The following is a 174,015-nucleotide window of genomic DNA, read 5'->3' on the forward strand; positions in this document are numbered from 1 at the left end:
CCAAGCCACAGTTGCTCGGTGATGAGCAGCATTCGGTGAGTTGTATTCATCGCAGTGTTGGCTAAGTCGCCCTCCCAACTATCAAAGCCAGCATTAATGCTGGCTTTTTTTTGAGTTTTTGCTGTGTGGCTAGCGTGCCATTGTTGAAACCACTGCATGACGGTAGGGCGGAACCTCACGGCTGCTTACCGCGACGATACTCAGTCTACCAACACTCTGGCGCGTTAACATTTAAGTAGCCTGTGACTAACTTATGTTTAAATTCTCTGATGTATATTAGTAACTTTTGGCCGCGTTATTGTGAGCTAGATTGGATTTGAAAAGCTTATCTATAAAAGCTTATTAAATTGTGAAATTACCAGCATAAAACAGGAGAATTCGGCGAGACACTAGGCTTAACAACCGCAATTAAAGGACTAATCCATGCTTTATCTTGAGTTCATTTTTCTGTTACTGATGCTCTACATCGGTTCTCGCTTTGGTGGGATCGGCCTAGGGGTGGTGTCCGGTATTGGTCTTTGTGTTGAAGTATTCATCTTTAAAATGCCCCCCACTTCGCCGCCGATTACCGTGATGTTAATTATTTTGGCCGTGGTGACTTGTGCTTCGATACTTGAGGCTGCCGGTGGCTTGAAATACATGCTTCAGGTTGCCGAGCGTATGCTACGCAAAAATCCTAAACGCGTCACGCTGATCGGCCCTTTGGTTACTTATACCATGACCTTCATGTTGGGCACCGGCCATGCGGTTTATTCCATCATGCCAATTATTGGTGACGTAGCGCTGAAAAATGGCATTCGTCCAGAGCGCCCCATGGCTGCGGCATCGGTGGCTTCGCAGGTGGGGATCACTGCCTCGCCCATTTCCGCCGCGGTGGTCTATTACCTTGCGCAAATTTCAGAAATTCGTCCCGATATTACCTTGTTATCGATTCTCATGGTGACGGTGCCCGCGACTTTATTTGGTACTTTATTGATGTCGCTTTATAGCATGCGTCGTGGTAAAGAGCTGGATGATGACCCGGAATACCAAGCCCGCTTGCAAGACCCGGTATCTCGCAGAAAAATCGAAAGCACCACCGCTACTTCCTTGGATGAAGTGTTACCCGCCAAAGCGCGTAATGCGGTATTGCTGTTTATTGGCGCGATTGTAAGTATTGTGATTATTGCCATGGTGCCGGAAATTCGCACTATTGCTGAAGGCGACAAACCGATTTCCATGGCCGTGATTATTCAAATGATGATGTTGGCCTTTGGCGGGATCATCTTACTGGCCACCAAAACCGAACCTCGGGCCGTACCTGAGGGCGTGGTATTTAAATCGGGCATGGTGGCGGCGATTGCCATTTTTGGTATTGCTTGGATGTCGGATACCTATTTTAAATATGCCATGCCGCAGTTTCGTAGTGGCATAGTTGAGATGGTAAATAACTATCCTTGGAGCTTTGCTTTTGCTTTGTTTATTGTGTCAGTGGTGGTGAATTCTCAGGCCGCTACGGCGCGGATGATGTTGCCTGTGGGCTTGGGCTTGGGTTTAGAACCCGCCTTATTGATTGGCCTTATGCCCGCGGTGTACGGCTACTTCTTTATTCCTAATTATCCTTCAGATATTGCCACGGTTAACTTTGATACCTCAGGCACCACTAAAATTGGTAAGTGGTATTTTAACCACTCCTTCATGTCGGTGGGTTTAATTGCAGTAATAGGCGGCTGCTGTATGGGTTATATTCTGGGGATAATCATTATCGGCTAAGGCTGTTCAACGCCAGTGTGATTTAAGGCCAGCAATACGCTGGCCTTGTTGTTTGTAGCGCCCTAGCTGTATCTGCAGTGAGTGGCATAAAGTGAACCTTTAGTTACGCTCTGGATGTTCTGTTTGTTGGTGTTGGTTTAGCTGAGCAAGCGGTGGCCTCTCCTTCACTTTGCAGTGCTTGAGTTAAGGTTTTTAGCGCCTATGGTGAAAAGGCTTGTTGTTGCAGCTGGAGTTCAGCAAGCCAGCTAAGGGGAGCTAAACGCTGGCAAACTGGCTGGTTCTTTTAATTTATTGATAACCTATCGCGGGGTTGGTTAAGGCTTAGTGGTATGTTGTTATTGAAAAAATATAGCAACACATGAATATATAAAGGTTACTTATGAAGATAAAAGAAAAACTACACAGTCAGAAAGTCTACATCTGTAATGACGATAGTTTGTATATCGAGCAGAGTAAATGTTTAGACATACTGTATGATTTTAATCACTCGCGCCCCTCTGAATATGAAAAACGTCAGCAGATCATGAAAGCCCTATTTGCTGAGGTGGGCGAGAAGTGCTACATCGAACCTCCGCTACATGCCAACTGGGGCATACATACTCACCTTGGCAATAATGTCTATGTCAATTTCAATTTAACTCTGGTAGACGATACACATATCTATATTGGTGACGATGTGATGATTGGTCCCAATGTGACGTTGGCTACGGCGGGGCATCCCATCGACCCAGAGCTAAGGAAAAAAAACGCTCAATTTAATATTCCGATAACGATTGGTAATAACGTATGGATTGGTGCTAATACAGTGGTTTTACCAGGGGTAACGATTGGTGATAATACGGTTATTGGAGCAGGCAGTGTCGTGACTAAAGACTTACCTAGCAATGTGGTGGCCTTGGGCAATCCCTGTCGAATACAGCGGGAAATTAACCAGCGTGACAAGGAATTTTATTTTAGAAATAAACGTTTTTGAGTCAATTTTACCCAAGTATCGGCGGGTTTTAGGGGCTAAATTTGGCTTGAAGACCTTGGTTTTATTTTAGCAGTTTATAAGTCTGCTTAGGTCTAGCCATCATTTGAGTTAAATATGAACTATTTTGAATATTCACCATAACTGGTTGGGTAATTCTTGGTGCTTTTGTCTAACAAATCCAATCAATTCAGACTCGTTGTGTGAGCTCTATAGCATCGTTAAATTGACAAATAACGTAATATTGACATGTTGAATTTTGCCGAGGAGGGCAAGGGGTAATGCCCAGAGTAGATGCGTTTTCCAAGCGCATATTAATTGACTGGCAAAGAAGCCAGACCAACTCAGCCAGTTTTAGTTTTTATCAGTGCGCAGAAGCTGAGCATTTAGTCGGCTGTGCCAGTGATTTTGCTCAGCAGCAAGGTGTCCCTCTCTACCATATTAATTTTAATGATTTGAGCGCTTACTCTCCCTATCGAGCATTTTTTGTTTTATTGGCTCACCAATTTTCGCTTTCTGATTACAGCGCGGAGGAATTGGCCATTTTGGCTAGCGACTTCGTTCCTCTGCAGAAAAACCTACAAGCCATGTTAGAGGGTAAGTCATACCAGCGCAGTGAATTAGTATTAGTAGACGACCTCTACTTCGAACAGCAAGCCATTAAGCAGGCCTTATTAAAATTAGTGGAATTGTTGTTTAACCAGCCGATGGTATTGGTGCTAACTAATTGGCAGTTTGCCTCGGTTTCTGCAATTAAAATGCTTAAAGCCTTGGTTGAAGATAATCTAGCGGTGCCTTTGTTAGTATTGGTAGCGGTGGATACTCAGCAGGCCTTAGTGAATCGCCAAGACGATGAAGCATGGGAAAGCTTTTTAGATTGGCTGGACGATACCACTTTGTTACATAAGGTGCCCCGTTGTCGCTCTGTGCCTAAGTTGGCTTGGCACTACCGCGACTGTGTGAGTTGTGCCGATACACTGGTGGCCGAAAACATTGCCTTTATGGCTTGGCCAGAGGCAGAACACGCCGCAAGGTTAATGCTTGAAAATAGTCATATCAATAAAGATTTGAAAGTGAGCCTGCAATTGTCTTTGGCTGAGGCTTTACTGTATCAAGGTAAGCTGAATGCGGCCTTGAGTGAGCTTGAGTTGCTGCAGGTTTTTCAAGCTACCTTAAATGATGTTTCAGCGAAGATCCGGCTATTAAATTTGTTTAGTTTCGTTTTGGTTCAACAGCAAAGTTTTGAAGAAGCGATGCAGTCCGCACAGGCGGCGCTAGAGCTTGCCGAGGAAGCCGGTGACGGGCATTTATTGGCGCAGTCTTTTTTCGCCAACTTTTACGCCCACGACAAATCTTCTACACCGCTACAGTTAGACGAGTTTGCTCATTTAGATCAGATTTTACAGCAATACCAAATGAACTGTTCGCGTGTATATGCGCTGCGTAATTACTATACCTATTTGCGTTTTTACGAAGAATTAGACGCTAGAACTGCCTTAGATTTTACCCAAAAGGCAATTAATCTTTCGCGTGCGATTGGCCATCGCCAAGGGATTGCCGCCAGTTATCATAGTAAGGGCATTATTTACTCTTATGTGAGCCGTTATCATGCCACCTTCCGCTGTTTTGGTATCAGTTCAAGGATCCGCGAAGAGTTGGGTGAAGCCAACGAGCGGCTGAGAATGTACAACGGCACTGGCTATTTTAATACCCTATTAGAAGAATACCCACAGGCTCAGCAACAATATTTGGCTGCCTATGAAATAGCCCGACATACTGGAGACTATTCTGAATTAGTGGTTACCTTGTATAACTTTGCCTGGTTGTATTTTTGTACTCGCGATTACCAACAGGTGTGCGACATACTTGAACAATTGGTGAGAATCTGCCGGATTAGGCAAATGACCCATTTTCCCTTTAGAAACCTTTACGACGTGTACAGCCTAAAGGGCTTTTGTCATAGTAAATTAGGTGAGCGGGCGAGGGCGCAGCAGTGTTGGGAGCGTATGCAAGGCCTGCCTTTTAATCCCTCTGCTACTGGTCAGTTTTTAAAAGCCTTACTGCAAGGCTCTCTGGCTGTTGCCGATGGCCAGCTGGCCGAGGCCGAAAGCATCTTTAAAGGTGCTCCGGCTTTGTTAGGGGAGGTGGTAGATATGGATAGCCGACTACTGCCGCAGTGTAATACCGAGTTGTTAGAGGTATATAGCCGCCGTAAAAAGTGGCAGGCCTGTGAAAGCTTGTTAGCTAATAGCTTACGTATCTGTGAAGCACTGCGTTTGCCGCGTTTTATTGAGATTTTTAAACAGATCCAAACCCTTATCGAACAACGTCGCCCATTTTACGCTAAAGACATCGAACCTTATCCCTTGCATGCGATCCAGCTTAATTTAAATGAGCTGGTTCGCAGCGCTAAGCAAGACATTCAATTACGCCAATTGCAGCAACGCCTGCGGGAAATGCAGCTAATCAGTCGCATGCAATCGTTGCCTGAGCGCTTTAACTCTACCCAAGAGCTAGCCGCAGAAAGCCTGAATTTAGTGTGTGCCAACTTTACTGTTCAAGTTGGTATGCTGCATCACTACACGGCTGATGGCTGGCAAGAATGGGCCAGTGTGGGAAAAACACTGCCTCAGCAGCAGATAGATGGCTACCTTGCCCATCTAAAAAGCAACCACAGTTTGTGGGTGGATAATACCTTTTGCTCTAAGGGAGAAGACGGTAAACGAGCCACCTATAATGCGGTGGTGAGCATTCCTATTTTTGTTGACGAACATCTTTATGGGGCTTTAACGCTATGCAGTTTTAACAGCAATCGCTATTTCGACCGCCAAGCGCAAGATACGCTTAATCTGATTTGCTCGCAGTTGGGTAGTCAGCTTCAGCAGTTGCAGCATCGTGAAAATTTATTGAAAATGTCGACGACTGACTCCTTAACCGGCTTGTTTAATCGTCAAGCTCTGTTGGCGCGCTTGGAGCAAGAGTTAGTTACCTATGAACAGCAAAGTGGTGGCTATCATTGCTCTTTGGCCTATATAGACTTAGACAACTTTAAAATTGTTAATGACCTGTTAGGACATGATGTTGGCGATAAAGTGCTGGAGCATTTTGCCGCGCTGCTGCAACAAACCATGCGTGCTGGCGACATTGTTGCGCGTTGGGGCGGCGATGAGTTTGTAGTGGTGTTCCCTAATACTAGTCATGGTCAAGCTAAAATTACCGCTGAACGTTTGCTAGAGCACTTGCAACAAAAGTATTTTTTCAAACCGGAATTACGGCGTTGGGCTGAAAAGCCTGAGTTGGTAGACAGCCTGCCAGATCTTAGCTGCTCCATCGGCATAACCGATTGTGGCGGTGTGGCCTATAGCGAACTCAACGAGGATTGGTTGTTAAAACAAGCCGATCGTGCGCTATACCGCGCCAAAGCCGAAGGAAAAGGTAGAGTAAGTGTGATGAGCCTAAGTAAAGAATGTGAGCTGGATGAGTAAAGTTAAACTTGGCTTGATTGTAACTTACTAAGATTTTGAAAATATTGGATTTATTTTATTTTTGTTGAAGTGAGTCGTAACAATACTGTGATTTATTTTGACCGTTTATTGCTGGGGGCTCACCGATGGCCGAGCAGATAATTTCCACCTTGCTCAAGCCAGTCTTTGGTCTTGATTCTCGCTTATCAATTAGCTGGAGCAGTTTAACTAAACCCTTAGGTGCACTTTTCACACTGAGTGTCCCATTGGCGACCTGAGTTAAGGTATGTTGCAAAAGAATCTCTAGATCAGCTGCTGTCTGTTGGTCATTTAATAGTTTGTTCATCATCATATCGCCTATTGTTTAGCAGGCACCGCTACCGGTTTGTTATCGGCATCTAGGGCTATGAATACCAAGTGGGCACTGGTGCAGGTTTCACCTACCTAGGTCTCTCGGTTATAAGGTGGCGCAATTACTCGAATCATCATCGAGTTGTGGCCGGTGTAAACGACTTGGCTAATAAACATTAAAATATCACCGATATGCATCGGCAGGTTAAACTGAACCGTTTCTAGCGAGGCAGTTACACAATGGTGGGCGTTGCTCGCATACCTTTTGGAGTTGATCCCGGCGATAGAATCCATGTGTTCCTAATCCGCCCTTGTTGATTAAGGTTTGCTCTTGAAATGAGCCACTGTTACCAGCTTATTGAGGTTTTCTGCTATTGGTAGGCATCACCAACAATACTCGGAGTGCATTAATTAGCCCTAACAATATTGAGTTAACTTGCCTTTATTGTCGCGTTGCAGGTCTTTTTATTAATAGATGATAATGCTTAATACCTACCGGGTTTATGCTTATTCCGCCGTGAATCGTTGGTTTTAGTGGTTTATATGGGGGTGTTTGATTTTTGTGACACTATATAGTGGATTTGGCTTTATGTGTGAATAATTATTGTGATATTTTGGGTGTGGGTGATGTATGTCGTTATCGAATATAGGGCGTAATAATTCGATTATGGGGAGGCTCATCAACAAGGGTTAGCGGTGCTAGCCGTGTTTAGTGCTTGCCTTGCTTCGCTGAATAAGGCGTTTAGCCTATCTTAATTTAATGGAGAAATAATGAAGCGTTTTAGGTTTTGTAGGGTAATGATTTCGCTAGTGATTTTACCTGCATTATCAAAGGCCAGTGAAACCATAGTATGGTACTCCTTAAATTTCTCTCCGGCATTTATTGTTGAAGGCCCATACCAAAATCAAGGCTATTTAGATCTTGTCCAGAAAGAAATAGTGAAGGCCTTACCTACTTACCATCATGTTTATAAACAGGGTAATTTCGCTAGAATTATCAAAGAAATGCAAACCGACGACAATGTATGTAGCGTTTCTTTGTTAAAAACCCCCGAGCGTGAACAGTTCATTGAGTATTCCATCGCTCATAGCTTAATTTTGGCCAATAGCTTAATCGTTAAAAAAGCCAGTGTTGAAAAACTAATCCCTTACCTTACTAGCAATAATGCGGTTGACCTTGATTCACTGTTAGGTTCAAGAACCTTTGTTTTAGGTCTAGCTAAAGGGCGAAAATATGGAGCAGAGTTAGACGCCATCCTAAATAAACATCGTGATAGCGGGCTTATCTATCAGCGAGCTTCAGGAGATCAGTCTAAGGGACTGATCAGAATGCTGCTTAGTGACAGAAGAGATATTGAAGGCATCTTAGGCTACCCTGAGGAAGCACAATATGTTTTAAAACAATCTCACTTTGATGACAAACAAGTGGTTTCTTATTTAGTTGAAGGGAGTCCGGCTTACATTTTAGGTTACATGGGCTGCTCTAAGAGTTCGTTAGGACAAACTGTGATAGGCCAAATGGAGTCTCTTATCAAAGAGAATAGGGCGGGTAAATTTGCTGCTTTTTACCAACAGTGGCAGGCGCAAGCTAACAAAAGTGCTCACCAACAATTGCTGCAACAGGTTTTTATCGACAAGCCTGACGAAAGTTATCAGTAAAGGCTTAGTTTGAGTTTTGCGTCATTCGCTAAGGCGCGGCTCTGTGACTTTTTTGTCGGGGGATTTTTAGCATCACAGATGGTTATTGTTCACTTGCCTTAATCTACACCACACCTGTTCACAACAATGCTTAAGACCTAATCAAAATGATTGCCTATGTTGTGGCTGCTTGTTAAGCTCTTATTTCTGAATGAGCAAGGATGAGCACAATGGAACTTAAGGACCTCACTCACGGACAGCGCAGCCGTTTGGCATTTATCGATTTTAGTTTGGAGTATTTTGGCGAAGTGAGTCGGGCTGATTTAATTAGCCGATTTCAAACTGGTTTGGCGGCAGCCACTCGCGATTTAGCTTCTTATAAGCAACTTGCGCCCAATAATGCCTTGTTAGATCATAAGGCGCGTCGTTATTTGCGGCGTGACCAGTTTACTCCCTTATTCTCGCATAACCCAGAAGCCATTCTTACCGGGCTTTCGCAAGGTTTTGGTGATGGTTTGTCATTTCCTATGGAGCCTAGCGAAAGCTGTTTTGATGCAGTGCGTTTAGTTCATCCTAAGGCCGAGTATATAGCGGCGATCATGCGGGCTATTCACCATCGGGTGGCGCTGCAATGTCGTTACGTGTCGATTTCTTCGGGTGAAAGCCAGCGCGAAATAGTGCCGCATAGCCTAGTGAATAATGGCCACCGTTGGCACGTACGTGCCTATGACCGTGAAAGCGCCAGTTTTCGTGACTTTGTGGTGACTCGTTTTACCGATATGCTTATTCTCGATCAGCCCATCAATACCTTGGAAGCACGCCAATATGACAAGCAATGGAATCATATTGTGGAGCTAAGTTTAATTGCCCATCCGGCTTTGGCTTATCCGCAAGCCATAGAGTTAGATTATGCCATGCAAGAAGGCCAATTGAAGTTAGAAGTGCGGGCTGCTTTGGCGGGTTATTTGTTGCGCCAATGGAATGTAGATTGTTCGCCCCAGCATCAACTTAATGGCGGAGAATATCAGCTGGCCTTGAGTAACGCTCAGGTACTAGAAGGAATACAAGGTTTAGCTATTGCGCCTGGTTGGCAGGGCGCGGCTTAAGCGTGTCGCCAGTTATTGGGGCGCAAATACTTTTACGCCAAAGTTGTTGCGACTTAGTTGCTGTAACAGCTGTCCCAATCGCCGTAGTTGGCGTCTCCGGCCAATACTTGTATGTCTACCTTTCCTAAACAGGCTTCAATAGTCGCTTGTGCTTGTTGTAGCACCTCGTCTAACTCGGCTTGCTCAGTTAAGTAGTTAATTGCAACATGGTATTGCTGATTGAAGTAGGCGATAAACAGCTCCCATGATTGTTGTTGCTGGCTATTCGCTAGTGCGGCATCCAGTTCATCAAACTTTTCTATATCGGCGGTAAAGCGCAGTTCAGCGCAGCTTTGTGCATAAGGGCCAATTGCCATTTTTTTTAAATGGCGAGCTTTATGATGGCGCTTTACTTCGGGTTTTGCCATGTCGGGAACGCTAATAATTTGCATCGATTCACCTAGTTATTTTTCAGAATAGGGCAGTCGGAAAAGCGCTGCTCAAGTAAGTTGGCGAGCTTATGCCAGCTTAAGCGAAGGCGCAAGAGAAACTGGAGTCACTAGCTTCAGGCGCTGAAATATTAAGCTGTATAGTATTGGTTACAGCGCCTTTACGCCTATTCACCCAGCTTGGGGAAAATTGCGATAAGATAAGTAGGTACTAGCAAAAGTAGCCTTTGTCAGTTTTAGTTGCTAGTGCTGATCGACTTAACTGTAGCTAAGCGGAACCCAGAGCTCACTTCCCTTCTGGGTTTCGCTTTCTTTAGCATAGAGTTGTCGTGTTTTTGCTTCATAGTTTGAATTAAGCATTCACGTTCTCGCGTGATTCCAACCTAAGGCCGAGGCCTTAGGTTTTTTTTCGTCTAGCCTAATCTTGTTGGTCAAACTGCTTAATTAATACTGAGGTGTCGGCGCGAGAATAGCCGCGTTGTTGCAATTTTGCGTATTGCTCATCTACTTGTTTGGCTAGTGGTAAGGCTACACCTAGCTTGTCGGCTTCATTAAAACAAATCGCCAAATCTTTTCTCATCCAATCAATGGCGAAGCCAAAATCAAACTGGTTATTGGCCATGGTTTTGGCGCGGTTATTTAGCTGCCAGCTTCCTGCCGCACCGTGTTGCAGTACTTCAATGACTTTGTCGATGTCTAAGTTAGCCGCTTTAGCCAGACTAATACCTTCTGATAAGCCTTGTAATATGCCGGCAATGCATAGTTGGTTTACCATTTTACAGCTTTGCCCATAACCCACGGGGCCAAGCAAGTTAATGGCTTTGCCATAACATTGCAAAATCGGCTCTACTTTATCCAAGTCACTTTGCTCTCCGCCTACCATTATGGTTAAGCAGCCATTGACAGCACCGGCTTCACCTCCTGAAACCGGGGCGTCTAAGAAAGCCAATTTAGCTTGCTGCGCTGCAGCGGCTAGCTCGGTTGCTACCCCAGCCGAGGCAGTGGTATGGTCAACTAAAATACTGCCTGCTTTGGCGCCGGTAATAATGCCGTTGTCTCCTAGATAAACTTGTTTTAAGTCTTGATCGTTGCCCACACAACTCAGTATCACTTGAGCCTGAGCTGCCGCTTCTGCTGGTGTGGCAGCGCTGCTCCCGGCATATTGCTGCAACCAGCGGTCGGCTACGGCTTGGGTACGGTTATATACCACCACTTGGTAACCCTGTTGGCTTAAGTGTCCCGCCATTGGAAAGCCCATGGTGCCTAAGCCTATGAATGCGACCACCGGAGATGTTGAAGCCATGCTGAATGTCCTTGTTATTTTGAGACGGCAATCTTGCCTGATTAGTTTTTTGATAGTTGCACCTAACTGGCTCTATTTCAACACCTTGACCTAATCCTCCACGGTTTTTCGAGTACCGTTCATCGATATGCCTTTTGCTTACGTATTTATGCACAGTGGTTTACCCAATAACTGAACAGCATGGAAACAAGCTCTAAATGAATATCTTTGTATTAGATGAAAATATTGAACGTTGCGCCCACTATCACTGTGATCAACATGTGGTAAAGATGATCCTAGAGAGCGTACAAATGCTATGCACTGCGCTGAACAAAAAGGGTTTTGTTACCCCTTACAAATCTACGCACTTAAAGCATCCTTGTGTGCTGTGGGTAGAGCAGTCCTATGATAATTTTTTATGGTTGCAGCAATTGTGTGTGGCGCTAAATCAGGAATACCGTTACCGCTATGCCAAGCCGAGCGACCATAAGTCGATGGCGGTATTAGCGCAATTGGCGGGCATGCAGTATCCGGCGCTTGGCTTAACTGAATTTGCCCAAGCCATGCCCGAACAATACAAACAGCCTGGGCAGGCGGTACAGGCCTATCGTGATTTTTACCGAGGCGAGAAAATGGCCTTTGCTCGTTGGACTAAACGGCCCATGCCCGAGTGGCTGTAAGCGCTAAACTCGAGCGTTGTTATGCTTACTTACTGGTGTGGCCGTGGGCGACTCGGTATTCTCCACCCCAGGCGCAGAGTAGATCTAAGGCTGGGTTTAAGCGCTCGGCCAGTTCGGTCGGAGTGTACTCCACTCTGGGAGGAACTTCGGCGTAGACGGTGCGCTCAATCAACTTGTCTTTTTCTAAATCACGCAGTTGTTGGGTGAGGGTTTTTTGGGTGATTTTGGGGATCAAGCGTTTTAACTCACCAAAACGCAGGGTTTTACCGCGCAGCTGATACAAGATAATCACCTTCCATTTACCCCCAATCACTTCAATGGCGGTGGAGACAGGGCAGTCTTGATTAATCGGTTTAGTAGAAAATTCACAATTATTTTCTAGGCTTGAAGCCGCTAAATTCGCCATTAGGCACCTCTGGGAAACTAAATATCTCGATAGTGCCGTACTTGTAGTTAGGCAGCTGCATACTTATAGTTTACAAAAGATACTATGTTTCATTTGGATACAAAAGTTAAATTTCAATCATGCTGGCTTTTATCGGCGCCTCGGTACTATTTGAGTGATGTGGTGAAGTGCTGCTGTTTGATTGAGCTCATTTAATTTTTTACTACTTAATAGAGCGATTAAGCCGCTTGGGCTGAGTCGTGATAAATCAAGAGGGGATAAATACATGTCGTTAGCTAACTTGTTTTCGCCGATCAACTTAGGTGATATTGCTTTACAACATCGAGTGGTAATGGCGCCTTTAACGCGCTCTCGTGCGGCCCAACCCGGCGACATTCCGCAGGACTTAAACGTAGAATATTATCAGCAGCGTGCCAGTGCGGGTTTGATTATTACCGAAGCGACCCAAATTTCTCCCCAAGCTAAGGGCTATGCCTATACGCCGGGCATTTACAGCGAACAGCAGTTAGCTGGCTGGAAAGCGGTTACTGAGGCGGTGCATGCCAAAGGCGGTAAAATAGTGGCGCAGCTGTGGCATGTTGGACGTATTTCTCATCGTGAAGTACAACAAAACGGTGAATTGCCAGTAGCTCCTTCGGCCATCGCTCCCGAAGGGCAAGCCTTTACCGAGAAAGGCTTTTTAGACTTTGAAACGCCGCGAGCTTTAACTATCGAAGAAATCCCACAAGTTGTTGAGCAATACCGCCAAGCGGCCAAAAATGCCAAATTGGCGGGGTTTGATGGGGTAGAAGTGCATGCTGCCAACGGTTACTTGCTCGACCAATTTTTAAAAGATGGTAGCAACCAGCGTGACGATAGCTACGGTGGCTCCATTGAAAATCGCGCCCGTTTAACCCTAGAAGTGACCGCCGCCGTAGCTGAAGAGTTAGGTAGCGGCCGAGTAGGGATCCGCATTTCGCCTACCGGCACCTTTAACTCCATGTCGGAGAGTAATCCTCAAGCATTATTCAATTACTTGGCCGATAAGTTGAGCGAAATGAACTTGGCTTACCTTCACGTAGTGGAAAACTTTGGTGGTGCTCCAGCCCGCGAAGATTTTAGTTTTGCCGAGCTTCGTCGTCATTATAAAGGCGTTTACATGGCGAACGGTGGTTATAGTGCAGCAACAGCCGAGCAGGCTATCGCCGAAGGTAAAGCCGACGTGGTGTCATTTGGTTCGGCCTTTATCGCCAACCCAGATTTACCTGAACGCTTTAAACAAGGGGCGGCTTTAAACGAGCTTGATCAGAATACCCTGTATGGCGGTGGTGCACAGGGTTATACCGACTATCCCAGTTTGGCTGCCGAATAAAGTTAAGTTTTATCTTTTTACCTCAGATGTAAAAAGGTAAGTGTGCCTATCACATTCCCTGTGATGTTTGGCCTCGCATGCGAGGCCTTTTTTATGCCTAATAGCGGCTTAATGCCTTAAATCAAGCCCTTTCTATAAGCCTTAATGCTGCTGGCTGTTCGCTGTTACTGAATAGACTGATAAGCCTGTTTAAAGCCATTTAATATCACAGGGAAGGCATTTTGCTGCTGGCTGTTTTTAAGTATATAAGCCACCGACATGAGTTTACGGTTCTGTAAATCGTCGATCAGCTGTTGGTCTGCCACTATGTTCACTTCACAGACTTTACCGTCACAGTTGGTAATCGGTAAATGCAGCGCGGCTTGTTGGTCAAATTTTAGGCCTAGGCCCATTTTGGGGTCGGCTTGCGGGGTGATTCTTATTTTTAAAATTGGCTGGCTAGGGTGATTAAAAAAGCTCACTCCAGCCACGACATCGGCGGCATCGCCTTGTTGCTTCATCACCATTTGTGAAATCACACAAGGTTTTCCATTGGGACACTTTACTGTCCAAGCTTGGTAATCTTGGGCCCAGCTGGAAAAACAAAACAATAGTGAGCTGAGCGACAGTAGTATTTTTTTCATGGCTTTTCCGTAGCAAACTTAGCTAACAACGAGGGAGCTTGCGCTCCCTTATATTAGGGTATCCGGCCTTAGGCTGGCAATAGGCCTAGGGCTAGGCTTTTTTGACGCTTGCGCGAGGCAAACACTAAGCCTAAGGCTATCAATACCATCAGCCAAGTACTCGGTTCTGGTACTTGAGGGTTGGGGCCGGGGACAAACTCAACAATGGGAATTTGTCGCAGCGAAACCTCTCCACTGTCAACGAAGCTCAGCCCAGTAACAAAGACACTGGTGTCGGTGGGATCCACTTCGTTGCTGGTTTCAATGCCGGTGACGCGGAATCTGTCTACACCGTCGATGCCAAAGTCATAGCTAATGCCTGCGGCGATTTCGGCTACTTGCACCCAATTTAGGCCGTCCCATAACCAAATGAAGAACATGTCATCATCAAAGCCAACTGGTAGCGTGACGGTGCGAATGTTGGGACCTTGGTCAACAATGTAGTCGTAACCTACCGCTACATCGGGGTCGATGAAGATGGTTTCGTTAAGGTCTACGTTGAACTCAAAGGCCCAGCCGCCTTCTACCACGACCGGCATCAGTGGGTTTTCTGGGGTCGCGCCAGGTAAGGCGCCTTCACGAATGGCGAAACGCCAAACGCCATCTTCACCGGTATTAGAGCTGGAAACCAGATTTAACACCTCTTCACTGAAAGAGCCTGGAAGAGCGAAGTAGTTTTCACCGTCACCAGCATCATAGCCCGCTTGGGCAGGGGTGCCGCCTAAGCCGTTAACGCCATCGGAAGCATCACCGGTGGTCCACTCCAATTTGTCGTAACGAAACTCCACGTCAAAGTTGCCTGCACCGGTGTCGGAGCGATCGATTAGCACTGCTTGAAAGGTATTAGATTTACTATTGTCTTCATCGTAAAACCCAACGTTGTTCCAAGTTACTGCAACTACGCCTTCAGAGGGGCTTCCCACGTAGACTTCACCACAGTCGGCGCAGGAGGTATCTACATCTGCCCAGTAAGGAGCAATAATAGGTTGGTCTGTCACCGGGAAGGCGGTCGGTGTGTATTCATCTAATGCGGATTCAAAGGTGAGGTTGCCGTTGTTGTTAATAAAGAATTGATTATAGCTATTACCAAAATAGTTAATCTCGAAGGGGAGATCGAGTTGATTGGTGGAGCCATCATCGTTGCGTGGCATCGCAAGCTCGCCATAGCCAGCATCACCACCAAAACCACTGAGCATCACGCTCGCCTGAACAGTGGCACTAGCACAGAGCAAACCTGCTGTGGTTAATAAAGCCAAAGTTGTTTTTTGCACGGTTCTATTCCTTAAGTTTTGTGACAAAAAGTTTAGTTAAGTCAGTCTGTTATACCTAGTTATTATGTGGGCCGTATAAGCATGAACTGGGCCTACAAAGTAAATTTTTGAGTTATCAGTTAGTTATAAATTTGGAACTCGCCTAAATAAACTAGATTGTAAAAATACCTGACACACCCTGCTTGTTTTTTAGTTAGTTTTTGTAAGCTTAATGATAATCTTTTTTATTTTTATCAATTGCTTGGATGGGTTAGCGCTAAGCTGGAGCGCTTGGTTAGCAATGAGTGTTGGCTTGAACTTGAAGCTATGAATAGAGGTTTGCGGTAATTCAGTTTGAGAGAGTGAGGTGTAAGGTTTGCGCCCTTGCATTCGCCTCGGTTTGAGTAGGCGAGTTGCGGGCAACTCGCTCTGGGCATCAGTACGTTAAAACTCAAGTAAAATGCTTTGGTTTAAATCCTGCTCTATGCAGTTGGCTTCTTCGCCAGCCCTGTCCACAATCAGAAAGTCACTGCTGGCTTCTAGGCTAATCAAGGGATGATGCCATACGCCAGAGTGGTAGTTCACCCCTTGCTGGCCAGTGGCCAAAAAGGCTTGTATTTGCTGTGGTTGCAGTTCGCCCTTGGGGGCTACCACTACCACATAAGGATGCCCAGACAGCGGCATAAACAGTTGGCTGCCATAGGGATGATGCTCCATCATTGTAATTTCTAGCGGCAAAGTAAAAGCTTGGCCGCGAAAGATAGACACAATCGGCTTGGCATTACTGCCACTAAACTGTAACGCGGCCAAATCATGGAAACGGGTAGTGGTACCGTTGTTAATGGGAAAATGCGTAGCACCTTCTGTTTCCACAACGTCGCCAAAGGGCTTGAATGCCTCACGAGTCAGCGGCTGTAATGCAAGTTTCATCATAGTGGGTACTTCCTATTGGTCTACTTTACCCCATAGGCGAACGCGACTAAGTCCACCGTCTGGGAAAATATTGATACGAATATGGCTGATCTTGCCCAGAGAATTTAACTGTGCAAAGTGGTGGTTATTATCGGCACTTAAGGACTGTGGTGGCAATAGTTCTTCCCAGAACATGCTTTGGCTGATTAGGCTTAGGTCATTGGGGTCGCTAATGTAAGCCGCTTGAATCGACATTTTATCGGGGTAGTTACCTTTAAAGTAGCTGGTAGCAACATCTACGCTGTCAACGCTGCCGGGTTGGCCTAGGGCAATAATACACCAGTCGTTACCGGGTTCACGGCGGCGGCGGGTTTCCCAACCATCACCCATGTTTACACCATCGCCAGGGGCCAGTAAGTTGGCAGGGGTGCCGTAGTGGGAGTCGTTATGCGCAACGGCTCGGCCGCCATTGACTAAGGCAATTAAGTCAATGGTTTCGTCACCATGGTGGCTGGCTTTAGGTAAACCAAAAATGCGCAAACGGGCAATCCCGCCGTCGGGGAACATATTCACTTTTACGTGGCTAATTACTTGCTCGCTGCTTGCTTCAAAGAAGTGGCTGTTATCGGCAGACAAGGCGCTAGCAGGCAATAGCGTTTGCCATTGTGCGTCGTCAGCTGGTAACTCTTGTTCGCAATAACACACTTCAATGCTTACCGCGGGCGCAAAGTTGCCGGTGAAAAAGCTGGTATCCACTTGCAGCCCTTTTACTGTGCCCGGTACACCGAGTTTTACAATGCTCCAATCGTGTCCGCCATTACGGCGACGGCGGCTTTCCCAGCCATCCATCCATTTGCCGTTATCGTCGTAGCGGTCGGGATAAAACTCGGCAGGCAGGTGGTTTAGCATGCGGTCGGCTTTAGCAAAAAAGTCATCACTAACGGCGACCACTTTACTGCCAATGCGGTGATCGGCAAGGTTGGTAAATTGTTTGGTAAATGCAGGGGCATTTTCACTTATCGGGGCAATGATTACTTGGCTCATAATTATCCTTAATTTCGTTGTGCTAGCTGCTGCTGTGAGCTAGCTTTGTTTCGTTTGATTCATGATAACTAAAAATGAATCAATTGTTTCATTTTCGGGTGCAATATCTTTATTGCTGGGTATTTCTTTAGCGCTTAACTAACCTTGTTGTTCCAGTTCGGCAAGGGCCTGATAGTTATTACTCACCTGATTGCTATGTTGCTGCGCCGCTTCTGCTAGATAGTCGTATACCTGATTGCTTAGATGAGCCAGTAGGCTCATTGGCGCGGCATAGCTGTCTAGGGCTGAGTGGTTACTCATGGGGCAAACAATCAATTGGTTAACTTGAGAGGCGTAACGTTGGCCGCTTTGGTCGGTAATCAGTAAACATTTTAGGCCTTGCAGTTGCTTTATTAAGGCCGAAAATACACTGGGGCGACGGCGAATCCCGATTACGATGACTAAGTCATCGGCTGTGATTTGTTGAAGGTCTTCGCCAATACTCTGAGCTGGTATGGGTAGCAGGGTAATCTGGCCACGGCACTGCATTAGTTGTTGGCGAAAGTGCATCGCTAGTGGGTAACTGTTGCGATAACCAATAATGTAAATCTGTTTGGCTTGGCTGATCTCTTTCACCAGTTGTTCGCTGTCGAGCTGTTCTAACTGGCGATACACCTGAGTAATGGCTGCTAAATCACTATGTTCAGAACTATCACTGGGACCGGTGCTTAACAGTGGTTGGCCCCATTCGCGCTCTTGACGCAACTCTTCACATACTTGTTGGTGGTCTTGATAACCCAGTTGGCGAAAGAAGCGGCTAACACTGGCTTTCGATACTTGGCAAGCGCCGGCAATTTCGGCTGTTGATTGAATCAATACCTTGTCGGGGTGATGCTGTAAGTAGTCGGCAACAATTCGCGCCTTAGCCGAGAGTTGTGAGTAGCTGCTTACGATGCGCTGATCAAAGGCACAAACCGATTTGCTCATAGTGTTAGACGTCCTCATGGTTGGTCAACTTTGCTTATAACACAGCCGAGATAAAGCTTTGTAGTTCTTCCGTTTGCGGTTGGGCAAATACTTGCTTGCTGTCACCGGTTTCCCATACTTTGCCTTGGTGCATAAATACTACGCGGTCACCTACGTCGCGGGCAAAGTTCATTTCGTGAGTCACTAGAATTAAGGTCATGCCTTCGGCTTTTAGTTGCTCTAGTACTTTCAGCACTTCGCCCACAAGTTCGGGGTCAAGGGCTGAGGTGATTTCATCACACAATAATACCTTGGGCGACATCGCTAAGGAGCGGGCTATCGCCACCCGTTGCTGTTGTCCGCCAGACATGCTGGTGGGGTATTGGTCGAATTTATCGGCTAAGCCCACTTTGGCCAGTACCGCTTCGGCGAGTTCGCGACACTGTTGCGGACTTTTTTTCAATACCAGCTTGGGCGCGAGCATAATGTTTTCACCGGCAGTCATATGCGGGAATAGGTTGAAGTTTTGAAATACCATGCCCACGCTGCGACTCAGTTGGCGCAGTTGTTTTTCATCTTCGCTGACCGCTTGTTTGTCAACAATGATGGCGCCGCTTTGAAAGGGCTCTAGACCATTGATGCAGCGCAGTAGGGTACTTTTACCCGAGCCGCTGCGGCCAATGATGGAGATCACTTCACCCGCTTGAATTTTTAGGTCAACCCCTTTAAGAACGTGGTGTTGCCCGTAATATTTGTGAATTTTTTCGATACTAACCAGCGACATTGAGTTTTTTCTCCAAGTACTTACTGTACAAAGACAGCGGGAAACAAAGTAAGAAGTAGAGGGCGGCCACTAAGGCAAACACCTTGAAGGGTTGAAAGGTGGCATTGTTTAACATAGTGCCGGCTTTGGTAAGCTCAACAAAACCAATGATAGAGGTCAGCGCGGTACCTTTTACCACTTGTACCGAGAAGCCTACAGTAGGCGCAATGGCCACCCTTAAGGCCTGCGGCAAAATGATATAGCGCATGCTTTGCAAGAAGCTTAAACCTAGGGTTTTGGCTGCTTCCCACTGGCCTTTAGGCAGCGACTCAATACAGCCGCGCCAGATCTCGCATAGAAAGGCACTGGTGAATAGGGTGAGGCCAATTATGGCGGCTAGCCAAGCGCTCACATCGATGCCGATCAAAGATAAACCAAAGAAGGTAATAAACAGCTGCATCAGCAGCGGCGTGCCCTGAAATAACTCAACATAGCCCTTAACAAAGCCGGTTAACACCGGGTTACGGCTAAGCCGCATGAAGGTCAGCAGCAGCGCCACTAGACCACCGCTGGCAAAGGCGATAAGGGATAACAGAACCGTCCAGCGCGCCGCTAGTAGCAGGTTGCGCAGAATGTCCCAGTCGGTAAATTGCATCATCAGTAATGGCTCCTATAAGGACGGGTTCTTAAAGATACGGCGCGCTAATAACTCAAATAGCTGGCGCATTGCTACGGCCAATAATAAGTAAATCAAGGCAGTCACCATGTAGGACTCAAAGCTGAGAAAGTTGCGTGATTGAATGAAGTTGGCCGAGAAAGTCAGCTCTTCTACCGAAATTTGTGATACCACCGCCGAGCCGAGCATAACAATGATGCATTGGCTAACTAGGGCAGGGTAAATGCGTTGAAAGGCGGTGGGCAGAACCACTCTGCTAAAAATTTGCCAATGGCTCAGCCCAAGGGTGTGGCCAGCTTCCCATTGCCCTTTAGGTGTGGCTTGAATGCCTGCGCGAATAATTTCGGTGAGGTAGGCACCAAGGTTAATCACCATGGCTAAACAACCTGCTTGCCAGGCACTGAGCTTAAAGCCTAAGGCCGGCAAGCCAAAAAAGATGAAGAATAGCTGTACAATAAACGGGGTATTGCGAATCACTTCCACGTAGCTACCAACTAGCCAACGTAACCAAGCCTTGTTACTAATTCGCCCGGCTGCACCTGCGGTGCCTAGCGCAATCCCTGCCACTGTGGAGTAAACGGTTAGCTCAACGGTGGTCAGTAAGCCTTTGCTTAGCTCGGGGATGTAAGGAATTAATCCGCTAAAGTCTAATTGGTAGCTCATGCCTTTTTATCCTTAAATTACAGCTCTTTAGGAAGTGAGGTTTTAAACCAAGCGAGAGACATTTTTTCTAATTCGCCGCTCTCTTTAGCTTTGGCGATGAGGCTGTTTACTTTTTCCAGTAGTGCTGGTTCGCCTTTTAATACGCCAACGTAGCAAGGTGAGTTTTTCAACATGAACTTAGTTTCTGGTTTACGTTGAGGCACGCGTTTAGCTATTTCGGTGGCGACTAGGTTACCTGTAGCAATCAGTTCAACTTGACCTGAAAGGTAGGCAGAAAGCGTAGTATTGTTGTCTTCAAAGCGTTTGATGGTGGTTGACTCATCCACCAATTTGCTCAGCTCAATGTCTTCCACTGCACCGCGAGTCACGCCTACAGTTTTACCTTTTAAGTCATCGGCCTTGCTCACATCTAAGCCTTCTGCACCAAATACACCTAAGAAGAATGGCGCGTAAGCATTACTAAAATCGATGGCTTTTTCTCGCTCAGGGTTTTTACCTAGGCTAGAGATCACTAAATCCACTTTACGGGTTTGTAGGTAAGGAATGCGGTTGGCGCTGGTCACTGGTACTAATTCTAGTTTTACGCCCAACTCGTCTGCCAAGTAGTTCGCCATATCAATGTCGTAACCTTGAGGTTGCAGGTCACTGCCTACCGAACCAAAAGGAGGAAAATCTTGCGGTACCGCCACTTTAAGTACGCCTCGCTCCATTAGGGTATCCAGTTGATCGGCCTGCGTTACTGCACTGGTTAATCCACATATTGCAATGGCGGCTCCGGCCAGTAGATGTTTGATTTTGAACATAGCATTTCCTTAGCAAGTTAACATGGTTGAAACAAATGAATCTTCTGGAAGGGGTGTTGCAACAAATGCGCCCAAATGCAGCATTCCATTGATTAATTTGCAATTACATTTATTTTCAACGAGTTGAGTTTGGCTTTTTGACCAACTAGACAAGCCCTTAGGAGGCTGACTAAAGCTTATTTTTAACCAGCTTGGTGCTGGGAAGTTTCAAAGTGGTGCAACAAATGATTCAAGTTCTCGGAAGAAGAGCAAGTTGTTTCAGCTAAGGAAGCTTAATGCTGATAGACCCAGAATGGTCAGCGAGTTGAGCCGAGGTAAGGGAACAGGAACAAATGAAGTGCTATCATTTCGCTCTTAGAACACTCCCGATTGATCGTTTTGTATATTTGCCTTTAGCTTGTTATCGAGTTACTTTTGTTGGTGTAACTTAAATAGGTTACTAATATAAAAGTAAGTTTTTTTGGTTACTTATGTGGCAAGCAAGATAAGCAAGGTAGTAAAGTTATGCACTCTGTTGCGGTATTAAGTGGTGACATTGTTGGTTCTAGCGGGCTAAAACCAGCGGCTTTTAATGAGGCTTTGCAGGCTTTAACCGCTAGCTTACACGGTTTACAGCAGCGTTATGGTTGCCGCTATGAAATTTTTCGCGGTGATGCTTTTCAGCTATTGCTTGAGCCGCCCGAGCTCGCCATTGATTGCGCCTTAGAGATCCGTTTAGCTTTAAAAGCAGCAGTGAATATGGATGCACGCATCGGTATAGGCATTGGCAGTATAGCCCCGCTTGCCGAGCAACTGGGCCGCTCCAATGGCGAGGCCTTTATTTTGTCGGGGCGGGGCTTAGACAGCCTGAAGCGGCAATACATGGGAGTATTTAGCCATAAACCCTATTTACAACAGCACTTTGAGTTGCTAACTAAGTTTGCCGATAAGCAGTTACAAGCCTTAAGCCAGAAACAAGCCGAGGCTTTGCATTGTTATTGGCAACTCGCCGAGCCAAGCCATGTTGCACTGGCCGAAGTCTTAGGCTGTTCTCGGGTTAATGCCACAAAACTTCTTAACTTATCGCAGTATCAATTGCTGGAAGAGTATAAACTGTACTTCAAACAACTCATGGATGAGTCTTAGAATGGAAATGCAGTTTTTGTTGGCTATCTGGCTGGCTTATGTCTTACTAGAGTTTTTTATTTGGCCCCAGCATTGCCGCCAGCAAGTTGAGCAACAAAAATTTATAGCTACTTGTCTTTATTGGCGAGCTTTGTTGTTAAGCCTCGGTTTTACCCTGCTAGCGCTATATTTTGTTGGCGCGAGCAGTCTGCTATTTGGCTTGAGTTTGGTGCTATTGCTCGTTCTGATAGTGCTGCCAGCTTGGCTGGCCTACCTGCCGCCATCTACTTTTTATTACCTGTTTTTTCAGGCCTTACAGTTTGCCATTTTAGGTATAGCGGTGGTGGCCCTTAGTGATGCTTGGCAAGGCCTCGGCTTTTTATTTGGCACGCTGATACAGCCAAAAGTCATGCTGCTGGTGCTAGCTTATTTATTGATATTAAATCCTTGCTCTAGAGTGCTGGCCTTGGCTTTGCGCCCTTGGAGCCCGTCGGTGCAGCAGGCTGGGCTTTACTTGCCCATGGCTGGCAAAGCCATTGGCATGGTTGAACGCAGCCTAATACTGACCTGTGTATTGTTGGATCAAAGCGCTGCCATCGGCTTTATTATTGCGGCTAAATCCATCTTTCGTTTTGGTGACTTAACCGGCCAATCAGAGCGTAAACTGACCGAATATGTCTTGCTTGGTACGCTGCTTAGTGTGGCCATGAGTGTATTTATTGGCTTAGCCGCTAGGGCGGGCTTTGCAGCCTTAAGTTAAGCCCTTCCATCAATTTGAGAGAGCCCATGAATCACCCTTTATCCTTGCAGCTAAAACAAGCTTTTGGCTTTGAACAGTTTCGCCCCGGTCAAGGGCAAGTGGTAGAGACGTTGTTGGCGCAACGTTCTTGTTTGGCCATTTTCCCCACCGGCTCAGGCAAATCTTTGTGTTACCAATTTACCGCCTTGCAGTTGCCGCATTTAACCTTAGTGGTATCACCGCTATTAGCCTTAATAAAAGATCAGCTTAACTTCTTGCAGCAAAAAGGCATTGCTGCAGCCAGTCTCGACTCCACCTTAAGTGCTGAGCAAAGCCGCCAGGTGATGGCTGAGGTACGCAGTGGTAAAACTAAAATTTTAATGGTGTCGGTAGAGCGTTTTAAGAACGAGCGTTTTCGTCAGTTTATTCAAGGTGTGCCGCTGTCAATGTTGGTGGTGGATGAGGCCCACTGTATATCTGAATGGGGGCATAATTTTCGCCCCGATTACCTAAAATTGCCGCAGTACCGTAGTGAGCTAAATATTCCCCTTGTTTTGCTACTCACAGCAACTGCTACGCGTAAGGTGAAGCAGGATATGGCGGCGCGTTTTGCCATTGCCGAGCAAGACATAGTGCAAACCGGTTTTTACCGCAACAACCTGGATATTGCCGTGAGTAGTTGTGTGGCCGAGCAAAAACTGCCGCACTTGCTCAGTTTTATTCGTCAGCAACAGGGCGCGGGCATTGTTTACGTGACCTTGCAGCAGTCGGCTGACGATTTAGCCAAAGCGCTGCGCCAGCAGGGGATTAACGCCGCTGCCTATCACGCAGGTTATGGCAACGAACAGCGCCAGCAAATACAACAAAACTTCATGGATGATCGCCTACAAGTGGTGGTGGCCACCATCGCCTTTGGCATGGGGGTAGATAAAAGTAATATTCGTTTTGTGGTGCATTTCGATCTACCCAAATCCATCGAAAACTTTAGCCAGGAAATTGGCCGGGCAGGGCGCGACGGCGCCCCCGCTCAATGTTTAACACTGGCTAACCTAGATGGCTTAACCACGGTAGAAAACTTTGTTTACGGTGATACGCCCGAGCTAAGCGGCATCGAAATAGTCTTAAACAGCATTGTTAGTGAAACTCAAGCCGGGCAGTGGGAGATGCAAATCAATCAACTGGCCAATCTCAGTAATATTCGCCAATTGCCGCTTAAAACCTTATTGGTGCAATTAGAGCTACAAGGCTTAATTAAACCTTTGTATGCCTATTACGCCGATTTTCGCTACAAATTGCTGCAAGATAAGCAGGCTATCATTGGCCGCTTTGAAGGGGAGCGCGGCGCTTTCATTAAGGCGATATTTCAACATACCCAAATGAAAAAAATCTGGGGAAGTTTAGATTTTGCCGCGCTTTACCAAGATTATCAGGCCGAGCGCTCGCGCGTGGTGGTGGCCTTGGAATATTTAAGCGAGCAAGGGCTGATTGAACTGGAAACCAAGAAGATTACCGACGTATACCAAGTGAATATAGAAGGGATAAAGGCGGAAGGTTTGGCCCAGCACTTAGCTGATTACTTCTTGGACAAACAAAACAAAGAAATTAAACGAATAGGCCAGTTGTTACGCTTCTTTGAACTTGATTCCTGCTTAAGCTATCAATTGGCGCGTTACTTTGACGACCATCAAGCCCCGAGCACTGTGGCCATTGCAGCGTTTGTCGAGGAAAAGTGGCCAAGCTCGCTTATTCGCAGCCTGCTCAAGCTATCGCCGACCAACAAATTGCAGCCGATTTACGAGACTTAACTCAGCACTTGGCGGCACAGCAGGGTAAGTTAAGCCCGGTAATGGCGGTGCGCTTTTTGGCGGGCATGACTAGCCCTTGGTCAACTAAATATAAATTACGCCAACTGCCCGGCTTTGGCCGCTGTGCCGACTTGCCTTATGCCGATATCTTGGCGCAGCTTGAGCGTTTATGGCCACGCTAACAGCGCGTTTAAAGTTCTTGTTCAATAAAGCGCGCTGCTCGCGCTTCACTCAAGCTGCAACTCGCCAATTCTGCGAGTTTGGCCTCGGTAACCTTAGCGTGTTGTTGAATTCCGATGCCTTGGTGCAGGTTTCGCGCTATGGCTATGGTAACGGCGAACTTAAAGTTCTTGCTCAACAAAGCGCGCTGCGCGTGCTTCACTCAGGCTGCAACTCGCCAATTCTGCGAGTTTGGCCTCGGTAACCTTAGCGTGTTGTTGAATTCCGATGCCTTGGTGCAGGTTTCGCGCTATCGCTATGGTAACGGCTAACCTAAAGCTCTTGCTCAACAAAGCGCGCTGCTCGTGCTTCACTCAGGCTGCAACTCGCCAATTCTGAGAGTTTGGCTACGGTGATATTAGCGTGTTGTTGAATTCCGATGCCTTGGTGCAGGTTTCGCGCTATCGCTATGGTAACGGCTAACCTAAAGCTCTTGCTCAACAAAGCGCGCTGCTCGTGCTTCACTCAGGCTGCAACTCGCCAATTCTGAGAGTTTGGCTACGGTGATATTAGCGTGTTGTTGAATTCCGATGCCTTGGTGCAGGTTTCGCGCTATGGCTATGGTTACGGCTAACCTAAAGTTCTTGTTCAATAAAGCGTGCGGCGCGCGCTTCACTCAAGCTGCAACTCGCCAATTCTGCGAGTTTGGCCTCGGTAACCTTAGCGTGTTGTTGAATTCCGATGCCTTGGTGCAGGTTTCGCGCTATGGCTATGGTAACGGCTAACCTAAAGTTCTTGCTCAACAAAGCGTGCGGCGCGCGCTTCACTCAGGCTGCAATTGGCTAATTCTGCTAACTTTGCCACGGTGATGTTGGGTTGTTGCTGAATAAGCGCACGCAGCCGCTGTTGTTTGGGTTGGCGTTTATCTTGTTCACACTGCACTGCGTCGCTGAGTTTGTTTACTAAATAACTTAGCTGGTGTTGCGTTGGCATTTTTAGTTGCTCAAGTAGCTCAATCACTGCCTCGAGTTGGCCAAGCAGTTGCCAGTTTCGCGAGCGTCGAATACGTTTTAACTGGCAATTATGTTGCTCAGCCTGTTGTTGAACATGGCGCACTTGCTCGCGACCAATGCGATGGATAAGTGAGGGCAAGCTTACGCTAAAGGTGGTATTCGTCATGGCCCAGATCCTGCCCCGAAATCACATAAAATTCAAAGCCTAGTTCGCCATTTCACTGCATATTTATACTCACCGGTGCAGCAATATCGACCATACTTATAAAGCATGCTGCATAATAAGGACCCTCTCATGAGTATTCGTAGACACGGATTAAGTATTGGTATTGAACGAATCGAAACCCGCCTATTGGTGTCGTTTAAGGCCTATGGCAAGCTTACTCACCTCGACTACCAAGCGATTACCCCTATGATTGAATCGGCCTTTGCCGAAGTTGACCATCCGCAGGTTCGCGTTTTATTTGATGCTAGAGAGCTTGAAGGCTGGGATCTAAGGGCCGCTTGGGATGATCTTAAATTGGGTTTAAAGCACGGCCAACAATTTGAAAAACTAGCTATTCTCGGTCAACAGCCGTGGTTGGAGTGGGCGGCTAAGGTGGGTAGGTGGTTCATGGCTGGCGAGATAGACATCTTTGAGGATGAACAAGAAGCGTTAACTTGGTTAGAGAGTTAACGCCTAGTGGCAGCATGGCGCTATATTGTCGCCTCTATCCCTAGTGAATAATAAAAAATACCGCCATGCTAAGCAGCGTGGTAAGCAGCGCATTGCGAGTAAAGATAGCCAAGCCACAGGCCAGTGCCGCTGCGATTAGGTAAGGGTTATCAAGCCCTAGGCTAAGCTGTTCGTCGCGCACAAACACGATGGGGGCAAAGATTGCGGTGAGCACTGCCGGCGCCGAATAACTTAAAAAACGCAGTGCCGTTTTACCTAAGCGCAAGGGGATTTGGGGTTCTAAAAATAGGTAGCGGCTGGCAAATACCACTGCCGCCATGGCAAGAATACTGAGCCAAATCATTGTTGCTCTCCGCGCCAGTGGCCATAGACGGTAGCGAGGCTCATTGCCAATAGCGCCGAAATTAATAAGCCGCCAGGAATAGCAAACAGCTGACATACCACCGAGCTGACCAAGGCCACTACAACGCACAGTAAACCCGAGGCCTGTTTAATGCTAGGCACTATTATCGCAATAAAGGTAGCGGCAATCGCAAAATCTAAGCCCCAACTATCGAGATTGTCGATATTGGCACCAGCAATAATGCCAAAGGCTGATGCGATATTCCAAGCTAAATAAAAGCTTAAGCCACCACCTAAAGCATACCAGCGGTCAAACTGCTTAGCGCTGTCTTGATTGGCAATGGCGAATAATTCATCGGTGAGCAGAAAACCTAATATGAGCCGCCAGCGTATAGGCAATCCGCTGATTTTTGGCCGCATTGCCATGCTGTACAGCAGGTGGCGTGAGGTTATCAGCAGAGTGGTGACTAACATGCTAAATAAGCTGGCACCCAGTTTGAACATGCCACTGGCCACTAATTGAGCGGAGCCGGCAAATAAAATTGCCGACATGGCCTGACTTTGCAGCGGGTTCAGCCCCGCTTCCATGGCGTAAGAGCCGGCCAATATGCCCCAAGGGATCACCGCAATGGTCAGAGGCAATACCGCTAAGGTTCCTTTAGAGAATGCTTTGCTGCGCTGCGCCCAGCCATGGTGATGAATGTAATCGGTTTGTTTCACAATATTCCTTGCTTGGTACTGCGGCCTAAGGCCTTAAGCATGTAGTTCTTTGGCGTAACGGCCGGGGCTGATTCCTAAGGCCCGTTTAAAATGACGACTAAAATGGCTTTGGTCATGAAAGCCACAAGCTAGCGCTACGTCTAATTGTTGCTGCCCTTTGCGCAATAAGCTTTTAGCTAAGCGTAATCGCGCTTGAATTTGATAGGCATGTGGCGGAAGACCATAACATTTAACAAATTGCTTCACCAAGTAGCTGGGACTTAAATTGACTAACTTGGCCAGCTCGCTGAGCGAGATGTTTTCGCTGGCCTGCTCATCAAGAAACTGTTTGGCCATGGCTAGGTTGGGCCTCGCATGGCCGCGACGGGCAGGCTGCGGCCGGGTTTTAGCATGGCGGCTCATTAACAATTGTAGGCTGGAGTAAACCAGCGTTTCCCGCTGTAAGCGATTTGAGGAATGCTCCAAAGCGTTAATGCTCGCTCTGAGAGTGCGTGCTACCAGCGCATCTTCAACTACCGCTTGGCTAAAATAAGGCGCCCCCAGTTTGTGGCAACCTAGCTCCTCACTGACTTGAGAAAATTGTTCCACCGTGGGGTACATGGCTTGATAGGACCAACCGCCCACCGAGGCCGAACAGCCGGTATGCACTTCATCGGCATTAACCAAAATAATACTGTCTTGTGGCGCCACATGATTACTACCGGTGCGGAAAAAACGCTGTGCGCCGCTGGCTATCACACCAATGGTATAGCCCTCGTGACTATGCCGTGAAAACTGTTGGTGTCGATAGCGTGCATTCAGTATCTCAATCCCGCCCAGCTCGTCGGCAAGCCGATAGTGTGCTTGTTCTTTGCTCATAACCCTGCTCCCTGCCACTTAAACTGAGACAGCATCATAGCGCAGAATGGCGCAAAGGTTTTGTACAAAATTGTTCATCTAGATAAGCGCTCAGCTTTTGCTTACTGGGCTAGCGGCAAAAATGTAAAGGCTTATGCACAGTTAAAGCTGTTGTATGTTTTTGCAGCATTATTATCAAGGTCTACGCTTTATTGTTATTAGATAGAATTATCATTAGTTACCAATATGGTGCAAAAACTTGATGATAATTGCATCAAATTGGTTTGTTGTAGCAGATGGCCTTTGTCATTGTATTGAAATAAAAGGGTTTTAACTTTGGCATTAAAAATGCGATGGCTATCACAAAAGGCTTTTGGTCTTTTAAAATATTTTAGTTAATAGCTCAAGGAAACCATTATGAATAAATTAGTCATTTGGTGTTTGGCTGGCCTTAGTTTGGTTCTTAGCTCGGTATTGAGTGTGCAAGCCAAAGAGCAGTCGGCTGCAACGGATTTGCAACTTCAGAGCTGGTGTTCACGTTTGAAAAAACAGCAAAGCTGTTACAACTTACATTTGCAATTGGCTGCTCAGGGACGTGCAGAATCAGCGTATTGGATAGCCAAGGCGAAAGCTAAGGGCTTGTTTGAAGAGGCTGACCTTGCGGAAGCGGCAAAGTATTATCAAATTGCCAGTGATCAACTACATCCTTACGCTAGTAGAGAGCTCGGCTTACTGGTTTACCACGGCGTGACGGGCAAGCGGGACTATGCTCAGGCCTTGCGCTTATTTGAGCAAGCCATAGAGCAGGGCAATAGTGAAAGCCTCTGGGCTTTAGGGCGAATGTATCACTTTGGGCGCGGGGTAGAGCAAGACTACCAAAAAGCCTTTGAGTTATTCCATTTATCGGCTCAGCGAGGCTCTAAGTCAGCAGCGAGTACCTTGGCCTATTACTATAAACATGGCTTAGGTACTAACCCCGATGCCGCTTTAGCTCATTATTGGGAAAATAAAGCTGATGTTACCAAATTGGTGACTTGGAACCGCTCTATTCCTGATTATCGTTAAGTTATCGTTAAGCAGAACAAAGCCGGCTTAAGGCCGGCTTTGCTATTTTCGGCGCCATGTTGACTGGTGAGCTTCACCAAGTTGTGCCATAAATTCAACATAAAATGATCATCTATGTGCAATCTAAGGCGTCTCTACTATTGGCTCACCATACTGCTTAACTAATGATAAGGATGATCGCCAATGAAACTGCTACACCTAGGATGGTTACTTTGCCCGCTGGCTTTACTAACCGCCTGTGATGATAACGATATTACTCAAGCAACGGCTAACTCTACTGCCGTATCTAAAGTGCAATTAGGTCCTCGCCCGGCTTACTTAGTTGATCAACTTCCTGAAGGTGAACTAAAACAGCAACTTAGCGCCTGTGTTGAAAGTAAAACTAGCTATCAAGTGAGTCCCTTATCGATTGGTCACCGCGGGGCGCCGTTAATGTTTCCCGAACATACTCGGGAAAGCTATCTGGCCGCTGCGCGTATGGGGGCTGGGGTCTTGGAATGTGATGTCGCTTTAACCAAAGACGGTGAGTTAGTTTGTCGTCACTCTCATGGCGACTTACACACTACTACTAATGTACTGGCTGTGCCTGAGTTGGCGGCTAAATGCTCGGTACCGTTTAGTCCTGCCGATCCAGTAAATGGCGTAACGGCCAGTGCGGAATGTCGCACCTCTGATTTTACTCTTGCTGAATATAAGTCTCTACAAGGGAAAATGGACTCATACAACCCCAATGCCACTACGGTGGAAGAGTACATGGATGCGACGCCAAGTTTTCGTACCGATCTCTACGCCAATACTGGCACTTTGTTATCTCACAAAGAGAGCATTGCCTTATTTAAGGCCTTGGGGGTGAAAATGACACCGGAGCTAAAAACACCATCAGCTCAAGATTTAGCCGCTGCGGGGATGAGCCAACAAGAATTTGCACAGAAGATGATTGATGAATATATAGAGGCAGAAGTGGCGCCTAGTGATGTTTATGTCCAGTCGTTCTTAATTGATGATATTGACTACTGGATTGCCACCGAGCCTGAGTTTGGTGAGCAAGCTGTGTATTTGTACTCTTCGGATAATGTGCCTAGCCCCACCGAGATTGCCGCCAAGGGAATTAACATTGTGGCACCGATTTATCCGATGTTAATTGAACAGCAAAATGGCACATTGGTAGCCAGTGACTACGCGAAGCAGCTTAAGGATGCGGGTTTAGATATTATTACTTGGTCGTTAGAGCGTCGTTATACTAACTATGCCGAGCTGGAAGTACTAAATGTATTAAAGACAGAGCTCGCGGTATTGGGAGTATTTGCCGATTGGCCGGCCACAGTGACCTTCTTTGATAACTGCATAAAATAGATTAATTATTCATCAAAGATTTGCTGTTAGAGAGTGCTAGCAGCAAATTTGTGATCCACCCAGCTATTTTTCGGGGGATTGCTCTCAAATTGATTAATCGCAATTAAATAATTATTCACTATTTTCTGCTCCATAAAATGTGTTAGCGTTGCCCTCGTTGTCTTATTTGGTCATCAGGCAACGTTCAACAAAGGACAGAAAATGAAAAAATCAGTTTATGGTTTGGCCAGCTGTGTGGCAGCCGCATTATTGGTCGGTTGCAGCCAGTCGGCCACCACGCCAGCTAGCGACATCGCTACTGCCATTGAGTGCAGCGGTGTATGTGGCGAACAAGAGTTCAAACTTGCCCAGCAATATCACCAAGGTGAGCAGCAACAGCAAGACTTGGATAAGGCATTGGCTAACTACATTTTGGCGGCTAAAGCCGGTAATGTAGCAGCGATGACTCAAGTGGCTGTGTTGTACAAAGAAGGTCTTACTAGCGAGGGTACTAAACCTGAGTTAGCTATCGATTGGTTAAACGCTGCCGCCCAACAGCAGGATGCTCAGGCGCAGTTCTTACTAGCCGAAAGCTACTGGAACGGTGAAGGTGTAGCGCAAGACTTTACTCAAGCCGAGTATTGGTACAACCAAGCAGCACTGAACAAAGATAAAGAGGCCGCCTATCTATTAGGTCTGCGCTACTTTGAAGGTGAGAACATGGCTGAAGATCCGGTAACCGGCTATGTTTGGATGTCGATTGCGGCCTTATTAGGCCACCCTAATGCGCCTGGCGATCGTGACTTTCTGATTGGCGAAGAGCTAGACATGAAGCAGAAGAAAGCGGCATGGCAAGAAGTAGACCGCCTGATTAAACAACTCGATATTGAAGTGCCTTGGTAAGCAGCGCGTTATTATAGCTAGGCTAAATGCACTTAGCTTTTAAAACAAAGGGCTTAGTTGCAGATGCAGCTAAGCCCTTTTGTATTTATATCACTTTAAGCATTAATCAAGACTTTGCAGCTTGCTTTGGTATTCGTCAAAGCTGGCTTTTACTGTATCACTTGCTCCGCCGCTCAGTTTAGATAACAGCACAATCGCCAAGCTGGCAAAAATAAAGCCGGGCACGATTTCATATAAGTCAAAAATGCCACCACTAAGTTGCTTCCATAACACCACGGTGATACCACCCACCACTACACCAGCTAGCGCGCCGTTGCGGTTCATGTCTTTCCAGAATAGGCTAAATAAGATGGCCGGGCCAAAGGCCGCGCCAAAACCTGCCCAAGCGTAAGATACCAAGCCTAGTACCGAGCTTTCTGGGTTCATGGCTAAAAATAGCGCCACTATAGACAGCGCAATTACCGCGATGCGGCCAACTCGAACAATTTCTTGTTGGCTAGCTTGAGGGCGGAAAACTTGCTTATAGAAATCTTCAGCTAAAGCCGAAGAAGATACCAATAGCTGGGAGTCGGCGGTACTCATGATTGCCGCAAGAATAGCGGCCAGCAAAATACCGGCTACCACTGGATGGAAAATCGCGTTAACTAACAACATGAAGATGGTTTCGCCATCTTTAACTGCGCCACCCATATGCGCGTCCACGTATACAATGCCTACTACACCAATAAGCAGTGCACCGGCCATCGACAGTGCCGTCCAGCTTACCGCAATGCGTCGTGCGGTAGCGATGTCGCCATTGCGGCGGGTAGCCTTAAAGCGCGCTAGAATGTGCGGCTGACCAAAATAACCCAAGCCCCATGCCACTAAAGAGATAATGCCAATGGCCGACAAGCTTTGGCCGCTGGCGTCTGTCCATAGGTTGAGCAGCTCAGGGTTTTTTAGCTCAAGAGCCGCGCCTAAGTCACTCATTGAGCCTTCCATTGCGGCAATCGGCACAATGACTAAGGCGGCGGCCATTAACAAACCCTGAACTAAATCGGTCCAAGATACCGCAAGAAAGCCGCCAAATAAGGTGTAAGATACCACGCACAAGGTGCCAACTATCACCGCGAAGCGGTAGTCCAAACCAAATACGGTTTCAAATAGTTTACCGCCAGCTACTAAGCCTGAACTGGTATAGAACAAGAAAAACAAGAGGATAAACAAGGCCGAAATAGACTGTAATAGCTTTGATTTGTCGGCGAAGCGACGGGCAAAGTATTCAGGAATAGTTAAGGCATTATCGGCAACAATGGAGTAGGTGCGAAGGCGCTTGGCGCAAATTAACCAGTTTAGCCAAGTACCCACTAATAAGCCGCCAGCCAGCCAAATGGCTTCAATTCCCGCGGCATAGGCGTAGCCGGGAAGCCCCAACAATAACCAGCCGCTCATGTCTGATGCCCCTGCGGATAGGGCTGCAGGCCAAGGCCCTAGTGAACGGCCACCCAAGAAGTAGTCTTCAGAGTTAGACGTTCGTTTATAAGCGTAAATGCCAATTGATAGCATAACGATGAGATAGGCTACGAATGTGGCACTGATAGCAAAGCTATTTTCAATCATTAGTTATTCCTTTTGATGGCTCTTTCGAGCCTTATACGTTGTGTGTTACTCGGCGCTGCCTAATTCCAGTAGGCTCGCGTTACCGCCTACGGCGGTGATATTTATAGTGCGAGTACGCTCGGTAATAAAGCGTAAACAAAGCGTTGGCTCACTTAACAGGGAGTAATCTTGTAGATCTCCTTCGTAAATCAGCTGCGCGATCTGACCCTCTCGCTCGGCCAACAACAGGTTAAAGCGTTGGCAAGTGTGGTGTGCTCCCACCAGAGCAACCCCTGCTAAAGCGGGCTGTTTGGCGAGTGCTTCAGCCGTTTCATAGGCAGTGTAAATGGCCACTCTGTCGGGACAGCCTGCGCGCAATAAGTCGCTAAGCGCCAATTCCAACTGGCAATCAGCTTTGGGGTGAACACTGCATATAATGGTGTTTCCCGCCACCAGTGCGGCGCTAATTAGCCCCAGTAGCGCTACTGAATTAGCCTGTTCATCGCCGCTCAACAAAAAGCTGCCTCGACCTACACAATACAGTTCATTGCTCTCCCCAGTAGGGCCTGGCAAGGACTGAGTCTGGCCGATTAAGGCCGTTGCCTGTTGGCATTGCAAGTTGATCATGGCGACTGCTTCGGCCCAATCGGTGGAGCGTTGGCTTAGCAGTGAGGCCCATCGTTTAACAATCTCGACTCGCTGGTTTAGCGCTTGTTGCTGCCAGTGTTCAAATACCGCAAGGCTTTGTGTCAATTCGCTTATTTGCATGGTCATTTTATTGCACTCCTGAGGCCTTAATAACAGTGACTTCGGCTTGGGCGAAGCGGTATAAGTAATGGGGGCCACCCGCTTTAGGGCCAGTACCAGAAAGGCCTCGCCCACCAAAGGGTTGTACTCCTACTACCGCGCCTACTTGGTCGCGGTTGATATAACAATTGCCCACCCGAGCACGCTGTTCGATATGCCGATAAGTGCTCTCATTACGACTATGCACCCCCAATGTTAACCCAAAACCACTGTCATTTATTTGATTAATCACGCTATCAATTTGATTTGCATGAAATTTAATCACATGCAGTATTGGCCCAAAGTGTTCCTCTGTGAGTTGAGAGAGGCTGTCAATTTCAAATGCGCAGGGAGCCACATAACTACCTTGTTGGCATTGTTCGTCTAGAGGTAGTTGGTAAATCAGTTGGGCGTTTTGTTGCAACCACTCGATGTGTTGCAATAGTTTTTGCTGAGCCCTTGAGTCAATAACCGGCCCTAAATCACTACTTAAGTATTCCGGACAGGCCACGCTGAGCTCGCTCATGGCACCTTGTAGCAGGCTAATGATGCGCTCGGCAATGTCTTGCTGAACAAACAATACCCGCAGTGCCGAGCAGCGTTGTCCGGCAGAAGCAAAAGCAGAGCGCAGCACGTCGCGTACCACTTGCTCGGGCAGGGCGGTGCTGTCGACTATCATGGCATTTTGTCCGCCGGTTTCCGCAATAAAGGGCACCGGCAGGCTATCGCGTTTGGCTAATAGTCGGTTAATGCTTTGCGCGGTAGGTGTAGAGCCGGTGAAGGCGACCCCGGCGATGCGTGGATCGCTACATAAGGCGGGGCCTAATTCTGCTCCGCTCCCTAGTAGTAGTTGAATTACTGCGCCAGGAATACCGGTTTCAAGCAATAACTCGATGCAACGAGCGGCAATCAGACTGGTTTGCTCGGCGGGCTTGGCCAGCACGCAGTTACCCGCCACCAGTGCCGCCGCTATTTGGCCAATAAAGATAGCTAAGGGAAAGTTCCAAGGGCTAATGCAAACAAACAGGCCGCGGCCTTGATAACGCACTTGCTGCTGTTGCCCTTGCAGGCCGGTTTGCTCTAGAGTTTGGCTGAAGATAGATTCAGCTTGTTGGCTGTAATAACGTAAGAAGTCCACCGCTTCGCGTATTTCATCAATACTGTCGTGAACGGTTTTACCGGCTTCGCGATGGCATAGCGCTACCAGCTCGGGCATGTGCTGTTCTAGTTTGTCGGCCAGCGCCCGCAGGTATTGAGTACGCTGGTTAACCGGTGTTTGTTGCCAAACTGGGTGGGCTTGCTCGGCTGCGTCTAAAGCTGTGGCGACTTGCTCAACCTTGGCCCAGCTCACTTCACCCACTTGCTGTTGGCTTGCGTAGGGTGCCATCACTGCTTGGCGAACGTTACTTTGAGCTTGGCCGTTAATCAGTGAGTCGGCCTGCCATTGATAGTCGCCCAAAAAGGCTTCAACTTGCTGGCGAAACGGCTGCCATTGGCTTTCTATGTCGGTGGCGATACCGAGTGAATTGGCTCGCTGCTGGCCAAATAATTGCGGCGGGTTAACAATATGCGGATTATGCAAGGTCTGGCGAGAACGCAATAAGTCCACCGGATGCTTGGTGAGTTCGCTAATCGGGCAGCGGGCATCCACCAAGCGATGCACAAAGGAACTATTGGCCCCATTTTCTAATAGTCGTCGCACAAGGTAGGGCAGTAAGTCTTTATGGCTACCCACGGGAGCATAGATACGCACCTCACTGTTGAGTAGTTCTTTTGCGTGTTTATATAAGGATTCGCCCATGCCATGCAGGCGTTGAAACTCATAATCGTTATGCGTAGCCATGGCTGAAATAGCGGCGACCGTTTGTGCATTGTGGCTGGCAAATTGCGGATAAATCAGCCCGCGATAGGGCTCACTTAATAAGACTCGGGCGCAGGCCAGGTAACTCACATCGGTGGCTTCTTTACGGGTAAACACTGAATAGGCTGGGTGGCCATGTTGCTGCGCCAATTTTAATTCGCTATCCCAGTAGGCGCCTTTCACTAAACGCATGGGAATCACATCGCCCTGTTGCTTAGCCAAGGCCGCTAGCCAGCCAATTACCGCCAAGGCGCGTTTCGAGTAGGCTTGTACCACTAAGCCAAACTTGCCCCAACCTCGCATCGATGGATGTTGATAGAGTTTGGCGAATAACTTTAACGACAACTCTAAGCGCTCGGCTTCTTCGGCATCAATGGTAATGGCTACATCCTGTTGCCGGGCATGCTGTAGTAGTTCCAGCACACTATCAAACATCTCGCTCATCACTCGCTGTTGTTGAGCCACTTCATAGCGCGGGTGCAAGGCCGAGAGTTTAATTGAAACCGAGCAAGCTGGCCCTTTGGCTGCTGCCGATTTAGCTTGTTTGGCTACTGCGCTAATCGCTTGTAGGTAGTCTTGTTGGTATTTTTGGGCATCGGCAGCGGTGAGGGCCGATTCGCCCAACATATCAAAAGAATAGCTATAGCCTTCACTGCGAGGCCCTTGAGCATTGTTTAGCGCCTCTCGAATGCTTCTGCCTAGCACAAACTGATGGCCCATAATTTTCATCGCCTGTTGCATGGCTTGGCGGATCACCGGCTCAGAAAACTTATTTACCAGTTTATTGAGTACCTTATAGGGCTGAGCCGGAGGTTGATCTTTTAGACTCACCACCTTACCGGTTAGCATCAGCCCCCAAGTGGAGGCGTTAACAAATAGGGAGTCGGAATTTTTTAGGTGAGATTTCCAGTCGGCCACACTGAGTTTGTCGCGAATTAATGCATCGGCGGTGGCGCTATCGGGAATGCGCATCAGCGCTTCGGCTAGACACATCAGCAAAATACCTTCGCGAGTATCAAGGCTGTATTCCAGTAGCAGGGCATCGATCATTTGCAGCGCTTTTTTATCCGCCCGAACTTGTTTAATTAACTGCTCGGCAAGGCGCTCGGTTTCTGCCCGCTCTGCTGGATCTGGCTCGGCCAAGGGCAGCAGTTGATTTAGCCAAGCGGACTCATCAACACAATAAAGCGGCGAGATGTGCTGCCAAAGTTGTTCTGCTGGCTGGGCAATGAAGTCGGCTTGGGCAAAGTTTTGCGCAGTTAAGGGGATGTTACTGGTCATGAGCGCTCCTCATAGAGGTATCGGTTAACTTCAAATGTTATATTTTTGTTATTAATTGACGATTGTAGATGGGCAAGCGCTAGGAGTATTTCGAAAAACAACGAATTTTTTTCGAAATACTCTGATCTTCAGTTAACACTAAGCCAGCGCAATGCTCTGTTAATAAGTGTAGTGTATGCGGCTAAGGCTGAAGGCTTAGTGAAACTGACGGCGAAAGCGAGCAGGGGTTAAGGAAAAATGGCGATTAAACGCGGTGGTAAAGCTGCTTTGGCTAGCAAAACCACACAGTTGGGCTATTTGCTGAATGCAGAAATGAGGCTCAATGAGCAGTTGTTTGGCTTGCTCTAGGCGTTTAATCAAAAGGTATTGATGAGGGCTTAAGCCTGTTTGTTGGCGAAATAAGGCATAGAAGTGGCTTTCTGCCATAAACACACTGCCAGCTAGCTGGGCCACGCTGATTTTGTGCTGTAAGTGTTGTTGAATATAGCTGTCGATGCGCGCCATAGAGAGCCGTTCACCTTGGCGCTTGCTGGGCAGCGGTGAGCTTAAGTGCTTCTTCAGTATACAGACTAGGGTATTAGCGCAGGACTCGGCTAGTAGTGGATCGTGGGGTTGTAATAATAATTCTTGGCCTAATGCTCTAATTAACAGCTGCGTTTGTTGGCTTAGTTGAAAATAGCTGGGATGACGAAACAAATGTTCAAGTTTGTCTTGTAGGGAAGGCTGCGCGGTGGCAACGAAATTCACCACTAATATTTGATTATTAGCAAGGCCATTAAAGGCATGCTCGGTGCTGGCAGGCAGTAGGCAACCGTCTCCGGGGCCAACAGCTTGGCCGCGACCCTGTATATCGAACTCGGTTTTCCCGTGCAAACCAATCACCATCTGCGCGTAACTATGGCTGTGATGATGAGCTTGAGACGGTAAGCTAAGAACTTGTGCTAAGTTATTTGCTTGATGCATAGCCACCTGCTTGCTAAGTAAATTAAACAATCATGATTGTTTGCCATCAACATGTGCTGCAAAGCAAGCTTCAATAGTGAAGGAGTTCGGTAAATGTGTCAATTTTGTTAAATGTAATACTAGCGCCAAGGCATGCATGGTTGGCCAAGTTAAGTGACTATAGACTGAGTGAGCGAGTTGCTATGTTAAATACCTAGGTTTAAATTCCAAATCACTTTAATTTTAGGTGTTTTTATCTTGGTTGAATGATGGGTGCGTGGCAAAATGCCGAACTTAGCTTAACCATGTTGTTTAACTATAGGATTTTAGATGAAACTTCGTCTCGCGCTAGGCGCTGCTTTACTCGCTTCACTACCTGCTCACGCCGATTTATTAGGGCTCACCCTATCTACTCATATTGCCCAAACCGATTCTGAGCCTAAAGCTTCTTCTGCCTGGCAGGGCGATTTAAGCTTGCGTTTTAAACATCCTATTCCTTTAGTGCCTAATGTGGCAGTAGTGGCCAATAAACGTAAGCAAGGCGACCCTGCCGATGGCTCTAGTTATCAGGCCGAGCTGTATTACAACTTGTTTGATACCGCCGGCTTATATGTGGACTTGGGCGCCGGTTACGAGGGCTGGGAGAGCGCCAATAGTGCTACGGATGGCTCTAATGATGGCGAGCAAATCTATGCAGTAGGCCGTGTGACTTGGCGTTTCCCCGGCTCAGGTTTGGGTATAGAAAGTGATTTGAAATTGTCGTTAAGCGAAGAAGATTACCAAGCCAATTTGTTTCGCGCCGGATTAAACTACCAGTTTTTTGATAGTGCCTTGGGTGGTTTAACGCTTTCTGGTGGTTATCAATATGAAGACATTGCCACTCGCCATTACAGTACCGACAACAGTGGTGCTTATTTAGGTTTGGCTTATAAGTTTTAAGTGTGTGGTCGCGCCAGCGTAATGGCGCGACATGCAGGCTAATCCCCTGCGTGGCTAAAAGCCGCGCATTTGAATTCGCCTTAAAAACTCGGTCATGATTCGGTCATAGAGTAAATCGCCTAAGAAGGCATCTTCTACATGATGGTCGATGCTCGGGTTGTCGTTTACCTCAATCACGTAAACCTGGCCGTTAATTTCTTTTAAATCCACGCCATAGAGGCCCGAACCAATCAGGTTGGCGGCTTTAACCGCTATATCCACCACATTTTTAGGCACTTGTTTTAAGTCGAGTGTTTCAAAGCCACCGGAGCTGACTCGACCACTCTTGTGGTGTTGGTAAATTTGCCAGTGACCACGGCTCATCATGTATTTACAGGCGAAAATGGCTTGGCGATTTAACACCCCAATGCGCCAATCAAACTCGGTGGGCATAAAGGCTTGAGCCAAAATTAAGGCACTTTTCTCAAATAAGCTGCTGGCTTCGCGTTGTAACTCGGCTTCGTCACGCACTTTAATCACGCCGCGAGAAAAGGCGCCATCGGGAATTTTTAGCACCATAGGAAAGTCCAGTTGCTCAAGTAGCTGGGTTTTCCATTGTGGATTGAAACTTTGCACTATCACGCTGGTGGGCGCGGGCACGCGATTTTGCTGCAACAGTTCGGTAAGAAATACCTTGTTAGTGCATTTCATGATGGACTCGGCATCGTCGATGACCACCAATCCTAGCTTCTCGCCGGTTTTAGCAAAGCGATAGCTATAGTTGCCGATGTTGGTGGTGGTGCGAATAAATAGCCCATCAAATTCACCCAAACGTGAAATGTCGTCTGGGCCAATGGTTTCCAAATTCATGGCCAAACGCGAGGCAGCACGTTTAAAGCGCTTTAGTGCGGAAGGATCGGAAGGCGGCATTTTTTCATCAGGGTCAACCAGCAAGGCGATATCGTAACGTGATTTTTTTTCTTGGCGCGGTTTGCGCCAGATTTTGCTGGAAAACAACGCCAATGATTCAATGAAGAAGTCTTGCTCTTGATCTAACAAATCCTGAAAAGGATAGGGGGCGATATGCTGAATAGTCCATTGCTCGCGATGCTTGGATAAGTGCAGCTCGATCACCGGTACCATAAATTTTTCAAATAGGTATTTTGCCAGTTTTTCTAGGCCTTTTTCGGTAGTGCGGCCAAAGTAGATTTTGCAGCTGATTTGATGCTGCTCGCGGTATGCGCTTCCCAACTTAAATAGCTCGCTGGAAAGCAGCAATGGCTGGTTAATGTCGTTAATTGCCATTACTCTGGGGATTACCCTATGGCCCCGAGCTTCGGCCATTAGCGAACAATAGTAGCCGCTACTCATGTAGTCATAATCGCGACACAGGTTAACCACTTGAACGTTTTTTTGGCCGGTGCTTTTCCAGTCGGTATTGAGATAGTGGTCGACACTGACTACCTGCTCCGACGGAAAATATTGGCTCCAGTCACTGGCTTGGTCGGTAACGATTAAAAGATTTGCCATCGCTATATTTTTCCTGATTTTTTAGGTCTATTATTGCCAAGCAATTGGGCTTACCTATCAGGAAATCGTATGGACTTTCGTTTAGCGAACAGTTCCGATCTCGCCGAACTAAATACATTGGAACAACAGTTATTTGCTGGGGATCGCATATCGCCACGGCAAATGAAGCGCTTCTTGCACTCTTCCCAGGCCATGTTGTTTGTGGCCGACAGTGGTAAAGGTTTGGCAGGTTATGCGCTATTGCTATTTCACCAAGGTACTCAGCTTTCGAGGTTGTACTCAATTGCTGTTAAACCAGATTTCCGAGGACGTGGAATTGCCCAAAGTTTGCTAGGGCAATGCGAGCGTGCAGCTCTTGATCAAGGCGTCAATACATTACGACTAGAAGTGCGTGAAGACAATACGTTGGCGATTAATTTTTATCAAAAAATGGGCTATCAGCTGCTTAAGTTTCTGGTGCATTATTACGACGACCTTTGCGATGGTCGGCGCATGCAAAAACGCTTGTCACCGCAGGGGCCTAGAGTACAGCTGCCGATGCCCTTGTACATTCAAACTACGCCCTTTACCTGCGGTGCCGCGTGTTTGCTAATGAGCTTTAGCTGCCTCAGTGGCCATGTGCCCAGCCGCACCGAAGAGCTGCAACTATGGCGCGAAGCCACCACCATTTTTATGGCCGCCGGACATGGCGGATGCAGTGCTCAGGGTTTGGCTTTGGCGGCAGTGCGACGCGGTTATCCCATCGAGCTTTGGACCCAATCACGCTCCACCCCGTTTATTGATAGCGTGCGTGACCCCAATAAAAAACAGGTGATTGAGTTAGTCCACCAAGACTTTGTGGCTCAGCTCGCCGCTAAAGGTATTGAAGATCACAATCGCGCACCGTCGATTAGCCAATTAGAAACTTGGATAGAGCAAGGCGCGGCGGTATTGCTGCTGATTAGCACCTATCGTTTTACTGGCGAAAAAGGGCCGCACTGGATAGTGCTCAGTGGTATGAGTGATAAATTTTTCTACATTCATGATCCTCACGTAGAACAGCAGAGCGATGTGGTGTCTTCGGCCTTTGTTCCGGTGGGCAAGTCTATGTTGGCGCAAATTGTTGGTTTTGGTAAGCAAAAACAAACCGCCTGTGTGGTGATTTGGCCGACTAAAGCTTGAACGGCGTTAGCACAAAGCCAGCTTAACTTCGGCCTGGTGTTTATTCAGTTTACACGGTGGGGCTTAACTGTTGCTCGTAATGCTCTACAAAGGCGAGGCAGTCTTGTTGAAATAAAGGTAGCGCTTCTGCCAGTTGCTGTTGCGACCAATCCCACCAGGCTAGTTTTTCTAAGCGTTTTCCCAGTTCGGGATCATTAAAGCGTGGGCGTAATAGCTTGGCAGGGTTGCCCACCACTATGTGCCAAGCGGGCACGTCTTTGGTGACCACACTGCCAGAGCCAATAATCGCGCCATTGCCAATGTTCACCCCGGGCATAATAATCGCGCCATGTCCAATCCACACATCATGACCAATCTTTACCTTGTGCTCGGCGCGCCAGTTAAATACTTCGGCGTCGACGGATCCGGCTAAACCATATTTTTGCGGACGATAGCTAAAGTGGTGCTGGCCGGCTCGCCACCAAGGGTGATTACTGGGGTTAATCCTCACTTTCGAGGCGATGGAGACAAATTTGCCCACTTCACTTAGTGCAATGTCAACGTCATCTTGAACGTAGCTGTAATCACCAAACTGCACATTATCCAACAAACAGCGTTCGCCTATCTCGGTCCATTGGCCGAGTTGACTGCTGCTAATATGACTGCTGTTGGCTACCGAAGGATGAGAACTGAGTTTATTTCCGGGCTTTACTACTGCCATTTGGGCTTCCTTGGCTTTGTTCATTTAGAGGATTAAACATTGTTCATCGTGGGCGACGCTAACATTAGGGCTTAAACAATCGGGATGCTCCAGTAAATATTCGTCAAGCTCATGGCCTATGTGTGTGAGCAGCCAATGGCTGTCGGGCAGAGCATGGGCCAGCTCTAATACCTCACTGAGATTGTTATGGTTTTTGGCCTTACTAGATGGCGGATTGCTACAGTCTATCACCACGTATTTAGGCGGTTGGCGTAACAATTGCTGCCAACTGCTGTCGGGAATGCCTTTGGTATCGGTTAAATAGGCAATTCGCCCTTGTGCTACACAGAACAAATAACCCAAGCAAGGTTTGGAGTGGTTTAGGGCCAGCGGAATCACTCGTAAGTGTTCAACTTGTATCGCTTGGTTGGCTTTAAGTGGTGGCTGAAAGTCGAGGATGCCGGGGTGTTTAAACAGGTCATCGCAGCCCTTAGGGTCGTCTGGTTGGTAAACCGGAAGCCTAGGGTGAATCGCCCAGCGCATATTAAACAAGGCCTGCACATGATCCATATGATAGTGAGTAAGAAAAATGCCACTTAAGGAATGCGCTGGAAAGCGGCTCGCCCATTGTGGGTGATTGGCATCGATTAGCCACTGTTTACCCTCGCTTTCAAGCAGCGCCGAGCAAAGCTTTCTGGCATAGCTAGGGTACTTGCGAGCGCGTTGGCAGGCCAAACACTCGCAGCCATAGAGAGGGCTGGCTTGTACATTGCCAGTGCCGACTAAGGTGAGCTTCATTGTAAGTAGTACTCCGTGGTTTGCTCCTCTATGTATTTTAGTAAGCTATTCACGGTTTTCTCTAGGCTGCGATTATTATCTAAATGCCAGCAATATTTGGGCAGTTGCGCTTGATAGTGCTCGCTGCGGCGTAGCCGCGCCAGAATGTCATGTTCTTGCTCACGGCCACGCTGGCGTAGGCGCTCGGCTAAGATTTCTGGTTCAACATCTAGTGCAATCACGCGTAGGCGTTCCGCAAATAGCTCTCGAGCCAGCGGGATTTGTTGGCGCGAGCCATTAAACAATACTGAAAAGCCCATACTTAGCCAGCTGTTCACTTCATTACCCACCGCATAATTGCAGCCATTAGCTTGCCAGTCCATGGCAAACAGACCGCTGCGCTTACGCTGAGTAAACTCCGGTACGCTTAGCGCAATATGGTTTTCGGCACTGTTATCGTTACAGCGGGTGATGTAACGATGGGCAATGAGTACACTGCTGTTAGCCTGAAGTTTGTCGCGTAGGCCATTAATAACGCTGTCCTTACCTGAGCCAGAGGGCCCCACTAGATAAAACAGTTTCGCTTCACCGCTTAGCACTTGGTCTTGACTTAGCTCGATGTTCAAAATACTCGCTCTCCTTGGCGCCATACCTGCTGCACCTGCAAGCGCTCATCACAAGCTGCGGCTAATACTAAATCGGCTCGCTTGCCTTCGCTGATACTACCCCTATCTGTTAATCCTAGTGTTTGTGCTGGACTTAAGCTAACCATCTTGATCGCCTGGCACAGATCGTAGTGGTTATCGGGCATGTTGGCGAGCTGATAAGCCGCGTCCAACAAGCTAGCAGGATAGTAATCAGAGGAGAGAATATCTAACACGCCGTGGCGGGCTAACTCTGCGGCAGCCACATTGCCAGAGTGGGAACCACCGCGCACGATATTAGGTGCACCCATCATTACTTTTAGTCCGGCCTCATGCGAGGCCTTAGCGGCGGCTACGGTGGTAGGAAATTCGGCTACCGCGCAGCCTAATGCTGATGATTCTAGGGCGTGTTCTACGGTGGCGTCGTCGTGGCTGGCTAAAGCAATACCTCGCTGGCGTGCAGATTGAGCAATTTGCTGGCGATTGGCGTCAGACCACTTTTCCGAGGCGGCGGTTTGCTCGGCTTCAAACTTGGCCATTTCGGCTTCGTTAAGGCCGTATTTGCCCATGTAGTAGGTGCGGTATTTTTCACTGTCGATAAACTGGCGCTGACCGGGGGTGTGATCCATTAACGAGACCATCGCCACCGGGCCTTGCTCTACCAGCGTTTCAAAGGTGCTGGCGGTATCGGCATTGGGTAATTCGCAGCGCAGGTGCAGCATGTGCTCGGCGCGGTTAAGGCCACGCTGTTGGCTGCTTACTATGGTGTTGAGCATACGCTCAAGATTGGCTAAGCGGGTGCCTTGGTCGTTGATGTAACCCAGCGCAATGGCATCGAGTACGGTGGTAATACCGCTGGAGATCATCAAGGCATCATGGCTGGCCATGGCCGAGCCACCCGGCCAGTTTACCTTGGGGCGAGGGGTAAAAAACTTTTCTAAGTTGTCGGTATGCAGTTCTACCAAGCCGGGAAGTAAATACGCACCTTGGCCGTTAATGGCGCTGCTATGGCGACTTTGAGTATCGCTTAGCGCAACGATGCGCCCTTCTCTCACTTCTAAAGAGCCGTTAACGATTTCCTGTTCAAGGATCATTTTTACATTGGTAATTATCATCGAGCTATCCTTTATTTGGCTAAGGGCTATCCTGCGTTTGCGCTAAGGGCTTGCATGTTATGTAGACGGTCGGCGACGAGTTCGCGCACCCACACATCGTGAAAAATTCCCACAATGGCGGCGCCACCTTGTTTGGCTGTAAGGATCAGTTCTACCACCTGTTGGGCGTTATGTTTGTCGAGTGATGCAGTGGGTTCGTCGAGTAATAAAATCGGGTAGTCGAGGGCAAAACCACGGGCGATGTTGACGCGTTGCTGTTCGCCGCCAGAGAAGGTGGCCGGAGCCAGTGGCCATAAGCGCTCTGGCACATTTAGCTGGCTTAGCAAGGTTTGCGCCTTGGCCTTGGCGGCAGCTTCGCTAAAGCCATTTTCCAGCATTGGTTGCATCACGATGTCTAAGGCTGAGAGGCGTGGAATAACTCGCAAAAATTGGCTTACCCAGCCAATGGTGGAGCGGCGCAGCGCAATAATCTGCCGTGGCGAGGCGCTGGCTAAATCGAGCCATTGTTCGCCCTGGCGCAGTAGCAGTTCACCACTATCCACCTGATAGTTACCATATAGTGAGCGCAGCAGGCTGGATTTACCCGAGCCAGAGCTACCGTTGAGTACCACACATTCGCCAGCAAAAATTTCTAAATTTTGTTGCCGTAATACCGGTAGGCGAGCGGCGCCTTGGTTGTGCAAAATGAAGGTTTTGTCGATGTTCTTGGCGATCATGAGTGCTTGCATGATAAATCCCTATCGCGGCAATTATTGTTGTAGTACTGAAGAAACCAGCAGCTGGGTATAAGCATGGTGAGGGTCATCTAAGACTTGGTCACATAGCCCGCTTTCCACCACTTGGCCTTGTTTCATCACCATGATGCGGTCGGCCAGTAGCCGTGCTACGGCTAAGTCGTGGGTCACAATCACCACCGCCAGTTGGAGTTCACTCACCAGCTTGCGCAGCAAATCTAGTAATCGCGCCTGTACCGATACATCTAGGCCACCGGTGGGCTCATCCATAAATACCAGCTGCGGATGGGTGACAAGGTTGCGGGCAATTTGTAAGCGCTGCTGCATACCGCCGGAGAAGGTAATGGGCAGATCGTCGATTCGGCTACTATCTATTTCTACTGCCTTTAGCCAGTTAAGCGCCTGCTTGCGGATGTCGCCGTAGTGGCGACAACCGGCCTCCATTAAGCGTTCTCCAATGTTACCGCCAGCCGATACCATTGGCCGTAGCCCGTCTAAGGGGTGCTGATGCACGATGCCAAAATGCTCTCGAATTAAACGGCGGCGCTGGGCTTCTGAGAGCTGATAAAGGTCGACGCTGTGTTGCTCGGAGCTAAATGTGACCGAGCCACTTTGTGGTGTGAGGCGCCCAGATAAGGCTTTTAATAGGGTGGTTTTACCCGAGCCTGATTCACCCACAATAGCCAATACTTCGCCGCGATAGAGTTGTAAATTGAGCGCTTCAAAGCCTTTCCCCGGCGCATAGAGCATGCTTAAGTTGCAGGCTTCAAGTAAGGCTTCATGTTGTTCCAGCAGCAGCGCTTGCTTAGTTGGGGGGAGTTGGGTCGCTAAGTTAGTCATGTGCTACTCCTGCGCGCGTGGCTTGTTGTTGGCAATAGTCAGTATCAGAGCAAATAAACATGCGTTGGCCTTGGTCATCCATCAGCACTTCATCCAGAAAGGTGTGTTCACTGCCACAAAGGCTACAGGCATGCTCCCAGTGTTGAATGGCGAAGGGGTGGTCGTCAAAATCGAGGCTCTTCACTTCGGTATAAGGCGGAATGCAGTAAATGCGTTTTTCCCGCCCTGCGCCAAATAACATCAGCGCGGGTGAGCGGTGCAGCTTGGGATTGTCGAATTTAGGGATCGGCGAAGGATCCATTAAATAACGCTGCTGCACCATCACCGGATAGGCATAGCTGGTGGCGATGTAGCCGTAGTTGACGATGTCTTCATACAGCTTCACCTGCATCGAGCCGTATTCTTCTAAGGCGTGCATCTTCTTGGTTTCGGTTTCCCGTGGTTCTATAAAGCGTAAGGGCTCGGGAATGGGCACCTGAAAGACTAGAATTTGGCCGTGCTCTAAGGGCTGCTCGGGAATTCGGTGGCGAGTTTGAATGACGCTGGCGTCTGTGGTGCGCTCGGTGGTTGTTAGCTCACAAACCTTGCTAAAAAACTGGCGGATCGACACCGCATTGGTGGTATCGTCGGCCCCTTGGTCGATCACCTTAAATACGTCATCTTGACCGAGTAGAGAGGCGCTTAGCATAATGCCTCCGGTACCCCAACCATAAGGCATGGGCATTTCGCGTCCGCCAAAGGGCACCTGATAACCGGGAATGGCTACTCCTTTTAGAATGGCGCGGCGGATCATTCGTTTGGTTTGCTCGTCTAAATAGCCAAAGTTGTAGGCGGGGCTGGCCTGCTCTATGTCTGCCGCTTGTTGGCTAAAGCTTTTCATTGGCTTCTCCTTGTTGACGCATTTTTCGCAGTAGTTCTAATTCCGATTGAAAGTCGACGTAGTGGGGCAGTTTTAGGTGAGAGACAAAACCCGCCGCCTCTACGTTGTCGGCATGGGCTAATACAAATTCTTCATCCTGGGCTGGGCTTGTTACTGGCTCGTTGTAGCGTTTGGCTTGTAAGGCGCGGTCTAACAAAGCTACCGCCATGGCCTTGCGCTCACTAAAGCCAAAGGATAAGCCATAGCCTCGAGTAAAGTGAGGATCTTGATTTTGGGGTTTAACAAAGCCATTGACCATTTCACATTCGGTAAGCAGCACGGCTCCAATTTCGATATTGAAACCGAGCTCTTCGGGGCAGACTTCAAGGGCTACTTCACCACTGCGAATTTCTCCGGCAAAGGGGTGGTTGCGCCCATAGCCGCGCTGGGTGGAGTAGGCCAGCGATAGCAAAAAGCCTTCGTCGCCGCGGCTCAGTTGCTGCAGTTTCGCGGCGCGTGAGCAAGGGTAGCTGATGGCTTGCTGGGTAATATCGGCGGGGACTTCGCCATTATCGAGTTCGGCCTGGGCTAGGCCCTGCTGTTCCAGCAGTGAAAATACCTTGCTAAAGGTTTCGCTTGTTTGCTGCTCTGCTTTAGTGGCGCTTTGTTGTGGGTTGCTGGCTGTTGGCGCAGCAGGCTGCTCGGCTTGCTGTTCGGCCAGCAGACTAAAATCCAACAAGCGGTGGCTATAGTCGTAAGTGGGACCTAATTGCTGGCCGCCGGGAAGATCTTTAAAACTGGCTGAGATGCGTCGTTGTACCCGCATCTTTTCGGTATCCAAGGGCTCACAGCTGAGCAACATTGGCAGGGTAGTGCGATAGGCGCGCAGTAAAAATATAGCTTCTACTTGGTCACCGCTAGCTTGTTTTAGCGCCAGCGCGGCTAATTCACGGTCGTAGATGCCGCCCTCGCTCATCACGCGTTCTACCGCAAGACTCAGTTGTTCACTAATTTGCGCTACGCTGAGTTCGGCCAGCGACTGGTCGCCACGACGGCGCTGCGCTTGTAAGCGATGTGCGGTGGCAATGGCTTTTTCACCGCCTTTAACTGCTACATACATTAACTTAACTCCAGCTGGGTAGTACGAGAAACGGCGATTAAGCTGTCTTGATGACAAAACATAAAGTCCAGCCCTAGGGGAAAGCGCTGGCTGGGTTTGACTAGGTAATTGAGTAGGCCTTCGTTTAACTCACCCAATTGCAGTTCGCGGCTATCCGCAATGCCGGGGCCACTCAGTTTTAGGCGTGGGCCGCTGCTAAAACTATTGCTTTGCACGATAACGGTGGCGCTTTGTTCTGGGCTTAATTCTGTTCCGGCTTTTAGCTGGTTAAGCTTGATGTTGCACTGCTGGTTAAGCACCACAAAGTCGGCCAGCTCAGCGTTGCTGGCTTTGATGCCATTATGAAAGGCCAAGTTTTGCCACGCTGAGCTTAAGTCTGACTCTGTTGTAGTCAGCTCTGGGCTCAGATAAAGGCTGGTATCTTGGTCACACAGGCTGAGCAGAATTTGGCTAGCTGCGGCATTGAGTGGGGCAAAGCCTGCGTGGTGTTGCAGTGTCACCTTGGTGCCGGGCTCACTCAGGGCCTTGAGTATTTGCCGAAAACATTGCTGAGCATGCTGAACCGGTTGGCTAAAGCCATTGCTAATGTGCTGCATTAGTCTTCTCCTCTGACTAGGGTGAAGAAATCTACTTTAGATTGGGCGGCTCGCTGGGCAATGTGCTGCTGCGCCTGTTTGCGTTGCTCTGCCAATGGCTGAATCACCGTTTCTTGTAGGCTGGGGGCATGTTCGCCTTGCACTAGTAAGGCATCGATGATGGCTGCCAATAGGGCGTGCTGTTTGGCTCGGCCTTGTAAATAGCCATAACCCAGAGTGCCATCTTCCAGACGCACAGCGGCGCGAGTAATGGTGGTATCGGCAAAGTTAAAGCGTTGACCGCTACCGCCGATGCGCCCTTGCAGGCGAGCGAGGCCCACTTCGGGTTGGCGGATCACCTCGCAGGGAGGGTCAAGTTGCAGTTGTTGCCAGCGCGTGAGTAACTCGTTATAGGGGGCGGTAGCCAGTATCGACATCCAATGTTGGCGAGTTTGGATGTTAGGCGTGGCGGGTGACGCGGTGTTCATAAAGGATGCTCCAAACTGAGTTCTACGAGTTCTGCTCGAATATGCGAGAGCGAGAATTCAAAGGGCTGTTGATGTTGATCTACATTCACTGTTTGCAGGGTGAGTAGTGGTGTTGCTGCGCAAATTTGCAAGCAGGCGCAGTCTTCTGCATTGGCTAGCTGAGCGCCCACAACGGTGTGGTGGCGGCGCAGCTTAATGGCGTGATATTGCTGTAAAAAAGCGTGTAATGAGCCTTGCCGATACAGATTTAAGCTGGCTTCATGCTCGCCTAGTTGTAGGTGGTGAAATACGATGCTTACTGGTACTTGGTTAATAAAACGTAAGGTTTTTAATTGAATCACCGTATCCCCAAGGCTTAAGTTAAGGCCTTTGGCCACCTGAGCGTTGGCTTGAATGCGGCTTAAGCTGAGCAAACGGCTATTGGGTTTAACACCGGCATTTAATAGGTTGTCGGTAAACTTAGAGCCCGAATGCAGCGGGTAGCGCATTGGCTTGCTTAATACCATTACTCCCTTACCTTGTTGGCGTAACAGCCAGCCTTTAAGTACCAGTTCGTCGATGGCGCGGCGCAGGGTATGGCGGTTCACCTGATAGTGCTCGGCGAGGCGTTGCTCCGGTGGCAGGTACTGGCCAGCCTGATAGCCTTGGCTGATTTGCTGTTCCAGATTAAGCGCAATTTCTTGGTAACGCGGCATCGTGTGGCTCTCTTAGATAAACAGTTTACGCACGCGCTGTGAGGCGAAATCGAGTAAACTGACGGTGCCAACGATGATGATCATCACCGCACAGGTTTGCGGGAACATAAAGTCGCGAATGCTCTCCCAAAGAATCACCCCAATGCCGCCTGCGCCCACCATGCCCACCACCGTGGCGGAGCGAACATTGGATTCAAAGCGGTATAGCGAGAAGGAAATCCACAAGGGCAATACTTGCGGGATCACCCCATAAACAATTTCTTCCAACTTGTTGGCGCCAGTGGCTCGAACCCCTTCCACTTGGCCGGGGTCGATGGCTTCCACCGCCTCGGAAAACAGTTTGGCTAGCACCCCGGTGGTGTGAATGAATAGCGCCATTACCCCAGCGAAGGGGCCAAGGCCGACACTCACCACAAATAACATGGCAAACACCATTTCGTTAATCGCTCGGGCGGCGTCCATCAGCCGGCGCATCGGTTGGTAGACCCAAGCTGGCACCATGTTCTCGGCGCACATTAGGCCAAAGGGCACCGATAAAATAATCGAGAATATGGTGCCCCAAATAGCGATGTGCAGGGTGATCAGCATTTCCTCCAAGTAGTAGCGAAGGTCACTAAAATCGGGAGGAAAGAAGTCGCTGGCGAGTTCAGCCATGTTGCCTGCGTCTTGGTAGAGTTTTAGCGGAGCAATTTCAGCACCCTGCCAACTCCATACCAAGCCTGCTAGAGCAATAGCCCAGGCAAACAGGCTTAACCAAGAAGGCTTGCTGTGTTGTTCGAGAATGGTGGTGTCGCTGGTCATGTGCGTATCCAACTTGTCTAGATAAGTGGTGATTACAAAAGCTGGGTCGAAACCCAGCTAATCGTGCTTATTGCGCCATGGCAGTAATGGCACTTTGTTGGCGGTTTAAGTCGGCCAATTGCGCATCGATAACCGCTAACTCAGCGGCTTTTTCTGCTTTAGATAGCTTGCTGTCGTTTTCGGTATTGATGCGGTTTTTAAACAACACCAATTGGCGAATAGGCAGTAGTTGTAGGTCGCTAGAGGCTTTGAAGGGGGCCCATTGCAATTTTTCTAAAATAGCCAGCTCTTGCGGGTCACCCGATTTGCCGTAGTTCATGAAGAAGTCGTAAACCTTGCCTTTTACGCTTTCTGGTAGGTTTTTACGCCAGACGATGGGATCGGATGGAATTAACGGTGATTTCCAAATCACTTTTAACTGAGCAAATTTGTCAGGCGCAGTGACTTTTAGACGATCCATGTTTTCGGTATTGCCGGTGGCCACGTCTACTTGCTTGGCGGCTGCGGCGAGGGCATTGGCTTCGTGGCCCGAGTTCATGCTGCGTTTAAAGTCAGACACCGAGATGTTGTTTTGGGCAAATACGTAGTAAGAAGGCACCAAGAAACCCGAAGTGGAGTTGGGATCGCCATTACCAAAGGTGAGCTGGCTGCGCTTGGCAATCACGTCGTCTAAGCTGTTTAGCGGGCTGTCTTTGTGGGTGACTAATACGCTCCAGTAACCGGGATTGCCGGTGACATCTACGGTTTGGGCGAAAATTTCACCACCGGCGCGGTCTACCGCTTCCATGGCCGATTTGTTGCCATACCAGGCTACGTCTACTTTGTCGAAACGCATGCCTTGAATGATGCCGGCGTAATCAGGGGCGAAGAAGGCCTTTACCTTATAGCCGGTTTTTTGTTCCATGGCCTCTAAGAAAGGGATCCAAGTGGTTTTTAAATTTTGCTGAGATTCAGTAGAAATAATCCCAAAGTTGATGGTTTCCATGGCTTTTTCCGCCGCGGTGACCATGCTTGAACTAAGCGCAGCAGCTACTAGCGTGCCAGCAAAGGCTGTTTGCTTAATAAGCTTTAACATGCATCTATCTCCTTGAATGGGTTAGGCCGTCTGTGGCCATAGTTGTGGAACTGTTTGGGGTGTTTGTTGGGGTGAATCTTGTTCGCTTTGGCTGCCATATAAGGCAGCCAAGCTGTTATCGCCTAGCTGTTCGCTGGGGCCGTCGTAAAACACTTCACCTTGTTTTAGCGCCACTACGCGCGGGCAATAACGTTTGGCGTAATCCACTTGATGCAGGGTGACCACCACCGCGATGCCTTCTTGCTGGTTAATATCGCGCAGAATTTCCATCACGATGCGTGATGATTCGGGGTCTAAAGAGGCGATGGGTTCATCGGCCAGAATAATTTTGGCCTGTTGCATTAGCGCGCGGGCAATCGCCACCCGTTGCTGCTGGCCGCCAGATAAAGTAGAGACCCGTTGCAGGGCAAATTGCTCTAAGCCCACCCGCTTTAGTGCGGCCAAGGCTTGGCGTTTTTGGCTTAAGCTAAAACGCGCGCTAAGGCTGCGCCAGCTGGGGGTGCGGCTAAGCGCGCCAATGAGTACATTGTGTAATACGCTGAGCCGCGTCACTAAGTTAAATTGCTGAAAAATGTAACCAGTTTGGCTACGGCTTTGGCGAACGCTGGCGCAATATTTACCGTTTTTTTGTACTGGGATGCCTAATACTTCAACGTAGCCCTTGGCAGACTTGTCGCTGCAAACTAGACCATTTAAGTGGCGCAGCAAAGTGGATTTACCCGAACCAGAAGGGCCCAATAGAGCCACCATTTCACCTTGAGTCACGCTCAGCTCTACATTCTTAAGCGCGTGGTTATTCGCAAAGTGTTTGTTCAGTTGTTGTACCGAAATAACTTGCTGGCTCATCGTTTCATCCTGCCGTTGTTTTGCACTCTAACTTAGGCGGGAAATATGACAGTGAGCTTATCTAGACATGTCAGTTTGGTGACTTATTTATGGCAATTTGCTTACAAAGTGAGCAGGTTGTTGGGTGCTGTTCGCTTGTTGAGGATTTAAATTTGACCTGTTTGAGGATTGCTTTAGATTAGTGGCTAGATCTAATAGCACTAACAAGGACGCCCATGATTACTCTGCACCATTTGGTTCAATCCCGCTCTAACCGTATCGCTTGGTTATTAGAAGCATTGCAACAGCCTTATCAAATTACCGTCTATCAGCGAGACTCTAAAACCTATGGGGCGCCAGAGAGTTTGAAGCAGGTGTCGCCCTTAGGCAAAGCGCCAGTGATAAGTGATGGTGAGCTGGTGATTGCTGAATCGGGGGCGATTATCGAGTACTTAATTGATAATTATGACGAGCAGCAGCAATTTCGCCCTAAAGATGGTCAGGCTTTATTAGATTACCGCTACTGGCTGCACTTTGCCGAAGGCTCGATGATGCCTCTATTGGTGATGCGCTTGGTATTAAACAAATCCCTAGAAAAGCCGATGCCGTTTTTTGCCAAGCCGATCATCCGTAAGTTTGTTGATGGCTTAAATAACATGTTTATTGAGCCGCGCATTGTGCCGCAGTTACAGCAGGTAGAGCAGCACTTGGCTAAGCACACTTGGTTTGCCGGTGAGCAGCTGTCGGGGGCGGATTTTCAAATGATGCTGGTACTGCAACTGGCCGCGCAGCGCTGTGATATGTCGCCTTATTCGCAGATTAAACGCTACATGCAGCAGATAGAGAAAATCGAAAGTTATCAACGCGCCATGAAAAAATTGGCGGCGGCTGAGGCTGGCGAATAAGCCCGCTTTTGTTTATAGCTTTGTTGTGTTTATAGATAGTCTTCTAGTTTCATGGCTTGTTCTAAAAACACATCGCCTGCCCAAGTTAACTCCTTATTTTCAGGATAAACGGCACAGGCATACCAGAGGATTTGGGTGGTGCCCGACATGGAAAACTCGTGTAATTCTCCCCGTTTAATTAGCGGTTCGGCTAAATAGCGGGGAATGCGGCACCAGCCTACACCCGCACGCATCATTTGAATGCTCTCTATCATATTGTTGCAGATGATTTGGCGTGGGCTAGCAACATACAAATCTTGATGGCCAAACTCGTAGATAAAACGTGGCACTATTTGGCTCAGATCGGCCAGTTCACTTTTATCCATAATCGAGCCATGGCGAACCAAGTTTGGTGCTGCTACCTCGGCCACCGCAAAGTTAAATACATCCACTTGGTTAAAACCTTTTAGCTCCAGCATTGGCGAAAATACCACTGCCAGCTCGGCTTGCCCGGTGCGTAACCATTCCAGTACCTGAGAGGTGCCGCCGGTCATTACTTCCAGTTCTATAGTGGGGAACTGCTTTAATACCTCAAGATAACAGGCCGTTAGCGCGGGATTGGCAATACTGCTGTCGATGGCGACTTTAAATTCGCTGGGAGTCGTTTGGTCTAGCGACTTTAATTGTCCCTCAAAAATCTCGCTATCTTGCACCAAGCGTTTGGCATAGCGGTAGAGCATTTTGCCGTGCTGGGTGGGAATAAGTTGGCGAACTTCTCGCTCAAACAATTGAATATTGGTGACATCTTCTAAGGTGGCGACCAACTTAGCCACCACTTGGGGGCGCTTATTTAGGCTTAGTGCAGCCATTTTGAAGCTGCCTTCATCCATGGTGGCAACAAAGGCTTGCAGTTGGCTTAGTGAGTAATTCATTGCTTTCTCCCGCGCTCAAGAATAAACACTGCCTCAATTATAAACATCTTTAGGGTGTTCAATGCGATTATTTTTTACACCTAATCCTTATTAAAATGCCTTTGATTCGTTCAAACAGCCAAGAATTTTTGTACTGAAAGCAAGACAAGGCGGTGAAGGATCTTCGGCAAGGTGGGTTCAATTGTGACTTGGTCACAGTGGTTAAAACCCTTAATCCACCTGTTTAACTGGCTAATGTTGGCGGCGCATGCCGCACTTAAAGAGAAATGAAAATGAAAAAGATTTTAATCGGTTTACCAATGTTGTTATTAGCGGGAACTGCTATGGCTGAGCAAAGCGTTAACTATGGCGATCCTACTGCGCAATTTACTATGGGCGGCGTTTCTCGTTCATCTGATCGTACTCAACTAAATGGAGTGGTTGGCTGGGGTGAAGGCAATATGGTGTTTGTCGATCTCGGTTTGGGTGATAAAAGAACGGCTGAAGACAAGCTCGATTATGACTATCGTTTGCGTTATTTCAAAGTGAATGATGGCTTGGGATATTCTTTAGATGTGGTGGGTAATGCTGACTCCACCACTACGCTGGCCGGGGGAATGTATAAGTTTCAACTGAGCGATAAAGTGTCGGTATTTCCTATGCTGTACGGTGGATACTTAGACAGTAAACATGCCATTGAGGTTGAAGGGCGCGATAGCTTTAAAAATTCGGCGATAGCGCAAGCGGGTTTGTATGCGATGTATGCTTTTGATGGTGGCCACTGGTTATATGCCAACCCTAAGGCAAGTTATGTGGCTCGTGCTAAAGAGTTTGTTCCGCAGTTGGAAGTAGGCGCGGGTTACATGCTTAGCGAAAATAGTTCCCTGGGGCTTAAGCTAGAGCACACCGTTGAAAATAAAATCTCTGATAAAGATACGGTAGGTTGGATTAGCTTTAGTTACTATTTTTAAGCTAATCTGCCATTTAAGTGTAGCGGTGGACTGTTCTTGAGTTACAACTTGAGAAAGCGGCAATCATAAGGACGCTTATGATTGCCGTTGGCCGTCTGCATTAATTGTTTGCGCTTTCAACACACAAGCTGTTCAGCACTTTTTCTTCAATGGCTACCGCCACTCCATCTTGTTTATTGCTAGGAGCGATGTAATTGGCAATTGCTTTTAGCTCTGGGTCGGCGTTGTCCATGGCTACCGCAAGGCCCGCGTATTGCAGCATTTGTAGGTCGTTTTCGGCATCACCTGCACACATCACTTGCTCAGCACTGAGGCCAAGAATAGCCGCCAGTTGCGCTACACCCACGCCTTTGTTGCTGTCGCGATGTAAAAATTCTAGGAAGAAGGGGGCACTACGACACACCGTGTATTGCTCGCGCAGTTCAGCGGGTAAGTTGGCAATGGCTTGGTCGAGTACGCTTTCTTCGGCAACAAACATGATTTTAACTAGGGCGTCGTCGGCAGACAGTTGGGCGAAGTCGAATTCGTTCACATCGATGCCATTTATTGAAGACTCAATGTCGGTCCAAGGGTTGTGCTGCTGGGTAATGAGGCCATGTTCAGCAGAGAAGGCATGAATATATACACCAAGTTGCTCGGCTACTTTTAGTAGCTCGCTGCCGTCTTTACCATTTAGTGTGGTTTTATGAATGATTTCGCTATTGCCTACGCGTTGCACCAATGAGCCGTTGTAAGAAATCACAAAGTCTTCATCGCTGGTTAACTCTAATTGCTCTAGGTAAGGAACCAGACCTTGCAGTGGGCGGCCTGAAGCCAAGACCACTTTTACTCCAGCTTGTTTAGCCTGTTGAATGGCTTGGTGGGTGCGCGGGGTGATTTTTTTCTCTTCATTGAGCAGCGTGCCGTCCATATCTAGGGCGATAAGTTTAATCATTTCAGCGAAAACCTTTCATATTGATGAGCTGGGCTTAACAGTGAGCCGAGCTGAGCGTGGGCGTTTTGCGGCAATTTTACACTAAAAGTGTGAGCGCTGTGTTGTTTAGATCAGGCTAAACACCATGCTATTTTTCATCTGGCACAATGATATTTTATAGCGACGCGCCTCAATATAAACCGAGATAAACGGAGCCTGAATGGAATTTTGTCCAGTTATTAAGCCCTTAGAACAACAGCGTTTGGCAGATTTGGCCAGAGAGATTTGGTTAGAGCACTTTACACCGATTATTGGCCGCACTCAGGTGGAGTACATGTTAGCGCACTACCATTCTTTGGCCATTATTAGCGAGCAAATCGCCGCGCAAGATTACGCATATTACTTGTTGGAAGAGCAGGGCCAAGCGCTGGGCTATGTGGGTGTGCAGCCCAAGGATGGCGCGTTGTTTTTAAGTAAACTGTATATTCACCGTGCTGCTCGCGGCAAGGGCCTGGGCAAACAGGCCATGGCCTTTATTAAAGACTTTGCCAAGCAACGCGGTTTAAGTGAAATTAATCTCACCGTGAACCGCGATAACCACGACACTATCGCCGCCTATTTAAAGCTGGGTTTTGTGAAAACCGGCGAGCAATGCGCCGACATTGGCGGCGGCTATGTGATGGACGACTGGCTGATGAGCTTAAGGCTATAAGCGCCAGAGTTTTGCGCTAGTTCGCTTAGCTTTTTGTGCTGAGTTTTTGTTTTACTTTTTCCAGCAGCATGGCTTTGGTTGTTTCAGTTTTAAGGAGTGTTTTTTATGCTGTTTTTGAAAAACTCAATACGTTGTTGAAATCGGTCTCTAGGCACTCGTTGTTTAGTCCAGTTGCTTTTATTAGATAAGGCATTTAAAAAACCAGTGGGATCATTAGCTACTACATGTTGTTGGATGAACTTTCTTGTACCTCCGGTGTAATCGCCTCTAAATTTTAAATCGACAAGTAGTTGTTTTATCGCAGGGTGAATTTTTTGCCAATTACACTTCCCATATCGAGCAGTTACATCTGATTTCATGCATAAGCGCTTGGTTTCAGATTCTTCCTCTTTATAAGTTATTTCAAATAATTTTACTTGCTGTTGATGGGTAATTTCGAAGTTTCCTAGCTTCTCATTTGAAATGAAGTTTTTAGCTGAAGTACCAAATAGTCCAGCAGCTCTTGATAAAGTTTTGGCATCTGTAGGTTTAAGTCCTGCTTTGATGAGATCTTGGTTTATCTTAAATGCTGTTTTATTTTTCATATCGTACCCTCTACCTAAGGTCAGTCCTGAAAACGGGCTGGGTACATGCAGTATTCGACTATGGTAAGGTCCTTTTTCGTTTCCTTCTGCTTCAAAGGTTAACCTTCCAAGGTTAGGGAGTAATACACTCATTACTTACATCCTTAAATATTGGTTTTTAGCCAGCGTAAATAGCTTATTCTCTCGATTATTTGGGTTTCTAAACAAGCATTGAAGATGGAGAAGTATCCACTTCCGTCTTTGGATTCGTAGGTTTCGATTTTACAGTTAGTCTCAACATAATCTTCCCAGTAGGCTTGAGAGTTTCTTAGTAGTTTGATGTATTTTTTATCTTCACTGGACTCTATTAAGTGATTTAAGTCTATTTGCATTTCTTTTTTAAGGAAGGTAATAGCATTTTGAGTGCAAGTGTCCATTTCTTCTTGGTTCACTTTGTCTATGCAACTAACACTTAGAAAGGGTTTATGTATTTCAGCGTAGCTTTTTTCGGGAGCTTGATATTTAGATGAACCGAGTATAAGGCTAAGGGTGATTAAGCTTAGAATAACTCTCATATACGCTTTTATGTGATTAATTGTGGCAACAAAATAAAGCATTGTTGTTATATTTGTCAATATTGGTATTGGGCTTTCACTAAATTTAGCTTAAATCTACTATGGATTAATCAGTTAAGCGGTAAGTTTTTGTTTAACCTATATCTAATAGCAGGCTTTAAGTTACTTGGTTTTGGGCCGATTGTTTTGCGTCCATGGGATCGGACGGCAGTTGGTGTCCATGGTATTGGAGGCTATGCGATGGACGACTGGCTGATGAGCTTAAAGCTATAAATAAGCGCGAGGGCTTCGCGCTTTAGTGCTTAGCTTTTTGTGCTGAGTTTTTGTTTTACTTTTTCCAGTAACATGGCTTTAAGTTGCTTGGTTTTGGGCCGGTTGTTTTGCGTCCATGGAATTGGTCGACAGTTGACTGGCCATGGCATTAGCACTAGTTCGCTTCAGTTTTTGTGCTGAGTTTTTGTTTTACTTTTTCCAGTAACATGGCTTTAAGTTGCTTGGTTTTGGGCCGGTTATTGGACGTCCATGGGATCGGTCGACATTGCTCTATGGCTTTAAAACCCAGCCTTGCAGTAAGTAGGCCTGCGCCAATGCCTTGGGCAGCTTTGCTGGATAATTTGGCGGTCAGCTCGGCGCCTAATAAATCACTGCCTAAGTCGCTCACTACTTCACTGGCGGCGGCATAAATCATGTTGGCAAACACGCTTTTAGTGAGGCGGATGCGGCTTAGGTAACCCAGTTCTATGCCATAAATTTTGGCTAGCTCTTCAATCATCTTAAGGTTACGCCAAAACATAATCAGCATGTCGACCAGCGCCAGTGGGCTAATGGCCACCAAAATGGCCGCCTCGCTGGACCACTTAGCAATGGCTTGTTTTGCGCGCAGATCCATCGGGCTTAATACGGTTTCGCTATACAGGTTAACTATTTCTTGGCTGCTGTGGCTGTCGTTTAACCATTGCTGCCACTTAAGGTATTCCTCGGTGTCGTTAATCCCTTGTAGCTTGGCAATTTGCTCGCAGTAGCGCTGGGCTTGGCCGTTGTCGAGTTGCTGAATTTGCATTAGCTCTTGGCCGTGTTGCTGCTGCTGATGGTAGCGTTTTAAGCGGCGTAAGCGGCGTAATTCTTTTAGGCCAAACACCAGCGAACCAATGCCTAAACTGGCCACTACCGCGCTGTAAATAGCCGCACGTAGCGGCGAGCTTTGCCATAGCTCAACTAGGCTTAAACCCAGTTCGCCTAAAGCAATCACTAAGGCGGCAATTAAGCCGTATTTAAGCCAAGGATTGCTGCGTTTGGGTTGTAGCTCTAGGTTTATCGGCGGCTGCTCATCGTCGGCATCGGCTTGCCACTGTTCGCTCTCATCGGCCACTTGTTTCGCCGCCAGCTTATTGGGCTGCGCTTGACTGGCTTGCTCTAACAGTTGCTCAGCGAGTTGTTCATCGGTGAATTCTTGGCGTTGTTTTAGTGGAGTGCTCATTTAAATTTGTCTCCTAGTAAAAACTCGATGGCTTGGTCGATGCGAATATGCGGCAGGGCTTCAAAGCTATTGGCCTGAGGCGCCTGAAAAGGACTGAACTCAAAACCTTGCTGCTGCCAAAACTCTGGCTTGGGCAGGCTGGCGGGCACTTCACCGGGAAATACCGTAGTCACTTTTTGGCTGTCGGCATCACTTTGCAATATGCCTTTTAAGGCGCTGAAAGACTGGCTATTGATTTGTACCTTACCGCTTTGAGTGGCCTTGATGGAGGCCAGCGCCATGGTTTGGGTGCTAATGCCTTCAAATTTCACATGGCGTTTGCCCTCGGCAATCAGCTGGCTCAGCAGTTGTACCAGTTTGTCGTGTTGCTCGGGAGTGACATGGTCGGCCTTGCTAGCGGCAAATACCAGTTTATCGATTTTCGGTGCAAACAGGCGGCGCAGTAGGCTGGTTTGACCGTAGTTAAAACTGTGCAGAATTTGGTTTATCGCCAATTGCATATCACAAAAACTTTGGTGGCCGCTGTTCAGCGGGCTTAAGCAATCTACCAGCACTATTTGCCGGTCAAATTTAACAAAGTGCTGGCGGTAGAACTGCTTTACAACGTGCTCTTTGTAATATTCAAAACGTTGCTCTAATAGCCCTAAATAACTGCTTTTCTGGGCTTTACGGCTGCCGCTGGGTTCGCTTAATAGAGCTGGCGGCAGCGGGAAGAATGCCAGTATTGGCGCACCGGCCAGTTCCCCCGGTAATACAAAACGCCCCGGTTGAATATGATGTAGGCCGAGTTCGTCTTTACAACGATGCAAATACTCGGTGTAGGCCTTGGCAATGTCGGCCAAGGTGTTTTCATCAGCTGGGCTATGAATATCTATATTCAGCAGTAAATCTTGCCAGTTCTTGGCTAATTCGGCCTTACGCGCAGGCTGCAAGTTGTTGGCGATATGCTCACACCACTGTTGATAAGTCATGTTTAACAGTGGTAAATCCAATAGCCATTCACCGGGGTAATCTACGATGTCTAAGTTGAGTGTGGCGGTATGGCTAAGCTTGCGCCAGATAAGCGATTGTGGGCTATAACGCAGTTTTAAGCGTAGTTCGCTCACCCCATCGGTGGGCGAAGGCCAGCGCGGCGGCTGACTTTGCAGCGCCTGCATGCCGCCAAGATAGTCGAAACTGGCTAAATGCAAATGCGGCTGAGGCACCCGCTTGGCCCCCAAAAAGCCCTGCTTACGCGCCAGCGTCCACAGCGGCAGCTGGTGGTTCTCTGCGCCCAATAGCAGCTGATTCACCAGCGAGGTAATAAACGCCGTTTTCCCCGCACCACTTAAACCGGTAACGGCAAGGCGCAGTTGTTTGTCCATGCTGAGTTTAGCCAGCTCGTCGGCTTTAGCGCCTAAGCGCGATAATCGGGATGGGCTCATAAATAGCGGCGTTTAATTAATGGGTACTGCCTACTATATCAGGGTTTACAGCCCGCTTTTCAAGCGAAGTGCTTGATATTGGTTATAGAAGTGACTTACACCGAGTTCGTGGGCAAGGACAAGCCTGAGTTGTTTGTAGTGCATAGGGGTAACTTAAGATTGGACAGAACCTTGTTGTAGTGTAAAAACTCTATTTGGTGATATTCAGATTGGGATTTGTAGGTGTAACGCTAACCCACGAAGCCTACAATAGTCACCGTAAACACACCAACCGATTTGAATCAAAACCGCCAAGCGTTAACAGTCCGTCTTGAGCACCTTGTTAAGTAATTTTTACTTACCAGTCTTCGCATACATTTCACATACAACTTCAACATCACGGAAATTATCAGTTCGCCAAAATGGTTGACGTTTAAACCCCTTATTCCCATTTAATTGTTTATATCCATCACATTCACGACCAAAATACGATGTCAGAGTTGGTTCAAGCTGTTTCTCTAATGAAAGCCCACTGAGAGAAACGTCATAACCATACTGGGATGGGGATATCCATAATCTTCCATTCGCACCACTCAAACTCATGTGCTTTTTAGTTTTAACTTGTTGATTCAGAGTAATTACGACTGCTTGTCGATTTAGCTCCGATACAACTTTTTCCAATAGAGAATATACAACCTCTACCTTGTTCATAACCCAGGCTCCAATAATCACATAACATCTAAAAACTTGTCCCGCTTCAATTGCTTGTTAGGCATTTTTTGCTGGATTCTGCTTCCATGACGCACGAACATGTGTGCCATTGCCTTTAGGAAGATTTTTCCTTGCAATTATCTGACTTTCAAAAGAGAAGTCTTCGTTTATTTTAACTATTAACAGTTTATTAAAGTTTCCAGAGCGCTTAACTCTTACTTCATCCACACCTTTTTCTGGAGAAATTGTTTTTATTTCAATAAAGTCATTACCGAGTTTGCCATCAGAACCTTTGGTATGCGGTTTATGCCGCTTAATACCATAGTGAATTTCACCAAAAAGTTCTCCCAACTCACCCCAAATTTGTAGATAACGATTCGTTAATGAATGAAATACCTCAGCATTATGAACAAGGTCTTCAAAAACCTTTATTAGTTCAGGGTTAACATTTTGATTTTCATCTGTTAACTCTGAATAATCTAATGTTTCCCATTCATCAGAACTAAAGCCAAATTCTTCAAGATTGATTGAGGTATCATATGGGTTATATCCACAAGCCGCTGCATCTGCGATTTGATCAGGACTATAACCTTCATTGTGCATATCGTGTAAGAAATCCCAGTCGCTCATGATTGTCTCGTTTTACTGTGGATGTAAATAAAATGCCTAACAGCTTATTAAGAGGAAAAATTCCTTGTTTAAACAAGGGTTTTTCCTCTTGTTATACATTTGATAAAGCTTAGATTATCACCTTTCCTAAGTGACATCAGCAATCTAGCTCGAAAAATAACAAAAACATCAGTACAAAAAAATGCAAGCCTTTGTGAAAAGAAGGAATCACAATTTAGATGGGAATAATTGCAGTGCTTTGTCCACAAAACTAGAAACATTAAGAGAAGATAGGTTTATTAAGAGTAGTTTTGAGGGAGAAGGGGGCCAAAAACGTTTCACATTCTGGAAAGTCAAGGTTGGCTTTTCAATCCCTTCATTATCGCCGAGCAACGCCGTTTACAAGCGATGACGCCGAGCACTGTTTGAGCGAAGCGAGTTGCGCAGGCGCGCTTGAAAACAAGTCGCGCAGGATGAAGATAATGCAGGGCGAGCTTTCTTTTTGCTTCGTTTTTCTTTGCTCGCGAAAGAAAAATGACGTCGCCGAAGGCGAAAGCTTTTGATCTTAAAAACTTAAAGCGCCACCGTCAGCATGAAATCATCACTACCAACTCAATACCAAAACAAAACCCAAACGAACGGAACGTGAGTTTAACCGTCTCAATAATCGCACGGCTAAACCTCTTAACTCACCCTTAGTTCTTAGGCTTCACCAACAACAACGGAATCGCCAATGCCGATAACCCCGCCATGATTAAGAAAATTCCACTACCTATGCTTTCATATAGGCTACTGCTTAAAAAGGTCAGCAGGGCGGTGCCCATGTTTAAGGCTATCGCCGAATACAGCGCCTGTAGCGGAATCGCCTGATGCTTCGGCGCCTCGGTGGCGATGTATTTAATCGCCGCTAGCTGGGTAAGAGCGAAGGTGAGGGCATGCAAACCTTGCGATAAAGCCATCAATGGCAGCAGTTCGGTGCTACCAAAAATGCCCCAGCGCAGTACCGCACCAAAGGCCGCTAGCAAAAACATTTGATTGGCATTCCAACGCTTAAACCATTTGCTGCCAAAAATAAGAATGCTCATTTCCAGCGCTACGCCAATCGACCATAAATAACCAATGGTGGATTCGGGGTAGTCGATGCTTTTCCAGTACAGGGTGGAGTAGGCGTAGTAGGCGGCATGCGAGCCTTGAATTAGCGCGGTTACCGCCACAAACTTAAGTGCGTAAGGTTGTTTGAGTACTGGCCATAGGCGGCTGCTGTGGGGTTCAGTGCTTTCTTCATCTTGTAGCGGAGAGGCTGGCGTTAACAGGCTTAGGCCCCACATTGCCAACAACGAGCCTAAGGTGGCATATAAGATCAGCGAGTGAGAAAAGTGAGTTAGACCAATGCCAATTAAGGTGGATGAAATAATAAAGGCCACTGAGCCAAACACTCGGACTCGGCCATAGTCTAGCTTGAGCTGGCTGACCCATTTGGTGGCAATGGCGTCGCCTAACGGGATCAGCGTGGCAATAAAGAAGTTGGCGGCGAGGGTGAGCACGGTAAGCCAAAAGTAACCCTTTAGCCAGCATAGGCTGGTAAGCACCATGACGCTGGCAAAGCTACACCAGCGCAGGCCAGGTAGCAGCTGGGCGGCACCCTTGATGCGGGGAATCAGTAGCACGTTACCCAAGAAACGGGCTAGCATACTACACGCTAATAAAAGGCCAATTTGGCTGGGGTTTAGCCCTTCACTTTCTAGCCATAGCGCCCAGAAGGGTAGGAAAACACCCCAAGCGAAAAATAATCCTGAAAAATATAAGCTGATCCAGCTGGCTGCCTTTGGTTTTATCACACTACTTAACCTACTACGACATTAAGGCGGCATTATAGCGGTTCTCCATTAATAACCAAGACTTAGCACGGCCTGAAATGACTAATTTTAGATTAATTATTACTTCGCAATTATCGGGTCGAGCTGTTGCGATTTTTCGGTTACATTGTGCTTAAACCACTTCGGAGGCTTTATGGACGTTGCTAGTTTGCCCTCGCATCATGAATATCAAATTATTGCTCATGCAATGGATTATTTGCTGCAACATCAGCAGCAACAACCCGAGCTGAGTGAGCTGGCCAAGGTCATCGGTTATAGCGAAACCCATATGCAGCGTTTGTTTAGCCAATGGGTGGGCGTATCGCCAAAACGCTTCTTGCAGTACTTAACCTTGCAGCAAGCCCAGCAACAATTACAGTATTCAAGTTCGGTGCTGGATTTGTCTCAGCAACTGGGCTTATCTAGCGCTGGCCGCTTGTATGATTTGTTTGTGTCGGTGCAGGCGGTCACGCCGGGAGAGGCGAAGATGCAAGGTGAAGGCTTGGTGATTCACTATGGCTGGGGCCATACGCCCTTTGGCTGCGCCTTTATTGCCAGTACCAGCAGAGGCATTTGCCAGTTAAGCTTTTGCGAAAGTGAGCAAGCAGATAGCGCCTTGCAAGAGCTTAAACTGGCATGGCCCAAGGCCGAGTTGCTTGCCGATCAGAGCCAGGCTCAAAGCTTACTTAAGCAAGTGTTTAGTCAGCAACAGCTGCCAGCCAAACCCCTATCGTTGTGGCTAAAAGGCACTAATTTTCAGCTTCAGGTATGGCAGGCCTTGTTAAATATTCCCTATGGCCATGTATGTTCTTATCAATTTTTGGCCGAACATGTTAGCTCGGCTAAGGCCACTCGGGCGGTGGCTAGCGCAGTGGCGAAAAACCCCATCGCTTATATTATTCCTTGCCATCGAGTGATCCGCAGTAACGGCGCGCTGGGCGGTTATCGCTGGGGCTTGTCACGTAAACAATTGATGATGGGACGCGAAGCCCAATTAAAGCAGAGGGAAGAATGAGTAGCGTGAGTTTACAAGCCTTGGATGAGGCTGACATACCCGCCTTAATGGCGCTAAGCCTTGCCCCAGAGCAAAGCGCATTTGTTAAGCCCATAAGCGAGATTTTGGCGGCTATTAGCCCTGCGCAACGCGCTTATGTAATACGTTGCCGGCAGCAACTGGTGGGCTTTTTCATCATTGATAGCGATTACCCTTATGCTCGCGAGCTCGACTTACATGATGTGGCGTTATTACGTTCGTTCTATATTGGCCAAGCCTATCAGGGGCGTGGTTACGCTAAACAAGCCTTGGCGCAGCTGCCTGCTGTGTTAGCCTTACAAGGTGGTTTTAAACGTTTTAAACATCTAGCGCTTACTGTTAACTGCCGAAATAAGGCGGCTCAAGGTTTATATTTAGCGACAGATTTTAGCGATAGTGGGGTATTGTATTTGGGCGGCCCGGCTGGACCTCAGCATATTTATGTTAAAACTTTAGCTTGAGGGGCTAGAACAGGAGGAGAATGGAAGCATAACCTAAGATTATGCTTCACAATTTGAAGTTAGATAACTTCAACATTGGCCGCTTGTGGGCCTTTTTGACCGTCTTCAACGTCAAACGCGACTTTCTGGCCTTCTTCAAGTGATTTAAACCCAGTACCTAGAATTGCACGAAAGTGAACAAACACATCAGCGCCAGATTCCTGAGAAATAAAACCAAAACCTTTTTTTTCGTTAAACCACTTAACGGTACCAGTGCTTTTAGACATTGTGTCTCCTGAAACGATTGAAATATTACTCTAATTTAATTTGCTTGGCTTTTTGCAGGGCTTGGTAATTTGGATAAACTATGCGCTGTCTTTTTTCAAGCGGACACATCATAACAACAACTTAGGGCTCGGCATAGCGACAGCAAGCCGCAAATAAGCTTTTGCTTGATAACGTTTTCAATGTCGTGATGCAGTTCACGAAAGATTCGCTTAAAAACATTCTTCAACATCGATAGTTGTGTGATCTGTGTCATTTAATGGCTTCTTCCCGCCAAGGTTTGCTGGGTGAATTGCCGAAAACGTTGCTCCAATAATAGTGCGTTGTTAGTTTCGCCACTCATGGCTAGCAGTTGTGCGGCCACTTCTGCGGTCGCCCACTGGCCTTTAATGGGTCGTGAACGCAAGCCATATTGCGAAGCTTGGTCTGCGGCAACCGATATTACTGGAAACTTATCTAGCCAGGGGCTTTGGTGGAACATTTTTCGCGCCTCTCGCCAGCTGCCATCCAGCAGTATAAATAAGGGCTTTTTGCCGTGCGCTAATTCCACCTTATGTTTTACTCGTTCACTGGGGCTAAAGGCAGCGGGAAACACCACGTAGGGTTGCCACTGGTCTTGTTGGCAAAGCGCCAGTAGCTCTGTATTTGGCTCGGTGCGGCTCCATATGTAGGCGTAGGTATCGGGGATTAAATCGGCAACAAAGCGGCCGGTATTGCTGGGGCGTAGTACTTCCATGTTGTGCATCAATAACACAAAACCACAAGCACTGTTTTGCAGTATTGCTTGCTCACAAAAGCAGTGTTGTTGAGGCATTTGGCAGCGGCTACAGCGAGCACGGCGGGCGCCTCGCCCCTTAAACTCAGTGGTGGCAGCGGCTTTGCGCTGGGCATAAAGTTGTAAAAAACGGTTCACAAGAGGGATCTGTAAGGACAAAACGCCAGTATAACCAAGCGCTGGGGGGAAGACTATCTTTGCTCTACACCTGCTATGCAGCTAAACCCTGTTGTTGCTGCCTAGCTGGCAGCGTTAGCCTAGGCTTAACGCGCGCGAATAAATTGAATAGCCCTTAGCCATTGCTGATTATGCTGAGCTTTGCGCGGCTAACAGCGCCTCTAATTGGTCTTTTTCAATGGCCGGTGAATAATAAAAACCTTGAATAATTTGGCTGCCGCGCTGGCTAACAAAGTCCAGTTGGGCTTGGGTCTCTACGCCCTCTACCACCACGTTGAGGTTTAGGTTATGCGCCATCTTGATAATGGTGGCGGTGAGCTGGCATTGCTCTTGGTCATCGGGGATTTGGCTAATAAAACTGCGGTCTATTTTTAAGGTATCCCAAGGGATCTTCGACAAATAAGACAGCGAAGAATAGCCGGTGCCAAAGTCATCTATGGCTAAATTTACGCCTAATTGTTTGATTTGTTTTAATAAGGGAATGGCTTCGTTTTCCCGTTCAATAAAAACTGATTCGGTAAGCTCTAACTCCAGTAAGTGTTGGGGAAGCTGGCTGCGGTTTAGGCACTCACTTAATCGTTGAATAAACTGACCAAAACGTAATTGATGAGCCGATACGTTGACCGACATAGTGATGGGCGGCAGGCCTTGCTTAAGCCAACTGGCCGCATCATTACAGGCTTTTTCTAGTACGTAGTCACCCAGCCGGTCAATGATACCGGTGGCTTCTGCTACCGGAATAAACTCTCCCGGTGAGACCCAACCTAAGTCTTCATCATGCCAGCGCGCTAGCGCTTCTACACCACGAACTTGACCATTTTTAGCGCAGTATTGAGGTTGGTAATAAACCAATAAATCTTGGTTTTCTAAGGCGAGTTTGAGCTTGGCACTTAAGCTGAGTTTACGCTGGCTCTCTTGAGTGAGTCGGTCTTCATAAAAGCCGTAGGAGCCTCGTTGGGTGCGTTTGGCCTCGTAAAGGGCGGCATCGGCTTCTTGTAGCAGGTTGCGCTGCTCTCCAACTTTTTGCAAGCTGGCGCCAATGGTGGCCGAGATATAAATCTCATTGTTGCCACTGATCAAAATGACTTTTTTTAGCTGCTGTTGGATCTCGTGAATAAGCTGTTTACTTAAATCTACATCATAGCTTTTGATTAATAGAGCAAATTCATCACCACCGGTGCGACTTAAAATACCGATATGCTCACTATGGGCATTTTGGATGATCAGTAGCCGAGTTGATACAGCTTGTAATACTTCGTCACCAGCAGCGTGGCCGAAACTGTCGTTCACATCCTTGAAGTGGTCGAGGTCTATTACCAGCAGGGTGGTGGCGGTTTTATCTAGGGCCGCAAGTTGTTCGTCTAATACTCGCCGATTGGGCAATTGGGTGAGTTGGTCGTGGCGAGCTAAATGGTTTAGGCGTCGTTGTACGCTTTTTTGCTCGTCGATATTTACTAGCGAAAACACATAACTTTGTGCTTGCTGTTGTTCAGACTTCACTCGATTGACCGCCAGCAAGCCTTGATGGCGATAACGCTCACCAAAGGTGACTTCTCCACGCCAGTGAGCGGATAAGATTTGCGCGTGATGTAGCTGTAAGCCGTTGTGTTGAAACAGCGTGTTAATCATATAAGTTTGTTGGTTTAGCAGGGCTTTATTCAGTTTTAACATCTCGCAGAAGGTATCGTTGGCCTGAAGCAGTAGTCCTTGAGCATTAACAATGGCCAAGCCTTCGCTGGCATTTTCAAATACCGTGGCCGCTTGCTCTAAACCGTAATCTTTAGCAGAGAGCTCCTTCATTAGCTGATTGCTGGTGGTAAATAGTAAACGCCAGCGAACATCTTCGGCTTCTAGATAGTTAACGAAGGATTGATGCTTAATAGCAATAAACAATAGCAGAGGTAGGGCAAACGAGCTGGCGGCTAACAACTTGCCATTTAGTCCTCCTAATACAATGGCAATAATCTCTGGGCTAAAACCAAAGGCGATTAGCGGGAACAAGATGCCATCGAGGCAAAGAACCAGCACAAACAACGCAATGTACAAGACACCAGTGAGCAGCGCCGGAAGGTTAAGTTTTTTAGCTTTTCAAAGCAGAACAGTAGGGTGAGTAATTCTAAAATAATCAGCACCCCTCCCAATATAATGAACGGCGTTGATAGCTCGAATAGTGCCGAGGAGGTATTGTGCGGGTTGATTACACCGTCACTTTGCAGGGTGGTGGCAGCCAAAGACGAAAATAGCACGTTAAATAAGTCGACAAAAATCAATAGCTTAAGCACATGCCTTAAGATAAATACATCTCTTTCTACCAGCACAAATAACACCGAGCTCATCATGAAGGCGCCGTAGCATAAATTACCACCTGAGACGTTCATCTCGGGAGTGATCGGTATTGAATACACATTGCCAAAAAAGCCGCCGATGAGTAATACCAAAGCGAGATAAATATAAAATGCGACTTTGCGTTGTGGGCCTTTCAGCGCAGTGAAATACAGGGGGAAAATAGAAAATAAGCTGACTTGAAGAATAAATAGTCCGAACATTGGCAAGCCCACATAGCGATCCTAGCTAGGCTTAACATTATCTCGTTTTACTGTTTTAATCATGTTCTTATTAGTAATTTTGCAATGAATACCAAGCTTTACTGCCGTGGCTGATTGAGTTGGCCGGTGGCGGGACTGTCACAAGTTAGATTACGCCAATTAGCGAAAAAGATACTGACGTGGATAACCGAAGTAGTGGCGTATACGATGATGTTGCAGCAGGATTGCGCAGCTTAAATGCACTATTGCTACCAAGACCATCAATAACGCCATTTGCGGCCAGGCTTGTTCGTCTGTGGCTCGCTCTTGATAGCCTTCAATAAGGCTATGCAGCCATTCGGCGCTGAGTAAAACCATGGCTACTTGGTTGAGGCGTAAACAAATGGGGTGGCGGATCATTAAGCTGATGAAGCCCATGATGCAAAGGGTGGCGTAAATATGCTGATGAGCATGAATAAAGTGAGCGGCACTCAGTACTAGACATAGACTAGTGGGGGCTAGCAAGTAACGTATCGGTGAGCGCATAATACATAACCACTTGGTTAAAAAAGATGCAGCGAGTTTGGCGTTGATTGGTATCTAAAATACTGATTTAAATCAAAACAGCTAATTTTTATCAGCCCCTATCAAAAAAAATAAGAGGCTGATCGCACTAAGCCCCAGGACTTAGTGCTTAAGTTAATGATTTAAATCATATATTCACTTAAAATTTTGATATTCGAAATACTCGAAGTCAGCCGCCAGTTGTTGCCCTGTTAGATCGCAGGCATAAAGACCCACTAAACTTCCGGTAAAGCGGAATATCTCACCACTACCTTCGTCTGAAAGATGGGTGGCGTTGAGTGGGGGGCCAATCTTGAGCCAGTTTTGTCCATCTAACGAGTAGCTAAATTGATACCAGTGGCTATTGAGTTGCAAGCGCATATACACAGCTTGGGCGTCGTTTATCACTTGCTCTTGGCTAAATTCGAGATATTCATCGTTGATATGACCCACTACCTGCAGAACCGCTTGACCTTGGTCATTGACTGTTTTTTTCAAAAAGTAGTGACCATTGCGCGCATAATAAGCCACTAAGCCGGCCATTTGCCGTGGTGATTGTGCTGCAAATTCAACAGCGGTTTCGGTGGCACAATCGAAGTGGGTGATGCGCTGGGCTAACATGCTTTGATGGTAGCGAGAGTAGAGATAATCCCGGCCAGCCAAACGCAAATAGCCGGGGCGTTGGCTTAAGGATATCCATGACTCATCAAAGGGCTCTGTTAGCGATTGGTATTTGACATCGAGCGTGGTTTCTTTGAAGTCATCGCGAGGGGCGCTTTGTGGCCAAACATGGATTGGCAGTTGCGGCGCTTTAATGGTTAATTGCGGTACTCGCCCGCCAACTACCCACGGCCAGTCATCGCGCCATTCAATATTTTGCAGAGCAGTTTCTCTGCCAAGAATGCAGCGACCATGGGTTTGTTTGATTTGGGCTTGCTCTTGCTCTGGGTTAAATATCGGTCTGCCGCAAAGGTGGGATAAAAACCACTCGCCTTGTTGCGTTTCCACTAAAAAGCCGTGGCCTGCGCGCTGTAACTCCGCCTGTTGTTGGTGGTTGGAGCTGAGTAAGGGGTTTTCTGGGTGAACTTGGTAAGGCCCCCAGACATTTTTAGAGCGGCACACCGTAACGGCATGTTCATAACTGGTGCCTCCCTCGGCGGTAATCAAATAGTACCAGCCATCTTTTTTCATGATCTGTGGGCCTTCGGTGCAGCCTAGCTCGGTACCTTCGAAGATGATCTTGGGCTGGCCGACTAATTGGCCTGCTTCGGCGTCAAACTCTTGAGCGAGAATGCCGCCAAAGAAGTCTTTATTTTTACGGCCATCCCAGACCATGTTCACCATGTATTTTCTGCCGTCGTCATCATGAAATAAAGATGGGTCAAAGCCGTAGTTGCCAATAGAAACCGGTTTACTCCAGGGGCCGGTAATCTGTTCGGCGCAGGTCACATAAGCGGGGGTAGACATCCAAGTGCCACCGCGGCAAGAGTGAACATTGGCAAAACAACACCAAAACTTACCATCTGCATAACTCAAGGTAGGGGCATAAACACCTTCGGAATTATCCATTCCGCGCATATCTAAGTGTTCTTGAGTGTTTAGTACATGACCTATGATGCGCCAGTTTTGTAGATCTTTTGAATGGTGCAGCATGATGCCGGGAAACCATTCAAAGGTAGACGTGGCAATATAGTAGTCGTCGCCAACACGTACAATTGACGGGTCGGGTCTGAAGCCGCAAAGGATGGGGTTAGTGATCGTCTTCATAAGAACTCCTAATGGTTTTCTGTAATTTATTGCTTTGAATGGACCTGATATGTAACTTAAGCAGTTATAAATATTAAATTATTGCTACTATGGCTGCGCATCCTCTCAGTTTTGAAAATATTCACCTACCGCAAGCAAAATCCTATTATTTGCGGCGCTTTCATTTTTTGAATGAACCCAAGCTGCACATCCCTAGCCATTTCCATATGTTGGGTGAGATTATGCTATTTGAGAAAATGGCGGGTCAGCTCAGCATTGACGGCCAAAGCCTAGAGTTAAACCAAGGCTTGCTGGTATTCATTCCTTCCTTAGCCATTCACGAAATGGAAATGGACGGCGATGAGCGGCGCTTTAGTCTGTTTCAGTTTCAACGCCAGTTGCTCCAAGAGCTAAACCTATGGGAGCTAAATGCCCAGCTGCAACAAACCTTGGTGATGCAATTGTCGCCGCAGCAAACGGCATTTTTATCTAGCCACTTGGCTTGGCTGGAAAGTATTGAACAGGACGAGCAGCAACGTATGCTAACCCATAGCCTGTTACGTAGCGTGTTGGTATTTGTGGCGAGCCAACAGCAAACGATGTGTTTTGATGCTCAAACCAGCCAGCAGGACTTACTAAAAAGCAAAAGTTTGTCAAAAATTATTCCCTTGCTGCAACATCTAGAGAACCAGCAAAGTGTGCACTTAAGCCTGCAGCAGGCTGCCGATATTTGTGGTATGTCTAAATATCACTTCTCGCGGGTGTTTAAGTCTTTGTTTGCGCAAAATTACAAAGATTACATTTTAAAACGTAAGATCAATACCGCGCTTAACTTACTGACCGAAACCGAGCGAAGCGTTGCTGAGATTGCCTACGCTTGTGACTTTTCTGATAGTGCGTATTTTTGTGCCAAGTTTAAGCAAGTGATGGGTTTATCGCCGGGGCGTTTTCGCCGCTCAACCCAGACAGTGTCGTCTTTCGATTAGTGGTTATGCTTAGTCTTATTTTAACTGGCAGGTCGCTGCTTTAAGTATGGCCGTCTACGCTTTAGGCAAGTAAACATGGGCTTTTAACGGGAGAATAGTGATGCGAATATTGGTCATAGGCGCCTTAGGAACCATTGGCAGCAAGCTAGTTCCGGCTTTGTTGCAAGAGGGGCATGATGTATCGATTAGTTCGCGAGATCCAAAAAAGCCCTGTCCTTGGCCAGAGCAAAGCTGTCAGCGTTATACCCTCGATTTGTTAGTTCCCGACACCTTGCCTGCTGCGTTACAGGAGATCGAATTAGTCTATTACCTGATGCATGGCATGAGTGATGGTCAGTCGCACACTGAGGCCGAGATCACTGTCGCCACTAACTTGGCCCACGCCGCCGAGCAGGCAGGGGTAAAACGCATCATTTATATGGGTAGTTTAGTTTCACCCAAGCCTAAATCTGCCCATATGTTAGCGCGTATTGCCACCGGTGAAGCCTTGGCCCGTGGCGCCGTTCCGGTGACCGAGCTGCGCGCCGGGATCATCATTGCGCCGGGCTCGGCAGCCTTTGAGGTGATGCGAGATTTAGTTGGACACATGCCTTTAGCCTTGGTGCCAAGGGCGATTGATACAAAGGCTCCACCCATTGCCTTAGACAATATTATTTATTACTTAGTGAAGTTGGCAGAAATGCCACACACAGCTGGGCAAATATTTGAAGCGGCCGGTCCAGAATGGTTAAGTTATCGCCAGTTGATGTTGTGCATTGCCAAACAACTTAAGCGCTCGATTAACATTATTGTATTACCGGGTTTGCCGGTGCGTTTGGCATGCTCGGTATTAGGCGTGATTACGTCAGTACCGCAAGCATTGGCTAAGGCTTTGATTGATGGCTTGGCGGAGCCCTTGCAAGCGCAGCCCGATAAGTTACGCCAATTGTTGCCTCAGCCCTTGTTGAGTGTTGAGCAGGCGATTGCCGAGGTACTAAAACAAGAACAGGTTGAAACTTACCCTAAGCGCTGGCGTGATGGCGTTCCACGATTTCGCAATTTTTCTTCCTTACATGGTTTTTATGCTAAGTGTGCTAAGAAATCGCTACGGGTGAATGCCTCAGCAGAAGCCATTTGGCAGGTGGTTAATATGCTGGGTGGGCGACGGCGCTATTTTTACTTTGATAGCCTTTGGGCCTTGCGAGAATGGATGGATTTTTTGCTGGGTGGGCCTGGCCGAGAACACGGGCGTAGTGATTTTCGTCAGTTAAAGGTGGGGGATAGGGTCGACTCTTGGGAAATCCTTAGTGTGGAAGAAGCGGCCTTGTTGGTAATGCGTTTTGGCATGAAGGCACCGGGCGGTGGCGGCATGCAAATTAGCATTGACCCTGATGGCCAGCAGCAGCGTTTAGAAGTGGCTTTGTATTGGCATCCGGCGGGTTTTTGGGGTTTGGTTTATTGGTATTTCTTTGCGCCTTGGCATCGCTGGCTATTGTGGGGGATGACCAAAAATATGGCCAAGTTAGCAGAACAAAAACAACAGGCTCTGCAAGCTAAGTCACCCAGCTAATTTAGCTGGGTGACTTGAGGATTTAGTAAGGTGCAGGGTAGCGGTTAAATACTTCGGCAATGTCTTGCATGGCGCGTTCGCTAAGCGGTTTGGCAAAGGCGTCGATGTCTTCTTTGAGTTGGCTCATCGAGGTTGCGCCAATAATAGTAGAAGTAACACCATCAACTTGATCACACCAAGCTAAGGCTAGCTGTGCGGGGGTATAACCATAACCGGCGGCAATCTCGCTATAGGCGGCCACTGCCTCGTGAGCTTGTGGAGTATCACGGAAAATGCCATTGCGCTGCATGTAGGTCCAACGGCTGCCTTCGGGGCGCGCGCCGTTGGCATATTTACCACTGAGCAAGCCTCCCGCTAGTGGCGACCAAGGTAGGTAGGCCACGTTTTCTTGCACACAGTTTTCAATTAAATAAGGCCAATCTTTGGCGTGCAGTAGGCTAAATTCATTTTGAATCGATACCATGCGTGGCAGCTTGTGTTGCTCGCTAAGTTTCAAATAGGTGTTGATCCCCCACGGCGTATCATCTGATAAGCCACAATGGCGAATTTTTCCGGCCTCAACACACTGCTGCAAACCCTGCAAAATATCTAACATTTGTGCTTGGTGGTCAGCGGCATCCAGCGCGCTGGGTTGAATTTGGTTAGGCCAATGTTTACCAAAGTGTGGGGTGGTTCGGTTTGGCCAGTGTAACTGGTAAAGATCGATGTAATCGGTTTGCAAACGTTGCAATGAAGCGTCTACCGCTTCAACAACGGCGGCTGCGTTAATTGGGCCGCCATCACGCACCCAAGGCAGGCCGGAACCGGCAATTTTGGTGGCTAAAATAATGTCTTTGCGGCGCTGTGGATTGGCCGCTAACCAATTGCCGATAATGGTTTCTGTTTTGCCGTAGGTATCAGCAGACGGGGGCACCGCATACATTTCGGCGGTATCGATAAAGTTAATGCCTTGGGCTAGAGCAAAGTCAATTTGTTGGTTAGCATCACTTTGATTGTTTTGTAAGCCCCAGGTCATGCTGCCTAAGCAAATACGAGAAACCTTTAAATTACTACTACCTAGTATTGAAAAATCCATATTAATTCCATTAGCCAAACAAAAGTGGACAATCCCCTAGCTTATTCTACAGCCGTTGATTAGCCAAGTCTTAAGCTGGAGACTCGGGCTGGCTCGCGGTAAGATCGCCCAGTTAAGCCAACCGAGGAACATTAGCTAACTATGAGTTCTGCCTCATCATTGCCCATCGAAGCGCTAAAAACCGATTTTTTAGCGCAATTGAATCAACATCATCTAGTGGTAGAAGCCGCTACTGGCTCGGGTAAATCAACCCATTTACCGGTATGGGCCGCTAGCCTAGGTAAGGTGTTGGTGGTTCAGCCTAGGCGAATTGCTTGTGAAGCCTTAGCCAGTTATGTGTCGCAACAGTTGGCCGCGGCGGGAAAAGCCTACCGAGTAGGTTACGCTATTCGTTTTCACTCCACTGTTGAGCAACACACCGACATTGCTTTTGTGACACCGGGGATTGCTTTGCGTTGGTTGGCCGAGGGTAAGTTAGCGGACTATGCGGTGATGATTATCGATGAGTTTCACGAACGCCGTTGGGATTCAGATTTGTTATTGGCCTTGGTCAAACCACTCGCTCTGCGAATAGTTGTCACCTCGGCGACGTTGCAGGGGATAGGTTGGCGGCTTACTTGCCAGCCAAAGTGTTGCAGGCTCAGGGAAGGGAGTTTCCAGTTGAGGTGAGTTACCTTGCCCGTGAAGCTCATCACTTGCCCGACAATCAAAATATGCTTGAAGCGGTTAAGGCCGCGCTGAATATCGCTATGGCTAAAGACCAAGGGATATCTTAGTTTTTCTACCGGGACGGGGAGAGATTCAACGTTGTTTGGACAGTTTAAGCAAGCTTGATGCGCAGGTGTTGGCGCTGCATGCTTCTATCAGTGCCGAGCAGCGACAAACGATTTTGGACTCATCCAATGAGCCGCGGCCTAGACGGGTGATTTTAGCCACTAATGTGGCCGAAACCAGCTTAACCATTCCGCGTATTTCTGCGGTGATTGACAGTGGCTTGGAGCGGCGAACCCAACAGCGTGCTGGTAGAACGGTGCTGAGTTTAGCGCGCATTTCACGCGCTAGCGCCGAGCAGCGCCGTGGCCGTGCTGGGCGAGTACAAGCTGGCCATTGTTATCGCTTATGGGGAGAATTTGCACCCTTAGAAAACACCACTCCGCCGCAAATGCAGCGCGAGGAGTTATTGGAACCGATGTTGTTTGCTGCCAGTTGTGGCAAAGCCTTAGCGAGTTTGACGTTTTTAGAAGCATTGCCCGATAAGTCGCTGCAACTGGCTAAAGCCCGCTTGCAAACGATGCAGGCCTTAGTCGGGGAAGATAGCTTGAGCGAACATGGTAAGCGTTTGCTTAAGTTGCCAATAGATAGTTATTTTTCCCACTTAGTCGAGTTGGTTAGCTCGGCCAATGAGAAAGCGGCGATGCTTGACCTTGCGGCGGCATTAAGTATTAACCAACGATTGTTGTCAAAACCCAGTGGGGAGCATGCCTTAAAGCAGTTGAGCCATTGGCAGCCCTTACATTGTGATATGACGATGCTGTTGGATTTGCTGCGTGGTCGGGCTTGGCCAGAAGAGCTAGATGTCAATCAGCAAGCCTTAACTCAGGCTCAAGAGCTGGCCGAGCAGTTACGAGCAGTGATGGCGCAGGATGATTTAGCCGAAGCGCAGCCTTACGACCGCGACAAACTGTTAGGCTGTTTAATTGAGAAGGCTCCTGAGCTGGTGTATGTGCGCAGGGAAAAACGCCCACAGGCCATGGCTAATGGCCACACCGAAATAGAACTGGGGCGAGATAGTTTGCTGGCAGATGAACAAGCCGCAGCACTGGTATTCGATATCTATAGTTTGCCGGGTAGAGGCCATAAACAGTTAAAAAATATTGGTCTGTGCATGGCGCCGTTAAGCTTCACCTTACTTCAGGCTAAGCAAGTGGGTGAATTAGTGGCGACTGGCGAACTCGACAGTGAAGGTCGCCAGTGCATGCAGCGGGTTTATGCCGGAAGAGTAATCGCTACTGAGCAGCATCGGGCGAGTCCCGAGCAATGTCGGCAGGCTTTAGTGCAGCAGTTATTAACCAAGCAACTGCCAGATTTCCAAGAATTGAACGTAGCTGAGGATATTGCAGCATGGAATTTGTGGGTGAGCTTGGGCGAAAAGCACGGCGGTGGTGAAGGTCAACCGCTAGAAGTTGAGGCTTGGCTGCTTGAGCGCTTGCAAGAGCTTGGGGTAGAGCAAGTCGATGATATGTCGTTGCTAGAGCCGCAGGACTTACAGTTTGCTGGGATCCCCAGTTGGTTACGCGCAGATTTCGAAGCGCGTTATCCAAGGCTCTTAGTATTAGCCGATTTGAAATTAGATATAGAGTACTTAAGTCGTACTAAGCAGGTAATTGCTCACTATCATTCTGGTGGCCGAAAAGCCGGACCCAAGCGTTGGGAGTTACCCGCTTGGAGCGGCTGGCGAGTTTATTATAAAAAGGCCAGCAAACGCGTGGCTTTAACGTGATACTAGGCAGAGGTGATACGCTTGAGTGTTTCATCTTTTAAGATGAAGTGATGATGAAGCGCTGCCCCCACATGTAGGGCTAAGACTAGGTAGAGTAAGTTGGCGGCATTGTGGTGAACGAAAGACGCGATACCGCTTAAGGTTTCATTTTGTTCACTAAAGCCCGATAGGGTAAACCAGTTAAATACCGCTACATCGTGGCCGCCAGCTAATGACATCATTAAACCAGATATGGGCATGAGCAGCATTAATAGGTACAAGGCAACATGGCCTAAATGAGCCAATTTGAGTTGCCAGCCCTCACCCAAGGGAGTGGGTGCTTTAGTCATTCTATGCCAAGCTATACGCAGTAAAATGGCGGCTAAGGCACATACACCGAAGGCTTTATGTAAGCTTACCCATTCAAATTTTTCTGCGCCACGTGGCAGCTCATCCATATATAAAGCAATCGCGATGATGGCGATAAATAGGGTGGCCATAAGCCAATGTATTAGTTTACTGACTAAACCAAATTGTTGATTGTTATTTACAATATTCATCGTGGATATGTCCTTACTGTATGTAAGGAAAAAGTTAGCACCTGTAGATGACTTGTAAATGACATTTACTTTTTTTTACGCTACAAGATATTTAGCTAAGACCTTGTTGAGTAAACTTTTTAACAGAATGGTGTTTGCTTATTGGGTTGCCGTATTTGGCTATGCTAGCATGGAGCCATTGCAGCAAAGGACGGGGAACAGCATTGAAGAAATTCTTTAGCATTATTGTGCTGATTAGCCTGTTAGTGCTGTTAGCTTTAGCGGCTATTGACCGATATATTTCCAGTCAGGTGGCAGGGCAATGGTTTCGCCACATGGATCAGCTCCCCGCCCAGCCGGTCGCTTTGGTATTGGGCACCAGTAAGTATGTAGGTAAGCGTTTAAATACCTATTACACCTTCAGAGTAGAAGCCGCAGCCCAGCTTTATCATACCAACAAAGTGAGAGCGCTGATTTTAAGCGGAGATAATGCCACCCGCTACTATAATGAACCTATCACCATGCTAAATGATGTATTGCGCTTGGATGTGCCGCGAGAACATATTTCTTTAGACTATGCGGGCTTTCGTACCTTTGATTCGGTGGTTAGAGCCAAACAGGTGTTTGGCCAGCAAGCGATGATTATTGTGTCTCAGCAATTTCATGTTGAGCGAGCCTTATACATCGCTAATCACTATGGTATTAAAGCTTATGGTTATGTGGTGGATGATGCGCCGAGTGAGTTTCATTGGCGAGTCCGTTTGCGCGAGGTGCTGGCTCGGGCCAAAGCCTTAATTGATATACATATATTAAAAGCGAAACCGCATTTTTTAGGGGAACCTGAAGAAGTGAATATTCGCGACAATCTTACAGAGAGTGAGTGAAGGACCCCCCTATGCTGTTGCGTATTTTATGTTTTTGTTTGGGCGGCTTAAGCCTCATGGCTCAGGCCGAACAACAGGCGGTTCCCTATGTGGTGGGCGGGCAAGACGCATCACAAAATTACCCATGGATGGCGCAGGTGTTTGTGGGCGACCACCGCTGCGGTGGCGTACTGATTGGCTCATCTTGGGTGCTGACTGCGGCCCACTGTACTTACGATGAGACAAGCGAGAGTAAACATTTGCCGGTAGCACAGGTCAGTGTGGTACTAGGGGTGTATTCCATGGTGGGCCCAGATGACTCACGGGCGCTAGCGGTGAGCGAAATCTACCAGCATCCGAATTATGTTGAGCCTGGTCAGGCAGGAATAGATTACGACTATGATATCAGCCTGTTACGCTTGGCTACGCCACAAGAGATTGCCCCGCCTATACTCAACGCTAATGGTGTGAGCAGTGCTGTAAATTACGGAGCCTTTATGCGCTTGATAGGCTTTGGCCGCACCAATAACGACCCTTTAAATCCTGAGTATCCCCCGGTATTGCAACAAGCGAATTTAAGTTTATATCAGCCAGAGTTGTGCGCCAATGCTTGGTCAAGTGACAAACTTAGTGAACAGATGTTTTGTGCTTTTGGCACCGATGCCGATGCCTGTAGTGGAGACAGTGGTGGGCCGGTATTTATCTCTGAAGGGGATGGCTACCGTCTCTTGGGCTTGGTCAGTTGGGGGAATCTGTCTTGTCAAGGCAGTCCTGGCGTGTATGCGGATGTGGGCTCGATGTGTACTTGGATCAGCGATACCGCCAGCTTAGCGGGAGATAGCAGCTTGCAATGCTCAGAAGCTAGCCCAAGTTCGAGCAGCGGCGGAGCCAGTTTTTACTTGTTGCTATTGGCGTTTCCTCTGTTGCTACATCGCCGTTTACAGCACCGAGTTTAGGCTCGCTAATCCTTGCTATTACAGGCCGCAATCACTAAAATTGCGGCCTTGTTAATTATTCACTACCTCACAGAGTTTTCACCCAATGCGAGTTGCCGATTTTTCTTTTGTTCTTCCTGATGAGCTGATTGCTCGCTACCCCAAACAGCAACGTCGTGATAGCCGTTTATTGTGTCTTGATGGCAATAGTGGGGAAATAAAACACCAGCAGTTTCCCGACTTACTGGAGTATATTCAGCCCAATGATTTATTGGTATTTAACAATACTCGAGTGATCCCCGCGCGGCTTTATGGTCAAAAGCTCAGCGGCGGTAAGTTAGAGGTGCTGGTGGAGCGGGTACTAGATGAGCACCGTGTGTTAGCGCATGTGCGTTGTTCTAAGTCACCCAAACCTGGCACTGGTTTGCGTTTAGCCGAGGCCTTTGACGCCACCATGCTAGCGCGCCATGATGCTTTATTTGAGCTGCGTTTTGATGATTCTCGCAGTGTTTTAGAGCTGCTTGAGAGCTATGGCCACATGCCATTGCCGCCTTATATCGACCGTCCCGATGAAGATGCCGATAAAGAGCGCTACCAAACCGTATATAACGAAAAGCCCGGTGCGGTAGCTGCCCCCACTGCTGGCTTGCATTTCGACCAAGAGTTAATGCAACAAATTAAAGACAAAGGTGCCGATACCGCCTTTGTGACTCTGCATGTTGGCGCGGGGACTTTTCAACCGGTGAAAGTGGAGTCGGTTGACCAGCATGTCATGCACTCTGAATATGCCGAAGTGAATGACGAGGTGGTAGCTAAAATTGCCAAAGCTAAAGCGGCGGGCGGGCGAGTGATTGCCATTGGCACCACCTCAGTACGTTCTTTAGAGAGCGCAGCCAAAGACGCCAAAGCCAAAGGTTGCGAGCTACAGGCCTATGCGGCAGAAACCGACATTTTTATTTACCCCGGCTATCAGTTTGAGGTGGTGGACGCGATGGTGACTAATTTTCACCTTCCCGAATCAACGCTGATTATGTTGGTATCGGCCTTTGCCGGTAAAGATAACATTAGCCGAGCCTACCAACAGGCTATTGAACAGCGCTATCGCTTTTTTAGTTACGGTGATGCGATGTTCTTAACCCGTAAAAACGACTAAATCTTAGTGGGTGGAGGGCACTTGCCTGCCACTTGTATTACTCAATTTGAATCGGACTGTTTTTCCGATCTGAGGTGACAAATGAAATATGAATTATTGGCTAAAGACGGCAAGGCCCGTCGCGGCCGTTTAGTATTTGAGCGCGGTACGGTAGAAACTCCAGCCTTTATGCCAGTGGGGACTTACGGTACGGTTAAGGGCATGACGCCAGAAGAAGTGAGTGCGACTGGAGCTGAAATATTACTGGGTAATACCTTCCACCTTTGGCTGCGTCCTGGTCAAGAAGTGATGCGTGCTCACGGCGATTTGCATGACTTTATGAACTGGCAGGGCCCTATTTTAACCGATTCGGGCGGTTTTCAGGTGTTCAGCCTAGGTGATATTCGTAATATCACCGAAGAGGGTGTGCACTTCCGTAACCCGGTGAATGGCGATAAGATCTTCTTAACCCCTGAAAAGTCGATGGAAATCCAAAACGACTTGGGCTCTGACATTGTGATGATTTTTGATGAGTGTACGCCTTATCCCGCTACCGAAGAGGAAGCCGAAAAGTCCATGCAAATGTCTTTGCGCTGGGCTGCCCGTTCACGCCAACGTCATGATGAGTTAGCAAATAAAAATGCCTTATTTGGAATTATTCAAGGTGGCGTTTACGAGCACTTGCGTGATGTGTCTTTAGAAGGTTTAACCAACATTGGTTTTGATGGGTATGCGATTGGTGGTTTAGCCGTAGGTGAGCCGAAAGAAGACATGCATCGCATTTTAGACCATGTTGCGCATCGTGTGCCTGAAGATAAACCTCGTTACTTAATGGGCGTGGGTAAACCTGAAGATTTGGTGGAAGGGGTTCGACGTGGCGTTGACATGTTTGATTGCGTGATGCCAACTCGTAATGCCCGCAATGGTCATTTGTTCACCAGTGAAGGGGTGGTTAAGATCCGTAATGCTCGCCATCGCGATGATACCAGCACCCTAGATAAAGAATGTGATTGTTATACCTGTCAAAATTATTCCCGTTCCTACTTGCATCATTTGGACAAGTGTAATGAAATCCTTGGCGCTCGTTTGAATACCATTCATAACCTTCGTCACTATCAACAGTTGATGGAAGGGTTACGTGGGGCCATTGCAGCCGGTAAGTTAGACGATTTTGTCGCAGAGTTTTACGCAAAAATGGGGCGAGAAGTGCCCCCTTTGGCGGAATAATGCACGATTGAGCAAGCAGAACCTTGTTTTTGCTTGCTTAGTCTCCATTTAGTAAGGTAGTTGTACTAATTATCTTAAGTTTTTAATTTTTTAATGAGGGTAACAATGAGCTTATTTATTTCTCCAGCTTATGCCGAAGGCGGCGCAGCAGCTCCTGCTGGCGGTGGTATGGAACTGATTTTCATGATGGCGATTTTCGCCGTTATCTTTTACTTCATGATTTACCGCCCACAATCGAAGCGTGTTAAAGAGCATAAAAACTTAATGGCTTCATTGTCTAAAGGTGATGAGGTATTAACCACTGGTGGTTTAGTGGGTAAAATCATTAAGATTTCTGAAGAGAACGAATATTTCCAATTAAGCCTAAGTGACGATACTACCGTTACTCTTAAAAAGGACTTTGTTTCAGCGGTATTGCCAAAGGGCACGTTGAAGTCTCTATAGTAGCAACTCGGTCACAAGGGATAAGATTTTGTTAAATAAATACCCTTGGTGGAAGAATACGGTGGTGATCTTATTGATCGCCATCGGTTTTCTTTACGCCATGCCAAACTTATACGGTGAGGATCCTGCCGTACAAGTCTCAGGCACTCGGGGCGCTCAAGTAGAGCTTGCCCAATTAGATAAGATTCGCCAACACCTCACCGAACAATCCATCGATTTTCGCTCAGTCGCTTTTGAAGACGGGCTTGCATTAGTTCGCTTGCGTAACGATGCCGACCAACTAAAAGTAAAAAGTCTGTTACATGACATGCTTGGTGATGATTACATTGTCGCGTTGAACTTAGCGCCCGCAACACCGGGATGGCTTGATGCCATTGGTGCTGGTCCGCTAAAACTGGGTCTAGATTTACGTGGTGGTGTGCACTTCCTAATGGAAGTGGACATGGATGCTGCAATTAGCAAAGCCCAAGAAGGCATGATTCAAGATTTTCGTAGCGACTTACGTGAAGAAAAATTGCGTTATGCCGGTGTGAGAAGTGTGGGTGATGCGGTAGTCGTTCGTTTTCGTGATGAAGCTACCTTGGAAAAGGCGATTAGCTTCCTCGATCGTAAATACAGTGAATATCAGTTTACCAACGAAAGCCAAGGCGACCAGTTTAGCCTTAGTGCTCGTATGACTGAAGCGAAGCTAAAAGAAACTCGTGAATACGCACTTCAGCAGAACATTACCATTATCCGTAACCGGGTAAATGAGTTGGGTGTAGCCGAGCCGCAGGTTCAGCGCCAGGGTGCTGACCGTATTGTGGTGCAGCTACCAGGGGTTCAAGATACTGCCCGCGCCAAAGAAATTTTGGGTGCGACAGCAACTTTAGAATTCCGCATGGTGAATACCGATGCCGACATGCGTGCCGCCGCTGCTGGGCGAGTTCCGCCAGGTTCTCAATTAGCTAAGCGTGCTGATGGTTCTCCAGTGGTATTGCGCAATCAGGTGATTTTAACCGGCGACCATATTGTGGGGGCTCAGTCGGGCTTCGACGAATATAGCCGTCCACAAGTTAATATTAGCCTTGATAGCCAAGGTGGTAGCAAAATGGCTGCCTTTACCAAAGATAACGTAGGTCAGTCGATGGCAACTTTGTTCATCGAATACAAACCTACCGGTAAAAAAGACGCTGATGGAAAAACGCTGCTAGAGCGTCAAGAAGAAGTGATTAACGTTGCGACTATCCAATCTCGTTTGGGCCGTAGCTTCCGTATTACCGGTATTGACTCTCCTTCAGAAGCGCAAAATCTAGCCTTATTGTTACGTGCTGGTGCCTTGATTGCGCCGATTCAGATTGTGGAAGAACGCACCGTTGGGCCAAGCTTAGGTCAAGACAATATCGATCAAGGTTTCTTGGCAATTGTGGTGGGCTTGCTAGCCTTGCTGATATTTATGCCTTTGTATTACCGCAAATTTGGTTTAGTGGCAAACATCGCTCTGATTGCTAACGTTGGGGTGATTATTGGTGTCATGTCGATGATCCCAGGAGCAACCTTAACCTTACCTGGTATGGCGGGCATCGTGCTCACTGTAGGTATGGCGGTGGATGCAAACGTGCTTATTTTCGAGCGTATTCGTGAGGAATTGGCTGATGGACGCAGTCCGCAGCAGGCGATTCATTATGGCTACAGCAATGCGCTTTCCACTATTTCTGACGCCAACATTACCACCTTTATCACGGCATTAATTTTATTTGCTATTGGTACTGGTGCGGTAAAAGGCTTCGCAGTGACATTAGCCATTGGTATTGCCACTTCTATGTTTACCGCTATTATCGGTACCCGAGTGATTGTTAACTGGGTATGGGGCGGTAAGAAAATAGATAAGCTATCAATTTAGGAGCGACGACGTGTTTTATTTATTTAAACCAAAAGACACCGTGCGTTTTATGTCGCACCGTAAACCATTTATTTGGTTTACCATTTTATTGATGGTGGCTTCTGTAGCTAGCTTGGCAATCAATAAAATCAATTGGGGCCTCGATTTTACCGGTGGTACCTTGATTGAAGTTGAGTTTTCTCAACCTGCCGATTTAACTCAGGTTCGCGATGTGATGGGTAACAATGGTTATCCAGATATGGTCGCCCAATACTTTGGTTCGCAAACTCAAGTGTTACTAAGAATGATGCCGCGTGAAGGGCTGGACAGCCAGCACTTAGGCGATAGCATCATGGGCTTGTTAAGAGACCAAGTGGACAGCAACGTTGAAATGCGCCGCATTGAATACGTAGGGCCAACTGTGGGCAACGAGCTGGCTGAGCAAGGTGGCTTGGCGATTATTGCAGCGCTTGGTTGTATTCTGCTTTATGTGGCAATGCGTTTTGAATGGCGCATGGCACTAGGCGCGGTACTGGCCTTGGCGCATGACGTAATAGCGACTCTGGGGTTGTTTTCTTTCCTCCAGTTGGAATTCGACCTTACCGTTATTGCTGCCTTATTAACGGTAGTGGGTTACTCCTTGAACGATACTATTGTGGTATCGGATAGGATCCGTGAGAACTTCCGTAAACTGCGTAAGGGTGACCCTGAAGAGATTATCGATGTATCGTTAACCCAAACCTTTAACCGTACTATCGTAACCTCGTTAACCACCATCATCGTATTAATTTCCTTGTTTGCCTTAGGCGGCGAGTTAATTCATAACTTTGCAACAGCCTTGTTGTTTGGTGTGTTTATTGGTACTCACTCTTCGATTTATGTAGCCAGTACCCTGGCGCTGTACCTAGGTATTAAGAAAGAAGACTTTATGCCTAAAGAATTGGAAGAGAAAGAAGGCGCAGACCAAGAACCCCTTGCGTAATGTTTAAAACCCGCTTCGGCGGGTTTTTTGTTAAGGAGAACAAAGATGGCTCATAATCCTCGTTTTTTAGCATTAGTTGATGATTGTCGAAGTCGTATAAAAGAGTGCGACGTACATCAGGTAAAACAATGGTTAGACCAAGGTTTAGCTTTTAACTTGATAGATAATCGTGAGCAAGATGAGTGGGCGAAGAACCGTATTCCTAGCGCACAGTACATGGGGCGGGGGGTATTGGAACGCGATATTGAAACGGCGATCCCCGATTTGGATGCGATGATTGTTATCTACTGCGGCGGTGGTTTTCGCTCGGCTTTAAGCGCCGATAACCTAGTGAAAATGGGCTATCGTAATGTTATCTCTATGGATGGTGGGATCCGCGGTTGGTTGCAGGCAGGTTATCCCCTAGAGGACTAAAGTGATGACAAGCGCAGAACAGTATATGGTTTACTACTTTGATGTTGGTGAACAGAGCTACTATTTTTTAGATGAGCAAGCTGCCAATCAGGCTTTTACTGAAGCAGAACTGCGCGGTGAACTGCCCATGTGGGGTGAGCCAACACCCTTGGCAACCTTGCTGGAAATTAAAGACGCTCTGTTGGCCAAATTTACCAAACGGATCGCTTTTTTAGAGCTTCAGCTAGAAAGAGCAGAAATGTCTCATCTCGACTTTGACTTAGGCGGCTAGCGAGCATATGTGGCGTGCGCTAAGGCTTGCATAACCACTTTGTCGACGTTTGATGGATAAAAACAAAGCGGGCAAGGCCCGCTTTAATCTTCACATGATGGGATTGGCTTAGCTTTTAAGCGCATCGTTTAAATGCGGGCGAATATTAGCCAGCATTGCTTTTAAGACTTTAGGATTAGCACAAACAATGTTACCGCTTTGGTAATACTCGGTATTGCCAGAGAAGTCAGTCACAATTGCACCCGCTTCACGAGCAATCAATTCACCCGCTGCAATGTCCCAAGGTTTTAGGTTTAGCTCGAAGAAACCGTCTAAACGACCCGCTGCAACATAAGCTAGATCAAGCGCTGCTGAACCGGCACGGCGAACATCACCACACTCGGCGAAAATCGAGCCAAACATGGCCAAATAGCTTTCCATGTAATGTTTACGTTTGAAGGGAAAACCCGTACCGATGATGGTACCGTCTAAATCTTTCGCTTTAGAAACACGTAAGCGATAGCCATTAAGCTGAGCGCCTTTACCACGTGAAGCGGCAAATAATTCATTACGTAATGGATCGTAAACTACCGCATGCTCGGTTTTACCGCGAATACGTAGTGCAATCGAAATCGAGAAGTGAGGAATACCTTTGATAAAATTGGTGGTTCCATCCAAGGGGTCAACAACCCATTGGTATTCATCATCCTTGCCTTGATTTAATCCACTTTCTTCAGCGATGATCGAGTGATCAGGAAACGCATTGTGAATGGTATCGATAATGCTTTTTTCAGCGGCTTTATCTACGTTGGTCACGTAGTCGTTAGCGCCTTTTGTTGTTGTTTCAACTTTATCAAGTTGTGCGTAAGCTTGAGTTACAACCTTACCTGCGTTTCGCGCAGCGCGAATCGCAATGTTTAGCATTGCATGCATGAAAAACCACCAATTTGTAGAAAGAACATAAAATAACCGCCGGATTATAGAGAATAGAGAAAACAAACACAATTGATTATAGCTGGGGGATTTAAACTTTTTCCAATCTAGCTGCTTTGGCCAAGGCTATGTTACAATCCGGCGGATTAATTTTAGGGTGAAGTAATATAAATGTTGGAAAATATTCGAGTGGTTTTAGTGGGCACTAGCCATAGTGGTAACATTGGTTCTGCTGCCCGAGCAATGAAAACCATGGGAATAAGCGACTTATGTTTAGTGGCCCCAGAAGCTGAAATTGATGGCAAATCTGTTGCCTTATCGGCTGGTGCATCGGATGTGCTTGGCGGTGCCACTATAGTAGAGCAATTGGCAGAGGCTGTAGCCGATTGTCAGCTGGTTATTGGCGCGAGTGCTCGTTCACGTACCTTAGATTGGCCGATGTTAGATGGTCGAGAGGCTGGCGAGAAATTGGCCTTTGAAGCGTGCTCTGGCAAAGTGGCGATTGTTTTTGGTCGCGAAAGTAGTGGCTTAAATAATGAAGAGCTTCAACAGTGTCATTACCATGTTTGCGTGCCTGCCAATCCTGAATACAGTTCACTTAATCTTGCAATGGCGGTACAGTTATTGTGTTACGAAGTGAGAATGGCATTTTTAGAGCAACAAAATACTCATCCTAAAGCCGCTCCAGAAGCTTACCCTCATGCGGAAGACTTGGAGCGATTTTACCAGCATTTTGAGCAAAGTATTGCCGATAGCGGCTTCATCATAAAACCTCATCCAGGTAAGGTGATGGAGAAGGTGCGACGAATGTTTAATCGAATTCGCATGGAAAAACAAGAGCTTAATGTTATGCGTGGAATCTTAACCTCATTTGATAAACACATTTCCAAAACTGAAAAATAAACCCGAGTAAATTACTGGGTTTTATACTTGACTAAAATAGTCGGATATGGAAAGATCGTGATTAAGTTCACGCGATAATGGGTTGATTGATATGCGCTTAACTTCCAAGGGACGCTACGCAGTGACGGCGATGTTAGATGTTGCTCTTCATATGGAAGAAGGGCCGGTCTCTCTTGCTGATATTTCAGAAAGACAAGGCATTTCCTTGTCCTATTTAGAGCAGTTGTTTTCAAAGCTACGTAAACACGGCTTAGTAAGTAGCGTTCGTGGTCCTGGCGGTGGTTACCGCTTAGGAATGGACGCTGATGATATAGCAGTAGGTATGGTCATTCATGCGGTGGATGAGTCTATTGATGCTACCCGCTGCCATGGCGCAGCCGATTGCCAGGGCGGCAAACCCTGCTTAACTCATTCTCTATGGAATGATTTAAGTGAAAGAATTGCTGACTTCCTCGACAATATCACTTTAGGCGGGCTGATGCGCGAACGGCAAATCGTGAGCGTTGCGCATACACAAGATCGACTTAAGCAGGTTGATACCAACACGATACAAATTAGTTTATGACGCTCGCTCTAGTCGAGTAGTAATGGAGAACTTTATGAAATTGCCAATTTATCTTGATTATTCTGCAACCACACCTGTTGACCCTCGTGTTGCTGAAAAGATGATGCAATACCTTGGCGTGGATGGTATCTACGGTAACCCTGCTTCACGTTCACATCGCTTTGGCTGGCAAGCTGAAGAGGCTGTGGACATTGCTCGTAATCAAATTGCTGAGTTGGTTAACGCCGATCCGCGTGAAATCGTATTTACCTCTGGTGCAACTGAATCGAACAACTTGGCGATTAAAGGTGCGGCTCATTTTTACGCTAAAAAAGGTAAACACCTTATTACTTGTAAAACCGAACATAAAGCCGTGCTCGATACTTGTCGTCAGTTAGAACGTGAAGGCTTTGAAGTGACTTACCTTGAGCCCGAAAGTAACGGTATTATCAACTTGGATAAGCTGGCCGAAGCGATGCGCGAAGACACTATCTTGGTGTCAATCATGCACGTAAATAACGAAATCGGTGTTATTCAAGACATTAATGCGATTGGCGAACTATGCCGCTCTCGCAAAATTTTATTCCATGTTGATGCCGCGCAAAGTGCCGGTAAGATCGACATTGATTTACAAGCCTTACCGGTAGACATGATGTCGTTTTCTGCGCACAAAGTGTATGGCCCTAAAGGCATTGGCGCATTGTATGTGCAACGCAAACCTCGTATTCGTTTAGAAGCGCAGATGCACGGCGGTGGTCATGAGCGTGGTATGCGCTCTGGTACTTTGCCTACTCACCAAATTGTGGGGATGGGTGAAGCTTTTGCCATTGCTAAACAAGAAATGGCTAAAGATAACGAGCATATTCGTGCTTTACGTGAGCGTTTCTGGAACGGCATTAAAGACATTGAAGAGACCTACGTGAATGGTGACTTCGAGCAGCGAGTGGCGGGTAACCTTAATGTGAGCTTCGCCTATGTAGAAGGTGAGTCGTTAATTATGGCGTTGAAAGATTTAGCTGTATCTTCAGGTTCTGCCTGTACTTCGGCGAGTCTTGAGCCTTCTTACGTACTACGTGCTTTGGGCTTAGACGACGAGCTAGCACACAGTTCAATTCGTTTTTCTTTTGGTCGCTTTACTACCGAAGAAGAAGTAGATTATGCCATTAAAGTTATTAATGAAGGCATCGGTCGGCTACGCGAAATGTCACCATTATGGGACATGTTTAAAGACGGCGTAGACCTAAGCCAAGTAGAGTGGGCGCACCACTAGACAATAACTAAGAGATTTGGAGAAATATCATGGCTTACAGTGAAAAAGTAATCGACCACTACGAGAATCCACGCAACGTGGGTGCCTTTGAAGATAAAGACGACGTACATATCGGTACCGGTATGGTAGGCGCTCCGGCATGTGGTGACGTAATGAAGTTGCAACTTAAAGTGAATGACCAAGGTGTGATTGAAGATGCACGCTTTAAAACTTATGGTTGTGGTTCTGCTATTGCCTCTAGCTCGCTAGTAACCGAGTGGGTTAAAGGTAAAAGCTTAGAAGAAGCACAAGCTTTAAAAAATACCGATATCGCGGAAGAGTTAGCTTTGCCACCAGTGAAGATTCACTGTTCTATTTTGGCTGAAGATGCCATTAAAGCGGCAATTGCTGACTACAAAAAGAAAAACGCTTAGACAGTAAGGAGCCGATGATGGCTGTATCACTAACTGAAGCGGCTGCTGCCCATGTAAGCCAGTTTTTAGCTAACCGAGGCGCCGGCAAAGGTGTGCGCCTTGGTGTTAAAACCTCTGGATGTTCGGGCATGGCCTATGTTCTTGAGTTTGTTGACGAGTTGGCTGAAGACGACAAAGTTTTTGAAAGTTGCGGTGTGAACGTAATTGTCGACGAAAAAAGCTTACTTTACATCGACGGCACAGAATTAGACTTTGTTAAAGAAGGTTTAAACGAAGGCTTTGTATTCAACAACCCCAACGTTTCCGGCGAATGTGGTTGCGGAGAGAGCTTTAGCGTTTAAATGGAATACGCTATGAATTATTTTGAATTGTTCTCTCTAAGTCCTTCTTTCCAGCTAGACCTTCAAGGTCTAGCTCAGTCTTATCGAGAGTTACAACAGCAATACCATCCTGATAACTTCGCCGCTGATAATCAAGATAACCAAGCCGCGGTTATGCAAAAGGCAGCGCAAATCAACGATGCTTATCAAACGCTCAAAGACCCCTTAGCTCGAGCTCAATACCTGCTACGCTTGCAGGGCATAGACTTAAGCGGTGAACAGCAAACGATTAACGACATTGATTTCTTAATGAGCCAAATGGCCTTGCGAGAACAGTTGGCCGAAATCGAAAATGCTGCCGACCCTGAGCAAGCCATCGACGATTTTTCCACCTTACTTAAGCAGCAACGAAGTGACTTGAGCTCTAGCTTTGAAAAAGCCTACAATGAGCAAAATTTTGATTTAGCCGCTGACCATGTCCGTAAGCTTAAATTTTACGCTCGTTTACAACAGCAGCTACAGCAACTCGAAGAGAAGATTCTAGATTATTAATCTATGGCATTACTACAAATTGCAGAGCCTGGGCAATCGGCTGTTCCTCATCAACATAAACTCGCTGTTGGTATCGACTTAGGTACCACTAATTCATTGGTTGCTACTGTGCGCAGCGGTAAAGCTGTGGCGCTGGCCGACCATGATGGTCGTTATTTACTGCCCTCGGTGGTGCGTTATCACTCAGCAGGTATCGAGGTTGGGCAAGCCGCAAAAGCCCATGCCGTTAGCGACCCGCATAATACCATTACTTCGGTAAAACGCTTATTAGGTAAAGCCAGCAGTGATATTGATGCTGCTACTTTTCCTTATGACTTTGCTAAAAGCGAGTCGCCGCAAATTAATACCGTGGCGGGAGCCGTTAATCCGGTGCAGGTGTCGGCCGAAATTCTCAAAAGCTTAGCCAAACGCGCCGAGGAATCTCTGCAAGGAGAGCCCGATGGCGTGGTGATTACGGTTCCTGCGTATTTTGATGACGCCCAGCGTCAGGGCACTAAAGATGCCGCTCAGCTAGCTGGCCTGCATGTATTACGTTTACTTAATGAACCCACCGCTGCTGCGATTGCTTATGGTTTAGATAGTGGCGATGAAGGCGTGATTGCCATTTATGACTTAGGTGGCGGAACCTTCGATATCTCTATTTTACGTTTGTCTAAAGGGGTATTTCAGGTATTGGCCACCGGCGGTGATTCTGCTTTAGGTGGCGATGACTTCGATGATGTTCTGGTGGAGTGGATTGCCGAGCAAGCCCAGCTTGAAGGCGTTCGCTCGCCTCAGTTACAGCGTGAATTATCGCGCATTGCCAACCAAGTTAAAATCGACTTAAGTGAACGGCAGCAAACTAGCGTTGAACTGGCTATTGAAGGCATTGATTGGCAAGGCTCTATTACTCGTGAGTCTTTTGAACAGCTGATTGATGACTTGGTTAAACGCACCATTCGAGCTTGCCGCAGAGCACTGCGTGATGCTGAAGTGGACTTAGAAGAAGTTAGCAATGTGGTAATGGTAGGAGGCTCAACAAGGGTTCCTAAAGTTCGCGAAGATGTGGCTAGTTTCTTTAAAAAGCCGGTGCTAACCAGCATCGACCCCGATCAAGTAGTGGCGATCGGTGCAGCGATTCAAGCCGATACCTTGGTGGGTAACAAAAAAGACGACGAACTGTTGTTGCTAGATGTAACCCCACTGTCTTTAGGCATAGAAACCATGGGCGGCCTGGTTGAGAAGGTGATCCCTCGTAATACCACTATTCCGGTAGCGCGGGCGCAAGAGTTTACTACTTTTAAAGATGGCCAAACGGCGATGGCCGTACATGTGGTGCAAGGTGAGCGTGAATTGGTAGATGATTGTCGCTCGCTGGCTAAGTTTACTCTGCGAAACATTCCGCCTTTAGCGGCTGGTGCCGCGCATATTAGAGTGACCTTCCAAGTGGATGCCGATGGTTTGTTATCGGTGACAGCAATGGAAAAATCCACTGGCGTGCAAGCTTCCGTGGAAGTGAAACCTTCCTATGGTCTAGCCGACGAAGCGGTGGCACAAATGCTCAAAGACTCGATAGCGCATGCCAAAGAGGATGTCAGCATGCGAATGTTGCGTGAGCAACAAGTGGAAGCGGCGCGCTTTATTGAAGATATGAATACTGCCTTGGCTGAAAGCGGTGAACGCTTGTTAAGTGCCGAGGAGCGCCAACTTATTGAGCAAGCCATGCAGCACTTGGAACAAGTGGCCGCAGGAGATAAAGTGGCAGCGATTGAGCAAGCCATTAAACAATTAGATAGTGTCAGCCAGGATTTCGCAGCGCGGCGAATGGATGATTCCATTAAACAGGCCTTAACCGGTCAGCAAGTAGATAGGATTTAAGATGCCTAAAGTGATTTTCTTGCCTCATGAGGACTTGTGTCCTGAAGGCGCGGTAGTAGAAGCCAAAGAAGGCGAAACAGTATTAAATGTGGCGCTGCGAGATGGCATTGATATTGAACATGCCTGTGAAAAGTCCTGCGCTTGTACTACTTGTCACGTGATCGTTCGTGAAGGATTTGATTCCTTAGAAGAGAGCGATGAATTAGAAGACGATATGTTAGATAAAGCCTGGGGTTTAGAGCCCGAGTCTCGACTGAGCTGCCAAGCTGTGGTTGCCGACGAAGACTTAGTGGTAGAGATCCCTAAATACACGATTAATATGGTGTCTGAGCAGCACTAAGGAGAGCGCTCATGGGACTGCGTTGGATAGATGTAGAGCAAATTGCGATAGAACTGGCCGAACAATTTCCCGAGCAAGATCCGAAACAAGTTCGGTTTACCGATTTACATCAGTGGGTGTGTCAATTAGATGATTTTGATGACGACCCACAACATAGCAACGAGCGTATTTTAGAAGCAATTATTTTAGCCTGGATGGATGAACTTGACTAAAACGGCCGTCTCGTTGTCAATTTTTATTATGAGGACGTAGCGATGACTGCCGTATTGGAACTAGTCTTATGTGCTAAGCCTGCCGACGCTGTTTGGGGCGAGCAGGCCTTAGTGAGTTTTGAAAATAGTCAGGTCAATATTCATGTAACTGGTGAAGGCGTGCAGCGTCTTCAAGACATTCAAAAAGCGGCCAGAAAGTTAGATGCGCAAGGTTTAAAACAGCTGGCCATCGCTGGAGAAGGCTGGGATCTAGAGGCCTGTTGGGCCTTTTATCAAGGCTATTATAACGCTAAGCAAGATAATCAACTACTTATCAATGGATTAACTGGCAGCGACCAACAACGCTTTGAGGCATTAAAAAGCGCAATTGACTGGACTCGGCAAACTATTAATTTAGGCCCCGCCGAAATTTACCCCATGAGCCTGTGTGAATCGGCAGTGGCCTTACTCAGTAACTTGGCGCCTGAACATATTAAGCACCGAATTATTTCTGGCGAGGCTTTACTCGAACAGGGATGGGTGGGCATTTATCAAGTGGGGCGAGGCAGTAGTCAGGCTCCTGCCATGTTAGAGCTAGATTATAATCCTTCAGGCAAGGCTGATGAACCGGTCGCTGTGGCCTTAGTGGGTAAAGGCATTACTTTCGATTCCGGCGGTTATAGCCTTAAGCCTTCCGATGGTATGGCGATGATGAAAAGTGATATGGGCGGCGCCGCTACAGTTACCGGGGCGCTTGCTTTGGCGATTGCTTCTGGCTTAAACAAGCGAGTTAAGCTCTATCTTTGCTGTGCTGAAAACCTCGTATCAGGTGACGCCTATAAACTCGGTGACGTGATTCGCTATAAAAACGGTGTTTCAGTAGAAGTGCTTAATACCGACGCCGAAGGGCGTTTAGTGTTAGCCGATGGCTTAATCGCCGCTAGCCAAGACAAGCCGGGCTTGATCATCGATGCCGCCACCCTAACTGGCGCAGCTAAGATGGCCCTAGGCCGAGATTATAATGCCGTGTTTGGTTTTGCTGATGAACGGGTACATGACGCATTACAAGCGGCGAAAGCCGAGTACGAAAAAGCCTGGCCTTTGCCTTTAGAGCCCTTCCATAAGGGACAAATAGGCTCTGCATTTGCCGATATCGCTAATATTTCTTCTGGTGAAGGGATGGCGGGCGCGTCAACTGCCGCGGCGTTCTTAGCTCACTTTGTGGAGCAGGCAGAGCAAAACTGGCTGCACTTTGATCTTTCTGGCTCTTATCAAAAAGCCGCCAATGGATTGTGGGCGACAGGTGCTAAAGGTCATGGCGTGCGCACCTTAGCACGCTTGTTATGTGATGCTAGCTAACTTATGATTTTCAATCATGGCAGTGATTTTACCAATACAACTTACGACGGAGCGATGTAATGGCCTTAGAACGTACTTTTTCTATACTTAAACCTGATGTAGTAGCCAAGGATGCAATAGGCGCAATTTATGCACGAATGGAAGCGGCGGGTTTACGTATCGTTGCGGCAAAAATGTTGCACCTATCGCAAGAGCAGGCGGCGGGCTTTTACGCTGAGCACGAGGGTAAGCCTTTTTACTTGCCCTTGATTGAGTTTATGACTTCTGGGCCGATCATGGTGCAAGTCTTAGAAGCAGAAAATGCAGTACAGCGCTATCGAGAATTATTAGGTGCCACTAATCCGGCAGAAGCTGCCGCCGGCACCTTGCGTCATGATTTTGGAACTGGAATGCCACCTAATGGCACACATGGCTCCGATTCACCGGAGTCAGCGGCCAGAGAAATAGCCTATTTCTTTGAAGACAATGAGATTTGTCCTCGCTAATCAACAAAAAGGGGCTAAGGCCTCTTTTTTTATCACTGGCTTTAGTGCCAGTTGAATTAGCTAAAAGGCCGCTGAAAGCTGAGTTTAGCTGGCTTTCTATAGTTATTATTTGTACAATTCGGCGCTTTTTTTAAATGGTCAGTCGTGGAGTAAAGCGATGAGTGAGACAAAAACCAATCTACTTGATTTTAATCGTGCTGGATTACGCCAGTTTTTTGCCGATATGGGCGAAAAATCTTTCCGGGCCGATCAAGTGATGAAATGGATTTATCACTTTGGTGTTGACGATTTTGACCAGATGAGCAATATCAATAAAGCCTTGCGTGAGAAGCTTAAGCAACGAGCCATCATACAAGCGCCGGAAATCAGTACCGAACAGCGCAGTGCCGACGGCACCATTAAGTGGGCGATGTTGGTGGCCGGCCAAGAGATAGAAACGGTATATATTCCAGAAGGTGACCGTGCCACGCTGTGTGTTTCATCACAAGTAGGTTGTGCTTTGGAATGTACGTTTTGTTCTACTGGGCAACAGGGCTTTAACCGTAACCTCAAAGTATCGGATATTATTGGCCAAGTGTGGCGCGCCGCTCAGGTTATTGGGCATAAAGGCATAGAAGGTAAGCGACCTATTACCAATGTGGTGATGATGGGCATGGGCGAGCCATTATTAAACTTAAATAACTTAATCCCAGCCTTAGAGTTAATGTTGGATGATAACGGTTATGGTTTGAGTAAGCGTCGGGTTACAGTGAGTACATCAGGAGTGGTACCCGCTTTGGATAAACTAGGCGACCAACTTGATGTAGCCTTAGCGATTTCCTTGCACGCGCCTACCGATGAGTTGCGTAGTGAAATTATGCCGATTAACGATAAATACAACATCGAAGCCTTTTTGGCTGGGGTGAGACGTTATGTGGCTAAATCCAACGCCAACCGTGGCAAAGTCACCGTGGAGTATGTATTACTAAATGGCGTTAATGACTCCATGGAGCAGGCACACCAGTTGGCCGAAGTATTAAAAGAGACGCCATGTAAAATCAACTTGATCCCGTTTAACCCTTACCCAGGTTCACCTTTTACTAAGCCAAGTAATAGCCGTGTTGACCGCTTTAGTAAGGTACTAATGGAATACGGCTTCACTGTGGTAGTGCGGAAAACCCGTGGTGATGATATTGATGCAGCTTGTGGCCAGTTGGCAGGTGACGTTGTCGACAGAACTAAAAGAACCATGAAAAAACGGATGCAACAACAAGAAATTTCAGTCACAATTCAATAACTAAGCTTATCGAAGGATGGATATGAAACGTTGTTTGTACTTGCTTGTCGCTGTCTGTTTACTGTCCGCATGTGTTACTGAAACCAGAATTAATGGTCAAGAAGTCAACTCCGGTGAAAGGCAGCTCGATAAAGTAGCTGCCGCCAAAACTCGAATTAGTCTCGCCCTGCGTTACCTTGATGCTGGGGACGCCGAGCAGGCCAAGCGTAATTTGGAGCTGGCTCAAGAATTAGCCCCCAATTTTGTTGACGTGTATATTGCCCAAGCGCATTTCTACCAACGTGTTCGCCAGCCTGAACGAGCCATCGAAGCTTATAAAAAGGCGCGCACAATAGCCCCTAAAAATGGTGATGTATTAAATAACTATGGGGTGATGCTGTGCCAGCAAAAGAATTATCAAGAAGCCGAAAAACTGTTTAACTTAGCGTTGGCAAATCCTGAATATGTGCAGGTGGCGGGAACCAATGAAAATGCCGGCTTGTGTGCCCTTGATGCGGGACAATTGGATAAAGCCCTCAATTACTTCTCCAGCGCCTTGGCGTATAATATTCGCCGCCCCTTGTCTTTACTCGGTGCAGCAGAAGTCTATTTACAAAAAAATAAACCTGAGCAGGCCCGTTTATATCTGCAACGGTATGATAGTATGGCTGAAACAACGGCAGAAAGTGCCTTTGCTTGGGTTCGCCTCGAAAGCGCTGCGGATAACTTTGCTGAGGAAGCGCGCTGGGGGATGACCCTGCAACAACAATTTCCTAAATCGGAACAAACAAAACGATATATAGCAAATGACTACTAAAGCAGAATCAGAGCAAGCAGAATTGAGTGACGACATCGAAGTGGTCAGCCCTGGGCAGATGCTGCAAGACGCGCGAGTCGCTGCCAAGTTAAGTCAAAACCAAGTCGCTGAGCGCTTAAAACTTAGATTGCAGGTGGTGAAAGACATCGAAGCAGACAGTTTTGATAGCGGTCTGTCAAATACCTTCATCAAGGGTTATTTACGGGCTTATGCGCGCTTGTTAAATGTATCAGAAGAATTGGTACTATCAAGCTACGCCCATCTCAACGTTGCTCAAGAACAACGCACCGAAATGCAGAGTTTTTCTAGGCGAATCAAGCAAGAAACCCATGATAGTCGCTTGATGAAATTTACCTATTTAGTCGTTCTGGGGATCGTGGTTTTGCTGGTTGTTTGGTGGTGGCAGGATAAAAATAGCCAAGCCGATTATCAACAGTCCCAGTTAGAAGCTGAGATAAGCCCGGTTATTCAAGCCAACGAGGGCTTGAGTGAAGAGCCATCGCTGGCACTTGATCCCGCTGAGGTGGATGCAAGTACTGATGAGCAAGCGCAGGCTAACGCCGAAGCCTTATATTCCGAACCTGAGGCGCAGCCACAAGCGAGCGAAGCTGAATTGCTCGAAGCCAATACTACCACTGCAGAAGCGAGTGAGCCCCCACAAGCTGTAGCTGAACCAAGCGCAGATACAAGTATTAGCGCAAGTGAAGATAGCCAAGTTAATCAGCCCAGTGCTGAATTTACCCCCTTAAACATGCGCTTTGAAAATGAGTGCTGGGTAGAAATCCGCGATGCCAACGGTAAGCGTTTGGTGGCGGCGATTAAACAACCCGGTGAAAGCTTAACTGTGGCAGCGGCGTCACCCTACAGTATTGTACTTGGCACCAACGCAGGTGTAAGCGTCACTTATGGAACAGAAGAAATCGACTTATCGTCATTTAAGCGCGGTAAAGTTGTGCGCATGACCATACCCCAATAATTAAGACCCTAGCTGAATATGAATCAACCAACTCCTATTACCCGCCGTAAATCGACTCAAATCATGGTGGGGAATGTGCCTGTCGGGGAGATGCCCCCATTTCAGTACAATCCATGACCAATACCCGTACCACTGACGTGGCAGCTACGGTTGAACAAATTAATCGAATTGCTGCCGTGGGTGGGGATATTGTGCGGGTTTCAGTGCCTACCATGGATGCAGCCGAGGCCTTCAAGCAAATCAAACAACAAGTGTCGATTCCGGTGGTGGCCGATATTCACTTCGATTACCGCATTGCCCTTAAAGTGGCTGAATATGGCGCTGACTGTTTACGGATTAATCCCGGTAATATCGGTAATGAACAACGCATTCGCTCAGTTGTGGATGCGGCTAAAGATCGTGGTATTCCGATTCGTATCGGGGTAAACGGCGGCTCTTTAGAGAAAGATCTGCAGGAAAAATACGGAGAGCCAACGCCAGAGGCTTTAGTTGAATCGGCGATGCGCCATGTAGACATACTGGACCGTTTGAATTTTGACCAGTTTAAGGTGAGCGTTAAGGCTTCGGATGTATTTTTAGCCGTAGGGGCTTACCAAGGTTTAGCCAAGCGTATTGACCAACCCCTACACCTTGGCATTACAGAAGCTGGCGGATTACGCAGTGGTTCGGTTAAATCGGCAGTGGGTTTGGGCATGTTATTGTCACAAGGCATTGGTGATACTTTACGTGTATCGCTGGCTGCTGACCCAGTGGAAGAAATCAAAGTTGGCTTTGATATTCTTAAGTCCTTACGGATCCGCTCACGTGGTATTAACTTCATCGCTTGCCCAAGCTGTTCGCGTCAAGAGTTTGATGTTATTGCTACGGTCAACGCCCTAGAGCAGCGCTTGGAAGACATTGTAGAGCCAATGGATGTATCGATTATTGGCTGTGTGGTAAATGGCCCCGGCGAAGCCTTAATCTCTGATTTAGGGATTACCGGCGGCAATAAAAAGAGTGGTTTTTATCAAGATGGGGTTCGCCAAAAAGAACGCTTCGATAATGACAACTTAGTTGACGCTTTAGAAGCGAAGATCCGCTCGCGGATTGCTATCAAAAACATCAGTTAAGGCGCTTCTGCATTTAAATTTACCTCCATCGTTAAAAGCCCTATAATCGAGGGCTTTTAGTAGTTATTGACCAGTTTTATTCGAGATTAATGTGGCTAAACAAATACAAGCAATACGTGGCATGAATGATTGTCTGCCAAGCGAAACGCCAGCTTGGCAAAAAGTGGAATCGGTGATCCGTGAGGTTGTTGCGGCTTACGGTTATAACGAAATACGCATGCCGATTGTCGAAAGCACAGATTTGTTTAAGCGCTCTATTGGTGAAGTCACCGATATTGTTGAAAAAGAAATGTATACCTTTGAAGACCGCAATGGCGACAGCTTGACTCTGCGCCCAGAAGGTACTGCATGCTGTGTTCGTGCGGGTAATCAAGCGGGGTTGTTGTATAACCAAGAGCAGCGTCTATGGTATATGGGTCCGATGTTCCGCCACGAACGCCCGCAAAAAGGCCGTTATCGTCAATTTCACCAAGTGGGCGTAGAGTCCTTTGGTATTGCCAGCGCCGACATCGACGCCGAAGTGATTATTCTTTCGTCGCGTTTCTGGAAGGCCTTTGGTTTAGATAAACATGTCACTTTGCAGCTCAATAGCCTAGGTTCCAATGAAGCTCGCGCTAATTATCGAGATGCGCTAATTGCTTATCTTGAACAGCATCAAGACAGCTTAGACGACGATGCCAAGCGCAGAATGTACGACAATCCTTTGCGGGTATTGGATAGCAAAAATCCTGAGGTGCAAGCGGCACTAGAAAACGCTCCTAGCTTAAGTGATTATCTTGATGACGAAAGCCGCGCGCACTTTGCTCAGTTATGTGCCTTGTTGGATAACGCGGGCATCGCCTACGAACTAAACCCTCGCTTAGTGCGTGGTTTAGATTACTACAACCGTACCGTATTTGAATGGGTAACCACTAGTTTGGGGTCTCAAGGCACCGTGTGTGCTGGCGGTCGCTATGATGGTTTGGTGGAACAGCTGGGTGGCAAAGCCACACCTGCGGTGGGTTTTGCCATGGGCATGGAACGTTTAGTGCTGTTGCTGGAAACGCTTGAATTGTTGGGTGATTTACCAGCAAGCGCCGACGTTTATGTGATCAATGCTGGAGAAGGAACACTTGGCGCGGCATTTTCATTAGCTGAACAATTGCGAGATGCGTTACCCTCAGTGCGGGTGATGAGTCACTGTGGTGGCGGAAACTTCAAAAAACAATTTAAGCGTGCCGATAAATCGGGCGCTAGAGTGGCTCTTATCATCGGCGAAGATGAGCTAGCCAATCAACAGGTAACCGTTAAGTACCTACGTCAAGACATTCAACAGCAATGCATCGCTCAGTCTGAGTTGCCTGCATTGCTAAAAAACGTATTAGTATAGTTAAGGAGACACTGTGGAGATTTATTCTACAGAGGAACAGCAAGTTCAGGCCATCAAAGACTGGTGGAAGAAAAACGGCACATCAGTTATTGGTGGTTCAGTATTAGGCCTAGCCGCAGTATTTGGTTGGCGCTACTACGGCGATTATCAAATTCAGCAGCAAGAAGCTGCTTCAGACGCTTACCAGCAAGTGGTTTCTCAGCTAGGTAGCGAAAACGAGTTAAGCACTCTTAGCGACTTTGTTGCCGCTAATCAAGGCGATAAAAACTATTCAGTATTTGCGGCGCTGTTGTTAGCCAAAGAATTGGTGGCAAACGAAGACTATGCTCAAGCGCAAAGCCAACTTGATCTAGCCTTACAAGGCGCCCCCGAAGAGCTTAAAGGCATGATCTATACTCGCCTCGCTCGGGTTCAGGCCCAGCAAGCTGAGTTTACTCAAGCCTTAGCTAGCCTAGAACTGGTTAAAGAGCCTGCACTGCAAGGCTCGGTGGAGTTGATTAAAGGTGACATTTACCTGCAACAAGGCGAGCAAGAGCTGGCGCGCCAAGCTTATCAAGCGGCAGTAACGGCTGGTGCAGCTGAGCTTGACCCTAGTGTTACCTTGAAATTGAATGACTTAAGCCAAGTTGAGGCTACCAATGGTTAAAGCATGGCGCGGCTTAGGCTTAGCCTGTTTACTCGCTAGCTTATCGGCTTGTTCTTTGTTCAACTCTGAAGAAGATGTTGTACAGATGGCACCGGTGCCAGAGTTTAGTAACCAATTTACGGTTGCTCAGCAATGGCAGGCTCGCGTAGGTAAGGGTGTTGATGATTATTTCTCTACTTTGTCACCGGTGGTCGCCTACGACACCATCTTTGCGGCCGCACGCTTTGGTGAAGTAGAAGCCTTGAGCCTAGATGGTAAACGCTTGTGGAAGCAAGACCTCTCCGAGGTGGAAAGTAATAACCGTTTTTCTGGTAATACTTCCAATGCGCGTATTTCTGGGGGCTTGGTAGCGGCTTATCAGCGGGTTTATTTAGGTACTGAAAACGCTGACGTATTTGCTTTAAGCGCTGATACTGGTGAGATTGTATGGCAAGCTAAAGTCGCCGGCGAAGTACTGGCTGCTCCGGCGGTTGAAGACAGCATTGTTGTGGTTATCACCAGTAATGGCCATTTAGTGGCTTTGGATGCTCATAGCGGTGAGCAACGCTGGGATATTAAGATAGATCAGCCTACTTTATCACTGCGCAGTAAAGCTCCGCCGATTATTTCTAGCGGCGCGGTCGTTCTTGGGCGTAGCGACGGTAAAGTGGGTTTGTATCTGCTAAACAATGGTCAGTTATTGTTTGAAAGCAAGTTGGCTCAGCCAAAAGGCTCTACCGAAATTGATCGAATTGTTGATGTAGACAGTAAACCGGTATTGATCGGCTCGCAGCTTTACGCCGTGGCTTACAATGGCAATTTGGTGTCAGTCAATCTGCGTAATGGTGAAGAAGCTTGGCGACGCAGCTACTCTGCTTATCAGGATTTAGCTTCGGCTGGTTTAACCTTATTTGTTACCGATGTTAGCGATAACGTATACAGTATTGACCGAACTAACGGGGTAGAGCGTTGGACCCAAAGCTTACTGTCTTACCGTTTAGTGACGGCTCCAGCCATTGATGGTAATTATGTTGTCGTTGGTGATAGTGAGGGCTACCTGTACTGGTTAAATCGCGATACGGGTGAATTTGTCAGCAAAATACTCGTTGATAAAAGCGGCTTATATGTCGCTCCTGTGGTCAGCTCTGACAAAATTATTGTTCAAGCTCGAAATGGCAAGTTATATGCGCTAGATCGCAGTTAAGTTGTTATAATTATTCAGCAAAGGCTCATGGTTAATTAACCATGAGCCTTTGTCGTGTCATAAATTCTAAAAAAATGAGGCCCTTATGCTTCCTGTTGTCGCCTTAGTGGGACGCCCAAATGTTGGCAAATCTACCTTATTCAATCGTCTTACTCGTAGCAGGGATGCCTTAGTCGCTGATTTTCCTGGACTGACTCGTGACCGTAAATACGGACAGGCCAAAATAGCCGACCAAGAGTTTATTGTGATTGATACCGGGGGTATTGATGGTGATGAGCAAGGCATCGATGCGATGATGGCTCAGCAATCCTTACAAGCCATTGAAGAAGCCGATGCGGTGTTGTTTTTGGTGGATGCTCGCGCCGGTATGACAGTGGCGGATGAAGCCATTGCCCACCACTTACGCAAGCAAGAAAAGAAAGTCTTCTTGGTAGCTAACAAAACAGATGGCATTGATGCCGATGCGGCTTGTGGTGAATTTTATGCCTTAGCCTTAGGTGAAATCCACCATATCGCTGCGGCTCATGGCCGCGGAGTAAACCAGCTACTAGAGCAAGCGCTACGTCCTTTTGTTCAAGAGCAAAGTGAACTACCAGAAGAACCTAATGATCTGGCTGTAAGTGAAATTGAAGAGCTTAGCGAGTCTGAGTTAGATGAACTAGCGCAGCAGTTTGCCGACTTACCGATAAAACTGGCGATTGTTGGTCGACCCAATGTGGGTAAATCTACCTTAACTAACCGTATTTTGGGTGAAGAACGGGTGGTGGTATACGATATGCCAGGTACTACTCGAGATAGTATTTACATTCCTATGCAGCGCGAAGATCAAGATTATATTTTGATTGATACGGCCGGTGTGCGCAAGCGTGGTAAAGTGACGGAAACTGTTGAAAAATTTTCAGTAATCAAAACCTTAAAAGCTATCGAAGACGCCAATGTAGTGATGCTGGTGATTGACGCTAGAGAAGGCATCTCTGATCAAGACTTAAGCTTACTGGGCTTTGTGCTCAATGCTGGGCGCGCCTTGGTTTTGGCGGTAAACAAGTGGGATGGTTTAGATAACGACTACAAAGAGCGAATTAAAACTGAATTGGACCGTCGCTTAGGTTTCATCGATTTTGCTCGTGTGCATTTTATTTCAGCGCTGCATGGTACTGGTGTAGGCCACTTATATGAGTCTGTACAAGAAGCTTATACTAGCGCAACAAAACGCGTGTCTACCTCTATGTTAACGCGAATTATGCAAATGGCTCAGGATGATCACCAACCTCCATTGGTTCGTGGTCGTCGGGTTAAGTTACGTTATGCCCATGCCGGTGGCTACAACCCCCCACGCATTGTGGTTCATGGCAATCAGGTGAACTCCTTGCCTGATTCTTATAAACGGTATTTAATGAACTATTATCGTAAGGCGCTGGAAATCATGGGCACGCCAATTCGCGTCGAATTTAAGGAAGGGGATAACCCCTTTTCAGATAAAAAGTCTAAGTTGACTATGGCCCAAGAGCGTCGTCGTAAGAAAATGCAGAATGTGAGTAAATACAAGAAATCTTAGGAGAGGACGATGAGTATTGAAGTTGCTTGCCCTGAATGCGATGGACAATTACAGCATGAACACGACCATTGGTTGTGTGGTGCTTGCCACCACAAGTTTTTACAGCGAGTGCATTGTGACAAGTGTGATGCCGAACTGGAAAAGTTAAAAGCCTGCGGTGCGGTGGACTATTTTTGTAATAGCTGTAACGAGCTTAAATCTAAACGAGTGGTTATTCGACGTTTTGAGCGAATAGACTAAACGTTTGTTGGCAAATAAAAAGGTGGCTAAGGCCACCTTTTTTGTTGCCGAGCTTATCGCTTACGTTTAGCGATGTCTTGCAATATCTCGGGCCATTGTTGGTAGATTAGATAATGTCCCTGGTTTTCATATACATGCAGTTGGCTATCTGCTACCTGCTCGGCAAAACGCTTAGTTAAAGCCAGTGGGATAAGCCGGTCTTGCGCGCCATGATATAGCGTAGTCGGCACGTCGATTTGCTCTGGTTTAAACGGCCAAGGTGACATGACCTGACAGACTTCGTTAGAGAAGGCATTGCTACCTTGAATCTTGGCTTCCTTTAGATAGCGGCTAAATTTGCTTCTAAAACAGGGATCTTGTAGCACCTTAAGGTCACTGGGCGGGAGATCTCGAGCTAATACTTTGAATAATTTATTAGGGTCTTTTTGCAGGCCTTTATCTAAGATCCCGGCAAACAAGCGATGTAATTTGGGGTAGTCTCGTGCTAACTTCATATGCATGCGGTAGAATTTTGCGGTCGCTTGGTAGTCGCTATCATAGCGTAGCATATCGCCTGAACTCACCAAGCTTAGGTGGCTGATACGCTCGGGCATGGTAGCTGCGGCACAGGCGGCATAAACGCCCCCAGTGGCGTAACCGACAATCTCAACCTGTCTAAGTTGTAGGTGGTCGAGCAGCGCTTGTAAGTCCTCGCACCATCTTATAAAACTATATCCTTTAGCATAGTCAGAGCCGCCAAAACCAGGCCGGTCAATAATAATCAGTCGTAGGCCTAATTGTGCTGCCACATCTACTTGGTCATAAAAATTCTCTAATCGACAGCCTAGTATACTGTGGCAGTAAATCACAGGCTTTCCGTTTGGCGCTCCATACTCTTGATAACACAATTTGCGAGTATCTGGCAGAGTGAAGCAATGGGTGGTGGTGCTGTCGCCTTTAGCCTTAGCGCAGCGGCGGCTGTTTTGTGACAGCATGCCCCAAGGGCCGGTTAATACTAGACTGGCCAATTCACTTTGACTGTTTACTCCGGTTTTCTTAAAAACCGATTTAAGCTGAGTTCGAACCGTGTTGTAACTGACAAACAATTTGTCGGCGATATCTGGGGGGCTACGCCTTGGGCAATATAATTTACGATGCGTTGTTCTTTTGGGGTGAGTTTGTAGCCGTCGGCAAAAGCGCTTAAATCTAATTCAATATCAGGACGTGAAGGCGAAATAAACAGCACTACGCTGGCACTTTTTTCTAGGTCGGAGTTATTTAAGTGGTTAACTGGGCTTAGGATAACCATGCTTTGCTGTTCGTTGGGAGCGGCTGATGTTATTGGCAGACCGCGGCTGTTGCTGGCCTCTGCACCCAGTTCAGATAATTCACGAACGTATTGCTGTAGTAGTAAGGTGCTCTCTTCTTCTTGAGTCACCAAGGTCTTAGCTTGTTGGCTTAGTCCCTGCCTCAGTTGTAGCGTTTCTTCTGCCAACTCATTGGTTAGCAATATTTCGCTTTCAGCATTTAATAGAATCACGCCAACAGGAATGTGGTTGAGCAGTGAATTTAACGAGTGGTTTTTCTGCTCTAAATAATCGATACGTTCAGCAATACTGAGCGCTTGATTAAAATGTTTGAGCAGTACCTTTTTGCGCTCCAAGTCGACTGGTCGCTTAGCTGAGGGTAACAAAGCATCTAACTGAAGGTCGCTTTGGGGCTGCGAAGTCGGTTCTTCAACAGCTTTATATGCGAGTATTTGATATAGATATTCAAGCAGTTCTGGCCAATGCTCAGGCTCAGCGGCAGAGCGGTAGATCATACCGATGAGCTGTTCTTGATTATCGACCCATGTTAGCTTGCTATCCTTGCTGCTATCCGATGAGTTCATAGTTTTGCTGTTAACTCTTACTTGCTAATGCTTTTGGTATTCGCCATGCCTTTTAGGCTTGGTCATTATTATGGCTAAACTGCTAAATAATTAGCTGCTATTTATAGCTCGGTCAATTTTATGTCAGAACTTACTAAAATCCTATTAAATTTGACTAATTGCTCATTAGTTGTGATGTCGACGTTTAAAAGGTTAATCATTAGTGGGTAATCGTTGCCTTACGTGTACCATCGGCAAATCTTAGGCTTATATCATCACCTTTTGTTAACATAGTTGCCGATTTTACGATTTTTTGTTGGTGAGTGACCAAGCTAAAACCGCGCTCTAGCACATTCAGCGGGCTTAAACTATTTAGTTGACGACACAGACTGGCTAAATGCTGTTGGCGCTGTAGCTGTTGGCTGTGCTGAGCTTGCATTAAGCTGTGGCTGAGTTTATCTAAACCTTGTTGAGCTTGTATCAGTCGTTTACTGAGAACGTGCAGGTTTAGTCGCTGTTGGAGCTCTTGCTGCTGTTTTTCATAGTGCTTTAGCCCTTGCTCTAGGGCTAAATTTAAGCGGTGACTTAGTTCATCAAAACGTTGTTGTTGTTGCTCTAAGCGATGTTGTGGTGACTGGGCCTCGATGCGATGGTGTAGCTTGTTAAGGTGCAGTTGCCACTGATTAAACTGGTGTCTAGCGGTCTGACTTAATTGATGTTTCAGGCTATCGAGGCGCTGTTGAATATGGCTGGCTTGCTGGCTAATTATTTCAGCTGCTGCCGAGGGTGTTGCGGCTCTAAGATCGGCCACTAAATCGCTGATGCTGTCATCCACTTCATGGCCGACGGCGGAAATGATTGGCAAGTTTGAATGATATATAGTGCGGGCTAGTTGTTCATCATTAAATACCCACAAATCTTCTTTGGAGCCGCCACCTCGAGTGACGATAAGCACATCCACTTCATCACGTTGATTGGCGATGTTGATCATATTGATTAATTGGCTGGCTGCTTGCTCACCTTGCACCGCAGCCGGATAAACAATCACTTTTATCGCTGGAGCTCGACGCGCCAATACCGACAGTATGTCTTGTAATGCGGCGCCGCTAAGCGAGCTTACTACACCAACCGTGCTGGGGTACTCAACCAAGGCTCGTTTGGCCGTTTGGGCAAATAAGCCTTCGGCGGCCAACTTCATTTTTAACTGTTCGTAGGCTTGTTGCATTGCGCCATCGCCGGCGGGATGAATCGCCTCAACAATTAGCTGATAATCGCCACGCGGTTCATACAAGGTCACTCTTGCCTTTACCAGTACTTGCATACCTGTCTCGGGGCTAAAAACCACCTTGCGATTAGCATTTTTAAACATCGCACAGCGCACCTGAGCGGCATGATCTTTTAAGCTAAAATACCAATGCCCAGAAAAAGGTTGAGAAAAGTTTGATATTTCACCTTCTAACCAGACTATTCCGAGAGAATGTTCTAGTAAACTTCTAACTTCTTGGTTTAATTGACTTACGCTAAGGATATTTCCGGCGATTTGCTTGCGCTGCATTGGCTTGATCTAACAAGAGTGTAAAATAATGTAAGAAAATAACATTTTTCAATTTACCTTGGCTAGCTTTATACCTATAATCCATCCGCAATATTTTACCCCTTTATTAACTGATTTAGGCGAATGTTGCTATGTTGAGAATTTCCAAAGAAGCCTTAACCTTCGATGATGTACTATTACTTCCTGCACACTCAGAAGTACTTCCTAATACCGCCAATTTGGCGACACGTCTAACCAAAGATATTGCCTTAAGTATTCCGATGGTATCGGCTGCTATGGATACGGTGACCGAAGCAAACTTTGCTATCGCACTTGCCCAAGAAGGTGGTATTGGTTTTATTCATAAAAACATGAGCATTGAGCAGCAAGCTGCCGAAGTGCGCCGCGTGAAAAAATTTGAAGCTGGTGTGGTACTAGAACCTATTACTGTTACGCCAGATTTAACCCTAGGTCAAATTGCCGAATTACGTCAGCAACATGGTTTTGCTGGTTTCCCTGTGGTAACAGCAACAAACGATTTAGTTGGTATTGTGACCGGACGTGACCTTCGTTTTGAAACTGATTTTAATAAGACAGTTTCTGAAGTGATGACACCTAAAGAACGTTTGGTGACCACAACCGACACCTCACGTGATGTAGTTGAAAAATTAATGCATGAACACCGCATTGAAAAAATGTTGGTGGTTGACGATAACTTTAAATTAACCGGCTTAATTACTGTAAAAGACTTTAAAAAAGCCGAACGTAAACCGAACGCCTGTAAAGACAGTTTTGGTCGTTTGCGGGTCGGTGCTGCGGTAGGTGCTGGTGAAGGCAATGAAGCTCGTATCGACGCCTTGGTTGAAGCGGGTGTGGATGTATTGCTTATCGACTCTTCACATGGTCACTCTCAAGGTGTGCTTGACCGTATTAAAGCGACTCACGAAAAGTACCCCGATTTACCTATTGTGGGCGGCAACGTTGCTACAGCAGCTGGCGCCTTAGCCCTAGCCGATGCCGGTGTAAGCGCGGTTAAAGTGGGTATTGGCCCAGGTTCTATTTGTACTACACGTATTGTAACCGGTGTGGGTGTTCCTCAGATTACGGCGGTAGCGGATGCGGTTGAAGCCTTAAAAGGCCGTGATATTCCGGTTATTGCCGACGGCGGTATTCGTTTTTCAGGTGACATCGCCAAGGCCCTAGTGGCTGGGGCTTCCTGTGTGATGGTGGGTAGTATGTTTGCCGGTACTGAAGAAGCACCGGGTGAGATTGAGCTGTATCAAGGCCGTTCATACAAGTCTTATCGCGGCATGGGCTCTTTAGGGGCGATGTCTCAGGGCTCATCAGACCGTTATTTCCAAACTGACAATGCTGCTGATAAATTAGTACCAGAAGGCATTGAAGGCCGCGTGGCGTATAAAGGGCCTGTGAAAACTATTATCCATCAGCAAATGGGTGGACTACGCTCATGTATGGGTTTAACCGGTTGTGCCACCATTAGTGAATTAAATACTAAAGCTGAATTTGTACGAGTGACCAGTGCAGGTATGGGTGAGAGTCATGTTCATGATGTGACGATTACCAAGGAAGCACCTAACTACCGTATGGGCTAAGCCTATTAAACTTGTTTTACTTATACCAAGCGCCGTTGTGGCGCTTGGTTCTATCAGCCTATTTAAGTAAGTGATTATGAGCAAAGATATCCACGAACATCGTATTCTAATTTTAGATTTTGGTTCTCAGTACACCCAATTGATCGCCCGCCGTATTCGTGAAATTGGTGTTTATTGTGAGTTGTGGGGTTGGGACGTCGCAGAACAAGACATTCGAGAATTTGCCCCCAATGGGATTATCTTAGCTGGCGGCCCAGAGAGTGTTACCGAGCACGACTCACCTCGAGCTCCTGAATATGTATTTCAGGCGGGCGTTCCTGTGCTGGGCATTTGTTATGGCATGCAAACTATGTCTGAGCAATTAGGCGGTGCGGTTATTCAAGGTGAAGGTGAGCGCGAGTTTGGTTACGCCCAGGTAGAAGTGGTGGCTGCTTCACCATTATTTCAAGCCATTGAAGATGCGGTTGCCGCAAATGGTAATGCCTTACTTGATGTGTGGATGAGCCATGGCGATAAAGTATCCGCCATTCCTGAAGGTTTTACTACTGTTGCTAAAACACCCAGCTGTGCTTATGCGGCAATGATGAATAAAGAGAAGCACTTCTATGGCGTGCAGTTTCACCCAGAGGTGACGCACACTCGCCAAGGCCTGCGCATGTTGGAGCATTTTGTTAAAGACATCTGTGGCTGTGACACGCTATGGACCTCTGAATCAATCATTGAAAATGCGATTGCTCAAATCAAACAGCAAGTGGGCGACGATGAAGTGATTCTTGGCCTAAGCGGTGGCGTTGATTCTTCGGTTGTGGCAATGCTTATTCAGCGCGCCATTGGCGATAAACTGACCTGTGTATTTGTGGATAACGGCTTGCTTCGTTTAAACGAAGGCCAGCAAGTGATGGATATGTTTGGTAACCATTTTGGTTTGAACATTGTGCATGTGAATGCCGAGCAGCGTTTCTTAGATGCCCTAGCGGGTGAAAGCGATCCAGAAAAGAAACGCAAAATTATTGGCCATGTGTTTATTGATGTTTTCGATGAAGAGTCGAAGAAACTGAAAAATGCCAAGTGGTTGGCTCAAGGCACTATTTACCCAGATGTGATTGAATCTGCTGGCGCCAAAACCGGTAAGGCTCATGTGATTAAATCTCACCATAATGTAGGTGGTTTACCTGATGACATGGAAATGGGCTTGGTTGAACCGCTTAAAGAGCTGTTTAAAGATGAAGTGCGTAAAATCGGCTTAGAACTTGGCCTACCTTACGACATGTTGTATCGCCATCCTTTCCCTGGCCCAGGCTTAGGTGTTCGGGTACTGGGCGAAGTGAAGAAAGAGTACTGTGATCTTCTACGTCGCGCCGATGCCATTTTCATTGAAGAATTACATAAGGCTGAGCTTTACCACAAAGTGAGCCAAGCCTTTACCGTTTTCTTACCGGTTCGTTCGGTTGGGGTAATGGGCGATGCGCGTAAGTATGACTGGGTTGTATCATTACGTGCCGTTGAAACTATCGACTTTATGACTGCGCATTGGGCACACCTACCTTATGATTTCCTAGGTAATGTGAGTAATCGTATCATCAACGAAATCGACGGGATCTCACGTGTGGTTTACGATATCTCAGGCAAGCCGCCAGCAACGATTGAGTGGGAGTAGGGCTAGCCATAAATAGCTAATAAAGCCTTTAGTAAATAAATGAAATGCCAGTCAGTATTACTGACTGGCATTTTTTATGGGGGCTAAGCATTCTTGGTGCGCCCAAATGAGCTCATTTAAACAAGCTGAAACCGGTTAACTCGCCGCAACCCTAGATTTTCACTATGTGCCACGAGCCCTTAAGCTCAGTTTTTTGGTATCGTGTTATTGGCAAGGCTTTGTTAAACATTGTCTTTAAGTTGTTGATTGTGAGTTCAATACAAGCAAGTGCCTGATTAAGATAGTAATGAATGGGCCTGCCACCCTAACAGTGTTTAGCATAGGCGAAAGAAAGGCTGAGTAGTGCTGCAGACAAAACGCCGCGCGTAGGCTACGTTAGACTGTAAATGTGAACAGGCAAGAAGCTATGAGCATAGTGATTTTGCTAGACCTTATTGTATAGCAATGAAACCTTCACGATATTGCGCTTAGCCTAGCTGCACTATATAACCACATGTTTTAACAAGGGCTGTGTCTATTTGCCGTTATTAGTACATGCGGATACTAGGAGTTGATGTTTTATTTAGTGGGTTTGTTATTTTGTTGGCGTGAATGTTGAAACCAAAAACGATGTCGACCGGTTGAACGAGACATAAGTGTCCTTATAATTATTTTTAATTAAGTAGAGTGTGGATGTTTTACTTGTTAGTAAGTGACTGCTAACACTAGCAGGAAACAGCTAGCTTAAATGTGCTGTTGATCGAAGTGATAGTATAAATAAGTGAAGAAGAGTTTGAAGCGACGTAGATGCTAAGTAGCATCTACGCTGGTGCCATATTATATAGCTTGTACGTTAGCAGCTTGAGGTCCTTTCTGACCTTGTTCTACTTCAAACGATACTTTTTGGCCTTCATTGAGGGTTTTAAAGCCTTCTGAAGCAATTGCGCGGAAATGTACGAATACGTCAGCGCCGCCGTTGTCTTGAGTGATAAAACCAAAACCTTTGTCTTCGTTAAACCATTTTACTGAGCCAGTTGTTTTATTAGACATGTGTTGTCCCTTAATATTTTAAAAATTCATAAAGTAATCGCAGTAATGCGAGCGCTGAAACTGAATTATTGAATGTGACGATAAAGCTAAGGGAAAACTGAGGATAACAACAGTAACGAAGAAATTCTGAGGTTTACATTTACTTGATGGTTCACTAATAACTCTGAATAGCAGAGCGACATCGATAGTACCTGAGTTTGGCATAATGTAAAGGCTTATTTAAGGAATTCAGAAATAAGTTAAATTTTTGTGTGCATTAGTGCTTGATTAGCGTTGTGCTTAGTATCAAGCGTTTGGGTTTGCTTGTGTGAACTGCTGATTTGCTGAAGGAGACGGAGGGCGTTGTTATTTCATCCTTCACTCTATGCCCTGGGGCTTCAAGTGAAGGATGCTCTGGGCTTAGACTGCCGCAGCTTGCGCTACTTTGATATAAATTTCCCGCAGTTTTTGTGCTATTGGCCCCGGCTTTCCTTCGCCAATGGCTTGGCCATCAATTTCAATCACCGGCCAGACAAAAGTGGTGGCTGAGCTGACAAAAGCTTCTTTGGCTGCGTAAGCTTCTTCAATGGTGAAGTTACGCTCTTCAACTTCGAGCTGAGCATCTTCGGCGAGCTGTAATAAGCTAGCGCGAGTAATGCCATGTAGGATGTCATTACTTAAGGGACGAGTGATAATTTTACCTTGTTCGGTAACGATGTAAGCATTGTTAGAACTGCCTTCTGTTACATAACCCTCTTCAATTAGCCATGCATCGCTGGCGCCTGCGGCCAATGCGGCCTGTTTAGCCAGACAGGGGGCAAGTAAGCCCACAGTTTTGATGTCTCGGCGCTTCCAACGAATGTCGGGGATGGAAATAACTTTCATGCCTTTGGCGGCTTTAGGGCAGTCGATTAAGGCGCGAGCTTGGCTGAACAGGACTAAGGTGGGAGCGGTGTTTTCCGGAAACGCAAAGTCACGATCACCGGCATTGCCGCGGCTAAGCTGCAAATAAATACCACCTTCTGTTAGCCCGTTTCGTTTAATCAGCTCGCGTTGGATTTCGGTAAGCTGGTCGCCGCTTACAGGCAAAGTGAGTTCGAGTTCGGCGCATGAGCGCTCTAAACGGGCTAAATGGCCAGCATTATCGATGAGTTTTCCATCGAGTACCGCAGTGACTTCGTAGACCGCATCGGAGAATAAAAATCCACGGTCAAATATTGATACTTTTGCTTCTGACTCGGGAACATATTCCCCATTTATATACACGATACGTTGCATGTTAATTTCCTCTTAGCCCCACAGCTTCGCTGTGAAAGGCAACATCTGATTATTATTAAATTCAAAGCCATGTTCGATGTCTTCACTGAGTAACAGTGGGCCATCAAGGTCAACCACTTCGCAGCCTTGGGCCACCACAAAGGCTGGAGCCATGCTAAGTGAGCTGGAGAGCATGCAACCCACCATGATTTGCAGACCGGCTTGTTCGGCTTGTTCCTTTAAGGCCATAGCTTCAGTTAAACCGCCGGTTTTATCGGTTTTGATGTTGATCATGTCGTACTTGCCGATGATGCTGGGCAAACTGGCGCGGTCATGGCATGACTCGTCGGCACAAATTGGAATGGGGCGAGCTAAGCTTCTAAGCGCCTCATCATCAGCGGCAGGGAAGGGCTGCTCGATCATCGCGACATCTAACTTAATTAATTCGGGGATCAGTGAGTGATAAAGATCTACTGTCCAGGCCTCGTTGGCATCGAGAATGATCTTGGCATTCGGTGCGCCTTGGCGAACGGCGGCAACCCGTTGTAAATCTTCGGCTCCCCTAGCTTTAGCTTAAGCAGCGGGCGAAAGGCGTTGTCGCTAGCCGCTTGTTGCATTTTTTCCGGTGTATCCAAGGACAAGGTGTAAGCGGTGGTGAGGGGCGCGGGAGTTGCCGCTAGTTGTTGCCAAATAGACTCCCCCGACAGCTTGCATTCAAGATCCCACAGGGCGCAGTCAACAGCGTTACGAGCGGCTCCTGAAGGTAGCAACAGCTGTAGCTCTTGGCGCGACAAGCCCTCGCGTAAACGCGGTAAGATACCTTTAAGTTCAGCCATTACGCTTTCTATCGACTCTTGATAACGGGCATACGGTACGCATTCGCCACGACCAATTTGGCCTTGCTCTTCCAGTTCCACGATAACGGTGTCGGCCTGAGTCTTACTCCCGCGTGAAATAGTGAAGTGTCCGCGGATCGGCCAACTCTGAGTAGATAAACGAACTTCCATTATAGCTCCGCCAATTGTTCAACAATGCGGCCCACGCCTTGGCGGAATGGGTCGACCACCGGCAGGCCAAACTCAGCTTCAAGTTGAGCCATGTAATCAAGAGCCTGCTGTTCTTCTAGTTGTGAAGTATTCACTGAAATACCCACAAATTTTACCTTGGGGTTGGTGAGGCTGGCGGTAGCCAAGTTGGCTTGCATGCAAGTCTCGATATCTGGCAGTGAATAGTCGGGTACGCCGCGCATATGAGTGCGAGTGGGTTCATGGCATAGAACTAAGGCATCGGCTTGTGAGCCGTGGATCAAACCAGTGGTTACGCCTGCAAAAGAAGGATGGAATAAGGATCCCTGACCTTCAATAATATCCCAGTGGTCATCACTATTGGCTGGGGCAATGGTTTCAATGGCGCCAGCAATAAAGTCGGCTACCACACAGTCTGCACTTACACCTTCGCCACAGATCAGAATACCGGTTTGGCCAGTGGCTCTAAAGTCTGCATTCAAGCCTTGTTTCTGAGCTTCTTTCTCGATGGCTAAAGAGGTGTACATTTTGCCTACTGAGCAATCTGTTCCTACCGTGAGTAGGCGCTTACCTGCACGTTTCTTACCATTGGCAACAGGGTAGGCTTGGCTTGGGTAGCGTACATCGAACAATTGACGACCATGCTTTTGGGCACAGGCGACTAATTCGGGAATGTCATTAAGTTTGTTATGCAGGCCAGCCGCAATATCAAGGCCTGATTCTAAGGCTTCTACTAATACTCCAATCCACTCATCAGATATGATGCCACCTCTATTGGCCACGCCAATCACTAAGGTTTTCGCTCCCGCTTGTGCTGCCGCAGCAATAGATAGGTCTTCTAAGTCACAATCTGCATTACAAGCTGGCAGGCGAAATTGACCCACACAATATTCGGGATGCCAAGTTTTGATGCCTTGGGCCACTTTTGCTGCGAGTTGATCGGCGGCATCGCCTAGAAACAATAGATAAGGTTTTTTTAGTTCCATTACTTTTTACTCCGTAAAACGTGTTGCTGGTGAGTTTCTGTTTTGCTTACAGCAGCATCGTTGTTGTTAGTTGTTATGAAACCATTAGCAAAAAGCATGACAAAATTTCGTGACTGGTGAATATAGTGGTTAAAAATACTTGGCTTGAGCTGATAACCTCGCATGTAAACCGCTAAATTAGGCTGTTTGCGGTGGAGCCGTCTTTTTTATAAAGTACTGGTGTTTTGAATTATTCTGGATATAAATTTCTAAAAGAGTTTTGCGCTTAGAATAATTTCTCAATAGCCACTGAAACTTGGCTTTATATAATTTTGCTTTTATGTCTTTATCTTGGTTGTATATTCTGAAAATTTCTTGCGATTTAAATTGGCCATAAGTGACTTTTTATTTTCATTACTAATATGAAAAACTATTAACATGATTAAAAAGTCATTCAAGTTGCACCTATTTGGTGTGATTTTATAGTTTTGCACTTATTTGGTGCTATTCATGTCGCGATTTTAGCTTAATGTCCGAATATATGACTAATGTTAATAAGATGTATCAATATGGATGTGTGATTTTGTCTCTTATATAGCTAACTATTAAATATTGCTTGTGTGGTGTTTTGTTCTTTGGTGTTGGCTGTGTTTTGGCTCATTGCTCTGGCGCTGGGATGGGCGGTATAAATGTTGCTGATGTTTAACATTTGTTAGTTTTTGGTGCCTTTAGGACAGCAATAACAGGCCTTTATTTATGTTTTGGGGAGATTGGTCTGCTACTTGCTGTAAGCTATTTCATTTAGTTAATTAAATATAATTTGGGAGTATTAAAAAATGGATTTTATCTCTGGGCTAATTGGCCAGTTGAATGGCATCGTTTGGGGGGTACCCATGCTGGTATTGATTTTGGGCGTTGGGATTTTTCTCACCGTTGGCCTGAAATTTATGCCAATTTTAAATGTTGGGCCGGCTTTTAAGCTTATGTGGAGTGGTCGGGGTGCTAGTGGTAAGGGAGAAATTCCGCCTTTTCAAGCGCTTATGACTGCTATGTCTGCCACTGTGGGCACTGGTAACATTGCCGGTGTAGCGACAGCGGTTTTCATTGGCGGTCCTGGCGCCTTGTTTTGGATGTGGATGACTGCCTTATTAGGGATGGCAACCAAGTATGCTGAAGCGGTATTAGCGGTAAATTATCGTGAGAAAGACGAAAATGGTGCCTATGTCGGTGGCCCCATGTATTACATCAAAAACGGTATGGGCAAAAAATGGGCTTGGTTAGGCACCTTGTTTGCTGTATTCGGCGCGGTGGCTTGTTTTGGAATTGGCAATGCGGTGCAGTCAAACTCGATTGCACAGGTGCTTTATTCTAATTTTTCTTTTTCCCCTTTAATTGTTGGCCTCGTCATTATGCTATTGGCGGGTGGTGTGATTCTTGGCGGCTTGAAACGAGTCGGTAAGTTTGCCGGTGCTTTAGTACCGGTGATGGCGGTGGCTTATATCCTATGTGGCTTGGTTATATTGCTGATGAACTTGAGTGAGATTGGTCCGGCGATAATGACTATTCTGGAACTGGCCTTCACGCCAGCCTCGGCTCAAGGTGGTTTTGCTGGTGCTACCGTTTGGATGGCGATCCGTTTTGGGGTGGCACGTGGCGTATTTTCAAACGAGGCGGGTTTGGGCTCGGCACCGATTGCTCACGCCAGCGCGCAAACTGATGAGCCAGTGCGCCAAGGTTTAATCGCTATGTTAGGTACTTTTCTCGATACTTTAGTTATCTGTAGTATTACCGGTTTGGTGATTGTGATTTCCGGGGCCTGGACTGAAGGTGAGTCTGGAGCGGCCTTAACTTCTGCTGCCTTTGACCAAGTTCTACCGGGAGTAGGTGGTTACGTGGTGGCGATTAGTTTGGCGATATTTGCTTTTACCACGATTGTGGGTTGGTCTGTATATGGCGAGCGTTGTGCTGAATATTTGTTTGGCGCTAAAGCAGTACTGCCATTTCGTTTGGTGTTTATTGTTGCTTTGCCGGTAGGCGCAATTATGGAATTAGATTTTGTGTGGCTGTTGGGTGATACCCTCAACGCTCTGATGGCGGTACCTAACTTAATTGCATTGGCGGTATTAAGCCCTGTGGTATTTAAGCTGACCAAGCGTTATTTTTCTCAGCAGCAAGCGCTCGATGATGCCGCCACTGAATCTTAATTTATTTATCCAGCTTTGTTTGACCGGGTGGCTAATCCGGTCAACGACTATCTTCAGTTTTCTCATTAAGGAGGAAGGATGCTCACTGCAGAAGCTGTGATCGATTTACAGGCTTTACAGCACAATTATCAAACCTTAAAGCAGCATTGCCCTCAGCAGCAGTTGGTTGCCGTTATCAAAGGAGATGCTTACGGGCATGGTGCGCTGAGAGTGGCCCAAACCTTAACTAGCGCTGATATGTTTGCCGTGGCTAGAATTGAGGAAGCCTTAGAATTGCGTGCTGCGGGGATCGAGACGCCCATTTTGTTATTGGAAGGCTGTTTTTGCCTTGAGGATCTCATGCTGGCGGCGGAACAGCGTTTTCATACGGTGGTTCATAGTGACTTCCAATTGCAACAGTTTACTTCGGCCCAGCTACCTGCTCCGATCCAAGTGTGGCTTAAATTAGATACCGGCATGCACCGCGTGGGTATTGAGCGAGAGCAATTTTGTGAGTTTGTGCAGCAGCTACAGCGCTCAAGCAACCTTGCCGGAGAGCTGGGTTTTATTAGCCATTTAAGTTGTGCCGATGATTTACAGTCAGATACCACAGCGAGGCAGATCGCTTTATTCGAAGAATTAACCAAGGCCTATAGCGGGCCTAAAACGCTGGCCAATTCAGCTGGCGTCTTGTTTTGGCCCGATGCCCAGTATGATTATGTTCGAGCAGGGATCTCCTTGTACGGTATTTCACCTAGTGAGCAATCTATTGGTCAAGATTATCAGCTAAAGCCAGTGATGAGTTTAAAGTCGAAGTTAATTTCGGTGCGCCAGCACCGTAAAGGTGAACCGATTGGTTATGGTGAAATTTGGCGTGCCAGTGAAGATACTCTGGTAGGCGTGGTGGCGATGGGTTATGGAGATGGTTATCCACGCTCGGCACCTGCCGGTACGCCGGTTTATATTAATGGTCGAATCGTCCCCATTGTGGGCCGAGTATCGATGGACATGCTAACGGTTGATTTAGGCGCTGATGCTAGCGATAAAGTGGGTGATAGCGTTGAGTTGTGGGGGCGGCAATTACCGATTGAAAGAGTGGCCCAAGCCCTAGATACCATTCCTTATGAGTTATGCATTAAATTGACTAAGCGGGTAGCCAAGACTCTGGCTTCGTAAAATACTGTCGAGTTTGGTGGTTGAGCCACCGAGGAAAATGGTGCCACCGTTTATAAAAAGACACTCGTTTCTTTAAAGACGTTTAAGGCGCCAGCATGGCGCCTTAATGATTTGTGAGTCTCTATTGACTTAAGATTTGCTCGATAGTCTGGAGTTCCTGACCACTAAACGACAAGTTATCTACCGCTTGAACGTTGTCAATCAATTGCTGCGCAGAGCTCGCGCCGATCAACACCGAGCTAACTTCGGGTTTTTCTAAAATCCATGCTAGAGCCATTTGCGACAGGCTTTGGCCGCGCTGCTGTGCTAAGTGATGAAGCTGCTTTATTTGTCTTAAGTGCTCGCTCACGCTGTCTTGCTGTAAGTAGGACTTGCTATTGGCCGCGCGCGAATCCGTGGGAATGCCATTTAGATAGCGGTCACTCAATAAGCCTTGAGCAAGCGGTGAGAAGGTGATCAGGCCTACACCTTTGTCATCGAGTAAGGGCATCAGTTGATGTTCGGCGGCGCGATCAAACATAGAGTAGCGCACTTGATGGATCAGACAGGGGGTGCCTAGTTCATTAAACAGTTTTAGCGCTTGCCGCGTTTGTTCCGCGCTGTAATTGGAAATACCAACATAGAGCGCTTTGCCTTGACGAACTAGACTGTCTAAGGCTCCAACGGTTTCTTCAATCGGTGTTTCGTCGTCTGGGCAATGATGATAGAACAAGTCCACATAATCTAAGCCCATTCGTTTTAATGATTGGTCGAGACTAGATATTAAATATTTTCTAGAACCGCCCACGCCATAAGGGCCTGGCCACATGTCGTAGCCAGCTTTCGATGAAATAAACAGCTCATCACGGTGTTGCGCAAAATCCATGGTCATTATCCGACCGAAGTTGCTTTCTGCTGACCCATAAGGAGGACCGTAGTTATTGGCTAAATCGAAATGGGTGATGCCTAAGTCAAAGGCGGTGCGCAACATAGCGCGAGCATTGCTGAAGTTATCGTGTTCACCAAAGTTATGCCAAAGCCCTAAAGATAAAGCGGGGAATTGAACGCCACTGTTGCCAACACGACGATAGGGCATGCTGTCATAGCGTTGACTACTGGCTTGATAAGGAAGAACTGGCGCATGGTCATTAATTTTCATAAATACACCTGTTAATAAAAGTCGCCGTTAGTCTACTTATTATCTGTTTTTGGGTGTAGTAATTGCTCGTTGGCAAGCTTCGCCTTGTGATTTGCTCCGCAAAGTAATGACTTAAAACACTGCCAGTTTACGGCTGCTTTAAATTACATATAAGTGCACCCCAAACGCCATGCTCAGCTTACCCTTAGCTAGGGTAATTGGGGCTAGCAAGGTTTAGTTGCTACTTATGCTAGGATTGGTCTTGATCGGTGTTTATGTTCTTGAGCATATTAAGCCTGCCTGGGATATCAACATAAAAGGGAACTTCGATGAAAGAGCGTGCTTGTTCGATGTATTTAGTGAGCTGAATCAAAGATTAATTTTTTTAATGATTGCTGAAGTTAAGCCAGTTTACTCGAATTCTATCTGAATTAAGTATCTTACTGAAATTAAGGCAAAAAAAAGCCACTGCCAAAGGCAGCGGCTTAAAATTCTTTTTGACAGACAGGGTCAAAATAAGAAACAGGGAAGCCAGCAAATAGGCTGACAAATGCAAACACAACATAGCAATCACAGCCACTACAAATCCGGTAACGACTTGAAGAGGCCTGACATAACACCTTGATATTAGGTGCTGTGTCAGACCCCTTCAGCTGATTGCGGGGGCATAATAAGCTTCAACTAGCCGAGCAACAACAGATAATTTATAATGCCCATAGATTAGAAAAACTTATCCGTTAACAGGGTGTGAATATGGCGCGTCGTTTGCCTCCACTAAATGCGTTAAAAGCCTTTGAAGCGGCTGCTAGGCATTTAAGCTTTACTCGTGCTGCCGAAGAGTTATTTGTGACTCAGGCAGCGGTAAGTCACCAAATTAAGGCTTTAGAAGAGTTTCTAGGTTTAAAGCTTTTTCGTAGAAAAAACAGAGCATTACTTTTAACAGAGGAAGGCCAAGGCTACTTCCTTGACATCAAAGATATTTTTATCTCACTGACTGAAGCAACTGACCGCCTATTGGCCAGAGGAGCAAAGGGAACCATTACGGTCAGTTTGCAACCCAGTTTTGCTATTCAGTGGTTAGTGCCACGTTTATCTCAGTTTAGTGAGCTGCATCCCGATATTGATGTACGAATTAAGGCGGTTGATCTTTATGAAGGCTCCTTAACTGAAGATGTAGACGTGGCTATTTATTATGGCCGGGGTAATTGGTCTGGTTTGCGCGCAGATAAACTGCATACCGAATATTTGTTGCCGGTTTGCTCACCAAGCTTGTTGGTGGGAGAAAAGGCCCTAACCAAACCAGAAGATTTGCAATATCACACTCTGCTGCATGATACCGCCAGACGAGATTGGAAAGCGTGGTTTAAATTGGTGGGTTTGCGCCAGATGAACGTGAACCATGGGCCGATCTTTTCACACTCAACTATGGTATTGCAGGCCGCTGTTTATGGACAAGGGGTGGCCTTGGGCCACAGTGTTTTAGCTAAGCCAGAAATTGAAGCAGGGCGTTTAGTGTGTCCTTTTGAGCAAGTTTTGCTGAGTAAAAATGCCTATTACATGGTATGTAAACCCAGCCAAGCCGAGCAAGGTAAGCTGGTAGCGTTTCGCGAGTGGATGATTTCACTGGTAGAGCAAGAACAACAAGAGTTTGTCCATGAAGGCCTAGTGGAGGTTGAATAGCATGAGCAGTAAAGGGGCTGTTGCCTTACGTGTGGCTTTGGCGGTATCGGGAGCTTTTTGTGTGGTGATGGGCGCAGGAGCGGCTCATGGTTTAAGTCGCATCTTGAGTGAGAGCCAATTATCTTGGGTTGAAACCGGAGTGCTTTATCAGCTACTTCATATTGTTGCTGCATTAAGTTTGTTTGAAAAACGCCGTTTAACCGCCTGCTTATGGTTGGTGGGGGGCTGGCTATTTGCTGGCAGCTTGTATTGCTTAGCCTTCTTTGGCTCAAAATGGTTTGGTCCAATAACCCCAATCGGTGGAGTAATAATGATTATTGGCTGGTTAAGCTTGGCTTGGTCAGTAAAGAGTAAAATAAATGAGTAGTGTGATTTTATATTGTCGCTCTGGTTTTGAGAGTGATTGTGCCGCCGAAATTCAATTTCATGCCGAGCAACTGGCTTACTTTGGTTATGCTAAAGCGCTAGCCGACAGTGGTTTTGTCGAGTTTAATTGTTATTCTCATGAGCATACACAAGCGCTGTATCAGTCTTTGGATTTTCGTCAGTTGGTGTTTGCTCGGCATTGGTTTTTAGCGCTGGAAGAGTTGCAGTTAGATGAAAATAATCGAATAGCATCGATTTTGACGCTTGAGCAACAGCTGCCTAAATGTGGCAGTTTACGTTTAGAGTACCCTGATACTAACGAGGGCAAGGCGCTGTCTAGCTTTTGTAAAAAGTTTTCGCGTCCTCTAGAGAAGGCATTGATAAAACATCACTGGTTAACGGCCAAAGCTAATTCTAAATTGCCAGCCATGCAGCTGTTTTTTACCAGTGGTACTCACTGTTGGCTTGGCTATAGTGATACCCGTAATGGCAATCCCCAGCACAACGGCATCCTGCGCTTAAAGTTTCCCTCGCAAGCACCTAGTCGCTCTACTTTAAAACTTGATGAAGCGTTTATGGTGTTGCTTAATCAGCAAGAGCGAGAGCAGTACTTAGTTAATGGCCAGCATGCGGTTGACTTAGGTGCCTGTCCGGGAGGGTGGACTTATCAACTGGTGCGGCGAAATATGTTTGTCGCGGCAATTGATAATGGCCCGATGGCCGAGTCGTTAATGGAAACTGGGCAAGTACAACACTATCGAGAGGACGGTTTTAAGTATCAGCCAGAGCGAAGCAACGTAAGTTGGTTGGTCTGCGACATGGTGGAGCGTCCGGCAAAGGTCACCAAGTTGATGTTGAAATGGTTGGCTAACGGCTGGTGTCAATATGCGATGTTTAATTTGAAATTGCCTATGAAACAGCGTTTTAATGAGGTTCAGCAAGATTTGACCCTATTGCGTGAGGGCTTGGCTGAATTGGGCTTGCAACACGAAGTCAGGGCTAAACACTTGTATCATGATAGAGAAGAGGTGACGGTGTTTGCGCGAGTAAGCCGCTAGCCTGTTGTGAAATAAAAAAGCAGCGTAAACGCTGCTTTTTTATTGAGTTGCATTTTTATAAGCGGTCTAAAATCGCTTGGGTGAATTCTTTAGTTCCGGCGCTACCACCTAAATCGCGAGTGGTTCTGTCACCGCTGGCGATAACATCTTTGACTGCGTTTAAGATTTTGGCAGCTTTGTCTTCCATACCTAGATATTCGAGCATTTGAATACTGGCTAAGATCACCGAGGTAGGGTTGGCAATGTCTTGTCCTGCAATATCCGGCGCGCTGCCGTGTACTGCTTCAAATATTGCCGCCCGGTCACCGATATTAGCGCCTGGGGCCATACCTAGGCCACCCACTAAGCCCGCACATAAATCAGATAGGATGTCTCCAAATAGGTTGGTGGTCACCATCACATCAAAGCGCTCGGGATACATCACCAAATTCATACAGGCTGCATCGACGATCATCTCTTCTGATTCGATGTCGGGGTAGTTCTTAGCGACTTCGCGAGCCACTTCTAAGAACAAACCTGATGTGGATTTCATAATGTTTGCTTTATGTACTGCGGTCACTTTTTTACGACCTTCTCGACGAGCTAATTCGTAAGCGAATTGTACGATCCGCTTGGCACCATCTCTGGTGATAACGCTCATAGCTTCGGCACTGTTTCCATCTTCACTGCGCTTTTGACCAATACCGGAGTACATGCCTTCGGTATTCTCGCGAACCGTAATAATATCGACGTTTTCGTAGCGAGCTTTAGTGCCAACAAAAGAGCGCACTGGGCGCAGGTTCGCGTAAAGGTCAAAATGCTTACGCATAGAAACGTTAATTGAGGTAAAACCTGTGCCAACAGGAGTGGTCAATGGACCTTTAAGGGCGATTCCATTTTGTTCTATTAGTTGCAGTGATTTTTCAGGCAGTAGGCTGCCATCACTTTCTAGGGCCGCGAGCCCCGCGTTGGCGTAATCATACTCGAAACCACAACCGGCTTTATCCATGATTGCAATTGCACTTTCGATAATACTAGGTCCAATACCATCTCCAGGTATGACGGTGATTCGTCTCGTTGACATATCTCTTCCTAATTCGTAGGCATTCTTATTATCGGGGGAGGAGGTAACACTCCGTGTTAATACCCAAATATCAGGTGTTTGGGCAACACCTAGTTTACATTTTTTTAACGCTATACTCAAAGTTAAATGCTTAAGACTTAGGTCTTAGTTATTTAGGTATAACAGAGCCTGGGCTATTGTGAAAAGTCTTTCCCTATTTTTTATAAGGAATGTCTTAGGTCACTTTAATTCTGCTGGTAGCGTAATTGTTTTAAGGTAAACCCCAGCTTTAAATCCGTTTTTAATTTGAGTAGCTGTTGGGCTTGTTGCAACTGTTGACTATTATTTTGTACCTTTTTCGCAAGCTTTTGTGGCTGCGGTTCTGCCAATATGGCTTGTGCATTAGGGTATTGCTTAAGTAGTGTTTGGGCGCTTTTTGCTCCTATGCCTGTAACGCCTGCTACATTAACACTACTATTGCCGACTAAAGCCCAGTAATCATTGAGTTGGGCGAGTTTTATCCCTAGTTTCTCTTCGACCTCTGTCACGGTGATGTACTCTCGCCGAAAATAGTCGTATAGATGGACGCCTTGATTTAACAAGGAGTAATAGCCCCGGTCGGTAGATACGATAGTGACGGGATAATTGGCACTGGCGGCCTTAGTGGCAAGCGTGGCACAGATATCGTCTGCTTCATGCTCAGGGGCGGAAATTGAGTCTATGCCGATGTCGAGCAACAGATCTTTTAACGGCTCTAATTGCTCAGCCAGTTCGCTGGGCATGGCTGAGCGATTTTTTTTGTATTCTGGAGCGATTTGTTCTCGCCAAGCGCAGTGCTCTCCGTCAAATACGGCGATAATATGGCTCGGTTGCAGTGATGAAGTGAGCCGTTTACAGGCACTTTTTAGTGCCCGCTCTGTGGCTAGACTTAGCGATGCGCTTGCCGCCCGTTGTTGCTGTACGGCAAACAGTCGACGGATAAGGTTCAAGGCATCGATAATAACCAAGTGCTTGCTTTGGGGTTTAATCACCATTTTTAGTAGATTTACCTATTTTATAGCAAGGTTCGTAATGACTTCCTGGCAGCTTCATGCGGTGCTGTGAGACAAAATCTTCTAATAGTTTGTCTAACATCTTCATTATTTTGGGGTCGCCATCAATATGAAAAGGTCCATTTTGCTCAATTTGTTTTATCCCTTCTTCTTTTACATTTCCGCTAACAATGGCAGAAAAAGCTCGGCGTAGATTAGCCGCTAGATCTTGTGGTGCCTGGTCGAAATGCAGATTGAGCTTTTCTACATTTTCGTGCAAAGGTTCAAATGGGTGTTGAAAATCCCCATCTATTTTTAAACTCCAGTTAAACGAATAGGCGTCTCCAATGGCGCGGCGGTAGTCTTTTACCTTCGGCATCATCTGTTTAATGGTTTGTGCTGCTCTAGCTGCGTCATCAATGATAATTTGATAATGTTGTTGGGCTTCATGGCCTAGGGTGGCACCGATAAACTCGTCAATGCTTTTAAAGTACTGCTCACTAGACTTAGGACCGGTTAGCACAATCGGTAGAGGCTGGCGTGCATTTTCTGGGTGCAGCATGATGCCCAATACATATAAGAGCTCTTCGGCGGTGCCTGCTCCACCGGGGAAAATTACAATGGCGTGGCCGATTCTGACAAAGGCTTCAAGGCGTTTTTCAATGTCGGGCAAAATAATTAATTCATTGACAATAGGGTTGGGCGGTTCAGCGGCAATGATACTGGGCTCGGTTAGACCGATGTAACGCCCATCATTGACCCGTTGTTTGGCGTGCCCCACCGCCGCGCCTTTCATTGGCCCTTCCATTGCCCCTGGTCCACAGCCGGTGCAAATATTCAGCTCGCGTAAACCTAACTGACTACCCACTTCGCGAGTATATTGATATTCCTCGTCGTTAATTGAGTGTCCCCCCAACATACAACTAAATTGGGTTCCGTTCCGGGGTGAATTACCCGAGCGTTACGTAAGATAGAAAAGACTAGGTTAGTGATATGGGAAGATTGATTAAGGTCGAGGTTAACTTGTTCTTTAATTTCGTTAGACACATAAACAATATCGCGTAAAACGCTGAATAAGTGTTCTTGAATACCGCGGATTAACTCTCCGTCGACAAAGGCATCTTCAGGTGCATTAGCCAGCTCTAATTTTACCCCCGCTCACGGCTGAGAACATTGATTTCAAAGTCTTTATAGCGTTCTAGTATTTCACGGCTACTGTCTGTTTTACTGCCCGAATTTAGTACCGCTAGGCTGCAATTGCGATACAACAAATAGATGTCTTCTGAGGCGGCTTGGGTGAGTTGATTGACTTCGAGTCTCGACAGCAAATTCATGCTGCCGACAGGATTGATATGGGTAATCATTAACACCTCACGACTTATTGTGTAATTTTATATTTACAGTATAGCGCGAGGCGTTTGATTTTGGGCGGTTATTTTTAGTAATTTTGAAACTAACTAGCTGATTATATTAACTTTGTCTCGGCCGCTGCTCTTGGACTCATACAAGGCCTGATCAGCGCGTTCAAATGCATCAAGCGGTTTGTCGTTTTCTTTGAACAAGGTCGCCCCAATGGAAACCGTGACCGTTACTTGCTGGTCTTTGAATCTAAAGGGCAGGGCTTTAATTTGTTCGCGTATATTGTCTAATGGCACCATTACTGCGTCAGGAGAAATGTTGGGCATTAGTAATACAAACTCTTCACCGCCAAAGCGTGCCAGAAAATCGGTATCTCTAAGATTATTCTGTAGCGCTCGAGCTATTACTTTCAGGGCTTTATCGCCCGCCATATGGCCAAATTTATCATTTATAGACTTGAAATGGTCGATATCAATGATGGCCATACCTAAGTTGTAGCCATAGCGCTTCCAACGTTTGTATTCTAATTCTAAGCGTTCATCTAAAGCAGCACGGTTGTAGACTTGAGTTAAGCTATCGATAAACAATTTATGTTTATGAGCATTGAGGCGCTTTTTGTATTCATTGGTTTCTTCACGCACCAGACGCAGCTTTAATTCGACTTTACTGAGTTCATCAAGCAATTCACTGGTACGTTGCTCAAGTTGTTCTTTTTCTTTGAAGACGTCGGCAATTTGGATCAAGCGATTTTGAATCGAACTTTTTAAGGTATCTAAATTGTCACTAGAGCGAACTTCAGCACCTAGCTCTAGTATGCGGGTTTTTAGTTGGCCGTCACGTTGCCGTTGATCTTTATGGTTTATTTTAGACTGATGCAGTGAGTCACTGAATTTATCATGTACTCCCTCTAAGCTTTCGTTTAGAGAGTAGAGAAACTCTTGCGATGCTTTGCGCTCTTCTCGACTACCTTCGATAACCAGTTGAATGACTTTTATACATAAATTAGGTAGATCTTCTGGCTCGATACCGACGAGCAATTCTGAGCGAATTTGGGTTAGCTGAGTTCCTACGTCGCCGGCATAATCTAGCTCGGTAATGAGTCGTTGTAAGTCATCGCAAATACGCTTGTGTAAACGACTGTCGAGAATGCTTTCTTTGGGCTTTAGGTTTGCTACGTTATCTGAGCTGCTCGCGCCGCCTACCACGGGTTTATTGATAAGAGCTTGATAATAGTAGTTAAGTAATTGTTCGAGTCGTTGTTGATTATCTGTATGTGAATATGAAGGCGGTTGTTCAAGAAAATCGGTAAGCTTGCGGCGCAGCTGAGGCGGAAGCCCGTTAATACGCTTAAGTGATTCTCCAGAGGTTTTAATAATTCGCTGGTTGTGAGCGAGCAGTTTTTTTAGGGTTTCACTATGTTGTTTAAAAAGTCCATCTAATTCATGTTGGTATTGAAAAATAACCGAGAGATCAGAATTAGTTTCAACTTCTTTTACTAGTTTTTCCAATTTTTGGTCGAGCTGTTCATCTATGCCATAACAAATTTTTGATAGGCGAGAAATGAGCTGGCTTATCGCTTTATTTTCCATTCTAACCTTTGCTTCTTGGTTTGAAGGATTGTTGTTGGAGCTGTTTATTTCGTTTCTCACCAACGCAAGTCGCTTCTTAATAGTGATGATGTCGCTCATCGTTTAAACCAATACTTCCTAGCGTGCCAAATATTAACTGAATTTAGCATAACATTCGCCGTTAGGTAACCACAGTCCCTTGCTTTTACGGCAATTGTTTTCTTTTAGGTGTTCGTTTTTGTTTACCAATTTATCAGTGTCTTGTCTGCAGAGGCGTTAACTTTAACTAAACCTTTGGCGATCGCTTGCTTAATATCTTCAGTGATATTGCTGCAGAAAAATGCGGCGTGAGAGCCACTCATCGCGCTTAGTTCCACCCATTGACTCTGCTTGGTTTTCGCACAAAGTTGTTGAGCACCTTCTAAAGCAAGCCAAAGCACTTCGGTCATACCTTTATCGTCAATGGCGTCTTTAGCTTTAACTAAAAATGGTTGGCTGCAGCAACCAATCGCCAATGACAATTCAATTTCTTGCTTAGTTGCTGACAGTTTGGCACAAGCCGTTAGTTGTTGGCATAGCTGATGGGGCGAAGTGTTAGCTTGGTCAATACAAAGGATTAATTGTTTGTCATTGATATGACCTAGCTTGTAGTCGCCCTCAAGACTATCTTTTAAATCACTGATTAGGCAAGTGAGCAAGTTGCGTTGAGTTTGAAAGCCTAGCGTTTGATGCTCACTGAAACCTAGGTATTCAATCGATAAAAGAGCCAAGGTTCTAGTCGACTGGGGATGATATTGAGCTTCATCTAAACATAACAATGGGATTTCGCTATTGGCCAATTGAGGGAGGCCAGTCATGGGGTGCAAGGTAAATTGTTTAGTGAGTTGGCTTAAGCTGGTGGTTTTACTGAGCAGCTTTTGCCGCGTCACTAAGTAGAGGAATAGCAACATAATGCCAAACGCACATACCAACACCAATACAAGCTGTTGAACATTGCTTTGCTGGATCATTAAGGCTTTTTCTTTGGTTAGCTCTGAGAGCTGTTGAGCCTGCTCTATGTATTGGTAGTGTTGTTTAAATTGCTCGCGTTTTAGTTCGTTTCTGATCTGTTGATATTGTTGGCTAAGGTTATGATATACCTTGAATTGTTCTAAGGCTAAGTCGTAGTTACCGTTTTGTTCGTAGGCCTGAGTCAGCAATTTGTAAACCTTACTATGGCTACTGGTTAAGCCCATGGTATTGGCAATTTTTTCGGCTTTTTCTAACTGTAAAATGGCCAAACCATTCTCATGGTTATTAATATGCAACTCGCCCAGTAACAATAAACTCCGCAGTAGTTTGTTGTTGAGTTTTAATTCGCTGAATAACTGCCTTGCTATTTGTAAGTGCACTAATGCCGGTGTGTAGTTAGACAATTCCATATAAGTCTTGCCAAGCCGAAGCTCAATATCTGCTAGCAAGGGCTTATTGTGGTTGGCTTTGGCAATGTCTTTTGCATTAAGGTAGTGCACTAAAGCGGCGTCTATATCACCGCCTAGTTCTGCCATATCGCCCAGCGCGGCTATCTCTCTGGCTTGAATGTCGGGGTTATTTAACTTCACCGCACTGGCAATTGCTTCTTGTTGATATTGCTCAGCAATGGCCAGCTCACCCTGATCCAAATAAACCTTAGCTATATTGGCGTTAACTATGCTACTGAGTAACAGTGCTTCTGAACTGGGTTTCCCTCGCTGGTTAATTTGGACTTCACTGAGGTGACTTAAAGCAAGTTCTGGCTGATTGTTAGTTAGATAATATTCGGCTAGTAAGTTTTCTGACCATGATCGAACTACTTCTGATTTACCCGCGTAGGCTTCTTCTTTCGCCTTAAGCAAGTGAGTTTTGGCTTCGCTACTTTTGCCCTGGCTTTGATAATAATTAGCTAATACTTTTTCTAACTGGAAGCGCATATTGGGTAATGGGAAGACATTGAGTTTGTCTAAACTTTGTTGCGCCAATTGAATGTAGTGATAGCTAGCGCTTGCTTGCTTTGGATCGCCACTTAGTATCAGTCCAGCGATGATATAGGCTTGGGTTAAGTAGGCTTGATATTGTTTTTCGGTGGCTTGTTCAATTGCCCTATTAATAAAGTCTAAGGCTTGTTCGGTGTGGGATATGCGATAGGCACACAGCGCAGCAAGTTGATTGCTGAGTATTTCTTCACCTTGCGGATCTTTGGGTTTTATCGCTTTACGCTGGGGTTGCTCGATTTCTTGCAAGCAAGCCCTAGGGTTGGAAATTAATAGTTGTCGTAAGGGTTCTAGGTTTTTGGGGACGTGAATAAAGCCATGCTCATAAGCAACTAGATTGCCACTCATAAAACAGCAGAGTAGGGCAAGTAAGCGTAGGGCTTTCACTGATACTTTCAATTATCTAACCTTTATTGACGAAGTAAACGCCAATTGCCCAGCTTTTGCTCTGCGTTTGCGGCGTTGGTGCGCATGGGGTTGATATCAAGCCCGCCGCGCCGAGTATAACGAGCGTACACGGTTAACTCGTTGGGCTTACAGTAGTGCATGATGTCACAAAATATTCGTTCAACACATTGTTCATGAAATTCATTATGTTGTCGGAAGGAAACAAGGTAGCGCAATAGTGCCTCTCGATTAATTTTAGGCCCTTGGTAATCGATATAAAGGCTAGCCCAGTCAGGTTGATTGGTAATTAAACAGTTTGATTTAAGCAGGTGACTGTTTAGTTTTTCACTGACTTGCTGCTGCGGATTGGCCGCAGCTTCTAACAGGCTGGGTTTGAGTTGGTATTCATCAATGAAAATGTCTTGTTGGTCGATATTTATGCCCGGTAATGCACTGTTGTTATAAGCGCTATCAATCGGAATTAGACTCACCTCAACATCGCCTTCAGCACAGTTTTTCAAGTCTTTCGCTAAGGTTTGTTCAACTGTTGCTGCGTCAGCAAAGTGGCTTTGATTGAAGCTATTTAAATATAGTTTAAAAGACTTTGATTCGATTAAACAACGCGAGTCTGCAGCCACTTTGACTTCTGCTACCGCTACCACCGGTAAGCCTGAATTATTCAACCAAGACAGCTCATAAAGGTTCCACAAATCGTAGCCACTAAAAGGTAGGGCTTGATTTTCATTAAGCTTGATTTGTTGACGATTTATGCTGCGAGGTACGCCTTGCAATAATTGGGGGAATAATGGCTGACATACTCAGTGGGTTTACCAAGGCTTAAACTGTCTTTTAATTGTTCAGAGGTGTCTAAGGATTGCTTTTTCATGGTGTTGTTACATCGAATTAGTTAGGCTTAGTCTATCTTAATTTGAAACGAAACACATCTATGAACCAGCTTATAAGCTCCCCTCTCTCTGTAGTTTTTGCTAAGTTTGAACAAGATTGGCAGATTAACGGTTATCCGCATCTCGACTACGATCCAGATTGGTTATCGCCTTGTCAATTGGGTGAACAACGCAATGGTAATATCCAATGGAAGCCGTTTCTACGTGAGCAGCAAGGGGATTTTTCAGGCATAGAGCATGCCTTAGAACTGCGCTTGCACGCTAGTATAAAAGCCTTTTATGGCGACTATTTTTCTGCAGGCCTAGTGATGGATTACCAGCAGAATCGAATCGAGTTAGTGCAGGCTTGGAATGAGCAGGATTTTGAGATCTTATTGGAAAACATTATTGGCCATCTGCTAATGCAAAGGCGCTTGAAAAAGCAGGCCACCGTGTTTATTGCGACTACCGACGATGAAATGAAAGTGGTGAGTATCGATAACGACAGTGGTGAGGTGGTACTTGAGCAGTTAGGGAAAGGCATTGAACAAGTGCTAGCGGCTTCTTTAGATGAATTTTTGGCTAAGCTGCTTGTGGCCGCTTAGCTCTTAAAGTCCCACGATAGGTTTGAAACTAATCGACAGTTGTCGCACTTGAAGTCAAAAATATCGTGGACGCTATGCTCTAAACGCCAATCACCACCACAGCTTGGACAGCTTCGAGTTTGTTCACTCATTAAATTATCGCCACCTACACGATATAGATAGTAATAAGTGGGAACCTGGGTGAGGTATTCTAGTCGTTTACAGAGGTCATAGCCGCGGCGAAATAGTCGACTGTTTATCTGGCTAATCTCGTTTAGTGCGCCGTGTTCGAGAATGCTGCCATTCATTTGTAACTGGTCGCAAGCCGACCAATCTTCTTGCCATTTAATCAGTTGTTTATGGTCGCCATTGGCCACCGCTGGCAAGCGATGCAGCGGAATGGGAGTGAAGTGTTCACCGCAACGCAGTGGCGAGCAGGTTTGCAAGTAGTTGGTATAGAGTACTTGCCATTTGGGCGTATGGCACTCATCACTGTCATCGGAGTTTATATCACGCCCGAGCAACTTCAGTTTGGGGCTCAGTAAGCCGACATCGTGTAAGCCCTGTTTTGCCCTCTTTACTTGGTTACTTTGGTATTTTTCTAGCAAGCTATCTTGCAGGGGAGAAACTACTCGGCAAGCGAAAACTGCCTCTTTTAGTACAAGAGGAAACTCTCGGCCAATGATTTGTCCATTGTAGCGCCAGCAATCGAGTAAGGCATTGATGGCTTTTTCGGCTTGGCTAATGGTGGTATCGCTGTAGCACTCGAAACGAACTTCATATAAGAACATGCTTAGCGGCTTTCCTCTAATTGCTTGATGCGCTTGAGTAATAGAGCAACTTGCGTTTCTAGCTCAGTGACGCGTTGCTCAAGCGAGTGTTTGGGCTCAGTTTGCTTGGTTTCAGCAGGCGTGGCGAGTTGCTTAAGAATGTCGGGATTTTGTTTATATGCCTTAATCGCATCAATAACAATCGGCATCGGTACTCGGCTGGTGAGCCTACTTTTAACCAGCGCTAGGGTGGGTTCTTTATTTTCATTTACCAGTGATTTTATTGCGAGCAGGGCGATTTGTTGAGACATAAGCTTACCTAATGAGTTTGTTTGGCCTGATAAAGCTGGAGCAATTGGGCGACAGCCCCTTGCAGCGCAGGGGAGTTGTTGGGATCGCGTAGCTGTGCCAATACAAAGCTGCGCAGTTGAGGAATGAACACTAAATCGCTAAATATCTGATAAAACAGTTGTTGGTCTTGTTGCTTGGCCAGCGCTTCAAAAAAGTGCTTGAGTAAGTCCGGATCACTTAAATGTGGCCATAAACGCCCGGCTATCGCAATGAAGCTGTGGACTGAACTCGCAGCATCTAACTGTAATATGATGGCTTTTTTGGTTAGTTGGCTAACTTGGGCACCATTTAAGGCGCGTAAATAGACACTGGCTAACTCTTCATTTTTTTCCAATTGGCTTTGATGTAACTGGGCGATGCAATGGCTTAGTTGTTGGTCCAGTTGAACGTGTTCTAAAAGCTCCAAGGTTTTTTGCGTGACTTCTATGGGCAGCTTGGGTAGGGCGTCACAGAGTAATTTACTGTTACCCTCCTTATCTAAGCGAGCGACTAGGTCTGCCAAGCCTTGTAACGCGAGTTGTTGCCATTGTTCCCAGCGGGTTTCATCGGCTAAATACTGACGTACCGCGGTGTAGTGTTCAGACGGTGGTAATCGGCAATCACGTTTGTAGATGGCGTTAAAAAAAGCCAATTTTTCTTCAATCGGTTTATAAATATATTGATTGTTTGCTAATGCCTGTTGTTGCTGTTCACTGGGTTGCTGATTAAGTTGCTGACCCATGGCATCAATCACTAGCGTAATAAATTGGTCACGAGCCCCTAAGTGAATAAACCCTTGCTCGTCTACGGGAAGTTGTAAGAACCAAATATAGGGGGTGTTTGACTGTTGCTTTTGCCAGAAACAAACGGCAAAGCGAGCGTGCTGCTTAATTGGAGCTGGATAGGGGAGTGCAGCGATCTCCATTTGATAAAAATCTTGTTTATTAATGACTTGAACTTGCCGGCCCATTTCGTAAATTTGTAGCTCGCTGCCCGACGCCTGCAGTATTTCACTGAGAGTAGAGAGTTGTTTCATTTCGACTATTCGCTGTTCTTTGCAAATTTTGCCGTCAGTATCCACATTTATTAGGCCAAGGGCAATTGTTGATGAAAGCTTGGGAGCAGGGTGCGCGCGATGATATAATTCGCTCTTTAGCTGAACAAAATTGATGTCCCAAATTATCCTTGAACAACTCCAGCAAATTGAGCGTTGTTTAAAGCAAGCGCAGTGCTGGCAGCTTAACTCTCCGTCGGCTCAGGCCTTAGCTAGCACTCAACCATTTTGTATCGATAGCCTTTCATTCACCCAATGGCTGCAGTTTGTACTATTGCCTAAAATGTACCACTTAATCGAGAATGACTTACCTTTGCCAAAGGTTGTAGCGATTAGCCCTTACGCTGAAGAAGCATTAAAGCATGAGTCGTTTGATGTAGCTGAGTTATTAGTGGTTCTAAAATCCTTCGACGCGAGTTTTTCTAATGAATGAGTCTGGGCTTTTATCTAGCGAAGATATTGAACAAATAGAAGCAATTGGCGCTCGATTAGAAGTGTTATATGAAGATGAGCACTATGTTGCCGTGTATAAACCAGCAGGCTTATTGGTTCATCGTAGCTGGATAGCAAAAGAGGCTAGCCTGTTTGCGTTACAGATGTTGCGCGACCAATTGGGCCAATATGTTTATCCGGTACACCGGTTAGACAGACCTACTTGTGGCGTGTTGCTGATGGCAAAGTCTTCGGAAGCTGCACGTAAATTAGCTGAACAGTTTGCTTCACATAAGGTTGGTAAAAACTATTTAGCTGTGGTGAGGGGCTATGTAGAAGGGGAGCACCTTCTCGACTACCCTTGAAAGAAAAGCTAGATAAGATGACTGACCGACAAGCGCGAGAGGATAAACCGGCGCAAAGCGCGATAACGGCCTACCAAGGTTTACAAACTGCAGAATTGCCTTATCCATCAGGAAAGTTTCCTACATCGCGTTATAGCCTAGTGGCGATGCAACCTAAAACTGGAAGAAAACATCAGCTTCGACGTCACATGCATCATTTAAGTCACCATATTATTGGTGATACCACCTACGGAGACGGACGTCATAATCGTTTGTTTCGAGATTTGGGTTACTCTGGTTTGTGGTTGTTTTCTAACCGTTTGAGCTTTGTCCACCCATATAAGTTGCAGTCAATTGAAATTGATTGTCCCTTGCCAGACCGTTGGAAACGCTTATATCAATTAATGACTTGGAATTAGTTCACTCTTTATTAATGATCTAGATCACAATTTGAACATTGAAATGGAACCATGAAAGCCTTTTCAAGTCTCTGTAAATTTATTACTTTTTTTATCGTCGAATCGTTAATTTTAGCTGGTTTTTACTGGTTTTTTGGTAATTTACCTACTGAAAGGGTTTTCTTTGTGATTGAAAGCATTTTCAAGGCGGCTTTTGAAGTATGGCATGGCTGTGATCTAAGCCTTGTTTTTGTTGGTAAAAGCTTTGTTTTCAAGCAATTTTCATAAAAACTGATCTGTGAGCTAGTTCAAAGTTGCATGGGGTTCAGCTCCCTATAATCCACCCCAGTTAGCGGATATAAGCACTCATACAAATGCACCGCTGGCTCTTACTTAAAAGGTAAGGGACTTAAATAGTTCTAATGGAAAAGGAAAGGATTATGAAACTGAAAACACTTGCTGTTGCAATCACTGCAGCAACAATTTCATCAAGCGCTTTCGCTCTTGATTTCAACGGTTACTTCCGTGCCGGTTTTGGTATGAATGCTGATGGTGGTTCACAGTTCTGTTATGGTAACGGTGGTCCAGATGCTCACGTTGTGGGTCGTTTAGGTAACGAATGTGATACTTACGCTGAGTTGTCGTTTAGCCAAAACGTGGTAGAGCGTCCTACCGGTGAAAAATTCTCTATTCACACTTTAGTAGCTTATGGTACATATGAAGAGTTCGGCTTTGCCGGAACACGTGATACTCGTGGTAACTCTTTCCAAGGTGTAACTGGTGAAGCTCCTGAAGCTGGTGCTGAGACCGCTGGTTCTCCATGGTCAGGTCAACGCTTATCTTTCCGTGAAGCCTACGCGAAATATATTATGTCTAGCGGTATGGAGCTTTGGGCTGGTAACCGTTACTACGGCCGTAAAGACGTTCACATCAATGACTGGTACTATGTAAATGGTTCTGGTTATGGTGTGGGTGTAGACAATATCAACGTTGGCTTAGGTCAAGTAGCTGTAGCTGTGCGTCATACTAAATGGCATGATGTGTCTGGCGGTGCAGACATGAGACAAAACATGGCATCTACTCCAATTCTTGACTTACGTTGGAAAGGTGTTGATGTTGGTCTTGGCTCTTTAGACTTTATTGCGATGCTAGGTAAAGCAAACCTTAGCGACGCGCAAGAAGAAGGCGCTACTGACGGCCAATACAATGACAAAACTGGCTTTAGTGGTACTATTGAATGGGCTCTAGGTTTTAGTGGTGGCTTTAACAAGTTAGTTGCCCAGTACAATACTGAAGGCTTCGCTTGGTCTGGTTACGGCATGAACAACCACCTAGGTGACTCATACAACATTGGTAACTATAACAACGGTGGTGATGCTCAGTTAGGTCGTAAATCATGGCGTATCATCGACCATGGTGTTGCTAGCTTCGGTCGTAGCTTCGATTTGGGTTACTCTGTATTTTATTCTCAACTAGATAATCCTGGTTCAGATGAGAAAGGTAAGCGCTTTGGTGCAACCGTTCGTCCACGCTTCAAGTGGAATGATACCATGAGCACTCAAGTTGAGTTTGGCTACTACAACCAAGAAGATCCTTGGGAGCCAGAATCAACTGACCTGAAGAAAGTTACAATTGCTCAAGCTTGGTCTCCACTCAAAGAAAAAGGCGGTTTCTGGGCACGTCCTGAAATCCGTATTTTTGCAACTCATTTCTTCGGTTCTGACAAAGACAACCAGTGGTGGGATGGCGCAGCTGGTACAGAAAACCCTGAGTGGGGTGGATACGGCACAGGCGTATTTGACAAATCTGAAACTATGTTCGGCGCTCAAGTTGAAGCATGGTGGTAAGCCATACAAATTTAGTTAACTAAATTTGTTGCTAGTCAAGGCCCTCAAAATGAATTATTTTGGGGGTCTTTTTATTTGATTTTACGGAGAATAACGTGCGAAACAAAATAGCCGTAGTTTTTGTTGCCTCCTTGTTAGGGCTCGGTGGTTGTAGTTCTGGAGATATGTTAAGTCTGTCTAGTGATACTCGAGATCTGTTTGTTGAGCCTAGTGAAGCTGCAGCCAGTTTGCAAAGCGCACCCATATGTTGTGAGCAACTTGCTCAGTTATCTTATAAGTCCATCTCTTATAATTATGATGCGGAAGAGGAATTAGATGCTCGGCATCAAGCTTTCACATTTAAGTCGGGTAAAAGTTTCGTATTAGCTTATAAATTGCCCGCATTAAATACCGATATTCCTGTAAGGATAGAGAGTGTTATTGGTGAAACAGTATTCGCGCCAACTGTAGCTTTATTGAGTGATAGCTTTGAAGTCAATCGCGTAGTTCCTGCAAGTTCGTTTCAGTACCATGAATTGAAAGGTTTTTCTGGTAATAAATTATCGGCGGCTTTTCGTATCAATACAGAACAGCGAGAAGGTCGAGCTCGAGATGCTTATATGCTGATCTATACCACCGACGAGGCGCGTTCAAAAAGCACTCAAATTGTCCACCCCGAACGTTCACGCGCAAAAGCGCAAGCGAAAGCTGATCCCGGGATTCCTGATCCCTTAATTCCTCATTCCGCTTTTGGTTTAGTTAATGTGACATTAAATCCTGATTTATCGAAAGGTTTTTTTTCTGATGAGGCATGGTTTGGTAGCTCCAACGCCGATCCAAGCTTAGCTATTGTTGAAGAAGTCCAACCGTCACAGGCTGCGCAGGCATCTAGCCCAACCTTAGTTGCACCAGTAGGTAATCGTAGCTTGAAAAAGCCTATGCTTGAAGAAACTGAAAGCTTTTACAATAAGCTTATTGCTGAAATGGTTAAGCAAGGCGAGGTAGAAAAAGCGCTTAAGTTGGTTGAAGAAGCCGAATATGCAGGTTCTCGTACCGCTAGAGGCGCCTTTATCGAAGCCGTTAAGAATAAGTAGTTTCTTGAATGATACTTCTGATTAAGCCAGCAAAAGCTGGCTTTTTTCTATTTTAAATCTGAGATTGCTGTTGGCCGAACCATTACGACCTTCCTCATTATGGTTAGCGCAGTTGATTTGAAATTTTTGTATATCAATGTTTAGTCATCGTCTTTAGCAATGGCTTTACCGCTCGCTTTCATTTGTGGCTTTGTGTGGCTTTGAGCAATCTAAATCAAACTTATAAAGCAGATGCAAAGTTAGCTTTTGCTGGGGAGGGAGGAATAGCTAGTGGTGGTATTGGCGAATAGCACTTTGTCGCAGTGCTTTAACTAAGGTGTGCAGGGTAATAACAATAGAAAAAACGCCTGATGCAATCCATCAGGCGTTTCAGTTTTCAATGTGTCAATCCTTATTGGGATTGATTAAATCAATTTTGAGCTTACCACCAAGCTTCTGCTTGGAAACCGAAGGTCTCTTCATCTTGAGAGCTAGAGTCACTAGAGATGTATTTGTCAGACTTTGCGTAAGTGGGCAAAGGCGCGAATAACTGGGCGAGCAAATACATTTGGACCAGCGTGCCACTGTTTAGCCAAGGTGACTTTGGCCAACTTGTTATCTTGGTCACCATTGGCTTTTGCGGCATCTTGATATTCAACCATGTCGTAACCAAGATCTAAAATAGTAGAGAGGTTGTTGTTCCAGTTGTATTGCGGGCGAACACCCACGGTGAACAAGCTAGAACCTTTGTTATCATCGTTATCGTAGTTAATTACATAGCTTAGTGCTGCTGACTCGCCTAAGTTAACTGAACCAAAGTCCATAATGCGATACCAAGTGCCGTGGTTGCTTTCAGCAAGGTAATCATTGGCCTTAAGTTGTTCTGAGTTGTTTTCTTGATAAGCAAAACCGCGAAGTTGACCATTAGCGCCAATACCTGCCATTGCGTCCGTTGCGTAGCTAAATGATAGCTTGTTGAAGCCGCCGAAGAAGTTACCTTGAGTATGCTCAGCAATAAAGAACAGACCGCTGTCTTTTTGATTATCTACAATGAAATCTTGCTCGGCCGCTTCAGAATAGGTGCCGTAAATGGCGACCAAACTTAGCTCACCGTTATTGTTAGTGCGAATTTCATCTAAACGTAAGTCAATGTTGTTACCGGAGAAGTCAGCCATCATCCCAGCGGAACCAGCGACGTTGGCATCATATAGAGCTTCAGAAGTATTGCGTACCCAAGCCGCCAATAGTTTGGCAAAGCCTACATCGATGTTTTCAATACCAGCGCCTGCGCCAGCGTTAGCTAACTAGTAGTAGTCAATTTGGTGAACATCACGGCGTTGCTAAAAGCGCATACCAGCCCAGATATTTGAAGCTTTTAGTGACTGCACCATGTTTTGCCCTGAAACATACATTTCACGGAGGATGAAGGGCTTTTTTCCCAATCATTACGCTGGTCTACAGAGTGAGCTAATAAGGTATGAACAGCCATAGCTTTATCGCCTTCTTCATATAAGGGAGCAGAAAGCGCTATTTCAGCATAAGTTTCACTCTCATTACCTAAGTGGTGTTTATAAGGAGAGCCGTTAGCCTGGAAGCATGCTTGTTCTCCACCTGATCCTGTTGCACCGATACCAGAGCGCATGTAGCCGTGAAACTCTGGGCTTGCCGCCATCGCTTGAGAAGAGATAGCTGTGCTAGCAATAGCAAGTGTTTTTAATTTAATTACATAAACCTTATGTATATTTATATTAAGTTCCAATCATTGACATGGATAAGCATCCTATTCTGTGATTTGTGATTACAACGGAACATTATGTCGATAACATTGTGCCAGTAGATTTTCATTTTGTCTCGTGAGCGCAGTCACAGTAATTCGTGAAAGCGATACCATGGTCTGAAATTTGTTAGTTTTTTAAAGTTAAATTTTGAGTTTCATTTTAATGATGGTTTTTTAATCTTTTCTGGCGTAAGGAAACAGATTGTTGTGAGTAGGTTAAAACTTGCTCTAATGATGTGGCTTAGTTACGTAAAAAAGTGTTTTTATCTATTTTGTTATTGCTTGTTACAAAGTGTTACAAAAAGAGCGGTTTAACTTGTGCTAACTCGCATTTTTATTGCAGCGAGCAGCCTACACTAAGCGCCATAAATCGTTAGGTAACGAATTTAGCGGCAGTTCAAATTATTTATATTTATGTCGTTTCAGTATTGGCCTTTTACAGGAAAGTGATTAAGGCTTTATTTAGTACACAATCAGCCCACTAGGAGCTTACTATGTTTAAAAATTTGTTCGCGCAAGCGCAAAAGGTAGGTAAAGCACTGATGCTACCCGTATCAGTGCTGCCGGTTGCGGGTATCTTGCTTGGTGTCGGTGCGGCCGACTTCAGCTGGATGCCTAGCATTATTTCAGCGTTAATGGAAAATGCCGGTGGTTCGGTGTTCGGCCAAATGGCTCTACTATTCGCTGTTGGTGTAGCACTCGGCTTTACTAATAACGATGGTGTAGCGGCATTAGCTGCTATCGTTGGTTATGGCATTATGACTGCAACACTAGGCGTTATGGCTGGTGTTATGGGCGTTGATAAGATTGATACAGGTGTACTTGGCGGTATTTTGGCCGGTGGTGTAGCCGGTTGGACTTTTAACCGCTTCTTCCGTATTCAGTTACCAGCCTATCTTGGCTTCTTTGCTGGTAAGCGAAGTGTGCCAATTATTACTGGTTTCTTAACCATTTTCTTAGGTGTTTTGTTAGCTATCATCTGGCCACCTATCGGAAACGGTATTGCTACTTTCTCTCACTGGGCGGCTGAACAAAACCCAACTCTAGCGTTTGGTATTTACGGCGTGGTTGAGCGTTCGTTAATTCCATTCGGTTTACACCACGTATGGAACGTACCATTCTTCTTCGAAGCGGGTTCTTGTGTAAGTGCTAGCGGTGAGCAATTAAATGGCGTGTTAACCTGTTACCTTTCAGCTGATGAAGCTTCTCGTGCAGCTAGCACTTCTGGCTTTGGTCAACTAGCTGGTGGTTACATGTTTAAAATGTACGGCCTTCCAGCTGCTGCTATCGCTATTTGGCATTCTGCTAAGCCAGAGAATCGCGCTAAAGTTGGCGGCATCATGATCTCTGCTGCTCTAACTTCATTCTTAACCGGTATTACTGAACCCATTGAATTTGCGTTCTTGTTCGTAGCACCTGTTCTATATGTTATTCACGCTCTATTAGCAGGTTTGGCATTCGTCATTACTAATACTTTAGGTATGGTGCACGGTACTTCATTCTCGCACGGTTTGATTGACTTCATTGTACTGTCAAGCAACGCTCAAAAAATGTGGTTGTTCCCAGTAATTGGTTTGGCTTATGCCGCTATTTACTACACTGTATTCCGTGTTGTTATTGCTAAGCTTGACCTTAAAACACCTGGTCGTGAAGATGAAGAAGCAGTTGCGGGTGCCGTTGTTTCTGAAGATGAAATGTCTAAAAACTTAGTTGAAGCGTTTGGTGGCAAAGACAACATCGTTAGCCTTGATGCTTGTATTACCCGCTTACGTATTCAAGTTAAAGCGGTAGAATCAGTTGACCAAGCTAAGCTTAAAGGCCTAGGTGCTGCGGGTGTTGTTGTTGCAGGTCAAGGTGTTCAAGCTATCTTCGGTACTAAATCTGACAACTTAAAAACCGATATGGAAGTGTACTTAAAAACACTATAACCATGGTTTGTTGTTCTAAATAGAAAAGGAGGCTTAGCCTCCTTTTCTATTACAGTTTTTATAAGCGTTCTAGCTTTGTTTCAATTTCCGCAATTTTATTTGCCACCACTTTTTCTAGATGTTTTAGCTCTGACAATATTTGCTGTTTGGTATCTTTTTCTTGCTGCTCTCTACGAGTTATTTGATCTAGTTCTTCGACGATGAAACGTAAGTTCGTATTAATTTCGGTGGTATCTTTGTAGGTGCCTCGGCCGCCATCAACCAGTACGGTTTTCTTTTGCCGCGGGTACTTAAACTTCACACTGCGAGTGAGAAAGTCGCCCTTTTCTTTGTGAAAGTAAATTTTTAAAGTATCGGAGTGAGCTTCTTGGCGAAGACTGTAACGTTCAATATCATTTGGATTGTTGATGCCAATGCTTTTTAGGTTTTTGTACATGGATTTCCCTCTATCGTGAGTCTTCGTTTTTATGCTGGAAACAGAGACCTCTGTTAATTTACAGAGCCTGTAACTAGCAGCATAGCGCAGAAAAAATAGAAGCGGTGTGAACTGGGAAAGTTTTTAGTGTTCGGTAGGGTGGGGATAAACCCAAGTAGTTGGCACTACTTGGGTTGTGGCGCTTAGTTGTGAGCGTGTAACTCTTCGTTTAAGGCAATCGCCGTTTTATTAGTTAAACATTCGATTGCACCGCTAATACTGTTGCGACGGAATAATAGGTCTGATTTACCCGCTAATTCACGTGCTTTAATTGTGCCTGCTTGTTGTTTGTTTTCATCGATTAAAATCACTTTGGTACCGGCGGTAATATATAAGCCAGATTCAATGGTGCAGCGGTCTCCTAAGGGGATACCTGTTCCAGCATTGGCGCCAATCAGTGACTCTTCACCTACTGATATAACCATATTGCCACCACCAGAAAGTGTGCCCATAGTTGAACAGCCACCGCCAAGATCAGAGCCTTTGCCCACGAATACGCCTGCAGAAATACGGCCTTCAACCATACTTGTGCCAGCTGTTCCAGCATTGAAATTACAGAAGCCTTCATGCATTACCGTGGTACCTTCGCCAAGATAAGCACCTAAACGTACGCGAGAGGTAGCAGCGATGCGTACGCCGCTTGGTACCACGTAATCAGCCATTTTAGGAAATTTGTCAACGGAGGTGACTTGTAGCAACTCGCCTTTAGCGCGCGCTTCTAATTGACGAGCAGGTAACTCTGCTAAATCAATAGCACCTTGGTTGGTCCAAGCTACATTAGGCAGTACCGCAAAAATGCCAGTTAAGTCTGTGCCATGGGGTTTAACTAAACGATGAGATAGTAAGTGCAATTTAAGATAAGCTTCTGGAGTAGAGGCTGCTGCACTATCTTCATTGAGCAAACATAAAACTCGAGGCTGTTTGCTTCCCAATAGGGCTTTGTAAGCGTTCACTTGCTCGCTTAGACCTAGGGCTTCCGCGTTTTCGATTAAGCTGCTTAGCGCTTGGTCGTCTAACTCTATGTCTTGTTTAGCGTTGTTGTAATTTAAACCTTTAGTTAGCGCACTAACCTGTGCTGCAGTGGGGTTTAATACTGGGGCAGGGTAAAAAACTTCTAGCCATTGGCCATTTGCGTTTTTACTTCCCACACCAACGGCGTAACTAAAAAAGTCTTTTGACATGTTCGTCTCCAAATAGTAGTTGAGCTTGCAGAATATTATTGTTTGAGAGCTTGTTCCAAAATCTGTTTAAGCTGTTGCTTTTGTTCTGGGCTTAGCTTTTCGCGTTCGCAATTACTAATGCTAAAGAAATCTTCAGCTTTTTCGCCAATAGTGGTGACTTTAGCGGCATGAATTGCATAGTTGAACGACTGAAATACGGCGCTTATTCTAGCCAATAATCCCGGTTTATCCAACGCGACTACCTCGATCAAGGTGCGTTTACCTTTAGTTGGTAGGAACGAGACTCTGGGTTTAATAGAAAATTGCTGTACTTGTCTAGGAATGCGCCGCTGCTTAATATCAATTGGCGCAGCCACATGCAGTTTTGTGGCCAGTGTTTGCTGAAGTAACACGCCGCGTTCTGGCGATAATGGCTCTCCTTCATGATCGAGTACCACAAAGGTATCGAGCACAAAGCCGTCGCGACTGGACATGATTTGCGCATCATGAATATTAAGGTTCTTTTGATCGAGCTCGGCTGCCACGGAAGCGAAGAGGTGGGGAATATCCCGGCAATGTACAAATATTTCAGTACCGCCACGAGTCGCTCTACGGCTCACTAATACCAGTGGTTGGTCTTCACTATGGCCCCATAGGTTGTCACTGTGCCAAGCGATTTGCTGGGGAGTGTGGCGTAAGAAGTAATCGGCTCTAAAACGCTGCCATAAACCACGAATTTGCTCTTCCGAGTAACCTTTTAATTCGAGCCGCTCAATCGCCTTTTTCTGTTTATCGCGGATCATGCCACGCACATCAACGGGAGTTTCCAAGCCACGGCGCAGGGCTTTTTGTGTGGCATGGTAAAGTTCGCTAATTAGGGTTCGCTTCCAGCTATTCCAAGTATCGTCGTTAGTCGCGCAAATGTCGGCCACGGTTAAACATAACAACATGTCTAAGTGACGTTGGTCGCGAACCGTTTTCGCAAACTTGGTGATGACTTCCGGGTCGTAAATATCGCGGCGTTGTGCTGTTACCGACATCAATAAGTGGTGTTTTACCAACCAAGCAACGGTACGAGCCGAAGGGCTACTAAAACCGTGAGCGAGACAAAACTCTTCAGCATCCACTGCGCCTAAGGTTGAGTGGTCGCCTTTGCGTCCTTTCGCTATGTCATGGAACACGGCGGCTAAGGTTAATAAGTCGGGACGTTCTAAGCGAGGATAGACCTGGCAACAAAGCGGGTGGGTTTCTTCGGTTTCTTTAAAGTTAAAAGAGTGGATTTTAGTGATTAGACGATGGGTGTGCTCATCCACTGTAAAGGCGTGGAATAAATCAAATTGCATTTGCCCAACAATGCGACTCCATGCCGGAAAGTAAGTTGAAAGAACCCCATAACGATGCATCAAGGTAAGGGGTAAGCCTGTTACATTAGGATGCTGAATGAGCCGTTTGAAGTGGCGGCGACATTCGGGAAGATCTTGCAGCCAGTGAGTGAGTCGACGACGGGCTTCGCGCAATTGACGTAGCGTAGCCGAATAGATACCAGTGATCTTGGGGTTTTCGGCAATATGTAGAAACATCACCAAAATTTGTTCCGGCTGTTCTAAAAACAGCTGGGCATTGTTGGTGTCTATTAGGTTTCCACGCAGCATGAAGTGCTCGTCAACGGTTCGCACATCCATGGCGGTATTACCTAGAATGGCTTCATCAAATAACTGCAACAGCATTTCGTTGAGTTCGGATATACGACGAACCGTTTGGAAAAAGTGCTTCATTAAGCGTTCGACTGGCGCATTATGCTCTCCGCTATAACCCAGAGACTGTGCCACTGCGAGTTGGCGATCAAATAATAGCCTATCATCGCTTTTGGTTAGATGAATGTGCAGAGCAAAACGAACTCGCCACAAAAAATCGCGGCAGTCTTGCAGTTCACGACACTCAGCAAGGGTTAAGAAGTTTTGTTTAGTCAGCTCTTCTAAATCACTGCTGCCGAAATGGCGGCCCGCTACCCAGCATACAGTTTGTATATCACGCAACCCACCAGGGTTGGCTTTAATGTCGGGTTCAAGTGAGTAGGCGTTACCTTTGTATTGGCGGTGGCGAGCTAATTGCTCTTCCTTTTTGGCGCGAAAGAATGCTTCACTAGGCCAGAAACTATCGGCGCAAACGGCGAGGCACAGCTTTTTATAAAGTTGTTTGTCGCCATAGATTAATCGGCATTCCTGTAGGTTGGTGGCAATGGTGATATCTTGTAAGCCAAGTTCTAGGCATTCGTCTAGCGTGCGCACGCTCTGACCTACATCTAAGCGGATATCCCATAACAAGGTGATAAAAGCCGATATTTTTTCTGCTACCGCCGGGGCAACTTGCTGCTGGCTGAGAATGAGAATATCGATATCTGAGCGTGGATGTAGTTCTCCGCGACCATAACCACCCACGGCAAGCAGTGATAGCTCATCCTGCTCGGCTAAACCAAAATGTTGCCATAGCTCGGTTAAAAGGCGATCCATTTGTTGTGAGCGTAATTGCACTAGTTCTACAACATGCACCCCTAAATCAAACTGCTCGGCAAGATATTGCTGCAGTTGATCGAGATATTGCTTGCAACAACTTACCGATATATCACTAATGCAAGGCACAGGCGGCGCTGCTACTGTCGTTTCCATGACTAAACCTCTACAACCTTGCGAATTAATTCTTGATAATACGTGGAAAATCTTCTTCGTTGCGTAAGGTTAAAACTTCAACGCCGTCATCGGTAACAAGCAAGGTATGTTCCCATTGGGCAGAGTTTTTTCCGTCATTGGTTCGAGCTGTCCAACCGTCCTTATCGTCGACCCAATTACCCTTTTTACCCTGGTTGATCATTGGCTCAATAGTAAAGCACATGCCAGGTTTTAATACCGTGTGGTCACTATTGCGGTAATGCATAATTTGTGGCTCTTCATGGAAACCTTCACCGATGCCGTGACCACAGAAGTTATCGACGATACCGTAACGGTAATTGCCTTTTTTGAGATACTTCTGAATGGCATTGCCAATATCAGACACTTTATTCCCGGGTTTCACTGCTTTAATACCTTGATACAGTGCTTGTTGAGTTACTCTGCATAGTAGTTTGTCGGCTGGGCTGGTGTTACCTAAGAGGAACATTTTAGAGGTATCACCATGATAACCATCTTTGATAACGGTAATATCAATATTCAATACATCACCGTCCTGAAGAATATGGGTTGGTGAAGGAATGCCGTGACAGACTACATCGTTGACTGAAGTACAAATGGATTTAGGAAAGCCATGGTAGTTTAGTGGGGCCGGAATGGCACCTTGTTGTTCAACGATGTAATCGTGACAACGTTTATCTAACTCTTCAGTGCTGACCCCCACTTTTACAAACGGTGCGATCATTTCTAATACATCAGCGGCCAAACGGCCTGCAATGCGCATTTTTTCAATTTGTTCTGGGGTTTTTATTACTATGCTCATGAGTTTAAAATAGTTGAGTGCTTACCGTGGTTTTGCCGCTAGTTTACCGTAAGCCAGAGGTGAGTTGTAGTAGCTAGAAAAATTAACGAAATAGCGAGGCTTTTCTTTAACATTTAAGCTATTTGTGGTATAAAGCGCGCCGTAGGTTATTACTGGGTTTTTAGAACGCTGTTGATACCTATGTAAACTAAATATCTTTATTTTAAACACACACACACATCGACACGTTTTCCGGGGTGCTGAATCACTGATTTGGTCGGTAAAATGGGATGTGTGGAGGCCTAACCCCAATTGAGGAAATTATAATGGCAAACGTTTCAATGCGCGATATGCTTCAAGCAGGCGTACACTTCGGTCACCAAACTCGTTACTGGAACCCAAAAATGAAGCCTTTCATTTTTGGCGCTCGTAATAAAGTTCATATCATTAACTTAGAAAAAACTGTACCAATGTTCAATGATGCAATGGCTGTTCTTAAGAAAGTTGCATCTAAGAAAGGTAAAGTTTTATTTGTTGGTACTAAGCGTGCTGCGGGTGACACAGTTAAAGCTGAAGCACTTCGTTCTGATCAATTCTACGTTAACCACCGCTGGTTGGGTGGTATGTTGACTAACTGGAAAACAGTTCGTCAATCTATCAAGCGTCTAAAAGATCTTGAAGCTCAAAGCCAAGACGGTACTTTTGACAAGCTAACCAAGAAAGAAGCGCTTATGCGTACTCGTGAAATGGAAAAGCTTGAGAAAAGCCTTGGCGGTATCAAAAACATGGGCGGTCTACCAGACGTATTGTTTGTTATTGACGCTGAACACGAGCACATCGCGATTCGCGAAGCAAACAACCTAGGTATTCCTGTTGTTTCTGTAGTTGATACTAACTCTTCACCAGACGGTGTTGATTACATCATTCCTGGTAATGACGATGCTATCCGTGCAATCAAATTGTACCTAGGCGCAGCTGCTGATACAGTTATCGAAGGTCGTCAAGACGACATCGTTGTACAAGCTGAAGAAGATGGTTTCGTAGAGGAAGCGGCTGAGTAATTAGTGCCTTTGCACTATACTGAGAAGCTTGATGATTAGCAGGGGACAAGCTTGTCCCCTGAGTTTTATCCGATAAATAGTCGAGGATCAAACAAATGGCAATTACTGCTGCCCTAGTGAAAGAACTGCGCGAACGTACTGGCGCAGGCATGATGGATTGTAAAAAAGCGTTGACTGAAACTGATGGTGACATCGAGTTGGCGATTGAAAACATGCGTAAAAGCGGTGCTGCTAAAGCGGCTAAGAAAGCTGGTAATATCGCTGCTGAAGGCGCAATTATCATCAAAGAAGGTGCTGGTTTTGCAGCCCTATTAGAAGTTAACTGTCAAACTGACTTCGTTGCTAAAGATGCAAGCTTTACTGCATTTGCCAATAAAGTTGCAGAAGCTGCCGCTGCTGAAAAAACTGACATCGAAACTTTGAAAGCCAACTTCGAAGAAGAGCGTGTTCAACTAGTTGCTAAAATTGGTGAAAATATCTCTATTCGTCGCGTTGAATACTTAGATGGTGCTTCTATTGCATCTTACCGTCACGGTGAGCGTATTGGTGTTGCCGTAACTGGTGACGCTGATGCTGAAACACTTAAGCATGTAGCAATGCACGTAGCGGCCTCTAAGCCTGAGTTTTTATCTCCTGAAGACGTACCAGCTGACGTTGTAGAAAAAGAGAAAAAACTACAGATCGAAATCGCTATGAACGAAGGCAAGCCTGCTGAAATCGCTGAGAAAATGGTGACTGGCCGTATGAAGAAATTCACCGGTGAGATCTCATTGACTGGTCAACCTTTCATCATGGAGCCGAAGAAAACTGTAGGCGCTATGCTAAAAGAGAAAGGCGCTTCAGTTGCTGGATTCATTCGCCTAGAAGTGGGTGAAGGTATCGAGAAAAAAGAAGAAGATTTTGCTGCTGAAGTAGCCGCACAAATCGCTGCAGCTAAAAAGTAATTTTAGTTGTTATAAAGGTTGCGGTATCATGCCGCAACCTTCTTGAATTCTTACTATTGAGAGAACATCATTGCTATGAGCACCAATCCTAAACCTGCATATCGTCGCATTCTTTTAAAACTTTCAGGTGAAGCCCTCATGGGTGACGAAGGTTTTGGTATTGACCCTAAAGTATTAGACCGCATGGCTCTAGAAATTAAAGAGTTGGTAGAACTAGGGATCCAAGTTGGCTTAGTTATTGGTGGTGGTAACTTGTTTCGTGGTGAGGGCCTAGCTAAAGCAGGTATGAATCGCGTAGTGGGCGACCACATGGGGATGTTAGCGACCGTAATGAACGGTTTGGCTATGCGTGATGCGCTGCATCGAAATTTTGTTAACGCGCGTTTGATGTCGGCAATTGAATTGAATGGCGTATGTGATTCTTATAATTGGGCTGATGCCATTAGCAACTTAAAAGCTGGTAAAGTGGTTATCTTCTCCGCTGGTACTGGGAATCCGTTTTTTACAACTGATTCAGCCGCTTGTTTACGCGGTATTGAGATTGAAGCCGAAGCGGTATTAAAAGGCACTAAAGTAGACGGCGTATATACCGCTGACCCAGTAAAAGATCCAGCTGCCACATTATACCGTGAGCTTGATTATCAAGAAGTATTAGAAAAAGAATTAAAAGTGATGGATTTAGCGGCCTTCACCTTGGCTCGTGACCATAGCCTGCCTATTCGTGTATTTAACATGAACAAACCGGGTAGCCTAAAAAATGTAGTAATGGGCGTGGATGAAGGCACTACTATTCATCATTTATCGAATAAAACAGAAACAGAGTAGGGATAGTTATCGTGATAAACGAAATCAAACAAGATGCTCAAATACGCATGGGCAAAAGCATTGAGTCTTTAAAAACTCAAATGTCAAAAGTTCGTACTGGACGTGCTCACACCAGTTTATTAGACGGGATTATGGTACCGTATTACGGTGTTGATACCCCTTTAAAACAAGTGGGTAATGTCTCTACAGAAGATTCTAGAACCTTAACGGTTACCGTTTTTGATGCTAGTTTAATTAGTGCTGTTGAAAAGGCGATTATGAGCTCTGATCTAGGCTTAAATCCGTCTTCTGCTGGTACTCTTATTCGCATTCCTTTACCGATGCTAACCGAAGAGCGTCGTCGTGATCTAATTAAGATTGTTCGTGCAGAAGCTGAGCAAGCGCGTGTGGCTATCCGCAATATTCGTCGTGATGCCAACGGTGACGTAAAAGAGTTGCTTAAAGAAAAAGAAATCGGCGAAGATGACGAACGTCGCGCGCAGGATGATATTCAAAAAATCACTGATGCAGCTGTAAAGCAAGTTGATGAGGCTTTAGCCGCTAAAGAAGCTGAGTTGCTTGAAGTTTAAGCAAAGAATATGTTTAAGAATAGCCGTGTCTTGTTACACGGTTTTTTTTTGTAAGTACGAGTAGTGAATATGACCTTACCCGAAGCACAGCAAGCGGCTGTTAAAGAAGCGATGCCTAAACACGTTGCCATTATTATGGATGGTAATGGGCGTTGGGCTCAGCAACGCGGTAAATTGCGGATGTTTGGCCATCAAGCTGGGGTTAAGTCAGTAAGAAGAGCAGTAAGCTTTGCCACCCAAGTTGGAATTCAATCGTTAACTTTATTTGCTTTTAGTAGTGAAAATTGGCGCCGTCCTGAAGAAGAAGTGTCAAGCTTAATGAATTTGTTTTTGACAGTTTTGCAACGTGAAGTGAAAAAACTAAAAAACAATAATGTACAACTGCGAATTATTGGAGATACTTCTCGTTTTAGTGAGAAACTACAGCAACGCATTGCCGTCGCTCAACAAGAAACCGCAGACAATACCGGTTTAGTGCTGAATATCGCTGCTAACTACGGCGGTCGATGGGATATGCTTAATGCATGCCAACAGCTGTGTCGCCAAGTTAAGTCGGGAGCGCTTGATGAGCAACAGATTACTGAGCAAGATATTTCGACGTTAATGGAAGAGAATACTGTAGGAGATGTCGATTTGTTGATCCGCACCGGTGGCGATCATCGAATCAGTAATTTTTTATTGTGGCAAACAGCGTATGCAGAGTTCTATTTTAGCGATGTGCTGTGGCCAGATTTTGACGATGATGCTTTTGGCAAAGCCATTGCGGCATTTGTTAGCCGCGAGCGTCGTTTTGGCTGTACCGGTGAACAGGTACAAGCTTTATTAAATAATAATCAACAGAATGAGGACCATTTTGCTTAAGCAAAGAGTGTTAACTGCCCTTATACTGGCACCTTTGGCCCTCGCGGCTATTTTCATGCTGCCTCTGCCAGGCTTAGCCCTGGCTTTAGCTTTAGTCCTAGTGCTGGCCGCTCGGGAGTGGGCTCGGGTTGTTTCCGAGCTTAATTCTAAGCGGGTTGGTTTTTTGTTGGTATTTGCGCTTAGTTTTGGTCTTAGTTTCTGGTTAATGCCATTGCAAGGACTGGCCAGCTCAGCGGTATTTAGCGTAGTTGTTGGTATAGCTGCATGTGCATGGGGCGGCAGTATTTACTTGTTAGCGACTTATCCCAATGCTGCTCGCTTTTGGCATAACAGTAGCTTGTTTAAACTGATTGTTGGCCTGGTGGTATTACTGCCATTTTTTTGGTCATTAATTTTCTTACGTGCTATTGACCCTGACCATCCTAGTGTTGGCGGGGCCTGGGTGCTCTATGTACTGCTGTTAGTATGGGCTGCTGATAGTGGTGCTTATTTTGCGGGTAGACGTTTTGGGCGGCATAAGTTGGCGAAAAATGTCAGCCCGAAAAAAACTATCGAAGGTTTGCTTGGGGGCTTTTGTGTGGCCGCCTTAGTGACTGTTGGTGCTTTCTTGTTTATGCCTATTGCTCTAGGTAAAGAGTGGGTGCTTATCGTTGCCAGCGTATTTACTGTTTTAGCCTCAGTAGTCGGGGATTTAGTTGAAAGTATGTTTAAGCGACAAGCCGGAATTAAGGATAGCGGTACTCTGTTACCCGGTCACGGTGGCTTGTTGGACCGTATTGATAGTCTGACTGCTGCTATGCCTGTATTTGCTTTTTTCTACCTTCATTGGATGTAAAGCATTATGAGTAGGCAAGTGCTTATACTTGGCGCTACAGGTTCGATTGGCGCCAGTACCTTAAAAGTATTACGCAATAATCCTGAAGCTTATGATTTATATGGTGTCACGGGAGCTCGTAACGTCGCAGCCATGCTGGATATTTGTCGAGAGTTTTCACCGCAATATGCTGTAATGGCCGACCCTGCCAGTAATATGGCCTTAATGGATGCTTTGCGCAACGAGCAATTAAGCACCGAAGTTCTTGCTGGAGAACAAGCGATTGCTGAGTTAGCCAAAGCCGAAGCTGTAGACTTGGTGATGGCGGCTATTGTTGGAGCCGCGGGGTTGCTACCTACTTTGGCAGCTGTTGAAGCGGGTAAAACGGTATTGCTGGCTAACAAAGAAGCGTTGGTGATGAGTGGGGCCATCTTCATGGATGCTGCCGCTCGCAGCGGTGCACAAATTTTACCGGTTGATAGTGAACACAACGCTATTTTTCAATGTATGCCGCAAGCAATACAGCAGGCTCTTGGGCATTGTGATTTGCAACAAGCGGGAGTTAGCAAAATACTGTTGACGGGTTCAGGCGGGCCGTTTCGTTATCATTCTATTGATGCTTTACCTGTGGTAAGCCCCGCAGAGGCATGCGCTCACCCTAATTGGTCTATGGGACAAAAGATTTCGGTTGATTCTGCCACCATGATGAATAAGGGGCTGGAGTATATTGAGGCGAAACGCTTATTTAATACTCAGCCAAAACAAATTGAGGTGATTATTCACCCGCAGTCAATTATTCACTCAATGGTACAGTATTGTGACGGGTCGGTGCTGGCGCAGATGGGGCAACCAGATATGGCTACGCCGATTGCTCATGTTATGGCTTATCCGCAAAGAATTACGTCTGGGGTAGAGCCGCTGGACTTTTTTAGTCTCGGTGAATTGAGTTTTATCCCCCTGATTTTTCCCGCTACCCTTGTCTTAAGCTAGCCATTGATGCCTGTTATGATAGCCAAACCGCCACAACCTGTTTAAATGCGGCTAATGAAATCGCCGTGGCGGCTTTTCTTGCCGGACGAATAAAGTTTACTCAAATTGCTCAAGTTGTCGCCGCTTGTTTAGATGGGCTGGATTATCTTGGCTCGGAAACTGAACTTTCGGTATTGCTCGAGGTCGACCAAAGAGCTCGAGTTCAAGCTAGCGCAGTAGTTAAGAGGATCTGTGGATGAATGATCTGATTTGGAATACCTCATTTTTTATTATCGCTCTTGGCATTTTAGTTACTGTTCATGAGTTCGGTCACTTTTGGGTGGCTCGGCGATGTGGGGTTAAAGTAGAGCGTTTTTCTATCGGTTTTGGTAAGGCCTTATGGCGCAGAACAGCGGCTGATGGAACGGAGTATGTGGTTGCTCTAATTCCTTTAGGCGGTTACGTAAAAATGTTAGATGAGAGAGTGGCTCCGGTACCTGCGGAGTTACGTTCTCAAGCGTTCAATAATAAGAGTTTGGCACAGCGAAGTGCGGTCGTGGCAGCGGGGCCTTTAGCCAATTTTATTTTGGCTATTTTTGCTTTTTGGCTGATGTTTATTATTGGTGTCCCTTCGGTAAAACCGGTGTTAGGTGGTGTAGTTGAAGGCAGTATCGCAGAGCAAGCCGGCCTGCGTGCGGGTCAAGAGATTGTGCGCATTGACGAGCAACGCACGCTTGACTGGGAAGCGGTTAATTTGGCCTTGGTAAGTCACTTGGGCAACCAAGCTCTGGATGTGCAAGTTAAAGACCTTAAGACTCAACAATTAAGCAACAAGCTGCTTGATATCCGTAACTGGCAGCTCGATAGCGAACAGCAAAATCCCATTTTAAGTCTTGGCTTACAGGCTTACAGCCCTGACATTTTGACTACGGTTGCCCAAGTTGTTGATGGTAAGCCAGCAGAAAGAGCCGGTGTGCAAGTTGGCGATCAGTTAATAGCCTTAGATGGTAACGAGCTGGCCTCTTGGCAGGATTTTGTTAGTTACGTTCAAGCTAGGCCTGAACAAGTAATTCAACTTAGCTTGCTGCGTCAAGGTCAGTCGCTGCAATTGGACTTGCGTCCAGAAACTCGGGAATACCAAGGTAAATCAACTGGATATGTGGGGCTTGCTCCTGAAGTTGAACCTTACCCAGCAGAGTACCAAGTCAATTTACATTACGGTTTATTCGACGCTGTTGGTAAATCATTGGAACGAACTTGGCATTTAAGCAAATTGACGGTCTCAATGATCGGTAAATTGGTGACAGGGGTGGTTTCATTAGATAATCTTAGCGGTCCAATATCCATAGCTAAGGGAGCCGGAGCAACGGCCGACTATGGCTTAGTATATTTTTTGGGCTTTGTTGCCTTAGTCAGTATTAACTTAGGCATTATAAACTTGTTTCCGTTGCCAGTATTAGATGGCGGACACTTAGTCTTCTTCGCTATAGAAGGCATTACTGGCAAACCTGTTTCAGAACGCGTACAAGAAATAGGATTTAGGATTGGTGCAGTATTGGTGATGGCTCTAATGAGCTTAGCCATTTTTAATGATTTTATGCGCTTATAACAATTAAATAGGACGTTCTTTTTTCTTATGTTCAAAAAGCAGTTGGTTGTTGGACTTTTTGTAGCCTGCGTAAGCGGCGCTAGTTTTGCTGAATCGGATTCAGCTTTTACCGTAGCAGATATTCGCATTGAAGGTTTACAAAGGGTTTCTCTGGGGGCCGCTTTATTACAAATTCCTCTAAGAGTCGGTGATGAAGTTGATGCCGCCGAAATTAGTGACAGTATAAAGCGCTTGTACCGTAGTGGTAATTTTGAAGACATTAAAGTTTATCGCGATGGTAATGGATTGGTGTTCAAGGTTCTTGAAAGACCCACTGTGAGTAATATTGAATTCTCCGGTAACGACGATATTAAGACGGAGCAGTTAGAAGAGTCGCTGCGTTCATCTGGTATTAAGGTCGGTGAGCCTTTAGATAAAACGAATCTACGGAATATTGAAAAGAGCCTCGAGGATTTTTATTACAGCGTGGGTAAGTATAGCGCTAGGGTTAGCTCTATTGTTACTCCACTTCCTCGTAACCGAGTTGATTTAAAGTTCACTTTCCAAGAAGGTTTATCGGCTGAGATTGAACAGATTAATATCATTGGTAATGAAAAGTTTTCTTCTGGTGAATTGATCAAGCGAATGAGTTTAAGTGACAGCGCTCCTTGGTGGAATGTGCTGGCCGATCAAAAGTATCAAAAGCAAAAACTGGCTGGTGATTTAGAAATTATAAATAGTTTTTATTATGACCGAGGCTATATTCGTTTTAATATCGACTCCACTCAAGTTGCTTTAACCCCGGACAAAAAAGGTATTTATATCACCATTAACGTGGATGAAGGGGAAGTATACAACATCGAAAAAGTCGAGTTGTCGGGTAATTTATTAGATAAGAGCGAAGAGCTTAAAGGACTCGTTTCAATTCAACCAGGCGATACTTATAGTGGTTCTGCAGTGACTCAAACTGAAGATCTTATCGCTAAGTTTTTAGGCCGCTATGGCTATGCTTACCCTCAAGTTAATGTGTTCCCAGTAATTAACGATGAAGATAAAACCGTAGTATTAAACATCAATATTGACCCTGGTAGTCGCGTTTATGTGCGCCGTATTAATATCAGCGGTAATACCATTACTAAAGACGAAGTGATTCGCCGCGAAATGCGCCAGATGGAAGGTACTTGGTTGTCTAGTCGCTTGGTTGAACAATCGCGAGCGAGATTGAGTCGTTTAGGTTATTTTGAAACTGTAGATGTTGAAACGGTTAAATTGCCCGGTACCGATGACCAGGTCGATGTTAACTTCGTGGTGAAAGAACAGCCTTCTGGTTCATTTAATGCCGGCGTAGGCTACGGTACAGAGTCTGGCCTCAGTCTGTCTGCTGGTGTACAACAAGATAACTTCCTAGGTTCGGGTAACCGTGCTGGGATTAACGTTAGTACTAACAAATATTCAAAGAACTTTGATATTAACTTTACTAACCCCTACTTTACTAAAGATGGGGTGAGTTTCGGTGGGCGCTTCTATTACACCGACTTTGAAGCCTCTAAAGCAGATATTGTTGACTATAACAACGAAACCATCGGTTTGCGTGGTACCTTAGGTTTTCCAGTTAATGAAGACAATCGTTTAAGTATTAGCTTAGGTTTAGAGCAAAACAAAATTTCCCAGTTAAATGCTTACGCGCAGATTCAACAGTTTTGGGATATTTATTCTCCTCACCGTAATGATGATGGGTCGTTAACCTTCCAGTCTCTAGATACCACTTTGGGTTGGTCTAGAAACACGTTAAATAACGGTACCATGCCAACTGCTGGCTCGTCGCAGCGCTTCGATACCAAGATCACCATACCGGGCTCAGACGTTCAGTATTTTAAAATGAGTTTTGATACTCGGCATTTCTTCCCGATAACCAGTAACCATGACTGGGCCTTCTCTGTTCGCGGCAAAGTGGGTTACGGTAATGGTTATGGAGAGTTAGAAGGTAATGAACAAATACTTCCGTTTTTTGAAAACTTTTATGGCGGTGGGTATTCTTCACTGCGTGGTTTTCGCTCTAATACCGTAGGCCCTCGGGCTTTGTATTTAGTAGACAATAGTGGTAGTGCTTATGTCACCGCCTCCAATGACTCGGTTGGTGGTAACGCCATTGCTGTAGGCTCTGCGGAAATTATCTTCCCAACGCCGTTCCTTGATGAAGCCTATATTCGTCAAGTTCGCACCACCGCCTTTATTGATTTTGGTACGGTATGGGATACTGAATTTGATTATGACAGATTTAGTCAAATGCAATGTATTAGCTATTGTGACCGACTTGGTGATTATTCATCACCGGATCGAATTCGAGCATCGGTAGGTGTGTCTATTCAATGGTTCTCACCCATGGGACCCTTGGTATTCTCATTTGCCAAGCCAATAAAAAAATATGATGGTGACCGTTCTGAGTCCTTCTCATTTAATATTGGCCAAACTTTTTAAACTTTGATTTTAGGAGTAAATCTTTTGAAAAAATTAATCGCCGCAGTCGCTCTTGCAGTTACGATGATGAGCTCGAGCTTTGCCGCTCAAGCTGAAACCAAGATTGCAGTTATCAATATCGCTGAAGTATTCCAACAACTACCTCAACGTGATGCGCTGCAAAAAACCTTGAAAGATGAGTTTGAAGTGCGAGTTCAAGAAGTTCGTGGTCTTGAATCTGAAATGCAACGTCTTTACGAGAAACGCGAAAAAGATGGTGAGTTATTAGGTCAACAAGAAGTGACCAAAATTACTCGTCAGTTAGAAACCATGCAAGCAGAGTACAAACTTAAGCGTAAGAATCTTGAAGAAGATCAACGCCGCCGTGGTGCTGAAGAACAACAAAAACTAATGGTTAAGGTACAAAATGCCATTGTTGAAGTATCTAAATCTGAGGGCTACGATTTAGTATTGCCTCTAGATGCAACGGCCTATGCCGCTGATTCTTTAGATATCACTAAACAAGTTATTCAGCAAGTTAGTAAGAGTAAGTAAATATGACCTTCAGCCTTGGCCAAATAGCTGAGCAACTCGGCCTCACCCTTGTTGGTGATGCCGAGCAAGTAATCTCTAAAATTGCTCCCTTTGAAAAAGCTGGGGAGCAAGACATTAGTTTTATCACCAACGCTAAGTATTTACCGTTGTTAGAAAGCTGTAAGGCCAGTGCGCTAATCTTAACCGAGCAACATGCTGCTTCTTACAGCGGTAATGTGTTGCTCAGTAAAGACCCTTATGTCAGTTATGCCAAGCTAGCTCAGCTATTTGATACCACACCAGCCTGTGCTGCTGCCATTCATTCCAGTGCCGTGATCGATGCCACTGTCGAGTTAGGTGAGCAAGTTTCTATTGGCGCAAATGCCGTTATAGAAAGTGGCGTTAAGCTGGGCGATGGGGTTCAAATTGGCGCTGGTTGTTTTATTGGTAAAAACGCCCGTATAGGTAGTTACACTAAGTTGTGGCCTAACTGTAGTATTTATCATTCGGTTAAATTGGGTGAGCATTGTCTTATCCAAGCTAATACGGTGATTGGTAGCGATGGTTTTGGTTACGCCAACCAACAGGGGCAGTGGATTAAGATCCCGCAACTTGGCTCGGTAGTGATCGGCGATAGCGTCGAAATTGGCGCCTCGGTATCAATTGACCGCGGCGCTTTGGACAACACTACCATTGACTCAAATGTGATAATCGATAATCAGGTTCATATCGCTCACAATGTCACCATTGGCAGCGGCACGGCTATTGCTGGCACAACCGGTATTGCCGGCAGTACTAACATTGGCCGTTATTGTATAATTGGTGGTGGTGTGGGGATTAACGGTCATATTGATATTTGTGACCAAGTAACCATAACCGGGTATTCCATGGTGACTAAGTCTATTACCGAACCTGGTACTTATTCATCGGGTATGCCAACCCAAGCCAATCGCCAATGGCGAAAATCAATGGCACGTCTTTCTCAGTTAGACGAGATGCATAAACGAATTGTTAGCTTAGAGCGTCATCAGCGCCCTGAAGCAGAGTAAAGCTAGGAAACTATTTTGACAACAGAACTTAACCGTTTAGAAATTCAAGACATTATGGCCTTGTTGCCACATCGTTACCCATTTTTGTTGGTTGACAGAGTATTGGATTTCCAAGAAGGGAAAACGCTTCACGCGATAAAAAATGTGACGGTGAATGAACCTTGCTTTACTGGGCATTTTCCACAACAGCCAGTATTTCCGGGAGTATTGATTTTAGAGGCTCTTGCCCAATGTACTGGTATCTTGGCATTTAAATCGACCTCTAAGCCAGCAGACAATGAGCTGTATTACTTTGCTGGTATTGATAATGCTCGCTTTAAAAAGCCCGTTGGTCCCGGAGATGTTTTACATCTTGAAGTAGAGTTGTTACGCGATCGTCGTGGTATTGGTAAATTTAGTTGTGTAGCTAAAGTCGACGACGAAGTGGTATGTAGTGCCGATATTATGTGTGCTCGTAGAGCCTTTAAATAGGTGGGGAAGCTTATGATTGATAGCTCAGCAAAGATTCACCCTAGCGCGATTATTGAAGGCAAGGTAAAAATTGGTGCCAATACTTCGGTAGGTGCATACACCATTATTAGTGGTGATGTTGAAATTGGTGAAAACTGCCAAATTGCCTCGCACGTAGTGATTAAAGGTCACTCCAAAATTGGTAATAATAACCGGATCTTTCAATTCGCTTCGGTTGGTGAAGACTGCCAAGATTTGAAATATGCTGGCGAAGAAACTTACTTAGAAATTGGCGATAACAATACCATTCGTGAGAGTGTCACCATTCATCGTGGGACCACTCAAGATAATAGCGTGACTAAAATTGGCAGTAATTGCCTATTTATGATTAATGCCCACGTAGCACACGACTGTATCGTGGGTAATGGTTGTATCTTCGCTAATAACGCTACTTTAGCTGGTCACGTTACCATTGGTGATAATGTTATTTTTGGCGGGCAAGCGGCTATTCACCAGTTCGGCAAAGTGGGCTCCTACGCTTTTGTTGGCGGTTGTGCGGCGGTCAATAAAGACGTCCCTCCCTATGTGATGGCGGTAGGTAACTATGCTCGCCCTGTTGCCGTAAATACTGAAGGCTTATTGCGTCGCGGCTTTAGTAAGGACGCGATTAAAGCGATTCGCCAAGCTTATAAAACCCTTTATAGAAGCGGTAATACCCTCGAAGAAGCGTTAAAGCAAATTGAACTTTCAGCTGAACAGTTCCCAGAAGTAAAAGTGTTTGCTGACTTCTTAAAAGAAAACGGCCGCGGGATCGTTCGTTAAGGTTGCTTAGCTCTCTCAGTGCCTTTATTTAAGCCCTAACTTTCAGTTAGGGCTTTTTTGTGGGTTAGCTTATTTCACACAGGTCTTTTAGGGACACTGAGGATTAGTCTTAGCTTAACGAACTAAGTTAAGGGGAGAAGATAAAACATTTCTCCATGTGTTATCATGCGGGCATATGCCAAGTAGTCTTTGTTGATACTATTTTGAATCGGCGCTTCAGTGGTACTGTAGCGTGTTTTTCCCAGGTAAGTGCTTTTAAGTTAATGACAAATCAAGATAAATTACACATAGCCATCGTTGCTGGAGAGGTTTCCGGTGATATTTTAGGTGCTGGGTTGATATCGGCCCTTAAGCAACGTTATCCCAATGCTCACTTTTCTGGAATAGCAGGGCCTTTGATGCAGCAACAAGGCTGTGAAGCTCTCTATGATATGGAAGAGTTATCGGTGATGGGCTTGGTTGAAGTGTTGGGACGTTTACCGCGTATCCTTAAAATTCGTCGCCATTTAATTAAGCATTATTTGCAGTCTCCACCTGATATTTATATTGGTATCGATGCTCCAGATTTTAATTTGGGAGTAGAGCAAAAACTGCACCAGCAAGCGATTAAGACAGTGCATTATGTTAGTCCTTCGGTGTGGGCTTGGAAGCAAAAAAGAGTATTTAAGATTAAGCAAGGCTGTAACAAAATTTTGGTATTTCTGCCTTTTGAAAAAGCCTTTTATCAGCGCTTCGATGTACCTTGTGAATTTGTCGGTCATACGTTGGCGGATCAAATTCCTTTAGTTAATCCACAAAAGCCAGCTCTTGAGCAACTAGGCCTTGACCCTAATAACAAAGTCTTGGCAATGTTACCGGGCAGTAGAAATGCGGAAGTGGGTTTGTTAACGCCGGTATTTTTGGCGGCGGCTAAGCAATTAACTCAGCGCTATCCGGGCTTACAAATTGTGGTGCCTTTGGTTAATCAGCGACGACGCGAGCAATTTGAAGCCTTGTTGGCCGAGCACGCTCCAGAGCTAAATTTAACATTGGTAGACGGTCAGGCGCGCACGGTGATGACCGCGGCCGATGTTGTGTTATTAGCGTCTGGTACGGCGACGTTAGAGGCTATGTTGGTAAAACGACCTATGGTAGTCGCTTACCGCTTTAAACCTCTGACCTACCGCATCGCCAAGCTGATTGTTAAAGCCAAATTTGCGGCGCTGCCTAACCTGCTAGCCGATAAGATGTTGGTGCAGGAGTATGTTCAAGAGCAGTGCACTAGCGACAACATCGTTCAAGAAGTTGCGCGTTTATTCGATACTGACAATAGTGAGCTACTGGCTAGGTTTAATCAGTTACATCAGCAAATTCGCTGCGATGCAGATCAAAAAGCCGCCCAAGCTATTGTCGATGTTATTAACAGCTAGCTTAGTCATTTATTTTAGGAATCCTTATGTCAGTGTTTATTTATCCTAGTGGCTATCAGTGTTTTGCTGGTGTTGATGAAGTGGGGCGTGGCCCCTTAGTGGGCGATGTGGTGACCGCAGCGGTTATTCTTGACCCTGCACAGCCGATTATCGGTTTAAATGATTCTAAAAAACTTTCAGAGAAAAAGCGTCTGTTACTCGCCGATGAAATCAAGCTCAAAGCCAAAGCTTGGGCGATTGGCCGAGCCTCCCCAGCTGAAATTGACCAATTGAATATTTTGCATGCCACCATGTTGGCCATGTCGCGCGCCGTTGCGGCGTTAGCTATTACGCCCGATTTTGTTTTAGTTGATGGTAACCGCGAGCCCCAATTGTTAGTCCCTTGCCTAGCCGTGGTGAAAGGTGATGGTTTAGTGGCTGAAATCAGCGCTGCTTCAATTATTGCTAAAGTGGCTCGGGACCAAGAAATGCTTGAGCTGGATGCGCGCCACCCTGAATATCAATTTGCTAAGCACAAAGGTTATCCCACTGCTTTACACCTAGAATTGCTGCAAAAGCATGGTGCTATTGCTGAACATCGTCGTAGTTTTAAACCAGTGCAACGGGTATTGGGGGAGCTTTGAGTTTGTCGCCAACTAGTCAATCGCCAGCCTTTATTCATTTAAGAGTCCATTCCGACTTTTCTATGGTCGATGGCCTGAAAAAGGTCAAGCCCATCGTGGCTAAAGCTGCCGAGCTAAATATGCCGGCAATAGCTCTGACCGACCAAACTAACATGTGTGGTTTGGTTAAATTTTATGGTGAAGCACATAGTCAGGGGATCAAACCCATAGTGGGTTGTGACTTCTATGTGCAATCGGAAGAATTTGCCGACGAGTTATTTCGTTTAACTTTGCTGGCCAAAGATAATCAAGGCTATCAGAATATCACCATGTTGATTTCTCGGGCTTATTTGCGTGGTCATGTTCAGGCGCGCCCCGTTATCGACAAGCAATGGTTGGTGGAGCACGCCGAAGGGGTAATTATTTTATCTGGCGCTCGTCAGGGCGACGTGGGTAAGGCCTTACTCAAGGGGAATCCAGTACTGCTTGAGCGCTGTGTGAGCTTTTATCAACAACATTTTTCTAATAATTACTTCCTTGAATTGATTCGCACCGGACGTCCAGATGAAGAGAACTATCTTCATCAAGCGGTGGCCTTGGCGGCGGAACAAGATTTGCCAGTGGTTGCCACCAATGAAGTGGTGTTTCTTGAAGAAGACCAGTTCCAACCACATGAGGTGCGGGTTGCCATTCATGATGGTTATGCGATTGACGACAGCCGCCGCCCTAAAAAGTACAGTCCGCAGCAGTACCTACGTAGCGAACAAGAAATGCTTGAGCTGTTCGCGGACATACCGGAAGCCTTACAAAATTCCGTAGAAATTGCCAAACGTTGTAACGTTACGGTGCGGTTGGGTGAGTATTTTCTTCCAGATTTCCCCACCGGCGGTATGCCTATTGAAGAGTATTTTTGTAAGGTATCGCGCGATGGCTTAGAAGAACGCTTGGAGTTTTTATTTCCCGATCTTGAAGAACGGGCGAAGCGACGTCCGGAATACGATGAACGTCTACAAACCGAGTTAGATGTGATTAACCAAATGGGCTTCCCTGGTTACTTTCTTATCGTGATGGAGTTCATTCAGTGGAGTAAAGACAATAATATTCCGGTTGGCCCTGGGCGTGGTTCTGGTGCCGGCTCTTTAGTTGCCTATGCGCAGAAAATTACCGATCTTGATCCCTTACAATTCGACCTGCTATTCGAACGCTTTTTGAACCCTGAGCGGGTATCGATGCCCGATTTTGACGTCGACTTCTGTATGGACCGACGCGATGAGGTGATTGACCATGTGGCCGAGCTTTATGGTCGTGATGCGGTATCGCAAATCATCACCTTTGGTACCATGGCGGCAAAAGCGGTGGTACGCGACGTGGGCCGAGTACTGGGTCATCCCTTTGGCTTTGTAGACCGTATCTCTAAGCTCATTCCACCGGATCCTGGCATGACTCTCGAGAAGGCCTTCCTAGCAGAGCCGCGCTTACCTGAGCTTTATAACGCCGATCAGGACGTTAAAGAACTGATTGATATGGCTCGGATCCTAGAAGGGGTTACTCGTAATGCGGGTAAACATGCCGGTGGGGTGGTTATTTCCCCCACAACGATTACCGACTTTGCTCCCTTATACTGTGATGCAGAAGGTAAAAACCCAGTCACTCAGTTTGATAAAAACGATGTTGAGTATGCTGGTTTAGTTAAGTTTGACTTTTTAGGCTTACGAACGCTGACCATTATTCAGTGGGCCCTGGACATGCTTAATCCGGTACTTGCCCAACGTGGTGAGCAACCGATTGATATTGCTGCTATTTCTACCACCGATCCTAAGTCATTTAGGCTGCTGCAAGATTGCCAAACTACCGCAGTATTCCAGTTAGAATCGCGTGGTATGAAAGACTTGATTAAGCGCCTAAAGCCAGACTGTTTTGAAGACATGATCGCGTTGGTGGCGCTGTTCCGCCCCGGTCCGCTGCAATCAGGCATGGTGGATAACTTTATTGAGCGAAAACACGGTCGTGAAGCCATATCTTATCCCGACGAAACTTGGCAACACGAAAGTTTACAGCCGATATTGGAACCCACCTACGGCATCATTCTTTACCAAGAACAGGTGATGCAAATTGCTCAAGTATTGGCCGGTTATACGCTCGGCGGCGCCGATATGTTACGTCGTGCTATGGGTAAGAAAAAACCCGAAGAAATGGCCAAACAACGGGCAGTGTTTAAAGAAGGTGCGATAAATAACGGCGTCGACGGTGAGTTGGCAATGAAGATCTTTGACTTAGTGGAAAAGTTCGCCGGTTACGGCTTTAACAAATCTCACTCTGCTGCTTATGCCTTGGTGTCTTACCAAACACTATGGATGAAGGCGCATTATCCCGCTTATTTCATGGCGGCGGTAATGTCTGCAGATATGGATAATACCGATAAAATCGTTACCTTGGTGGATGAGTGTAACAACATGGGCTTAAAGCTGGTACCGCCCGATGTGAATACTGGCCTATTTAAGTTTTCGGTAAACCAAGACGAAGAGATTGTTTACGGTATTGGGGCAATTAAAGGTGTAGGTGAAGGCCCTATTGAAGCCATTTTAGCGGCGCGTAAAGACGGTCCATTTATTGATTTATTTGATTTCTGTTGCCGTCTTGATTTGAAAAAAATTAATCGCCGAGTGATTGAGAAATTGATTATGGCCGGGGCCATGGACAAATTAGGGCCGCATAGAGCAGCGATGATGGCGACCTTGCCCTCGGCAATGCAAGCCGCTGCTCAGCAAGCGCAAGCCTCGGCGCGTGGCCAGGAAGATTTGTTTGGTGTTTTAACGGTAGCGGATGATGCTCGGCCTGACTTTGTTGACGAGCCACAGTGGAGCGAAAAAGTTTGGCTGGAGGGTGAAAAAGAAACCCTTGGTTTATATTTGACTGGCCACCCCGTTAACCGCTATTTAAAAGAGTTTAAAAACTATACCAGCGGACGTTTAGTGGATATTCGGCCTACTGGGCGGGGTAAAACATCAACGGTAGCAGGTTTAGTGCTTTCTACACGGGTAATGATGACCAAACGCGGCTCAAAGATGGGCATCATTCAACTAGATGACCGTAGTGCCCGTTTAGATGTGATGTTTTTTACCGATGCCTTTGAAACCTATCAAGAATTGTTAGAAAAAGATCGTATGTTAGTGATTCAAGGAGAGGTCAGCGTTGATGATTTCTCCGGAGGCATTAAAATGACTGCCCGTGAGGTGATGGATTTATCGATGGCGCGTGAGCGTTGGATGAAAAAACTACGCTTAACGATGTGCTCAGAGCGGCTGGATGAGCTGTTTTGGCAACGTTTTTACGAGGTTTTGGAACCTTATAGAGCAGGAACCTGTCCTATAGCAATAAGTTATCAAGGCGATAATGCTAGCGGCATGTTAAGCTTAGGTACCGATTGGCGTATTACGCCGAGTGAAGAGTTAATTGAGGCGTTGACCCAATTGTTGGGGCAACAGCAAGTCACCCTAGAATTTAATTAAGAAAAAGATTATATGAATCCCAATTTTCTAGAGTTTGAGCAGCCCATTGCTGAGCTGCAAGCACAAATTGAAGAGTTACGCATCGTCAATGAAGAGTCTGGTGTTGATGTTGATTTACAAGAAGAAATTTCTCGTCTGCAACAAAAACAACAGGATCTCACCCAAAAAATATTTTCAGACTTAGGTGCTTGGCAAGTTGCCCAGTTGGCCCGCCATCCGAATCGTCCTTATATGCTTGATTACATCAAACATATTTTTACCGATTTTGATGAGCTCGCTGGTGACAGAGCTTACGCCAATGATGAAGCCATTGTAGGTGGCATGGCGCGGATCGATGGCCGTCCTGTGATGGTGATTGGCCAACAAAAAGGCCGTGAAACCAAAGAAAAAATCCGTCGTAATTTTGGTATGCCAAAACCCGAAGGTTACCGCAAAGCCTTGCGCTTAATGGAGCTGGCCGAGCGCTTTAATATGCCCATCATTACTTTTATCGATACTCCTGGCGCTTATCCCGGCGTTGGAGCAGAAGAACGTGGTCAAAGCGAGGCTATTGCCAAGAACCTGTTGGTAATGGCTGGGTTAAAAGTGCCTACTATTTGTACCGTAATTGGTGAAGGCGGTTCTGGTGGTGCTTTAGCCATCGGCGTCGGTGACCGAGTCAATATGTTGCAATACAGTACTTATTCGGTGATCTCTCCAGAGGGCTGTGCTTCAATCCTGTGGAAAAGCGCCGATAAAGCGCCTGTTGCAGCCGATGCCATGGGTATCACCTCTGAGCGTTTAAAAGAGCTCGATCTCATTAGTGACATTGTGCCTGAACCACTTGGTGGTGCTCACCGCGATGTGGCTGCGATGGCGCTAAACTTAAAAACTAAGTTGCTAAGCGACTTAGACGCGCTAAGCGCCTTAGATATTGATACTTTACTTGAGCAACGTTACCAGCGTCTGATGTCGTACGGTTACTGCTAAATCCGACTAAGCGGATCAACAAAGGCATTGGTAAATCCAATGCCTTTATTGTAACGAGGTTAATATTTGTCTTTATTATCTCGCTTCTCTCAAGCTATGGAGCTGCTACCCTCTGCTACTACTCGCTTAGTTATAGCTTATAGCGGCGGTTTAGACTCTCGTGTGTTACTGCAATTAAGCAAAGAGTACGTAGTAAAACATCCTCGATTCACTCTTCAGGCTATCCATGTGCATCATGGCTTACAAGAATCTGCCGATGCTTGGCTTGAGCATTGCCAGCAACAAGCTGAGTTATTAGCTATTCCCTTTGTTGCAGAAAAGCTTGAGATAGCGCTTAAGTCGCGCCAGAGTTTGGAAGCGGTAGCCAGAGAGCAGCGTTACGCAGCCTTGGCCAAGTATATCGGTGCTGGCAGTTGTTTGCTTACCGGCCATCACGCAGATGATCAGTTCGAAACTTTTATGTTGGCATTAAAGCGTGGTAGTGGTTTGCAGGGCTTGGCCGCGATGCCGCAAAGTCGTGTTTTCTCTCAGGGCATACTGTTACGGCCATTGCTGCAATCAACCCGAGCAGAACTTGAAGCTTTTGCCAAGCAAGTTAAGCTGTCTTGGATAGATGATCCTAGCAATTTATCTTTGGATTTTGACCGCAATTTTTTGCGACATCAAATTCTCCCTGAATTAACTCAGCGCTGGCCGCAGTGGTTAACTACTAGTCAACGTAGCGTGCAGTTATTGCAAGAGGCCGTAAGCTTACATGATGAATTAGCAGAACTTGACTATCGCCAAGTTGCTCGCCAGCAAGGGCTAAGTTTAAGAGAGTTACAGGGCTTATCTCTGGTGCGTCAAAAAAACCTAATCCGCTATTGGTTTGCCCAACAAGCTTGGGCCTATCCAAGCCATGCTCAGCTTCAGCAAATATTGCAGCAAAGCCAAGCAAAGTCCGATGCAAAAGTCGCAATGGCTTTTCCTGAGGGGGAATTGCGCCGTTATAAAGAGGTACTTTATTTGGTGGATAGGCGAGCATTACAATGCTCTTGCCAAGAAGTGGTCTGGCTTTGGCAAACTCAAAACTGTTTGCACTTAGCTAATGGTAGTCGTCTTAGCTGGCAGAAGGGAGGGAATTTACTACCACCCAGCCCCACTCAGCAGGTAAGGGTGAAGTTTCGCGATCAACTAGAACAAAAAGACTTTGCAGCTTTTGGTCGGCTAGGGCGGCGTAGTATTAAGAAGCTATTGCAAGAGAGCGAATTGGAACCCTGGCACAGAGCGCGGATCCCCTTTGTATTTTACGATGATACATTAGTCGCCATTGGCGACTACTATGTGCAACGCGAGTTTCACTGTGCTGAACAGCAGGGGCTTAGCCTAGTTTGGTCGCCAATTGGTTAGCGTAGGGTTGTTATCTTGAAGCCAAGTCTAGTGGCGATTGGCACTTGTGCAGTGCAGCGCGAGCTTTACCGCGCTGCAGGGTTTAAGCTTGTTTGCTTGCCTGTTTGTTAGCGTACATATTCTGGTCGGCTAATTGAATTAAATGCTCACTGTTACAGCCGGGCTTCCATTGACTAAAACCAATGCTGGCTGAGATATCATATTGTGCCAACAGGGGCGATTTGCTTAAACGTTGTTGTAGGCGCTGAATCACCTTCTGTGCCGAAAGTTCGGAAGCAGGGCGTAGTAGCATAGCAAATTCATCTCCACCTACACGAAAGGCTTGATCGCCGCTTCTAATTACCGTTTTAAGAATATTGGCAAAACCTATCAGCACTTGGTCACCCACCGGATGACCGAGTTTGTCATTTATTTGCTTAAATTTATTCAGATCTAGCAACATTAAAATTAAGCCACCTTGTTGTTGATTCTGGCGCATTTGCTGCTCGATGGAAGTATGTAAGGACTCATCGAAGTGAGCGCGGTTACCAATTCCGGTTAAATAATCATTCCGAACCCGCTCTTGCAGGCGAGCTAGTTGTAGCGCGTGTTTTAGCGGCGACTGTAATAGCTTACTGAGTTGTCGTAGCTGATGAATTTCATGGCGACGAAAAGGCGTATCGCGAGTAAATGTTAGACTCGCTAAGCTCATGTTTTGGTGGTTTAAACTAAAGCTTCGATAGTAACGCTGGCCTTCATATAAACAAATTTCTCTTTGTAGCTCATTACTCACTAGGCGTAGTGCGGAAAATTCGACATAGCTACTTGCCGTAGCGGCAAAATTTTGCAGTAATTCGTCCAATTGTAGACTGTCTTGTAAAGCCTCCAAAATGCTTAGCCTTTGGCTCGGATTAAGTTCTAGCTCACTACGGAAATGCTTTATTTTTCCATGAGTTATCACGTTATCTTGGGCTAATTGTAATGAATCCATATAGACTTTACTCGCTATTTCAAACTTGTACTTAGCGTCAAATAAGCTTGACACTGCAAGATAAAGCAAATGTCGTGCCGATTATTTTTGTATAAAAGTCAATATTTTGTCAATTTGCTCCAAGGTGTCGCGATATCCCTCTCTTATCAAATAGTTGGTGTAGTCTCGCTCAAACATAAGAAAGCTGGTAATGGCTGAGGGTTTGTCTTTCTTAATGCCTAAGGTGGTCAGCATTAAGCGAACACTTAAGGGTAGTTGTTGGTAATGGTCGTGAGCGACTTGCTCAAAATCGATTTGCGGTTTGATGCTTAGGGAGGAGATAGGGCGAAGCTCTAATTGCTGCCGTTGTTTTGGGCTGAGTAACTCGATGGTTTTGTTGATGCGTTGGAGCCGTTCTAAATCTGAATTAAGAGTATCGGAAAATACCGAATCTAGTAGGTGACCAGCGATGGCGGCACTATTGGGGGAGGGCAGTCCATGCTGTTGTGTAGTCGACGAGGCTGCTCTAGATGAATGGCTAAAATTTTATCGGCACCGAGGTGAATTGCGGGGCTCAAAGGGCATAGTTGGTGAATCGAACCGTCACCATAATAATCCTGACCAACCCGAGCTGCGGGAAATATTAACGGAATTGCGGTAGAGGCCAGTAGATGGGTGGTATGAATTTGAGTTTTTTGTCCTTGCCGTCGTGCCCGTTGCCAGTTTTGCTGTTGTTGTTTGGCTTGAAAAAAAGACAGGGATTGGCCATTTTGGTAGTTGGAGGCAGTAACTGATAAGGCATGTAGGCTTCCTCGCGCGATGTTTTGATCGATCCTTTTATAACTTAGGTAGCGATTTAACAATTGCTGTAGTGGCTCGTTATTCAGTAAGGAAAATCCTTGTTGCTGGCTATAATCGGCGTGCATGCTTTTAAACAGCATGCTGCTAAGTTGTTTGGCTATGGCTAAGCCATCGGTACGAAATACTTGGTGGCAATGAAAGTTGCGCCAGATGTAATCGAGTTTTTTTACCCCTAACCTAAAGCAAGAGGCGTAAACCGCTAGGGCTGTGGCATTAATGGCGCCAGCAGAGGTGCCACAGATGATAGAAAAGGGGCTAGCGTGGTTACGTGGGTATTGTTCGGCTATCGCCTTTAACGAGCCCACTTGATAAGCCGCACGAGCCCCGCCTCCGGTGAGAACCAGAGCGACTTTGGGTTGCTGATGGGGTTTGCGGGGCTGTTTCATAATATTATGTTAGCACAGCAAAATTTAGACTTTCTTAGCTCGCTCACACATCTATAAAACAAAAAAAGCTGGCCTAAGCCAGCTTTGGGGTAATGGTTAATAGATTTAGAATTGTTCGAAGACTTTGTCGATTTCCACTTCGACTTTTTCGCCGCTACGACGATTTTTGTATTCGATAACCCCTTTATCTAAGCTACGGTCACCAATTACGATCACGTGAGGAATACCAATAAGTTCGATGTCGGCAAACATCACTCCTGGACGCTCTTTCCTATCATCAAACAATACGTCAATACCACGTTGCTTGGCTTCTTCATAAAGTTTGTTGGCCACTTCTTGTACACGGTGAGATTTGTGCATGTTCATCGGAACAATAGCCAGTTTGAACGGGGCAATAGCATCTGGCCAAATAATCCCGTATTTGTCGTTGTTTTGCTCGATGGCCGCCGCAACGATACGAGATACACCTACACCATAACAGCCCATGGTTAAGGTTTGGTTTTTGCCTTGCTCGTTAAGTACCGAGGCGTTCATTGATTCAGCGTAGCTTTCGCCTAGCTGGAAAATATGACCCACTTCGATACCGCGTTTGATTGCTAGGGTGCCTGAGCCACAAGGGCTAGGATCGCCTTCAACTACGTTACGTAAGTCGGCTACTTCGCCTAAGGCCACATCGCGTTCCCAGTTAATGCCAAACCAGTGTTTGTCGTCGATGTTGGCACCTGCGCCAAAATCACTACAATGTGCGGCGGCGCGATCAACAATCACTGGCATGGGTAGATTGACCGGACCTAATGAACCTGGGCCTGCACCCACGGCATCACGGATTTCTTGTTCGCTGGCAAACTCGAGAGGGCTAGCTACTTGCGGTAGTTTTTCCGCTTTAATTTCGTTAAGTTCGTGGTCGCCACGTAAAATTAGGGCAATTAATGCATGTTCCGACTCTTCGCTGGCTTTAACAATCAAGGTCTTAACGGTTTGTTCAATCTTCAGTTCAAATTGCTCAACCAGCTCAGCAATGGTTTTTGCATTAGGCGTATCTACTTGCTGCATTTCTTGAGTGGGGGCCGCGCGCTCACCCGCTGGAGCCAGGGCTTCGGCTTTTTCAATATTGGCGGCGTAGTCACTGGCATCAGAGAATACGATGGCATCTTCACCAGACTCAGCTAATACGTGGAATTCATGAGAGTGGCTACCACCGATGCTGCCGGTATCGGCCAGAACTGGGCGATATTCCAAACCTAGGCGTTCAAATATACGGCAGTAGGCGGCGTACATTTCATCGTAGGTTTCTTGTAAACACTCTTGAGATAAGTGGAAGGAATAGGCGTCTTTCATTAAGAACTCACGTGAGCGCATAACCCCAAAGCGTGGGCGTACTTCGTCACGGAATTTAGTTTGGATTTGATAAAGGTTTAGAGGCAATTGCTTATAGCTATTGACTTCTTTACGTACTAGTTCGGTAACCACTTCTTCGTGAGTGGGGCCGAGTACGAAATCACGCGAGTGGCGGTCTTTAAAGCGCAGCAGCTCTGGGCCGAATTTATCCCAACGGCCAGTTTCATGCCATAAGTCGCTAGGTTGAACCACTGGCATGCTAATTTCAATAGAACCAGAGTTATTCATCTCTTCACGAACAATCTGTTCAACTTTAGATAGCACTCTGAGTCCGTTGGGTAGCCAAGTATATAAACCTGAAGCAAGTTTTCTGATCATTCCCGCGCGCAGCATCAACTGATGAGAGACGATCTCTGCATCGCTGGGGGTTTCTTTCTGAGTTGCCAGAAGATATTTGCTAGAACGCATATCTATCCTTTCTATTAGCGATTAAATTGCGGCGATTGTAGCAGGCTAGATAAACTCTGTCAGGCCTTGTCGCGCCTGTCGCCGATGATTTTTGCGGGGTTCCCTGCAACGATGGCCCATTTGGGTACATCTTTGGTCACTATCGAGCCCATTCCTACTACCGCATGGTCAGCAATTTTCACCCCATCTACCACACATACATTAGCGCCTAGCCATACGTCTTGACCAATTTCTATGCCTTTAGACTGGCTATTTTGTCGCCAAATGTCTTGCTCTGGTGCCATGCCATGATTGAAGGCGTAAATTTTCACCCCATTGGCTAGGCGACTATTATTGCCGATAGTAACGCCGTTTCTCCCTCCATCAATTGAGCAACTATGATTGATGGCAACATTTTCTCCGATGTGCAACGGCCCATGTAAAAAGCATTGCGCGGCAACAAAGGAACCAGCGCCAATGCTAATTAAGCGCCCGGGCTCGGCAAAAATATTAGCCTCAGGTGCGATAAAGCAATTCTCAGCAATCTCCACCGTTTCTAAAGCTTGCAGGCGTTGCTGAAAGGCGTCTTGCCAAGGCTGTGCCCAGCTAAGTTGTTTGGGCTTTAGCTTGTAGTAAAGCCAAGGCATCCAAGCTAGCCGTTGCTTATGCTGCTGTTGATAGTCTTCAGGGCTGAGTTGCATGGCTTATCGCGACTATTTCAATAAAGGGAATGTGCTGTGGGTCAAGCTTAATTCGCCAGCGAATATTAAATTGATACAGTGCAACGCCGTATTCTTTGTCGTCCTGTTGCAGTTGTTTATAGGCAGGTCGAGGATCTTGGGCCAATACCTGCTTAATGACACTGTATTGCTGTTCACTTAGCTTAAGTTTTGAAGCTTGTTGATGAGCTGGCTCGGTCCAAACTACCGTTAGTTGAGTTTGAGGAGCGCTTTTGGCATAACCGGCATGGGCATGACTTACACTATCTGCGTAGGGCAAATAAGGTTTAATATCAAAAACAGGCGTGCCATTAACCAAGTCACCGCCTTTAAAGTGTAAAATCGGCTGGCTAGGATTGCGTTCAACTCGGCTCAGTTCCATTAATGATAAACCCAGATGGTTAGGCCGAAAACTTGAGCGTGAAGCCAATACCCCCACCTTTTTATTACCACCTAGCCGTGGCGGTCTTACCTTGGGCTTCCATCCGGCCTTGATGTTTTGATGAAAGGCAAAGATTAACCAGAAATGGCTGAATTGCTCAACTTCGTCAAGCATTTCTACTTGATTAAATGGCGCTACAAACTCCACACTACTGGTGGTCGCGCTAACCAGACTAGGCTGTCTGGGCACCGAGAACTTTTGTTGATAGGGCGAGCGAATATAACCTATGGGTTCTAAAGTATGCTGCATTACTGTTCTATCTGATAGGCCTTGCCAAAGCAGCTCAACATGGCGATGCAGCCTTGTGGCTCCGCAATGTCATAGCATTGTTGAATGACTACAGCGTTGGCACCTAGTTCT

166 protein-coding genes and 7 pseudogenes (1 of these 173 only partly in view) are annotated in these 174,015 nt (G+C 46.3%); 87 read left to right on the plus strand and 86 right to left on the minus strand.

Annotation, left to right across the window (positions count from 1 at the left end; genetic code table 11):
* The 4 genes from oppF to AR383_RS20265 form a co-directional block, all read left to right on the plus strand.
* Positions 1-65: the end of a murein tripeptide/oligopeptide ABC transporter ATP binding protein OppF gene (gene oppF, locus AR383_RS20250; protein WP_055734767.1), read on the plus strand. Its footprint begins 928 nt before the window's first position; only the last 65 of its 993 coding nucleotides appear in the window; its start codon lies beyond the left edge, outside the window; it ends in the stop codon at positions 63-65.
* A 358-nt stretch (positions 66-423) separates the two neighbouring features.
* Positions 424-1,752, plus strand: coding sequence for an anaerobic C4-dicarboxylate transporter (locus tag AR383_RS20255; protein WP_055734768.1), 1,329 nt, complete (start codon positions 424-426; stop codon positions 1,750-1,752).
* Between the two features lie 379 nt (positions 1,753-2,131).
* The gene (locus tag AR383_RS20260) at positions 2,132-2,725 is read left to right on the plus strand and encodes a sugar O-acetyltransferase (RefSeq protein WP_055734769.1); all 594 of its coding nucleotides are present in this window, start codon (positions 2,132-2,134) and stop codon (positions 2,723-2,725) included.
* Positions 2,726-3,003: 278 nt separating this feature from the next.
* Complete coding sequence (locus tag AR383_RS20265; RefSeq protein ID WP_055734770.1) at positions 3,004-6,207, plus strand: tetratricopeptide repeat-containing diguanylate cyclase; 3,204 nt, start codon at positions 3,004-3,006, stop codon at positions 6,205-6,207.
* A gap of 423 nt (positions 6,208-6,630) precedes the next feature.
* Here AR383_RS20265 and AR383_RS20275 read toward each other — a convergent pair whose 3' ends face one another.
* A complete protein-coding gene (locus tag AR383_RS20275) occupies positions 6,631-6,831 on the minus strand; it encodes a hotdog domain-containing protein (RefSeq protein WP_055734772.1) in 201 nt (66 codons plus the stop codon).
* 477 nt (positions 6,832-7,308) lie between these two features.
* Between AR383_RS20275 and AR383_RS20280 the strand changes: the two genes are divergently transcribed.
* Positions 7,309-8,196 (plus strand): TIGR02285 family protein, encoded by an 888-nt coding sequence (locus AR383_RS20280; RefSeq protein WP_083481719.1) that lies wholly within the window; start codon positions 7,309-7,311, stop codon positions 8,194-8,196.
* A 209-nt stretch (positions 8,197-8,405) separates the two neighbouring features.
* Positions 8,406-9,281, plus strand: coding sequence for a WYL domain-containing protein (locus tag AR383_RS20285; RefSeq protein ID WP_055734774.1), 876 nt, complete (start codon positions 8,406-8,408; stop codon positions 9,279-9,281).
* A 53-nt stretch (positions 9,282-9,334) separates the two neighbouring features.
* Here the strand turns inward: AR383_RS20285 and AR383_RS20290 are convergent, their stop codons facing one another.
* Positions 9,335-9,712: a hypothetical protein gene (locus AR383_RS20290; RefSeq protein WP_055734775.1), complete on the minus strand. Its 378-nt coding sequence runs from the start codon at positions 9,710-9,712 to the stop codon at positions 9,335-9,337.
* A gap of 415 nt (positions 9,713-10,127) precedes the next feature.
* On the minus strand, positions 10,128-11,012 hold the full coding sequence (locus AR383_RS20295; RefSeq protein ID WP_055734776.1) for an NAD(P)-dependent oxidoreductase: 885 nt from the start codon (positions 11,010-11,012) through the stop codon (positions 10,128-10,130).
* Between the two features lie 197 nt (positions 11,013-11,209).
* Here AR383_RS20295 and AR383_RS20300 point away from each other — a divergent pair, with 197 nt between their 5' ends.
* Complete coding sequence (locus tag AR383_RS20300; RefSeq protein WP_055734777.1) at positions 11,210-11,671, plus strand: pyrimidine dimer DNA glycosylase/endonuclease V; 462 nt, start codon at positions 11,210-11,212, stop codon at positions 11,669-11,671.
* Between the two features lie 25 nt (positions 11,672-11,696).
* Here the strand turns inward: AR383_RS20300 and AR383_RS20305 are convergent, their stop codons facing one another.
* Positions 11,697-12,077 (minus strand): winged helix-turn-helix transcriptional regulator, encoded by a 381-nt coding sequence (locus AR383_RS20305; protein ID WP_055734778.1) that lies wholly within the window; start codon positions 12,075-12,077, stop codon positions 11,697-11,699.
* A 265-nt stretch (positions 12,078-12,342) separates the two neighbouring features.
* Here AR383_RS20305 and AR383_RS20310 point away from each other — a divergent pair, with 265 nt between their 5' ends.
* Entirely contained in the window at positions 12,343-13,428 is a 1,086-nt protein-coding gene (locus AR383_RS20310) for an alkene reductase (protein ID WP_055734779.1), read from the plus strand.
* 164 nt (positions 13,429-13,592) lie between these two features.
* On the opposite strand, the gene AR383_RS20315 is transcribed toward AR383_RS20310, so the two are convergent.
* The 9 genes from AR383_RS20315 to AR383_RS20360 all read right to left on the minus strand — a co-directional run bounded on the left by AR383_RS20315 (position 13,593) and on the right by AR383_RS20360 (position 21,146).
* Positions 13,593-14,051 carry an invasion associated locus B family protein gene (locus AR383_RS20315; protein ID WP_055734780.1) on the minus strand — a complete coding sequence of 153 codons (459 nt, stop codon included), beginning with the start codon at positions 14,049-14,051 and terminating at the stop codon, positions 13,593-13,595.
* Positions 14,052-14,119: 68 nt separating this feature from the next.
* Positions 14,120-15,361: a nidogen-like domain-containing protein gene (locus tag AR383_RS20320; protein WP_229711130.1), complete on the minus strand. Its 1,242-nt coding sequence runs from the start codon at positions 15,359-15,361 to the stop codon at positions 14,120-14,122.
* A gap of 423 nt (positions 15,362-15,784) precedes the next feature.
* Entirely contained in the window at positions 15,785-16,273 is a 489-nt protein-coding gene (locus AR383_RS20330; RefSeq protein ID WP_055734782.1) for an ureidoglycolate lyase, read from the minus strand.
* Between the two features lie 12 nt (positions 16,274-16,285).
* Positions 16,286-17,296 (minus strand): allantoicase, encoded by a 1,011-nt coding sequence (alc, locus tag AR383_RS20335; protein ID WP_055734783.1) that lies wholly within the window; start codon positions 17,294-17,296, stop codon positions 16,286-16,288.
* Positions 17,297-17,434: 138 nt separating this feature from the next.
* Complete coding sequence (locus AR383_RS20340; RefSeq protein WP_055734784.1) at positions 17,435-18,262, minus strand: MurR/RpiR family transcriptional regulator; 828 nt, start codon at positions 18,260-18,262, stop codon at positions 17,435-17,437.
* A 34-nt stretch (positions 18,263-18,296) separates the two neighbouring features.
* Complete coding sequence (locus tag AR383_RS20345) at positions 18,297-19,019, minus strand: amino acid ABC transporter ATP-binding protein (protein WP_444979124.1); 723 nt, start codon at positions 19,017-19,019, stop codon at positions 18,297-18,299.
* Entirely contained in the window at positions 19,012-19,662 is a 651-nt protein-coding gene (locus tag AR383_RS20350; RefSeq protein WP_055734786.1) for an amino acid ABC transporter permease, read from the minus strand. Before AR383_RS20350 ends, AR383_RS20345 begins: the two co-directional genes overlap by 8 nt.
* 12 nt (positions 19,663-19,674) lie before the next feature.
* Positions 19,675-20,343, minus strand: coding sequence for an amino acid ABC transporter permease (locus AR383_RS20355; RefSeq protein WP_055734787.1), 669 nt, complete (start codon positions 20,341-20,343; stop codon positions 19,675-19,677).
* A gap of 17 nt (positions 20,344-20,360) precedes the next feature.
* Positions 20,361-21,146: a transporter substrate-binding domain-containing protein gene (locus AR383_RS20360; RefSeq protein ID WP_055734788.1), complete on the minus strand. Its 786-nt coding sequence runs from the start codon at positions 21,144-21,146 to the stop codon at positions 20,361-20,363.
* Positions 21,147-21,650: 504 nt separating this feature from the next.
* On the opposite strand from AR383_RS20360, the gene AR383_RS20365 reads away from it, so the two are divergent.
* The 3 genes and pseudogenes from AR383_RS20365 to AR383_RS20375 all read left to right on the plus strand — a co-directional run bounded on the left by AR383_RS20365 (position 21,651) and on the right by AR383_RS20375 (position 24,976).
* Complete coding sequence (locus AR383_RS20365) at positions 21,651-22,271, plus strand: nucleotidyl cyclase domain-containing protein (protein WP_055734789.1); 621 nt, start codon at positions 21,651-21,653, stop codon at positions 22,269-22,271.
* Position 22,272: 1 nt separating this feature from the next.
* Positions 22,273-23,010: a hypothetical protein gene (locus AR383_RS20370; protein WP_055734790.1), complete on the plus strand. Its 738-nt coding sequence runs from the start codon at positions 22,273-22,275 to the stop codon at positions 23,008-23,010.
* A 26-nt stretch (positions 23,011-23,036) separates the two neighbouring features.
* Positions 23,037-24,976 (plus strand): annotated as a pseudogene (locus AR383_RS20375) (RecQ family ATP-dependent DNA helicase).
* Between the two features lie 8 nt (positions 24,977-24,984).
* On the opposite strand, the gene AR383_RS20380 reads toward AR383_RS20375, so the two are convergent.
* From AR383_RS20380 to AR383_RS20390, 4 genes are all read right to left on the minus strand, one after another.
* Positions 24,985-25,176 carry a hypothetical protein gene (locus tag AR383_RS20380; protein ID WP_055734791.1) on the minus strand — a complete coding sequence of 64 codons (192 nt, stop codon included), beginning with the start codon at positions 25,174-25,176 and terminating at the stop codon, positions 24,985-24,987.
* A gap of 110 nt (positions 25,177-25,286) precedes the next feature.
* The gene (locus AR383_RS20385; protein WP_055734792.1) at positions 25,287-25,478 is read right to left on the minus strand and encodes a ribosome recycling factor family protein; all 192 of its coding nucleotides are present in this window, start codon (positions 25,476-25,478) and stop codon (positions 25,287-25,289) included.
* Positions 25,438-25,629 carry a ribosome recycling factor family protein gene (locus tag AR383_RS22745; protein ID WP_417857899.1) on the minus strand — a complete coding sequence of 64 codons (192 nt, stop codon included), beginning with the start codon at positions 25,627-25,629 and terminating at the stop codon, positions 25,438-25,440. Before AR383_RS22745 ends, AR383_RS20385 begins: the two co-directional genes overlap by 41 nt.
* A gap of 110 nt (positions 25,630-25,739) precedes the next feature.
* Positions 25,740-26,132 carry a ribosome recycling factor family protein gene (locus AR383_RS20390; protein WP_055734793.1) on the minus strand — a complete coding sequence of 131 codons (393 nt, stop codon included), beginning with the start codon at positions 26,130-26,132 and terminating at the stop codon, positions 25,740-25,742.
* A 129-nt stretch (positions 26,133-26,261) separates the two neighbouring features.
* On the opposite strand from AR383_RS20390, the gene AR383_RS20395 reads away from it, so the two are divergent.
* Positions 26,262-26,642 carry a SpoIIAA family protein gene (locus AR383_RS20395; protein WP_055734794.1) on the plus strand — a complete coding sequence of 127 codons (381 nt, stop codon included), beginning with the start codon at positions 26,262-26,264 and terminating at the stop codon, positions 26,640-26,642.
* Between the two features lie 40 nt (positions 26,643-26,682).
* Here AR383_RS20395 and AR383_RS20400 read toward each other — a convergent pair whose 3' ends face one another.
* Genes AR383_RS20400 through AR383_RS20410 form a run of 3 tightly spaced genes read right to left on the minus strand, consistent with a single transcriptional unit; the run spans position 26,683 to position 28,562 of the window.
* Positions 26,683-26,985 carry an AzlD domain-containing protein gene (locus AR383_RS20400; protein ID WP_055734795.1) on the minus strand — a complete coding sequence of 101 codons (303 nt, stop codon included), beginning with the start codon at positions 26,983-26,985 and terminating at the stop codon, positions 26,683-26,685.
* Positions 26,982-27,704 (minus strand): AzlC family ABC transporter permease, encoded by a 723-nt coding sequence (locus tag AR383_RS20405; RefSeq protein WP_055734796.1) that lies wholly within the window; start codon positions 27,702-27,704, stop codon positions 26,982-26,984. The genes AR383_RS20400 and AR383_RS20405 overlap by 4 nt, the downstream gene beginning before the upstream one ends.
* Positions 27,705-27,737: 33 nt before the next feature.
* A complete protein-coding gene (locus AR383_RS20410; protein WP_055734797.1) occupies positions 27,738-28,562 on the minus strand; it encodes an AraC family transcriptional regulator in 825 nt (274 codons plus the stop codon).
* A gap of 396 nt (positions 28,563-28,958) precedes the next feature.
* Here AR383_RS20410 and AR383_RS20415 point away from each other — a divergent pair, with 396 nt between their 5' ends.
* The 3 genes from AR383_RS20415 (at position 28,959) to AR383_RS20425 (ending at position 31,841) form a co-directional block, all read left to right on the plus strand.
* Entirely contained in the window at positions 28,959-29,606 is a 648-nt protein-coding gene (locus AR383_RS20415; RefSeq protein WP_055734798.1) for a tetratricopeptide repeat protein, read from the plus strand.
* Between the two features lie 183 nt (positions 29,607-29,789).
* Entirely contained in the window at positions 29,790-30,959 is a 1,170-nt protein-coding gene (locus tag AR383_RS20420; RefSeq protein ID WP_083481722.1) for a glycerophosphodiester phosphodiesterase family protein, read from the plus strand.
* A 201-nt stretch (positions 30,960-31,160) separates the two neighbouring features.
* Positions 31,161-31,841: a tetratricopeptide repeat protein gene (locus AR383_RS20425; RefSeq protein ID WP_055734799.1), complete on the plus strand. Its 681-nt coding sequence runs from the start codon at positions 31,161-31,163 to the stop codon at positions 31,839-31,841.
* A gap of 102 nt (positions 31,842-31,943) precedes the next feature.
* Here the strand turns inward: AR383_RS20425 and putP are convergent, their stop codons facing one another.
* From putP to AR383_RS20445, 4 genes are all read right to left on the minus strand, one after another.
* Positions 31,944-33,440, minus strand: a complete 1,497-nt coding sequence (gene putP / locus AR383_RS20430) for a sodium/proline symporter PutP (protein WP_055734800.1) — start codon at positions 33,438-33,440, stop codon at positions 31,944-31,946.
* Positions 33,441-33,485: 45 nt separating this feature from the next.
* Positions 33,486-34,193, minus strand: coding sequence for a hypothetical protein (locus AR383_RS20435; RefSeq protein ID WP_055734801.1), 708 nt, complete (start codon positions 34,191-34,193; stop codon positions 33,486-33,488).
* 1 nt (position 34,194) lies between these two features.
* Complete coding sequence (gene putA / locus AR383_RS20440) at positions 34,195-37,347, minus strand: bifunctional proline dehydrogenase/L-glutamate gamma-semialdehyde dehydrogenase PutA (protein WP_055734802.1); 3,153 nt, start codon at positions 37,345-37,347, stop codon at positions 34,195-34,197.
* Between the two features lie 195 nt (positions 37,348-37,542).
* Entirely contained in the window at positions 37,543-38,310 is a 768-nt protein-coding gene (locus tag AR383_RS20445; protein ID WP_055734803.1) for a helix-turn-helix domain-containing protein, read from the minus strand.
* 309 nt (positions 38,311-38,619) lie between these two features.
* On the opposite strand from AR383_RS20445, the gene AR383_RS20450 reads away from it, so the two are divergent.
* Positions 38,620-39,228: a porin family protein gene (locus tag AR383_RS20450; RefSeq protein ID WP_055734804.1), complete on the plus strand. Its 609-nt coding sequence runs from the start codon at positions 38,620-38,622 to the stop codon at positions 39,226-39,228.
* Positions 39,229-39,282: 54 nt separating this feature from the next.
* Here AR383_RS20450 and AR383_RS20455 read toward each other — a convergent pair whose 3' ends face one another.
* Complete coding sequence (locus tag AR383_RS20455; RefSeq protein ID WP_055734805.1) at positions 39,283-40,737, minus strand: RimK family protein; 1,455 nt, start codon at positions 40,735-40,737, stop codon at positions 39,283-39,285.
* Positions 40,738-40,806: 69 nt separating this feature from the next.
* Between AR383_RS20455 and AR383_RS20460 the strand changes: the two genes are divergently transcribed.
* The gene (locus AR383_RS20460) at positions 40,807-41,898 is read left to right on the plus strand and encodes a GNAT family N-acetyltransferase/peptidase C39 family protein (protein ID WP_055734806.1); all 1,092 of its coding nucleotides are present in this window, start codon (positions 40,807-40,809) and stop codon (positions 41,896-41,898) included.
* Between the two features lie 49 nt (positions 41,899-41,947).
* Here AR383_RS20460 and AR383_RS20465 read toward each other — a convergent pair whose 3' ends face one another.
* The 14 genes from AR383_RS20465 to phnC all read right to left on the minus strand — a co-directional run bounded on the left by AR383_RS20465 (position 41,948) and on the right by phnC (position 53,146).
* The gene (locus AR383_RS20465) at positions 41,948-42,598 is read right to left on the minus strand and encodes a DapH/DapD/GlmU-related protein (RefSeq protein WP_055734807.1); all 651 of its coding nucleotides are present in this window, start codon (positions 42,596-42,598) and stop codon (positions 41,948-41,950) included.
* Between the two features lie 24 nt (positions 42,599-42,622).
* A complete protein-coding gene (gene phnP / locus AR383_RS20470; RefSeq protein WP_055734808.1) occupies positions 42,623-43,375 on the minus strand; it encodes a phosphonate metabolism protein PhnP in 753 nt (250 codons plus the stop codon).
* Positions 43,372-43,980: a ribose 1,5-bisphosphokinase gene (gene phnN / locus AR383_RS20475; protein ID WP_198150190.1), complete on the minus strand. Its 609-nt coding sequence runs from the start codon at positions 43,978-43,980 to the stop codon at positions 43,372-43,374. The genes phnP and phnN overlap by 4 nt, the downstream gene beginning before the upstream one ends.
* Positions 43,977-45,113 carry an alpha-D-ribose 1-methylphosphonate 5-triphosphate diphosphatase gene (gene phnM / locus AR383_RS20480; protein WP_055734809.1) on the minus strand — a complete coding sequence of 379 codons (1,137 nt, stop codon included), beginning with the start codon at positions 45,111-45,113 and terminating at the stop codon, positions 43,977-43,979. Before phnM ends, phnN begins: the two co-directional genes overlap by 4 nt.
* A 26-nt stretch (positions 45,114-45,139) precedes the next feature.
* A complete protein-coding gene (gene phnL, locus AR383_RS20485) occupies positions 45,140-45,841 on the minus strand; it encodes a phosphonate C-P lyase system protein PhnL (protein WP_055734810.1) in 702 nt (233 codons plus the stop codon).
* A gap of 21 nt (positions 45,842-45,862) precedes the next feature.
* Positions 45,863-46,687 carry a phosphonate C-P lyase system protein PhnK gene (phnK, locus tag AR383_RS20490; RefSeq protein ID WP_083481724.1) on the minus strand — a complete coding sequence of 275 codons (825 nt, stop codon included), beginning with the start codon at positions 46,685-46,687 and terminating at the stop codon, positions 45,863-45,865.
* Positions 46,680-47,567, minus strand: coding sequence for an alpha-D-ribose 1-methylphosphonate 5-phosphate C-P-lyase PhnJ (locus AR383_RS20495; protein ID WP_055734811.1), 888 nt, complete (start codon positions 47,565-47,567; stop codon positions 46,680-46,682). Before AR383_RS20495 ends, phnK begins: the two co-directional genes overlap by 8 nt.
* A complete protein-coding gene (locus AR383_RS20500; RefSeq protein WP_055734812.1) occupies positions 47,554-48,666 on the minus strand; it encodes a carbon-phosphorus lyase complex subunit in 1,113 nt (370 codons plus the stop codon). The genes AR383_RS20495 and AR383_RS20500 overlap by 14 nt, the downstream gene beginning before the upstream one ends.
* Positions 48,666-49,262 carry a phosphonate C-P lyase system protein PhnH gene (gene phnH, locus AR383_RS20505; protein WP_055734813.1) on the minus strand — a complete coding sequence of 199 codons (597 nt, stop codon included), beginning with the start codon at positions 49,260-49,262 and terminating at the stop codon, positions 48,666-48,668. The genes AR383_RS20500 and phnH overlap by 1 nt, the downstream gene beginning before the upstream one ends.
* The gene (gene phnG, locus AR383_RS20510) at positions 49,262-49,729 is read right to left on the minus strand and encodes a phosphonate C-P lyase system protein PhnG (RefSeq protein WP_055734814.1); all 468 of its coding nucleotides are present in this window, start codon (positions 49,727-49,729) and stop codon (positions 49,262-49,264) included. Before phnG ends, phnH begins: the two co-directional genes overlap by 1 nt.
* Complete coding sequence (phnF, locus tag AR383_RS20515) at positions 49,726-50,424, minus strand: phosphonate metabolism transcriptional regulator PhnF (RefSeq protein WP_055734815.1); 699 nt, start codon at positions 50,422-50,424, stop codon at positions 49,726-49,728. Before phnF ends, phnG begins: the two co-directional genes overlap by 4 nt.
* A 12-nt stretch (positions 50,425-50,436) precedes the next feature.
* Positions 50,437-51,225 (minus strand): phosphonate ABC transporter, permease protein PhnE, encoded by a 789-nt coding sequence (phnE, locus tag AR383_RS20520; protein WP_157051808.1) that lies wholly within the window; start codon positions 51,223-51,225, stop codon positions 50,437-50,439.
* Positions 51,226-51,292: 67 nt separating this feature from the next.
* A complete protein-coding gene (gene phnD, locus AR383_RS20525; RefSeq protein WP_055734816.1) occupies positions 51,293-52,300 on the minus strand; it encodes a phosphonate ABC transporter substrate-binding protein in 1,008 nt (335 codons plus the stop codon).
* Between the two features lie 21 nt (positions 52,301-52,321).
* Positions 52,322-53,146, minus strand: a complete 825-nt coding sequence (gene phnC, locus AR383_RS20530) for a phosphonate ABC transporter ATP-binding protein (RefSeq protein ID WP_055734817.1) — start codon at positions 53,144-53,146, stop codon at positions 52,322-52,324.
* Between the two features lie 215 nt (positions 53,147-53,361).
* On the opposite strand from phnC, the gene AR383_RS20535 reads away from it, so the two are divergent.
* The gene (locus tag AR383_RS20535) at positions 53,362-54,030 is read left to right on the plus strand and encodes a glutathione S-transferase family protein (protein ID WP_055734818.1); all 669 of its coding nucleotides are present in this window, start codon (positions 53,362-53,364) and stop codon (positions 54,028-54,030) included.
* A gap of 29 nt (positions 54,031-54,059) precedes the next feature.
* Here the strand turns inward: AR383_RS20535 and AR383_RS20540 are convergent, their stop codons facing one another.
* Positions 54,060-54,941 (minus strand): LysR family transcriptional regulator, encoded by an 882-nt coding sequence (locus AR383_RS20540; protein ID WP_055734819.1) that lies wholly within the window; start codon positions 54,939-54,941, stop codon positions 54,060-54,062.
* A gap of 272 nt (positions 54,942-55,213) precedes the next feature.
* Here AR383_RS20540 and AR383_RS20545 point away from each other — a divergent pair, with 272 nt between their 5' ends.
* Positions 55,214-55,891 carry a hypothetical protein gene (locus tag AR383_RS20545; protein WP_229711132.1) on the plus strand — a complete coding sequence of 226 codons (678 nt, stop codon included), beginning with the start codon at positions 55,214-55,216 and terminating at the stop codon, positions 55,889-55,891.
* Positions 55,892-55,991: 100 nt separating this feature from the next.
* On the opposite strand, the gene yidA is transcribed toward AR383_RS20545, so the two are convergent.
* Positions 55,992-56,825 carry a sugar-phosphatase gene (gene yidA / locus AR383_RS20550; protein WP_055734821.1) on the minus strand — a complete coding sequence of 278 codons (834 nt, stop codon included), beginning with the start codon at positions 56,823-56,825 and terminating at the stop codon, positions 55,992-55,994.
* Between the two features lie 199 nt (positions 56,826-57,024).
* Between yidA and AR383_RS20555 the strand changes: the two genes are divergently transcribed.
* Positions 57,025-57,516, plus strand: a complete 492-nt coding sequence (locus AR383_RS20555) for a GNAT family N-acetyltransferase (RefSeq protein ID WP_055734822.1) — start codon at positions 57,025-57,027, stop codon at positions 57,514-57,516.
* A gap of 89 nt (positions 57,517-57,605) precedes the next feature.
* On the opposite strand, the gene AR383_RS20560 is transcribed toward AR383_RS20555, so the two are convergent.
* From AR383_RS20560 to AR383_RS20595, 7 genes are all read right to left on the minus strand, one after another.
* The gene (locus tag AR383_RS20560; protein WP_055734823.1) at positions 57,606-58,232 is read right to left on the minus strand and encodes a lysozyme family protein; all 627 of its coding nucleotides are present in this window, start codon (positions 58,230-58,232) and stop codon (positions 57,606-57,608) included.
* Between the two features lie 11 nt (positions 58,233-58,243).
* Positions 58,244-58,654: a lysozyme inhibitor LprI family protein gene (locus AR383_RS20565; protein ID WP_055734824.1), complete on the minus strand. Its 411-nt coding sequence runs from the start codon at positions 58,652-58,654 to the stop codon at positions 58,244-58,246.
* 427 nt (positions 58,655-59,081) lie between these two features.
* Positions 59,082-60,131, minus strand: a complete 1,050-nt coding sequence (locus tag AR383_RS20575) for a YcjF family protein (RefSeq protein ID WP_055734826.1) — start codon at positions 60,129-60,131, stop codon at positions 59,082-59,084.
* Positions 60,128-61,555 (minus strand): YcjX family GTP-binding protein, encoded by a 1,428-nt coding sequence (locus AR383_RS20580; RefSeq protein ID WP_055734827.1) that lies wholly within the window; start codon positions 61,553-61,555, stop codon positions 60,128-60,130. Before AR383_RS20580 ends, AR383_RS20575 begins: the two co-directional genes overlap by 4 nt.
* Before the next feature lie 333 nt (positions 61,556-61,888).
* Positions 61,889-62,245 (minus strand): hypothetical protein, encoded by a 357-nt coding sequence (locus tag AR383_RS20585; RefSeq protein WP_055734828.1) that lies wholly within the window; start codon positions 62,243-62,245, stop codon positions 61,889-61,891.
* A 57-nt stretch (positions 62,246-62,302) separates the two neighbouring features.
* Positions 62,303-62,875: a hypothetical protein gene (locus tag AR383_RS20590; RefSeq protein WP_055734829.1), complete on the minus strand. Its 573-nt coding sequence runs from the start codon at positions 62,873-62,875 to the stop codon at positions 62,303-62,305.
* Between the two features lie 674 nt (positions 62,876-63,549).
* Complete coding sequence (locus AR383_RS20595; protein WP_083481726.1) at positions 63,550-64,692, minus strand: 3-phenylpropionate MFS transporter; 1,143 nt, start codon at positions 64,690-64,692, stop codon at positions 63,550-63,552.
* Positions 64,693-64,864: 172 nt separating this feature from the next.
* Here AR383_RS20595 and AR383_RS20600 point away from each other — a divergent pair, with 172 nt between their 5' ends.
* Both AR383_RS20600 and AR383_RS20605 read left to right on the plus strand, forming a co-directional pair.
* Positions 64,865-65,725, plus strand: a complete 861-nt coding sequence (locus tag AR383_RS20600) for a methylated-DNA--[protein]-cysteine S-methyltransferase (protein ID WP_055734830.1) — start codon at positions 64,865-64,867, stop codon at positions 65,723-65,725.
* Positions 65,722-66,204 (plus strand): GNAT family N-acetyltransferase, encoded by a 483-nt coding sequence (locus tag AR383_RS20605; RefSeq protein ID WP_055734831.1) that lies wholly within the window; start codon positions 65,722-65,724, stop codon positions 66,202-66,204. Before AR383_RS20600 ends, AR383_RS20605 begins: the two co-directional genes overlap by 4 nt.
* 59 nt (positions 66,205-66,263) lie before the next feature.
* Here the strand turns inward: AR383_RS20605 and AR383_RS20610 are convergent, their stop codons facing one another.
* The 6 genes from AR383_RS20610 to AR383_RS20635 form a co-directional block, all read right to left on the minus strand.
* Positions 66,264-66,470, minus strand: a complete 207-nt coding sequence (locus AR383_RS20610; RefSeq protein ID WP_055734832.1) for a cold-shock protein — start codon at positions 66,468-66,470, stop codon at positions 66,264-66,266.
* A gap of 254 nt (positions 66,471-66,724) precedes the next feature.
* The gene (locus tag AR383_RS20615; RefSeq protein ID WP_229711134.1) at positions 66,725-67,381 is read right to left on the minus strand and encodes a tRNA-uridine aminocarboxypropyltransferase; all 657 of its coding nucleotides are present in this window, start codon (positions 67,379-67,381) and stop codon (positions 66,725-66,727) included.
* Positions 67,382-67,549: 168 nt separating this feature from the next.
* Positions 67,550-69,448 (minus strand): putative bifunctional diguanylate cyclase/phosphodiesterase, encoded by a 1,899-nt coding sequence (locus tag AR383_RS20620; RefSeq protein WP_157051809.1) that lies wholly within the window; start codon positions 69,446-69,448, stop codon positions 67,550-67,552.
* Entirely contained in the window at positions 69,409-69,966 is a 558-nt protein-coding gene (locus AR383_RS20625; protein ID WP_157051810.1) for a hypothetical protein, read from the minus strand. Before AR383_RS20625 ends, AR383_RS20620 begins: the two co-directional genes overlap by 40 nt.
* 159 nt (positions 69,967-70,125) lie before the next feature.
* Positions 70,126-70,491: a hypothetical protein gene (locus tag AR383_RS20630; RefSeq protein ID WP_055734836.1), complete on the minus strand. Its 366-nt coding sequence runs from the start codon at positions 70,489-70,491 to the stop codon at positions 70,126-70,128.
* Between the two features lie 174 nt (positions 70,492-70,665).
* Positions 70,666-72,276 carry a glycoside hydrolase family 43 protein gene (locus AR383_RS20635; RefSeq protein ID WP_055734837.1) on the minus strand — a complete coding sequence of 537 codons (1,611 nt, stop codon included), beginning with the start codon at positions 72,274-72,276 and terminating at the stop codon, positions 70,666-70,668.
* 221 nt (positions 72,277-72,497) lie between these two features.
* On the opposite strand from AR383_RS20635, the gene AR383_RS20640 reads away from it, so the two are divergent.
* Both AR383_RS20640 and AR383_RS20645 read left to right on the plus strand, forming a co-directional pair.
* Positions 72,498-73,241 carry a helix-turn-helix domain-containing protein gene (locus tag AR383_RS20640; RefSeq protein WP_188407334.1) on the plus strand — a complete coding sequence of 248 codons (744 nt, stop codon included), beginning with the start codon at positions 72,498-72,500 and terminating at the stop codon, positions 73,239-73,241.
* A 100-nt stretch (positions 73,242-73,341) separates the two neighbouring features.
* A complete protein-coding gene (locus AR383_RS20645; protein ID WP_055734839.1) occupies positions 73,342-74,790 on the plus strand; it encodes a DUF2867 domain-containing protein in 1,449 nt (482 codons plus the stop codon).
* A gap of 22 nt (positions 74,791-74,812) precedes the next feature.
* On the opposite strand, the gene AR383_RS20650 is transcribed toward AR383_RS20645, so the two are convergent.
* Positions 74,813-75,865: an aldo/keto reductase gene (locus AR383_RS20650; protein ID WP_055734840.1), complete on the minus strand. Its 1,053-nt coding sequence runs from the start codon at positions 75,863-75,865 to the stop codon at positions 74,813-74,815.
* Between the two features lie 141 nt (positions 75,866-76,006).
* Here AR383_RS20650 and AR383_RS20655 point away from each other — a divergent pair, with 141 nt between their 5' ends.
* Positions 76,007-76,534, plus strand: a complete 528-nt coding sequence (locus AR383_RS20655) for a DEAD/DEAH box helicase family protein (protein WP_055734841.1) — start codon at positions 76,007-76,009, stop codon at positions 76,532-76,534.
* 142 nt (positions 76,535-76,676) lie between these two features.
* Positions 76,677-78,365, plus strand: coding sequence for a helicase-related protein (locus tag AR383_RS20660; protein ID WP_055734842.1), 1,689 nt, complete (start codon positions 76,677-76,679; stop codon positions 78,363-78,365).
* Positions 78,366-78,367: 2 nt separating this feature from the next.
* On the opposite strand, the gene AR383_RS20665 is transcribed toward AR383_RS20660, so the two are convergent.
* Positions 78,368-78,904, minus strand: coding sequence for a cytochrome b (locus tag AR383_RS20665; RefSeq protein ID WP_055734843.1), 537 nt, complete (start codon positions 78,902-78,904; stop codon positions 78,368-78,370).
* 203 nt (positions 78,905-79,107) lie between these two features.
* Between AR383_RS20665 and AR383_RS20670 the strand changes: the two genes are divergently transcribed.
* The 9 genes from AR383_RS20670 to AR383_RS20710 all read left to right on the plus strand — a co-directional run bounded on the left by AR383_RS20670 (position 79,108) and on the right by AR383_RS20710 (position 87,012).
* Positions 79,108-79,767 carry a SanA/YdcF family protein gene (locus tag AR383_RS20670; protein WP_229711136.1) on the plus strand — a complete coding sequence of 220 codons (660 nt, stop codon included), beginning with the start codon at positions 79,108-79,110 and terminating at the stop codon, positions 79,765-79,767.
* A gap of 11 nt (positions 79,768-79,778) precedes the next feature.
* Positions 79,779-80,702 (plus strand): S1 family peptidase, encoded by a 924-nt coding sequence (locus AR383_RS20675; RefSeq protein ID WP_055734845.1) that lies wholly within the window; start codon positions 79,779-79,781, stop codon positions 80,700-80,702.
* Between the two features lie 85 nt (positions 80,703-80,787).
* On the plus strand, positions 80,788-81,834 hold the full coding sequence (queA, locus tag AR383_RS20680) for a tRNA preQ1(34) S-adenosylmethionine ribosyltransferase-isomerase QueA (RefSeq protein WP_055734846.1): 1,047 nt from the start codon (positions 80,788-80,790) through the stop codon (positions 81,832-81,834).
* An 81-nt stretch (positions 81,835-81,915) separates the two neighbouring features.
* A complete protein-coding gene (gene tgt, locus AR383_RS20685; protein WP_055734847.1) occupies positions 81,916-83,040 on the plus strand; it encodes a tRNA guanosine(34) transglycosylase Tgt in 1,125 nt (374 codons plus the stop codon).
* Between the two features lie 105 nt (positions 83,041-83,145).
* Positions 83,146-83,484 carry a preprotein translocase subunit YajC gene (gene yajC, locus AR383_RS20690; protein WP_055734848.1) on the plus strand — a complete coding sequence of 113 codons (339 nt, stop codon included), beginning with the start codon at positions 83,146-83,148 and terminating at the stop codon, positions 83,482-83,484.
* Between the two features lie 28 nt (positions 83,485-83,512).
* A complete protein-coding gene (gene secD / locus AR383_RS20695; protein ID WP_083481729.1) occupies positions 83,513-85,366 on the plus strand; it encodes a protein translocase subunit SecD in 1,854 nt (617 codons plus the stop codon).
* Positions 85,367-85,376: 10 nt separating this feature from the next.
* Positions 85,377-86,327: a protein translocase subunit SecF gene (gene secF / locus AR383_RS20700; protein ID WP_055734850.1), complete on the plus strand. Its 951-nt coding sequence runs from the start codon at positions 85,377-85,379 to the stop codon at positions 86,325-86,327.
* Positions 86,328-86,372: 45 nt separating this feature from the next.
* Positions 86,373-86,741, plus strand: coding sequence for a rhodanese-like domain-containing protein (locus AR383_RS20705; protein ID WP_055734851.1), 369 nt, complete (start codon positions 86,373-86,375; stop codon positions 86,739-86,741).
* 4 nt (positions 86,742-86,745) lie between these two features.
* Positions 86,746-87,012, plus strand: coding sequence for a hypothetical protein (locus tag AR383_RS20710; RefSeq protein WP_055734852.1), 267 nt, complete (start codon positions 86,746-86,748; stop codon positions 87,010-87,012).
* A 108-nt stretch (positions 87,013-87,120) separates the two neighbouring features.
* Here the strand turns inward: AR383_RS20710 and suhB are convergent, their stop codons facing one another.
* Positions 87,121-87,924, minus strand: coding sequence for an inositol-1-monophosphatase (suhB, locus tag AR383_RS20715; RefSeq protein WP_055734853.1), 804 nt, complete (start codon positions 87,922-87,924; stop codon positions 87,121-87,123).
* 171 nt (positions 87,925-88,095) lie between these two features.
* Between suhB and trmJ the strand changes: the two genes are divergently transcribed.
* The 20 genes and pseudogenes from trmJ (at position 88,096) to AR383_RS20815 (ending at position 105,308) form a co-directional block, all read left to right on the plus strand.
* Entirely contained in the window at positions 88,096-88,827 is a 732-nt protein-coding gene (gene trmJ / locus AR383_RS20720; RefSeq protein WP_055734854.1) for a tRNA (cytosine(32)/uridine(32)-2'-O)-methyltransferase TrmJ, read from the plus strand.
* 91 nt (positions 88,828-88,918) lie between these two features.
* The gene (iscR, locus tag AR383_RS20725) at positions 88,919-89,392 is read left to right on the plus strand and encodes a Fe-S cluster assembly transcriptional regulator IscR (RefSeq protein ID WP_055735113.1); all 474 of its coding nucleotides are present in this window, start codon (positions 88,919-88,921) and stop codon (positions 89,390-89,392) included.
* Positions 89,393-89,426: 34 nt separating this feature from the next.
* Complete coding sequence (locus tag AR383_RS20730; RefSeq protein WP_055734855.1) at positions 89,427-90,641, plus strand: IscS subfamily cysteine desulfurase; 1,215 nt, start codon at positions 89,427-89,429, stop codon at positions 90,639-90,641.
* A 29-nt stretch (positions 90,642-90,670) separates the two neighbouring features.
* Positions 90,671-91,054: a Fe-S cluster assembly scaffold IscU gene (gene iscU / locus AR383_RS20735; RefSeq protein WP_055734856.1), complete on the plus strand. Its 384-nt coding sequence runs from the start codon at positions 90,671-90,673 to the stop codon at positions 91,052-91,054.
* 17 nt (positions 91,055-91,071) lie between these two features.
* Complete coding sequence (gene iscA, locus AR383_RS20740; protein WP_055734857.1) at positions 91,072-91,395, plus strand: iron-sulfur cluster assembly protein IscA; 324 nt, start codon at positions 91,072-91,074, stop codon at positions 91,393-91,395.
* 12 nt (positions 91,396-91,407) lie between these two features.
* The gene (gene hscB / locus AR383_RS20745) at positions 91,408-91,926 is read left to right on the plus strand and encodes a co-chaperone HscB (RefSeq protein ID WP_055734858.1); all 519 of its coding nucleotides are present in this window, start codon (positions 91,408-91,410) and stop codon (positions 91,924-91,926) included.
* Between the two features lie 3 nt (positions 91,927-91,929).
* Complete coding sequence (gene hscA, locus AR383_RS20750) at positions 91,930-93,783, plus strand: Fe-S protein assembly chaperone HscA (protein WP_055734859.1); 1,854 nt, start codon at positions 91,930-91,932, stop codon at positions 93,781-93,783.
* A 1-nt stretch (position 93,784) separates the two neighbouring features.
* A complete protein-coding gene (gene fdx / locus AR383_RS20755) occupies positions 93,785-94,123 on the plus strand; it encodes an ISC system 2Fe-2S type ferredoxin (RefSeq protein WP_055734860.1) in 339 nt (112 codons plus the stop codon).
* Between the two features lie 11 nt (positions 94,124-94,134).
* Positions 94,135-94,335: a Fe-S cluster assembly protein IscX gene (gene iscX / locus AR383_RS20760; RefSeq protein ID WP_016401231.1), complete on the plus strand. Its 201-nt coding sequence runs from the start codon at positions 94,135-94,137 to the stop codon at positions 94,333-94,335.
* 42 nt (positions 94,336-94,377) lie between these two features.
* Complete coding sequence (gene pepB, locus AR383_RS20765) at positions 94,378-95,673, plus strand: aminopeptidase PepB (RefSeq protein ID WP_055734861.1); 1,296 nt, start codon at positions 94,378-94,380, stop codon at positions 95,671-95,673.
* A gap of 59 nt (positions 95,674-95,732) precedes the next feature.
* Entirely contained in the window at positions 95,733-96,158 is a 426-nt protein-coding gene (gene ndk / locus AR383_RS20770) for a nucleoside-diphosphate kinase (RefSeq protein ID WP_055734862.1), read from the plus strand.
* 157 nt (positions 96,159-96,315) lie between these two features.
* Positions 96,316-97,434, plus strand: a complete 1,119-nt coding sequence (gene rlmN, locus AR383_RS20775) for a dual-specificity RNA methyltransferase RlmN (protein WP_055734863.1) — start codon at positions 96,316-96,318, stop codon at positions 97,432-97,434.
* Between the two features lie 22 nt (positions 97,435-97,456).
* Positions 97,457-98,230, plus strand: a complete 774-nt coding sequence (gene pilW / locus AR383_RS20780; RefSeq protein ID WP_055734864.1) for a type IV pilus biogenesis/stability protein PilW — start codon at positions 97,457-97,459, stop codon at positions 98,228-98,230.
* Positions 98,220-99,206 (plus strand): RodZ domain-containing protein, encoded by a 987-nt coding sequence (locus AR383_RS20785; RefSeq protein ID WP_055734865.1) that lies wholly within the window; start codon positions 98,220-98,222, stop codon positions 99,204-99,206. Before pilW ends, AR383_RS20785 begins: the two co-directional genes overlap by 11 nt.
* 18 nt (positions 99,207-99,224) lie before the next feature.
* A pseudogene (gene ispG / locus AR383_RS20790) lies at positions 99,225-100,315 on the plus strand (flavodoxin-dependent (E)-4-hydroxy-3-methylbut-2-enyl-diphosphate synthase).
* Between the two features lie 91 nt (positions 100,316-100,406).
* Positions 100,407-101,684, plus strand: a complete 1,278-nt coding sequence (gene hisS, locus AR383_RS20795; protein WP_083481731.1) for a histidine--tRNA ligase — start codon at positions 100,407-100,409, stop codon at positions 101,682-101,684.
* Positions 101,685-101,697: 13 nt separating this feature from the next.
* A complete protein-coding gene (locus AR383_RS20800; RefSeq protein WP_055734868.1) occupies positions 101,698-102,330 on the plus strand; it encodes a YfgM family protein in 633 nt (210 codons plus the stop codon).
* Positions 102,323-103,513, plus strand: a complete 1,191-nt coding sequence (gene bamB, locus AR383_RS20805; protein WP_055734869.1) for an outer membrane protein assembly factor BamB — start codon at positions 102,323-102,325, stop codon at positions 103,511-103,513. Before AR383_RS20800 ends, bamB begins: the two co-directional genes overlap by 8 nt.
* A gap of 85 nt (positions 103,514-103,598) precedes the next feature.
* Positions 103,599-105,068, plus strand: a complete 1,470-nt coding sequence (der, locus tag AR383_RS20810) for a ribosome biogenesis GTPase Der (protein ID WP_055734870.1) — start codon at positions 103,599-103,601, stop codon at positions 105,066-105,068.
* A 9-nt stretch (positions 105,069-105,077) separates the two neighbouring features.
* Entirely contained in the window at positions 105,078-105,308 is a 231-nt protein-coding gene (locus tag AR383_RS20815) for a zinc ribbon domain-containing protein (RefSeq protein WP_055734871.1), read from the plus strand.
* Between the two features lie 53 nt (positions 105,309-105,361).
* Here the strand turns inward: AR383_RS20815 and AR383_RS20820 are convergent, their stop codons facing one another.
* The 3 genes from AR383_RS20820 to xseA all read right to left on the minus strand — a co-directional run bounded on the left by AR383_RS20820 (position 105,362) and on the right by xseA (position 108,712).
* Positions 105,362-106,315 (minus strand): alpha/beta fold hydrolase, encoded by a 954-nt coding sequence (locus AR383_RS20820; RefSeq protein ID WP_055734872.1) that lies wholly within the window; start codon positions 106,313-106,315, stop codon positions 105,362-105,364.
* 14 nt (positions 106,316-106,329) lie between these two features.
* Positions 106,330-107,178, minus strand: a complete 849-nt coding sequence (locus AR383_RS20825) for a hypothetical protein (RefSeq protein ID WP_055734873.1) — start codon at positions 107,176-107,178, stop codon at positions 106,330-106,332.
* Positions 107,179-107,377: 199 nt separating this feature from the next.
* Positions 107,378-108,712 carry an exodeoxyribonuclease VII large subunit gene (gene xseA / locus AR383_RS20830; RefSeq protein WP_055734874.1) on the minus strand — a complete coding sequence of 445 codons (1,335 nt, stop codon included), beginning with the start codon at positions 108,710-108,712 and terminating at the stop codon, positions 107,378-107,380.
* Positions 108,713-108,843: 131 nt separating this feature from the next.
* Here xseA and guaB point away from each other — a divergent pair, with 131 nt between their 5' ends.
* Together guaB and guaA are read left to right on the plus strand one after the other, a co-directional pair.
* Positions 108,844-110,304, plus strand: coding sequence for an IMP dehydrogenase (guaB, locus tag AR383_RS20835; RefSeq protein WP_055734875.1), 1,461 nt, complete (start codon positions 108,844-108,846; stop codon positions 110,302-110,304).
* 76 nt (positions 110,305-110,380) lie between these two features.
* The gene (guaA, locus tag AR383_RS20840; protein WP_055734876.1) at positions 110,381-111,961 is read left to right on the plus strand and encodes a glutamine-hydrolyzing GMP synthase; all 1,581 of its coding nucleotides are present in this window, start codon (positions 110,381-110,383) and stop codon (positions 111,959-111,961) included.
* Between the two features lie 816 nt (positions 111,962-112,777).
* On the opposite strand, the gene cspE is transcribed toward guaA, so the two are convergent.
* The 5 genes from cspE to dgcN form a co-directional block, all read right to left on the minus strand.
* On the minus strand, positions 112,778-112,990 hold the full coding sequence (gene cspE / locus AR383_RS20845) for a transcription antiterminator/RNA stability regulator CspE (RefSeq protein ID WP_055734877.1): 213 nt from the start codon (positions 112,988-112,990) through the stop codon (positions 112,778-112,780).
* Positions 112,991-113,389: 399 nt separating this feature from the next.
* Positions 113,390-114,247, minus strand: a complete 858-nt coding sequence (locus tag AR383_RS20850; protein ID WP_055734878.1) for a D-amino-acid transaminase — start codon at positions 114,245-114,247, stop codon at positions 113,390-113,392.
* Between the two features lie 12 nt (positions 114,248-114,259).
* The gene (locus AR383_RS21860; RefSeq protein ID WP_335338405.1) at positions 114,260-114,730 is read right to left on the minus strand and encodes an enolase C-terminal domain-like protein; all 471 of its coding nucleotides are present in this window, start codon (positions 114,728-114,730) and stop codon (positions 114,260-114,262) included.
* Positions 114,697-115,233 carry an enolase-like domain-containing protein gene (locus AR383_RS21865; protein ID WP_198150191.1) on the minus strand — a complete coding sequence of 179 codons (537 nt, stop codon included), beginning with the start codon at positions 115,231-115,233 and terminating at the stop codon, positions 114,697-114,699. Before AR383_RS21865 ends, AR383_RS21860 begins: the two co-directional genes overlap by 34 nt.
* The gene (dgcN, locus tag AR383_RS20860) at positions 115,233-116,237 is read right to left on the minus strand and encodes an N-acetyltransferase DgcN (RefSeq protein ID WP_055734879.1); all 1,005 of its coding nucleotides are present in this window, start codon (positions 116,235-116,237) and stop codon (positions 115,233-115,235) included. The genes AR383_RS21865 and dgcN overlap by 1 nt, the downstream gene beginning before the upstream one ends.
* An 815-nt stretch (positions 116,238-117,052) precedes the next feature.
* Here dgcN and AR383_RS20865 point away from each other — a divergent pair.
* Both AR383_RS20865 and alr read left to right on the plus strand, forming a co-directional pair.
* On the plus strand, positions 117,053-118,420 hold the full coding sequence (locus tag AR383_RS20865) for an alanine/glycine:cation symporter family protein (protein ID WP_055734880.1): 1,368 nt from the start codon (positions 117,053-117,055) through the stop codon (positions 118,418-118,420).
* A gap of 78 nt (positions 118,421-118,498) precedes the next feature.
* Entirely contained in the window at positions 118,499-119,575 is a 1,077-nt protein-coding gene (gene alr / locus AR383_RS20870) for an alanine racemase (RefSeq protein ID WP_055734881.1), read from the plus strand.
* A gap of 121 nt (positions 119,576-119,696) precedes the next feature.
* Here the strand turns inward: alr and AR383_RS20875 are convergent, their stop codons facing one another.
* Positions 119,697-120,713 (minus strand): aldo/keto reductase, encoded by a 1,017-nt coding sequence (locus AR383_RS20875; protein ID WP_055734882.1) that lies wholly within the window; start codon positions 120,711-120,713, stop codon positions 119,697-119,699.
* A gap of 732 nt (positions 120,714-121,445) precedes the next feature.
* On the opposite strand from AR383_RS20875, the gene AR383_RS20885 reads away from it, so the two are divergent.
* Genes AR383_RS20885 through rlmM form a run of 3 tightly spaced genes read left to right on the plus strand, consistent with a single transcriptional unit; the run spans position 121,446 to position 123,796 of the window.
* Positions 121,446-122,372 (plus strand): transcriptional regulator GcvA, encoded by a 927-nt coding sequence (locus tag AR383_RS20885; protein WP_055734884.1) that lies wholly within the window; start codon positions 121,446-121,448, stop codon positions 122,370-122,372.
* Position 122,373: 1 nt separating this feature from the next.
* Positions 122,374-122,739 (plus strand): DUF423 domain-containing protein, encoded by a 366-nt coding sequence (locus AR383_RS20890; protein WP_055734885.1) that lies wholly within the window; start codon positions 122,374-122,376, stop codon positions 122,737-122,739.
* Positions 122,732-123,796 (plus strand): 23S rRNA (cytidine(2498)-2'-O)-methyltransferase RlmM, encoded by a 1,065-nt coding sequence (rlmM, locus tag AR383_RS20895; protein WP_055734886.1) that lies wholly within the window; start codon positions 122,732-122,734, stop codon positions 123,794-123,796. The genes AR383_RS20890 and rlmM overlap by 8 nt, the downstream gene beginning before the upstream one ends.
* A gap of 55 nt (positions 123,797-123,851) precedes the next feature.
* Here the strand turns inward: rlmM and AR383_RS20900 are convergent, their stop codons facing one another.
* The 6 genes and pseudogenes from AR383_RS20900 to queF all read right to left on the minus strand — a co-directional run bounded on the left by AR383_RS20900 (position 123,852) and on the right by queF (position 132,078).
* Complete coding sequence (locus AR383_RS20900; protein WP_055734887.1) at positions 123,852-124,859, minus strand: isocitrate dehydrogenase; 1,008 nt, start codon at positions 124,857-124,859, stop codon at positions 123,852-123,854.
* A 224-nt stretch (positions 124,860-125,083) separates the two neighbouring features.
* Positions 125,084-125,872, minus strand: a complete 789-nt coding sequence (gene xni, locus AR383_RS20905) for a flap endonuclease Xni (RefSeq protein WP_055734888.1) — start codon at positions 125,870-125,872, stop codon at positions 125,084-125,086.
* Positions 125,862-127,233 (minus strand): annotated as a pseudogene (ppnN, locus tag AR383_RS20910) (nucleotide 5'-monophosphate nucleosidase PpnN). Before ppnN ends, xni begins: the two are co-directional and overlap by 11 nt.
* 93 nt (positions 127,234-127,326) lie before the next feature.
* Positions 127,327-128,916, minus strand: a complete 1,590-nt coding sequence (locus AR383_RS20915) for a GGDEF domain-containing protein (protein WP_335338368.1) — start codon at positions 128,914-128,916, stop codon at positions 127,327-127,329.
* Positions 128,917-129,038: 122 nt separating this feature from the next.
* Positions 129,039-131,204: a tetratricopeptide repeat protein gene (locus tag AR383_RS20920; RefSeq protein ID WP_055734890.1), complete on the minus strand. Its 2,166-nt coding sequence runs from the start codon at positions 131,202-131,204 to the stop codon at positions 129,039-129,041.
* A gap of 11 nt (positions 131,205-131,215) precedes the next feature.
* Positions 131,216-132,078: pseudogene (gene queF, locus AR383_RS20925) on the minus strand (NADPH-dependent 7-cyano-7-deazaguanine reductase QueF).
* 60 nt (positions 132,079-132,138) lie between these two features.
* Between queF and syd the strand changes: the two are divergent.
* A complete protein-coding gene (gene syd / locus AR383_RS20930; RefSeq protein WP_055734891.1) occupies positions 132,139-132,681 on the plus strand; it encodes a SecY-interacting protein in 543 nt (180 codons plus the stop codon).
* Here syd and AR383_RS20935 read toward each other — a convergent pair.
* Genes AR383_RS20935 through AR383_RS20945 form a run of 3 tightly spaced genes read right to left on the minus strand, consistent with a single transcriptional unit; the run spans position 132,678 to position 134,796 of the window.
* On the minus strand, positions 132,678-133,451 hold the full coding sequence (locus AR383_RS20935; protein WP_055734892.1) for a Zn-ribbon-containing protein: 774 nt from the start codon (positions 133,449-133,451) through the stop codon (positions 132,678-132,680). The two genes, syd and AR383_RS20935, sit on opposite strands and share 4 nt — an antisense overlap.
* 2 nt (positions 133,452-133,453) lie before the next feature.
* A complete protein-coding gene (locus AR383_RS20940; RefSeq protein WP_055734893.1) occupies positions 133,454-133,741 on the minus strand; it encodes a hypothetical protein in 288 nt (95 codons plus the stop codon).
* Positions 133,742-133,749: 8 nt separating this feature from the next.
* Positions 133,750-134,796, minus strand: a complete 1,047-nt coding sequence (locus AR383_RS20945; RefSeq protein ID WP_055734894.1) for a DUF3549 family protein — start codon at positions 134,794-134,796, stop codon at positions 133,750-133,752.
* A gap of 133 nt (positions 134,797-134,929) precedes the next feature.
* Here AR383_RS20945 and AR383_RS20950 point away from each other — a divergent pair, with 133 nt between their 5' ends.
* From AR383_RS20950 to AR383_RS20970, 5 genes are all read left to right on the plus strand, one after another.
* A complete protein-coding gene (locus tag AR383_RS20950; RefSeq protein ID WP_055734895.1) occupies positions 134,930-135,247 on the plus strand; it encodes a YqcC family protein in 318 nt (105 codons plus the stop codon).
* The gene (locus AR383_RS22400) at positions 135,240-135,611 is read left to right on the plus strand and encodes a pseudouridine synthase (protein WP_250636641.1); all 372 of its coding nucleotides are present in this window, start codon (positions 135,240-135,242) and stop codon (positions 135,609-135,611) included. Before AR383_RS20950 ends, AR383_RS22400 begins: the two co-directional genes overlap by 8 nt.
* 17 nt (positions 135,612-135,628) lie before the next feature.
* Positions 135,629-136,009 (plus strand): pseudouridine synthase, encoded by a 381-nt coding sequence (locus AR383_RS22405; RefSeq protein WP_250636642.1) that lies wholly within the window; start codon positions 135,629-135,631, stop codon positions 136,007-136,009.
* A gap of 419 nt (positions 136,010-136,428) precedes the next feature.
* Complete coding sequence (locus AR383_RS20965; protein ID WP_055734897.1) at positions 136,429-137,835, plus strand: maltoporin; 1,407 nt, start codon at positions 136,429-136,431, stop codon at positions 137,833-137,835.
* Between the two features lie 59 nt (positions 137,836-137,894).
* Entirely contained in the window at positions 137,895-138,908 is a 1,014-nt protein-coding gene (locus AR383_RS20970; protein WP_157051811.1) for a MalM family protein, read from the plus strand.
* A gap of 494 nt (positions 138,909-139,402) precedes the next feature.
* Here the strand turns inward: AR383_RS20970 and AR383_RS22410 are convergent.
* Positions 139,403-140,173: pseudogene (locus AR383_RS22410) on the minus strand (carbohydrate porin); the annotation flags it as partial.
* Between the two features lie 89 nt (positions 140,174-140,262).
* Positions 140,263-140,646, minus strand: coding sequence for a carbohydrate porin (locus AR383_RS22415; RefSeq protein WP_055734900.1), 384 nt, complete (start codon positions 140,644-140,646; stop codon positions 140,263-140,265).
* 512 nt (positions 140,647-141,158) lie between these two features.
* Here AR383_RS22415 and ptsG point away from each other — a divergent pair.
* Positions 141,159-142,592 (plus strand): PTS glucose transporter subunit IIBC, encoded by a 1,434-nt coding sequence (ptsG, locus tag AR383_RS20985; protein ID WP_055734901.1) that lies wholly within the window; start codon positions 141,159-141,161, stop codon positions 142,590-142,592.
* Positions 142,593-142,650: 58 nt separating this feature from the next.
* On the opposite strand, the gene AR383_RS20990 is transcribed toward ptsG, so the two are convergent.
* The 4 genes from AR383_RS20990 to map all read right to left on the minus strand — a co-directional run bounded on the left by AR383_RS20990 (position 142,651) and on the right by map (position 147,713).
* The gene (locus AR383_RS20990; RefSeq protein ID WP_055734902.1) at positions 142,651-143,028 is read right to left on the minus strand and encodes a DUF3461 family protein; all 378 of its coding nucleotides are present in this window, start codon (positions 143,026-143,028) and stop codon (positions 142,651-142,653) included.
* Between the two features lie 182 nt (positions 143,029-143,210).
* The gene (gene dapD, locus AR383_RS20995; protein ID WP_055734903.1) at positions 143,211-144,248 is read right to left on the minus strand and encodes a 2,3,4,5-tetrahydropyridine-2,6-dicarboxylate N-succinyltransferase; all 1,038 of its coding nucleotides are present in this window, start codon (positions 144,246-144,248) and stop codon (positions 143,211-143,213) included.
* 35 nt (positions 144,249-144,283) lie between these two features.
* Positions 144,284-146,893 carry a bifunctional uridylyltransferase/uridylyl-removing protein GlnD gene (glnD, locus tag AR383_RS21000; RefSeq protein ID WP_055734904.1) on the minus strand — a complete coding sequence of 870 codons (2,610 nt, stop codon included), beginning with the start codon at positions 146,891-146,893 and terminating at the stop codon, positions 144,284-144,286.
* Positions 146,894-146,918: 25 nt separating this feature from the next.
* Complete coding sequence (gene map / locus AR383_RS21005; protein ID WP_055734905.1) at positions 146,919-147,713, minus strand: type I methionyl aminopeptidase; 795 nt, start codon at positions 147,711-147,713, stop codon at positions 146,919-146,921.
* A gap of 305 nt (positions 147,714-148,018) precedes the next feature.
* Here map and rpsB point away from each other — a divergent pair, with 305 nt between their 5' ends.
* The 18 genes and pseudogenes from rpsB to tilS all read left to right on the plus strand — a co-directional run bounded on the left by rpsB (position 148,019) and on the right by tilS (position 168,513).
* Positions 148,019-148,753: a 30S ribosomal protein S2 gene (gene rpsB, locus AR383_RS21010; RefSeq protein ID WP_055734906.1), complete on the plus strand. Its 735-nt coding sequence runs from the start codon at positions 148,019-148,021 to the stop codon at positions 148,751-148,753.
* 95 nt (positions 148,754-148,848) lie between these two features.
* Positions 148,849-149,697 carry a translation elongation factor Ts gene (tsf, locus tag AR383_RS21015; protein ID WP_055734907.1) on the plus strand — a complete coding sequence of 283 codons (849 nt, stop codon included), beginning with the start codon at positions 148,849-148,851 and terminating at the stop codon, positions 149,695-149,697.
* 75 nt (positions 149,698-149,772) lie between these two features.
* A complete protein-coding gene (pyrH, locus tag AR383_RS21020) occupies positions 149,773-150,522 on the plus strand; it encodes a UMP kinase (RefSeq protein ID WP_055734908.1) in 750 nt (249 codons plus the stop codon).
* An 11-nt stretch (positions 150,523-150,533) separates the two neighbouring features.
* Positions 150,534-151,091 carry a ribosome recycling factor gene (gene frr / locus AR383_RS21025; RefSeq protein ID WP_055734909.1) on the plus strand — a complete coding sequence of 186 codons (558 nt, stop codon included), beginning with the start codon at positions 150,534-150,536 and terminating at the stop codon, positions 151,089-151,091.
* A gap of 69 nt (positions 151,092-151,160) precedes the next feature.
* Positions 151,161-151,952, plus strand: coding sequence for a polyprenyl diphosphate synthase (locus AR383_RS21030; RefSeq protein WP_055734910.1), 792 nt, complete (start codon positions 151,161-151,163; stop codon positions 151,950-151,952).
* Positions 151,945-152,787: a phosphatidate cytidylyltransferase gene (locus tag AR383_RS21035; protein ID WP_055734911.1), complete on the plus strand. Its 843-nt coding sequence runs from the start codon at positions 151,945-151,947 to the stop codon at positions 152,785-152,787. Before AR383_RS21030 ends, AR383_RS21035 begins: the two co-directional genes overlap by 8 nt.
* Before the next feature lie 6 nt (positions 152,788-152,793).
* Positions 152,794-153,995 (plus strand): annotated as a pseudogene (ispC, locus tag AR383_RS21040) (1-deoxy-D-xylulose-5-phosphate reductoisomerase).
* Entirely contained in the window at positions 153,992-155,344 is a 1,353-nt protein-coding gene (rseP, locus tag AR383_RS21045) for a sigma E protease regulator RseP (RefSeq protein WP_055734912.1), read from the plus strand. The pseudogene ispC and the gene rseP overlap by 4 nt, the downstream one beginning before the upstream one ends.
* Positions 155,345-155,371: 27 nt before the next feature.
* Entirely contained in the window at positions 155,372-157,801 is a 2,430-nt protein-coding gene (bamA, locus tag AR383_RS21050; RefSeq protein ID WP_055734913.1) for an outer membrane protein assembly factor BamA, read from the plus strand.
* 24 nt (positions 157,802-157,825) lie between these two features.
* The gene (locus tag AR383_RS21055) at positions 157,826-158,335 is read left to right on the plus strand and encodes an OmpH/Skp family outer membrane protein (protein ID WP_055734914.1); all 510 of its coding nucleotides are present in this window, start codon (positions 157,826-157,828) and stop codon (positions 158,333-158,335) included.
* Positions 158,336-158,337: 2 nt separating this feature from the next.
* Positions 158,338-159,363 carry a UDP-3-O-(3-hydroxymyristoyl)glucosamine N-acyltransferase gene (gene lpxD, locus AR383_RS21060; protein WP_055734915.1) on the plus strand — a complete coding sequence of 342 codons (1,026 nt, stop codon included), beginning with the start codon at positions 158,338-158,340 and terminating at the stop codon, positions 159,361-159,363.
* A gap of 15 nt (positions 159,364-159,378) precedes the next feature.
* Positions 159,379-159,834: a 3-hydroxyacyl-ACP dehydratase FabZ gene (fabZ, locus tag AR383_RS21065; RefSeq protein WP_055734916.1), complete on the plus strand. Its 456-nt coding sequence runs from the start codon at positions 159,379-159,381 to the stop codon at positions 159,832-159,834.
* Between the two features lie 12 nt (positions 159,835-159,846).
* Positions 159,847-160,635, plus strand: coding sequence for an acyl-ACP--UDP-N-acetylglucosamine O-acyltransferase (gene lpxA / locus AR383_RS21070; protein ID WP_055734917.1), 789 nt, complete (start codon positions 159,847-159,849; stop codon positions 160,633-160,635).
* A 263-nt stretch (positions 160,636-160,898) separates the two neighbouring features.
* On the plus strand, positions 160,899-162,044 hold the full coding sequence (gene lpxB / locus AR383_RS21075) for a lipid-A-disaccharide synthase (RefSeq protein ID WP_055735114.1): 1,146 nt from the start codon (positions 160,899-160,901) through the stop codon (positions 162,042-162,044).
* A gap of 26 nt (positions 162,045-162,070) precedes the next feature.
* Positions 162,071-162,667, plus strand: a complete 597-nt coding sequence (rnhB, locus tag AR383_RS21080; protein WP_055734918.1) for a ribonuclease HII — start codon at positions 162,071-162,073, stop codon at positions 162,665-162,667.
* 62 nt (positions 162,668-162,729) lie between these two features.
* Positions 162,730-166,155 (plus strand): DNA polymerase III subunit alpha, encoded by a 3,426-nt coding sequence (dnaE, locus tag AR383_RS21085; protein ID WP_055734919.1) that lies wholly within the window; start codon positions 162,730-162,732, stop codon positions 166,153-166,155.
* 12 nt (positions 166,156-166,167) lie between these two features.
* A complete protein-coding gene (gene accA, locus AR383_RS21090; RefSeq protein ID WP_055734920.1) occupies positions 166,168-167,124 on the plus strand; it encodes an acetyl-CoA carboxylase carboxyl transferase subunit alpha in 957 nt (318 codons plus the stop codon).
* Positions 167,125-167,190: 66 nt separating this feature from the next.
* Positions 167,191-168,513 carry a tRNA lysidine(34) synthetase TilS gene (gene tilS, locus AR383_RS21095; RefSeq protein WP_055734921.1) on the plus strand — a complete coding sequence of 441 codons (1,323 nt, stop codon included), beginning with the start codon at positions 167,191-167,193 and terminating at the stop codon, positions 168,511-168,513.
* Between the two features lie 82 nt (positions 168,514-168,595).
* Here tilS and AR383_RS21100 read toward each other — a convergent pair whose 3' ends face one another.
* From AR383_RS21100 to tsaA, 5 genes and pseudogenes are all read right to left on the minus strand, one after another.
* Positions 168,596-169,483 (minus strand): GGDEF domain-containing protein, encoded by an 888-nt coding sequence (locus AR383_RS21100; RefSeq protein ID WP_157051812.1) that lies wholly within the window; start codon positions 169,481-169,483, stop codon positions 168,596-168,598.
* 81 nt (positions 169,484-169,564) lie between these two features.
* A pseudogene (locus tag AR383_RS21105) lies at positions 169,565-170,709 on the minus strand (patatin-like phospholipase family protein).
* A 105-nt stretch (positions 170,710-170,814) separates the two neighbouring features.
* Positions 170,815-172,515, minus strand: coding sequence for a proline--tRNA ligase (locus AR383_RS21110; RefSeq protein WP_055734923.1), 1,701 nt, complete (start codon positions 172,513-172,515; stop codon positions 170,815-170,817).
* A 59-nt stretch (positions 172,516-172,574) separates the two neighbouring features.
* Positions 172,575-173,195 carry an acyltransferase gene (locus AR383_RS21115; RefSeq protein WP_055734924.1) on the minus strand — a complete coding sequence of 207 codons (621 nt, stop codon included), beginning with the start codon at positions 173,193-173,195 and terminating at the stop codon, positions 172,575-172,577.
* On the minus strand, positions 173,179-173,904 hold the full coding sequence (tsaA, locus tag AR383_RS21120) for a tRNA (N6-threonylcarbamoyladenosine(37)-N6)-methyltransferase TrmO (protein ID WP_055734925.1): 726 nt from the start codon (positions 173,902-173,904) through the stop codon (positions 173,179-173,181). The genes AR383_RS21115 and tsaA overlap by 17 nt, the downstream gene beginning before the upstream one ends.
* Positions 173,905-174,015 lie beyond the last annotated feature (111 nt).

The organism is Agarivorans gilvus (genome assembly GCF_001420915.1).
Classification (GTDB): domain Bacteria; phylum Pseudomonadota; class Gammaproteobacteria; order Enterobacterales; family Celerinatantimonadaceae; genus Agarivorans; species Agarivorans gilvus.

What these genes read in the sequence shown, in the direction of transcription:
- AR383_RS20420 (WP_083481722.1), top strand. Translation starts at nt 29,790, where the DNA reads ATGAAACTGCTACACCTAGGATGGTTACTTTGCCCGCTGGCTTTACTA.
- fdx (WP_055734860.1), top strand. Translation starts at nt 93,785, where the DNA reads ATGCCTAAAGTGATTTTCTTGCCTCATGAGGACTTGTGTCCTGAAGGC.
- dnaE (WP_055734919.1), top strand. Translation starts at nt 162,730, where the DNA reads ATGGTCGATGGCCTGAAAAAGGTCAAGCCCATCGTGGCTAAAGCTGCC.
- phnM (WP_055734809.1), bottom strand. Translation starts at nt 45,113, where the DNA reads ATGATAATTACCAATGTAAAAATGATCCTTGAACAGGAAATCGTTAAC.
- AR383_RS20665 (WP_055734843.1), bottom strand. Translation starts at nt 78,904, where the DNA reads ATGAATATTGTAAATAACAATCAACAATTTGGTTTAGTCAGTAAACTA.
- xseA (WP_055734874.1), bottom strand. Translation starts at nt 108,712, where the DNA reads ATGCAGCGCAAGCAAATCGCCGGAAATATCCTTAGCGTAAGTCAATTA.
- rpsB (WP_055734906.1), top strand. Translation starts at nt 148,019, where the DNA reads ATGGCAAACGTTTCAATGCGCGATATGCTTCAAGCAGGCGTACACTTC.
- AR383_RS20885 (WP_055734884.1), top strand. Translation starts at nt 121,446, where the DNA reads ATGGCGCGTCGTTTGCCTCCACTAAATGCGTTAAAAGCCTTTGAAGCG.
- alc (WP_055734783.1), bottom strand. Translation starts at nt 17,296, where the DNA reads ATGAGCCAAGTAATCATTGCCCCGATAAGTGAAAATGCCCCTGCATTT.
- hscB (WP_055734858.1), top strand. Translation starts at nt 91,408, where the DNA reads ATGAATTATTTTGAATTGTTCTCTCTAAGTCCTTCTTTCCAGCTAGAC.
- tsf (WP_055734907.1), top strand. Translation starts at nt 148,849, where the DNA reads ATGGCAATTACTGCTGCCCTAGTGAAAGAACTGCGCGAACGTACTGGC.
- AR383_RS20340 (WP_055734784.1), bottom strand. Translation starts at nt 18,262, where the DNA reads ATGAGCAAATCGGTTTGTGCCTTTGATCAGCGCATCGTAAGCAGCTAC.
- AR383_RS20540 (WP_055734819.1), bottom strand. Translation starts at nt 54,941, where the DNA reads ATGAATTACTCACTAAGCCAACTGCAAGCCTTTGTTGCCACCATGGAT.
- AR383_RS20655 (WP_055734841.1), top strand. Translation starts at nt 76,007, where the DNA reads ATGAGTTCTGCCTCATCATTGCCCATCGAAGCGCTAAAAACCGATTTT.
- ptsG (WP_055734901.1), top strand. Translation starts at nt 141,159, where the DNA reads ATGTTTAAAAATTTGTTCGCGCAAGCGCAAAAGGTAGGTAAAGCACTG.
- AR383_RS20360 (WP_055734788.1), bottom strand. Translation starts at nt 21,146, where the DNA reads ATGTTCAAAATCAAACATCTACTGGCCGGAGCCGCCATTGCAATATGT.
- xni (WP_055734888.1), bottom strand. Translation starts at nt 125,872, where the DNA reads ATGGTGATTAAACCCCAAAGCAAGCACTTGGTTATTATCGATGCCTTG.
- bamA (WP_055734913.1), top strand. Translation starts at nt 155,372, where the DNA reads ATGTTCAAAAAGCAGTTGGTTGTTGGACTTTTTGTAGCCTGCGTAAGC.
- guaA (WP_055734876.1), top strand. Translation starts at nt 110,381, where the DNA reads ATGAGCAAAGATATCCACGAACATCGTATTCTAATTTTAGATTTTGGT.
- AR383_RS20650 (WP_055734840.1), bottom strand. Translation starts at nt 75,865, where the DNA reads ATGGATTTTTCAATACTAGGTAGTAGTAATTTAAAGGTTTCTCGTATT.
- AR383_RS20600 (WP_055734830.1), top strand. Translation starts at nt 64,865, where the DNA reads ATGGACGTTGCTAGTTTGCCCTCGCATCATGAATATCAAATTATTGCT.
- AR383_RS20365 (WP_055734789.1), top strand. Translation starts at nt 21,651, where the DNA reads ATGCACTCTGTTGCGGTATTAAGTGGTGACATTGTTGGTTCTAGCGGG.
- pepB (WP_055734861.1), top strand. Translation starts at nt 94,378, where the DNA reads ATGACTGCCGTATTGGAACTAGTCTTATGTGCTAAGCCTGCCGACGCT.
- accA (WP_055734920.1), top strand. Translation starts at nt 166,168, where the DNA reads ATGAATCCCAATTTTCTAGAGTTTGAGCAGCCCATTGCTGAGCTGCAA.
- AR383_RS20290 (WP_055734775.1), bottom strand. Translation starts at nt 9,712, where the DNA reads ATGCAAATTATTAGCGTTCCCGACATGGCAAAACCCGAAGTAAAGCGC.
- lpxA (WP_055734917.1), top strand. Translation starts at nt 159,847, where the DNA reads ATGATTGATAGCTCAGCAAAGATTCACCCTAGCGCGATTATTGAAGGC.
- pilW (WP_055734864.1), top strand. Translation starts at nt 97,457, where the DNA reads ATGAAACGTTGTTTGTACTTGCTTGTCGCTGTCTGTTTACTGTCCGCA.
- putP (WP_055734800.1), bottom strand. Translation starts at nt 33,440, where the DNA reads ATGATTGAAAATAGCTTTGCTATCAGTGCCACATTCGTAGCCTATCTC.
- bamB (WP_055734869.1), top strand. Translation starts at nt 102,323, where the DNA reads ATGGTTAAAGCATGGCGCGGCTTAGGCTTAGCCTGTTTACTCGCTAGC.
- AR383_RS20590 (WP_055734829.1), bottom strand. Translation starts at nt 62,875, where the DNA reads ATGAGCGACTGGGATTTCTTACACGATATGCACAATGAAGGTTATAGT.
- AR383_RS20560 (WP_055734823.1), bottom strand. Translation starts at nt 58,232, where the DNA reads ATGAGTGTATTACTCCCTAACCTTGGAAGGTTAACCTTTGAAGCAGAA.
- tgt (WP_055734847.1), top strand. Translation starts at nt 81,916, where the DNA reads ATGAAATATGAATTATTGGCTAAAGACGGCAAGGCCCGTCGCGGCCGT.
- AR383_RS21030 (WP_055734910.1), top strand. Translation starts at nt 151,161, where the DNA reads ATGACCTTACCCGAAGCACAGCAAGCGGCTGTTAAAGAAGCGATGCCT.
- queA (WP_055734846.1), top strand. Translation starts at nt 80,788, where the DNA reads ATGCGAGTTGCCGATTTTTCTTTTGTTCTTCCTGATGAGCTGATTGCT.
- AR383_RS20580 (WP_055734827.1), bottom strand. Translation starts at nt 61,555, where the DNA reads ATGAGCCCATCCCGATTATCGCGCTTAGGCGCTAAAGCCGACGAGCTG.
- AR383_RS20945 (WP_055734894.1), bottom strand. Translation starts at nt 134,796, where the DNA reads ATGAAACAACTCTCTACTCTCAGTGAAATACTGCAGGCGTCGGGCAGC.
- hscA (WP_055734859.1), top strand. Translation starts at nt 91,930, where the DNA reads ATGGCATTACTACAAATTGCAGAGCCTGGGCAATCGGCTGTTCCTCAT.
- AR383_RS20605 (WP_055734831.1), top strand. Translation starts at nt 65,722, where the DNA reads ATGAGTAGCGTGAGTTTACAAGCCTTGGATGAGGCTGACATACCCGCC.
- AR383_RS20450 (WP_055734804.1), top strand. Translation starts at nt 38,620, where the DNA reads ATGAAACTTCGTCTCGCGCTAGGCGCTGCTTTACTCGCTTCACTACCT.
- tsaA (WP_055734925.1), bottom strand. Translation starts at nt 173,904, where the DNA reads ATGCAGCATACTTTAGAACCCATAGGTTATATTCGCTCGCCCTATCAA.
- phnC (WP_055734817.1), bottom strand. Translation starts at nt 53,146, where the DNA reads ATGAGCCAGCAAGTTATTTCGGTACAACAACTGAACAAACACTTTGCG.
- guaB (WP_055734875.1), top strand. Translation starts at nt 108,844, where the DNA reads ATGTTGAGAATTTCCAAAGAAGCCTTAACCTTCGATGATGTACTATTA.
- AR383_RS20425 (WP_055734799.1), top strand. Translation starts at nt 31,161, where the DNA reads ATGAAAAAATCAGTTTATGGTTTGGCCAGCTGTGTGGCAGCCGCATTA.
- AR383_RS20370 (WP_055734790.1), top strand. Translation starts at nt 22,273, where the DNA reads ATGGAAATGCAGTTTTTGTTGGCTATCTGGCTGGCTTATGTCTTACTA.
- AR383_RS20900 (WP_055734887.1), bottom strand. Translation starts at nt 124,859, where the DNA reads ATGTCAACGAGACGAATCACCGTCATACCTGGAGATGGTATTGGACCT.
- AR383_RS20785 (WP_055734865.1), top strand. Translation starts at nt 98,220, where the DNA reads ATGACTACTAAAGCAGAATCAGAGCAAGCAGAATTGAGTGACGACATC.
- phnD (WP_055734816.1), bottom strand. Translation starts at nt 52,300, where the DNA reads ATGTTAAAGCTTATTAAGCAAACAGCCTTTGCTGGCACGCTAGTAGCT.
- AR383_RS20350 (WP_055734786.1), bottom strand. Translation starts at nt 19,662, where the DNA reads ATGATGCAATTTACCGACTGGGACATTCTGCGCAACCTGCTACTAGCG.
- AR383_RS20625 (WP_157051810.1), bottom strand. Translation starts at nt 69,966, where the DNA reads ATGTTCGGACTATTTATTCTTCAAGTCAGCTTATTTTCTATTTTCCCC.
- rlmN (WP_055734863.1), top strand. Translation starts at nt 96,316, where the DNA reads ATGAGTGAGACAAAAACCAATCTACTTGATTTTAATCGTGCTGGATTA.
- syd (WP_055734891.1), top strand. Translation starts at nt 132,139, where the DNA reads ATGAACCAGCTTATAAGCTCCCCTCTCTCTGTAGTTTTTGCTAAGTTT.
- phnH (WP_055734813.1), bottom strand. Translation starts at nt 49,262, where the DNA reads ATGCAGCACATTAGCAATGGCTTTAGCCAACCGGTTCAGCATGCTCAG.
- AR383_RS21110 (WP_055734923.1), bottom strand. Translation starts at nt 172,515, where the DNA reads ATGCGTTCTAGCAAATATCTTCTGGCAACTCAGAAAGAAACCCCCAGC.
- phnP (WP_055734808.1), bottom strand. Translation starts at nt 43,375, where the DNA reads ATGAAGCTCACCTTAGTCGGCACTGGCAATGTACAAGCCAGCCCTCTC.
- AR383_RS20355 (WP_055734787.1), bottom strand. Translation starts at nt 20,343, where the DNA reads ATGAGCTACCAATTAGACTTTAGCGGATTAATTCCTTACATCCCCGAG.
- iscA (WP_055734857.1), top strand. Translation starts at nt 91,072, where the DNA reads ATGGCTGTATCACTAACTGAAGCGGCTGCTGCCCATGTAAGCCAGTTT.
- AR383_RS20465 (WP_055734807.1), bottom strand. Translation starts at nt 42,598, where the DNA reads ATGGCAGTAGTAAAGCCCGGAAATAAACTCAGTTCTCATCCTTCGGTA.
- map (WP_055734905.1), bottom strand. Translation starts at nt 147,713, where the DNA reads ATGAGCATAGTAATAAAAACCCCAGAACAAATTGAAAAAATGCGCATT.
- AR383_RS20500 (WP_055734812.1), bottom strand. Translation starts at nt 48,666, where the DNA reads ATGTATGTAGCAGTTAAAGGCGGTGAAAAAGCCATTGCCACCGCACAT.
- dapD (WP_055734903.1), bottom strand. Translation starts at nt 144,248, where the DNA reads ATGTCAAAAGACTTTTTTAGTTACGCCGTTGGTGTGGGAAGTAAAAAC.
- AR383_RS20990 (WP_055734902.1), bottom strand. Translation starts at nt 143,028, where the DNA reads ATGTACAAAAACCTAAAAAGCATTGGCATCAACAATCCAAATGATATT.
- pyrH (WP_055734908.1), top strand. Translation starts at nt 149,773, where the DNA reads ATGAGCACCAATCCTAAACCTGCATATCGTCGCATTCTTTTAAAACTT.
- AR383_RS20950 (WP_055734895.1), top strand. Translation starts at nt 134,930, where the DNA reads ATGTCCCAAATTATCCTTGAACAACTCCAGCAAATTGAGCGTTGTTTA.
- iscR (WP_055735113.1), top strand. Translation starts at nt 88,919, where the DNA reads ATGCGCTTAACTTCCAAGGGACGCTACGCAGTGACGGCGATGTTAGAT.
- AR383_RS20260 (WP_055734769.1), top strand. Translation starts at nt 2,132, where the DNA reads ATGAAGATAAAAGAAAAACTACACAGTCAGAAAGTCTACATCTGTAAT.
- der (WP_055734870.1), top strand. Translation starts at nt 103,599, where the DNA reads ATGCTTCCTGTTGTCGCCTTAGTGGGACGCCCAAATGTTGGCAAATCT.
- yidA (WP_055734821.1), bottom strand. Translation starts at nt 56,825, where the DNA reads ATGATTAAACTTATCGCCCTAGATATGGACGGCACGCTGCTCAATGAA.
- glnD (WP_055734904.1), bottom strand. Translation starts at nt 146,893, where the DNA reads ATGGAAACGACAGTAGCAGCGCCGCCTGTGCCTTGCATTAGTGATATA.
- AR383_RS20875 (WP_055734882.1), bottom strand. Translation starts at nt 120,713, where the DNA reads ATGAAAATTAATGACCATGCGCCAGTTCTTCCTTATCAAGCCAGTAGT.
- AR383_RS20255 (WP_055734768.1), top strand. Translation starts at nt 424, where the DNA reads ATGCTTTATCTTGAGTTCATTTTTCTGTTACTGATGCTCTACATCGGT.
- alr (WP_055734881.1), top strand. Translation starts at nt 118,499, where the DNA reads ATGCTCACTGCAGAAGCTGTGATCGATTTACAGGCTTTACAGCACAAT.
- phnF (WP_055734815.1), bottom strand. Translation starts at nt 50,424, where the DNA reads ATGCCGCGTTACCAAGAAATTGCGCTTAATCTGGAACAGCAAATCAGC.
- AR383_RS21865 (WP_198150191.1), bottom strand. Translation starts at nt 115,233, where the DNA reads ATGGAAGTTCGTTTATCTACTCAGAGTTGGCCGATCCGCGGACACTTC.
- AR383_RS20400 (WP_055734795.1), bottom strand. Translation starts at nt 26,985, where the DNA reads ATGATTTGGCTCAGTATTCTTGCCATGGCGGCAGTGGTATTTGCCAGC.
- AR383_RS20410 (WP_055734797.1), bottom strand. Translation starts at nt 28,562, where the DNA reads ATGAGCAAAGAACAAGCACACTATCGGCTTGCCGACGAGCTGGGCGGG.
- AR383_RS20495 (WP_055734811.1), bottom strand. Translation starts at nt 47,567, where the DNA reads ATGAAAAGCTTTAGCCAACAAGCGGCAGACATAGAGCAGGCCAGCCCC.
- AR383_RS20295 (WP_055734776.1), bottom strand. Translation starts at nt 11,012, where the DNA reads ATGGCTTCAACATCTCCGGTGGTCGCATTCATAGGCTTAGGCACCATG.
- AR383_RS20890 (WP_055734885.1), top strand. Translation starts at nt 122,374, where the DNA reads ATGAGCAGTAAAGGGGCTGTTGCCTTACGTGTGGCTTTGGCGGTATCG.
- AR383_RS20575 (WP_055734826.1), bottom strand. Translation starts at nt 60,131, where the DNA reads ATGAGCACTCCACTAAAACAACGCCAAGAATTCACCGATGAACAACTC.
- AR383_RS20460 (WP_055734806.1), top strand. Translation starts at nt 40,807, where the DNA reads ATGGACTTTCGTTTAGCGAACAGTTCCGATCTCGCCGAACTAAATACA.
- AR383_RS20305 (WP_055734778.1), bottom strand. Translation starts at nt 12,077, where the DNA reads ATGGCGAATTTAGCGGCTTCAAGCCTAGAAAATAATTGTGAATTTTCT.
- AR383_RS20705 (WP_055734851.1), top strand. Translation starts at nt 86,373, where the DNA reads ATGGCTCATAATCCTCGTTTTTTAGCATTAGTTGATGATTGTCGAAGT.
- dgcN (WP_055734879.1), bottom strand. Translation starts at nt 116,237, where the DNA reads ATGGAACTAAAAAAACCTTATCTATTGTTTCTAGGCGATGCCGCCGAT.
- AR383_RS20265 (WP_055734770.1), top strand. Translation starts at nt 3,004, where the DNA reads ATGCCCAGAGTAGATGCGTTTTCCAAGCGCATATTAATTGACTGGCAA.
- AR383_RS20825 (WP_055734873.1), bottom strand. Translation starts at nt 107,178, where the DNA reads ATGAACTCATCGGATAGCAGCAAGGATAGCAAGCTAACATGGGTCGAT.
- lpxB (WP_055735114.1), top strand. Translation starts at nt 160,899, where the DNA reads ATGACAAATCAAGATAAATTACACATAGCCATCGTTGCTGGAGAGGTT.
- iscX (WP_016401231.1), top strand. Translation starts at nt 94,135, where the DNA reads ATGGGACTGCGTTGGATAGATGTAGAGCAAATTGCGATAGAACTGGCC.
- AR383_RS20935 (WP_055734892.1), bottom strand. Translation starts at nt 133,451, where the DNA reads ATGTTCTTATATGAAGTTCGTTTCGAGTGCTACAGCGATACCACCATT.
- AR383_RS20630 (WP_055734836.1), bottom strand. Translation starts at nt 70,491, where the DNA reads ATGCGCTCACCGATACGTTACTTGCTAGCCCCCACTAGTCTATGTCTA.
- AR383_RS20865 (WP_055734880.1), top strand. Translation starts at nt 117,053, where the DNA reads ATGGATTTTATCTCTGGGCTAATTGGCCAGTTGAATGGCATCGTTTGG.
- AR383_RS20535 (WP_055734818.1), top strand. Translation starts at nt 53,362, where the DNA reads ATGATTACTCTGCACCATTTGGTTCAATCCCGCTCTAACCGTATCGCT.
- AR383_RS20300 (WP_055734777.1), top strand. Translation starts at nt 11,210, where the DNA reads ATGAATATCTTTGTATTAGATGAAAATATTGAACGTTGCGCCCACTAT.
- phnE (WP_157051808.1), bottom strand. Translation starts at nt 51,225, where the DNA reads ATGACCAGCGACACCACCATTCTCGAACAACACAGCAAGCCTTCTTGG.
- AR383_RS22405 (WP_250636642.1), top strand. Translation starts at nt 135,629, where the DNA reads ATGACTGACCGACAAGCGCGAGAGGATAAACCGGCGCAAAGCGCGATA.
- putA (WP_055734802.1), bottom strand. Translation starts at nt 37,347, where the DNA reads ATGACCAGTAACATCCCCTTAACTGCGCAAAACTTTGCCCAAGCCGAC.
- AR383_RS20275 (WP_055734772.1), bottom strand. Translation starts at nt 6,831, where the DNA reads ATGGATTCTATCGCCGGGATCAACTCCAAAAGGTATGCGAGCAACGCC.
- AR383_RS20330 (WP_055734782.1), bottom strand. Translation starts at nt 16,273, where the DNA reads ATGATGAAACTTGCATTACAGCCGCTGACTCGTGAGGCATTCAAGCCC.
- AR383_RS20675 (WP_055734845.1), top strand. Translation starts at nt 79,779, where the DNA reads ATGCTGTTGCGTATTTTATGTTTTTGTTTGGGCGGCTTAAGCCTCATG.
- AR383_RS20390 (WP_055734793.1), bottom strand. Translation starts at nt 26,132, where the DNA reads ATGACGAATACCACCTTTAGCGTAAGCTTGCCCTCACTTATCCATCGC.
- phnG (WP_055734814.1), bottom strand. Translation starts at nt 49,729, where the DNA reads ATGAACACCGCGTCACCCGCCACGCCTAACATCCAAACTCGCCAACAT.
- AR383_RS20435 (WP_055734801.1), bottom strand. Translation starts at nt 34,193, where the DNA reads ATGACCATGCAAATAAGCGAATTGACACAAAGCCTTGCGGTATTTGAA.
- AR383_RS20815 (WP_055734871.1), top strand. Translation starts at nt 105,078, where the DNA reads ATGAGTATTGAAGTTGCTTGCCCTGAATGCGATGGACAATTACAGCAT.
- AR383_RS20850 (WP_055734878.1), bottom strand. Translation starts at nt 114,247, where the DNA reads ATGCAACGTATCGTGTATATAAATGGGGAATATGTTCCCGAGTCAGAA.
- AR383_RS20555 (WP_055734822.1), top strand. Translation starts at nt 57,025, where the DNA reads ATGGAATTTTGTCCAGTTATTAAGCCCTTAGAACAACAGCGTTTGGCA.
- AR383_RS20280 (WP_083481719.1), top strand. Translation starts at nt 7,309, where the DNA reads ATGAAGCGTTTTAGGTTTTGTAGGGTAATGATTTCGCTAGTGATTTTA.
- iscU (WP_055734856.1), top strand. Translation starts at nt 90,671, where the DNA reads ATGGCTTACAGTGAAAAAGTAATCGACCACTACGAGAATCCACGCAAC.
- AR383_RS20285 (WP_055734774.1), top strand. Translation starts at nt 8,406, where the DNA reads ATGGAACTTAAGGACCTCACTCACGGACAGCGCAGCCGTTTGGCATTT.
- trmJ (WP_055734854.1), top strand. Translation starts at nt 88,096, where the DNA reads ATGTTGGAAAATATTCGAGTGGTTTTAGTGGGCACTAGCCATAGTGGT.
- AR383_RS20445 (WP_055734803.1), bottom strand. Translation starts at nt 38,310, where the DNA reads ATGCATCAAGCAAATAACTTAGCACAAGTTCTTAGCTTACCGTCTCAA.
- AR383_RS20565 (WP_055734824.1), bottom strand. Translation starts at nt 58,654, where the DNA reads ATGAGAGTTATTCTAAGCTTAATCACCCTTAGCCTTATACTCGGTTCA.
- AR383_RS21115 (WP_055734924.1), bottom strand. Translation starts at nt 173,195, where the DNA reads ATGCAACTCAGCCCTGAAGACTATCAACAGCAGCATAAGCAACGGCTA.
- AR383_RS20635 (WP_055734837.1), bottom strand. Translation starts at nt 72,276, where the DNA reads ATGAAGACGATCACTAACCCCATCCTTTGCGGCTTCAGACCCGACCCG.
- phnL (WP_055734810.1), bottom strand. Translation starts at nt 45,841, where the DNA reads ATGCAAGCACTCATGATCGCCAAGAACATCGACAAAACCTTCATTTTG.
- AR383_RS20610 (WP_055734832.1), bottom strand. Translation starts at nt 66,470, where the DNA reads ATGTCTAAAAGCACTGGTACCGTTAAGTGGTTTAACGAAAAAAAAGGT.
- AR383_RS20645 (WP_055734839.1), top strand. Translation starts at nt 73,342, where the DNA reads ATGCGAATATTGGTCATAGGCGCCTTAGGAACCATTGGCAGCAAGCTA.
- yajC (WP_055734848.1), top strand. Translation starts at nt 83,146, where the DNA reads ATGAGCTTATTTATTTCTCCAGCTTATGCCGAAGGCGGCGCAGCAGCT.
- AR383_RS20310 (WP_055734779.1), top strand. Translation starts at nt 12,343, where the DNA reads ATGTCGTTAGCTAACTTGTTTTCGCCGATCAACTTAGGTGATATTGCT.
- AR383_RS20315 (WP_055734780.1), bottom strand. Translation starts at nt 14,051, where the DNA reads ATGAAAAAAATACTACTGTCGCTCAGCTCACTATTGTTTTGTTTTTCC.
- AR383_RS20730 (WP_055734855.1), top strand. Translation starts at nt 89,427, where the DNA reads ATGAAATTGCCAATTTATCTTGATTATTCTGCAACCACACCTGTTGAC.
- AR383_RS20640 (WP_188407334.1), top strand. Translation starts at nt 72,498, where the DNA reads ATGCTATTTGAGAAAATGGCGGGTCAGCTCAGCATTGACGGCCAAAGC.
- suhB (WP_055734853.1), bottom strand. Translation starts at nt 87,924, where the DNA reads ATGCATGCAATGCTAAACATTGCGATTCGCGCTGCGCGAAACGCAGGT.
- ndk (WP_055734862.1), top strand. Translation starts at nt 95,733, where the DNA reads ATGGCCTTAGAACGTACTTTTTCTATACTTAAACCTGATGTAGTAGCC.
- rlmM (WP_055734886.1), top strand. Translation starts at nt 122,732, where the DNA reads ATGAGTAGTGTGATTTTATATTGTCGCTCTGGTTTTGAGAGTGATTGT.
- lpxD (WP_055734915.1), top strand. Translation starts at nt 158,338, where the DNA reads ATGACCTTCAGCCTTGGCCAAATAGCTGAGCAACTCGGCCTCACCCTT.
- AR383_RS20915 (WP_335338368.1), bottom strand. Translation starts at nt 128,916, where the DNA reads ATGAGCGACATCATCACTATTAAGAAGCGACTTGCGTTGGTGAGAAAC.
- AR383_RS20585 (WP_055734828.1), bottom strand. Translation starts at nt 62,245, where the DNA reads ATGAACAAGGTAGAGGTTGTATATTCTCTATTGGAAAAAGTTGTATCG.
- AR383_RS20395 (WP_055734794.1), top strand. Translation starts at nt 26,262, where the DNA reads ATGAGTATTCGTAGACACGGATTAAGTATTGGTATTGAACGAATCGAA.
- AR383_RS20545 (WP_229711132.1), top strand. Translation starts at nt 55,214, where the DNA reads ATGAAAAAGATTTTAATCGGTTTACCAATGTTGTTATTAGCGGGAACT.
- AR383_RS20940 (WP_055734893.1), bottom strand. Translation starts at nt 133,741, where the DNA reads ATGTCTCAACAAATCGCCCTGCTCGCAATAAAATCACTGGTAAATGAA.
- cspE (WP_055734877.1), bottom strand. Translation starts at nt 112,990, where the DNA reads ATGTCTAATAAAACAACTGGCTCAGTAAAATGGTTTAACGAAGACAAA.
- AR383_RS22400 (WP_250636641.1), top strand. Translation starts at nt 135,240, where the DNA reads ATGAATGAGTCTGGGCTTTTATCTAGCGAAGATATTGAACAAATAGAA.
- AR383_RS20455 (WP_055734805.1), bottom strand. Translation starts at nt 40,737, where the DNA reads ATGGCAAATCTTTTAATCGTTACCGACCAAGCCAGTGACTGGAGCCAA.
- phnK (WP_083481724.1), bottom strand. Translation starts at nt 46,687, where the DNA reads ATGACTAACTTAGCGACCCAACTCCCCCCAACTAAGCAAGCGCTGCTG.
- rnhB (WP_055734918.1), top strand. Translation starts at nt 162,071, where the DNA reads ATGTCAGTGTTTATTTATCCTAGTGGCTATCAGTGTTTTGCTGGTGTT.
- AR383_RS20415 (WP_055734798.1), top strand. Translation starts at nt 28,959, where the DNA reads ATGAATAAATTAGTCATTTGGTGTTTGGCTGGCCTTAGTTTGGTTCTT.
- AR383_RS21100 (WP_157051812.1), bottom strand. Translation starts at nt 169,483, where the DNA reads ATGGATTCATTACAATTAGCCCAAGATAACGTGATAACTCATGGAAAA.
- AR383_RS20965 (WP_055734897.1), top strand. Translation starts at nt 136,429, where the DNA reads ATGAAACTGAAAACACTTGCTGTTGCAATCACTGCAGCAACAATTTCA.
- AR383_RS20710 (WP_055734852.1), top strand. Translation starts at nt 86,746, where the DNA reads ATGACAAGCGCAGAACAGTATATGGTTTACTACTTTGATGTTGGTGAA.
- rseP (WP_055734912.1), top strand. Translation starts at nt 153,992, where the DNA reads ATGAATGATCTGATTTGGAATACCTCATTTTTTATTATCGCTCTTGGC.